At 71.1% G+C, this 166,030-nt stretch carries 154 protein-coding genes and 3 pseudogenes (1 of these 157 only partly in view); 87 read left to right on the top strand and 70 right to left on the bottom strand.

Going from position 1 to position 166,030, the window contains the following annotated elements; all coding sequences use genetic code 11:
• The first annotated feature begins 99 nt into the window (after positions 1-99).
• On the top strand, positions 100-768 hold the full coding sequence (locus tag ACFYOY_RS23180) for an ABC transporter (RefSeq protein WP_388589210.1): 669 nt from the start codon (positions 100-102) through the stop codon (positions 766-768).
• A gap of 10 nt (positions 769-778) precedes the next feature.
• A complete protein-coding gene (locus tag ACFYOY_RS23175; protein WP_351878964.1) occupies positions 779-985 on the top strand; it encodes a hypothetical protein in 207 nt (68 codons plus the stop codon).
• A 367-nt stretch (positions 986-1,352) separates the two neighbouring features.
• Here the strand turns inward: ACFYOY_RS23175 and ACFYOY_RS23170 are convergent, their stop codons facing one another.
• Positions 1,353-2,756, bottom strand: coding sequence for a PhoX family protein (locus ACFYOY_RS23170; RefSeq protein ID WP_351878961.1), 1,404 nt, complete (start codon positions 2,754-2,756; stop codon positions 1,353-1,355).
• Between the two features lie 171 nt (positions 2,757-2,927).
• Entirely contained in the window at positions 2,928-4,037 is a 1,110-nt protein-coding gene (zapE, locus tag ACFYOY_RS23165; protein WP_388589207.1) for a cell division protein ZapE, read from the bottom strand.
• Positions 4,038-4,104: 67 nt separating this feature from the next.
• Here zapE and ACFYOY_RS23160 point away from each other — a divergent pair, with 67 nt between their 5' ends.
• From ACFYOY_RS23160 to msrB, 4 genes are all read left to right on the top strand, one after another.
• Positions 4,105-4,959, top strand: coding sequence for a pyrimidine reductase family protein (locus tag ACFYOY_RS23160; RefSeq protein WP_388589204.1), 855 nt, complete (start codon positions 4,105-4,107; stop codon positions 4,957-4,959).
• A gap of 75 nt (positions 4,960-5,034) precedes the next feature.
• Positions 5,035-5,511 (top strand): indole-3-glycerol phosphate synthase, encoded by a 477-nt coding sequence (locus ACFYOY_RS23155; RefSeq protein WP_351878957.1) that lies wholly within the window; start codon positions 5,035-5,037, stop codon positions 5,509-5,511.
• A gap of 98 nt (positions 5,512-5,609) precedes the next feature.
• Positions 5,610-7,031, top strand: a complete 1,422-nt coding sequence (murC, locus tag ACFYOY_RS23150; RefSeq protein WP_388589201.1) for a UDP-N-acetylmuramate--L-alanine ligase — start codon at positions 5,610-5,612, stop codon at positions 7,029-7,031.
• Positions 7,032-7,045: 14 nt separating this feature from the next.
• Positions 7,046-7,453 (top strand): peptide-methionine (R)-S-oxide reductase MsrB, encoded by a 408-nt coding sequence (gene msrB / locus ACFYOY_RS23145; RefSeq protein ID WP_078644451.1) that lies wholly within the window; start codon positions 7,046-7,048, stop codon positions 7,451-7,453.
• A 3-nt stretch (positions 7,454-7,456) separates the two neighbouring features.
• Here the strand turns inward: msrB and treZ are convergent, their stop codons facing one another.
• The 9 genes from treZ to ACFYOY_RS23100 all read right to left on the bottom strand — a co-directional run bounded on the left by treZ (position 7,457) and on the right by ACFYOY_RS23100 (position 17,987).
• The gene (treZ, locus tag ACFYOY_RS23140) at positions 7,457-9,217 is read right to left on the bottom strand and encodes a malto-oligosyltrehalose trehalohydrolase (RefSeq protein ID WP_351878951.1); all 1,761 of its coding nucleotides are present in this window, start codon (positions 9,215-9,217) and stop codon (positions 7,457-7,459) included.
• A gap of 79 nt (positions 9,218-9,296) precedes the next feature.
• Positions 9,297-10,205 (bottom strand): GNAT family N-acetyltransferase, encoded by a 909-nt coding sequence (locus ACFYOY_RS23135; RefSeq protein ID WP_388589197.1) that lies wholly within the window; start codon positions 10,203-10,205, stop codon positions 9,297-9,299.
• A 312-nt stretch (positions 10,206-10,517) separates the two neighbouring features.
• Positions 10,518-11,627 (bottom strand): lytic polysaccharide monooxygenase, encoded by a 1,110-nt coding sequence (locus tag ACFYOY_RS23130; protein WP_351878945.1) that lies wholly within the window; start codon positions 11,625-11,627, stop codon positions 10,518-10,520.
• Between the two features lie 227 nt (positions 11,628-11,854).
• Positions 11,855-13,009 (bottom strand): transposase, encoded by a 1,155-nt coding sequence (locus ACFYOY_RS23125; protein ID WP_351878942.1) that lies wholly within the window; start codon positions 13,007-13,009, stop codon positions 11,855-11,857.
• A gap of 302 nt (positions 13,010-13,311) precedes the next feature.
• The gene (gene treY / locus ACFYOY_RS23120; RefSeq protein WP_351878940.1) at positions 13,312-15,852 is read right to left on the bottom strand and encodes a malto-oligosyltrehalose synthase; all 2,541 of its coding nucleotides are present in this window, start codon (positions 15,850-15,852) and stop codon (positions 13,312-13,314) included.
• 236 nt (positions 15,853-16,088) lie between these two features.
• Positions 16,089-16,577: a hypothetical protein gene (locus ACFYOY_RS23115; RefSeq protein ID WP_351878937.1), complete on the bottom strand. Its 489-nt coding sequence runs from the start codon at positions 16,575-16,577 to the stop codon at positions 16,089-16,091.
• Positions 16,578-16,667: 90 nt separating this feature from the next.
• Positions 16,668-16,790: a hypothetical protein gene (locus tag ACFYOY_RS23110; protein ID WP_351878934.1), complete on the bottom strand. Its 123-nt coding sequence runs from the start codon at positions 16,788-16,790 to the stop codon at positions 16,668-16,670.
• Between the two features lie 397 nt (positions 16,791-17,187).
• A complete protein-coding gene (locus ACFYOY_RS23105) occupies positions 17,188-17,379 on the bottom strand; it encodes a hypothetical protein (protein WP_351878929.1) in 192 nt (63 codons plus the stop codon).
• Positions 17,376-17,987, bottom strand: coding sequence for a hypothetical protein (locus ACFYOY_RS23100; RefSeq protein ID WP_351878926.1), 612 nt, complete (start codon positions 17,985-17,987; stop codon positions 17,376-17,378). The genes ACFYOY_RS23105 and ACFYOY_RS23100 overlap by 4 nt, the downstream gene beginning before the upstream one ends.
• A 228-nt stretch (positions 17,988-18,215) precedes the next feature.
• Here ACFYOY_RS23100 and ACFYOY_RS23095 point away from each other — a divergent pair, with 228 nt between their 5' ends.
• The 7 genes and pseudogenes from ACFYOY_RS23095 (at position 18,216) to ACFYOY_RS23065 (ending at position 23,344) form a co-directional block, all read left to right on the top strand.
• Complete coding sequence (locus ACFYOY_RS23095) at positions 18,216-18,479, top strand: hypothetical protein (RefSeq protein WP_351878923.1); 264 nt, start codon at positions 18,216-18,218, stop codon at positions 18,477-18,479.
• A complete protein-coding gene (locus ACFYOY_RS23090) occupies positions 18,451-18,978 on the top strand; it encodes a DUF6879 family protein (RefSeq protein WP_351878920.1) in 528 nt (175 codons plus the stop codon). Before ACFYOY_RS23095 ends, ACFYOY_RS23090 begins: the two co-directional genes overlap by 29 nt.
• 25 nt (positions 18,979-19,003) lie before the next feature.
• Positions 19,004-19,858: a helix-turn-helix transcriptional regulator gene (locus ACFYOY_RS23085; RefSeq protein ID WP_351878917.1), complete on the top strand. Its 855-nt coding sequence runs from the start codon at positions 19,004-19,006 to the stop codon at positions 19,856-19,858.
• 785 nt (positions 19,859-20,643) lie between these two features.
• Complete coding sequence (locus tag ACFYOY_RS23080) at positions 20,644-21,270, top strand: abortive infection family protein (RefSeq protein WP_351878914.1); 627 nt, start codon at positions 20,644-20,646, stop codon at positions 21,268-21,270.
• Positions 21,271-21,326: 56 nt separating this feature from the next.
• Positions 21,327-21,701: a trypco2 family protein gene (locus ACFYOY_RS23075; RefSeq protein WP_388589190.1), complete on the top strand. Its 375-nt coding sequence runs from the start codon at positions 21,327-21,329 to the stop codon at positions 21,699-21,701.
• A gap of 332 nt (positions 21,702-22,033) precedes the next feature.
• Positions 22,034-22,882, top strand: a pseudogene (locus ACFYOY_RS23070) (ComEC/Rec2 family competence protein); the annotation flags it as partial.
• 105 nt (positions 22,883-22,987) lie between these two features.
• Positions 22,988-23,344, top strand: a complete 357-nt coding sequence (locus ACFYOY_RS23065) for a hypothetical protein (RefSeq protein ID WP_351878908.1) — start codon at positions 22,988-22,990, stop codon at positions 23,342-23,344.
• A gap of 100 nt (positions 23,345-23,444) precedes the next feature.
• Here the strand turns inward: ACFYOY_RS23065 and ACFYOY_RS23060 are convergent, their stop codons facing one another.
• The 3 genes from ACFYOY_RS23060 to glgX all read right to left on the bottom strand — a co-directional run bounded on the left by ACFYOY_RS23060 (position 23,445) and on the right by glgX (position 26,409).
• Positions 23,445-23,651 carry a hypothetical protein gene (locus ACFYOY_RS23060; protein WP_351878905.1) on the bottom strand — a complete coding sequence of 69 codons (207 nt, stop codon included), beginning with the start codon at positions 23,649-23,651 and terminating at the stop codon, positions 23,445-23,447.
• A 96-nt stretch (positions 23,652-23,747) separates the two neighbouring features.
• Complete coding sequence (locus tag ACFYOY_RS23055; protein WP_351878902.1) at positions 23,748-24,071, bottom strand: hypothetical protein; 324 nt, start codon at positions 24,069-24,071, stop codon at positions 23,748-23,750.
• A 193-nt stretch (positions 24,072-24,264) separates the two neighbouring features.
• The gene (glgX, locus tag ACFYOY_RS23050; RefSeq protein WP_388589186.1) at positions 24,265-26,409 is read right to left on the bottom strand and encodes a glycogen debranching protein GlgX; all 2,145 of its coding nucleotides are present in this window, start codon (positions 26,407-26,409) and stop codon (positions 24,265-24,267) included.
• 241 nt (positions 26,410-26,650) lie between these two features.
• On the opposite strand from glgX, the gene ACFYOY_RS23045 reads away from it, so the two are divergent.
• From ACFYOY_RS23045 to ACFYOY_RS23035, 3 genes are all read left to right on the top strand, one after another.
• Positions 26,651-27,445: a Tat pathway signal sequence domain protein gene (locus tag ACFYOY_RS23045; RefSeq protein ID WP_388589183.1), complete on the top strand. Its 795-nt coding sequence runs from the start codon at positions 26,651-26,653 to the stop codon at positions 27,443-27,445.
• 65 nt (positions 27,446-27,510) lie between these two features.
• Positions 27,511-28,842 (top strand): copper amine oxidase, encoded by a 1,332-nt coding sequence (locus ACFYOY_RS23040; protein ID WP_351878892.1) that lies wholly within the window; start codon positions 27,511-27,513, stop codon positions 28,840-28,842.
• A gap of 89 nt (positions 28,843-28,931) precedes the next feature.
• Entirely contained in the window at positions 28,932-30,179 is a 1,248-nt protein-coding gene (locus ACFYOY_RS23035) for an SAV2148 family HEPN domain-containing protein (protein ID WP_351878889.1), read from the top strand.
• Between the two features lie 39 nt (positions 30,180-30,218).
• Here ACFYOY_RS23035 and ACFYOY_RS23030 read toward each other — a convergent pair whose 3' ends face one another.
• Together ACFYOY_RS23030 and ACFYOY_RS23025 are read right to left on the bottom strand one after the other, a co-directional pair.
• The gene (locus tag ACFYOY_RS23030; protein WP_351878886.1) at positions 30,219-31,046 is read right to left on the bottom strand and encodes an ATP-binding cassette domain-containing protein; all 828 of its coding nucleotides are present in this window, start codon (positions 31,044-31,046) and stop codon (positions 30,219-30,221) included.
• Positions 31,043-31,750, bottom strand: a complete 708-nt coding sequence (locus ACFYOY_RS23025; protein ID WP_351878883.1) for an FCD domain-containing protein — start codon at positions 31,748-31,750, stop codon at positions 31,043-31,045. Before ACFYOY_RS23025 ends, ACFYOY_RS23030 begins: the two co-directional genes overlap by 4 nt.
• 366 nt (positions 31,751-32,116) lie before the next feature.
• On the opposite strand from ACFYOY_RS23025, the pseudogene ACFYOY_RS23020 reads away from it, so the two are divergent.
• A pseudogene (locus tag ACFYOY_RS23020) lies at positions 32,117-32,422 on the top strand (exonuclease domain-containing protein); the annotation flags it as partial.
• Positions 32,423-32,541: 119 nt separating this feature from the next.
• Positions 32,542-33,282 carry an exonuclease domain-containing protein gene (locus tag ACFYOY_RS23015; RefSeq protein WP_388589179.1) on the top strand — a complete coding sequence of 247 codons (741 nt, stop codon included), beginning with the start codon at positions 32,542-32,544 and terminating at the stop codon, positions 33,280-33,282.
• On the opposite strand, the gene ACFYOY_RS23010 is transcribed toward ACFYOY_RS23015, so the two are convergent.
• From ACFYOY_RS23010 to ACFYOY_RS22985, 6 genes are all read right to left on the bottom strand, one after another.
• On the bottom strand, positions 33,279-34,592 hold the full coding sequence (locus tag ACFYOY_RS23010) for an MFS transporter (RefSeq protein ID WP_388589177.1): 1,314 nt from the start codon (positions 34,590-34,592) through the stop codon (positions 33,279-33,281). The genes ACFYOY_RS23015 and ACFYOY_RS23010 overlap by 4 nt on opposite strands.
• The gene (locus ACFYOY_RS23005; RefSeq protein WP_388589175.1) at positions 34,589-35,245 is read right to left on the bottom strand and encodes a helix-turn-helix domain-containing protein; all 657 of its coding nucleotides are present in this window, start codon (positions 35,243-35,245) and stop codon (positions 34,589-34,591) included. The genes ACFYOY_RS23010 and ACFYOY_RS23005 overlap by 4 nt, the downstream gene beginning before the upstream one ends.
• A gap of 63 nt (positions 35,246-35,308) precedes the next feature.
• Positions 35,309-35,716, bottom strand: a complete 408-nt coding sequence (locus ACFYOY_RS23000; protein ID WP_351878871.1) for a hypothetical protein — start codon at positions 35,714-35,716, stop codon at positions 35,309-35,311.
• Complete coding sequence (locus ACFYOY_RS22995) at positions 35,703-37,637, bottom strand: hypothetical protein (RefSeq protein WP_388589171.1); 1,935 nt, start codon at positions 37,635-37,637, stop codon at positions 35,703-35,705. The genes ACFYOY_RS23000 and ACFYOY_RS22995 overlap by 14 nt, the downstream gene beginning before the upstream one ends.
• 98 nt (positions 37,638-37,735) lie before the next feature.
• Positions 37,736-39,508, bottom strand: coding sequence for a hypothetical protein (locus ACFYOY_RS22990; protein ID WP_351878866.1), 1,773 nt, complete (start codon positions 39,506-39,508; stop codon positions 37,736-37,738).
• A gap of 35 nt (positions 39,509-39,543) precedes the next feature.
• Positions 39,544-40,998 carry a tyrosine-type recombinase/integrase gene (locus ACFYOY_RS22985; protein ID WP_388589168.1) on the bottom strand — a complete coding sequence of 485 codons (1,455 nt, stop codon included), beginning with the start codon at positions 40,996-40,998 and terminating at the stop codon, positions 39,544-39,546.
• A 65-nt stretch (positions 40,999-41,063) separates the two neighbouring features.
• On the opposite strand from ACFYOY_RS22985, the pseudogene ACFYOY_RS22980 reads away from it, so the two are divergent.
• Both ACFYOY_RS22980 and ACFYOY_RS22975 read left to right on the top strand, forming a co-directional pair.
• A pseudogene (locus ACFYOY_RS22980) lies at positions 41,064-41,486 on the top strand (3'-5' exonuclease); the annotation flags it as partial.
• A 124-nt stretch (positions 41,487-41,610) separates the two neighbouring features.
• Positions 41,611-42,213, top strand: coding sequence for a TIGR03086 family metal-binding protein (locus ACFYOY_RS22975; protein WP_351878860.1), 603 nt, complete (start codon positions 41,611-41,613; stop codon positions 42,211-42,213).
• 364 nt (positions 42,214-42,577) lie between these two features.
• Here ACFYOY_RS22975 and ACFYOY_RS22970 read toward each other — a convergent pair whose 3' ends face one another.
• Entirely contained in the window at positions 42,578-43,477 is a 900-nt protein-coding gene (locus ACFYOY_RS22970) for an aminoglycoside phosphotransferase family protein (protein ID WP_351879552.1), read from the bottom strand.
• Positions 43,478-43,673: 196 nt separating this feature from the next.
• Here ACFYOY_RS22970 and ACFYOY_RS22965 point away from each other — a divergent pair, with 196 nt between their 5' ends.
• The 4 genes from ACFYOY_RS22965 (at position 43,674) to ACFYOY_RS22950 (ending at position 48,127) form a co-directional block, all read left to right on the top strand.
• Complete coding sequence (locus tag ACFYOY_RS22965; protein WP_351878857.1) at positions 43,674-44,618, top strand: sugar ABC transporter permease; 945 nt, start codon at positions 43,674-43,676, stop codon at positions 44,616-44,618.
• Entirely contained in the window at positions 44,615-45,529 is a 915-nt protein-coding gene (locus tag ACFYOY_RS22960) for a carbohydrate ABC transporter permease (protein ID WP_351878854.1), read from the top strand. The genes ACFYOY_RS22965 and ACFYOY_RS22960 overlap by 4 nt, the downstream gene beginning before the upstream one ends.
• Positions 45,529-46,833, top strand: a complete 1,305-nt coding sequence (locus ACFYOY_RS22955) for an extracellular solute-binding protein (RefSeq protein WP_351878851.1) — start codon at positions 45,529-45,531, stop codon at positions 46,831-46,833. Before ACFYOY_RS22960 ends, ACFYOY_RS22955 begins: the two co-directional genes overlap by 1 nt.
• Before the next feature lie 280 nt (positions 46,834-47,113).
• Positions 47,114-48,127: a CDP-alcohol phosphatidyltransferase family protein gene (locus ACFYOY_RS22950; RefSeq protein ID WP_351878848.1), complete on the top strand. Its 1,014-nt coding sequence runs from the start codon at positions 47,114-47,116 to the stop codon at positions 48,125-48,127.
• Here the strand turns inward: ACFYOY_RS22950 and erm are convergent.
• The 3 genes from erm to ACFYOY_RS22935 all read right to left on the bottom strand — a co-directional run bounded on the left by erm (position 48,031) and on the right by ACFYOY_RS22935 (position 51,757).
• Positions 48,031-48,897 (bottom strand): ErmE/ErmH/ErmO/ErmR family 23S rRNA (adenine(2058)-N(6))-methyltransferase, encoded by an 867-nt coding sequence (gene erm / locus ACFYOY_RS22945; RefSeq protein WP_388589236.1) that lies wholly within the window; start codon positions 48,895-48,897, stop codon positions 48,031-48,033. The genes ACFYOY_RS22950 and erm overlap by 97 nt on opposite strands.
• Before the next feature lie 222 nt (positions 48,898-49,119).
• Positions 49,120-49,281, bottom strand: a complete 162-nt coding sequence (locus ACFYOY_RS22940) for a hypothetical protein (RefSeq protein ID WP_351878842.1) — start codon at positions 49,279-49,281, stop codon at positions 49,120-49,122.
• Positions 49,282-49,477: 196 nt separating this feature from the next.
• Positions 49,478-51,757: an MMPL family transporter gene (locus ACFYOY_RS22935; protein ID WP_388589163.1), complete on the bottom strand. Its 2,280-nt coding sequence runs from the start codon at positions 51,755-51,757 to the stop codon at positions 49,478-49,480.
• A 396-nt stretch (positions 51,758-52,153) separates the two neighbouring features.
• Between ACFYOY_RS22935 and ACFYOY_RS22930 the strand changes: the two genes are divergently transcribed.
• Positions 52,154-53,374 carry a S8 family peptidase gene (locus tag ACFYOY_RS22930; protein WP_388589160.1) on the top strand — a complete coding sequence of 407 codons (1,221 nt, stop codon included), beginning with the start codon at positions 52,154-52,156 and terminating at the stop codon, positions 53,372-53,374.
• A gap of 152 nt (positions 53,375-53,526) precedes the next feature.
• On the opposite strand, the gene ACFYOY_RS22925 is transcribed toward ACFYOY_RS22930, so the two are convergent.
• The gene (locus ACFYOY_RS22925) at positions 53,527-54,114 is read right to left on the bottom strand and encodes a Uma2 family endonuclease (RefSeq protein ID WP_388589234.1); all 588 of its coding nucleotides are present in this window, start codon (positions 54,112-54,114) and stop codon (positions 53,527-53,529) included.
• Between the two features lie 162 nt (positions 54,115-54,276).
• Positions 54,277-55,830: a phosphodiester glycosidase family protein gene (locus tag ACFYOY_RS22920; RefSeq protein ID WP_388589158.1), complete on the bottom strand. Its 1,554-nt coding sequence runs from the start codon at positions 55,828-55,830 to the stop codon at positions 54,277-54,279.
• A 169-nt stretch (positions 55,831-55,999) separates the two neighbouring features.
• On the opposite strand from ACFYOY_RS22920, the gene ACFYOY_RS22915 reads away from it, so the two are divergent.
• Positions 56,000-56,947, top strand: a complete 948-nt coding sequence (locus ACFYOY_RS22915) for an STM4015 family protein (protein ID WP_388589231.1) — start codon at positions 56,000-56,002, stop codon at positions 56,945-56,947.
• 38 nt (positions 56,948-56,985) lie between these two features.
• The gene (locus ACFYOY_RS22910) at positions 56,986-58,098 is read left to right on the top strand and encodes a hypothetical protein (protein WP_388589155.1); all 1,113 of its coding nucleotides are present in this window, start codon (positions 56,986-56,988) and stop codon (positions 58,096-58,098) included.
• Positions 58,099-58,116: 18 nt separating this feature from the next.
• Here ACFYOY_RS22910 and ACFYOY_RS22905 read toward each other — a convergent pair whose 3' ends face one another.
• Together ACFYOY_RS22905 and ACFYOY_RS22900 are read right to left on the bottom strand one after the other, a co-directional pair.
• The gene (locus ACFYOY_RS22905) at positions 58,117-58,320 is read right to left on the bottom strand and encodes a DUF397 domain-containing protein (RefSeq protein WP_388589152.1); all 204 of its coding nucleotides are present in this window, start codon (positions 58,318-58,320) and stop codon (positions 58,117-58,119) included.
• An 11-nt stretch (positions 58,321-58,331) separates the two neighbouring features.
• Positions 58,332-59,180 carry a helix-turn-helix domain-containing protein gene (locus ACFYOY_RS22900; protein ID WP_388589228.1) on the bottom strand — a complete coding sequence of 283 codons (849 nt, stop codon included), beginning with the start codon at positions 59,178-59,180 and terminating at the stop codon, positions 58,332-58,334.
• A gap of 193 nt (positions 59,181-59,373) precedes the next feature.
• Here ACFYOY_RS22900 and ACFYOY_RS22895 point away from each other — a divergent pair, with 193 nt between their 5' ends.
• The 3 genes from ACFYOY_RS22895 (at position 59,374) to ACFYOY_RS22885 (ending at position 61,954) form a co-directional block, all read left to right on the top strand.
• Entirely contained in the window at positions 59,374-59,700 is a 327-nt protein-coding gene (locus ACFYOY_RS22895; RefSeq protein ID WP_388589150.1) for a hypothetical protein, read from the top strand.
• A gap of 107 nt (positions 59,701-59,807) precedes the next feature.
• The gene (locus tag ACFYOY_RS22890) at positions 59,808-61,163 is read left to right on the top strand and encodes an AAA family ATPase (RefSeq protein ID WP_388589147.1); all 1,356 of its coding nucleotides are present in this window, start codon (positions 59,808-59,810) and stop codon (positions 61,161-61,163) included.
• A 35-nt stretch (positions 61,164-61,198) separates the two neighbouring features.
• Positions 61,199-61,954, top strand: coding sequence for an HNH endonuclease (locus ACFYOY_RS22885; RefSeq protein ID WP_388589144.1), 756 nt, complete (start codon positions 61,199-61,201; stop codon positions 61,952-61,954).
• Here ACFYOY_RS22885 and ACFYOY_RS22880 read toward each other — a convergent pair.
• From ACFYOY_RS22880 to ACFYOY_RS22825, 12 genes are all read right to left on the bottom strand, one after another.
• Complete coding sequence (locus ACFYOY_RS22880; protein WP_388589141.1) at positions 61,951-62,703, bottom strand: sirohydrochlorin chelatase; 753 nt, start codon at positions 62,701-62,703, stop codon at positions 61,951-61,953. The two genes, ACFYOY_RS22885 and ACFYOY_RS22880, sit on opposite strands and share 4 nt — an antisense overlap.
• A 56-nt stretch (positions 62,704-62,759) precedes the next feature.
• Positions 62,760-63,740, bottom strand: coding sequence for an ABC transporter permease (locus ACFYOY_RS22875; protein WP_351878805.1), 981 nt, complete (start codon positions 63,738-63,740; stop codon positions 62,760-62,762).
• On the bottom strand, positions 63,727-64,551 hold the full coding sequence (locus ACFYOY_RS22870; RefSeq protein WP_351878802.1) for an ABC transporter ATP-binding protein: 825 nt from the start codon (positions 64,549-64,551) through the stop codon (positions 63,727-63,729). Before ACFYOY_RS22870 ends, ACFYOY_RS22875 begins: the two co-directional genes overlap by 14 nt.
• Positions 64,552-64,621: 70 nt before the next feature.
• Positions 64,622-65,683, bottom strand: a complete 1,062-nt coding sequence (locus ACFYOY_RS22865; RefSeq protein ID WP_351879543.1) for an aliphatic sulfonate ABC transporter substrate-binding protein — start codon at positions 65,681-65,683, stop codon at positions 64,622-64,624.
• 297 nt (positions 65,684-65,980) lie between these two features.
• Positions 65,981-67,348: a sulfate adenylyltransferase subunit 1 gene (locus ACFYOY_RS22860; RefSeq protein WP_388589137.1), complete on the bottom strand. Its 1,368-nt coding sequence runs from the start codon at positions 67,346-67,348 to the stop codon at positions 65,981-65,983.
• Positions 67,349-67,350: 2 nt separating this feature from the next.
• Complete coding sequence (gene cysD, locus ACFYOY_RS22855) at positions 67,351-68,289, bottom strand: sulfate adenylyltransferase subunit CysD (protein ID WP_078644506.1); 939 nt, start codon at positions 68,287-68,289, stop codon at positions 67,351-67,353.
• 130 nt (positions 68,290-68,419) lie between these two features.
• Positions 68,420-69,010: an adenylyl-sulfate kinase gene (gene cysC, locus ACFYOY_RS22850; protein WP_351878796.1), complete on the bottom strand. Its 591-nt coding sequence runs from the start codon at positions 69,008-69,010 to the stop codon at positions 68,420-68,422.
• Entirely contained in the window at positions 68,992-69,690 is a 699-nt protein-coding gene (locus tag ACFYOY_RS22845; RefSeq protein WP_351878793.1) for a phosphoadenylyl-sulfate reductase, read from the bottom strand. Before ACFYOY_RS22845 ends, cysC begins: the two co-directional genes overlap by 19 nt.
• Entirely contained in the window at positions 69,687-69,872 is a 186-nt protein-coding gene (locus ACFYOY_RS22840; protein WP_014055605.1) for a hypothetical protein, read from the bottom strand. The genes ACFYOY_RS22845 and ACFYOY_RS22840 overlap by 4 nt, the downstream gene beginning before the upstream one ends.
• Positions 69,869-71,563, bottom strand: a complete 1,695-nt coding sequence (locus ACFYOY_RS22835; protein WP_351878790.1) for a nitrite/sulfite reductase — start codon at positions 71,561-71,563, stop codon at positions 69,869-69,871. The genes ACFYOY_RS22840 and ACFYOY_RS22835 overlap by 4 nt, the downstream gene beginning before the upstream one ends.
• 228 nt (positions 71,564-71,791) lie before the next feature.
• Entirely contained in the window at positions 71,792-71,875 is an 84-nt protein-coding gene (locus ACFYOY_RS22830; RefSeq protein ID WP_309471194.1) for a putative leader peptide, read from the bottom strand.
• A gap of 92 nt (positions 71,876-71,967) precedes the next feature.
• Positions 71,968-72,501, bottom strand: a complete 534-nt coding sequence (locus ACFYOY_RS22825) for a GNAT family N-acetyltransferase (RefSeq protein WP_351878788.1) — start codon at positions 72,499-72,501, stop codon at positions 71,968-71,970.
• 73 nt (positions 72,502-72,574) lie between these two features.
• On the opposite strand from ACFYOY_RS22825, the gene ACFYOY_RS22820 reads away from it, so the two are divergent.
• The 4 genes from ACFYOY_RS22820 (at position 72,575) to rsgA (ending at position 77,394) form a co-directional block, all read left to right on the top strand.
• Positions 72,575-73,768 (top strand): helix-turn-helix domain-containing protein, encoded by a 1,194-nt coding sequence (locus ACFYOY_RS22820; protein ID WP_351878786.1) that lies wholly within the window; start codon positions 72,575-72,577, stop codon positions 73,766-73,768.
• Positions 73,769-73,961: 193 nt separating this feature from the next.
• Positions 73,962-74,516, top strand: coding sequence for a hypothetical protein (locus ACFYOY_RS22815; RefSeq protein WP_351878783.1), 555 nt, complete (start codon positions 73,962-73,964; stop codon positions 74,514-74,516).
• Between the two features lie 205 nt (positions 74,517-74,721).
• Positions 74,722-76,059 (top strand): YihY/virulence factor BrkB family protein, encoded by a 1,338-nt coding sequence (locus tag ACFYOY_RS22810; RefSeq protein ID WP_351878780.1) that lies wholly within the window; start codon positions 74,722-74,724, stop codon positions 76,057-76,059.
• A gap of 225 nt (positions 76,060-76,284) precedes the next feature.
• Complete coding sequence (rsgA, locus tag ACFYOY_RS22805) at positions 76,285-77,394, top strand: ribosome small subunit-dependent GTPase A (RefSeq protein ID WP_351878777.1); 1,110 nt, start codon at positions 76,285-76,287, stop codon at positions 77,392-77,394.
• Between the two features lie 12 nt (positions 77,395-77,406).
• On the opposite strand, the gene ACFYOY_RS22800 is transcribed toward rsgA, so the two are convergent.
• Positions 77,407-77,805: a PPOX class F420-dependent oxidoreductase gene (locus ACFYOY_RS22800; protein ID WP_351878774.1), complete on the bottom strand. Its 399-nt coding sequence runs from the start codon at positions 77,803-77,805 to the stop codon at positions 77,407-77,409.
• A 173-nt stretch (positions 77,806-77,978) separates the two neighbouring features.
• Between ACFYOY_RS22800 and ACFYOY_RS22795 the strand changes: the two genes are divergently transcribed.
• From ACFYOY_RS22795 to ACFYOY_RS22785, 3 genes are all read left to right on the top strand, one after another.
• Positions 77,979-79,430 carry an NAD(P)/FAD-dependent oxidoreductase gene (locus tag ACFYOY_RS22795; protein WP_351878772.1) on the top strand — a complete coding sequence of 484 codons (1,452 nt, stop codon included), beginning with the start codon at positions 77,979-77,981 and terminating at the stop codon, positions 79,428-79,430.
• A 1,305-nt stretch (positions 79,431-80,735) separates the two neighbouring features.
• Positions 80,736-81,641, top strand: coding sequence for a protein phosphatase 2C domain-containing protein (locus ACFYOY_RS22790; RefSeq protein ID WP_388589129.1), 906 nt, complete (start codon positions 80,736-80,738; stop codon positions 81,639-81,641).
• Between the two features lie 89 nt (positions 81,642-81,730).
• A complete protein-coding gene (locus ACFYOY_RS22785) occupies positions 81,731-83,473 on the top strand; it encodes a pyruvate dehydrogenase (RefSeq protein WP_351878766.1) in 1,743 nt (580 codons plus the stop codon).
• 72 nt (positions 83,474-83,545) lie between these two features.
• Here ACFYOY_RS22785 and ACFYOY_RS22780 read toward each other — a convergent pair whose 3' ends face one another.
• Positions 83,546-84,112 carry a hypothetical protein gene (locus ACFYOY_RS22780; protein ID WP_388589126.1) on the bottom strand — a complete coding sequence of 189 codons (567 nt, stop codon included), beginning with the start codon at positions 84,110-84,112 and terminating at the stop codon, positions 83,546-83,548.
• A gap of 282 nt (positions 84,113-84,394) precedes the next feature.
• Between ACFYOY_RS22780 and ACFYOY_RS22775 the strand changes: the two genes are divergently transcribed.
• The 3 genes from ACFYOY_RS22775 to ACFYOY_RS22765 all read left to right on the top strand — a co-directional run bounded on the left by ACFYOY_RS22775 (position 84,395) and on the right by ACFYOY_RS22765 (position 87,343).
• Positions 84,395-84,844, top strand: coding sequence for a hypothetical protein (locus ACFYOY_RS22775; protein ID WP_388589123.1), 450 nt, complete (start codon positions 84,395-84,397; stop codon positions 84,842-84,844).
• Between the two features lie 714 nt (positions 84,845-85,558).
• Positions 85,559-85,939, top strand: coding sequence for a glycine-rich domain-containing protein (locus tag ACFYOY_RS22770; protein WP_388589120.1), 381 nt, complete (start codon positions 85,559-85,561; stop codon positions 85,937-85,939).
• A gap of 519 nt (positions 85,940-86,458) precedes the next feature.
• Entirely contained in the window at positions 86,459-87,343 is an 885-nt protein-coding gene (locus tag ACFYOY_RS22765) for a glycosyltransferase family 2 protein (protein ID WP_388589117.1), read from the top strand.
• Between the two features lie 21 nt (positions 87,344-87,364).
• On the opposite strand, the gene ACFYOY_RS22760 is transcribed toward ACFYOY_RS22765, so the two are convergent.
• Positions 87,365-90,526, bottom strand: a complete 3,162-nt coding sequence (locus ACFYOY_RS22760) for an alpha-mannosidase (protein ID WP_388589115.1) — start codon at positions 90,524-90,526, stop codon at positions 87,365-87,367.
• Between the two features lie 250 nt (positions 90,527-90,776).
• Here ACFYOY_RS22760 and ACFYOY_RS22755 point away from each other — a divergent pair, with 250 nt between their 5' ends.
• Positions 90,777-91,193: an ATP-binding protein gene (locus ACFYOY_RS22755; protein ID WP_137967856.1), complete on the top strand. Its 417-nt coding sequence runs from the start codon at positions 90,777-90,779 to the stop codon at positions 91,191-91,193.
• A gap of 143 nt (positions 91,194-91,336) precedes the next feature.
• On the opposite strand, the gene ACFYOY_RS22750 is transcribed toward ACFYOY_RS22755, so the two are convergent.
• Positions 91,337-92,497: a DUF2637 domain-containing protein gene (locus ACFYOY_RS22750; RefSeq protein ID WP_351878748.1), complete on the bottom strand. Its 1,161-nt coding sequence runs from the start codon at positions 92,495-92,497 to the stop codon at positions 91,337-91,339.
• A gap of 372 nt (positions 92,498-92,869) precedes the next feature.
• Between ACFYOY_RS22750 and ACFYOY_RS22745 the strand changes: the two genes are divergently transcribed.
• Positions 92,870-93,532, top strand: a complete 663-nt coding sequence (locus tag ACFYOY_RS22745) for a GntR family transcriptional regulator (RefSeq protein ID WP_351879541.1) — start codon at positions 92,870-92,872, stop codon at positions 93,530-93,532.
• A gap of 115 nt (positions 93,533-93,647) precedes the next feature.
• Here the strand turns inward: ACFYOY_RS22745 and ACFYOY_RS22740 are convergent, their stop codons facing one another.
• Entirely contained in the window at positions 93,648-94,529 is an 882-nt protein-coding gene (locus ACFYOY_RS22740; RefSeq protein WP_351878745.1) for a hypothetical protein, read from the bottom strand.
• 120 nt (positions 94,530-94,649) lie between these two features.
• Positions 94,650-96,440, bottom strand: a complete 1,791-nt coding sequence (locus tag ACFYOY_RS22735; RefSeq protein WP_351878742.1) for a PucR family transcriptional regulator ligand-binding domain-containing protein — start codon at positions 96,438-96,440, stop codon at positions 94,650-94,652.
• A gap of 234 nt (positions 96,441-96,674) precedes the next feature.
• On the opposite strand from ACFYOY_RS22735, the gene ACFYOY_RS22730 reads away from it, so the two are divergent.
• The 5 genes from ACFYOY_RS22730 to ACFYOY_RS22710 all read left to right on the top strand — a co-directional run bounded on the left by ACFYOY_RS22730 (position 96,675) and on the right by ACFYOY_RS22710 (position 103,785).
• Positions 96,675-97,565 (top strand): xanthine dehydrogenase family protein subunit M, encoded by an 891-nt coding sequence (locus ACFYOY_RS22730; protein ID WP_351878739.1) that lies wholly within the window; start codon positions 96,675-96,677, stop codon positions 97,563-97,565.
• Entirely contained in the window at positions 97,556-98,329 is a 774-nt protein-coding gene (locus ACFYOY_RS22725) for a (2Fe-2S)-binding protein (RefSeq protein ID WP_351878736.1), read from the top strand. Before ACFYOY_RS22730 ends, ACFYOY_RS22725 begins: the two co-directional genes overlap by 10 nt.
• Before the next feature lie 2 nt (positions 98,330-98,331).
• Complete coding sequence (gene pucD, locus ACFYOY_RS22720) at positions 98,332-100,728, top strand: xanthine dehydrogenase subunit D (RefSeq protein WP_388589111.1); 2,397 nt, start codon at positions 98,332-98,334, stop codon at positions 100,726-100,728.
• An 81-nt stretch (positions 100,729-100,809) separates the two neighbouring features.
• Positions 100,810-101,961, top strand: coding sequence for an XdhC/CoxI family protein (locus tag ACFYOY_RS22715; RefSeq protein WP_351878730.1), 1,152 nt, complete (start codon positions 100,810-100,812; stop codon positions 101,959-101,961).
• A gap of 174 nt (positions 101,962-102,135) precedes the next feature.
• Positions 102,136-103,785 carry a glycoside hydrolase family 6 protein gene (locus tag ACFYOY_RS22710; protein WP_388589108.1) on the top strand — a complete coding sequence of 550 codons (1,650 nt, stop codon included), beginning with the start codon at positions 102,136-102,138 and terminating at the stop codon, positions 103,783-103,785.
• A gap of 10 nt (positions 103,786-103,795) precedes the next feature.
• Here ACFYOY_RS22710 and ACFYOY_RS22705 read toward each other — a convergent pair whose 3' ends face one another.
• The 3 genes from ACFYOY_RS22705 to ACFYOY_RS22695 form a co-directional block, all read right to left on the bottom strand.
• Positions 103,796-104,689, bottom strand: a complete 894-nt coding sequence (locus ACFYOY_RS22705) for a phosphatidylinositol-specific phospholipase C (protein WP_351878727.1) — start codon at positions 104,687-104,689, stop codon at positions 103,796-103,798.
• A 148-nt stretch (positions 104,690-104,837) separates the two neighbouring features.
• Entirely contained in the window at positions 104,838-106,028 is a 1,191-nt protein-coding gene (locus ACFYOY_RS22700; RefSeq protein ID WP_351878724.1) for a magnesium and cobalt transport protein CorA, read from the bottom strand.
• Between the two features lie 531 nt (positions 106,029-106,559).
• Positions 106,560-107,489, bottom strand: a complete 930-nt coding sequence (locus ACFYOY_RS22695; protein WP_351878721.1) for a LuxR C-terminal-related transcriptional regulator — start codon at positions 107,487-107,489, stop codon at positions 106,560-106,562.
• A 94-nt stretch (positions 107,490-107,583) separates the two neighbouring features.
• Here ACFYOY_RS22695 and ACFYOY_RS22690 point away from each other — a divergent pair, with 94 nt between their 5' ends.
• Both ACFYOY_RS22690 and ACFYOY_RS22685 read left to right on the top strand, forming a co-directional pair.
• Positions 107,584-109,281: an AMP-binding protein gene (locus ACFYOY_RS22690; protein ID WP_351879539.1), complete on the top strand. Its 1,698-nt coding sequence runs from the start codon at positions 107,584-107,586 to the stop codon at positions 109,279-109,281.
• Between the two features lie 73 nt (positions 109,282-109,354).
• Positions 109,355-111,079 carry an AMP-binding protein gene (locus ACFYOY_RS22685; protein WP_388589104.1) on the top strand — a complete coding sequence of 575 codons (1,725 nt, stop codon included), beginning with the start codon at positions 109,355-109,357 and terminating at the stop codon, positions 111,077-111,079.
• A gap of 69 nt (positions 111,080-111,148) precedes the next feature.
• Here ACFYOY_RS22685 and ACFYOY_RS22680 read toward each other — a convergent pair whose 3' ends face one another.
• Together ACFYOY_RS22680 and ACFYOY_RS22675 are read right to left on the bottom strand one after the other, a co-directional pair.
• A complete protein-coding gene (locus tag ACFYOY_RS22680; RefSeq protein ID WP_351878715.1) occupies positions 111,149-111,910 on the bottom strand; it encodes a neutral zinc metallopeptidase in 762 nt (253 codons plus the stop codon).
• A gap of 112 nt (positions 111,911-112,022) precedes the next feature.
• A complete protein-coding gene (locus ACFYOY_RS22675; RefSeq protein WP_388589101.1) occupies positions 112,023-112,727 on the bottom strand; it encodes a hypothetical protein in 705 nt (234 codons plus the stop codon).
• 136 nt (positions 112,728-112,863) lie between these two features.
• Between ACFYOY_RS22675 and ACFYOY_RS22670 the strand changes: the two genes are divergently transcribed.
• From ACFYOY_RS22670 to ACFYOY_RS22640, 7 genes are all read left to right on the top strand, one after another.
• The gene (locus ACFYOY_RS22670; RefSeq protein ID WP_137967869.1) at positions 112,864-113,115 is read left to right on the top strand and encodes a hypothetical protein; all 252 of its coding nucleotides are present in this window, start codon (positions 112,864-112,866) and stop codon (positions 113,113-113,115) included.
• Positions 113,112-113,483, top strand: coding sequence for a helix-turn-helix domain-containing protein (locus tag ACFYOY_RS22665; protein ID WP_093465458.1), 372 nt, complete (start codon positions 113,112-113,114; stop codon positions 113,481-113,483). The genes ACFYOY_RS22670 and ACFYOY_RS22665 overlap by 4 nt, the downstream gene beginning before the upstream one ends.
• A 73-nt stretch (positions 113,484-113,556) precedes the next feature.
• Positions 113,557-114,087: a 2-oxo-4-hydroxy-4-carboxy-5-ureidoimidazoline decarboxylase gene (uraD, locus tag ACFYOY_RS22660; RefSeq protein WP_351878708.1), complete on the top strand. Its 531-nt coding sequence runs from the start codon at positions 113,557-113,559 to the stop codon at positions 114,085-114,087.
• Positions 114,087-114,425 (top strand): hydroxyisourate hydrolase, encoded by a 339-nt coding sequence (gene uraH / locus ACFYOY_RS22655; protein ID WP_351878705.1) that lies wholly within the window; start codon positions 114,087-114,089, stop codon positions 114,423-114,425. Before uraD ends, uraH begins: the two co-directional genes overlap by 1 nt.
• A gap of 4 nt (positions 114,426-114,429) precedes the next feature.
• A complete protein-coding gene (pucL, locus tag ACFYOY_RS22650) occupies positions 114,430-115,311 on the top strand; it encodes a factor-independent urate hydroxylase (RefSeq protein WP_351878702.1) in 882 nt (293 codons plus the stop codon).
• A 40-nt stretch (positions 115,312-115,351) separates the two neighbouring features.
• Positions 115,352-116,722 carry an 8-oxoguanine deaminase gene (locus ACFYOY_RS22645; protein ID WP_388589096.1) on the top strand — a complete coding sequence of 457 codons (1,371 nt, stop codon included), beginning with the start codon at positions 115,352-115,354 and terminating at the stop codon, positions 116,720-116,722.
• Positions 116,723-116,891: 169 nt separating this feature from the next.
• On the top strand, positions 116,892-118,742 hold the full coding sequence (locus ACFYOY_RS22640; protein WP_388589093.1) for an alpha-L-fucosidase: 1,851 nt from the start codon (positions 116,892-116,894) through the stop codon (positions 118,740-118,742).
• Positions 118,743-118,805: 63 nt separating this feature from the next.
• On the opposite strand, the gene aceB is transcribed toward ACFYOY_RS22640, so the two are convergent.
• Both aceB and ACFYOY_RS22630 read right to left on the bottom strand, forming a co-directional pair.
• Complete coding sequence (aceB, locus tag ACFYOY_RS22635) at positions 118,806-120,425, bottom strand: malate synthase A (RefSeq protein ID WP_351878693.1); 1,620 nt, start codon at positions 120,423-120,425, stop codon at positions 118,806-118,808.
• Between the two features lie 126 nt (positions 120,426-120,551).
• A complete protein-coding gene (locus ACFYOY_RS22630) occupies positions 120,552-121,160 on the bottom strand; it encodes an NTP transferase domain-containing protein (protein ID WP_388589090.1) in 609 nt (202 codons plus the stop codon).
• A gap of 274 nt (positions 121,161-121,434) precedes the next feature.
• Between ACFYOY_RS22630 and ACFYOY_RS22625 the strand changes: the two genes are divergently transcribed.
• A complete protein-coding gene (locus tag ACFYOY_RS22625) occupies positions 121,435-121,752 on the top strand; it encodes a DUF5955 family protein (protein WP_351878687.1) in 318 nt (105 codons plus the stop codon).
• Positions 121,753-121,797: 45 nt separating this feature from the next.
• Here ACFYOY_RS22625 and ACFYOY_RS22620 read toward each other — a convergent pair whose 3' ends face one another.
• Entirely contained in the window at positions 121,798-122,589 is a 792-nt protein-coding gene (locus ACFYOY_RS22620) for an IclR family transcriptional regulator (RefSeq protein ID WP_351878684.1), read from the bottom strand.
• Between the two features lie 294 nt (positions 122,590-122,883).
• Between ACFYOY_RS22620 and allB the strand changes: the two genes are divergently transcribed.
• Both allB and alc read left to right on the top strand, forming a co-directional pair.
• Positions 122,884-124,245 (top strand): allantoinase AllB, encoded by a 1,362-nt coding sequence (gene allB / locus ACFYOY_RS22615; protein ID WP_388589087.1) that lies wholly within the window; start codon positions 122,884-122,886, stop codon positions 124,243-124,245.
• Entirely contained in the window at positions 124,242-125,387 is a 1,146-nt protein-coding gene (gene alc, locus ACFYOY_RS22610) for an allantoicase (RefSeq protein WP_351878678.1), read from the top strand. The genes allB and alc overlap by 4 nt, the downstream gene beginning before the upstream one ends.
• On the opposite strand, the gene ACFYOY_RS22605 is transcribed toward alc, so the two are convergent.
• From ACFYOY_RS22605 to ACFYOY_RS22595, 3 genes are all read right to left on the bottom strand, one after another.
• Complete coding sequence (locus ACFYOY_RS22605; protein WP_388589084.1) at positions 125,384-126,172, bottom strand: MerR family transcriptional regulator; 789 nt, start codon at positions 126,170-126,172, stop codon at positions 125,384-125,386. The genes alc and ACFYOY_RS22605 overlap by 4 nt on opposite strands.
• Positions 126,173-126,385: 213 nt before the next feature.
• Complete coding sequence (locus tag ACFYOY_RS22600; protein WP_351878672.1) at positions 126,386-126,589, bottom strand: hypothetical protein; 204 nt, start codon at positions 126,587-126,589, stop codon at positions 126,386-126,388.
• A gap of 170 nt (positions 126,590-126,759) precedes the next feature.
• Positions 126,760-127,617, bottom strand: coding sequence for a hypothetical protein (locus tag ACFYOY_RS22595; protein ID WP_388589081.1), 858 nt, complete (start codon positions 127,615-127,617; stop codon positions 126,760-126,762).
• Positions 127,618-127,835: 218 nt separating this feature from the next.
• Here ACFYOY_RS22595 and ACFYOY_RS22590 point away from each other — a divergent pair, with 218 nt between their 5' ends.
• Positions 127,836-128,666 carry an AIM24 family protein gene (locus ACFYOY_RS22590; RefSeq protein WP_345619842.1) on the top strand — a complete coding sequence of 277 codons (831 nt, stop codon included), beginning with the start codon at positions 127,836-127,838 and terminating at the stop codon, positions 128,664-128,666.
• Positions 128,667-128,702: 36 nt separating this feature from the next.
• On the opposite strand, the gene ACFYOY_RS22585 is transcribed toward ACFYOY_RS22590, so the two are convergent.
• Together ACFYOY_RS22585 and ACFYOY_RS22580 are read right to left on the bottom strand one after the other, a co-directional pair.
• Positions 128,703-128,885 carry a DUF6126 family protein gene (locus ACFYOY_RS22585; RefSeq protein ID WP_351878666.1) on the bottom strand — a complete coding sequence of 61 codons (183 nt, stop codon included), beginning with the start codon at positions 128,883-128,885 and terminating at the stop codon, positions 128,703-128,705.
• A gap of 17 nt (positions 128,886-128,902) precedes the next feature.
• On the bottom strand, positions 128,903-129,580 hold the full coding sequence (locus ACFYOY_RS22580; protein WP_351878663.1) for an XRE family transcriptional regulator: 678 nt from the start codon (positions 129,578-129,580) through the stop codon (positions 128,903-128,905).
• A 191-nt stretch (positions 129,581-129,771) separates the two neighbouring features.
• Between ACFYOY_RS22580 and ACFYOY_RS22575 the strand changes: the two genes are divergently transcribed.
• From ACFYOY_RS22575 to ACFYOY_RS22550, 6 genes are all read left to right on the top strand, one after another.
• The gene (locus ACFYOY_RS22575; RefSeq protein WP_351878660.1) at positions 129,772-130,200 is read left to right on the top strand and encodes a ribonuclease; all 429 of its coding nucleotides are present in this window, start codon (positions 129,772-129,774) and stop codon (positions 130,198-130,200) included.
• 208 nt (positions 130,201-130,408) lie between these two features.
• A complete protein-coding gene (locus ACFYOY_RS22570) occupies positions 130,409-131,377 on the top strand; it encodes a sugar kinase (protein ID WP_078644588.1) in 969 nt (322 codons plus the stop codon).
• 201 nt (positions 131,378-131,578) lie between these two features.
• Positions 131,579-132,232 (top strand): bifunctional 4-hydroxy-2-oxoglutarate aldolase/2-dehydro-3-deoxy-phosphogluconate aldolase, encoded by a 654-nt coding sequence (locus ACFYOY_RS22565; RefSeq protein ID WP_093465487.1) that lies wholly within the window; start codon positions 131,579-131,581, stop codon positions 132,230-132,232.
• A 222-nt stretch (positions 132,233-132,454) separates the two neighbouring features.
• On the top strand, positions 132,455-133,303 hold the full coding sequence (locus ACFYOY_RS22560) for a transporter substrate-binding domain-containing protein (RefSeq protein WP_351878656.1): 849 nt from the start codon (positions 132,455-132,457) through the stop codon (positions 133,301-133,303).
• Between the two features lie 133 nt (positions 133,304-133,436).
• A complete protein-coding gene (locus tag ACFYOY_RS22555) occupies positions 133,437-134,126 on the top strand; it encodes a TetR/AcrR family transcriptional regulator (protein ID WP_388589075.1) in 690 nt (229 codons plus the stop codon).
• A 130-nt stretch (positions 134,127-134,256) separates the two neighbouring features.
• Positions 134,257-134,886 carry an HAAS signaling domain-containing protein gene (locus ACFYOY_RS22550; protein WP_351878650.1) on the top strand — a complete coding sequence of 210 codons (630 nt, stop codon included), beginning with the start codon at positions 134,257-134,259 and terminating at the stop codon, positions 134,884-134,886.
• A 404-nt stretch (positions 134,887-135,290) separates the two neighbouring features.
• Here the strand turns inward: ACFYOY_RS22550 and ACFYOY_RS22545 are convergent, their stop codons facing one another.
• A complete protein-coding gene (locus tag ACFYOY_RS22545) occupies positions 135,291-135,737 on the bottom strand; it encodes a DUF1772 domain-containing protein (RefSeq protein ID WP_351878647.1) in 447 nt (148 codons plus the stop codon).
• Positions 135,738-135,828: 91 nt separating this feature from the next.
• Here ACFYOY_RS22545 and ACFYOY_RS22540 point away from each other — a divergent pair, with 91 nt between their 5' ends.
• The 10 genes from ACFYOY_RS22540 (at position 135,829) to ACFYOY_RS22495 (ending at position 145,533) form a co-directional block, all read left to right on the top strand.
• Positions 135,829-136,407: a TetR/AcrR family transcriptional regulator gene (locus ACFYOY_RS22540; RefSeq protein WP_351878644.1), complete on the top strand. Its 579-nt coding sequence runs from the start codon at positions 135,829-135,831 to the stop codon at positions 136,405-136,407.
• A gap of 243 nt (positions 136,408-136,650) precedes the next feature.
• Complete coding sequence (locus ACFYOY_RS22535) at positions 136,651-137,418, top strand: GntR family transcriptional regulator (RefSeq protein ID WP_093465492.1); 768 nt, start codon at positions 136,651-136,653, stop codon at positions 137,416-137,418.
• 295 nt (positions 137,419-137,713) lie between these two features.
• Positions 137,714-138,703 (top strand): sugar ABC transporter substrate-binding protein, encoded by a 990-nt coding sequence (locus ACFYOY_RS22530; protein WP_351878641.1) that lies wholly within the window; start codon positions 137,714-137,716, stop codon positions 138,701-138,703.
• Positions 138,700-139,749: an ABC transporter permease gene (locus ACFYOY_RS22525; protein WP_059141813.1), complete on the top strand. Its 1,050-nt coding sequence runs from the start codon at positions 138,700-138,702 to the stop codon at positions 139,747-139,749. The genes ACFYOY_RS22530 and ACFYOY_RS22525 overlap by 4 nt, the downstream gene beginning before the upstream one ends.
• Entirely contained in the window at positions 139,746-140,585 is an 840-nt protein-coding gene (locus ACFYOY_RS22520) for an ATP-binding cassette domain-containing protein (RefSeq protein ID WP_351878638.1), read from the top strand. The genes ACFYOY_RS22525 and ACFYOY_RS22520 overlap by 4 nt, the downstream gene beginning before the upstream one ends.
• Positions 140,586-140,811: 226 nt before the next feature.
• Positions 140,812-141,966 carry an ROK family glucokinase gene (locus ACFYOY_RS22515; RefSeq protein WP_078644599.1) on the top strand — a complete coding sequence of 385 codons (1,155 nt, stop codon included), beginning with the start codon at positions 140,812-140,814 and terminating at the stop codon, positions 141,964-141,966.
• Complete coding sequence (locus tag ACFYOY_RS22510) at positions 141,963-142,607, top strand: hypothetical protein (RefSeq protein WP_351878634.1); 645 nt, start codon at positions 141,963-141,965, stop codon at positions 142,605-142,607. Before ACFYOY_RS22515 ends, ACFYOY_RS22510 begins: the two co-directional genes overlap by 4 nt.
• A gap of 65 nt (positions 142,608-142,672) precedes the next feature.
• Entirely contained in the window at positions 142,673-143,959 is a 1,287-nt protein-coding gene (pcaC, locus tag ACFYOY_RS22505) for a 4-carboxymuconolactone decarboxylase (RefSeq protein ID WP_351878631.1), read from the top strand.
• A 36-nt stretch (positions 143,960-143,995) separates the two neighbouring features.
• Positions 143,996-144,643 carry an MBL fold metallo-hydrolase gene (locus ACFYOY_RS22500; RefSeq protein ID WP_351878628.1) on the top strand — a complete coding sequence of 216 codons (648 nt, stop codon included), beginning with the start codon at positions 143,996-143,998 and terminating at the stop codon, positions 144,641-144,643.
• A gap of 110 nt (positions 144,644-144,753) precedes the next feature.
• On the top strand, positions 144,754-145,533 hold the full coding sequence (locus ACFYOY_RS22495) for an exodeoxyribonuclease III (protein WP_351878625.1): 780 nt from the start codon (positions 144,754-144,756) through the stop codon (positions 145,531-145,533).
• Positions 145,534-145,592: 59 nt separating this feature from the next.
• Here ACFYOY_RS22495 and ACFYOY_RS22490 read toward each other — a convergent pair whose 3' ends face one another.
• Positions 145,593-147,410 carry an SGNH/GDSL hydrolase family protein gene (locus tag ACFYOY_RS22490; protein WP_388589066.1) on the bottom strand — a complete coding sequence of 606 codons (1,818 nt, stop codon included), beginning with the start codon at positions 147,408-147,410 and terminating at the stop codon, positions 145,593-145,595.
• Positions 147,411-147,731: 321 nt separating this feature from the next.
• Between ACFYOY_RS22490 and ACFYOY_RS22485 the strand changes: the two genes are divergently transcribed.
• The 5 genes from ACFYOY_RS22485 to ACFYOY_RS22465 all read left to right on the top strand — a co-directional run bounded on the left by ACFYOY_RS22485 (position 147,732) and on the right by ACFYOY_RS22465 (position 151,701).
• Positions 147,732-148,172, top strand: a complete 441-nt coding sequence (locus tag ACFYOY_RS22485; RefSeq protein ID WP_093465503.1) for a DUF6278 family protein — start codon at positions 147,732-147,734, stop codon at positions 148,170-148,172.
• Positions 148,173-148,502: 330 nt separating this feature from the next.
• The gene (locus tag ACFYOY_RS22480; protein ID WP_351878620.1) at positions 148,503-149,249 is read left to right on the top strand and encodes an amino acid ABC transporter ATP-binding protein; all 747 of its coding nucleotides are present in this window, start codon (positions 148,503-148,505) and stop codon (positions 149,247-149,249) included.
• 16 nt (positions 149,250-149,265) lie between these two features.
• Positions 149,266-150,180, top strand: coding sequence for a glutamate ABC transporter substrate-binding protein (locus ACFYOY_RS22475; RefSeq protein WP_351879537.1), 915 nt, complete (start codon positions 149,266-149,268; stop codon positions 150,178-150,180).
• Positions 150,181-150,190: 10 nt separating this feature from the next.
• Positions 150,191-150,835 (top strand): amino acid ABC transporter permease, encoded by a 645-nt coding sequence (locus tag ACFYOY_RS22470; RefSeq protein ID WP_351878617.1) that lies wholly within the window; start codon positions 150,191-150,193, stop codon positions 150,833-150,835.
• Positions 150,832-151,701, top strand: a complete 870-nt coding sequence (locus tag ACFYOY_RS22465) for an amino acid ABC transporter permease (RefSeq protein ID WP_351878614.1) — start codon at positions 150,832-150,834, stop codon at positions 151,699-151,701. The genes ACFYOY_RS22470 and ACFYOY_RS22465 overlap by 4 nt, the downstream gene beginning before the upstream one ends.
• Positions 151,702-151,748: 47 nt before the next feature.
• Here ACFYOY_RS22465 and ACFYOY_RS22460 read toward each other — a convergent pair whose 3' ends face one another.
• From ACFYOY_RS22460 to ACFYOY_RS22450, 3 genes are all read right to left on the bottom strand, one after another.
• A complete protein-coding gene (locus tag ACFYOY_RS22460; protein ID WP_388589061.1) occupies positions 151,749-153,371 on the bottom strand; it encodes an alpha/beta fold hydrolase in 1,623 nt (540 codons plus the stop codon).
• Between the two features lie 277 nt (positions 153,372-153,648).
• Complete coding sequence (locus tag ACFYOY_RS22455; protein WP_388589058.1) at positions 153,649-153,945, bottom strand: DUF6204 family protein; 297 nt, start codon at positions 153,943-153,945, stop codon at positions 153,649-153,651.
• Positions 153,942-154,595: a TetR family transcriptional regulator gene (locus tag ACFYOY_RS22450; RefSeq protein WP_351878605.1), complete on the bottom strand. Its 654-nt coding sequence runs from the start codon at positions 154,593-154,595 to the stop codon at positions 153,942-153,944. Before ACFYOY_RS22450 ends, ACFYOY_RS22455 begins: the two co-directional genes overlap by 4 nt.
• Positions 154,596-154,686: 91 nt before the next feature.
• On the opposite strand from ACFYOY_RS22450, the gene ACFYOY_RS22445 reads away from it, so the two are divergent.
• Both ACFYOY_RS22445 and ACFYOY_RS22440 read left to right on the top strand, forming a co-directional pair.
• Entirely contained in the window at positions 154,687-155,466 is a 780-nt protein-coding gene (locus ACFYOY_RS22445; protein WP_059141884.1) for an ABC transporter ATP-binding protein, read from the top strand.
• A 69-nt stretch (positions 155,467-155,535) separates the two neighbouring features.
• On the top strand, positions 155,536-156,288 hold the full coding sequence (locus ACFYOY_RS22440) for an ABC transporter permease (protein ID WP_388589055.1): 753 nt from the start codon (positions 155,536-155,538) through the stop codon (positions 156,286-156,288).
• A gap of 20 nt (positions 156,289-156,308) precedes the next feature.
• Here ACFYOY_RS22440 and ACFYOY_RS22435 read toward each other — a convergent pair whose 3' ends face one another.
• Positions 156,309-157,064: a hypothetical protein gene (locus ACFYOY_RS22435; protein ID WP_351878598.1), complete on the bottom strand. Its 756-nt coding sequence runs from the start codon at positions 157,062-157,064 to the stop codon at positions 156,309-156,311.
• 279 nt (positions 157,065-157,343) lie between these two features.
• Between ACFYOY_RS22435 and ggt the strand changes: the two genes are divergently transcribed.
• A complete protein-coding gene (gene ggt, locus ACFYOY_RS22430; protein WP_388589222.1) occupies positions 157,344-159,125 on the top strand; it encodes a gamma-glutamyltransferase in 1,782 nt (593 codons plus the stop codon).
• An 84-nt stretch (positions 159,126-159,209) separates the two neighbouring features.
• Here the strand turns inward: ggt and ACFYOY_RS22425 are convergent, their stop codons facing one another.
• From ACFYOY_RS22425 to ACFYOY_RS22415, 3 genes are all read right to left on the bottom strand, one after another.
• Complete coding sequence (locus tag ACFYOY_RS22425; RefSeq protein WP_351878595.1) at positions 159,210-159,767, bottom strand: isochorismatase family protein; 558 nt, start codon at positions 159,765-159,767, stop codon at positions 159,210-159,212.
• A gap of 75 nt (positions 159,768-159,842) precedes the next feature.
• Positions 159,843-161,312, bottom strand: a complete 1,470-nt coding sequence (locus tag ACFYOY_RS22420; protein WP_388589051.1) for an MFS transporter — start codon at positions 161,310-161,312, stop codon at positions 159,843-159,845.
• Positions 161,309-161,824: a MarR family transcriptional regulator gene (locus ACFYOY_RS22415; protein ID WP_351878589.1), complete on the bottom strand. Its 516-nt coding sequence runs from the start codon at positions 161,822-161,824 to the stop codon at positions 161,309-161,311. The genes ACFYOY_RS22420 and ACFYOY_RS22415 overlap by 4 nt, the downstream gene beginning before the upstream one ends.
• A 163-nt stretch (positions 161,825-161,987) precedes the next feature.
• Between ACFYOY_RS22415 and ACFYOY_RS22410 the strand changes: the two genes are divergently transcribed.
• The 3 genes from ACFYOY_RS22410 to ACFYOY_RS22400 form a co-directional block, all read left to right on the top strand.
• The gene (locus tag ACFYOY_RS22410) at positions 161,988-163,691 is read left to right on the top strand and encodes a hypothetical protein (protein ID WP_388589048.1); all 1,704 of its coding nucleotides are present in this window, start codon (positions 161,988-161,990) and stop codon (positions 163,689-163,691) included.
• Positions 163,692-164,426: 735 nt separating this feature from the next.
• On the top strand, positions 164,427-165,269 hold the full coding sequence (locus tag ACFYOY_RS22405) for a nitrilase-related carbon-nitrogen hydrolase (RefSeq protein ID WP_351878583.1): 843 nt from the start codon (positions 164,427-164,429) through the stop codon (positions 165,267-165,269).
• Positions 165,270-165,286: 17 nt separating this feature from the next.
• On the top strand, positions 165,287-166,030 hold the 5' portion of the coding sequence (locus ACFYOY_RS22400) for an aspartate aminotransferase family protein (protein WP_388589220.1). 621 nt of this gene lie beyond the right edge of the window; the window shows 744 of its 1,365 coding nt (coding positions 1-744); it begins with the start codon at positions 165,287-165,289; its stop codon lies off the right edge, out of view.

The following is a 166,030-nucleotide window of genomic DNA, read 5'->3' as shown; positions in this document are numbered from 1 at the left end:
CCGGAGAGCCGGGCGGCCACTCCTTCGAAGCCACTGAAGACAAGAAAGCATCAGCCACACCCGGCCCTCCCGGGCCGCCTAACAACTTACGGAGAAGGCATGACCGCGCTGCTGCGCTATCAGGCGGCCCTGCTGGCCCGCTCGCACCGCTGGCTGCCGCCGCTGCTGCTCTACGGCGTGTTCCTGGGGATCGGGGTGCAGTCCGGGCAGCCGATCCTCGACTCGCTCGGCTACGCCGCCGCCGCGCTGCTGCCCATCGCCGCCTGGCTGGTGCGGGTGTGCGTCACCCAGGAGCCCGCCGCGGCGCGCGACTGCGCCTCGGCGGCGGTCGGACCGGCCCGGGTGCAGCTCGCCGCTGTGCTGACCGCGCTGGGCGCGGCGCTGCTGCTCGGCACCCCCGGGACGCTGCTCGTCGCGGCGGTCAGCGATCCGCACAGCGCGGACCACCAGCGCGAGGTCCCGGTGCCGGAGGCGACCGTCGCCGGGCTGCTCGCCGCGGTCGCGTGCGCCCTGCTCGGCACGGCCGTCGGCGCGCTGTGCAACCGGCCGCTGCTGCGCCGCCCCGGCTGGGCGATCCCGGTCACCATGCTCGCCGCGCTGCTGGTGTCGGTGGCCGGTGCCTCGCCCGCGAACGCCGCCGTGTCGGGGCTGGTCGACGGCTCGCGCAGCGGCACCGTGACGATGCCCCTGCTGCCCCTGGCCCTGGCCGGCGCGGCCGCCGCCGGGGCGACCGCGCTGGCCTGCGCGCTCAGCTCCCGCCGGTCGTAGGGTTCGGGTCATGGACGAGCGAGGAGCCATGGACGACCGCCGGGCCGTGAACGATCGACCGGTCAATGACGACCGTAAGGACCTTCCCGAGGGCCCGCCGTACGCGGATTGCGTGCTGTGCGGCGAGCCCACCGAGCACCCCGCCGCGCGCCCCGGAGCGACGCTGTGCCCCGTCTGCGAGTGGCAGGAGGGCCAGCGCACCGCCTGCTCCGGCTAGGAGGCGTCCGGCGCATCTTGCCGCCGGCGGCCGGCTGCTCCCCGCCCCTTCCCCAACCGGGGCTCTGGCCCGGACCTCGGGGTCCAGGGGCGGAGCCCCTGGCAATGGGCACGGGCGGGCCGCTTCTCTCCTCGTCCCTGCCCACGGCATCGATGTGCGGCTCCGCCGCATGGCTGGGTTCCGCCCCGGACCCCGGACCCCGGCCCCTGGACCTCTCGGGGTCCAGGGGCGGAGCCCTTGGTATCGGCAAGGGGCGGGGAGGGGAAAGCATCGATGTGCGGCTCCGCCGCGTGGTCCGCCGGACACCCCGTAGGCCCTGCCCGACGAAGCCGCCGGACAGGGCCCAGCCCAGCGCCGCGGAACGGCGCTAGTGGCGCCAGGGCCCGGTCACGGCGAACGTCGTGCCCGGGGTGTAGCAGTTCACGTACATCGTGCGGCGGTCCGGCGCGAAGGTGACGCCCGCGAACTCACCCCACTCGGGCTCCTCCGGTGTGCCGATGTTCTGTGCACCCCGGGCCATCGGATAGACCTCGCCGCGCCGGGTCAGCCCGAAGACGTGCTGGGCGCCGTTGCCGTCCTCGCAGACCATCAGGCCGCCGCTGGGCGCGAGCGTGATGTTGTCGGGGGACTCCCCGGGCAGTTGGACATCCGTCTCGGGGCCGAAGACGATCACTAGCGTGAGGCGCCGCCGGTCGGGGTCGTAGCGCCAGATCTGGCCGAAGTGATCGGCCGCCGAGCCGTCCGCGCTCTTGGCGAAGCTGGAGACGAAGTAGACGGACGAGCCGCCCCAGTAGCACCCCTCCAGCTTCTGGGCGTGGGTGATGCCGCCGGGGCCGAAGTCCTGGAAGCGGATGGGGGTTTGGCGGGCGAGCGGGTCGGGGACGTCCACCCACTCGACGCGGTCGAAGGTGGTGCCGGGCTCCTGGATGGTGGACAGATCGGGCACCCCCGGCACCCGCAGCGCCTGCAGCTCCCCGCCCGCCCGTAGCGAGCCGATGCCGCCGAGCGGCTTCTTCGGCCGGAAGCGGTAGAAGAGCCCGAACGGCTTCTCGAAGGCGTCCTCGGTCTCGTAGACGACGCCGCTGCGTGGATCGACGGCGATGGCCTCGTGCTGGAAGCGGCCCATGGCGGTGAGCGGTACGGCGCCGGTGCGGCGCGGATCGTAGGGGTCGACCTCGAAGATGAAGCCGTGGTCCTTGGTGTAGCCGTTGGTACCGGCCTGGTCCTCGGTCTCCTCGCAGGTCAGCCAGGTGTGCCAGGGGGTGGGACCGCCCGCGCAGTTGACCGCGGTGCCCGCGATGGCCACCCGCTCGGACAGCACGCGGTTGCCGGAGTCGAGCTCGAGGGCGGTGCAGCCGCCCAGGCCCATCGGGTCGTAGGTGAGGCCGTTCACCGCGGGGACGCGGATCGCGGCGTCGTTACGGTTCTCATGGTTGCGGACCAGATGCGTACGGCCGTGGCGGCCGCCGCTGCGGCCCGGGAAGGCGGCCATGCCGTCGCAGTGGCTGGGGACCTTGCCCTCGCCGGAGCGGAGCTCGTCGCCCTCGCGCGAGAGCACCCGGTAGCGGAATCCCTCGGGCAGGTCGAGCAGTCCGTCGGGGTCGGGGACCAGGGGGCCGTAACCGCCCCGGCCGAGTGGCGGGGAATCCGGTTCGGCGGCCGCGGCCGTTCCGGCGAAGAGCTCGGAGACGCTGCCGGTGAAGGCGATCGAGGCGATGGAGGCCCCCAGCGCGCCGGTGCGGCCGAGAAGCTGACGTCGTGTCGCTGACATGCGGTAACTCCCTGCTGGCGGACAGAGAATATGACCGCACGTGTGTATCACGGGTGCGGGTGCGCGGGAACCATCCGATCAGCGGTGCGCGGGTCGATCAGCGATGCACGCGTCGGTCAGCGGTGCGTCCCGGGTCGGGCCATGTACCGCGACCATCCGCGCTCAACGTCTCTACGACGCGGCGTCGGCCAGCCCCTTCGCGTCCCGGGCCAGGGCCGTGAGCCGGGATATCGCCCGGAAGTACTTCTTCCGGTAGCCCCCGTTCAGCATCTCCTCGCTGAAGAGCTGGTCGAACGGCACTCCGGAGGCCAGCACCGGCACCTCGCGGTCGTAGAGCCGGTCGGCCAGCACCACCAGCCGCAGCGCGGTCGACTGGTCGGGTATCGGGCCGACCCCGGTCAGGCAGACGGCCTGGACGCCGTCGCACATCGCGCCGTAGCGGCTCGGATGCACCCGGGACAGATGGTCCAGCAGGGTGGGGAAGTCGTCCAGGGAGGCACCGGGGACGTGGTGTGCCGCCCGGGTGACCGTCTCGTCGGAGTGCGGGGCCGGGGCCGCGGGCAGACCGCGGTGGCGGTAGTCCTCGCCGTCGATGCGCAGCGTACGGAAGTGGGCGGACAGCCCCTGGATCTCGCGCAGGAAGTCGGCCGCGGCGAACCGGCCCTCGCCCAGCTTGCCGGGCAGCGTGTTGGACGTCGAGGCGAGCGCCACGCCCGCCTCGACCAGCTTGCCCAGCAGCGTGGAGACCAGGACGGTGTCGCCCGGGTCGTCCAGCTCGAACTCGTCGATGCACAGCAGCCGGTGGCCGCTCAGGGTCTTCACGGTCTGCTGGAAGCCGAGCGCGCCGACCAGGTTGGTCAGCTCCACGAAGGTGCCGAACGCCTTCAGCTCGGGGGCGGCCGGGGTGGCGTGCCACAGGGAGGCCAGCAGATGGGTCTTGCCGACGCCGTAGCCCCCGTCGAGGTACATCCCGCGCGGGCCGCCGCTCGCGGCGGGCTTGGCCTCCCGGCGGAACCAGTGCCTGCGGCGGCCGCCCTTCGCGCCCGCCCCGCCGTCGAGCCGTCCGGCGAAGCCGCGCAGCGCCTCGACCGCCTCGGCCTGGCTGGGCTGGCCGGGGTCGGTGATGTAGTTGTCGAAGCTCACGGTGGCGAAGCGGGGAGGCGGCACCATCTCGGCGACCAGGCGCTCCGCGGGAACCTGCGGCGCACGGGCGGTGAGAGCGACGGGGGCTTCGGCGGCTATGCGGCCTGCCGAGCCGGATGCGGTGGTTGGTGCAGACACGGATATCCAGGGTAGTCGCTCTTCACCCGAGCACTGTCCGAGAGGGAGGCATGTCACACTGCGGCCTATGCGACGCCTGTTCCCCGTGCCTGTCCGAACGTCTGCCGACAGCTCCGCCGAAGCGTCAGCCGGAGAGCGTGAAACCGGAGCGCGTGTACTCGAAGACCGTGCAGCCGAAGACCGTGAATGGGGCCTCGACGAACTGGCCGACGCCTATGCGTATCCGGAGCCGCCGCACGGCCCCTCGGGCGCCTTCCTGCGGGCCAACATGGTGTCCTCACTGGACGGGGCGGCCCATCACGACGGCCGGTCCAAGCCCCTGTCCTCCGACGCCGATATGCGGATCTTCGGGGTGCTGCGCGGGCTCGCCGACGCCGTGGTGGTGGGCGCGGAGACCGTGCGCCTCGAGGGATACCGCCCGGCGCGTGCCCGGGAGGCGTTCGCCGAGCGACGAGCGGCGCTCGGCCAGGCGCCCGCGCCCGCGATCGCCGTGGTGAGTGCGAGCCTGGACTTGGACTTCTCGACGCCGCTGTTCACCGAGCCGCTGGTCCCGACGATCGTGATCACGGGCGCGGCGGCCGCGGCGGAGCGGATCGAGCGGGCCCGTGCCGCGGGGGCCGAGGTGGTCTTCGCCGGGGCGGGGCCGTCCGGACGGGTCGACGCGGCGGCGGTCGTGACCGCGCTCGCCGAGTTCGGCCACACCCGGCTGCTCACCGAGGGCGGCCCCACGCTGCTGGCGCAGTTCGCGGCTGCCGGGGTGCTGGACGAGCTGTGTCTGGCGGTGGCTCCCCTGGTCACCGCGGGCGACGCGAAGCGGATCATGGACGGAGCCGAGCTGGGGGAACCGGAACAGTTCACTCTCGATTCCGTCCTGGAGGAAGCCGGGTTTCTTTTCACCCGCTACCGTCGGATTTACCAATAACTTATAAAAACGTCCGTAAACCCGCGAAAAGGATCGCGAAGGAGAAGGGCATCCGCCGTGTTCACGAGCGTATTGATGATTGAGAAGCCCCTGACCCCCGCCGACGTGGAATTCGTCACCACCTTGCACGGCGATGACCCGGTCTCCTTCGTCGTCCTGATGCAGCCCCGGGGCAGCAAGGACCGGCTGCTGCGCGCGATCGACGACATCGCCCTCGGTGAGCTGGAGCAGGCCACCCAGGAGGGGGAGGAGCCGGAGGGCAAGGAGGCGCTGGAGCCCGCCGAGCAGGCGCTGACCCACTCGGTGGCGGCGCTCGAAGCGGCCGGGAGCCGGGCCCGGGGCCATGTCGTCCAGCGCCGTCCGCTGGAGGTGCTGCGCGGTGTCGTGGAGGAGACCCAGGCCGATGAGGTGATCGTGCTGACCGCCCCGCACTTCGTGGAGGAGTTCTTCCACCGGGACTGGGCCTCGCGGGCGCGCCACAAGGTGGGGGTCCCGGTGCTGAAGCTCTTCTCGCACGCGGTGGACGAGGACCAGACCACGGCCGGCGGCTGAGCCGCGGCGCGGGTCCCCGCGGCCATCGGCGGGGCGGGCCGCCGGGGGTGCGAGAATCGGGCCGACAGCACTCACCGAGAACCAGGGGAGACCCGTACATGGCACCGGCCGGCACCGCCTCCGACGCGCTGGATCGACCGCACTTCATCGGCATCGGCGGCGCCGGGATGTCGGGCGTGGCGAAGGTCCTCGCCATGCGCGGCGCACGGGTCTCGGGCAGCGACACCAAGGACTCGCCGATCGTCGGGGCGCTGCGCGAGCTCGGCGCGACGGTGCACATCGGCCACGCCGCCGGGAACATCGCCGCCGACGCCACCAGCGTCGTCGTCTCCAGCGCCATCCGCGCCGACAACCTCGAAATGGTCACGGCGCACGAGCGCGGCATCCCGGTGGTGCACCGCTCCGACGCGCTCGCCGCGCTGATGGACGGCTCCCGGCCGATCGCGGTCGCGGGCACCCACGGCAAGACGACCACGACCTCGATGCTGGCCGTCTCACTGCGCACCCTGGGCCTGGACCCGTCGTACGTCATCGGCGGCGATCTGGACGCCCCCGGCTCCAGCGCCCGCCACGGCGACGGCGAGATCTTCGTCGCCGAGGCCGACGAGAGCGACCGCAGCTTCCACAAGTACGCGCCCGAGGTGGCGATCATCCTCAATGTGGAGCTCGACCACCACGCCAACTACGCCTCGATGGACGAGATCTACGCGTCGTTCGAGACCTTCGTCGGCCGGATCCGGCCCGGCGGCGCGCTGGTGATCTCCGCCGACCAGTCCGGCGCCCGTGAGCTGACCGCCCGGGTCAGCGGGGGCGAGGCACCGCGCGTGCTCACCTACGGCGAGGACGAGAGCGCGGACGTACGGGTCCTGGCCATCGAGCCGCACGGGCTGACCAGCGAGGTCACCGTCCGGCTGGCGGAGTCGCTGGGCGGTGCGGAGATCACCTTCACCGTCTCCGTCCCCGGCCGCCACTACGCGCTCAACGCCGTCGCCGCCCTCACCGCGGGCGCCGCCCTCGGCGTCCCGGCCCACGAGCTGGCCCCCGCGCTCGCCTCGTACACGGGCGTCAAGCGGCGGCTGCAGCTCAAGGGCACCGCGGCCGGGGTGCAGGTGATCGACTCCTACGCCCATCACCCCACCGAGATCGCCGCGGACCTCGAGGCGATCCGCGGCGGCGCCGGGGAGGGCCGGGTGCTGGTGGTCTTCCAGCCGCATCTCTTCAGCCGCACCCAGGAGCTGGGCACCGAGATGGGCGAGGCGCTCGCGCTCGCCGACGCCTCCGTGGTCCTGGACATCTACCCCGCCCGTGAGGACCCGGTCCCCGGCATCACCAGTGCCCTGGTCATCGACGCCGCGGCCCGCCACGGGGCGGATGTGACGGCCGAACACGACCGGAACGCGGTCCCCGAGCTGATCGCCGGAATGGCCAAGCCCGGTGACCTTGTTCTCACCATGGGCGCGGGCGATGTGACCGATCTCGGTCCGGAGATTCTCGCCCGTCTGCAGAGCCCGGAGAACTGAGGAGGTCCGTCCCCATGGCGTACGAGATCGACAAGCCGGAGGAGCAGTGGCGCGCCGAGCTGACCCCGCAGGAGTACCACGTACTGCGGGAAGCCGGCACCGAGCGTGCCTTCACCGGTGAGTACACCGATTCCAAGACGGTCGGCGTCTACTCCTGCCGGGCGTGCGGGGCGGAGCTCTTCCGCTCGGAGACGAAGTTCGAGAGCCACTGTGGCTGGCCGTCGTTCTACGACCCGGCGGACAGCTCGGCCGTCGAGCTGCTGGAGGACCGCTCGCACGGTATGGCCCGCACCGAGGTGCGGTGCACCCGCTGCGGCTCGCACCTCGGCCATGTCTTCGCGGGCGAGGGCTACCCCACCCCGACCGACCAGCGCTACTGCATCAACTCCATCTCGCTGCGGCTGACCCCCGAGGAGGGCTGAGCCTCAGGGCCTCGGCCCCAGCCGCAGCACGGCGGCGGTCTCGGGCGGCAGCCTCAGCATGCCGTCCGGGCCCGGGAGCTCGATCCGCCGCCAGGCGGCGACCACCTCGGTGACCTCGCCGGTCCGGGGCCCCAGCCAGGTCTCGACCGGCCGGTCACCCGGGTTGAGAAGGACCCGCAGCGGGCCGCGCTGAAAGCTGAAGCAGCCGTCCGAACCGGTGGACAGACCCGTATACGCCCAGGTGGGGTCGGTCAGGGCCGGTTCGGCGCGGCGCAGCGCGATCAGCCGGCGGTACCAGTCGAGCAGCGCCCGGTGCGGCTCCCGCTCCGGCTCCCGCCAGTCGAGGCAGGACCGCAGCCGGGTGGCCGGATCCTGGGGGTCGGGGATGTCCCCCTCCGCCCAGCCGTGGGCGGCGAACTCACCGAGGCGGCCGGACCGTACCGCCTCGGCCAGCTCCGGATCCTGGTGGTCGGTGAAGTACTGCCAGGGCGTACGGGCGCCCCACTCCTCGCCCATGAAGAGCATGGGGGTGAAGGGCGCGCACAGCACCACGGCCGCCGCGCAGGCCAGCAGCCCGGGGGAGAGCCGGGCGGCGAGCCGGTCGCCGACCGCCCGGTTGCCCACCTGGTCATGCGTCTGGGCGTAGCCGAGCAGCCGGTGCGCGGGGGTGGTGTGGGGGGTCAGCGGCGTGCCGTGGCGGCGGCCCCGGAACGTCGAATGGGTGCCGTCGTGGAAGAAGCCGCCCATCAGCGTCTTGACCAGGGCCCCGGGCCCCTCGGCCGCGAAGTCGGCGTAGTAGCCCTGGCGCTCACCGGTGAGAAAGGTGTGCAGGGCGTGATGGAAGTCGTCGTTCCACTGCGCGTGCAGCCCGTGGCCGCCCGCCTCGCGCGGGGTGGTGGTGCGCGGATCGTTGAGATCCGACTCGCCGATCAGGAACAGCGGGCGGCCGGTGCGGGCGGCCAGCGCGTCCACGGCCGCCGACAGCTCGGCCAGGAAGTGCCGGGCCCGGTTGTCGCGCAGCGCGTGCACCGCGTCCAGCCGCAGCCCGTCCAGGCGGAAGTCGCGCAGCCAGGCGAGCGCGCTGCCGGTGAAGTACGCGCGCACCTCGTCGGAGCCGGGCGCGTCGAGGTTGACCGCCGCCCCCCAGGGGGTGTGGTGGGTTTCGGTGAAGTACGGGCCGAAGGCCGGGAGGTGGTTGCCGGAGGGGCCCAGATGGTTGTGGACCACATCGAGGACCACCCCGAGGCCGTGCCCGTGCGCGGCGTCCACGAACCGCGCCAGCCCCTCCGGCCCGCCGTACGGCTCGTGCACCGCCCAGGGCGCCACGCCGTCGTACCCCCAGCCATGGGTCCCGGGGAACGGGCAGACGGGCATCAGCTCCACATGAGTGACGCCCAACTCGGCCAGGTGCGGCAGCCGTTCGGCCGCCGCCTCGAAGGTGCCCTCGTGGGTGAAGGTGCCGATGTGCAGCTCGTAGAGGACCGCGCCCGGCAGGGGCCGCCCGAACCACTCCCGCTCCCAGCGGAAACGGGAGTGGTCGACCACCGCGCTCAGCCCCTCGGGGCCGTCCGGCTGGCGGCGGGAGCGCGGATCGGGGAGCGGCGGGCCGTCGTCCAGCGCGAAGCCGTACCGCGTCCCGTGCCCGGCCTCGGCCTCGGCCCGCCACCACCCCTCGCGGCCCGGGTCGGGCTCCATGGGGCGGTCACGCCCGTCCACATGGAGCCCGACCCGCCCGGCGTGCGGCGCCCACACCTCGAACAGCACTGGCGTCTCCTCACCTCGACCGACGGTCCCCGACCATGCTGCGGGACGCGGCGCCGGCGGCGCAGCAGGGCGACACCGGTCAGATGAGGTCGATGCGCTCCTGTGTGACGGGATACCCCGCCCTGGCGAAGTGCGCGGCCATGGGGAGGTTGGGCTGGTCCGTCGCCGCCGCGATCTTCGTGGCGCCCTGCTCCACCAGATCGTGGGTGCACTCCACGAGCAGGTCGTACGCGTAGCCGTGGCCGCGCTGCTCGGCGACGACCCCTATGTAGCCCACGCAGGGCCCGCCGGGATTGCGCGCGGGCACCTGGATGCCGACCAACTCGCCTTCGGGCGTCCAGGCCAGCCGCCACCATTCGCGCGGCGACGGAAACCAGGAGAGGATGTCCACGAGCTCCCGGACCGCGGCATCGACACCTTCTTGGGCGATGGCGCGCCGGTCGTGCGCGTCGAGCGTGTCCGGCATGATGCGGCGCAGCGCGTCCTCGATCGCCGCGTCATCGGGCTCCGGCCGGAACTCCAGCCGTCCCGGGCGCTCGGGCAGTCCGCACTCCGGCGTCCACTCATAGCGGTAGCGCTCGACCAGGGGGACGAGCCCGCTCGCCACGGCGGCGTCGATGCGGGCCTGGGCGGCGGCCCGCACCTCGGGCTGATCGCGCCAGCCGGGCGGGGCCAGCAGGCTGTACTCGGTGCGCAGCGGTGCGGTGCGCAGCAGTTCGGCGGCGGCGTCGGCCTCGCCGTCGGCGAAGTCGAACCAGTCCAGGGCGATGGGCGCGGTGTCCTCGGGCCCGGCCCACCACGCGGCGCGGGCCACGACCCGCTCCTCGCGCAGCGCCACCCAGGTCCAGTCGGGGCGGTATTCGCCGCCCTGGCCGACGGTGGCGTAGGTGTGGCCGAGGCAGGCCCGGCCGACGAGCGCGGGGACCCGCAGGGTGTGGAACAGATGGGCGTCGTCCTCGGTGAGGGGACGGATGACCAGATCGGTCATGGGGTTCCTTCCAGGAGAGTGATGCGCTCCCGGTCGGATGCCTGATCGATGGGGATCAGACGCGAATACGCCCGGCGGACAGGGGGCGGGAGCGCGGATAGGTCGTGATGTCCATTGCTCTCGCCTCCTTCCTCGTTTCAGGGCGTGCCCGCACTCTATGGGCACCGATGTCGCTGTGTCCACGCCATTTTCCCGGGGGGCCGGTCTGCCGCCCGCGAGGGGGAAGGGGCGGCAGACCGGCATGGGATGAGGTGCACCTGACAGATCAATGAGCGGGTCGGAGCACCTGCGTGGACTGGTGTGAGAGGCAGACTAGTGCACCATGCAGATCGGCGCGGCCGCCGTGTCCGGGGAGCCGCCGCCGGCCGTATAGCCGAAGGTCGTCGACGCCCCGGCGGCCAGTGAACCGTTCCAGTCGGCGTTGGTGACCGATGCCGAGGATCCGGTGGCGGACAGCTTGCCGTTCCAGACGCTGTCGATCCGCTGCCCGGACGACACCGTCCAGTCGACCATCCACGAGGAGATGGGCGTGGCACCGGAGTTGGTGACCGTCACCTCGGCCTGATAGCCGCCGTTCCAGGTGCTGGTCACCTTCTGGGCGGCGGAGCAGGAGGCCGTCGGCGGGTTGCCCGGCGGGTCCGTGGGGTCGCTGCCTCCGCCACTGCTGCCGGGGACCGTCACCTCGCCGTTGCCGCCGTCGAAGACCACGTCGGAGCAGCTGTAGAAGGTCTCCTGGCTGTCCGAGCGCGTCCACACGGTGTAGATGACGTGGCGCCCGCTCTTGCCGGAGGGCAGATTGGCCGTCCAGGTGTACTTGCCGTCGACCGTGCCGACCTGACCGGACAGCGGCGGGTCCGTCACCGTGTTGAACGGCTGGTCCTCCAGGTCGTTCCAGGTGAGCGGCTTGGTCGGGTCGATCGGGGCCTTGGTGACATAGCTGCGGAACGACCCCGGGTGCGCGGCCCAGGCGTTGTACGAGAACTGCATCGACTTGCCGGCCGTCAGATGGGTCACCGGCCAGTCCTTGCTGCCCACGTCGAAGCCGGAGAAGTCGTAGACGGTGGCCGCGCCGCTGCACAGCTTGCCGTCCGGGATGAACCCCTTGGTACGGCCCGCGCCGTCCGAGCGGAGCACCGCGAACCAGTTGTAGAAGGGCGTCGCACCGCTCTTGTCGTACGCGGCCTTGCACGCCGGATTGGTCGGCTTGACCTCACCGGTCGAGGACAGGCTGTACTTCCAGCAGAGGTAGGTGCGGCTGCCCGGCGCCATCGGCGCGCCGTGTGCGGAAGCGCCGCCCGAGGAGAAGAAGACGAGGCCCAGGGCGGGCAGGACCGAGAGCAGGACCAGAAGTACGGACCTGCGTGCGCCGGAGGGGCCCGGCGGGCGTGCGGAAGTGGCGAGAGCCAGTAATCGTCGAGGCATTGTGCGTGTTTCCCTTCGACGTGAACGGGTCAGGAACCGTCGGTGTGGGAGCGCTCCCAATTGCTTGGTGAACGTAGCGCGCCCCCGGGCAGCTGTAAATGCTTCAGGACGTCACCTTCTCGGCCGTGAACGGCCGAGCTTGTGCACTCGGTCGTTCACACCTCGTCGCGCTCCCGACTGCCCCCTACGACAGGACGGTCACGGGTCGCATCCACCCGTCCCCCCGGTCAGGGGGAGGATGCGGGTGCGGTGACGAACACCCACGCCGAGCGTGCGCGGTCGCGCACGTTCACCCCGGCGACGACGTCGGCCGGGCCAGCGAGCCCGCACCGACGACAGCAGAAGTGGTCCCGGTCGGGCCGGTTGGCTCGACCGGTGTGCCCGCAGCGCGGACAGCGCTGCGAGGTGTAGGCCGCATCCACCTCGAGGAACGGCACCCCGGCCTTCCTCGCTTTGTAAGCGAGGTGCTGTCCGAGTTGGTGGAAGTGCCAGGAGGAGAGGGTGCCCCGCTGGTCACGGCGTAGCCGTACCCGATCCCGGATCCCGCCGAGATCCTCGACGGCGATTCCTCGACCGGTGCGTTGCGCGACGGACACGATCTCCTTGCTGATCTGGTGGTTCACGTGGGTGGCATGGCGCTTCTCTTTCTGCGCCCGGCGGACCAGACGGCGGGTCGCCGAACGGGTGTTCTTCTTCTGGAGGTCGGCGCGTTTGCGGGCCTGCCAGCGCCGGTAGCGGCCCAGACGGCGGCCTTGGTGGCTGGTGCCGTCGGACGTGGTGGCGAGGTTCACGATGCCCCGGTCCACCCCGATCCAGTCGACCGGCTCGTACACCTCGGGATCCGGAATGTCACAGGTAGCGATCAGATACCACGTGCCGCCGCGCTGGACGAGATCGCTCTCGCCCTTGCGGTAGGTCACGAGCGTCTTGAGCTGGTCGGGGGAGCAGGCGAAGCGGACACCCTTCATCCGCCCGTCCACCGTCCAGATGGAGACGGTGCGCGCGTCGTACTGCCAGGACAGGCAGCGGTCGTCGAACGGCTGGGCCGCCCCGGGCCGGAAGACGACCGGGGTGCCGACCGCCGTGCGGTACCGCTTCGATGTGGACGGGCCCAGATTCCCGGCCCGCAGATTGGCCTTCAGCGTCGCATAGGCGTCCACGACCTTCTTCACCACCCGCACCGTCGGCTGAGCCGCCAGTCCGAAGTCCGCTTTCAGGTCCGCGTACACCTTCTTCTGCAGACCGTTGCGGTCCTTCAGGCCCTGGGCAAAGGCGACAGCGGAGGCGTGAGTGGCGGCCCGGTTGCACGCCCGCAGGGTCGCCTCCAACGCCGACGCCTGTCCGGGTGTCGGCAGCAGTTTCACCTGAACCACCAGCTTCATGACATCGGACCGTAGTGCGACCACCGCACACACGAGCACCCTTCACCCGGCGATCACCACAACCAGTTACTCATAGGGCGGTTGTTCGCATTCCCCGGCTTCGCCGGGCAGCCGTGTGGGCGCTCCGCGCCCCACAGAGCCGATGTGGCGACGCTCCGCGTCGCGACCACGAGAGCGATTTCTCCCCGGCGTGAACGCGGGGGAGACAACGCCAGATCCAGGTGGCCGCAGGCTTTCTGGCCGTCAGGCAAGGCTGGACGGGCCGCGCCGGTGGGCCCGGTTGGGCCGTTCCGGTGGGCCCGTCAGTTCCGGATCAGCAGCGCCACCGGAAGCCGGGACAACAGCTCATCCAGCGCCGCCGGGCCCTCGGCGGTCCGCCCGGTCAGCAGGTCCCGCCACCGGCCCGGTGGCAGCGGCAGCCGGGTGGCGCTCCAGCCGCCCGCCTCCGCCAGCCGCCGCGACAGCCGGGTGACCACGGTGACGGCGCCGTCGTCCGTGCCGTCTGTGCCGTCTGTGCCGTCTGTGCTGTCCGTGCCGTCCGTCCGTAAGAAGGCCACGCAGTGCTCGGCGGACGGACCGGAGGCGAGCAGGGGCGTATACGTACTCCCGGGGCCGAACCACCCCGGATGCTCTCGTCGCAGGTTCAGTGCCGCCCGGGTGAGCAGCAGCTTTTCGGCCGACGGGCCGTCCGCCGGTTCGCCGCCCAGCTCGGGCGGGCGGCGGTTGTCCGGGTCGACGAGGGCCGTATAGACGCGCTCGGTGCCCATATAGAGGTCGGGGACGCCCGGCATGGTGAGGTGGAGCAGGGCGGCGCCGAGCGCGTTGGCCCGCGCCGGACCGTCGAGTTCGGCGTCGATCGCGGCCCACACCGACGGGTCGGCCGCGCAGGGCCCGGCTTCCAGGAAGGCGGTCACCTCCGCCTCGTACGCCGCGTTCTGCTCCGTCCACGTCGTCCGCAGCCCCGCCTCGCGCACCGCCTTGAGCACGGCCGGGACCAGCCGTTCGGCGTCCCCGTGGCCTCCGGGGCCCAGCGCGAGCGCGGTCTGCCAGGCCGTCCAGGCCAGATGGGGATCGGGGGCGGGGGCGGTGGCTGAGCGGGTCAGCTCCTCCACCGTCCGCCCCCACCAGCCCGGGCCTTCGGTGAGCGCCGCGAGCCGGGCCCGGGCGTCCGCGCTGCGCTTGGTGTCATGCGTGGAGAGCACCGTGCCCGTGGCGGGCCAGTCCCTCAGGCGCCGGGCCGAGAAGGCGTGGAACTCCTCGGGGGCCACGGCCGGCCGCCCCGGATCGCCGCCCACCTCGGCGGCCGACAGCAGCGGGGCGTAACGGTAGAAGGCGGTGTCCTCGACCGACTTGGCGCGCAGCGCGGCCGCAGTCTGAGCGAAGCGGGCGCAGAAGTCGCGGTGGTCCGGGCCGTCCCCGAGCCCGCCCAGCGCCGCGTCCCGCACCACCCGCACCACCTGGGCCTCCTGCGCCACCGTGAACGCCTCCCGGGCGTCCGCCGCCGCCGAGCGCAGCATCACCGCGTCGGCGTCCGTCGCGGGCGGGCCGCCCACGGAGGCGTACGGACGGTAAACCGGCAGCCGCACCAGCAGCTCCCGGATCGCCGTGCGCAGCGCCCAGGGCGCGTGGTCGCGCAGCCGGGGATCGGCCGCGCAGATGCGCGATGCGCTGCGCGTCAGCCGCTCCACCTCGGCGGCCAGCTCATGCGTGACCACCTCATGGGCGGCGCGGCGGACCGTGGCGGCCCAGTCGCCGCCCAGGTCGGCCGGGGGAGCGGCGAAGGCGCGGTAGAGGGCGGTCAGCTTCTCCAGTCCGTCCGGGTCCACGAAGAGCCCGTCGATGTGGTGCAACGCGTCATAGCCGGTGGTCCCGGCGACCGGCCAGGCGGCGGGCAGGCGCTCGTCCCGGGCGAGGATCTTCTCCACGACGGTCCAGCGGGCGCCACCGCCTTCCGGCGCGGTCGACTGGCCGCCCCCGACGTCCGGCGCGGCCCGCCGCCCGCCCCCGCCGTCCTCGCCTTCCCCGCCCGGACCGCGCACCCCGTCTCCCGCCGCCGCCCGCACCGCACGGTCCAGCCGCCGCAGATACCCCTCCGGGCCGGCGAGCCCGTCCGGATGGTCGATCCGCAGCCCGTCCACGACCCCGTCCCGCACCAGCTCCAGCAGCGCGGCATGGGTCGCGGCGAACACCTCGGGGTCCTCCACCCGCACCGCGATCAGCTCGGAAATGGTGAAGAACCGCCGGTAGTTGAGCTCGGTGCGGGCCAGCCGCCACCAGCCGAGCCGGTACCACTGTGCGTCCAGCAGCTCGGCGAGCGGCAGCCCCTCGGTGCCGGGCCGCAGCGGGAAGGCGTGGTCGTAGTAGCGCAGCGCCCCGTCCTCGACCCGCAGCCGGTCCCACTCCTCGCCGAGCGGACCGCCGAGCACAGGCAGCAGCACCTTGCCGCCCTGGGCCTGCCAGTCGATGTCGAACCACCGCGCGTACGCCGACTCCGGCCCGTCCCGCAGCACCTCCCACAGCGGGGCGTTGAGCCGTTCGGGGGCGGGGGCGGCCATATGGTTCGGGACGATGTCGACGATCAGCCCGAGGCCGTGCGCCCGCGCCGTACGGGCGAGGGCACGCAGCCCCTCCTCGCCGCCCAGCTCGGCCCGGACGGTGGAGTGGTCCACCACGTCATAGCCGTGGGTGGAGCCGGGCACCGCCTCCAGTACGGGCGACAGATGCAGATGGGAGACGCCGAGCGAGGCCAGATACGGCACCGCTCGCTCCGCCGCCGCGAAGGGGAAGGCGGGCTGGAGCTGGAGGCGATAGGTGGCGGTGGGTGTGCCGGGGTCAGCCGTCATAGGAACGTACGTACCCACCCGGCGCGCCCCACCACAAAAAGGACATCTACTTGAGGGTTTCGATGACCCTTCGGGGTGAGTACCGGCACCGGGACCCGGATCCGATCAGGCATCCCGAGAACGAGATCCCGGACGAGGGCATCAACAGGAACCTGCTCGTCCGAGAGCTTGCTCAACCAGGGGAACGAGTTGCGCTACACGGGCTTTCCTCTTGCACCTGGCGGGGTAGGAACGCGTCAGCGCATCGGGCACGGGATCGTCGGGCGGATGCGGTTGGGGCTGCATGCGACCACCTGGACCGAGGCGAAACCCGTACCTCGCAGGTACCATCCGCCGATTACATCCACGCCCCAGCGGAGTCGGTCATCCGCGGCTGCGAACCACTCTCCCTGCCGAAACGAGTCCCTGTCGTGGTCAGTTAGGAATGACGGGCTTAACTCGCTGACCTGGTCTCTGTACCAGGCGGAGGCTTTGTCGGGTGCCTCGAAGGTGGCCTTGATCATTCTGGCCGGGCGGAGCAGCCAGTGCGGTACCTCCAGCGGGGGCACGTCGCTCGCCATGAAGGCGAGGCTGGCCGCCGCGATCTGTTTCCACTCCTGGGCCGGGATGTCATGTACGACGAGGTGCGGCGGCCGTCGGGCGGACTCGTCGTCGTAGGTGCGGCGCTCTCCGGTCCAGCGGTAGCAGTGCCAGTGGGCTGGCATGGGCGGGGGCGGAGCGGTCATCGGAGGTACCTCCTGGTGGTGGGAGTGGCCCGCCCCCTGGTCGGGCGGGAACCGGGCCAGGGGGCGGGCTGCTATGGCGCTTGACGCGGGTTACCTCGCGTACTGGCGGCCGTCGTCCGAGTCGCCCCCACCGCTCGGTGACGGGGCGTCCGTGTCGGGCATGGTGTCGCCGTCTTCCGGGTCCTGACGGGCGACGACATGCTGTAATCGCATAGGGCCTCCTGAGTTCACGCGCAGGGGTGTCCCCGCGCGATGGCGCGGTGCTCGTCCCGGCCACTGGCCTGCAAGCGGGAAGCCGGGGTGAGCCTTGTTGGACGGGACTCCGGCCCGGCGGTGCAGCCGGGACCGGAGTCCCCTCATCCCCTGCCTTGTCGGTGGCCGTGCCCGGCTGATTCGACCGACAGGGGGCTTGGAGGGCGGGCCGCTGACGCCGTCGTCCGGTACGGGGGCCCGGAACACCAGCAGCCCACCCGGCTTATGGGGGGGCTCGCGAAGCAGAGCCAGACCGCGAGCACCAGCAGCGCGGGAAGCACGCAGAGCAGCAGGACGCGCCGGGTGGCGCGGAAGGCGAGCAGCCCGGTCTGCACGGCGGTGGAGTGTCGGCGGTGCCTCATGTGGCCCCCTCTGAGTGGGCCTTCCGTGTGGCCTCCTCGTAGGCGTGCAGCAGTTGCTCGCCGGTCTCACAGCTCCCGCCGGGTGTCCGGCAGGCGAGGCAGCCCGCGGCGTGCTCGATGGCCGTACGCCACGCCTCGTCGGCGAACGGGTCCTCGATGTCCTCGGCGGTCTGCTCGGTGGCCGTCATCGGGTCCTGCCCCGTTCGAGGGCGCGGCGCCTGGCGGCGGCCTCGGTGACCGCGTCACGCTCGTAGGTCCCGGCGTGCGGCGGGCAGGCGTAGACGGTGCGGCCCGCGCCGCTGGCGCTGTGCTGGACGTCCACGATGACCGGCTCGTCGGTGGGGAGATCGCAGTAGTAGCAGAGCTGGCGGCCGTCCGGTTCCGGGCCGAGGACGTCGCGGAGGGCCCGGCTCAGGGCGCGGAGCAGGTGATCGGTGTCGGTCAGGTACCGGTCCGGACCGAGCGGGATCCGCCAGTATGTCCGGTGCTCGGGCCCCCAGGAGGCGGGCGGTACGCCGAGGAGGGTGCCCTCGTCGGCGAGTTCGGTGAGGATGCGGACCTGGCGCATGCGCCAACTGCGGGCGGTGGAAGTGTCGACGGCGATCAGCCAGTACGTCTTGCCGTAGGTGTCGTCCTGGATGACGGCGCCGGACCGGTCGCCGAGCAGTTCCAGGGCGCGGTCGGCAACAGGGGTGGGCGTGGAGATGGCGTCCCACCATTTGCCCACCGGTAACGCCTCGATGTCCTCGGTGTTCGGCGGTGTCCACGGGAGGGCTTGGGTGGGAGAAGTGGCCATGTTGGCGCTCCTTGAGGCGTTGACTGCGCCCCGGGAGGTTCCACCGCCTCGCCGGGGTCTCGTCGTAACCCACGACGCTAGGAACGCGCGTATGGCCCCTCTAGTGATGTGCAGATTTGTGCACCGGGCCTACTCGGACGGGTGGGATGCAGCGCCCCCTCTTGACGGCCTACTCACGACGGCTGACGGTGTTGCACACAACTGCACAACTCATTGACGGAGGCGGTCATGTCGTCGCTACTGTTCATCGGCATTGACCCCAACACCGGGGACAAACAGAGTCCCACGGTGTGGGTCGACCAGGAGAAACAGGAACTTGTCTTCCAGGGTTGGAAGCCGGGCCCCGAGCTTGAAGCACAATGCGCCGCGTTCGAGTTGCCGGGCCATGCGAAGGGCATCCCGGACAACGAGGCCGTGGTCCGTATCCCCGCCAGGATGGTGCACATGATCAGGGAGGCGTGTGATGCCGTCGAGCGCACCGACATTCGATGAGCTGATCGCCAATTGCACGCGCTCTGCCGTGCACCTGGAGATGCGGGACGCCTACGCCGTCGACTACGAAGAGGGCCCGTTCGCCGCATGGAGGAACGGGTTCCGCCACGACCCGGCGGACCGCGAGTCCTGGTGGCGTCCGTGGCTCGACTTGATCCAGGAGACTGTAGGCCGCAGCGTCGTGGTGCGCCGGGCCCGTATCGTGTCCGAGCCGGTCAGCGAGTACACCCGTTTCCTGTACGACGGCACGTTCACGAACGTCGCGGCTGGCGAACAGGTGCGGTGGCTGCCCCGACGCCGGGCCTCCGACATCGCCTTGCCGGGCAACGACTTCTGGCTGTTCGACGACCGGTGGGTCCACTGGAACCACTTCGCCGGTGACGGATCGTGGACCGGCGAGGAGATCACCGACGACCCGGCCGCAGCCAAGCTGTGCGCCGAAGCATTCGAAACGGTGTGGACACGCGCCACCCCGCACGAGCAGTACAACATCCACTGACAGCGCGCACCGGACAGGCCAGCTCATGCCCATCTCCCCGTCCTCTTCGGCCCAAGCTGCGCGCGAAGTCGTCGCGCGGCGGCTTCGCGACCTCCGCAAGAGCGCCGGGCTGACGGTCGTCGAGCTGGCCAACCGGTGCGCCTGGCACCACTCCAAAACCTCCCGCATCGAGAACGCCCAGACCGGCCCGTCAGCGAAGGACATCCGCGCGTGGACTAGTGCCTGCGCGGCGACCGATCAGGCGGAAGACCTCATCGTCCAATCCCTGCACGCCGAGTCGATGTACACGGAATGGCGGCACCAGGTCCGTCGAGGGATGAAGCAGCTACAGGACAGCGCGGTGCAGCTCTTCCACAACACCGAGCTGTTCCGCATCTACTCCTCGACGATGGTCCCGGGGCTGTTGCAGACCGAGGGGTACGCGGCAGCACTGCTGAGCAACATCGCAGACTTTCGCGGCATCCCGTTCAATGATGGCGCCGAGGCCGCAGCCGCCCGCGTTGAGCGATCCCGCATCATCCATGAGCGAGGCCACCGGTTCGTGATGCTCATCGAGGAGGCAGTCCTATACGCCCAGCTAGGGGACGGGGACGCGATGGCGGCACAGCTTGGCCATCTGCTCAGCGCTGGCGCCCTGCCCCAGGTGTCGCTGGGCATCATCCCCAAGGCCACACGTGAGCGGCGGCAGTGGCCGGTCGAGACGTTCCACGTGTATGACGACACCCTCGTATCGGTGGAGTTCGTCTCGGCGGAGGTCAACATCACCCAGCCCTCCGAGATCGCCTTGTACCTGAAGGTGTTCGAGCGGCTGCGCAACATGGCCGTGTACGGGGCCGAGGCGCGGGCGCTGGTCCTGAAGGCCATCGAGGCCCTGCACTGAATCCGGGAACGACAAAAGCCCCCTCGCCCGGCCCGAAGGCCGACACTGTTGGCACCGGGCACATCACCTCCCTTATCTCTCCCACCGACGGCTTCTCCACGGACCTGGACGGCTTCTCGCTGGGCCACCTGGCGGTCTTCGACGCGGCCCCGACCACGATCTTCACCGGGGCGGATTCCTGAGACAGGTAATGCCGATCCTTGTCAGGCCCCCAGTAGCTGTCCCAGTGTGCGCCGACGCCCATCATGACGTCGTCCGGGTCCTCCGCGTTGAGCATGATCGAACTCGCCCGGTGGTACTCGGCCATGGCGCGAACGGCGACGGCTTTGACCTGCTCTTCGAGTTCGCGCAGCTTGGACTGTTCGTGCCAGAGGGTCGGCAAGATGTGCTCGACCGCATACTTCATTTCATTGAGGTAGTCGCGCATCGGCATACGGGAGGAAGCGGTCATGCGCGCACCCTAGCCGTGTCCCCATCGCCAGTGGTCCGCCAGGACTTTTTGTCGGAAAAGGCCGTGACCGTGTCAGGGTCTGCTCGTATCTTCAGACCATGACCGTCACCGCACGGCGGGAGCTGGTGAGCCCCGCGACCCGCAACGCCTTCCGCTCTCTGGCCACGGACCTGACGGTTCGGATCGTGGCCGAGCTGTGGGAGGACCACGGGTTCGCGCCCATCCCGCCAGATGAGCTGAAGTACCAGGACCCGGGTCAGCGGCGGACCGAGTTCATGCTCTACGCGGAGGGTGTGGACTGGTCCGATCCGAATCAGGTCCGGCGGGCCCTCCTGTGGTCTTTGAGGACTTCATCCGTGCGTACCGGGACCCGAACGACCAGGGCACCCCGAAGTGGCTGGACGACATCCGAGTCCGTCTGGAGCGCGACGGGTTCGCGCTCGACAAGGAGGGGCGCATCTCGTGGTCCAACCCGCCCGTGCTGGTCCGTGACCTCAGCACCCTGAGCGACGCCTCCGGCATCACGATCGAGCTGGAGCGCATCCGGCGGGACCTGACCACCGACCCCCACGGCACCATCGGGGCGGCCAAGCAGCTCATCGAGGCCACGGCGAAGACGGCACTCCGGGAGCTGAGCATCGAGGTCGACAAGAACGCTGCGCTCCCGTCGCTGATCAGCACGGTACACAAGGAGTTGAAGCTTGATGCGGCCTCCGCCCCGGAAGGGCCGGACGGCAGTAAGGCCATCAAAAAGATTCTGTCCGGGGCCGTGAACATCGCCGTGGGCGTGGCGGAGCTGCGCAACCAGGGCTTCGGTAGCGGCCATGGCCAGGCAAGCGCTCCGTCGGGGCTCGGTGTCCGTCACGCCCGCCTCACGGTCAACGCTGCCGTGACCTGGTGCGAGCTGATCCTCGACACGCTGGCTGATCCCCAGGCGCCCTGGCGGAAGGCATCGACCTGACCCCTCTTGCGGCCTCCCCAGCGTGATCAACAACGCAACTTCCGAATGGAGCCTCCATGGCGCAGGTCAACGTCTCAGACGCACTTCGACTTCTCTACGAGGAGCTACACGAGGCGATGACGACCATCCCGGTCAGAGACGGCCTGAACTTCCGCTACGACAGTGTGGAGGTCGAACTGGCCATGGAGATGGAGGAGTCCACGGAGGGCGGAGCTGGCGCGAAGTTCTGGGTTGTGGAGGCTAACGGCAAGAAGAACGCGGGGCACTGTGCCGCTCATACGATGCGGATCAACCTCACCCCGGTCGTCGAGCCGGACAGTGACCTGCGCCTGTCGTCTCAATGCGCAGCAGCTTCGTGCCGGAGCCTCGCCTTTCCCGGCTCCTCTTTCTGCCGTCACCATCGGATTCAAGAGGAACAGCCGGACAGATGACGACTGCTTCCGGGCGATCGAATAGTCCACCCACTCCTTGCGGAGCTGGGCCGAGCTGACCTCGGAGAGGTTGGCCTTGACGCTGTACTGGGCGAGTTCTCTACGGGTGTCGGCCATCCGGATGTTGAGCTTGTCTCCCGGGCGGAACGGTCGCCGTCCAGGAGTTCGTCCTCCAGCTCCCCCTTCCGCTTCTCCCAGCGGGCGAGCTTGGTCTCCAGAGCCGGCCGGGGGTCGTTGACGTCCTTCTCGGCCGCCGCCTCAACCTCCTCCAGCCCCTTGAACAGCAGCTTCTCCACGAGGGGCAGCAGGTCGTTGATCTGGATCGTCCGGCCGCCGCAGCCGCCGTCGCACCGCCGCTCGCCCAGTGGATCGCCTGGTCGGCGGGCTGGCCCGCCGAGTGGATCGCCCAGGTGGCCCGCACCGGCGCGGCACTGCCCGGGGCCGAGGCGGACTGGCCGGACGGCTGGACCGGCGCGCTCCTGCTGGCCGCCGTCTCCCTGGCCGTGGTCCTCGCGGGCCGCCGACTGCTGCGCCACCGCCTGCTGTGTGCCGTATGCGCGCTGCTGGTGCTGCTGGCCGTGGTACGCCCGGCACCCCTGGCCCGGGTCATCACCGGCTGGCCACCGCCCGGTTGGCGGATGGTGGCGTGCGATGTGGGCCAGGGCGACGCCCTGGTCCTGGCCGCGGGCCCCGGCACGGCCGTCGTCGTGGACACCGGCCCCGAGCCACGAGCCGTCGACCGCTGCCTGCGCTCCCTGGGCATCGTCCGGATCCCGCTCCTGATCCTGACCCACTTCCACGCCGACCATGTGGCCGGGCTGACCGGTGCGTTACGCGGCCGCGCGGTCGGCGCGATCGAGACGACCGCCCTGGAAGAACCACCCGGCCAGGCTAAGTCCGTACGCCGCACGGCCCGGTCGGCGCATATCCCGGTCATCCCGGCGCAGCCAGGGGAGCGACGACGCTTCGGCCCGCTGGCCTGGCAGGTCCTCTGGCCCGCCCGGTCACCCGCCCCGACCGCGACCGAGGGCCCGAACGACGCAAGCGTCACCCTCCTCGTCCGCACGGCGGGCCTGACCCTGCTCCTCCTGGGCGACCTCGAACCCCCCGCCCAGCAGGCCCTGCTGACGAGACACCCGGCCCTTCCCGAGATCGACGTCCTCAAGGTCGCCCACCACGGGTTCACTCAAAACGTATCTACTTGAGAGTTTTCGGCCCGTTCCGCGGTGGGTGATCCCCTATCGGACCGATACTGGCGCTCTTGCATGTTCTCAAGGGGAGGGGCCATGGCGCAGAAACCTGTACCGAAGCATCTGAAGATCACCATCGACTTCGACCTCACCACCGAAGGGTCGACGGTCCGCTACAAGCGGGCGCATGAAGCGTACGAGGTCGCCGTCGAGGCGGCGATCCGTGGGGCGCGAGAGGTGTTGCCGCCCGACAGCGTCCGGGAGATCACCAGTGAGATCGACTGGTCGTACCGCTGGCAGCGGAATGGCGTCGTCCGTTACACCCGCCCGGACGCCGACGGCGAAGAGGAGCACTTGACCGAGGACGACTTCTACTTTGACGTCGAGAGGGGCGAGTGGAGGCGGCAGTGGCTGGATGAGCGCGGCGATATTGACGGCGATTTCGGCGATTGAGGTAGCGCGGCGACACGGCTGCGAGGCGGTGGGCCGCGCGTTCTCCGCATGAAGGCCCCGGTCGTCTGAGGCGGCCCGGGGCCGCTTCATTTGGCAGGTGCTACGGCGGGTCGGCTTCCTCCAAGGCATCCCGCACGACGCCGACGGCCTCGGCCGTGACCGCCCAGGAGGAGATGAGCTGGTCCAGTGTCCAGAGGAAAGCGGTGTGCGTCCCGGCCGTGTGGGCCGCCTCGATGATCTCGCCGAGGAACTCGTACGCCCGCTCGTCCGAGAGCTTGCTCAACCAGGGGAACGCGCTGCTCTCCATGGGCTCTCCTCATCGCCTGGCGGCCCTGTAATCCGATAGGAAGGCCCCGCCCGCACCGCCACGGGGGCGACATACGGGCTGGGCTTGATGCGGTCGTCAGCGCATCGGGCACGGGATCGTCGGGCGGATGCGGTTGGGGCTGCATGCGACCACCTGGACCGAGGCGAAGCCCGTACCTCGCAGATACCACCCGCCGACCACATCGCCGCCCCATCTGAGCCGGTCATCCGCTGCCGCGGACCACGCTGCCTGACGTTCGAGTTCCCTGTCGAACTCCGACATGAACGAAGGGGCTAACTCTTCCACCTGGCCCATGTACCAGCCGAGTGCTTCAGCCGGCGCCTCGAACGTCGCTTTGATCATTCTGGCCGGGCGGAGCAGCCAGTGCGGTACCTCCAGCGGCGGCACCTCGCTCGCCATGAAGGCGGGGCTGGCCGCCGCGATCTGTTTCCACTCCTGGGGTGAGGCGTCCTGTAAGCGCCCCCTTCCGGCCGGAGCTGAAAAGGGGGCGCAGAACTCTTGCGATCAGCTTCTGGGGGCCTGGAGCTGCGACCATGAGGCGGGGCCCGGAGGCCGCTACGCGGCCGAGCCCGGACCTGAGCAGACTCCCGGCCTAAGCGGGCCGCTGCAGCACCATCAGGCTGCGGTCTACCAGGGTCAGCACATCGCCCGCCGCCACCTTCGCCCCGCTGCCCGGCTCCACGCCCTCCGGCACCGCCGTGTCCACGATGACCTGCCACTGCTTGCCGTGGTCGATGGGCACGACGAAGTCCAGCGGCTCATGGTGCGCGTTGAACAGCAGCAGAAACGAGTCATCGGTGATCCGCTCACCGCGCACCCCCGGTTCGGAGATCGCGCTGCCGTTGAGGAAGACCGCGAGGGACTTGGCGTGTGCCGCCTGCCAGTCGCGCGGGATCATCTCCTCGCCCTCATGGGTGAACCAGGCGATGTCCGACAGCTCGTCATGGGTGCCCTCCACCGGCCGTCCGTGGAAGAAGCGGCGGCGCCGGAAGACCGGATGGTCGCGGCGCAGCCACACCAGCGAGCGGGTGAAGCGCAGCAGCTCCAGCGCCGAGCGGTCCTCCCACTCGCCGTCCTTCCCCTTGACGTGATCCGGCCACCGCACCCAGGACACCTCGTTGTCCTGGCAGTACGCGTTGTTGTTGCCGCCCTGGGTGCGCCCGAACTCATCGCCGTGGCTGAGCATCGGCACGCCCTGGGAGAGCATCAGGGTCGCGACGAAGTTGCGCATCTGGCGCTCGCGCAGCGTCCGCACCGCCGGATCGTCGGTCTCGCCCTCGACCCCGCAGTTCCAGGACCGGTTGTAGCTCTCGCCGTCCTGGTTGGACTCGCCGTTGGCCTCGTTGTGCTTCTCGTCGTAGCTCACCAGATCGCGCAGGGTGAAGCCGTCATGGCAGGTGACGAAGTTGACCGAGGCCAGCGGGCGCCGCCCGTCGCCCTGGTAGAGGTCGGAGGAGCCGGTCAGCCGGGAGGCGAATTCGGCCAGCGTCCTCGGCTCACCGCGCCACAGATCCCGCACGGTGTCCCGGAACTTGCCGTTCCATTCGGTCCACAGGGGCGGGAAGTTGCCGACCTGATAGCCGCCCTCGCCGACGTCCCAGGGCTCGGCGATCAGCTTCACCTGGCTCACCACCGGATCCTGCTGGACCAGGTCGAAGAACGACGACAGCCGGTCCACCTCGTGGAACTGCCGGGCCAGCGTCGCCGCCAGATCGAAGCGGAAGCCGTCCACATGCATCTCGGTCACCCAGTAGCGCAGCGAGTCCATGATCAGCTGCAGTACGTGCGGGGAGCGCATCAGCAGGGAGTTCCCGGTGCCGGTGGTGTCCATGTAGTACCGGCGGTCCTCGGTCAGCCGGTAGTACGAGGCGTTGTCCAGGCCCCGGAAGGAGAGCGTGGGGCCCAGGTGGTTGCCCTCGGCCGTGTGGTTGTAGACCACGTCCAGGATGACCTCGATGCCCGCCTGGTGCAGCGCCCGGACGGCCGATTTGAACTCCAGCACCTGCTGGCCCCGGTCGCCCCAGGAGGCGTAGGCGTTGTGCGGGGCGAAGAAGCCGATGGTGTTGTAGCCCCAGTAGTTGGCAAGACCCGCGTCGGCCAGCCGGTGGTCGTGGACGAACTGGTGTACGGGCATCAGTTCCAGCGTGGTGACGCCCAGCTCCGTCAGATGTTCGATGATCGCCGGATGGGCGAGCGCCGCGTAGGTCCCGCGCAGCTCCTCCGGCAGCCGGGGATGGCGCATGGTCAGCCCCTTGACATGCGCCTCGTAGATGACCGTGCGGTGGTAGTCGATGCGCGGCGGGCGGTCGTCCCCCCAGTCGAAGTACGGATTGACCACGACCGACGCCATGGTGTGCGGGGCGGAATCGAGGTCATTGCGCTTGTCGGGCCGCCCGAAGTGGTAGCCGTAGACTTCCTCGCCCCAGCCGATCCGCCCGCTGATCGCCTTGGCGTACGGATCCAGCAGCAGCTTGGCGGAATTGCAGCGGTGGCCGGATTCCGGCTCGTACGGGCCGTGGGCCCGGAAGCCGTAGCGCTGCCCCGGCATGATCCCCGGCAGATAGGCGTGCCGGACGAACGCGTCGGACTCCCGCAGCTCGACCGCCGTCTCCGAGCCGTCGTCGTGCAGGAGGCACAGCTCGATGCGGACAGCGGCCTCGGAGAACACCGCGAAGTTGGTTCCGGCGCCGTCGTACGTGGCGCCAAGGGGGTAAGCCTGCCCCGGCCAGACCTGCATACGTCGACTCTTCCACTTCTTCTCCGGGGGCCGCGAACACCCCAGGCACCGGACGGAACCTGACCGACCCTGCATCCTTTCCCAACTGGCCGGACCCATCCGCCCTTTCAACAGAACTTCCTCAAAAGGGAGGCAACCTACGGCCATATCGGTTCGTCCTACCGGGTGACCTCCGCGTACGCGTATCCCGGTATGCGGTCCGATGTGATGACAGGGGGGATTGGGGGAGGATGTGCGCAAGATGATGCACCGCCACCTGGGCAAGGTGGTGGCCGGCGCGGCTGTGGCCGCCACCGCCACGGCGGTCATGATCGGGGTGACGCTCCCGGGGAGCGCCTCCGGCAAAGAGGGCTCGGGTGGGGGACCCCAGGGCTCGGCGGCGGAGCAGGGCCAGGCGGCCCGGCAGCTGCCCGGTGTGGTGGAGGACGCGCCCGAGCAGGGCCGTACCGGCACCGGCCGCGACCCGCTGACCGACGATGAGATGAAGCGCGCCCAGACCCTCACGGGCGGCGGCGGCTTCCGGCTGAGCAGCGAGGACGTCAAGGGCGCCAAGGGCCCCGAGCGGCTCTCCACCGACCTCGCGGAGCTCGGCCCCGACGAGGTGGGGGCCGCCGACGCGCCGCGCCGCGCCGAGGTGACGTACTACGACTACAAGGACGACACCTACGTCACCAAGACGGTCGACCTCGGCAGCGGCAAGGTGACCGGCACCGACACCCAGCACGGGGTCCAGCCGCCGCCCAACCGCGACGAGGTGATGGAGGCCGCGCGACTGCTGATGGCCGACAAGCTGGGCGAGGGGCTGAAGAAGGACTTCAAGGACGCCACCGGCAAGGCGCTGACCCGCCCGGACCAGCTGACCGTCACCGGCTTCGTCTACCGCGCGGGCGAGGGCAACCCCGGTCCGGCCTCGGTCGAGGACTGCGGCGCGCACCGCTGCGTACGGCTGTTCACCCGAGTGGTGAACGGCCCCTGGATCGACACCCGGCAGATGGTGATCGACCTGAGCGCCCGCAAGGTCGCCAAGCTGAGCTGAGCTGGGTGCCAGGCACCGGCGCAGCGCACACCCCTACGCCTCACCTTCATCACAGGAGTCTCCCCATGCCTGAAAGCAGGCTCCGCCGCGCCCGTGCCCGGGTCGCGGCGGCCATCGGCGCCTCGGCGCTGCTCGGCACCGTGGCGGTCGCCGCCGGGCCGGTCGGCACCGCCCAGGCGGCCCCGCAGAGCCCGGCCGCGGCGGATTGCAGCACCCCGTACAGAATCGAGCAGAAGCTGGACGGCGGCACCACCTGGCGGATGTGCTGGCACTACGAGAGCAAGGCCGGGCTGGTGCTCGACGACGTCTCGTACCAGCCCAAGGGCGAAAGCGCCCCGATCAAGGTGCTGACCTCGGCCAAGCTGGGCCAGATCCATGTGCCGTACGACGACGGCAGCAATGAGTACGACGACCTCACCGGGCAGGACTTCGCCCAGGGGCTGCAGCAGCTCGACCCGGCCGAATGCCCCGGCGGCACCATCAAGACCGTGCGGGTGCCCGACGCCTGGGACCCCGAGCATCCGAATGTGAAGGGCCTGTGCGCCACCACCCGGGCCCGCGGCCATGCCTACCGCATGGGTACGGGCGGCTTCGGAGGCGGCGAGGAGAACAAGGTGTACCAGCTGCAGGGCAAGGACCTGCTGCTCTACACCGTCAACCAGGTCGGCTGGTACGAGTACATCACCGAGTGGCGGTTCGCCGGTGACGGCACCATGACCATGCAGGTCGGCGCCACCGGCACGCTCTCCCCGATGGACTACGACGCGGGCGACGGCCGCGGCTGGCCCATCGGCAAGGGCGCCAAGGACTACGCCACCAGCCATGCCCACAACGTCTTCTGGCGGCTGAACTTCGGGCTCGACGGCTCGCCCAAGAGCAAGGTCGAGCAGTACGACTCCAAGACCACCGCGACCTCGGGGCAGATCCCGAAGACCAAGACCACCCGGACCAAGGTCACCAAGGAACTGGCGGGCGACGCGGCGCCGGCGCGGTGGTGGCGCGTGGTCAGCGCGGCGGGCAAGAACAAGGACGGCCATCCGCGCAGCTACGAGATCGTCCCCGGCCACACCACCAAGTACCAGGGCCGTAGTTTCACTAAACGCGACGTCTACTTCACCGAGTACAACAAGTGTGAGCAGTTCGCCAGCAACAATCTGCGCAACTGCGGCGCCGGGGCGGGCAAGAGCGTCGACAAGTGGGTCAATGGCCAGACCCTCAAACACCCGATCGTATGGGTCAACATCGGGTTCCATCACATCGCCCGGGATGAGGACCAGGAGCCCATGCCGCTGCACTGGCAGGGCTTCCAGCTCTCCCCGCGCGACGTCACCGCTATGAATCCCCTCACGCCTCCTGCACTGTCCGGACACAACGGCCATACAGAAGAAGAACGTTGACTTGATAGGCAGGACCTGAGTGTCGCACCGCCCCCGCCAGCGCAGTAGTCTGCGGTGATCGTTGGACGGGGGCGGAAGGCGGTGCACAGGTGAGCTCGGGCGGGCTGGAGCTGCCCCCCGGTGACGGAGGTCCCGGGGGTGACGGCTCCACCGACGCACCTCCCGGCGCAGTGTCCCTGGTGCGGCCGATGGAGATCGGAGCGGAACTGGACTGGGGTGCCGACGCCTGGAGCGAGGTGCGCACACGCGCACGCCGGGCCGGGCGGGCCTATATCTGGCTCAACCTCGTGGAACAGCGGCTGCGCGCGGTCGTCAACGCCGTACTGCGGCCCATCTACGAACCGGTCCACGGCGAGGACTGGGTCATCGCCGCCGCCGGCCCCGCCGGGCAGGAGTGGGTGCAGCGGGCGGTCGCGGTCCGGGAGGTGAGCCGGCGCAAGGGCTATCTGCTCGACCCCGCCGACGACAATGTCGTCAGCTTCCTGACCCTGCCGCAGCTGCGGGAGCTCCTCGTCCAGCACTGGCCGTGCTTCGAGCCGTACCTCGACGACCGCCGCGAGGTGGAGCTGGCCCTGGACGAGCTGGAGGTCGCCCGCAATGTGGTCTCCCGCAACCGCGCCCTGTCCGTGACGGTCCTCGCCCAGGCCGAGCGCGCCTCCGCCCGGCTGCTGGAGATCCTCGGCAGCGGCACCGGCTCCCCCTCCGCCGACCGGCTGCCCATCGACGCCGTCGAGGACCTCGTGGGCGACCGCTACGCCGATGTCGTGGGCGTCCATCCCGACCGGGTGCGGCTGCAGCGCCAGCTCCCCGCCGAGGACCTCTTCGGCAACGCCCGCCGACTCGACGCCGTCGGCATCGGGCTCAACCTCCTGGTCCAGAACTACTCGGGCCGCCGGCTGGTCCGGCTGGCCGAATCCGGCTGCCGGGCCCGGCTGCTCTTCCTCAACCCGGCGAGCAGCGCGGTACGGCGGCGGGAGCGCGAACTGGGCCTGAAGAAGGGCGAGATGAGCCGCTCGGTGGAGATGAACATCCTCCATATGCGGCGGGTGCGCGCCCGGCTGCGGGACCCGGACGCGTTCGAGATCCATGTCTTCGACGAGACCCCCCGCTTCACCGCCTACCTGGTCAACGGCGACGGCGCGGACGGCCTCGCGGTCGTCCAGCCGTATCTGCGCAAGGCCCGGGGCATGGAGGCCCCGGTCCTGGTGCTGCGCGGCGGCGGGCGGGGCAGCGACGTCGTCCGCGAGGGCGCGGGCCAAGAGGGCGAGGGCGGGCTCTTCGGCACCTACCGCGAGGAGTTCGAAAGCGTCTGGGCGGACTCCCGGCCGGTGTCCTGACCGGACGGCCCGTTGCCCTGAAGAACCGGCTGCCCGTTGTTACTGAACCGGCTGCCCCGCGCCCTGGTACGGCGGCCGCAGCGCCCGGGCGGCCCAGCGGCCGTCGGTGCGGCTGATGTGCACCGGGTGGTCGAAGCACTTGCTGATGGCGTCGGTGGTCAGGACCGCGTCGACCTCCCCCGAGCTCAGGCACTCGCCCTCCCGCAGCAGCATCGCGTGGGTGGTGCTGGCGGGCAGCTCCTCCAGGTGGTGGGTCACCAGGACGGTGGCCAGTTCGGGGTGTTCCCGGCGCAGGGTGTCCAGGCTCTCCAGCAGCTGCTCCCGGGCGGCCAGGTCCAGGCCGGTGGCCGGTTCGTCGAGCAGCAGCAGCCGGGGGAGGGGCATCAGCGCCCGGGCGATCAGCACCCGGCCGCGCTGGCCCTGCGACAGGGTCGGCCAGCGCGCGTCCAGCTTCCCGCCCATGCCGAGGGTGGTGAGCAGCCGGTCGGCGCGGTCGCGCTGCTCGGGGGTGGAGTGGCGGCGGGGGACCGGCTCCACGGTGTTGGTCAGCCCGGTGAGCACCACGTCCCGCACCCGCAGCGGGGAGCGCAGCGGATGCCGGGGGTCGACATGGCCCACGAACGACCGCAGCTCCCGCAGATCCACCCGCCCCAGCGTGCGGCCGAGGACCTCCACCGTGCCGTGCGTCGGGTGCACCAGTGCGCCCGCGAGGCTGAGCAGGGTGGACTTGCCCGCGCCGTTGGAGCCGAGCAGCGCCCAGTGCTCCCCCTGGTGGACGGTGAGCGAGATCGAGCGCAGCAGCGGGGTGCCGTCGCGCACCACATCCACATCGCGCAGCCTGAGTACGGGGACGGCCGGGGCGGTCACGGGGCCGCCACCTCCTTTTCGCTGTCGAAGAGTTCCATGACGGCCTCGAGATGGGAGACCGTGGCCGCGATCGCGGTGTCGGCGTCCCCGCGCGCCAGCCCGTCCAGCAGCTCGGCGTGGGCGCATGACACATCGGGCAGTGCCGTCTCGTAGCTGACCATCTCCACCAGGGCCGCGCGCAGCACCGGCAGGACGGAGGTGAACAGGCCGAGCAGCACGGCGTTCCCGGACAGCTCCACCACGGCCCGGTGGAAGGCCAGATCAGCGTCCACGAAGGCGGCCGGTTCGCCTCCGGTCCGCTCCTCGCGCAGTGCGAGATGGTCCCGCAGCCGCCCGATGTCCTCGGGGCGCAGGCGCCCGGCGGCCAGCCGGGCGGCCTCTACTTCGAGAGCACGGCGCACCTCGTACACCTCCCGCAGCCGGGCCCGGCGCAGCAGCCGCCGCAGATCGCCCTCCTCGGCGGGGGCCGGGGGCTTCGCGGCGTAGGTGCCCGAGCCATGGCGCACCTCCACCAGCCCGTCATGGACCAGCAGCCGCACGGCCTCCCGCACCGAGGAGCGGCCCACGCCCAGTTCGGCGGCGAGCGCCACCTCATTCGGCAGCCGCTCACCGGGCCGCCACCGGCCCTCCGCGAGCATCGCGCGCAAGGCGCTCTCGACCCGCGGCACCACGGGCCCGTGCCGCAACCGTGCCGTCTCCGCCACCGCGCCGCGCCTTCCTGAACGATCTTCCGAGGACGGCGGGACTCTAACACGGAGTCCTCGGACGTCTGAGGACTTGCCGTGGCTCGCAGAGCTGTGGCTCACCGGGTTCCTTCAGGATTCCCGGCCTTCTGGTGATGCGGATTCGCGAGGGCCGGATCGTGCACGTTCGCGACTATAGGGACGGGCTCGGTGTGGCCCACGGCATGGGGCGCCTGAGCGCCGTCGTCGCCGGCCTCGGTGACCGTTCCTGAGCCTCTGACGTCCCCCTCGTCCGTCCGGCGTGGACCTGGCCTCACCCGTCGTTGTCAGTGGTGCGTGGGAAGGTGGTGCACACCTGGGGGAAGTACGACAAAGGGAGGGGCGGTCATGGGCTGGCATCGGGGGCTGCTGATCGGATTCGATCTGGAGACGACGGGCACCGATCCGCGGACGTCACGGATCGTGACGGCGGCCGTGGTCGAGGTGAGGGACGGGGAGCCGATAGGGCGGCGCGAGTGGCTGGCCGATCCCCAAGTGCCCATTCCCGACGGCGCCGTGGCGGTGCACGGGATCACCAATGAGCGGGCGGCGGCGGAGGGCCGGTCCGCGCGTGAGGTGGTCGAGGAGGTCGCCGAGGTGCTGGTGGCCCACTGGCGCGCCGGCGCCCCGGTGGTGGCGTACAACGCGGCGTTTTATCCACGCACTCCACACGCGTCTCAAGTGTCTCGTCTCGCAGGGCGTGCCAGGGATCTGCTGCGCCTTGAACCGGTCGACCGCGCGCTGGCGCCCAGCTGCCCCCTCGGAGTGCTGTGATGAGCTGGACCAGCGATTCGATGGTGGCCTTCGATCTGGAGACCACGGGCACCGACATTGAGACCGACCGCATCGTCACCGGAGCACTCGTCAGGCTGGATCCGGACGGGAACCCAGCGGAGGAGCGGACGTGGCTGGTCGACCCGGGAATTCTGATTCCTGCGCAAGCCATAGCGATTCACGGCATCACGACTGAGCATGCCCGCACGCATGGAGCCCCGACTGCTTCCGTAATCACAGAGATCACGCAGGCCATTACGGAAGTTCTCAGCTCTGGGACGGCGTTGGTGGTCATGAACGCGCGGTACGACCTCTCCCTTCTGGACCGTGAATGCCGACGGCACAACGTCACTCCGCTCACAGAGCGGTTGGAAGCGATGCCTTCTCCGGTCATCGATCCCTTGGTGCTGGACAAGCACGCAGACCAGTATCGGAAGGGGCGGCGCAATCTTCAGGCACTCTGTGCCCACTACGGGGTGCCGCTGGATGATGCGCATAACGCGGCAGCGGACGCAGCGGCTGCCGCTCGGACGGCACGCAGACTGGGTGAGAAGTACTCGTCCATAGGATCGCTGCCTCTCGCGGATCTGCATGATCTTCAAGCCCGTGCGGCGGCCGAGCAGGCTGCCTCTCTCCAGAGGTATCTGCGTCGTACATCGGATGCGACCGCCTACGTCGAGTCGGCATGGCCGGTGATCCCGTTCAGTCGCGAGGAACTTGGTCCTCTGACGCGAGGCTAACCGGACGAGGGCGAGGATGCGGACGCTGATGCCGACGGTGCGCCGGGTGCTGGTTCCGGCGGAGTGTCGGGCAACTCGCGGATACGGGGGACCGGCGAAGGCAGCACCCAGACCAGGCACATCACGGCCCCGGCCGTTGCGATCCACAGTGTCGGGCGTAGCCCGACAGCCGTGCCGAGTGCTCCTCCCGCGAGCGCGCCCAGCGGGCGCACGCCGTGGGTGAGGGTGCGGTAGGCCCCGTTGACGCGGGCGCGCAGGGCGTGGGGGGTGAGCGCCGTTTGAAGTGAGCCCAGCGAGATGTCGACGATCATCGCGCCCACGCACGAACCAAATTCGGCGAGGAAGAGGAGGCTGAGGACGAGCGCGTCCGGCCCGTCCGCGAGGGGTACGAGCAGCAGCGGGACTGGGAAGGCCACGAAGCCGATGACGACGGCGGGTCCGATGCCGACGCGGCGCACGAGACGGCCAGTGAGGGCGGCACCGACCAGCCCGCCGATCGCGCCGACTCCGAGGACCGACCCCAGCACGCCTGCGCTGAGGCCGAGTTCGGTGGTGGCGTAGAGCACGAAGAGCGTGTGAAAAATGAAATTGAAGAACTGAACCGTGGCGGATCCGGCGAACGTGGCCCGCATGACGCGCGAGCGGAAAATCCACCGCAGGCCCGCGGTGAAGTGCCCTTTCGCGGGTGGCACGGCCGACGGTTCGACGGGGGTTATACGGGCCAGACAGTAGGCGGAGGCCAGATAGGTCGCCGCGTCAGCGAGGAGCGCGAGCGGCGCGGTGAGCAACTGGACGAGGAGACCGCCGGCGCTGGGGCCCGCGACGAAGGACATGGCCCGGCTTCCGTTGACGAGGGAGTTGCCCTCGATATAGCGCTCGGCGGGGATGAGCGAGACGAACAGGATGGTGTTGCAGACATCGAAGAGGACGGTCAGCGCGCCGATCCCCAAGGCGACCGCGTAGAGCTGCGTGAAGGTGAGTGCGTCCAGGGCGTACGCGATGGGAACCGACGCGATGAGCATGGCCCGCGCCAGGTCCGTGGCGATCATGACGCGGCGGCGGTGCGCTCTGCTGTCGGCCCAGGCGCCCGCGGGAAGCGAGAGCAGCAGGGCGGGCATGAGCTGGGCCGTGGCGAGCCAGCCCATCTGGGCGGCGTCGGCGTGGAGGGCGAGGACGGCGACGAGAGGGAGGGCGATCTGGGATATCTGGTCGCCGACCAGGGAGATGCTCTGGCCGGTCCAGTAACGGCGGAAGGAGCGCTTGCGCAGGAGGTCGGGGACCTTCGCGGATAAGCGGCCCGAGGCCGTCATCGCGGGCCGCCCGTGCTGTCCGGAGCGATGGAAGTCTCCTCGTTGCCTGCGGGCCGTTGCGGCAAGGGAAAGGCGGCCCGGACGATCTGGACGAGCCGTACGCCCTGGGGGCGGGCGGCCGGGTCGCCCTGCCGGTCCTCGTAGGGGCGCAGTAGACGGTCGAGTCTTTCGCCGAGGTCGGCGAGCTCCTCTGCCGTCAGGTAGAGCACTTGGTCGCCGATGTGCTCGGCTTCCTGCCACTCGCGCGGTAGATCGTGGCGCTCTTCGATGGCGCGGGTGATCAGCTCGAAGTAGCGTTCGGCGACCGCAGTTTCCAGTGCCCTGCTGGCCTCTGCGACGGCAGGGTCCTCGGAGTAGTTGGGCCACTGAGTGAAGCGTGCAGTGGCCCGCCAGGGTTTCTCGCGGCCTTGGCCTCCCGGCGCGACCTCGACCAGCCCGTACTTTGCGAGCATCCGCAGGTGGTACGAGCAACTGGCGACGGATTCGCCAGTGAGCTCGGCCGCGCGGGTCGCGGTGAAGGGGCCTTCGGTACGGAGCAGGCCGACGAGGCGCATGCGGGTGGGATGGGCGTAGGCGCGCAGAGCGTGAGGGTCGGTGAGCTGGGTCGTGCGAGCAGGGGCTCCCGGTGGCTCGTTCTTCTGACTGTTCGACATGTTGTAAAGGTATCTTTAGAAAGATTCCTTTACAACATGTGCTGTGGATGGTTCTGGGCCAGCTCAACGTCGGTCGATGCGGGTAACCCGGTCATGATGGCTTGAGGCTTGAGAGAGGCGCTGGTTCTCGAGCGTGAGGAACTGAACCTGCTGTGCGAGGACGTTGATGGAGGACCGGAGCTCCCGCACCTCGCGCGTGTGCTCCTGGCGAAGCCCACGCTCGGCTGCTTTCAGAGACTGGACCTCCTGCCGGAGGGACGCTAAGGGTGTGGCTGCGTCTTCTCGTTCGGCTACGAGGTTTCGGAACTTCGCCAGAACATGGGGGTAGCGGTAGGCGCTGGCTCTGCTGACGTCGGCTTCAACGGCGAGTGAGGCGACGGTGAGGGAACCGTCACTACGGGTGGGCTCTCCGCGGAGCAGACGCTCGGACGCCGCCTCGAGGGCTGCTTCGATGGGTTCAGCTGTGGGCACGGTCGACTCCCTCGATCACTCTGATGATGTCGCTCGTGTGCCCTCGCAGAGCCGTGCGCTGGAGATCGGAGAGCCCGACGAAGGTCAACGCACGCTCGGTGTCGCTGCGTGCCGCTTCCCACGCTGGGCGATGACGGGTCGTGATGGTCGAGTTCGCACAGCGCTCGGGACGGCAATTGTTGAGCAAGGGCCGGTCCTCAGTGCCTGCGGTTCGGCACAGGGCGGTTTCAGGTTGGTAGTAGCAGTCGTTCAGAGTCCCGACGTGCAGAGTGTGCGCCGAGGCCTTGAGCATGGCGTGGAGGCGCCGCTCATCGACCACTCTGCCGGGAAAGTCCTGCAATTCCTCCTGTACGCGGGCAAACTCGTTGTCGGTCCGTGCACCCCCTGGAGCGGTCGAGCGCACCCCGGCCTTGAAGTCGTCGTAGCGTTCCACGATGTCGGCCAAGCGGGCCAGGGCCTCTTCGGCGGCGACTTCCGCGCGGAAACCGGAGGGCGAAGTCCCTGCGTAGCCCTCGAACATGGCTACGGAGAGGTGCTTGTACTGGACCATCCCCGCGACGGTTCCGTACGGACGGTGAGCGATGTGCCATGCCACGGTTCTGCGGAACTGGCGCGTTGTGAGATTCCACGGCTCTCCGTCGACATCGGGTACTGGAAAGCCGATGTCCGCGCAGTGTGCCCGGAACGCGTTGAGGTTCTCATTCATCCGGTTGGCGGAGATCGTCGAGTACGGGCGACCAGCGACCGGTCGGCAGAACAGCAGGTCACGGTGGGGCAGGCATTCCAGGACTTCGATGGCCTGCGCGACGGGCTCGATGACCACCCAGCTCTCCGGCGCCCCTCGCCCGCCCTTGACGAGTTGCGATCGCACTTTGTGCCTGACGACGACGCCGTCCGTACTCCGTTCGGTGAAGTGACAGCCGTCTCGGAGTTCCTTGACCTCGGAGTCGCGCATTCCGGACAGATAGGCGATGAGGATGTAGCAGGCGGCTCGCAGGAGCCGTTCCTCATGGGGGACTGCGGGAGGACTGAACCTGTCCCGCCAGGGGCGCCCGGTCTGCGGATGCGGAGTGATGGGTGTGTCCATGCCGCCAGGCTCAGGTCCGAGCCGCTCCAGTGCCCTGACGATGTGGTCATCGTAGGAGCCGCCTGCTATATCCCGCCCCGCCCTCGACTTGCGCATGATGTACGTGTAGGCGGGTGAACCGGCCAGGTGCGGTTGGAGACCGGTGCCGTCCAGAACCGGGACCCCGCGCCCGCCTGCCGCAAGACTGTCGAGATAGCGGTCCAGCCGTGCGAGAGACAGTCCGTGGATCTCGCTGACAGAGGCCTGCAGTTCCGTCAATTCGGCGCGTGCACTGATGATGTCCGGTGCTGCGGTATGTACGTAGAACAGGGCGGCCTGTACCAGCGGGGCGATGACCCTGGGTGGGATCCGGGGAGTCTGGTTTTCGTGTCTACTCACCGCCGGGCCGCCGATGATGCGGGAGAGGGGGCGGCCGTTCCACGGATTGATCTCCAACGCGTCCGATGGCATGCCCTCTGCCGCGAGGTGGAGGCGTGGGATGACCTGGAGGCGATGGCGCAGACTGCTCGGCATCAGTTCTTCGCCGTGGCAGTGAAGCAGATAGGAATCGAGAACCGGCTGTGTCATGGTGTCCAGGCGAATCCCAGCGTGTTCGGTGTCGAGAAACCGGAAGAAACACCGCAGATTCCACCACTCCGCCGCCACTGTCGAGATGGAAGGAAGCGCACCACGAACCGGGTGTGTGTTGAGTCTCCAGAAGAGAAACTCGCGCGCGGCCTCGCGCCGGGTGGCATCACTGAGTGACTCGAAGTCGATGAAGAACTCGCTGGCGTAGCGGTTCCCCGCGTGCCCGGCGACCGCGAGATCCCAGAAACGGTCCCCGAATTGCGGCATGAGGGATGGATCGGCGGCGAGAGGTCGTCCGGACAGAACCGGTGTCGTGTCGGCAGGGCGGTTGGCACCATGGCCAAGTGGTAGTGGCTGGGCGGGCATCAGTGGCCTCCCAGTAGGTTGTGGGGCAGGAACAGCAGAGGCTCGGAAGACTCGGCGATTGCCTTGGCGCTGAGCACGTCGCCCTTGCTGAACCGCGGGACGATCAGTTGCAGAATCTGATGGTGAACCTTGCCAAAGCGCGCTGCCCACTCCGCTGCGGGCGTCTTGGCCCGTTCAGCCTCAATGTGGTTGAGGAAGGCCAGGATGGCTGGGAGTTTCCTTCGGGTGATCACGGCGTTGCTGCACCCCAGACAAGAGAAGAAGGAGACGGGACATGCCTTGCCCTTGATGCCGAAAGGCGAGTCGAAGAAGCTGCGACAGGACGACAACCACAGGTCGGATTCGCCGGACAGAAGTGGCGGCAGCTCCTCGGCGGAAACGCCGAGTGACTCCCATGCGTCCGCAGGATGTTGTGTGAGCCTCTCTTCCTCCTCTGGCGTCAGCACCACGGGAGTCTGGGCGTCAGCGAGTGCGTCCTGCAGGCCGTCTGCCACGGCCTGTTCGTGCAGATTGCGCAACGAGGGGATGTCTGCGTAGTGCGCTGCGGCGATGTCCGGTGAATGCCCCTGCACGAACGCCGACATCCTCCCGCCGGTTACCTTGTAGACAGCTGCCTTGTACGTCTTGCGAAGCCGGGAAAGGCGCAAGTCGACGGGTTTTCCCCCGTCAGTGAGCCGGTGTGTCGACACGAAGCTCCGCGCCACGCTCGACGCAGATCCAGCGCTGAAGCCGGCGGACAGAATCCCGTCCTTCGTCCGGAACTGCCACAGCGCCGATGAGCCCGTGGCCTCTCTGACAGGGGCAGTGATCCGCAGGGCCAAGCGCAGCAGCCCGCCGGGCGAGTTGGACGAGCCGTCCCGCACCCGCATCGTGTTCCACTCCTTGCCGTGCCGACGCCGCTTGAGGTATTCGACCTGTACATAGCCCCGGTTGGGATTCTTCAGGCAGTCGGAGGTCAACTCTCTGGCCGCTTCCACCTCCATGCCGCTTTCGAGGCAGAACAGAAGAAGCAGGGCGAACAGGTCGCGGCTGGTCGGATACACCAACGGTGCGAGACGGCCGGGAGTATGCGCATCAGCCAGCGCCGTGCCGACCAGTTGGGCAAGCTGCTGCCGTGTGAATGTTCCTTGGCTCCGGTGGATCTCCCACAGCACATTGGCGTCGGAGTTCCAACCCGCCATCCGTGGATCCTGCCCCTGTGCCAGGAGTGTCGGCCCGTCAAGCGTCAGGCGCCGAACTGCATCGTCGACATCGGAACGTGCAGCAGTGCGCAACTGCTCGACGATGTGCGGTGAATAGGCGTCACGAGGTGTGTACGAGCCCACCGGACCGGCAGAGGTATGGGAGAGCCGCCGGAGCATGGCTGCAGACAAGCCGGATTCCTTGTCGCTGAGGCGGCGCAAGATCCAAACGATGTCGGCGATACGTGAGTAAGGCGTCCTGGAAGACTCCGGATGCCTCTCTCGAAGGTGGCTCTCGAACCCGTCGAGGTGACGCGGGAGGAGGTCATTCACTCGCAGTTCCACGCCTTCCGTGGAGTCCAGCCAGCGTGCCCATTCCAGGCAAGAGCGTGCGCGATTCCGGAGAGTATGTGGGGATCCAGTCCCCTGGCCTACGGTGCATGACACCGCCAGCTCGGCACCCAGTGCGCGCAGCAACCGCTGCTGCGGCTCGTGGGTCCAGTCCACGACAGCCATCCGGTCGTCCGAGAACGTGACCTCGATCTTCAGGAGTCCGAGCGTGGTTGGAGTCTGGTCAACGGTCTGGAGCACGGGTGCGTTCAACCGAGCCCGACGTCGTCCCCGGGTTACCACGCGCTCGCTCCCTGTGTCTGCGACACCTGAGTCGCCGTGTCCGCGACCTCGGACGTCCAGGCGTCCACCGCACCATCGATCAATGCCTGAGCCTGGTCGGTGCAGTCGAGGTAGATGTACGTCGTGGTGATCGAGGAGTGCCCCAGCAGGCGGCGCAAGTGATCGAGCGGGTCGCCAATGATCCGGCGGTAGACGCCGTCGGCCACCTCATGCCTCTCAACCGAGCCGATCTGTTCATGGATCAGCGCAGACAGTAGATGCACGGCGAAGGTGTGCCTGAGTACATGGGGTGTGGCGGCGACGTCGATCTCGTACGTACGGCATCTCTCCGAGGCCCGCACGAAGACGGACTCCCAGGCCGACAGGGACACAGGCCGAGCTTCCTGGCCCAGCCATACGCACGCCGGCCCGACGGGATGGCCCTGCTCGTCAACGAGGTAGAGCCGGGAGCGGACCGCTGGCGGCACACGTGACCAGGGAACTTTTCGGAGCCGGCCGTCCTTCGAGGGCATCCGCACACCCCGCCGGTCGGCTTGACTTCCGAGCACCGCACCGGCCGGCAGCGGGCAGCCTCGGGCGCGCCAGCGGTCGAGCATCAGGGAACGCTCGATCTCTACGTAGTCGGCCACCGCACGGAGGACACGGTTCGGCAGCAGGACTCTGCGTCCCTTGTCCCGTTTGGCGGTCGGCGGCGCCAGGTCGAACGGCACACTCTTCATACCCCTCTGGCTGTCCAGAGTGGGGAGTTCCGGCCAGCAGAGCGACGCGGCCTCCTCGATACGCAAGCCTGTGGTGACCAGCAGCTCCGCCATGACGACGTTCCGCTCCGAGTTACGGCCGTGGAAGGATAAATCGGCGGCTTTGGTCGGCAGTTGTCCGCGCAATCCGACATCGCGGAAGGCCGCGTAACGGGCGACAGACAGGAACTTCACGTTTCCGCGCTTGGCGGCCTTCTCTGCTGCACGGTTGTTGCGGACTCGCACCTGCTGTCCGGAGCCGGTGCGCCGTGAGCTCTCGTAGTACTTGAACGGCGTCCGCTCGATCAGGGCCTCGTCCACGGCCCATGTGTAGAACTTGTCCAAGGCGGCGACGCCCCGGTTCCAGGTCGAGGCTGAGACAACCTGTGTCGGGTCGGGAGAGACCCGCCGGGCCTGGTGGAAGGCCGTCACGTCGTCACGGTCGGCTTGCCAGACGGTCTTGCCGCGATGCTCGTGGAGGAACCGCCCCCACGTCAGCAGATCGAGAGCGTACGCCCGCCAGGAGTTCGCTGACCTCACCCCGAGGGTGGGCAAGGACCACAGGAAGCGGTTCAGGTGTACGTCGTAGCTGCCATCCTCGCTGAGGATGAACGGCGCACCGGCATGCAACCCGTGCCGTTCGAGCGCCCTCTGTGCATCGGTGACCCCGGCCGCTTCCAACGCTCCCGGGTCGGTGAAGAAGATCTCCATCTGATCGCACCCCCTGGCCGATCAACGACGACGGAGATCGTGAGACACGGTCGTGCGTGGATAAGGCGTTCGATCTCAGCCTGCTCGCCGCCGAGTTGGAGCGGCACGGGCTGCGCCCGCTGAGCGAGCGGTTGGAGGGCGCGGAGACCGGCCCCGTGGTGGATCCGTACACGATAGACCGCGCCGTCGACCGCTATCGCAAGGGCAAGCGCACGCTGGAGGCGGTCTGCGGGGAGTACGGGGTGGTGCACGACCGCGCCCATGACGCTGGTGCGGACGCGCTGGCGGCGGTGCGGGTCGCGTGCGCGCTCGCCGAGCGCCACCGCGAGGTCGCCGGGCTCGAGCTGTGGGACCTCCACCGCAAGCAGGTGGGGTGGTACGCGGGCTGGGCGGCCGACTTCCAGTCGTGGCTGCGTCGCAAGGGCACCCCGGACGCGGTCGTGGACGGCGGCTGGCCCCTGCGGGAGGCGGGTGCGGTGGTGGGGTAGCGGGGGTGGTGGGGTGGCGGCCCGCCCGGGGGAGAGCGGAGCGCGCCGCACCGATGAGTTTCCGGCGGCCGGCCGGTCCGTATGGATGAGGGGCACCACGGACTCGAACGAGGAGAGAACGACCGTGACCGACGACCAGACCACCATGATCGACTTCGGGCCCACCGCCCACCGGGTGACGGCGCTGCTCAGCGGCGTCTCGGACGAGCAGCTCAGCGCGCCCACACCGTGTGGCACCTACTCCGTGGGAGATCTGCTCGACCACTTCATGGGGCTCGCCATCGGCATGCGCCACGCCGCCGAGAAGACCACGGCCACGGCGGGCCCGGATGCCCCCGCCCCCGGGCAGGGGGCGGCGGACCGTCTTGACCCCGAGTGGCGGCAGGAGCTGCCGCGCCGGCTCGACGCGCTGACCGCGGCCTGGCGCGAGCCGTCCGCCTGGCAGGGCACCACGGAGGCCGGGGGTGTCACCATGCCCGCCCAGATGATGGGCGTCGTGGCGCTGGACGAGCTGCTGATCCACGGCTGGGACCTCGCCCGCGCCACCGGCCAGCCCTACGACTGCGACCCCCGCAGCGCCGAGGCCATCATCGGGTGGCTGTCGGCGTTTCCGGACGAGCAGCGCCCGGACGGCGCGTTCGGCCCCATGGTCTCCGTCCCGGACGACGCCCCGCTGCTGGACCGCGCGATCGCCTTGAGCGGCCGCGACCCGGGGTGGAGGGCCTGAGGGAACGCCGCACGGCGAGTCCGTCGGGCCGCCCGTCCGTGTGGGGACGGCCGGGGCTCGGTTGGCGGCACCCGGGGCCAACCCGTTCGTCCCGGCCGGGGGTGCCGGTGGGTCGTGCCGCCTGCGGCGGGCTGCTCCCCTCCCCGCCCCATCCCGAAACTGGGGCTGCGCCCAGACCCCGCACCGGGGCTGCGCCCCAGACCCCGGGGTCCAGGGGCGGAGCCCCTGGTAACGGGAAGGGGCGGGGAGGGGAGCAGCCCGCCGGACACCCCAAGGCGCGGGCCGCGCGGCGGGTCAGTTGGCGTGGTGCGTGGTGTGTGTGCGTGGTGCGGCGCAAGGTGGCCCCTGAACCGGAGCCGTTCGTTCAGAACGTGTGCCAGCGCACCGTCGGGTCGTCCTCCCGCAGGGAGGCGATGCGGCGGGTGAACTCGGCGCGCGCCGCCGGGTTGCCCGGGGCGTGCTGGGCGACCCAGGCGCAGCTGGCGGTCTCCCGGGCGCCGCGCAGCACCGCGCAGCCGGGCCACTCCCGGACGTCCCAGCCGTACTCCGCCGCGAACGCGTCGTACGCCTCCGCGCCGAGCCCATAGCGGTCCCGGGACAGCGCCATCACCACCAGGTCGTGCTCGCGCAGATCGTGCGAGAAGGTCTCCAGGTCCATCAGTACCGGGCCGTCCGGTCCGATGTGCACATTGCGCGGCAGCGCGTCGCCGTGGATCGGGCCGGGGGTGAGCCGTGGGGTCAGCTCCTCGACGCCGGTCGCGAAGTCGTCCCGGCGGGCGCGCAGATACGCCGCGTCCGCCGGATCGATCGCGTCCCCGGCCAGTCGCAGCCAGCGCTCGATCCCGCCCAGCAGATCGCGGCGCGGCAGCGGGAGCGGTGCCGGATCGGCGGGCGGGTCGGGCAGCGCGTGCACCATCCGCAGCAGCTCCGCGAGATCGCGCGGCCCGGCGGGGCGTACGGGGTCGGGAAGCCGCTGCCAGTACGTGACGAGGTGGTTGGCGAACGGAAGCGGCTGCTCGGAGCCGAAGCGCCGGTCGGGACGTACCGCGGGGACTCCCTCCCGGGCGAGCCAGTCGGCGATCCGCAGCTCCCGGGCGGCCCGGTCCCACACCTCCAGATCGCGGCTGATCCGGACCACCAGGGAGAGGCTGTCGACGGCGAAGACGGCGTTCTCCCCGAGGGCCAGCAGCCGGGCCTCCGCCGTACCGGCCCGGTAGGGCGGCAGCGCGGCCGAGAGCACCGCCCGCGCCCGTTCCTCCGTCAAGGCGACATCCGCCACCGCCACACCCCTCACTCCTCGTCGTCCCGCCCGTCCACGTCGCGGTCCTCCTCCAGCCCCCGCCCAAGTCTCGCATCGGCTACCGCAGGTGAACCGCTTGACTGCACCGCCCGCCCTCCGCACGATGACGTGGGCTCTCCCACCGGACCGCCCTCCCACCGCGTCCGAAGGAGGCCCTGCCGTGATACCCGTGACCGCCGCCTCGGCGCGCTCGGACCAGGGCTCCGCCCCACCCCCGTCCACCGCCCCCGGCAAGGGCCAGGGGCGCGCGGGGAACGGCCACAGGGCGTGGTTCCTGGTGCTGCCCGCCCTGATCCCGATCCTCCTGCTCAGCGTCGGCCCGCTGCTCTACGGCATCGCGCTCGCCTTCACCGACTCGCAGGCGGGCCGCACCGACCCCACCCAGTGGATCGGGCTGCTCAACTTCCAGGACCTGCTGCGCGACACCCTCTTCTGGGAGTCCTTCCGGATCGGCCTGGTGTGGGCGGTCGCCGTCTCCGTGCCGCAGTTCCTGCTCGCGCTCGGGCTCGCGCTGCTGCTCAATCAGAACCTGCGGTTCCGCTGGCTGTCGCGGGCGCTCGCGATCGTTCCCTGGGCGATGCCGGAGGTCGTGGTCGGCATCATGTGGCGGCTGGTCTACCACCCCGACGCGGGGCTGCTCAACGAGACGCTCGGCACCCACCGCGACTGGCTCGGCAGTCTGTCCACCGCCCTGCCCGCCGTCGTCGTGGTCGGCATCTGGGCACGCCTTCCGCAGGTCACGGTCACCCTGCTGGCCGGTCTCTCCAATGTGCCGCGCGAACTGCACGAGGCCGCGGCCATGGACGGCGCCGGCGCCTGGCGCCGCTTCCGCACCGTCACCTGGCCCGCCATCAGGCCCATCGCCCTCGCCATCAGTGCGCTCAGCTTCATCTGGAACGTCAACTCCTTCGCGCTGGTCTACGTCCTGACGGGCGGTGGACCCGGCGGCCGCACCCGGCTGCCGATGCTCTTCGCCTATGAAGAGGCGTTCCGCTACGGCCAGTTCGGCTATGCGGCGGCGATGGGCTGTGTGCTGGTGGCGGTGGTCTCCATCCTGCTGGCCGTCCATCTCGTCGCCCGGCTGAAGGGAGACGACGACGCATGAGCACCCGCCCCAGCGCCAGGAGTCCTCGCCTCACCACCAGGAGTCCCCGCCCCACCGCCGTGCGTCGCGGCCCCACCGCCCGGCGCCGCGCGGCCCGCACCGGCCAGTACCTCGCCCTCCTCGGCTATCTGGTCTTCCTCGCCTTCCCGCTGCTGTGGCTGGTCTCCACCGCGTTCAAACCGCCGCGTGAGCTGGCGAGCCTCCACCCCGGCTGGATCCCCGACCATCCCACCCTCGACAACTTCCGTCAGGCGTTCGACGAGCAGCCGCTGCTGCGGTCCGCCGGGAACAGCCTGATCGCCTCCCTCGCCGCCGCGGCCATCACCGTCGTCATCGCCACCCCGATGGCCTATGTGATGGCCCGGCACCACCGCTCCCCGCTGTCCCGTGCGGCCACCGGCTGGATCGTGGTCAGCCAGGCGTTCCCCTTCGTCCTGGTGATCATCCCGCTGTTCCTGGTGCTCAAGGAGGTCCGCCTGATCGACTCCCTCTCCGGGCTGATCATGGTGTACGTGGTGTGGTCCCTGCCGTTCGCCCTGTGGATGCTGGCCGGGTACGCCCGGGCCGTACCGCGCGAGCTGGAGGAGGCCGCGGCCGTGGACGGCGCGAGCAGACTGCGGACGCTGATCTCGGTGACCATGCCGCTGCTGGCCCCCGGCATCGTGGCCACCGCCCTCTTCGCCTTCATCACCGCCTGGAACGAGTTCTTCTTCGCGCTCGTCCTGCTCAAGTCCCCGCAGAAACAGACGATGCCGGTCATCCTCACGCACTTCATCGGCACCGAGGGCGTCGCCGACCTCGGCCCGCTCGCCGCCGCCTCACTGCTGGCGACGCTGCCCTCGCTCGTGCTGTTCGCGGTCATCCAGCGCCGGATCACCAGCGGCACCCTGGCCGGGGCGGTGAAGCACTGATGCGCCGCCGAACGCTGCTGGCCGGGTCCGCCGCCGGAACGCTGTCCGCCGCCGGGACCCTGCTCTCCGCCTGCGCGCCCGGACGGCGGCGGGCGTCCGACGGCCGGATCACCCTCCGCTTCCAGTCCCTGGCCTGGCAGCAGGAATCCATCGAGGCGAACAAGCAACTGGTGGCGGAATGGAACGCGGCCCATCCCGACATCCGGGTCGACTACGTCCAGGGCAGCTGGGACAGCGTCCACGACCAACTGCTCACCTCCTTCGAGGGCGGTGAGGCGCCCGACATCATCCATGACGCCACCGACGACCTCGCCGACTTCGCCTACGGCGGCTATCTCGCCGATCTCACCGACCTGCTGCCCCAGCGGCTCAAGGACGAGATCCCGCCCCGGACCTGGCAGACCGCCACCTTCGGCGGTGCCGTCCACGGTGTGCCGTTCCTCCAGGAGCCGCGCGTGCTCATCGCCAACCGCGCCCTGCTGGAGCGGTCCCGGGTGCGGATCCCCACCCCCGAACGGCCCTGGAGCTGGGCCGAGTTCGAGGACGCCGCCAAGGAGTTGACCCGCGACGGGACCCACGGCGTGGCCTGGCCGCTCAAGGAGCCCGTCTCCGCGACCCTCAACCTCTCCCTGTCCACCGGCGGCAAGGTCTTCCACCGGGGCGCGGACGGCAAGGTCACCGTCCGGTTCGACGCCGCCGACCAGCGGGTGCCCCGCGTCATCCACGACCAGCTGGGCGGCGACCGCAGCGCCGCACGGACCACCCTCGGCATGGGCGGCTCGGACACCCTCCCCGGCTTCTTCGGCGGGAAGTACGCGATGGTGCCCCTCGGCTTCTCCTACCGCCAGCAGATCGTGCAGCAGGCGCCCAAGGGGTTCGCCTGGACCGTACTGCCGTCCCCGGCCGGGCCCGGCGGCGACCAGCGGCAGGGGGTCAGCCCCCAGACGCTGTCCATCGCCGCCGACAGCCCGTACCAGAAGGAGGCGGCCCGCTTCATCGACTTCTTCCTGCGCCCACCGCATATGGTGCGGCTCGCCCGCGGCGACTGGATGCTCCCCACGGGCCTGACCGCGCTGCGAGACCCCGCCCTGCACACCCGCCGGCACGGCTGGGCCACCGGCGCCGCCCTGGCCGGACGGCTGCGCCCGGCGCCCGCCCAGTCCGTGCGCGGCTATCCGGAGTGGAAGGACAAGGTGGCCACCCCGGCGCTGCAGGAGTTCTACAGCGGGGCGATCGGGATGGGGGAGCTACGGGAGCGGCTGGTCGAGGACGGCAATCTGGTGCTCGCCCGCTACCAGCGGTAGGACGTGCCACCAGCGGTAGGACGCGCCCAGCGGTAGGAGCCGCCACCAGCGGCAGGGCCTGCTCCCAGCGGTAGGAATCCCTCCCGGAGTTGGGAATCGCCACCCGCCGGTCGGTTGCCGTGTCGGCCTCGCCGTCCGGCGCACCTGGCCGTGCCATGGACCCGGTCCCCCTAGCAGACCGTTACCCCTCGGCAAAGGTTGTCCTTGCCTCATCTTGTCTCTTCTCTTAACGGCTTCTTAGCTTCAGATGAACTCCTTTCGAACGCCAGGAAGATTTCCCATGCCCCGAGACATACCGCCGCTCGCCGAGGTCCGCCGGATCACCGAGAAGAAGCGAGACGCGTGGTGGACCGTCATGCTCGTGGACCCGGTGGCCACACCGCTGGTCCGCTGGACCGCCAGGCACACCCGGGCCACCCCCAACCAGCTCACCTGGGGTGCGTTCCTGGTGGGCCTCGGCTCCGCCGCGTGCTTCGCTCAGGGCGACTGGAGATGGCTGCTGCTCGGGGCTGTGCTCTACCACGTGAGCTTCATCTTCGACTGCATGGACGGCAAGCTGGCCCGGCTGACCGGCACCGGCTCGGTCTTCGGGGCCTGGCTGGACTTCGTCTTCGACCGGATCCGGGTGCTGGTCTGCTCGGTCGCCCTGATGGGCGGCCAGTACGCGCGCACCGACGACGTCCTGTATCTGTGGCTCGCGCTGGCCGTCGCGTCCCTGGACTCGCTGCGCTACATCGACTCGCTGGAGATCTTCAAGATCCGGCATGGGATGCGCAAGCAGATCAAGGCCCGGATGCGGGCGGCCCGCAAGGCCGAGAACCAGGCCGAGCTGGCCTTCATGGAGGACCTGCTGCGGGAGAACCCCGAAGCCGATCTGGAGACGGACCGTGACACGGTGGCTCCGTTGGAGCCGGTGGCGCCCCTGGAGACCACGGCGGCTGACATGGCGCCCCTGGAGGCCACGGCGGCCCAGCGCAGCCGCCCCGCCGTCGTCGATCTGCACCAGGAGTTCCGGCGCCGCTTCCCGTGGTGGGTCCGGTGCCGGAACTTCCTGCTGCGCCACCGCATCCGCGCTCATCTCATCAGCGGCATCGAGTTCCAGATGGGTGTGTTCATCATCGGCCCGGCCGTCGACGCGGTGGTCGCGACGACCGTCGTATCGGGTGCGCTGCTGCTCGTCTTCGAGCTGGCCATCATCTACAAGTTGCTGCTGTCCACCCGGGACTTCACCCGCACCATCGACTCCTTCGAAACGGCGGATCCCCTTCGCGCCACCACCCCGCTCAACTCCTGAGCGAGGAACAGCCACTGCTCCGGCGACACATACGCCACCACCACGTCCCGCCCCAGCCCGGCCGCTCGGAACGCCCGGTCGAGTGCGCGGGCGGGACAGCTGCGGCGCAGTGACGCGTGGAGCGAGCCGCCGAGGCCGGTGAAGCCCAGCTCGACCAGGTCCGCGTAGGCGGACCGGGCCGCCGGGTCGGTGAGCAGCGGGCGCGGCCGCCGGGTCAGCCGCACGATCCCGCCGTCGACCGCGGGCACCGGCCGGAAGGCGGCACGCGCCACCCGCCCGCACAGCCGCCACTCGACCTCCGGCCAGGACCGTACGGTCAGCAGGGACCATCGGCCGTAGTCCCCGGTGCGCTTACGGGCGTACTCCGCCTGCGTGAGCAGGGTCGCGGAGGTCAGATGGGGCACCGCCCGCAGCGCCCAGGCCACGATCTCGGCGGTACGGGCGTAGGGCACGTTGCCGACCAGCGCGAACGGCTCGCGTGGCGGTTCCGCGTCCAGGAAGTCCTGGTGCACGACCCGGACCCGCGGATACCGGGCGAGCCGCTCCCGCAGCCCCGGGATCAGATGCCGGTCGATCTCATAGCTGATCAGGTCACGGCAGCGCGGCGCCAGCGCCTCGGTGAGCACCCCCTTGCCCGCGCCGACCTCCACCAGGAGATCGCCGGGCCCGGGGCGGGCGGCGTGTACGACGCGGGCGACGGCGCCCGGGTCGACGAGGAAGTTCTGCCCGTACGCGCGCCTCGCGCGGTCGCGTTCGGTGCGGTGTGGGATGTGGGGTTGATGTCGATTGCGGGCCACGGCCACGGTCCTTTCGGAGCCGGGCGGGCGGCAGCAGCGCGGAAACGGGCCCTGCCGCCCGTCCCGGAACGAGTGATTCCTGGACTGGCGGGGGCCCTGGCCGAGGGCGCGTGTTGGTAAGGGATCAGCTCACAGCGAGGAATCGGCTCACCGCGAGTGCGATCGGAAACCGGGCGAGTCAGCGGCTCGGGCCGCTCACAGACTCATGGAGACACCGGGCGCGTCCGGGCCGGCCAGGGCACCGGGGCCGCGCCGCGGGCGGCGGGTAAGCGAAGGCGAGACGCGCGCACACGCCACCCCGGCACAGCCGCGGGTGTTGACGCGGGTGAACACGCCGATGCCGGGACTGCCGCCCATCGGTGTGCTCCTTCCGTGCGCGCGTACGCGAAACGACGCGTATGCGGTTCTCCGCCGTATCCCCGCACCGTAGGGACCGGCGTGACCCCCCGCAACGCCTTTTCCACCCCCCCACCCGCACGCCGGATACGCCGAACCGGCCACATGGTCCGAAGACCATGTGACCGGTTGGCGGGTGTGCGGGTGCCCGGAGCGGTCAGACCCTGGCGTGCCGGGGCCGGTCGTCCGCGTCCGGCCCTGCGGGGGCAGCCACCAGGGTGGTGGGCCGCTGGGCCGGGGCGGGCTCGTCATGGGCGAGGTCCGGGAGCCACCGCAGCCACTTCGGCAGGTACCAGTTGCGCTCGCCGAGCAGCAGCATCGCGGCCGGGAGGAGCACCCCCCGGATGACGGTGGCGTCGATGAGGACCGCGGCCGCGAGGCCCACGCCCATCTGCTTCATGGACTGCATCGACAGCGTTCCGAAGATGGAGAAGACCGCGACCATGATGACGGCGGCGCTGGTGACCACGCCCGCCGTGGTGACCACGCCGTGCACCACCGCGTCCTTGGTGTTGCGCCCGGCCAGGCGCGCCTCGCGGATCCGGGAGACCACGAAGACGTGGTAGTCCATGCTCAGCCCGAACAGGATCACGAAGAGGAACAACGGCAGCCACGAGACGATCGCGCCCACGCCCTCCGCGCCGACCAGACCCGCGCCCCAGCCGTGCTGGAAGACCGCGGTGAGGATGCCGTACGCGGCGCCCACCGACAGCAGGTTGAGCACGATGGAGGTCACGGCGATGGTGAGCGACCGGAAGGACATCAGCATCAGCAGGAAGGCGAAGACCACCACGAAGGCGAAGACCGGGGGGACGGCCGAGCCGAGCTTGTCGTTGAAGTCCTTGGAGGAGGCGGTCGAACCGCCGATGGGGGCGTCCACCCCGTCCACCGTGCCGAGCGTCGCCGGGCGCACCTCGTCCCGCAGCACGTTCAGGCTCCGCTCGGCCTTGTCCTCGTCCGAGCCACCGATCAGCGGGACCTCCACCACGGCCACGTTCTGCTTCCGGTGGACGGTCACCTCGACCGGGCCCCTGGAGGCGCCCTTCGCCACGGCCTCGGTACGGAACCGGGCGAGGGCGTCGCGCACCGGCGCCGCGTCGATGTCGTCCGCCTTCACCACGGCCTTCGCCGGGTCGGACCCGCCCGGGAACGCCTCGTCGATGTGGTTGTACGCGGTCACGACCGGCAGCCGGTCGCCGAACTCCTGGTCCATGGTGAGGTTCGCGGTGTTCATCCCCACGGCGGGGACGGCCAGCGCGATCAGTGCGCCACTGGCGAGGGCCAGCGACAGCTTGGGGCGGCGCAGCACCGGGCCGAGGACGGTGCGCCAGACCCGGCTCTCGCTGCCGCCGCGCCGCCTGGCGCGGGCCAGGAACGGCAACCGGCCCTTCTCCACCCGCTCACCGAGCAGCGAGAGCAGCGCGGGCAGCACCGTCACCGAGCCGACCATCGCCACCGCCACCACCATCAAGGTGGCCAGCCCCATCGCCTTGAACTCCGCGATCCCGGTGAAGAGCATGCCCGCCATCGCGACGATCACCGTGACACCCGAGACCAGGACGGCGCGGCCGGAGGTGGCCGCCGCGATCCGCAACGCGGTCTGCGCATCCCGTCCGGCGGCGCGCTCCTCACGCTCCCGGCGCAGGTAGAACAGGCAGTAGTCGACGCCGACGGCCAACCCCACCAGCAGCATCACGGAGTTGGCGGTGTCGCTCATATGCACCCAGTGGCTCACCACCGCCACCAGACCGGTGGTGGCCAGGAACGCCGTCATCGCGAGCACGACCGGCAGCAGCGCGGCCACCAGCGCACCGAAGACGATCAGCAGAATGCCCAGGGCCACCGGCAGCGCGGAGAACTCGGCCTGGGTGAAGTCGTCGCCGAACGCGTCGTCGAACGCCTTCTGGCCGCTGGCGTCGCCGAACTCCTCGATCCGCAGGTCCTGGTGGCGGTCCTGGGCCTTGCCCACCGCGTCCAGGACCGGCTGGATGTGCTCGGACGCCTTCTCCGGATCGCCGCGCATCTCGAACTGCACGAGGGCGGAGCGCCGGTCGGCGGAGATGGTCTTCGTCTCGTACGGGGACCGGAGGGCGGTCACCCGGCCGGTGTCGCGTACGCCGGCGATCACCGCGTCGACCGCCTTGTGGAAGGCCGGGTCGTTCGCGGTGAGCCCGCCGCCCTTCGCCTGGATCAGCACGGTTTCCCCGGCTGCGGCGTCAATGCCCGCCTCGTCGAGAATCGTCGAGACGCGCCCGGACTCGCCGGGAACCTGCTCGCTGTCCGTCACATCCACCCGGCCCGTCATCGAGCCGACGGCCAGGGCGAGGATGACCAGCAGCACCCAGCCCCCGACCGCCGCCCACCGGTGACGGGCGCTCCAACTGCCCGCGCGAGCGGCTATCCCGCGCGGCCTCTCCAAGCGGCCTGTGTCCGCCACGACATCCCCTTATGCCCTGGTGGCGGAACGTCCCCGCCACTCATGGATGACGCTAGGGCGCGGCGGCGGGCCGCCCCATCCTGCTGACCGGTGAACCCTCCGGTGGTTCCCTCCATCCGAGGAAGGGGGGACAGCCCTACCCTCCCTGATGCGAGCCCCTTACACGCAAAGGGCGTTGACCTCGAGGTCGGGGAGCGGTCGAAGCGCGGAACGTTGCCTATGTCACACATCGTCGGGGATATCGGCGGGGATCTTGAATTGACCCGTACTCATCAGTCAGGGTCGTGTGAGAACCGGCGTGGCCCCAACCCACTCCGGTCCTGCCGCACTTGAGGGATCGGACGCGATCCGGGGTGCGGATTACCCCCCACAACCGCACGAGGAGGAACCCTCGTCATGGCAGTTCACAAGCAGCGCAACGCGCGTCGACTCGGCCTCGCCGTAGCCGCCGCCACCGCCGTCACCGCCGGTGTCTTCGTGGCCGTTCCGGCCGGGGCCACCACCGCGAAGCCCGCCGAGGGCACCGTCTACGGCACCCAGTCGAAGAGCGCCGTCGACGGCAGCTACATCGTCATGCTCAAGGGCGGCAAGACCGTCAAGGCCGCCGCCGAGGGCAAGGACCTCGCCCAGGAGTACGGCGGCAAGCTCAGCCGCTCCTACGACTCCGCCATCAACGGCTTCTCTGCCAGCGGGCTGAGCGACACCGAGGCCAAGCGGCTGGCCGCCGACCCGTCGGTCGCCAAGGTGGTCCAGAACCACCGCTACACGGTCAAGGGCACCCAGGAGAACCCGCCGTCGTGGGGCCTGGACCGGATCGACCAGGAAGACACCGAGGGCGACAAGGCGTACAACTACCCGGACAGCGCGGGTGAGGGCGTCACCGCCTACGTCATCGACACCGGTGTCCGCACCAGCCACAAGGACTTCGAGGGCCGGGCCACGTCCGGCTTCGACGCGGTCGACAACGACGACAGCGCCGACGACGGCAACGGCCACGGCACCCACGTGGCCGGCACCATCGCCGGAGCCGAGCACGGCGTCGCCAAGAAGGCCAAGGTCGTCGCGGTGCGCGTGCTGGACGACCAGGGCTCGGGCACCACCGAGCAGGTCGTCGCGGGCATCGACTGGGTCACCGAGAACCACGAGGGCCCGTCCGTCGCCAACATGAGCCTGGGCGGCACCCCCGACGAGGCCCTCGACGCCGCCGTGCAGAAGGCCATCGACTCCGGTGTCACCTTCGCCGTCGCGGCGGGCAACGAGTCCTCCGACGCCAGCCAGAGCTCTCCCGCCCGGGTGAAGGACGCGATCACGGTCGCCTCCAGCACCGACCAGGACGAGCAGTCCGACTTCTCCAACTACGGTGACGTGGTCGACATCTACGCCCCCGGCTCGGACATCACCTCCGACTGGAACACCGACGACGGCGCGACCAACACCATCTCCGGTACGTCGATGGCCACCCCGCACGTCGTGGGCGCCGCCGCCGTCTACCTCAGCGGCCACCAGGACGCCAAGCCGGCCGACGTGGCGAAGGCGCTGACGGACGGCGCGACCGCCGACAAGATCTCCAACCCGGGCGACGGCACGCCGAACAAGCTGCTGAAGGTCGTCGAGTAAGCCCGAGCAAGCCTCACCGAGGCTCACGCAGGTGAAGTGATCACCCCAGGGGCGCAACCGGCCGGCCGGTTGCGCCCCTGGGCGTGCTGAACGCGGTTCGTGTTCTGCCTTGTATCGAGGTGACGAGGTGGCCGAGGTGCCGAGACCCGGCGTCAGCCTTCCAACTCGCGGCGCACGGCGTCGAGATCCAGGTCGACGGCGAATTCTCCGGCCACGTCGACCGAAGCCTTGTCCGTAACCGTGGCCACCTCGCGGTAAGTGTCCCCGTCCAGGGCGTGCACCACCACGCACAGATCCGGTTCCATCTCGACCCGCCAATAGGCGGGCACCTTCGCCTGAGCGTAAAGGGCGGGCTTGAGGATGCGGTCAGCCGCTCGGTTGAAGGGCGAGACGATCTCCCCCAGAAGTACGGCCGCGTCGAGAGGCGCGGCCAGTGTGCCGCGTGGGACGGCGGCGCGGTCGACGACGGCGATATCGGGGATGAAGAGTCTGGATTCTCCCGTTACGCTGACCGCCTCGCCGGAGCGGAACCGTGCACCGGACCGAGCCAGGGCGACCTTGATCTGGCTGTGCAATGCGGATGACACGGTCTGGTGGTCCCAGTCGGGAGCAGGGGACATCATGAGGACACCGTCCACGAGTTCGAAGCGGGCTCGTGCCGGATGCTCCGGGAGTGCAAGAACGTCCTCGACCGTCCAGGGGCCTTCGTGATCGTCGACTCGCGTCTCAGCGACGCTCATGATCGCCACCACCGCCTCCTCGTGTGTTCCTTGGCTCCAGCATGGCACGCAGCTCTGACGACCGCCGACACTTCCAGCCCGAGCCGTGGCACTCGGGCTGGAAGGTGTGAATATCACCCACAGGAGTGATCTGAACACGCGGCGATGACCGCCGGTTAGCGCTTAGGGCAGGACCTGGACCGTGTCCCCCACCGCGCGTTCGCCCGTCGTGTCGGAGGTGATGTTGGCGAGCTTGCCGTTGACCGCCATGGCGGTGGAGCCGCCGCCGTCCAGGTTGAGGGCCTGGACGGCGCCCTGGGAGCGCATGAAGCGGGCGGCCTCCTCCAGGGTGAAGCCCTCGCTCACACCTGGCTGCCGGCCGTCCACCGTGGCCAGGATCAGCCGACCCTTCCTGTCGAGCCCGGCCATCGTGCGGGGCTGCCGCACGTTCGACCAGGCGTAGCCGAAGGAGAGGTTCTTCGGGTCGAGGGTGCCCTCGGTGGCGGCGTCGACGGCGATACGGCCGTCCTTCACCAGGGTGGGGGCGGCGCTGACGATGCTGTCGTCGGAGTCGAGCCGGACCCGGCGGCCGGAGGTGTCCCGGACGACCTCCTCCAGCGCGATCCGCTCACCCCGCCGGGCGTGGGCCGTCAGCCAGTCGGACGCGGCGCCGATGCCCTGGAGCACCGAGCCCCCGGCCGGGACCGTGCCGCCGCGCGGGCCGGTGGAGACCACCCGGCCGTCGGCGTCGAGTACGACCTGGGTGCCGGGCCCGGTGGGCAGCTCGGCGCGGAACCTGGGGGTGAACTTCACCAGGTCGTCGGCCTCGGAGCAGGTCAGATCCTGCCGGGGCAGCTCGGTCGGAGTGGCCCCGGGGCGGCCGCAGTTGCGCACCTTGCCGGGCACCCGGTTGATGCCCTGCACCGCATACCTGGACGACCCCGCCCGCGCGGTGACCGTGCTGGTCAGGTCGGCGATACGGGCGTGCCGGCCGCCGTCCGCGAGGATCAGCGCGGCCCGCGAACCGGCGGCCATCGACTCCAACTCGCCGTCGTACGCGGAGATTCCGGCCATCGTGCCCTGGACGCCGTCGGCGTCGGCGGTGACGAAGAAGCCACCGTTGACGGCGATCAGGGAGTGGCGCTTCGCGGCGACCGAAGAGGTCGTCTCGCGGTCCGCCACGCTGCGGTCATGGGTGGCCGCCACGGTGCCGGTGAACCGGGCCGGGTCGATCACCGCCACATGGACGCTCTCGCGGTCGGCGGGCCGCTGCGCGTCGTAGCCGGTCCACTCCGGCACCGCCGTGAACCCGGCCGCGGCGACCTTCTCGCGCATGCCCTGCGCCTCACCGGAGGCGGCGTACGAGCCCACCCGCACCCGCCACCCCATGGTGCCGTGCGGCGTATCGGCGTAGGCGGGCCACACCACCCGTTCGACCCGTGGCTCGAACCCCGCCTCGCGCAGCCGCCCCGCCGTGGCGTCCGCCCAGGACCGCTCGCCCAGTGGCGCCGAGCCGGGCCCCTGCACGGTGACCGTCCAGACCGGCTTCGCGTCCGCGTCCCGGAGCACCCCGGCGCGCACTCGCACCCCCGGGGCCACCGTCTCCGTCGTCCAGGATCCGGCATCCGGCGTCGCCTGCGCCGGGGGTTGGATGGCCGCGACGACGACGGCGGCCCCCAGGGCGGCCCCCATCCGGACGCCGAGGCGACGGCGGGCGGTGCTCTCTTCGTTGCGCATGAGTGGAAGTCCAGCGCCGCCCGTGGGCCGCGCCGACACATGGGAAGGGCGGCCCGCGGAACGTACGGTGAACGGCGGGGGGAACGGCCGGTGGCCATGTCCGGGGCTGCTGATAGAACAAGCGCACAACCGTCGGACACGGAGCCTCGGGAGCCCCCTCTTGTCGTATGTGCAACACGCCCGGCATTTCCACGGGTTACCGGTGCTGACCGTCCCGCCGTACGCCCCCGCCACGCTTCTGCCCGATGCCGCCTCCGTCGCCTGGCGGCTGGAGACCGGGCCGTACTCGACCGACGAGAACCCCGAGGACTACTGGGACCGCTTCACCAGCACGGTGGAGCTGGAGAAGGTGCGGGCGCTGGTCCTCGGCCATGGCATGGACTATCTGTCGCACCAGGCGTTCATCGGTCTGAGCCCCCGGCTGACCGGTCTCGAGGCGCTCTTCCTCAGCGATGTCGAGGGCGACGAGCAGATGATCTCCAGCATCGACCAGTGCGATCTCGCACCGCTCCTGGAGGCGTTCCCCGATCTGCGGGAGCTCGTCGTCCGCGGAGGGGAGGGGCTGGACTTCCCCGTGACGGGGCACGCCGGGCTGCGGGCGCTGCGGGTCGAGTCCGGTGGGCTGCCTCCCGAAGCGGCGGCGAACATCGCCGCCGCCGACCTGCCCTCGCTGGAGCGGCTGGAGCTGTGGCTGGGAGACGACGACTACGGGGGCGGCACCACCGTCGAGCAGCTCGCCCCGCTCCTCGCGGGCGAGCGCAAGCCCGCCCTGCGCCACCTGGGATTGCAGAACAGCCCCATCCAGGACGAGTTGGCCGCCGCGCTGGCTTCCGCACCGGTCGTGCCGCGGCTCACCTCGCTGAGCCTGTCCATGGGCACGCTCTCCGACGCGGGCGCGGAGGCGCTGCTGCACGGGCAGCCGCTCACCCACCTCGATGAACTCGACCTTTCGCACCACTTCCTCAGCGACGCCATGATGCTGCGGATATGGACCGCGCTGGAGCCCGCGGGGGTTCGGGTGAACCTGTGCGGGAGGCAGGAGGAGGACGACGAGGGCTGGGGGGACGAGGACGACGAGTACGAGGGAAGCGGCCGGTACATCGCAGTGGCCGAATGACCCTCCAGCCCGATCCCGCCGCTTCCGAAAGGTCCACCATGCCGAACAGCACCGAACCGCTCACCCGCATCCGCATCGGACGTGACGTCTCCTGGATCGAGCCCGCCCGGCGGGTGCCCTACGGACACGTGCTGTACGCCGCGGCCACGTCGGGATCCGCTCCCGCCGCCGTCGTGGCGAGCCTGGCCGAGCTGGGCTTCGCCGACATCGAGCTTCCCGCGACCCCGCTGCCCCCCACGGTGGACCCGGACGACGCGCTGCTGCTCAAGGCGGATACGTACAACCTCTCGTGGCTGGAGGTCGGCACCCCCGTACCGCTGCGGCATCTGCTCGCCGCCGCGGGTTGGCAGGGCCACAGCCCCGCCGAGGCCGCACGGCGGCTGACCGCCTTCGGCTGGACGGTCCCGGCGGCCCAGCCGCTGCCCGAAACCCCGGACGCCCGGGACATCGTGCTGATCCGCACCGATCCCCGGGGCAATGGGGAGTGGCTGGAGTGGGGCGGTGAGGCGTCGAGCGGGCATGTGCGCAAGGTGGCCGGGACACTCCGGTGCAACCCGCACATCGTCGCCACGCGCCTGATCGCGCTCGGCATCCGGCTGCCGTACACCCCGGAGCCCGAGGACGAGCGCATCCTCCAGGACCCCCGTGAGCCGCTGCTCGCCCTCGCCCAGGACACCGGCCGCCGCCCGGCGGACATCGCGTCCCGCCTGGTGGAGCTGGGCCACTCCCGCCCGAGCGCCGTGCCGGACACCTGGGAGCCGGACGACCTGCGCATCCTCAGCGAGGAACTCGACGGCCGAGCCCCTTGGTTGGAGCGGAACAACGTCGTAGGGGTGCGGCTGCGGCACATCCTGCGCGCGGCGCTCGCCACGGGACGCAGCCCTGCGGACATCGCCAAGCGGCTGGACGCGTTGGGGCATTGGCTGCACGAGAACGCCAAGCTGCCCGCCGTCGCCGACGTGGCGGACATCCGGCTCTTGGAGACGGTCGACCGCTCGTTCCTGGACGGCGTCCACCTCGAACATGTGCTCCGCAGCGCGAGCCTGACCGGCCGAAGCCCGGCGGACGTCGCCTCGCGGCTGACCGCCCTGGGCTACCGGCTGCCCGACGAGGTGGACTACCCGGAGGTGTGCGGCGTGGTGCGCCGGTGATGTGTTGACGCCTCGTGGCTACCGCCCGAGGTGGTCGAGCGCCCCCGCCTTGACGGCGCGTATGAAGGTTCTGAGTCGGCCCGGTGTGGTGGTGAGGGTTTCGGCGGGGGTGTCGCTTTCCCGAATCCGTATCCCGCCGTCGACGGGGAGGAGTTCGACGCAATGGTTGTCCTCCCCGTTTCCGGAGAACGAAGACTTGCGCCACTTGGCCGGGCTCGACATGGTTGCCTCTCTCATATTTCTTGCGCGATGCGGTGGATGAAATCTCGAGACGCCCCTACCGCGAGGGAAGAAGCCTCGGCCTTGTCCAGTAGCGCGCGGTATCTCGTGAGCTCCGACTCCGCGTCCATCCAGAACGAGCCGTGCATGGCATCGATCTGCGCGGTATCGAGCTTGGGAACGGGCCCGCCGACGTAGAGCATGGAGTTTCCGGCTCCGCCGAAGCCGTCCACATCAAAAGGGATCACCCTGACGGTGACGTTCGGGCGCTCCGACTGTTCCAGGACGAAGGCGAGCTGCTCGCGTGCGACCTTCCGGTCGGCTACGCGTGTGCGCAGGACGCTTTCGTGAATCAACGCCGAGAACGCGATCGCCGGGTCCTGGGACAACACCTCCCGCCGCCGTACGCGAAAGGAGACCAGCGTGTCGAGATGCTGTGGCGGCAGCGGAGGAACGGCGTAGGCCATGAGCGCCCGGATGTACGCCTCGGTCTGTAGGAGTCCCGGAACGTAGGAGGCTTGAAGCATGCGCATGTGGGTTGCGTGGTGTTCCAACTCGGCAAGGTCCAGTGCGCCATGCGCGAGGAGGCCCCGGTACTCCTCCCACCATCCCTTGCCGCGCTCACCGGCCATGGCAACCAGTGCGTCGATCAGCGCGGTGTCGAAGCACGCGTACTGAGAGGCCATATAGCGCAGTCGCGCCTCGCTGATACCGGCCTTGCCCGCTTCGACCTGACTCATCTGGATGGGGTTCGTACCGATCAGCTCGGCCGCCCGGCGGGCGGTCACACCAGCCGCATCGCGCATCTTGCGCAGCTCAGTACCCAGTCGGCGCTGTCGTGCTGTGGGCTGACTTCTCGGCATGCTCTCTTCTCCTCCAGGCTGTTCGGCAGTCTGCCGTGCGCGACGACGCAGGTCCAACGCCTCGTAGCTGCGAGCATAAGGTTGTGTCAGCATAACCTTATGCTCTACCGTGAGTGACGCGCCCATCACGTAGTGGTGGCCGGTCGGCCGGAAGCGTATCTGCCCTTTCATGCCTGCTCCCTCGGAGGCCCACATGCAGACACCGGACTCCCCAGAACTCTTCGCCAAGGAACTCTGCGACCTCGTCCTCGCGGTCGCGCCCAGAATCTTCGCCGTCGTCCAGGAGTGCGAGGTGCGGCCTGGCCTGAAAGACGGGTGTGTCGCGGCGTGGGGAATCGCCTTCGGCGAGGGTCCCGTTCACGTGATCACGGCCGACGGCACCGGCCAGATGGTCCTCAACTCGCCGGAAGGTGCTCTTCGATGGTTCATGCGCGGCGCTGGTGAGGACGGCGTGACGGCAAGGCTGGTGTGGCTCAGCCGCCCCGGGAGCGCCGAGCTCGACCACGCCGAGGCCGCTTGAACACGCGAGAGGGCGGGGCGCGCTGCCCCGCTCATGGGCTATGTCGGGGTGCCTGGATCGGTAGTCTGCGCAGAGGCACCCGCTCCGGTCCGTAGGAGGGCAAAGATATGTACGTAACGGACTTGGAGCTGTCCGGCGTCCGAGGGTTCCACGGTCACCGGGCGGCCCGGTTGCGATTCCCGCGACGTGAGGACGGCAGTTACGCGGGCTGGACCGTGCTGGCCGGGCGGAACGGCTCGGGCAAGTCGACGGTGCTGCAAGCCCTCGCGTTGGTAGTGCAAGGTCCGGCTGTCACCCATGCGCTGCTCAAGAAGGCAGACGAGTGGGTGACTCAGGAAGCGCGCAAGGCGGTCGTCGAGGCGACGGTGGTCGGTCCCGAACACGTGGATGCCCGTTGGGCCAACTCCGACAGCTCCGTCGACGGTTGGTTTCCAGAGACAGGAAGTGTCCGGCTGGTCTGGGACCGGATGAAGAACCGTGGTAAGAATCATGTCAGCCTGCGGCATCCGGTGATGAAGAAAGCGGCCGATCTTCAACGCAGGGCTGAGTCGGGCCCTTGGCAGCAGGATCCGCAGGGGTGGCTGTGCCTCGGTTATGGCCCTTATCGCCGTCTCGGCGGCGGAAACTCTGCGCGGAATGTGGGTACCGAGCGTGCTGAGCGGCTGGCAACACTCTTCGATGAGAGCGTCTGCCTGACGGAAGGCGTCACTTGGCTCATCGAACAACATCTGCGTAGTCTCGAAGGGCGTACCGGCGCACGAGAGCTCGTAGAGGCTGTAAAACTCCTGCTCGGCGATGGGCTGCTCCCCGATTACCACGAGGTGACCGACGTCGACTCCGATGGTCTCTGGGTGACGACCCCGCGTGGAGTGCTCGCCTTGCGTGGGCTGAGCGATGGTTACCGCTCGGTCACGGCTCTGGTCGTGGATATCGTCCGGCACTTGTATGGTGCGTATGGCGAGTTGCGAGTCGAGAACCGTGACGGACATCCTGTCATCCCGATGCCCGGTGTCGTGCTCATAGACGAAGTCGATTCTCATCTACACGTCAGCTGGCAGAAGCTGATCGGCCCGTGGATGAAGCAGCACTTCCCGGAAATCCAGTTCATCGTCACCACCCACAGCCCGTACATCTGTCAGTCCGCCGACCCTGGCGGATTGATCAGGCTGGCCGCGCCCACGGAAGAACGTCCACCCGAGGTGGTTGACGAAGAGCTGTACCAGCGGGTTGTGTACGGCAGCGGGGACGACGCGGTCCTGTCCGACCTCTTCGGGGTCGACTCGCCATACTCTCATCGTGCGGACGAGCTTCGGCGACGGCTGGCGGCCATGGAGTTCAGGGTGCTGGACGGCCAGGCGAGCGAGGCGGAGCTGGTCGAATACCGTCGGCTAAGCGTGCAGCTAAACAGTTCTCTGTCTGCGCGGGTAAGCGAAGTGGCGGCCCATCTGGGGCGTGAGGAATGATTCGGTTAGAACGGCCACCGCTCGACGGTCACACGGTGAAACTGCTTGCACGAGCGCACGACCGCCTACCTGACGCTGGCCTCACAGAAGCTGTCGCCCGAAAGGCTTGGAAGGCGGCCGGCGGCACCCGCGAGCGCGTAGCCATGGCCCTCCGCGCGATGGCCAGCGGGATCGAGCGTTGTATGTACTGTTCGGAGAGTCTTGGCACAGCCGTCGACCACTTCGAGCCTCTGCACCACGCCCCTCGCCGGGTGTTCGACTGGTACAACCACCTCCTCGGGTGCTCCTTTTGCAACTCGCACGCTAAGGGTGGCACCTTCCCGAGAGACGAGGGCGGGGAGCCACTGCTCATCGACCCTACGGCGGACGAACCGGTACATCATCTCCGGCTGTCCCTCACCAGCGGTGAGTACCACTGTCTGACCCCGCGTGGCTGCGCGACCATCGATGTCTTTCAGCTCAACCGGGGTCCATTACGGAAAGGCAGACTGGATGCGGTAGGCCAGTGCCTCGACACCCTGGCGAGCTGCGCCACTCTTCTGGCAGTGGACGACAAGGTTGGTGTGCAGAAGCGGATGCTGAGACTGCGACGTCAGCCCCTCGCGGACGTTCTGCAAGAGCTGCGGCGCATCGCGGACCGGCCCTCGGCGGCCTTGGTGGTCGGAGACGAGGCCGCCCTTGCCGCCCTGCGCGTGTTGTACGGACAGCCCGTGGCCGAGCCCGTGTTCATCCCGCGGCAGACCGCGCGGCACGAGCCGGACTGCAGGTCCTGGAAGACCGCCGCGTCCTAGGCGCTGAGCAGCACTTCGCCCGCCCCGCGCGCCTCGTCGTAGCGGCGCAGCAGGAGGCGGGCCAGTTCCGGCGCCGGGCCCAGGACGGGGGCCAGGAGGTCGGCGCCTGTCGCCTCGGCGCCGTGGGCGATGCGGTCGGGGAGGCGGCCGGGGGCGATGACGTAGGGGGCCACGGCCACCCGGGCGACGCCGTCCGCGCGCAGGGCGCGGACGGCGTCCTCGGTGCGGGGAAGAGAGGCGGAGGCGAACGCGGGTCGCACGGCGCACCATCCGGTGTGCCGCCACTCCCGCGCGATTTCAGCGATCACCGCGATCGCCTCCGGGTCGGTGGAGCCCGCCGAGGCCAGGACGACCCCGGTCGAGGGGCGGTCGGCGGGGCGCAGCCCCGCCTCGTACAGGCGGCGTTCCAGGGCGTCCATGAGCAGCGGGGACGGACCCAGGACCTCGGCCTGGCGGACGGACAGGCGGGGGTGGCGGGTCGTGGCCTCGCGCAGCACCGCCGGAATGTCGGACTTCGCGTGGAAGGCGCGGGTCAGCAGCAGCGGGAGGGCGATCACCTCGGTGGCGTCCTCCGCGGCGAGGCGGGCCAGCACCTGCGGTACGCGTGGGGCGTTGAACTCCAGGAACGCCGACTCCACCCGCAGCCCCGGCCGCAGCGACCGCACCCGCGCGCGCAGCGCGTCGACGGTCGCCGCATGGCGGGGGTCGCGGCTGCCGTGGGCGATGATCAGCAGGGTCGGGGCAGACATGGTGGCTTTCCGTGCCTTCTTTCCGTGGCTTTCCGTGGCTCCGTGGAATTTCCGTTTCAGCGGGTGCTCGCCAGCAGGCCGCGGCTGCGCAGTACCCGACGCTCGATCGGGGCGAAGATCAGCAGCTCGATGGCGATGCCGACGACGAGGATCATGAGGATGCCGAGGAGCACCCCCGCCATATCGGAGTTGTTGCGCTGGTTCTCCAGGTACTGGCCGAGCCCCAGGCCCAGGTCCGGGGACTTGGCGATGATCTCGGCGGCCATCAGCGAGCGCCAGGAGAAGGCCCAGCCCTGCTTGAGCCCGGCGACGTAACCCGGCAGCGCGGCGGGCAGCAGGATGTGCCAGGCGCTGACCAGACCGCGGGCGCCGAGGGTGCGTCCGGCCCGCAGGAAGAGCGGCGGCACCTGGTCGATGCCGGCCACCAGCCCGTTGGCGATGGAGGGGACCGCGCCCAGCAGGATGACGGTGTACATCATCTGGTCGTTCAGGCCCAGCCAGATCACCGCGGGCGGCACCCAGGCGACCGAGGGAAGCGACTGCAGCCCGGACAGGATCGGGCCGAGACCGGCGCGGATGAACTTCACCCGGGCGACGATCAGCCCCAGCGGGGTCCCGATCGCCAGCGCGATGACGAAGCCGAACAGACCGCGCGAGACGCTGGTCCAGACGATGTCGAACAGCTCGCCCTGCAGCCACAGCTGGTGCAGCGCGTCCCAGACAAGGCCCGGGTCGGGCAGCTTGTAGTCGTCGGTGACCTTCGCGAGGACGAGCACCTTCCACAGGCCCAGGACGACGGCCACGGCCACGATGGGCGGCAGCACCTTCTGGACCAGCACCTCGACCGGTGAGACCCGCTTGATGTGCACCGTGTCCAGGGCGTCCAGACCGGCCTCCAGACCCGCCAGGTCCTGGGAGCTCCCCGCACGCGCCTTCGCCGTGGACTTCTCCACGGACTTCTCTATGGACTGCTCGCCGCCGTTCCCGCCGTCGGCTTCGTCGACCGCGGTGCCGGGGGTGGTCTTACTGCTGGCCATGGCGGCGGATCTCCCCACGCAGTTCTTCGGTGATCTCAACGGACAGGTCGGCGACGGCCGCGTCCTCGATGCGACGCGGCTGCGGAATGTCCACCGTCCAATCGCGGACGACCCGCCCCGGCCGGGAGGACAGCAGCACCACGCGCTCGGCCAGCCGGACGGCCTCGCGGACGTTGTGGGTCACGAACAGCACCGAGACGCCGGTCTCGCTCCAGATCCGGGTCAGCTCCTCGTGCAGCACATCACGGGTGATGGCGTCGAGCGCGGCGAACGGCTCGTCCATCAGCAGCACGCTCGAGTCCTGCGCCAGCGCCCGGGCCAGCGCCACGCGCTGCCGCATACCGCCGGAGAGCTCGTGCACCCGCTTGCCGTAGGCGCCGCCGAGCCGCACCAGCTCCAGCAGCCGCTCGGCCCGCGGCCTGCGCTCCGCGCGCGGCACACCGCGCAGCCGCAGCGCCAGCTCGATGTTCTTCCCCGCGGTCAGCCACGGGAACAGGGCGTGCTCCTGGAACATCAGGGCCGGCCGGCCGCCGGGGACCTCGATGGCCCCCGAGGACGGCTTGTCCAGGTCGGCGATCAGATTGAGCAGGGTCGACTTACCGCAGCCGGAGGCCCCCAGGATGCAGACGAACTCCCCGGGCCGCACCTGGAGGTTGATGTCCTCGAGCACGGGCTGGGCCGCCCCGGGACGGCCGAAGGACTTGTGGACATGGGCGATCGATACGGATCCGGCGGTGCCGGCGGGACCGGCGGGGACCGCCGCCGCGGCGCCCGCCCGGTCGTCCTTCTCGGTGGTCAGTGCCGGGGACATCCGGTCACCTCCTGATGGATGCGTACATGCGGGTACATGCGTACGGTGCGTACGGGGACGGACAGGGCGGCTACTTGGCGCCCAGACCCGCGTCGGAGACGGTCGGCTTGCCCTCGGCCTTGAGGACCTTGTTCAGCGGGGCCAGGTCGTAGATGCCCTTGAGGTCGGGCTTCTCCAGGAGCCCCGCCTGGACCGCGTGGTCCGCCTCGGTGTTCAGCGTCGAGGCCAGGGGGTCGTCGGTGGCCTGGATGGACTTCCACGCCGGGTCGATCACCTCGGCGGGCAGCGGCTTGCCGGTCTCCTCCTTGAGCGCCGCGTTGGCCGCGTCCCTCGCCTGCTCGGGGTTGGCCTTGATGAAGGCGTTGGTCTTCACCGAGCCGCGCAGCACGGCCTCGACGACCTTCGGATGCTCCTTGAGGAACGACTGCTTCACGATCAGGTTGGTGATCACGAACTTCTTGTCCGGCCACAGCGAGGATTCGTCCAGCAGCACCTTGGCACCGTCGGCGACCAGCTTGGACGCGGTCGGCTCGGGCACCCACGCGCCGTCGATGGCACCGGACTTGTACGCGTCGGGCGTCACCTTGTTGTCGCTGCGGACCACCGACACATCGCCCTTGCCGCTCTGGGCGTCGACCTTCCAGCCCTTGCTCGCGATCCAGTTGAGGAACGCCACGTCCTGGGTGTTGCCCAGCTGCGGGGTGGCGATCTTCTTGCCCTTGACGTCGTTCAGCGTCTTGATCTTCTTCGGGTTGACCACGAGCTTGACACCGCCCGAGACCGAACCCGAGATGATCTTGAGGCTGGAGCCGTGGGACTTCACATAGCCGTTGATGGCCGGCGACGGGCCGATCCAGCCCATGTCGATGGAGCCCGCGTTGAGTGCCTCGATCTCCGACGGCCCGGCGTTGAAGACGTACGGCGCGACCTTCGTGCCCTTGAGTTCCTGCTGGATCGGGCCGCCCTTGCGCAGCCCCACCAGGGCGGTGGCGTGGGTGAGGTTGGCGAAGTAGCCGACCTTCACCTTGTCCAGGCCGTCGACCTTCTCACCGCCTGCCGCGGGGATCGCTGAGGATCCCGTGTCGTCGGACTTCTTCTCCGATCCGTAGCCGCAGGCGCCCAGCGCGCCCATCAGCAGGGGGAGGACGGCCGCCGCCGCCAGGAGCCGGGTGCGGCGGGGGTGGCTGGCTGATCGCGGGGGGACGAGGCGGGCGGCAGACGACGACACGGAGGTGTTCCTCTCGACGAGCCGGGGCGGCGTCAGAGGACGCCCGGCAGATCAGACGGTTTTCGGCGGCGGTGGTGGACAGGAGCGGACAGCGGCGTCAGCGCGCACATCGTCCGACCCCGCCCTGGCCGCTGCCGAGCGTCCCGCTGCCCACGCGGCCGCCCTCCTTGGCGAACGTCGAGAACACCTCACCGGTCATGGTCAGAAGTCCCATCCCTCGTCGTCCCGCGCCGCCTCGGCACCCTCGGCCGACGCCGCGAACGAGTCGCCCGCCATCCCGGCGGTGAGCGTGGTGCCGTCGGCCGGGTCGATCAGCAGGAAGGAACCGGTCCGCCGCGAGTCCTCGTACGCGTCCAGCGCCAGCGGCTCGGACGTACGGAGCACGACCCGGCCGATGTCATTGGCGGCCAGCTCACCCGGCGCCGGGTGGTGCGACAGATCGGCCAGCGTCAGCCGCGACGGAATGTCCTTGATGATCGCCTTCATCGTGCGGGTGGTGTGCTTGAGCAGCACCCGGTCGCCCACCCGCAGCGGACGGTCGTGCAGATGGCAGACGGTGGCCTCGACGTCCTGGGTGGTCTCCGGGGCGTAGTCGCTCGGCGCGATCAGATCCCCGCGCGAGATGTCCAGGTCGTCGGCGAGCGTGACGGTCACCGACTGCGGCGCCCACGCCACGTCCACCATCGCGCCCAGCGCGTCGATCCCGGTGATGGTGCTCGTCAGGCCGGACGGCAGCACGGTGACGGCGTCGCCGACGCGCAGCACACCGGAGGCGATCTGGCCCGCGTAGCCGCGGTAGTCGGGGTGCTCGGTGGTCTGCGGACGGATCACGTACTGCACCGGGAAACGCGCCGGGTCCTGGGACGGGTCGGTGCCCACCGGCACGGTCTCCAGGTGCTCCAGCACGGTCGGGCCGCCGTACCAGTCCATGTTCGCCGACGGGGTCACCACATTGTCCCCGGCGAGCGCCGAGATCGGGATGGCGGTGATCTCCGGGACGCCCAGCGAGGCCGCGTAGGTCGTGAACTCCTCGGCGATGGCCGCGAAGACCGGCTCCGCGTAGTCCACCAGGTCCATCTTGTTGACGGCGAGGACCACATGCGGGACCCGCAGCAGGGCGGCGACCGCGGCATGCCGCCGGGTCTGCTCCACCACGCCGTTGCGCGCGTCCACCAGGACGACCGCGAGCTCGGCGGTGGAGGCGCCGGTGACCATGTTGCGGGTGTACTGCACATGGCCGGGGGTGTCGGCGAGGATGAACCGCCGCTTGGGAGTGGCGAAGTAGCGGTAGGCGACATCGATGGTGATGCCCTGCTCCCGCTCCGCGCGCAGCCCGTCCGTCAGCAGCGCCAGGTCCGGCGCCGCCTGGCCACGGCTGCGCGATGCGTGCGCCACGGCCTCCAGCTGGTCGGCCAGTACCGACTTGGAGTCGTGCAGCAGCCGCCCGACCAGGGTGGACTTGCCGTCGTCCACCGAGCCCGCGGTGGCGAACCGCAGTTGCGAGGTGGCCGCGGACCGCTCCACGGCGGCCGCGGCGGCCTGCTCCTCGGACGTCAGATTGCTCGTCATCGTTAGAAGTACCCCTCGCGCTTGCGGTCCTCCATCGCGGCCTCCGACAGCTTGTCGTCGGCGCGGGTCGCACCCCGCTCGGTCAGCCGGGAGGCGGCTATCTCATCGATGACCTGCTCGATGGTCACCGCGTCCGACTCGACGGCACCGGTGCAGGACATGTCGCCCACGGTGCGGTAGCGCACCATGCGCCGCTCCACGGTCTCGTCGTCCTTCGGACCGCCCCACTCACCGGGCGCCAGCCACATGCCACTGCGCCGGAAGACCTCGCGCTCATGTGCGTAGTAGATCTGCGGCAGGTCGATCTTCTCCCGGGCGATGTACTGCCACACGTCCAGCTCGGTCCAGTTGGAGAGCGGGAAGACCCGGACATGCTCACCGGGGGAGTGGCGGCCGTTGTAGAGCTGCCACAGCTCCGGGCGCTGCCGCCGCGGGTCCCAGCCGCCGAACTCGTCCCGGAGGGAGAACACCCGCTCCTTGGCGCGGGCCTTCTCCTCGTCCCGGCGGCCACCGCCGAAGACCGCGTCGAAGCGGTTCTTCTCGATGGCGTCCAGCAGCGGCACCGTCTGCAGCGGATTGCGGGTGCCGTCCGGGCGCTCGCGCAGCCGGCCGTCGTCGATGAACTCCTGGACCGAGGCCACATGCAGCCGCAGCCCATGCCGGGCGACCGTGTTGTCCCGGTAGTCGATGACCTCGGGGAAGTTGTGCCCGGTGTCCACGTGGAGCAGCGAGAACGGCACCGCCGCCGGGGCGAACGCCTTGAGCGCGAGATGCAGCATGACGATGGAGTCCTTGCCGCCGGAGAAGAGGATCACCGGCCGCTCGAACTCACCTGCCACCTCACGGAAGATGTGCACCGCCTCGGACTCCAACGCGTCCAAGTGCGCGAGCGCGTACAGGCCCGCGCCCTCTTCCGCGTTGATCGCCGTCACGGTCGTCATGCCGCGCCCCTTTCGTTCGCTCGGCTGCGGTAGTAGCTTCCCGTCATATCGGCGGATTCCTCGCCGTGGGCACGGCCCCCGGGTGCGGGGAGCGCCGTGGCCCGCGATGCGATGGCCGCGCGTGCGTGGCTCACAGCAGTCCCCGTTCACTCAACAGCAACCGCACCTCGGCCGCCGACTCCTGCACGCTGTTCCTGTGGGTTTCGATGCGCAGATCCGGGTCGGCAGGGGCCTCGTAGGGGTCGTCCACGCCGGTCAGCCCCGAGATCTCGCCCGCGGCCTGCTTCGCGTACAGCCCCTTGACGTCCCGCTCCGAGCACACCTCGACCGACGTGGCGACATGCACCTCCAGATACGGGGTGCCCTCGCGCTGGTGGCGCTTGCGCACCGCCTCGCGGCTGTCCGCGTATGGCGCGATGACCGGCACCAGCACCGTGACGCCGTGGGAGGCGAGCATCTCGGCGACGAAGCCGATGCGCTGGACGTTGGTGTGCCGGTCCTCGCGGGAGAAACCGAGCCCCGAGGAGAGGAACTCGCGGATCTCGTCACCGTCGAGCACCTCCACCCGGCGGCCCTCACCGCGCAGCCGCTCGGCCAGCGCATAGGCGATCGTGGTCTTTCCCGCGCTCGGCAGACCGGTCAGCCACACCGTGGCACCGGTGGTCGTGGGGGCGCTCATCTCGTTCTCCTGGTCGACAGCCATCAGCCGTGCAGCCCGCATTCGGTTTTATTGCTCCCCGCCCAGCGGCCGGACCGAATGTCCTCGCCCTCCAGAACCCGGCGGGTGCAGGGCGCGCAGCCTACCGAGGGATAGCCGTCCATCAGCAGGGGGTTGGTCAGCACACCGTGCTCGGCGATATAGGCGTCGACATCCGCTTGGGTCCAGCGGGCGATCGGGGAGATCTTCACCTTACGGCGACGCGCGTCCCAGCCAACGACCGGGGTATTGGCGCGGGTTGGCGATTCGTCCCGACGCAATCCCGTGGCCCAGGCGTCATACTCCCGCAATCCCTCCTCAAGGGGCTGGACCTTGCGCAGGGCGCAGCACAGGTCGGGGTCGCGGTCATGCAGCCGGGGGCCGTACTCGGCGTCCTGCTCGGCGACCGTCTGACGAGGCGTCAGGGTGATGACGTTGACATCCATCACCGCGGCCACCGCGTCACGGGTGCCGATGGTCTCGGGGAAGTGGTAGCCGGTGTCGAGGAAGACCACATCGACACCGGGGAAGGCGCGGGAGGCGAGATGCGCCACCACCGCGTCCTCCATCGAGGAGGTGACGCAGAAACGCGATCCGAAGGTGTCCGCCGCCCAGCGCAGGATCTCCAGCGCGGGGGCGTCCTCGAGGTCGTGGCCCGCCTTCTCGGCGAGCCCCTCGAGGTCGGTGTGCGCAAGCCGGGTCATATCGCCGTGTCCCCTTCATCGATCGGGTCGCGCCGCAGGCCCTTGGCCAACAGCCCGAGGAACGACAGGCGGAACGCTCGATTGCAGGACGCGCATTCCCACGCGCCATGCCCCTCCTCCGACGGACGCAGATCCTCGTCTCCGCAGTAAGGGCAGTAGAACGGCGCGGCACGCTCGCTCATTTGAGGGCCTCCTCACTGGCCCGTGCCGCCCAGGTGGCGAAGCGCTCGCCGTCCTCGCGCTCCTCCTGGAAGCGGTTCAGCAGCCGCTCCACATAGTCGGGGAGCTCGGCGGCGGTGACCTTCAGCCCGCGCACCTTGCGGCCGAAGCCCGGCTCCAGGCCCAGGGCGCCGCCCAGGTGCACCTGGTAGCCCTCGACCTGCTCGCCGTTGCCGTCCATGACCAGCTGGCCCTTGAGACCGATGTCCGCGACCTGGATACGGGCACAGGCGTTGGGGCAGCCGTTGAGGTTGATGGTGATCGGCTCGTCGAACTCGGGCAGCCGGCGCTCCAGCTCATCGATGAGCGAGGAGCCGCGCCCCTTGGTCTCGACGATCGCCAGCTTGCAGAACTCGATCCCGGTGCAGGCCATCGTGCCGCGCCGGAACGGGGACGGCTTGACCTGGAGGTCCAGCGCCTCCAGCCCCGCGACCAGCGACTCCACCTGGTCCTCGGCCACATCGAGCACGATCATCTTCTGCTCGACGGTGGTGGTCAGCCGCCCGGAGCCATGCGCCTCGGCCAGGTCGGCGATCTTGGTGAGGGTCGCCCCGTCCACCCGGCCGACGCGCGGCGCGAAGCCCACGTAGTAGCGGCCGTCCCGCTGGCGGTGGACGCCGATGTGGTCGCGCCACCGCTGGACGGGCTCCTCGGGCGCCGGGCCGTCGGACAGCGGGCGCCCCAGGTACTCGTCCTCCAGCACCTGGCGGAACTTCTCGGGGCCCCAGTCGGCGACCAGGAACTTCAGCCGGGCGCGGGTGCGCAGCCGGCGGTAGCCGTAGTCACGGAAGATCGAGACGACCCCGGCCCAGACCTCCGGGACGTCCTCCAGCGGCACCCAGGCGCCGAGCCGGACGCCGATCTTGGGGTTGGTGGACAGACCGCCGCCGACCCACAGGTCGAAACCGGGGCCGTGCTCGGGATGGCGCACCCCGACGAACGCGACGTCGTTGATCTCGTGCACCACATCGAGCACCGGGGATCCGGAGACCGCGGTCTTGAACTTGCGCGGCAGGTTGGAGAACTCCTTGCTGCCGATGTAGCGGCGGTGGATCTCGTCGATGGCGGAGGTGCCGTCGATGATCTCGTCCTCGGCGATCCCGGCGACCGGTGAGCCGACGATCACGCGCGGGGTGTCGCCGCACGCCTCGGTGGTGGACAGCCCGACGGCCTCCAGGCGCTTCCAGATCTCGGGCACGTCCTCGATCCGGATCCAGTGGTACTGGACGTTCTGCCGGTCGGTGATGTCGGCGGTGCCGCGCGCGAACTCCTCCGAGATCTCGCCGACGACCCGGAGCTGCTCGGTGGTCAGCCGGCCGCCGTCGATCCGGACGCGCATCATGAAGTGCTCGTCGTCCAGCTCCTCCGGCTCCAGGATCGCGGTCTTGCCGCCGTCGATCCCGGGCTTGCGCTGGGTGTACAGACCCCACCAGCGCATCCGGCCGCGCAGATCGGCGCCGTCGATGGAGTCGAATCCGCGATGGGCGTAGATCGTCTCAATGCGTGTCCGCACATTGAGACCGTCGTCGTCCTTCTTGGTCTGCTCATTGCCGTTGAGGGGGGTGAAGTGCCCCGCGGCCCACTGGCCTTCGCCGCGGTGGCGTCCGGCCTTGCGGCGGGGCGTTGCGCTTGCGCGTTCCGGGGTGGCAGCCATGGCGGTGTGTGTCCTTCTGAGCGACTCTGGTGCGGCGGGTGGTACGTCGGCGCGCGCACCGTCTGACCTGCGCGTGCGCAGGCGGGCAGGGAGTACGGCGGTGGCCGGTGCGAGATGCGGCGGGGAGATGTCGAGGCGTGCGCGCTCGCCCACGTCGTCGGGGGCGGCGAGGGGTGCGGGGGATGCGGTGGTGCTGCCCGGGGCTTCGGAGCCCTGTCGAGGTGCGGGTCAGCCCGCCGGACAGATGGCGCTGGACATGCGGCCGAGGTCGACGTGGCGTCGACTCACCAAGGCAATTCCAGCTCGAGACATGACGGAAGCGTCGCATGGTGGTCTCTGGCGAGTCCACCTTTATCCATTATGCGGACGAATCTGTCTCGTATCGCAAGACGTTGTGGTGTTGGTCACTCCTCGTCCGCGGTCTTGACGTCGAAGACACGAAAGCCCCGGCGACGGTAGTTGTCCAGCGCGTACGGTCCGTCCTTGCTGCAGGTGTGCAGCCACACCCGCTTGGTCGGCACGCGGTCCGGCCAGCGCTCGGCCATGTCCCAGGCGCGGGAGGTCCCCCGGGTCAACAGGTGCCCGCCGATACGGCGGCCCCGGAAGGCGGGCAGCAGACCGAAGTACACGATCTCCACCACGCCCTCGTCCTGGCCCTCCAGCTCGATGTACCCGGCCGGGGTCCCGCGCTCGTACGCCACCCACGTCTCCACACCGGGCCGGTGGAGATGCTCCTCCCACGCCTCGCGCGACCACAGCAGCCGGTCGGTCCACGACACGTCCGAGCCCACCGAGGTGAAGAGGAAGTGGCTGAACTCGGGGCTCGGCACCTCGGCCCGGGCGATCCGCACCCCCGCCGTGGCGGGCGGCTCCTCCGCCGGGCTGAGATCCGAGGGAGCGGTCTGCTCCAGGTGCCAGGTGGTCACGGCGATGCTCATGGTGGACAGATAACCATGGACGCCGTTGACTCGCCTTGACGGGTATCGCTCAAGCGGGGGAGGGCGGGACGGGGTGTCCGGAACCGGGGATGTGGAGGAGTTCGCCGAGCTGTTGCGCGAGCTCAAGGGCAGGACGAACCGCAGCTACGCGGCGCTGGCGACCCGCAGCGGGGTGAGCGGCTCGGCGCTGCACCGCTACTGCTCGGGGACGAGCGTGCCCGGCGACTACGAGGTGATCGCGCGCTTCGGCAAGGTGTGCGGGGCCGGCAGCGAGGAGTTGCTGGAGCTGCACCGGCGCTGGGTCCTGGCCGACGCCGAGCGCAAACGGGACGTCTCCCGCGCCCCGGCCGCCGTATCCGCATCCGCTGCTCGCACGGGGCCCGCTGCGTCTGCCGTCCCGGCCGTCTCAAGGGGCGGGACGGGGGCGGGCTCGGGTGCCGAGACAGGGGCGGATACGGAGTCGGAGGCGGAGCTGGAGCCGGGGGCGGGCGTATTGGCGCAGCCGGAGCCCGGGTCGGAAGCAGAGCCGGAGCCCCTGGCCCCGGACCCGGCCCCGGAACCCGGGGCTGCCCCGCCGCCGTGGCGCCGTCGGCCACTGATCGCCGTGCTCGCCCTGGCCGTGGTCTCCGCCGGAGTGGCGGTCGCGCTGTTAGCAGGGAAGGCGCTGACGTCCTCGGGCGGCTCGGACGGGGCCTCCGACGGTCGGCTGCTGCTGTCCTCCCGCTGTCCGGTCGTGGTGAGCATGGGGCAGTCGGACGCGTGTGTGCATGAGCTCCAGTCGCTGCTCGCCCGCGCGGGCGGCGACCTCGACATCGACGGGGCCTTCGGACCGGCCACCCAGATGCGTGTCGTGGTGTTCCAGCTCCGCAGCGGGCTGACGGCGAACGGATCGGTGGACGAGCGGACGAAGCGGGCGCTCTACGAGAACCACGGGAAGCCGCTCGACACCTGGACGCCGGAGCGGGTCACCCGGCGTATCCGCGAGGTTTTCACCGAGGACCCCGAGCGCGCGGTCGGCATCGCGGACTGCGCCTCGTACCTCGATCCCCTCTACACCCTGCCCAACTCCAACGCCACCCGGAACTGGGGCGTCTTCCAGCTCTACGACGGCACGCTGCGCAAGCTGGGCGGCACCCGGGAGCAGGCGCTGGACCCGGACTGGAACATCCGGGCGGCTCACCGGCTGTGGGCGCTCACCCATGACTTCAGCGCCTGGAAGGCCTGCGACCGCGCCTACCGCGCCGGATCGAAGGGCGAGGGGAGCTGATCGCCGCCCGACGCGCCGCCCGGCATCCCATCGGCCATCCCAGCGCCCGCCGTCTCCGCAGGTCGAGGACGGTTTCCGATCCCGCTGTCCCGATTTCCCCGGTCGGTCGCCCGCCCGACCCGGAGGGCTGGGATCGTGCTGCCGCCGTCCCAGACGGCCCACGGATCCGCAGATGAAGGAGACGAAGACGACCATGGCTGTGACCAGCACCCGGATCAGACTCGGCGCCCTGCTCGGCGGCGCGGTCCTCGCCACCACCGGCGTTCTCACCGCCCAGAGCGCGGTGGCCGCCCCCAGCGCCCCCGCGGCCGCCGACGCCTCCTCCGCCGTCGCGGTGGCCAAGCTCAGCCACTCCGACGCGGCGAACCGGCTGCGCGGTGCCGGGATCTCCTGGACCTCCAGCGGGGGCTGCTCGGACCGCAACAACCCCACCTGCACCTCGTTCGAGCAGATCAACCTGACCACTGTGCAGGGTGCCATCACCCTGAAGGGGGCCAGCGGCTGCGCGCTGACCATCACCGGCGGTACGGAGACCGGGCACGCCTCCGGTACGTACAGCCACTGGAACGGCTACAAGCTGGACTTCAGCCCCACCAGCTGCCTCAGCAACTACATCACCGGCACCTTCACCAACATCGGCCCGCGCCCCGGTGACGGCGCCCAGCAGTACAAGTCCGGCTCGGGCAACGTCTACGCGCGCGAGAGCAACCACTGGGATGTGACCTACTACAACTGCGGAGGCTGCTGACCCGCGGCCCCACGCTCCCACCGGCCGTCCGGACGGCTGCAACGCGGCGCAACCTTTGCGCATGGCTGTACCGGCACGGACAGTGGGCCCGGCGGGCGGAGGGTGGTGCCGAGTCGGCGCGGCATCCCCTCCGCCGACGCCTTTGCCGAAGATTCGGCCTGGTCACCGGATGAGCGGCGGTGAACAGGCCCGATACGGTGAGAAGGTGCAGCCAGCAGAAGAAACACCGAAGCCGTCCGGCCGGCTCCGCAAGGCCCGCGCCCTGTATCGCAATGTGTCCAAGCGCAGGATGGCCTGGCTGCTGCTGAAGGACACCGTCGATTCCTGCATGGAGTACCGGGTCACCGGGCTCGCCGCCGAAGCGGCCTTCTTCACCCTGCTGTCGCTGCCGCCGCTGCTGCTCGGCCTGATCGGGCTGCTCGGCTATTTCGACGCGTGGACCAGCACCGACACGGTGGCCACCATCCGGCAGAACATCCTCGACGCCTCCGCGACCGTGCTGTCCGACCGGGGCGTCAAGGAGATCGCCCGGCCGCTGCTGGACGATGTCATCAAAGGCGGCCGCCCCGACGTGATCTCCCTCGGCTTCGCCATCGCCCTGTGGTCCGGCTCCCGCGCGGTGAACGTGTTCGTGGACACCATCACCATCATGTACGGGCTGGAAGGGCGGCGCGGGATCGTCAGGACCCGGCTGCTGTCGTTCCTGCTCTATCTGGTGGCGCTCCTGGTCGGGGCGGTGGCGCTGCCGCTGATGGTGATCGGGCCGGAGGCGGTGGTGGACCTGCTGCCGTCCAGCGGGGAGCCCGTACGGGTGCTGTACTGGCCCGTGGTGATGATGCTGTCCATCGCCTTCCTCACCACGCTCTACCACGTGTCCGTGCCGGTGCGCTCGCCGTGGCGGGAGGACATCCCCGGGGCGCTGGTGGCCCTCGCGATGTGGGTGCTGGGCAGCTTTCTGCTGCGGATCTACCTGGTCCATACGGTCGAGGGCCCGACGATCTACGGCTCGCTGGCAGCACCCGTCGCGGTGCTGCTGTGGATCGGGGTGTCCGCCTTCGCGGTGCTTGTCGGGGCGGCGGTCAACGCCGCGATCGACCGGGTCTGGCCCTCGGTGGCCACGGCCGCCGGGCGTGCGGAGCGCGCCGCCCGCGCCCGGGAGGAGGCGGCCCGGCTGCGGGCCAAGGACCAGCGCACGGCGGACGACGGCGCGGCGGAGATCACCCCGCCGTCGGAGTTCCCCGAACGCTGGGCCCAGTTCTTGCCGCACGCGGACATACGCTCCCGGCTGCACACCAAGCGCGAGGCGGGGGAGAAGGCCGCGGGGAAGTCCTCGGAGAAGCCCTCGGCGACGTCGGCCGGGAAGCCCGCCGGTCAGCCCTCGGAGCCTCGGCCGCCCCGGCAGGGGCCGAGGCGTCCGGACGTACGGTCCGCGGCGGACGGCGCGGGCGGCGCCACGGACAGCACCGCACCCAAGGGCACCGCCGCCAAGGACACGGCGGCCATGGACGGCACCGCGGCGGACGACGACCACCCGGTGCGCTGACGCGCCCACCCGCCGGTAAATGGATGGCGCCCTCGCGCGGGGATGGGCTACGGTTCACCCGTTCCGTGTTGGCCCGTGTTGCTATGAGTTGAGGAAAGCAGGAGGTGAGGACATTGATGACGGTCACGGTGGCGAGCGCTGCTCGCGTTCAGGAGTTCCTCGTTTCCACCCCTGCGGCCTCCGGCTGACACCTCTTCGGAGGCCGCTCTCCGAAGGGTTTCCTCCGTGTTCAACACTTCCTATGACTCCGCGTCTTCGTACGCCCTCACCCCCTATGGCTGGGACGAGGACTGGGCGGACGTGTTCGCCCCGTACGCCGCGCAGGACCTGATGCCCGGGCGGGTGCTCCGGGTGGACCGTGGCCAATGCGATCTCGTCACGCCCCTGGGCACCGTACGGGCGGACACCGAGCTGGTGACGCCGCGCGATCCGATGCGGATCGTGTGCACCGGCGACTGGGCCGCCGTGGACGCCGAGGGCGATCCGCGCTACGTCCGTACACTGCTGCCGCGCCGTACCGCCCTCGTACGGTCCACCTCGTCGAAGCGCTCGGACGGCCAGGTGCTGGCGGCCAACGCCGATTACGCCCTCATCGCCATCTCCCTCGCCGCCGAGCTCGACCTGGGCCGGGTGGAGCGATTCACCGCGCTGGCCTGGGAGAGCGGCGCCCAGCCGCTGCTCGTCCTCACCAAGGCCGATCTGGTGCCCGATCCGGACACCCTGGGCCATCTGGTGTCCGACACCGAGACGGCGGCGCCCGGTGTGCGGGTGCTGCCGGTCAGCTCCGCGACGGGGGAGGGGCTGGAGGAGCTCGGCGCCCTGCTCGCCCCCGGCACCTCGGTGCTGCTCGGCCAGTCCGGCGCGGGCAAGTCCACGCTGGCGAACGCGCTGGTGGGCGCGGCCGTCCAGGACGTCCGCGCGATCCGCGACAGCGACGGCAAAGGGCGGCACACCACGACCACCCGCGATCTGCTGCCCCTGCCCTCGGGCGGGGTGCTGATCGACACCCCGGGGCTGCGCGGGGTGGGGATGTGGGACGCCGGGGGCGGTGTCGCACAGGCGTTCGCCGAGATCGAGGAGCTCGCCGAGCGGTGCCGCTTCCCCGACTGCGCACACCAGGTCGAGCCGGGGTGCGCGGTGCTCGCCGCGATCGACGACGGCTCGCTGCCGGAGCGGCGGCTGGAGAGCTACCGCAAACTGCTGCGGGAGAACGAGCGGCTCGCGGCCCGTACGGACGCGCGGCTGCGAGCCGAGATGCGGCGCGACTGGAAGCAGCGGCAGGCGCTCGGCCGCCACATGATGGAGCGCAAGCGCGGACCGATGCGCAAGCCGTAGCGGTCCGTGGGGTCAGCTCACGGCCCGGCTCGTGGCCCCGGGCACGTCCTCCAGGCCCCAGCTGTACACCCAGCGCGGATGGATCCGGATGACCTCGTCGCTCAAATGGGCGCCGAGGTCATGCGGCCCGATGCGCCGCTCCGCCTCCCCGCGGATCTCCACCCCGCACACCATCCACGGCCGCTCGCTCACCAGGCTGTCGACGACCAGCGCCACCTTCGGATGCGTCCCGGTGTTGCGCCACTTCTTCGTCCTGCCCATGGCGAAGCCGCCGATGTCGACCGTGCCGTCCTCGTTGAGGAAGAACGCCACCGGGTTCGCCTGCGGCTGGCCGTCCGTGTCCACGGTGGCCAGCCGGCCGATCCGCTGCGATCTGAGGTAGCCGGCCTCGGGTTCCGTGAAAACAGTCATGCGATCACTGTCGCGCGCACTGTCGCACGGCCGCGACCGGTGCCCATGAGCCGCGGGCGGCACCACCTGCGCCAGGAGCGCTCTACCGAAACACCGATTCGGGTGGCTGTGCGCGGTAACTCGACGCCACGATGACCCCGAGACGGTGATACGGAACGAGAGAGCGAGTTGCGATGAACCAGGCCAGTGACGAGTACGACGTCATCGTGCTGGGCGCGGGCCCGGTCGGTGAGAATGTGGCCGACCGGACCCGCGCGGCCGGGCTCTCCACGGCGATCGTGGAGCGTGAGCTGGTCGGCGGTGAGTGTTCGTACTGGGCCTGCGTCCCCAGTAAGGCGCTGCTGCGCCCAGTGCTCGCGCGGGCCGAGGCACGCCAGGTGCCGGGGTTGCGACAGGCGGTCGGCGGAGCGCTGTCGGCGGCCGATGTCTTCGCCTACCGCGACAAGCAGGTCGGCAACTGGAAGGACGACGGTGCGCTCCCCTGGCTGGAGTCGGCCGGAATCGACTTGGTGCGCGGCCACGGGCGGCTGGTCGGGCCGCAGCGGGTCGCGGTGACGCCGCCGGACGGATCCGGCGGCGACGAGCGGATCCTCACCGCCCGGCACGCCGTGGCCGTCTGCACCGGAACCCGGGCCTCGCTGCCCGACCTGCCCGGGATCGCCGACGTCCACCCCTGGACCAGCCGGGAGGCCACCAGCTCCTCCTCGGTGCCGGAGCGGCTGATCATCGTGGGCGGCGGTGTGGTGGCCTGCGAGATGGCCACGGCCTGGAACGGCCTCGGCTCGCGCGTCACCGTGCTGGTGCGCGGCTCCGGGCTACTGGAGCGGATCGAGCCGTTCGCGGGCGAGCTGGTGGCCGAGACGCTCAGGGAGGCCGGCGCCGAGGTCCGCACCGGTACGTCGGTGAAGGGCCTCGCCCGGCCGGGCGGGGCGGACGGACCGGTCACGGTGACCCTGGAGAGCGGGGAACGGCTGGAGGCGGACGAGGTGCTGTTCGCCACCGGGCGTGCTCCGCACACCGATGACCTGGGCCTGGAGACGGTGGGCCTTGAACCGGGCGGCTGGCTGACGGTCGACGAGACCTGCCGGGTGCGGGACGTACCGGGCGGCTGGCTGTACGGGGTGGGCGACGTCAACCACCAGGCGCTCCTCACCCACCAGGGCAAATACCAGGCGCGGATCGCGGGCGCGGCGATCGGGGCACGCGCGCGGGGCGTCGCGCGGCTGGACACGGACCGCTGGGGCGAATACGCGATCACCGCGGACGAGGCGGCCGTACCGCAGGTCGTCTTCACCGACCCGGAGGTCGCCGCGGTCGGGCTGACCGCGGTGCAGGCCGAGGCCGAGGGCCGCAGCATCCGCGTCGTCGACGTCGACATGGGCCAGGTCGAGGGCGCGGTGCTGTACGCGGACGGCTACCGCGGCCAGGCCCGTATGGTCGTCGACCTGGACCGGGGTCATCCGATCGGCGTCACCTTCGTGGGACCCGGGGTCAGCGAACTGCTCCACTCGGCGACGATCGCCATTGCGGGCGAGGTCCCCATCGAGCGGCTGTGGCATGCGGTGCCGTCGTTCCCCACGATCAGCGAGGTCTGGCTGCGGCTCCTGGAGGCGTACCGGGGCTGAGGGCGGGGGGGGGGGGGGGGGGGGGGGGGGGGGGGGCCCCCCCCCCCCCCCCCCCCACGCCCCTTCCTGGTCTGATGTTGGGCTCCGCCCGGCCGTCTCTAGGGCGCGTCCCGGGGGCTTGAGGGGGTCTTGGGCGGGCCTCGTGCCGGTCATCGCGTGGTGTTCCCGTGGAGCCTCCCTGTGGACAATGTGGGGATGAGCCAGCAGGGCGACCGACACCGTCATGAGGACGACTGGTGGGGCGAGTTGTACGACCCACGGCGTGCCGACGCGGGGCCCGCCGCGGCCTCGGACTCCGTGGACGACCGGTTCGATTCGGCCTCCCGCACGCTCGCCGGCGACGGGGACGCCGGTACCCAGAGACCGGCCGCGGGCGCCCCCTGGGGCCCGCGGACGGGGGAACCGGGCGACGCCGCCCCGGGCCCTGACGCCGACATGGGAGGTGGCCCGCAGGGGTGGCGATCTCCCGCCGACGAGGGGCCCGGTGCCGCATCGCCTTTCCGAGGAGGGGCGGGGCCTGGCGCCGCGCGAGGGGGCGATGCGGAGTCCGGTGCCCCGCCCACTCAGGGCGACGCGGGTTCCGGCGCCGCGACGCAGGGTGGCAACGCGGGTTCCGGTGCCGCGCCGGGACGCACGGGCTCGGGTGCCGTTTGGGGCGGCGGGGGCTCGGGTGCGGCATGGGGCGGCATGGGCTCGGGGGCCGCGCGGGGCGACGAGGGATCTGGCGCCGTACCGCCTTCCCAGGGCCGCACAGGGTCCGGCGCGACGCAGGGTGGCAACGCGGGTTCCGGTGCCGCGCCGGGACGCACGGGCTCGGGTGCCGCTTGGGGCGGCACGGGCTCGGGGTCCGCGCGGGGCGACGAGGGATCTGGCGCCGCATTGCCCTCCCAGGGCCGTGCGGGAGCCGGTGCCTCACAGGGTGACGCGGGTTCAGGGAGCGCACCGGGACGCACCGATTCAGGGAACGGGCCCGGACGCGCGGGCCCGGGCAACGCATCCGGACGCTCCGGCCCGGGAGGCGCAGCCGACCGCACCGGTTCAGGGGAGGCGCCCGGACGCTCCGGTCGGGGGAGTGCGCCCGGCCGTGCGGGGGCTTCCGTCCCGCCGCCGCCATCGCCGCCTCCACGTGACGCCCGGCCGCCCGCTCCGCCCCGGCCCACCACCAACCTCCACCCCGACCCCTCCCGGCCCTGGCGGGCCGCGGCGGCGTCGTACGTCGGCGACGAGCCGCCCACGTACGAGGCCGAGCCGACCACGCTTCCTGTCGTCGACCCTGAGGAGCTCCGAGACCTGGCCCCCGACACCGTGCTGGAGGGCGCCCGCTACGGCACGCTGACGCTCCGGGCGGCCTCGCTGCGCGGCGACTCGGCCCGTTACCGAGGCGAGCTGCGACGGGACGCGCTGCTCGCGGTGCGGTTCGGGATCGGGGACAGCGCCCTCGTCCTGGTGGCCGTGGCGAGCGGGCAGCCCGCGGCCCCGGGGGCGCACCGGGTGGCACGCGAGCTGTGCGAGTGGATCGCCGCGGCGGTCGGCCGCAATCAGGCCCGGCTGACGGAGGACATCCACACCGCCAACCGCGGCGCGCTCAGCTCCGGGCTGCATCGGCTCACCGACCGTGCCTACGGGCGGCTGCGCGCCGGCGCGACCGTACGTGGCCTGGCTCCCGCCGACCACACCGCGTCGGTGCGCTGTCTGCTGCTCCCGGCGCATCCGGCCTGCCGCACCCGGGTGTTCTTCGGCGTCGGCGACGGCGGGCTGTTCCGGCTGCGGGACGGCGTCTGGCAGGACCTGGAACCGGCCGGGGGCGAACGGGACACCGTGGGCGGCCCCGTCCTCGGCTACGGCAGCGGCCGCCCACCCGCCCAGCAACCATCTCAACCATCTCAACCACCTCAACCGCCCCAACCGCCTTATGCGCAGGCCGACCCCTCATCCGCCGGGCCCACCGCGCCCGACCCCAACCCCGAGCCCACCCCCGCCCATGGCCCCTTCCGTTTCCGCGCCTCCGTCGCCCGACCGGGCGACACCCTTCTGCTGTGCAGCGCGGGCCTCGCCGAACCCCTGCGCGGCGAGGCCGCCCTCGCCGACCGCTTGGCCGAACGCTGGGACACCGCGGAGGCGCCGGGCCTCGCCGCGTTCCTCGCCGACGCCCAGACCGGGGTGAAGGGTTACGCCGACGACCGTACGGCGGCCGCCGTCTGGGAGGCGTAAGCGCGCCGTCCATGGGTTGATGGACGAAAGGTGACCGGACGAGCGTCACCGATCCCGCCGACCCGGGACGAGAGGGATGAGGGCGCGCGATGGCCAAGCAGACCGTGGCGGAGCAATACGTGGACATCCTGGTGCGCGCCGGTGTGCGGCGGATGTACGGGGTGGTCGGAGACAGCCTCAACCCCGTGGTGGACGCGATCCGCCGCAACGCCGCGATCGAGTGGATCCAGGTGCGGCACGAGGAGACCGCCGCCTTCGCCGCCGGTGCCGAGGCGCAGCTCACCGGGTCCCTCGCCGCCTGCGCCGGCTCCTGCGGCCCCGGGCATGTCCATCTGCTCAACGGGCTCTACGACGCCCACCGCTCCATGGCTCCGGTCATCGCCCTCGCCTCGCACATCCCCAGCAGCGAGATCGGCACCAGCTACTTCCAGGAGACCCATCCCGAGCGGCTCTTCCAGGAGTGCAGCGACTACTGCGAGATGATCTCCAACCCCCATCAGATGCCGCGCGTGCTGCAGACCGCCGTCCAGCACGCGATCGGCCGCAGCGGGGTCAGCGTGGTCGCCCTCCCCGGCGACATCGCCGCCCGCCCGGCGCCCGAGCGCGCCGAGGAGCACGCCCTGGTGACCTCCCGGCCCACGGTGCGCCCGGGCGACGCGGAGATCGACCGGCTCGCCCGTATGGTCAACGAGGCGGAGCGGGTGACGCTCTTCTGCGGCCGGGGCTGCGCCGGGGCACACGATGAGGTGATGGCCTTCGCCGAGCTGGTGAAGGCGCCGGTGGGGCACGCCCTGCGCGGCAAGGAGTGGATCCAGTACGACAACCCGTACGACGTCGGCATGAGCGGTCTGCTCGGCTACGGCGCGGCGTACGAAGCCACCCACGAATGCGATCTGCTGATCCTGCTGGGCACCGACTTCCCGTACGGCGCCTTCCTGCCCGACGATGTGCGGACCGTGCAGGTGGACGTCCGCGCGGAACATCTGGGCCGCCGCTCCAAGCTGGACCTGGCCGTCTGGGGCGACGTCCGGGAGACGCTGAGCTGTCTGACGCCGAAGGTGCGCCCGAAGACCGACCGCCGTTTCCTCGACCGCATGCTGAAGAAGCACGCCGACGCGCTGGAGGGCGTGGTCAAGGCGTACACCCGCAGGGTCGACAAGCACATCCCGATCCACCCGGAGTACGTGGCCTCGGTGCTGGACGAGGAGGCCGCCGACGACGCGATCTTCACCGTGGACACGGGGATGTGCAATGTGTGGGCCGCGCGCTATCTGTCCCCCAACGGCCGCCGCCGGGTGATCGGCTCCTTCACCCATGGCTCGATGGCCAACGCGCTGCCGCAGGCGATCGGCGCCCAGTTCCTGGACCGCCGCCGCCAGGTGGTCTCGATGTCCGGGGACGGCGGATTCACCATGCTGATGGGCGACTTCCTCACCCTCGTCCAGTACGACCTTCCGGTGAAGGTGATCCTCTTCAACAACTCCGCTCTGGGCATGGTCGAGTTGGAGATGCTGGTCTCGGGCCTGCCCGCGCACGGCACCGGCTACCGCAACCCCGACTTCGCCCAGATCGCCCGCGCCGCCGGGGCGTACGGCGAGCGGGTGGAGAAGCCCAAGCACCTGCGGTCCGCGCTGCGCGCCGCACTGCGCCACAAGGGGCCCGCGCTCCTGGACATCGTCACGGACCCCAACGCGCTGTCCATCCCGCCCAAGATCAAGGCGGAGATGGTGACCGGCTTCGCGCTCTCGGCCAGCAAGATGGTGCTGGAGGGGGGCGTCGGCAGGATGGTCCAGATGGCCCGCTCGAACCTCCGCAACGTGCCGCGCCCCTGAGCAGACCGCTCGCCAGACGAAATGACCAATAACGCAGCAGCCCCCGCCGGGGGCTGTTAACGTTCCGGGTGGCTACTCCCAGACGGGCCGTCCGCTCTCCCAGAGTGCGGACACGTGGCCGGCGAATCGGTCGTAAAGCCCATCGTCGCCCATCCGATGCAGGTGGAACATCGGTGACTCATGGCCGAGCAGACTCGACAGGTGCGGAGTCACCAGCATGTCGGAATCGAAGCTGAACACCGACAAGGCGATGTGACCATCACTGAACCGGGCGTCGACGCCGTCAATGTGCTTCAGCTTCGACAGCGCATCAAGGGTGATCCGGATGCGCGTGCTGACGGTGAGTGGGACGCCCTCGACCTCCTCTCGACGCCGCGTCACCTCTGATTCCGGGTCGCCGACGAGGAAGCGCACAGTACAACCAGCCGCCGCTTTGGCTGCTAACCGGTCGACGAGACGTGATTGCTCCTGCCAGACGAAGTAGTTGGTGTATCCGGCGAAGGTGATGCAGTGAGTCGCGGCGTCGATCAACTGCCCCCACACGGTCGTGGGGCAGGCGTTGCGGTATGGATAGGCTTGGATGATTTCGCGGCTTGCCCCCGTCTTGACAACCGTTCTGGCTGCCCTTGGCCACAGCATGCCCTCATCTGCTCCTAACGCCTTAGCGACGGCGATCCTCGTGTCGGGATGCGGGGCCCGACTGGGATCCTTCAACCATCGCTCCGCTGTCTTGGTCGACACTCCCACCATACGAGCGAGGCGGCTCGTGCTTACCTCCGCCTGCGCCATAGCATTTCGAAGGGCTTCGTTCAAGGTTCCTCCCCCGGACGTTTGGGACACTTGGGACCATAGCGTGAAGCTGTCCTGGCTGTCCCGTCCTGAGAGGTTCAAACGTTCCGTCAAGACGGCGACAGTATGTGCATGGACAGCGACGCAACGAAGCCGACCCTCGCATTCATCTACGACCGTGAGGTCACAGCAGAGGATTCAGCGGGTGATCGGATCCTCATCTGTCGTCAGTTCGCCCGCGAACTGGGGTGGGCAGTCTCAGGGCAGTGGGTAGACCGCGGGCCCAACGCAGTAGCCCTGCGACGGACGTTCTGGACGGGCATGGTCGCCGCGATGGAGCACGAGGGCCGGGAACGGCGCATCATCTGTCTCGTCGCCGACTGGCACCGGATCGCGTTCGACGAGGCAGCGCGTAACACACTGCGGCAGACGGTCAGCGACGTTGGAGGTGTGTGCGTCGCCGTCAGTGATGAGCAACTCCCGGGGACTTCGCGAGACGTGGCTATGCGTCGGCTTCGCGCTGCCGGGAAGCAGATCGGCCCGGGTGCGACGCTGGTCCGGCATGACGGGGCGACGGCGTGAGCTGGCTCCCTGGCCGGGGCGTCGACTGCCTGTCCCGACGGGAAGCGGTCAAGCGCGTCGCCACCATGGCACCCTGTGCGGCTGCCGTGTTGTTCGAGGACCGGGGACGCGCGGCCATCAGGGCATCGTCGTGAGGCATCGTGATGGTATTCGGCGGACTCGTCGACGAGCCTCGAAAACGTGCATGCCGTGATCGATTGCTTCCCATCGCACTCTCCGACCTGACCACGGTGGCTGAGGCTCGGCAGCGTCCGCTGCGACGGCACAGCCGACCATCCGGCAGCGAAGAGCAGCCGCCTTCACATCCCGCCTGATGACTTCCTCGTCTTCCCCTGCTCCAGCGGCAGGGTCGAGGAGCGGTGAGGGCCTCCGAAGTCATCGGAGTGCATCCCGGAGGCTCCCGCGTAAAGCCCCTGCCTGGTGGGTGCTGGAACGCCTGGCAGGTAGGAGGCGGTCCGGAAGTGACCTTGGTCGGCTCCTTTCGGGCCGTGGCCCCTGCTCCGAGCCCCGGTGACGTGCGACGGGATGAGGGGCAGGGGCCACACAACCTCGCCCTGGTCGGATGGTTGGTGGCCGGTGACCGGGGCGAGGGCAGCGCACCACCCACAGAGAAGAGACATGCGCATGAGCAACGTTACTGCGTTACTGGAACGACCCAAGCGGGCCGGAGTGATTCGGACTGTCTTGGACAACAACCCTGGCATGGAGCCGAATATGGCCGAGCGGATCGTCGACGAGGCCGTCAAGTTCACCGCGACCTGCGCCGCCTTCCCGGACGCCCGGCTTCGCCCGTCCCGGGTGGTCGACGAGGGCTGGCACGCCCTCATCCTTCACACCCGCGTCTACAGCGAGCTGTGCGAGGGGTTGGGCCATTTCGTGCATCACATGCCGGAGCCGCCGAACCCGTTCCGCCACGACGCGGGTGAGCTGACGCGCACCCAGGAGGTGATCGCCCAGGCGGGGTTCACCCTGGATGACGCGCTGTGGTCGGCGCCGACCGATCAGAGCATCCGGGTCGCGGCCGGATGTGAGCACAGTGAGCCTGGTGGCGAGGGAACATGCACTGGTGACTGCAGCAACACCGGCCCAAACTGAGGTGATGCGCTGACAACCCGACGCGCGGCACGTACTCTCGGCTACAGGAGGTGGTCGCCATGTCGCAATGGGTGAATCCTCGTGCGGTCGACGTAGTCCGGTTCGCGAGCCGGTTCCAGGCGCCGTCAGCACTCCCGGACGATGCCTGTGGCTGCTGGGCCGGGCGCAGACGCCGGTGGGGATCGCCTCATCGATCTCGGCGCCGCTTCTCGGCGACTGTGCTTGTCGGTGAGGACGGCGCGATGTATGCCGTCCCGTGTAGCAGGTGCAGTGGAACGGGCGTCGTCTCGTAGATGAGCCAGCACCCGTCAACGGCCCCGTCCGTACGCTTCCCTGCGTCGCCGGGCGGGGCTTCCTCGTGGCATCGAAATACGCACGTTCGTCCGGTACGACAACCCGTACGACGTCGGGATGAGCGGTCTGCTCGGCTATGGCGCGGCGTACGAGGCGAGTAACCAGTGACGACCCGCTGACGACCACCCCAACGCGGGGTGACTCGCAGGCAGTGAGGACCCTTCTGTGACCGCCGGCGCCCCGCGCCCCAAGGTCGGCGCGGTGGTGCTGACCATGAACGACCGGCCCGAGGAGTTCCCTCGGGCCATGGCCTCCCTCCTGGCTCAGCAGGGTGTCGACCTCGACGTGGTGGTCGTCGGCAACGGCTGCCGCCCTGTCCAGGTCCCGGCGGGGGTGCGCACCATCGAACTGCCCAGGAACGTCGGCATTCCCGAGGGGCGCAACGTCGGCGCTGCCGCCGTCACCGGCGACTGCGACTACCTGTTCTTCTTCGACAACGACGCCGTCCTCCCAGCCGCCGACGCCCTGGCCCGGCTCGCCGCCGAACTCGACGACGACGCCCGGCTCGCTTTCGTACAACCACGTATCACCGACCCTGACAGCGGCGTCACCCAGCGCCGCTGGGTGCCCCGTCTGCGGACCTCCGACCCTGCTCGCCCCGGCACCGTGACCGTCATGGCCGAAGGCGTCGTTCTGATCCGCCGCTCGGCCTTTCAAGCCGTCGGGGGATGGCCCGGCCACTTCTTCCTCTTCCACGAGGGCATCGACCTGGCCTGGCGACTGTGGGACCGGGGTTACACCGGCCGGTACCTGCCCGCCGTCTCCGTCCACCACCCGGCGACCAACCCTGCCCGCCATGTCACCTTCTACCGGCTCAACGCCCGCAACCGTGTCTGGCTCGCCCGGCGCAACCTCCCCCGGGTTCTCATCCCCTGCAACCTCGCCACCTGGCTCGCCCTGACTTTGTGGCGGTTCCGCGACCGAGCGGCCCTCCGCGCTTCTCTGAGCGGGCTGCGCGAAGGGCTGCGCGGGGGGCACGGCACCCGGGCGCCGATGAGCTGGCGGACGGTCGTCCGGCTGACTCGCTGGGGACGACCGCCCGTCGTATAGCCGTTAGACCCTATGCGCCGGTCAGCCGCGCACCGGCCGCAGCCGCAGCGTGAGGATCTGGTGCGGGCGCAGGGCCAGGGTCAGCCCGCCCGGACCCGTGGCCGCCTCGTGCAGCGGACGCTCCAGCAGGTCCGTCACATCCGCCCCGAGCACCGGGAAGCCGGTGACCAGCGTGCCCGCCGCCCGGCCGCCGTGGGACTCGTACAGCCGCACCACCACATCGCCGCTGCGGTCCTCGGCGAGCTTGACCGACTCGACCGTGATCGCGGGGTTGTCCACCGACACCAGCGGCGCCCGCTCGGCCGGTCCGGCGGGCAGGGTGCGCAGCGGCAGGTTGAGGGCGAGCCCCTCGGCGACCGCCTCGGCGACGCCCGCGCCCGGCAGCAGGGCGTAGCGGAAGCGGTGGACGCCCAGGTCGGTCTCCGGGTCGGGGCTGTGCGGGGCGCGCAGCAGGGTGAGCCGCACGGTGGTGCCCAGCACCTCGCCCTCGTCCGTGTCGTGCGCCGTACGGGTCACATCGTGCCCGTACGTCGAGTCGTTGAGCACCGCCGCCCCGTAGCCGGGTTCGGCGACCCGCAGCCAGCGGTGCGCGCAGATCTCGAACCGGGCCGCGTCCCAGCTGGTGTTGGTGTGAGTGGCACGGTCCACATGGCCGAACTGGATCTCCGCGGTGGACACCTGGGCGTGGATGTCCAGCGGGAACGCCGCCTTGAGGACCTTCTCCGACTCCTGCCAGTCCACCTCCGTGGCGATGTCGAGGCGCCGGTCGCCCGCGGCCAGCGTCAGCTCCTGGGTGATGCGCGAGGCGCCGAAGGACCGTATGACCCGGACCGTGGCGCGCAGCGGACCGGACTCGATCAGCTCGACGGACTCGGCGTCGGTCAGATCGGTGTGGCTGCGGCGGTAGTGCCGGTCGATGTCCCAGGCGTCCCAGTGGTTGGGGTGGTCGGGGTGGAGCTGGAGGAGGTTGCCGCGGGCGCCCGGGGCCAGCACCTCACGGCTCGCGTCCAGGTCCAGCACCGAGGTGAGCAGCCCCTCGGCGTCGATGGTCACCCGCAGCCGGTCGTTGTCGAGGACGATGGACTGACCGTCGCTCAGGGCGGTCACCGGCGGTGCCCCATGGGGTGCGCCGGTGGTGGTGGCCGCCGTCTGCGGGGCGGCGCCGAGCGGTGCCGCGCCCAGTCCGGCGACCCGTACCGCGACCGCCGTACGGCCGTCGCCCAGCGGCTGGACCGGGGCCCCGGACGGCAGGGCGGCCGCCGTCTCCGCGTCCAGGACGGCGATCTCCTCGCGCTCGTACGGCGAGGCGTTGAGCACGGCGGGCCCGTCGCCGCCCAGCGCCGCCACCGCCTCCGCGACGATCCCCGCCAGCTCGGCACGCGCCTGCTCATAGCTGTCCCGCGCCTCGCGGTGCACCCAGGCGATCGACGAGCCGGGCAGGATGTCGTGGAACTGGTGCAGCAGCACCGTCTTCCAGATCCGGTCCAGGTCGTCGTACGGATAGGCGTAGCCGGGCGCGTGCAGCGCGGCGGCCGTGGCCCACAGCTCGGCCTCCCGCAGCAGATGCTCACTGCGCCGGTTGCCCTGCTTGGTCTTGGCCTGGGTGGTGTACGTGGCCCGGTGCAGCTCCAGATACAGCTCGCCCGACCACACCGGCGCCTTGGACCCGTACTCCCGCTCGGCTTCGGTGAAGAACGCCGAAGGTGGCTGGATCTCGACGGTCGGCGAGCCCTCCAGGGAGGCGAGCCGCCGCGCCTTCTCCATCATCTCGCGGGTCGGGCCGCCCCCGCCGTCGCCGTAGCCGAAGGGCACCAGCGAGCGGGTCGCCAGCCCCTTGTCGGCGAAGTTCCGCTCGGCGTGCGCGAGTTCGGAGGCGCTGAATTGGGCGTTGTAGGTGTCCACCGGCGGGAAGTGGGTGAAGACCCGGGTGCCGTCGATGCCCTCCCACCAGAAGGTGTGGTGCGGCATCTTGTTGACCTGGTTCCACGACAGCTTCTGGGTGAGGAACCACTTCACCCCCGCCAGCTTGGCGAGCTGCGGGAAGGCGGCCGTGTAGCCGAAGGAGTCCGGCAGCCAGATCTCCTCGGTGTCCACCCCCAGCTCCTCCAGGAAGAACCGCTTGCCGTGCACGATCTGCCGGGCCAGCGCCTCGCCACCGGGCATATTGGCGTCCGACTCGACCCACATCGAGCCCACCGGCGCCCAGGTGCCGTCCGCCACCGCCTTTTTGATCCGCTCCCAGATATGCGGCTGGTGCTCCTTGACCCAGGCGTACTGCTGCGCCTGTGAACAGGCGAAGACCAGCTCCGGATACTCGCCCGCGAGCGCGGTGACATTGGCGAAGGTGCGGGAGGCCTTGCGCACCGTCTCGCGCAGCGGCCACAGCCACGCCGAGTCGATATGGGCGTGCCCGGCCGCCGAGACCCGGTGCGCGCTGGAGTGCGCGGGACGGCTGAGCGCGTCGGTCAGCTCGGCGCGGGCGGCGGCCGCGGTGCCGGGGACATCGTGCAGATCGAGCGCGTCCAGCGCGTTCTCCAGGGCGCGCAGGATCTCATGGCGGCGCGGCCGGTCCTCCGGCAGCTCGCGCATCAGCTCCGACAGCACCTCGATGTCCAGGACCAGATGCCAGACGGTCTCGTCGAGGACGGCCAGCTCCGCCGAGGCGAAGCGGTACAGCGGCTCGTCCCCCGAGGTCAGCACATCGCCGAGCCGGGTCGGGATGAAGCCGTCGCGCAGCACGGACGGGTTGGCCGCCGCCTCCAGCAGCAGCCGTACGGGCTCGCCGCCGGCCGCGGGGGCCGCGACCGGGATATGGCGGTTGCGCGGATGGATGCCCTTGATCGGCACGCCCTCCGCGTCGTACACCAGCCCCTCGGCCTGGAACCCCGGGGCGTCGTCGGTGAAGCCCGGGTCGATCACGGCCTCCACCCGCCGGCCCGCCCACTCCTGGGGCACGCTGCCCTCCAGCCGGAACCACCAGGTCGACCACGGACTGCCCCAGTCCGTGCCGGTGGCGAACGGCTCGTAGGTGCCGGCCAGCGCCTCCGCGACCGGCACCGGCTCACCGGGGGTGCGCCATGCGGAGAGGGTCAGCGGCACCCGGGCCGTGTACTGGGCGGGCCTGATGAACTGGCGCAGCGCGCGGTCCAGGCGGCCCTCCACCAATGGTCGGTCGTCGTGCATCACGGCTCCTCGGCTCGAGCTCGGTGGATCACTCAGCGGATCACTCCCAGCATTTCCCTCGGTGTGTGGATGGCAACACCCGGGCATGCATTTCCGTGAGCGTGTTCGACGACATTCGACGCTGGCCGCCGCCTCGGGGCGGCCGGGGCGGGGGAGGATGAAGCGTCAGCCTGTACGGCCGGGCCGGATGCCCGGGCACGGTCGGCCGGATGCGAGGCCGAAGGCCGCGGGGGCTGCGGAGGCTGTTCCGGTGGAGCGTGGCCCGGTCCTGACCAAACGATTGGCGCACGACGATCTCGCGGTGGTGGCGCAGGTCCGCGCGGAGCTGCGCGAGATGCTGCGGCACTGGGGCGGGCCCGGCCGCGCCGATCTCGCCGAGCTGCTCACCAGCGAGCTGGTGACCAACGCGCTGGTGCACACCGGCCGTGGCGCACAGATCACGGCCTCGCTGGGGGACGGACCGGGCGCGCGCGTCACCGGACGATTACGGGTGGAGGTGCGGGATTTCGTGTCCCGGCACCCGACGCTGCGCGACCGGCCCGCGGAGGACAGCACATCCGGGCGCGGACTGCTGCTGGTGCATACGCTCGCGGACGCCTGGGGCGTGCGGGCGCACGGGGTGGGCAAGGTCTTGTGGTTCGAACTCGAAGCCGAAGGCGTTCCGTAGCCGCGCTCCACGGCGCGAGGCGCGTTGGGCGTGTGCGATGCGTTGGGCGTGCGACGCGTCGCACATGTGTCGCGCGGTGGGCGTGTGGTTACGGAGCCGCCGAGCGGCGGGCGGGGACACGCGTCCCCGCCCCGGCCGCCCGCTCAGCCGAAGGCGCGCTCGATCTGCGCCAGCTTCTCCTCGAGGGAGTCCAGCCGCGGGATCGTGAGCGTGTCGTCCTCGGCCGTGAGGTCGATGGTGTGGGGACGGTCGGCCTCGGAGTCCTTGTCCTTCTCACCGAAGCCGAAGCTGAAATCCCGGTCGCGGTCCCTGTTCCGGTCGCGGTCCAGGTCGCCGAGCCCGGCCTCGGCGCCACCCGCGGACCGCAGGGCGGGCCGGGCGGAGGCGGCGGACAGCTGACCCTGGTCCGGGGCCCCGGCGGTCTCCAGCACCTTCTCGCCTATGGCAGGCTCCGAACTGAGCTGCGCGGGCTGCGCGGTGGCGGCGGTGACCTCCACCTGACGGCCGCCACGACGGCCCCACATCCGGTGCTGCCGGTTGATCGCCCGGATCCGGGCCCGGTCCAGCTTCTCCTGGTCGCGCCGGCGGGTGCGGTTGTTCTCCTTCTCGCGCCGGTCCTCGCGGACCTCCTCGACCGCCTCGTCCAGCGTCCGTACGCCCTCGAGCAGCATCAGCGACCACGCGGCGAAGGTCTCGCGCGGAGCGCGCAGCCAGCGCACGACACGGATCTGCGGCAGCGGCCGGGGCACCAGGCCCTGCTCGCGCAGCGCCGCCCGGCGGGTCTGCTTCAGGGCCCGGTCGAAGAGGACCGCAGCCGAGAGCGACATGCCCGCGAAGAACTGCGGGGCGCCCGCGTGGCCCATGCCGCGCGGCGCGTGCACCCAGTTGAACCAGGCCGCCGCACCCGCGAACAGCCACACCAGCATGCGCGAGCCGAGCGCCGCGTCACCGTGGCTGGCCTCCCGTACCGCCAGCACCGAGCAGAACATCGCCGCGCCGTCGAGACCGAACGGCACCAGGTACTCCCAGCCGTTGGTCAGCGCCAGGTTCTCCCGCCCGAAACCCACCAGGCCCTGGAAGGAGAGCGCTGCGGCCACCCCGGCGCAGCAGAACAGCAGGACATAGGCGGCCATCCCGTAGATGGCCTCCTTACGGCGCCGACGCTCTTCGCTGCGCTCCCAGGAGTCGGTGATGACGCTCTCTTCCTTCTTCCGTCGGCCGCGCGCGAGGACAACCGCCGCCCCCACGACGCCGGCGAGCGCCACGACGACTGGCAGAACCAGCGATATGTCGGTCAGTCTCATCCGGTGCCCCTTGATTGGCTTCCATGAAGTTCTGGCCGCAGTGCGGCCTACCGCGCGCGACATCCTGGCGGAATCCTGCCGGGCCTCGAGCGGTTTTGGGACAAGAGGCCGCCAAGTAGGCGGGGGGACACGCGAATAGGTGCGATGCGATCCGAACACTCGCGCTGTGCAAGCGGCTTGATTCTATTCACGGAACCCGATCGCGGGTAATCCGACCGATCGGGTTGCCGACGGCGTACTGTCCGTGTACGAGGCGTAACGTTACTGCCGCCTTAAATGATGTTTACGGGCTTTGCCCGGGCGCGGCCTCCGCATATCGTTCGATGGGATGTCAGGAGGACCGGAGTGGAGCAGTCCGAAGCACAGGTGGCGATGGAGCCGCCGCCCTCCTGTGGCGCGCCCGCGGCACGGAGGTCTCTGCGCCGCCACTCGGTGCGCGGCCAGATCCTGGACGCCCTGCGGGAGGCGCTGGCCGGCGGTGAGCTGATCCCGGGCGAGGTGTACTCCGCCCCGGTCCTCGCCGAGCGCTTCGGTGTCTCTCCCACCCCTGTACGGGAGGCCATGCAGCAGCTCGCGGGCGAGGGCGCCGTCGAGGTGGTGCCCAACCGGGGCTTCCGGGTCTCCCGCCGCAGCGAGCGCGATCTGGCCGAGCTCGCCGAGGTGCGGGCGCTGCTGGAGGTCCCGGTGATGCTCAGCCTGGCGGAGGCGATCGCGCCCGAGCGCTGGGCCGGGCTGCGGCCCTTCGCGGAGGCGACGGCGGCGGCCGCCATGACGGGCGACCGCGCCGCCTACCTGGAGTCGGACCGCACCTTCCACCAGACCGTGCTCGGACTGGCCGGAAACCAGCAGCTCGTGATCGTCGCCGACGACCTGCACCGCCGCGCGCAGTGGCCCCTGGCCTGCGGCCGGGCGACCCGCACCGCCGACCTCGTCGCCGACGCGGAGGAGCACATGGCCCTCCTCGACGCCCTGGCCGCCCGCGACCTCGACACGGTCGAGTCCCTCACCCGCGCCCACTTCGTCCCGACGGTCTGAGGGCTGTGGGGGCGTAGGCCCCCACACCCCGGCCCGCCCTCGGGCCCTGTGCACACCACTGCCTTCGCCGGGCCGCCCGCCCCAGGGCGTATGCCCCGGGGCGAGCCGGTGCGGGTCAGTCGGTGGTGTCCGCGGGGGTCAGCTGTTCCGCGAGCCATACGGGGACGCCGCCCAGGAGACGGACCAGGCGGCCCGCTTCGGTGCGCAGACGGGTGGCCTCGTCGGGGTCGGGTTCGACATCGGCCAGGGCGGCCAGGGCCGGGGCGATGCCGACCAGATAGCCCAGCTCCTCACGGATCCGCAGCGACTCCGCGAAGCCGTGGCGCGCTTCGGCCAGATCGCCGTCCGCCTCCGCCATGGCGGCCAGATGGCGCCAGGTGAACGAGCGCAGCAGGGTGTCGCCGTGGGCCGCCGCGCCCGCGTGGGCACGCTGGAAGGCGGCCAGGGCGCCGGTCGGATTGTGGGCGAGGTGCTGGGAGATCAGCCCGCGCCGGAAGTCCAGCAGTGGCCGGATCGGGGAGCCCGGTGAGAGCAGCGCGGCGGCGCGGCCGAGCGCGGTCCGCGCCTCGTCGGCCCGGTCCCGCACCCCGACCAGCGTGGACGCGTACGCCAGATAGCCGCGTTCGCACGCGGTCGCGCCCCGCTCGGTGTCGGTGAGCGCGAGCGCCTCCGCCGCCCGCAGGGCGTCATCGGCCGCGTCCCAGCCCGCGGAGGTGTACATGCACCGTTCGATCAGGACGGCGCTGCGCTTGAGCGCGGCGGCGGCGTCGTCCACCGCATACGGGGTGAGCAGTTCGGCGGCGTCCTTCCAGCAGCCGCGCGAACGCAGCCGCCAAACCGCCGTGTCGAGTGGGTCGTCCACAAGCGGGTCGAGCCCGCGCCCCGCCTGTACCTCGGAATGAGGATCGGACGATCCAGGTGGTGACATGGCGGTGTCCGCCACATTGCCCTCCCCAAGCGCGCCATCGAGCCGGAAGCCGTGGGCGAATCTCAGCATGAATGCGCGCGCCCGGCCAAGAGGTTGGTGTGAATCAATTCACAAACCCCTGGCAAGAGTGATGGCGCGTTGTCACGCGCCCGGGCGTGTCCCCGGGCCACGGCCGCGCCCCGCCGGACGTCAGCTCATGCGCAGCGCGAGGAAGAAGTCCAGCTTGTCCTCCAGGCGCGACAGCTCCCGCCCGGTCAGCTGCTCGATCCGGCCGATCCGGTAGCGCAGCGTGTTGACGTGCAGATGCAGCCGGGAGGCGCAGCGGGTCCAGGAGCCGTCGCAGTCCAGGAACGCCTCCAGGGTCGGGATCAGCTCGGCCCGGTGGCGCCGGTCGTACTCGCGCAGCGGGTCCAGCAGCCGGGCGGTGAAGGCGCGCCGCACATCGTCCGGGACGAAGGGGAGCAGCAGTACGTGCGAGGCCAGTTCCTGATGGCCGGCCGCGCAGACCCGCCCGGGGCGTGCGGCGGCGACGCGCCGGGCGTGCCGGGCCTCCTCCAGGGCGCCGCGCAGCCCGTCGGCGGAGTGGACGGCGGCGCTGACGCCGAGGGTCAGCCGGCCGTCGCCGTCCAGACCGCGGGAGAGCGGCTCCCGGACGGCGGCGAGCAGCGCGTCGGCCTGCAGCCCCTCCGTGGCGTGGTCCATGCCACTCCCCGACGGGCCGTCGGTGAGCGCCGGGAGGGGGACGAGCGCCACCGCCTCGTCGCCGGTGTGGGCCACGGCGATCCGGTCCGAGAGCTCCGGCCCGGGCGCGGCCGGATCGACCAGGATCTCCTCCAGCAGCGACTGGGCCGCCCGGGCGCCGCGGACGGCCCCGCCGCCACGCGTGGAGCCCTCTCGCGCGGCACTGTCCCGCATCGAGCCTTCCCGTACGGCGCCGTCGCGTGCCCCGCCGTCCGCGCCGTGCTCCGCCGCCGCGCTGACACCCCACTCCACCCGGGCCACCACCACCTGCCAGTGCGGCGCCGTGCCGAGCCCCGGCAGCAGCACCGGGGCGGCCACCCGCAGCCGGGCCGCGATCTCGGCGGGCGGCGCGCCCGTCTGGACCAGCTCCAGCACCTCCTGCGCGAGCCTGCGCCGCACGGTGCGCGACGCGTTCCGCCGGTCGCGCTCGACCGCGATCAGCTGGGTGACCCCGTAGAGCAGATCCAGCCGTTCCTCCGGCCATTCGTCGGCGTCCGCGCCGACCACCAGCAGCCAGTCGGACAGCACGGTCTCGCGCACCTCGTCGCCCGTCTCCCCGCTGCGAATGGGGAAGAGGGAGTACGTCATGCCGTCCGCGGCGGTCATCCGGTGCGGGCCGCGCCGCCCGTCCCGCCGGGCGGCCAGATGCTCGCCCGCCAGCTGGGCGCGGACCGCCGCGGGCGGCTCCGCGGCCGCTCCGGCGGCGGTGGGCCCGGCGATCCGGCGGCCGGTGGGGGAGAGCACCCACGCGGTCAGGTCCAGGTCCGAGCGGAGCAGGTCCAGGGCCACCTCGGGGCCACCGCCCGCGGGCCCGGACGTCATCAGCCGGCGGTGCCGGTCGACGACCGCCGCCAGATCCCCGGCCCGCTCACCGGAGACCTGGCGCACCACATGCTCGGTGATCGTGGCGAACGCGACGTCCTCGACCACGGAGAACAGCGGCAGCCGATGCCGTCCGCAGGCCAGCACCAGATCCTCGGGCACGGCGCCCAGCTCCGCCTCGCCCGCTGCCAGCCCCGCCACCCCGGCCGTCGCGAGAATGCGGACGAACCGCTCGGAGTCCTCCGGCTCACGCCGCCAGGCGAGCCCGGTCAGCACGAGTTCACCGCCCGAGAGATAGCGGCTGGGGTCGCGCAGATCGGTGGTCATCACGCCGCGCACGGTACGGTCCAGCTCGCCCTCGCCGCCGAGCAGGCGCAGGCCCAGGGTGTCGTTCTCCAGCAGTGCGCGCAGCCGCATGCGATGCCAGCCGATCTTGTTCCGTGTTGCCGGTCGAATACCGCGAGGTTTCCGGCCCCCGCCGTTCGTTCGAATCTACAAGACCCGCCCCCTGGCCAGCCAATTGCTTCATGCCTTCGGTGACTGCACCATGTGGCCCACACCTCGGTCTACTGGCGTTGAGCCGCGTGCAGAGTTCTGGGAGGGGGCTCCCGCCTGCCGACGCCGACGCCGACGATCCGAGAAGAGAGACCCATGGACTTCCTGCGCCCCGCCGGCTGGGAGGAGGCGCTCGCCGCGAAGGCCGAGCACCCCACCGCCGTGCCCATCGCGGGCGGCACCGATGTGATGGTCGAGATCAACTTCGATCACCGGCGGCCCGAGTATCTGCTCGATCTGACCCGCGTCGCCGAACTGGCCGAGTGGGAGGCCACCGACCGTACGGTCCGGCTGGGCGCGGGCGTTCCGTACACGCGCATCATCGAGGAGCTGCGGACCGAGCTGCCGGGGCTGGCGCTCGCCGCGCACACCGTCGGCTCACCGCAGATCCGCAACCGCGGCACCGTCGGCGGCAACCTCGGCGCCGCCTCGCCCGCCGGGGACGCGCATCCCGCGCTGCTGGCGGCCGGGGCCGAGGTGGAGGCGGCGTCGGTGCGCGGCACCCGGCGCATCCCCGTCGAGGAGTTCTTCACCGGGGTCAAGCGCCATGCCCTGGAGCCCGATGAGCTGATCCGGGCGGTGCACATCCAGAGGGCGGACGGTCCGCAGCAGTTCTCCAAGGTCGGCACCCGGAACGCCATGGTGATCGCGGTCTGCGCCTTCGCCGTCGCGCTCCATCCGCGCACCCGCACCGTGCGCACCGGCATCGGATCGGCCGCGCCCACGCCCGTACGGGCCCGTGAGGCCGAGGAGTTCCTGGAGGCGGCGCTCGAGGAGGGCGGCTTCTGGGACAGCGGCGCGCCTCTCGACCCGTCGACCGCCCGACGGTTCGCCGAGCTGTGCGCCGGGGCGTGCCGCCCGATCGACGACGTACGCGGCAGTGCCGCCTACCGCCGCCACGCGGTGGGGGTCATGGCGCGCCGCACGCTCGGCTGGACCTGGGAGGCGTATCGCGAGGGAGACGGGAGGACCGCACAGTGCGTGTGAACATCACGGTCAACGGGCGGCCGTACGAGGCCGATGACGTCTGGGAGGGCGAGTCCCTGCTGTACGTGCTGCGTGAGCGGATGGGGCTTCCCGGTTCGAAGAACGCCTGTGAGCAGGGCGAATGCGGTTCCTGCACGGTCCGCCTCGACGGGGTGCCGGTATGCGCCTGTCTGGTGGCGGCGGGGCAGGCCGAGGGCCGCGAGGTGGTCACCGTCGAGGGACTCGCGGACCTCGCCCGGCAGCGGTCCGCGCATGCCGCCGAGGTGGCTGGAGCCGTCTGCCCCGGTGAGCCCGAGGAGGGTCACCCCGCCGGGCCTGGGGCCGCCCACTCCGTGGGGCCCGATGCGGACTCTTCCGTGGGGCCTGGTGTGGCCCGCCACGTGGGGCCCGAAGCCCGCCCCGCAGAGCGCCCGGGGAAGCCCGAGGTCGGCCACCCCGTAGGGCCCGAGGTCGGCCACCCCGTAGGGCCCGAGGCCGTCCGTCCCCGGCCGCCCGAGCCAACCCGCCCCGAGCCATCCCGCCCCGGGCAGGTCGCCCCGCTGGCCCCGGTCCAGCAGGCGTTCATCGACGCCGGAGCCGTCCAGTGCGGCTTCTGCACCCCCGGACTGCTCGTGGCCGCCGATGAGCTGCTGGAGCGCACCCCCGACCCCTCCGACGCCGATATCCGCGAGGCGCTCTCCGGTAACCTCTGCCGCTGCACCGGCTACGAGAAGATCCTCGACGCGGTCCGGCTCGCGGCCGCCCGCACCGGGAAGGCGGTCTGACCATGGCAGCCGACCGCACCGCCAGTGCCCCCACCGCCCTCACCCAGGCCACCGGCGCCACCAGGGGGACGATCGGCGAGTCCACCCTGCGCCCCGACGGCACCCTCAAGGTGACCGGCGAGTTCGCGTACTCCTCGGATCTGTGGCACGAGGACATGCTGTGGGGCTTCACCCTCCGCAGCCCGTACGCCCACGCCGTGATCAGGTCCATCGACACCGCCGAGGCGCTCGCCCTGCCCGGGGTGTACGCCGTCATGACCCATGACGACCTGCCCGCCGAGACCCACTACGGCCTGGAGATCCACGACCAGCCCGTGCTCGCGAAGGACCGGGTCCGCTATCACGGCGAGCCCGTCGCGATCGTCGCCGCCGACCATCCCGAGACCGCCCGCCGCGCCGCCGCCCGGATCGCGGTGGAGTACGAGGAGCTGCCGCTGGTCGTCGACGAGGCCACCGCCACCGCGCCGGGCGCGCCGCTGCTCCACCCCGGCCGCCGGGACCACCACGCCGCCCATGCCCCGCACCCGAACATCGTGCACCGCCAGCCCGTCCTGCGCGGCGATGTCGCCGCCGCCCGGGCCCGCGCGGATGTGGTGGTCCGCCGGGACTACGAGGTGGGCATGCAGGACCAGGCGTTCCTCGGCCCGGAGTCGGGTCTCGCGGTGCCCGCCGAGGACGGCGGGGTGGACCTCTACATCGCCACCCAGTGGCTGCATGTCGACCGCGATCAGCTCGCCCCGGTCCTCGGGCTGCCCGCCGACAAGGTGCGGCTGACGCTGTCGGGGGTGGGCGGGGCGTTCGGCGCGCGCGAAGACCTGTCCATGCAGGCGCACGCCTGTCTGCTGGCGCTGCGCACCGGAAAGGCCGTCAAGATCGTCTACAACCGGTACGAATCCTTCTTCGGCCATGTCCACCGCCACCCCGCCAAGCTCACCTATGAACACGGCGCGAGCCGTGACGGCACGCTGCTCTACGTCCAGTGCCGCATCGTCCTGGACGGCGGGGCGTATGCCTCCTCCTCCCCGGCGGTCGTCGGCAACGCCGCCTCCCTGTCGATCGGCCCCTACGTCGTCGAGAACGTCGACGTCGAGGCCATCGCGCTGTACTCCAACAACCCGCCCTGCGGTGCGATGCGCGGCTTCGGCGCCGTCCAGGCGTGCTTCGCCTACGAGGCGCAGATGGACGCGGTGGCGGCCGAACTCGGCCTGGACCCAGTGGAGTTCCGGCAGCGCAACGCCATGTCCCAGGGCGCCACCATGCCCACAGGACAGCTCGTCGACTCCCCGGCCCCGGTCGCCGAGCTGCTGCGCCGGGTCAAGGCGCTGCCGATGCCGCCCGAGCGCGCCTGGGAGGCGGCGGGCGGCCCCGTGGACGTACGGGCCCTGCCGGGCGGACTGTCCAACACCACCCACGGCGAGGCCGTGGTGCGCGGTGTGGGCTATGCGGTCGGCATCAAGAACGTCGGCTTCTCCGAGGGCTTCGACGACTACTCCACCGCCCGGATCCGGCTGGAAGTGATCGGTGGCGAGCCGGTCGCCCTGGTGCACACCGCGATGGCCGAGGTCGGCCAGGGCGGGGTCACCGTGCACGCCCAGATCGCCCGCACCGAGCTGGGCGTCGACCGGGTCACTCTCCACCCGGCCGACACCCGGGTCGGCTCGGCGGGCTCCACCTCCGCCTCCCGCCAGACGTATATGACGGGCGGCGCCGTCAAGCACACCTGCGAGGCGGTCCGGGAGGAGGTGCTGCGGCGCGGCCGCGAGCGGTTCGGCGCCTCCCACCCCGCCTGGGCGGAGCCCGCCCGGCTGCGGCTGGAGGACGGCAAGGTGGTCACCGACGGCGGCGAGGTGATCGGCGACCTCGCCGGGATCCTCGGCGACGAGGCGATCGACCTGGAGCGGGAGTTCCGGCACCGGCCGACCGAGCCGTTCGACCTGCGCACCGGCCAGGGCTTCGGCCATGTGCAGTACTCCTTCTGCGCCCATCGCGCGGTCGTCGAGGTCGACACCGAGCTGGGGCTGGTCAAGGTGGTCGAGCTGGCGGCCGCGCAGGACGTGGGCAAGGCGATCAACCCGCTGTCGGTGGTCGGGCAGATCCAGGGCGGTTCGACGCAGGGGCTAGGGCTCGCGGTGATGGAGGAGATCGTCGTCTCGGCGGACGGGGCGCGGGTGCGCAATCCGTCCTTCACGGACTATCTGATCCCCACCATCCTGGACACCCCCGCCATGCCGGTGGACGTGCTGGAGCTGGCCGACGACAACGCCCCGTACGGGCTGCGCGGCGTCGGCGAGGCGCCCACGCTCTCCTCGACCCCGGCCGTCGTCGCCGCCATCCGCGCGGCGACGGGCCTGCCCCTGAAGCGCGTACCCGTGCGCCCGGAGCACCTGACGGGGACCTGAGGGCAGATATCGGGAGCCGAGTGTGTTGTTCCGGATACCGATGCGCCGCGTATCGATGCGCCGCCCAAGGAGCTGATCACCATGCTGGACATCGCCGCCGAGCTGCACCGCTGGAGCGAGGAGGGCCGGGACTTCGCCGTCGCCACCGTGGTCTCCGTGGGCGGCAGCGCGCCCCGGCAGCCCGGGGCCGCGCTCGCCGTGGACGCCGAGGGCACGGCGGTCGGCAGCGTGTCCGGCGGCTGTGTCGAGGGCGCGGTGTACGAGCTGTGCCAGGAGGCGCTGCGCACCGGCGAGACCGTACGGGAGACCTTCGGCTACTCCGACGAGGACGCCTTCGCGGTCGGCCTGACCTGCGGCGGAGTCATCGATGTCCTGGTCACCCCGGCCCCGGCGGCCGACCGCCGGGTGCGCCCGGTGCTGGCCGCCGCCGCGTCCGCCGCCGCCGAGGGCCGGACGACGGCGCTGGCCCGGATCGTGGACGGCCCGCCCGAGCTGCTGGGCCGCGCCCTGCTCGTCCGCCCGGACGGCGGCTGGGACGGCACCCTGGGCGGCCACCCCGAGCTGGACCGTACGGCGGCCGCGGAGGCCCGCGCCCTGCTGGACGCCGGGCGCACCGCGACCGTGGTCATCGGCGCCGAGGGAAGCCGCTGCGGGCGGCCCGTCACCCTGCTCGCCGAGGCCAGCGTGCCGCCGCCGCGCATGATCGTCTTCGGGGCGGTGGACTTCGCGAGCGCGCTCGTGCGGATAGGGAAGTTCCTGAACTACCACGTCACGGTCTGCGACGCCCGTCCGGTCTTCGCGACCGCGCTGCGCTTCCCGGACGCCGACGAGGTGGTCGTCGACTGGCCGCACCGCTATCTGGAGAAGACCGAGGTGGACGCCCGGACGGTGCTGTGCGTGCTCACCCACGACGCGAAGTTCGATGTGCCGCTGCTGGAGCGGGCGCTGCGGCTGCCCGTGGCGTACGTCGGCGCGATGGGCTCCGCCCGCACCCACCGGGACCGGCTGCGGCGGCTGCGCGAGGCCGGTGTGGGCGAGCCGGAGCTGGCCCTGCTGCGCTCCCCGATCGGCCTCGACCTCGGCGCCCGTACGCCCGAGGAGACCGCACTGTCCATCGCCGGCGAGATCGTCGCCAACCGTCGGGGCGGCAGCGGAACGCCGCTGACGGGTGCCCGGACCGCGATCCACCACGACACCCGGGCGACCTCGGACCGGATCGGCTCGGTCGCCTGACGACACCTGAGTCACCTGACATCGGATCAGATCACAGAAGGATCGTCTGACATAAGGCCACTCCTGAGCGGGAAAAACCCTCCGCCACCTGGCGGAGGCTTCTCTTGCCGGGCGCAGGTTTCTGAGTGAGAGTCAGAAATCGACCTTGGTCCTGCCGCCCCCTGGAGTGCGCACGTGCGTAAGAGACGCAAGATTCTCACCGTGTCGACGGCCGTCGTGGCCGCGGCCACCCTGCCCCTGCTGATCAGCCCCGTGGTGAGCGCGGCCGCGCGGGAGGACGACGACGATTCCTCCCGCGCGGCCCGCCTCTACGCCCCGCCCCCCGACCGGGACTCCTACCGCCAGGTGGCCCGGCTCGCCTGGCGGGGCGACTTCCGCGACTCCGCCGGGCTCCTCGCCATGGTGCGGACGCCGCAGGCGGTCTGGTACGGGGACGAGACCCCGGAGCGGGTCGAGCGGCTGGTCCGCAGGACGACGCGCAGCGCCGACTTGCAGGGGAGGCTGCCGGTCCTCGCGCTCTACAACATCCCGGGCCGTGACTGCGGCAGCTACTCGAGCGGGGGAGCGGACGGCCTCGCCGCGTACGAGGCGTGGATCGACGCCGTCGTCGAGGGCATCGGCGACCGTAAGGTGCTGATCGTCCTCGAACCCGATTCGCTGTCGCTGCTGCCCTCCGACTGCGCCGACGAATCGAACGCCGATCAGACCGCCGTCGAGGAACAGCCCGTCGAGGAACAGCCCGCCGTCGAGGAGCAACTCGCCGCCGAGCAGCAGCCCGCCGCCGAGGAACCGCCCACCGGTCTGCCCCCGCTGCCCGACCCCGGCGCGTCAACGGCCCCGCCCGCCGCATCGGCCCCCCAGGACACCGGCCAGGACGCCGCGCAGTCCCCGGGCGCGCAGTCCCCGAACACGCAGTCCCCCGACCCGCGACTCCCCGCCTCCGAGAGCCCGGCCCCCAAGCCCGCCGAAGCCCAGGAGCCCGCCGGCCTCCAGCCCTCCGCATCCCAGAGCCCCGCCCCCGAGCCCTCCGCCGAGCAGCCCGGCACCCTCCCCGAGCTGCCCCCGCTCCCCACGCCCGACCCCGTGACCCCCGATGCCGAGGACGTGGGGGACCTGGGCACCCCGGTGGTCGAGGACCCGGAGACCGCCGCCCGCTACTCCGAGATCAACTACGCGGTCGACGCCCTTACCGCGCTCGGCAACACGTCGGTGTACCTGGACGCGGGCCACGCCGGCTGGCACTCCGTCAGGAGCATCGTGCCGCGTCTCATCAAGGCCGGGGTCGACCGCGCCACCGGCTTCGCCCTCAACGTCTCCCACTACCAGACCGACCCGGACAGCGCCTGGTACGGCCGGCTGATCTCCTCCTGCCTCGCCTACGCCGACGAGGGCGGGGACCCCGAGGACTGCGCGGACCAGAGCTGGTCACGGCGGCAGGCCCGCCGCTGGCTGCAGGCCCATGTACCGGACGACCCGGCCCGTATGAAGCACTTCGTCACCGACACCAGCCGCAACGGCCAGGGCCCCTGGGCCCCCAGGGCCGGGGCGCACGCCGACACGCAGTCGTGGTGCAACCCCCCGGAGCGGGGCCTGGGCAGGCGCCCCACCACCCGCACGGGCGATGCGCTGCTGGATGCCGCGCTGTGGGTGAAGACGCCGGGCGAGTCGGACGGGCGGTGCCTGCGCGGCACCGACGGGCCCTTGGACCCGGTGCGCGGGACCGTCAACCCCGACGCGGGGGAGTGGTTCCCCGAGCAGGCGCTGGAACTGGTCCGCTACGCGGAACCGTCGGTCAAGGTCTTCCGCCGGTTCCCCGGCCGCTGACGCTCCGCGGTCAGCCCGCCGGATTGTGCCGGACGAGGGCGTCGACCAGGCCGGACGCGGTGTTCGGGAAGTCCATCGGAACGATCCCGAGCCCGGTCCAGCCCTGTGCCTCGGCGCCCTCCAGGAACGACTTCACCTGCGGGTTGAGCCGGTCCGCGTTGGAGCGGGGCGGCAGCAGGGCGGCGGTGGAGACATAGTTGATGAAGAGCTTGCCGGGCTGGGCCGCCGCCTTGCGGAACTGCGCCTCGATCTTCGGGTACTTGCCGAACGGCTCCGCCATGTAGTCGTCCTGGATGTCGAAGAGCCCCCCGTCGCCGTACCGCACCCCCGGCATGTTGTCCGAGTCGGCGAGCAGCACCACCCTGCCCCGGGCCTGGCCCAGGGTGGGGAGGGTGTTGTCCAGGCGGAACAGCGAGCGCCAGCCCTTGTCGTCCAGGTAGGTGTCGAAGATCCGGCGGAACTCGGCGGCGCTCTCCTCCGAGTACTCCTGCTTGACCCGCATCAGCACGGTCTCCGACGGATGCGCGGAGAGGAAGGAGCGGCAGGCGCCGAGCACATCGTCGAAGTTGAGGTTCTGGTAGAAGGCGCCGTGGTGGATGGGGAAGGCGTTCTCAAAAGCGCGGCAGCGGACGTCCAGGAAGCGGATGCCGCTGCTGAGCTGGTCGGCGATGGTGGTGTTCTGGCACTCGGTCCACGGGCCGCCGAAGCGGGCGCCGGAGTTGTGGGTGCCGGGCAGGGTCAGCCGCTGGACCGGGGTGGCGTCGGCGATGGCCGACAGCCAGTCCTCGGCGGCGAGCAGCCGGGGCGGCGCGGCGGCCGTGGCCGTCGCAGTACCGCCGATGGCGGTGACCAGCCCCGCGGTGGACAGTGCGGCCGCGCCCCTGAGGAACCCTCGCCGGTCCATACGCGTACTCCCGTCGCTCGCCTGCCCGTGCCGTGCCGGACGGCATCGAAGCACAAACGAGGGGGAGAGGCTACGGAAAGCGGCTGAATCAGCGATTCATCGAGGAATTCCCTTGAATCGCTGATCCAGCCGGAGAGTTGTGGCGCCGTCAGAGCCAGCCGCGGCGCTTGAAGATGACATACAGGCTGACGCAGACCACCGCCATCAGCACGATCGCGAACGGATATCCCCACACCCAGTCCAGCTCGGGCATATGGGTGAAGTTCATCCCGTAAATGGTGCCGACCAGCGTGGGCGCGAACAGAATCGCCGCCCATGCGGAGATCTTCTTGACCTCCTCGTTCTGCTCGAAACCCGCCTCGGCCAGCGCCCGCATCTCGGCGTTCTGCTGCTGGGTCACCAGGGTGGCGTTGACCGCGAGGATGTCGGTGAGGGCCGAGCGGAAGCCGTCCACGCGCTCGCTGGTGTGGGTGACGTGGTCGGCGACGTCCCGCAGATAGCGCTGCAGCTCCTCATCGGTGCCGTATTTGTCGAAACCCGCCATCAGCCCGTGCAACATCCCGACCAGCGGGCGGGTGGCGCGCTGGAACTCGACCATTTCGCGGGAGAGTTCATAGATGCGCCGCGACACCTCGGGGTCGCCGCGGAACACCTCGGTCTCGATCTCGTCGATGTCGTTCTGCACCCCCGCCACCACCGGGGCATAACCGTCCACGGCCGCGTCGAGGATCGCGTACAGCACGGCCTCGGGGCCCAGCGCCAGCAGCTCGGGGGTGGACTCCATCCGGGCGCGCACCGCGGACAGGTCCGGGGCGGCGCCGTGCCGGACGGTGATGACGAAGTCGGGGCCCACGAAGACATGCAGCTCGCCGAAGTCGACCTCCTCGGGCGCGTCGAGATAGCGGGCGGCGCGCAGCACCACGAAGAGCGTCTCGCCGTAGCGCTCCAGCTTGGGTCGCTGATGGGCCTCCAACGCGTCCTCGATGGCCAGCTTGTGCAGATCGAACTCCTCGGCCAGCGAGAGCAGCTCCGCCTCGCTCGGCCGGTACAGCCCGATCCACGCCATCGCGCCCATCTCCTCGCGCAGCCGCCGGTAGGTGGCGGCCAGGGTGTCGGGGGTGCCGACCCGGCGGCCGTCGCGGTACACGGCGGCGTCCACCACGCTGCGCTCGTCCGGCTCACGCGGGGTTCCATCGGCGGCGGCGGTCCGCTGCTCGTCGCGCGGCGGACCGGGAGGTGCCGGGGTGGGGCGCGGGGCGGCATCGGCCCGGTTCGCCCCGCCGGGGCGCAGCCAGGGGTACCGCCTCGTGGGGCGGGGGGTGCGGCGGCGCTCGGACATAGGGGGTCCTTTACGGATAGCGGGCTCGGGCTCGGACGGGCGCCACCTCCGGGGCCGAGCCGGACGTCGCGCTCAGCGCGTCCGGGCCGCAGCGGCGCCTCGCGGCATACGACTGGGAGGCTCACTGTCCATGGACCTCACCTCCTGTCGCGAGCACTGACCTCAGTGCAGGATATCGCCCCATATGACCGTGGTGCGTCCCGGGGGAGCGGTGGGCGGCGCGATAGTTGCTTCGCGGTGCTCTCCCTGCACGCCCCGGCCGACCCCTACCCCGGCTGCCCCGGCCTCCTCGAGACCGCCGCGGCCGACGCCACGGTCCATCCGGACGTGGTCGCGGTCCCGGCCGGGCCGGGCTCCGGCGGCGGCGCGCCGGGCTGCGCCCGGTCGGCGGCGGCCGGGGCAGCGCGAAGGGAGAGCGTTTTTTGCGGGGGTACCCGCCCGGGCCGCCCCGGGACCCATCGGCGCGCGGTCGGCGGGAGCCCCGGCCCCGGGCCACGGAAGCCGCCACCGGCGCCCGCACCCCGCCGTCCGCTATGGCAAGAGCCCCGCACGGCGAGCCTCGACCACCGCGTGGAGGCGGGTATGGGCCCCCAACTTCCGCATCGACGACCGCAGATAGCTCTTGACCGTCTCCGGCCGCAACCCCAGCCGCTCCGCCGCCGTCGAATTCGTCGCCCCCGAGGCCACACACGCCAGCACGTCCACCTCGCGCGGCGACAGCTCCACCCCGCTCCCCCCGTTCCGGTGCCCCCGCTGCCTGCCGCGCCCCGACGAAGCCCTGGCCAGCCGGGAGCAGACGGTGAGTATTTCCTCGCGCAACTGGGGGTCGGGGACCCGGTGCGCCAGGGCCCGCAGATCGCCATGGGCCTCGCGCACCTCCTCCCACACCGCCGGATCGGTCTCCTCCGCCGACGGCTCCCACTGCGGTCCCGGCGGCTGCCCCCGACGCTGCCGCGCCTCCGTCAGCAGCCGCTGCGCCTCCTCGCGCACCGCCAGCTCCTGCGCCAGTTCGCTCTCCAGCGCGCGTTCCAGTTCGCGCGCCGACTCCACGGCCGCGGTCAGCGCCCGGTCGCCGAGCAGCAGCGGCTGGCGCAGCGCGCCGTACAGCACCCCGCGCACCCGCCCGCGCACCACCACCGGCACCGCGAGCATCGAGCGCAGCCCTTCCGCGCCCACCGCCGCGTCGTACTCATGGCTGATCGCCCGTGAGGCGGGGTAGTCCGCCACCGAGATCGGCCGGGACATGGTGAGGACCTTGCCGCCGAGGCCGTTGCCGGGTGTGATGGCCAGACCCCGCAGGGAGTTGGTCGTGGTGCCGGTGAGTTCCGAGATCCGGAACTGCCGTGACCCCGAGAACAGCCCGCCGAACGCGACGGGCAGCCCACCACGCCGGCGCATCCGCTGCAGCGTGCTCCGTATGTCGACGGCCCCGTCCGATCCCGTCACGGCCACCTCCCGCATCCAGCGCCACCCCCGTCCGGGGGTAGTGAGACTCAGATCACCCGTCGCACGATGCTAGCGAGCGGTACGCCATTCAGGAGGACAAGTGACAGCAATGAATCCGGCTCACGACTTCCGCGAGGCACGGGACTTCCTGCTCGACCACCGGGAGGACTACGCGGCGGCGTACGAAGGATTCGGCTGGCCACGCCCGGAGCGGTTCAACTGGGCCCTGGACTGGTTCGACGGGATCGCCGGGCGCAGCGGGGACCGTACCGCCCTGCACATCGTCGAGGAGGACGGCAGCGAGATCCGGCTGTCCTTCGAGGAGCTGCGCCGCCGCTCCAACCGGGCCGCGAACTGGCTGCGCGACCGCGGCGTCCGGGCCGGTGACCGCATCGTGGTCATGCTCGGCAACCAGGTCGAGCTGTGGGAGACCGCGCTGGCCGCGATGAAGCTGCGCGCCGTCGTCATCCCCGCCACCCCGCTGCTCGGCCCGCTCGACCTCGCCGACCGCATCGAGCGCGGCCGGGCGGCGCATGCGGTCGTGCGGGGCGCGGACACCGGGAAGTTCGCGGAGGTGCCGGGCGACTACACCCGGATCGCGGTCGGCGGCGCTCCCGAGGGCTGGCTCGCCTACGAGGACGCCGGGACCGCCCGGATCACGGCCGACGCCGCGGGGGACGACGAGCCCTTCGTCCCCGACGGGCCGACCCTCGCCACCGACCCCCTGATGCTGTACTTCACCTCCGGCACCACCGCCCGCCCCAAGCTGGTCGAGCACACCCACATCTCGTATCCCATCGGGCATCTGGCGACGATGTACTGGATCGGGGTCAGGCCGGGCGATGTCCACCTCAACATCTCCTCCCCCGGATGGGCCAAGCACGCCTGGTCCAATCTCTTCGCCCCCTGGAACGCCGAGGCCACCGTCTTCGTCCACAACTACACGCGCTTCGACGCCACCCGCCTGATGGCCGAGATGGACCGCTGCGCCATCACCACCTTCTGCGCCCCGCCCACCGTCTGGCGGATGCTCATCCAGGCCGATCTCACCCAGCTGCGCACCCCGCCCCGGGAGGCCCTCGCCGCGGGCGAGCCGCTCAACCCCGAGGTCATCGAGCATGTGCGGCGCGCCTGGGGGGTGACCATCCGGGACGGCTTCGGCCAGACCGAGACCGCCGTTCAGGTGGCCAACACCCCTGGACAGCCGCTCAAGCCCGGCTCGATGGGACGGCCGACCCCCGGCTTCCGGGTCGTCCTGCTGGATCCGGTCACCGGCCGGCCCGGTGAGGAGGGCGAGATCTGCCTCGACCTCACCGGCCCCGAGGGCCGTCCCGTCGGCCTGATGACCGGCTACGAGGGCGACGGGGAGCGCACCGCCGAGGCCACCGCGGGCGGTTACTACCGCACCGGAGACATCGGATCGCGCGACGCGGACGGCTACATCACCTACATCGGCCGCGCCGACGACGTCTTCAAGGCATCCGACTACAAGATCTCGCCGTTCGAGCTGGAGAGCGCCCTGCTGGAGCACGAGGCGGTCGCCGAGGCCGCCGTCGTCCCGGCCCCCGACCCGGTGCGGCTCGCCGTGCCGAAGGCGTACATCGTGCTGGCGGAGGGCTGGGAGCCCGGCCCGGACACCGCGAAGGCGCTGTTCGCGCACTCCCGGGCGGTGCTCGCGCCGTACAAGCGGATCCGCCGATTGGAGTTCGCCGACCTCCCCAAGACGGTTTCCGGAAAGATTCGCCGGATCGAGCTGCGTGAACGCACGGCACAGGGTGGCGGTATCGAGTTTTATGAGGAGATCTGATGACTGACGCTCATATGATGACCCACCCGCACGAACGTGAAGGCGTACGTGAACGTGAACCCAAGGAGCTCCCATGACCGACCTCACGTCTGACCCACCAAGCCCAGCGGGGCTCTCCTACGCCAGCGGAGCCGGGGACCTCCCGCTGCTCGGCGACACCATCGGCGCCAATCTGGCCCGGGCCGTCGAGCTGTACGGCGACCGCGAGGCGCTCGTCGACGTCCCCTCCGGCCGCCGCTGGACCTACGCCGAGTTCGGCAGGTCGGTCGAGGAGGTCGCGCTCGGGCTGATGGCCAAGGGGGTCGCCAAGGGCGACCGGGTCGGCATCTGGGCCATCAACTGCCCCGAATGGGTGCTGTTGCAGTACGCCACCGCCCGCATCGGCGCCATCATGGTCAATATCAACCCCGCGTACCGCGTCCACGAGTTGCGGTACGTACTCCAGCAGGCCGGAATCTCGGTCCTGGTCTCCTCCATCGAGCACAAGACCAGCGACTACCGGCGGATGGTCGAGCAGGTGCGATCGGCCTGTTCCCCGCTGCGCGATGTCATCTACATCGGCGACCGGACCTGGGACGGGCTGGTGCGCGCCGGGGCCGATGTGCCCGCCGAGCGGCTGGCCGAGCGCGAGGCCCGGATCAGCTGCGACGACGCGGTCAACATCCAGTACACCTCCGGCACCACCGGCTTCCCCAAGGGTGCCACCCTCTCCCACCACAACATCCTCAACAACGGCTTCTTCGTGGGGGAGACGGTCCGCTACACCGCCGAGGACCGGATCTGCGTGCCGGTGCCCTTCTACCACTGCTTCGGCATGGTGATGGGCAACCTCGCGGCCACCAGCCACGGCGCCTGCGTGGTCATCCCCGCCGCCACCTTCGACCCCGTCGCCACCCTGGCCGCCGTCGAACGCGAGCGCTGCACCTCGCTGTACGGCGTCCCCACCATGTTCATCGCCGAGCTGGCCCTGCCGGACTTCGCCACCTTCAATCTCAGTTCGCTGCGCACCGGGATCATGGCCGGATCGCCCTGCCCGGTGGAGGTGATGCGGCGGGTGGTCGCCGAGATGCACATGGCGGAGGTGTCCATCTGCTACGGCATGACCGAGACCTCACCGGTCTCCGCCCAGACCCGGCCCGATGACGACCTCGTCCGCCGTACCTCGACGGTCGGCCGGGTGCTGCCGCATGTCGAGGTCAAGATCGTCGACCCGGTGACCGGGGCGACCGTGCCCCGCGGCACCCGCGGCGAGCTGTGCACCCGCGGCTACTCGGTGATGCTCGGCTACTGGCAGGAGCCCGAGCGGACCGCCGAGGCGATCGACTCGGCGCGCTGGATGCACACCGGCGACCTCGCGGTGATGGACGGCGAGGGATACGTCCAGATCGTCGGCCGGATCAAGGACATGATCGTCCGCGGTGGGGAGAACGTCTATCCGCGGGAGATCGAGGAGTTTCTGCACACCCATCCCAAGGTCGCGGATGTGCAGGTCGTCGGCGTACCGGACGAGAAGTACGGCGAGGAGGTCCTGGCCTGCGTCATCCTGCGCGAGGGCGCCAAGACCCTCACCCGCGATGAGCTCGCCCGCTTCTGCCGGGGCCGCCTCGCCCACTACAAGGTCCCCCGCTATCTGCGTCTCATGGACGCCTTCCCGATGACGGTCAGCGGCAAGGTCCGCAAGGTCGAGCTGCGTGAGGCGGCCGCCCGGGAGCTGCTGCCCGAGACCCGGTCTGAGGCCGGTCCGGCCAGATCCGAAGTGCTGGTCGAGCGGGCCGAGCCGCAGACCGCGCCCAGCTGATGCGTTGCGGGCCCCTCTACTCCAGCAGGGGCCCACACCCTCGCCACCGCAGGGGCCACGCCCCGCCCGTCACTGGACGACGTTCGGCAGGCACGACTTCACCCCGGATCGCGCGCCGCGGCTGAAGTAGGAGACCCGCTGGGAGGCGTCGCCGTGGTCGGAGATGTCGGTCCACGGGGTCCTGTCGGCGAGTGCGGTCAGGGCGTCCGCCAGCTCCTCGGTATCCCCCTCCTCGAAGGTCAGCGTCCCGTCCTGGGCGGCGCCGAAGAGGACCGCCCCGGCCAGGCAGTCGGCCTGCAGCTCACGGGCGAGGTCGACCAGGCCCGCGTCCAGACGGTTCTGGACGGCGTGGCCCCACTCATGGGCGATCACCAGATAGACCCAGGCGTCGCCCCGCGCATGACCCCAGCGCATCAGGTCCATGTCCCACGCTATGTAGTCGCCGTCGGGGCAGTAGACGGCGTTGTCATCGGGGAGTGGCTCACTTCCGCACACCGGCGTACCGGGGGTGTCCCCGTCGTAGGCCCCCAGGACCCTGGGCGGGTTGTAACCGCCGGTGAACAGCTCGGGCCAGTGAGTCTGCCAGTAGGTGGTGGTGACGGAGACCGCCGCGTCGATGTCCTCCTCCACACCCTTTCCGCCGTCGGTGCCATCAGTGCTGGTGAGCGGGGTGGGCGTGCCCGGTGTGGCGCCGGACGGGGGCGCCGGTGCGGCCGAGGAACTCTCCACCGTGGGCGGCGGCACATCGCCGCCCCCGCAGCCGGTCACCAGAAGCAGGGTCAGGGCGGCGGCGAGCGGAGCCCATGACCTCGGGTACCACGGAACAGCCATCGTTTCGGCCTCCGGCCGGTCGGGCGGGGATGGGACGGTGGACGGTGGACGGTGGAGGGCGGTGCCTCAACGGAAGCGTTCCTCCGGTCATGAGCGCAAGAGCCGATCGGGGTCAGCCCTCCGGCGGACCCATCCGGATCAGCACGTCCGCCGGGTCGTTGACGGGCTGTGGGGTGCCGGTGAGGTCCATGATGAACAGCGGCAGATGGAGCGCGTCGGCGCGCGCCCGCGCCTCCCGCGCATAGCCCGCGAGCGAGAAGAAGACGCTCATCGCCGACTTCTGGAGCCCGTTCAGCCACAGGCATTCGATGTCCCGCAGCCCGGTGGGGCGGGTGGTCGGATCGACCTGGGCGACGACGCCCGTCCCGTAGAGGTCCACCCCGGACGCGGCCCGGTCCTCCGAGGGCCGCAGGCTGTGGAAGCCGAGCCACTTCAGATACAGCGAGGCGGCGGTGACCGCGTCCCGCGCCGTACGGATCGTCACCGGCCGGAAGGCCGGGCGCCGCACGACCGGGCCGCCATGCCCGGCCACCGCGCCCGGGCCGGCCGGGGGCGGCGCGGCGGCGACGGGGACGCGGACCACCGCGCCGCAGTCGCAGCCCAGTTCCGGCTGCGGCCAGTGGCCCCGATGGCCGCAGGACGGGCAGTTCACCGCCACCCAGAGGTTCTCCCAGGTGCGGTGGCCCACCTCCTCCAGGGCGCCGTCGCGAAGGACGGGCAGGGTGACCGGCGCGCCGCAGGAACAGGGGAAGGTGGGCGGCGTGAACGACTGCTCGCGACGGCACGCGGGACAACGCACCGGCACGTTGTCTGTCATCGGGGCGCTCCGTGGACGGGGGCGGATGTGGTATGCGTCCATGCTCCCCGAAGCGGGCGGCCGCGGCGAGGGACTTGGGCGTTCTGTCCCTCGCAGTGGGGGCGCCGTGTTACGGCTGACGCAGTAGGTTTGCGGCGTGAGATTGAGGGTTGAGTTCACCACCGAACCGTTCGACCTCGACGAGGTGCCGCCGCACGCCGTCGCGGCCCGCGAGACCGTCCAGGCCGCCCCGCTGGACGCCGTCGACGTCGGCCCCTTCGGCAACACCGCCGAAGGCGGGGCGGAAGCGGTGCTGGCGGCCGTCGACCGGCTGCTGCGCACCTCCCTCGAAGCCGGTGCCACCCGGATTTCGCTCCAGGTCAACGTGATCGGGGAGGGCGAGGCGTGAGCGTACCGGCCGACCATCCCTTCGCCGCCGCGGTGCGGCCGCTCGTGGACGCCATGGGCGGCGAGATGATCGCCCCGGACCGGGCCCGGGGCGACGATGTGGTGCTCTCCTGGGAGGGCCGCCCGGTGGTCGCCGTAAGGCTGCCGCACATCTCCGACTCGCTGGACCACATCCTCGCCGACCTGCAGCGCCGCCACGGCGTGCCGCTCTCGGCCCTCGACCGCAAGACCAAGCAGTCCGTCGTCCGCCACCTCGAACAGCGCGGCGCCTTCTCCGTGCGCCACGGCGTCGAGACGGTCGCCGGAGCCCTCGGCGTGAGCCGCTTCACCGTCTACAACTACCTCAACCGTGAGAAGAGCGGGGACTGACCGCGGCCCGTCGTTCCGCGCATTTTTCAACAAAGTGTTGACGCCCGGCGAGGGCGCCTCCTAGCTTGCGAGAGTGACTTCCAGTGCTCCGCCGGGGCTGGCCCGGTTCAACGCGGTCGGCGACCGCGACGCCGCCGGGCTGCTGCGCGAGGTGTGCGCCAGCCGGGCCTGGGGCGCGGCGGTCGCGGGCGGGCGGCCGTACGCCACGGTCCGGGAGCTGCTCGACGCCGCCGACGCGGCCATGGCCGGGCTGACCGCTGCCGACCTCGCCGAGGCGATGGCCGCGCATCCGCCCATCGGGCGGCCGGCCCCGGGCGATGCCGCCTCGGCCCGCGAGCAGAGCGGGGTACGGGACGCGGAGCGCGCCGAGCTGCTGGAGCTGAACCTCGCGTACCAGGAGCGCCACGGCCATGTCTTCCTCATCTGCGCCACGGGCCGCACCGGCGAGGAGATGCTGGCGGCGCTGCGCGAGCGGATCCACCATGACGCCGACACCGAGCGCGAGATCGTCCGCACCGAACTGGGAAAGATCAACCGCATCCGGCTGACCCGGCTGGCGGAAACCCTTCGGGCCCCGCGGGCCCCGGCGGAAGGAGAGCGGTGATGCCGAGCGGCGCCACCTCCGTGTCCACCCACATCCTGGACACCAGCATCGGCCGCCCCGCCGTGGGCGTGGTCGTCGAGCTGTCCGTCCGCTCCGGGCCCGGTGCGCAGTGGACGGCGCACGCCGACTCCCTGACCGACGCCGACGGGCGCTGCAAGGATCTGCCCGCGCTCCCCGAGGGCACCACCCACGCACGGCTGCGCTTCGAGACCGGGCCGTATCTGACCCATGCCTTCTTCCCGGAGGTCGCGGTCGCCTTCGCCGTCGAGCCGGGCGAGCACTACCACGTACCGCTGCTGCTCACCCCGTTCGGCTACTCCGTCTACCGAGGGAGCTAGCACCATGCCCACGCTCGGCCCGAACAGTTACGGCAAAGCCGAAACCCGCGTCGTGCGGGTGGTGCGCGACGGCGCCGTGCACCACCTCAAGGACCTCAATGTCTCGGTGGCACTGTCCGGAGAGATGGACGCGGTCCACCTCTCCGGCAGCAACGCCAACGTCCTGACGACCGACGCCACCAAGAACACCGTGTACGCCTTCGCCAAGGAGCACGGCATCGGTACGGCCGAGGAGTTCGGCATCCGGCTGGCCCGCCACTTCGTCACCAGCCAGGAGCCCATCCACCGCGCCCGCATCCGTATCGAGGAGTACGCCTGGGAGCGGATCGAGACGGCCGGGGGCGCCCAGCACTCCTTCGTCCGCCGCGGCCAGGAGGTCCGTACCGCCCAGATCACCTACGACGGCGAGCGCTGGGAGGTGGTCTCCGGCCTCACCGGCCTCACCGTCCTGAACACCACGGACTCCGAGTTCTGGGGCTATGTCAAGGACCGGTACACCACGCTGCAGGAGACGCGCGACCGCGTCCTGGCCACCGATGTGCACGCCCGCTGGCGCTACGGCTGGAGCGATGACACCCGGCCGATGCCCGACTGGGACCACGGCCATGACGAGGCACGCGGCCATCTGCTGGGCGCGTTCGCCGAGACCTACTCGCTCTCGCTCCAGCAGACGCTCTACGAGATGGGCGCGCGGGTGATCGAGCGCCGCCCCGAGGTCGAGGAGATACGTCTCTCGCTGCCCAACAAGCACCACTTCCTGGTCGATCTGGAACCCTTCGGCCTCACCAACGACAACGAGGTCTACTTCGCCGCCGACCGGCCGTACGGGCTCATCGAGGCCACCGTGCTGCGGGACGGCGCCGAGCCCCGGATCCCCACCGACTGACCGGATCCCCTTGACTCATCTGACGGAAGGGCCACGCTCCGTGCACCGCATCGTCATCGAGAACTGCGCCGTCGCCACCGTGGACGCGCAGGACACCGAGTACGCGTCCGGCCATGTCGTCGTCGCCGGCAACCGCATCGAGTCGGTGGGCGAGGGGCGCGCGCCGCAGGGGCTGGAGGGCGTCGTCCGCCGGATCGACGGCACGGGGCATCTGGTGACCCCGGGCCTGGTCAACACCCATCACCACTTCTACCAGTGGCTCACCCGCGGCCTGGCCCAGGACAGCAACCTCTTCGACTGGCTGGTCGCGCTCTACCCCGTCTGGGCGCGGATCGACGAGCCGATGGTCCACGCGGCGGCCCGCGGCTCGCTCGCGATGATGGTGCGCGGCGGGGTCACCACCGCCATGGACCACCACTACGTCTTTCCGCGCGGCAGCGGCGATCTGCTGGGCGCCGAGATCCGTGCGGCGCGCGAGCTGGGGGTGCGGTTCACCGCCGCCCGCGGTTCCATGGACCTCGGCACCTCCGACGGCGGGCTGCCGCCGGACTTCGCCGTGGAGTCCACCGAGGACGCGCTGGCCGCCACCGAGAAGGCCATCGACACCCACCACGACCCGGGGTTCGACGCGATGCTGCGGATCGCGGTCGCGCCCTGCTCGCCGTTCTCCGTCTCCACCGAACTGCTCCGCGAGTCCGCGGTGCTGGCCCGCCGCAAGGGCGTACGGTTGCACACCCACGGTTCGGAGACGGTGGAGGAGGAGAAGTTCTGCCAGGAGCGGTTCGGGATGGGGCCGACCGACTACTTCGAGTCCACCGGCTGGCTGGGCGAGGACGTGTGGATGGCCCACTGCGTCCACATGAGCGACACCGACATCCAGGCGTTCGCCCGGACCGGCACCGGTGTGGCCCACTGCCCCTCGTCCAACGCCCGGCTCGCCGCCGGGATCGCCCGGGTCCCCGATCTGCTCGCCGCGGACGTACCGGTCGGCCTCGGCGTGGACGGCACCGCCTCCAACGAATCCGGTGAGCTGCACACCGAACTGCGCAACGCGCTGCTGGTCAACCGGCTCGGCGCCCACCGCGAGAAGGCGCTGAACGTCCGTCAGGCGCTGCGCCTTGGCACCTACGGCGGTGCGCGGGTGCTCGGCCGCCAGGACGAGATCGGCTCGCTGGAGCCGGGCAAACTGGCCGACCTGGTGCTGTGGAAGCTGGACGGCCTCGGCCATTCGTCGATCGCCGACCCGGTCGCGGCCCTCGTCCTGGGCGCCCCGGCCCCGGTGACCCTGTCGCTGGTGAACGGCGCTCCGGTGGTGGAGTCGGGCCGGCTGCTCACCGTGGACGAGGACGAGATCGCGCGGGAGGCGCGCACCGAGGCGCGACGCCTGGCCCGTATCGCGGCGGACGACTGAACGCCGCGTCGATACATCGGATGGGTCGCCGTGACGATCCGCTTCTCGCGGCCACCGGCGGCCCATCGGTGCGTTCGCGCCCCGTTGACATCCCATCTTTACGGTTCTAGGTTCCCGTACGCGGCTGGCCAGCCCTCCTGTTCGACCACCCATGAGCACAGGAGCCGCCATGCGCACGTCCAGACGACGGGCCGTCATCCCTCTCCGAGCGCTCAGCCTTCTGCTCGGCATGGTGCTGGCGACGATCCTCAGCGGCCCTTCCGCCGCCACCGCGGCGCCTACGGCGCCGACGACCGCGCGGGAGCCCGGGCCCGGTACCGACTACGCGACCGACGATCCGTTCACCTCCGCCCGCACCGACTGGTGGCGGCAGGACCGCTTCGGGATGTTCATCCACTTCGGTGCCTACTCCCAGCTGGAGGGCGAATACCAGCGGGCGGACGGGACCGTCTGCCGCGACGCGGAGTGGATCAAGCGAAGCTGCCAGATCCCGATGAGCGAGTACGAGGACGCAGCCCAGGGCTTCAACCCCGCGTCCTTCGACGCCAAGGCCGTCGTCAAGGCGGCCAAGGACGCCGGGCAGCGCTATATCGTCATCACCTCCAAGCACCACGACGGCTATGCGATGTGGCCGACCAAGCAGAACACCTGGAATCTGCGCGACCACTCCTCCTTCGACCAACGGCGCGACATTCTCGCCGAGTTGAAGTCCGCCGCGGACGCCGCCGGGATCAAACTGGGCTTCTACTACTCGATCTGGGACTGGCACGACCCCGACTTCGCCGACCCCGCCACCTTCCCCCGCTATGAGAAGCGGATGTACGCCCAGCTCAAGGAGCTGATCGACGGCTACCATCCGGCGCTGCTCTGGTTCGACGGGGAATGGGACGCGGACAACCCCACCAACACCTGGTCCGCGCGGGACGGCGAGCGGCTGCAGACATATCTGCACGGGCTCGACCCCGATCTGATCACCAACAACCGGGTCGGCAAGCGGCGCGTGGTCGACGGCGACTACGGAACGCCCGAGCAGGAAATCCCGGACGCGCCCGTGGCCGGGCAGCTGTGGGAGAGCTGCATGACCCTCAACGGCCACTGGGGCTTCGCCAAATACGACCAGGACTGGAAGTCGCCCGCCACCCTCACCCGCAATCTCCTCGATATCGCGAGCCGCGGCGGCAATTACCTCCTCAATGTCGGCCCCGACAAACTGGGCCGCGTTCCCCGGCCCTCCGTCGACCGGCTGCGCGAGATCGGCTCCTGGCTGCGCACCTCCGGCCAGGGCCGCGCGGTGTACGGGGCCGGGGCCACCGGGCTGGTCGACGAGCCGTCCTGGGGCGCGGTCAGCCGGTCGGGCGACCGGCTGTACGCGTCCGTCACCTCCTGGCCCGCCGCGGGGCAGCCCCTCCACCTCACCGCCAGGGCGCCGTTCACGGTGACCGGCGCCCGGGTGCTGGGCAGCGGACAGCGGGTCGAGGTGGCGAAGGCGGGCGACGGCTTCGACCTCACCCCCTCCGGCGGACCGGCCGACCCCACCGCCTCGGTGATCGAACTGACGGTGAAACCGGCCCCGGCCGCACCCCAGGGCCGGGGCCAGGGGCTGCGCGAGGAGGTCTTCGCCAATGAGACCTTCACCGGGCCGCCGGCCGTCACCCGCACCGACCCGGCCGTCAACCACACCTGGAGGTTCGCCGGCTCCCCGGCCGCCGACGTCCCCGCCGACCACTTCGGCGTCCGCTGGACCGGCTTCCTCCAGCCCCGCCACAGCGAGACCTACACGCTCACGACCGTCTCCGACGACACCGCGCGGGTGTGGATCGACGGCCGTCTGGTCATCGACAACAGCACCCCGCACGAACCACAGGTCGACAAGGCGACCGTCGCGCTGCGCGCCGGAACCCAGCACGCCATCAAGATCGAGTACACCGAGCAGACCGGTGAGGCGCATATGAAGCTGCTGTGGTCCAGCCCCAGCGTGCCCCAGCAGATCGTGCCGCGCTCCCAGCTCTACACGCCGTAGGGGCAACCGGGGCCCCGGACCGTATCCGTACGGTCCGGGGCCCTTCCGGCCGAACGGGTCGGCTCAGCCCAGCAGTTCGTACGCGGGCAGCGTCAGGAACTCCGTGTAGTCCGCGTCCAGCGCCACCCTCAGCAGCAGATCGTGCGCCTGGCTCCACTTGCCCGCGGCGAAGGCGTCCTCGCCGACCTCCTCGCGGATCGCCGCCAGTTCCTCGGCGGCGACCTTACGGACAAGATCGGCGGTGGCCTTCTCGCCGTTCTCGAAGACGACCCCCGCGTTGACCCACTGCCAGATCTGGGAGCGGGAGATCTCGGCGGTGGCCGCGTCCTCCATCAGGTTGAAGATCGCGACGGCGCCGAGGCCGCGCAGCCACGCCTCGATATAGCGGGTGCCGACCTGCACGGCGTTGCGCAGGCCCTGATGCGTGGGCTTGGCGTCGAGCGACGCGACGTCGATCAGCTCGGCCGCGGTGACCCGGACGTCCTCGCGCAGCCGGTCCTTCTGGTGCGGCCGGTCGCCGAGGACCGCGTCGAAGGAGGCCCGGGCGACCGGGACCAGATCCGGATGGGCGACCCAGGAGCCGTCGAAGCCGTCGTTCGCCTCACGGTCCTTGTCGGCCTTGACCTTGTCGAACGCGACGGCGTTGACCTCGGGGTCGCGGCGCGAGGGGATGAAGGCCGCCATGCCGCCGATCGCGTGCGCGCCGCGCTTGTGGCAGGTGCGGACGAGCAGTTCGGTGTAGGCGCGCATGAACGGGGCGGTCATCGTGACCGCGTTGCGGTCCGGGAGGACGAACCCGGGGCCGCCGTCGCGGAAGTTCTTGACGATGGAGAAGAGATAGTCCCAGCGGCCCGCGTTGAGCCCGGAGGCGTGGTCGCGGAGTTCGTAGAGGATCTCGTCCATCTCGTACGCCGCCGTGATCGTCTCGATCAGAACGGTGGCGCGGATCGTCCCTTGCGGAAGCGAGAGATGGTCCTGTGCGAAGACGAAGACGTCGTTCCAGAGGCGGGCCTCGAGATGCGACTCGGTCTTGGGGAGGTAGAAGTACGGCCCCTTGCCCCGGGCGAGCAGACGGCGGGCGTTGTGGAAGAAGTACAGCCCGAAGTCGACGAGGGCGCCGGGGACGGGGCGGCCGTCGGCGGCCCGCAGATGGCGCTCGTCGAGATGCCAGCCGCGCGGCCGGGTGACGACGGTGGCCAGCACATCGTCGGGCCGCAGTGCGTAGCTCTTGCCCTCGGGGGAGGTGAAGTCGATCCGGCGCTCATAGGCGTCGATCAGATTCAGCTGGCCGCCGATCACATTCGCCCAGGTGGGGGCGGAGGCGTCCTCGAAGTCGGCGAGCCAGACCTTGGCCTCCGAGTTGAGGGCGTTGATGGTCATCTTGCGGTCGGTGGGGCCGGTGATCTCCACCCGGCGGTCCTCGAGGGCGGGCGGGGCGGGGGCGACGCGCCAGTCGGGGTCGTCGCGGATGTGGGCGGTCTCCGGGAGGAAGTCCAGGGTGCTGGTGCGGGCGATCTCGGCACGGCGCTCCGCGCGGCGCGCGAGCAGCTCGTCCCGGCGCGGGGTGAAGCGGTGGTGGAGCTCGGCCAGGAAGGCCAGCGCCGCGTCGGTCAGCACCTCCCCCTGACGCTCCAGCGGTTCGGCGTCGACGATGGCCAGCGGGGACGGCGCTGGTGCGGACATGGGCTGTCACTCCTTAGACGAGTCTCAGCTGGACGCTCGCAGTGATTTTGTCTTGTGGATAGTAAGTTTCTCATGGTGGAAGTTCAATCTTCTGTTGATCGCCGCGCCCGTTGCCCCCTCGACGTCTCATTCCAGCAGCGTCAAGTCCTCGGGGGTGTCGATGTCGTCCGTACGGGCGATATCCGAGCAGTCGACGAGCCTGATCGCGGACTGATGCGCCCGCAGATAGGCGCGTGCCCCCCGGTCGCCCTCCGCACTCGCCGTGATATCCGCCCACCGGTCCGCGCCGAACAGCACCGGATGCCCCCGCTCCCCGCCGTACGCGGCGGCCGCCAGGGTCGACGGCGAGTGATACGCGGCCACCACCCGCGCCACGGCCTCGGCGCCGATCCCCGGCTGGTCCACCAGCGAGATCAGCGCCGCCCGCGCCCCCGTACCGGCCAGTGAGCCGAGCCCGGCGCGCAGCGAGGAGCCCATGCCCTGCTCCCAGTCGGGGTTGTCGACCAGGACGTACCCGGGCAGCCGGGCCCGTGCCCGTACGGTCTCGGCCGCGGCGCCCAGCACGATGTGCACGGGCGCGCAGCCGCCCTCGCGCAGCGCCCGCGCGGCGTGTTCCACCAGCGGCCGCCCCCGATGCGTCAAAAGGGCCTTGGGGCGCCCGCCCAGCCGCCGGCCGCCCCCGGCCGCCAGTACGATCCCGGCGACCTGCGCGGAGTCATCCGTTGTGCGTTCCATGGGCCCTGCTTACCGCACCCGGGGGCCGTGCGGGGGCTTCATCCCAGCCGGTCTGATTTTCGCTCTCCGTATAGCGCGTCGTGCACTGAGTGGCGTTAACTGATCCGCGGCCCCTTGTGTCCGAATCCACGTGGGGTGGAGGGTTGGGGCGGCCGTGCGGGAAGGGGGCAGGCTCGTGCGAGAGGGCGCGAGGGGGAGAAGGGCAGTGTTGGCCAACGATGGCGCGAGGCTCTGGGGCGAACCCGGTGCCTTGTCAGTGGAGGGCGCCGCAGTCGTGGAAGCCAGGCGAGTGGCGGGCACCGATGACGATCCGAGAGCGGCCGAGCTGCGCCGTGCCGTGGCCCGGCTCAGACGTGATCTGGCCGCCCACCCGGCGGAATTACCGGACCGGGCGATCGCGGACGACGAGCTGGCCGCGCTCGATGCCATGGCCCGCACCGGCGCTCCGGAGCTGCACCGCCTGCGCCGCTCGCTGCTGCTCATCGCGGGCGCACTGGGCTCGGTCAGCGCCCTGGGCTCCGCCCTGACGGGCGTGCGCGCGGCGATCGACCAGTTCGACAACGTGCCGCAGACGGGCAGAGGGAGGGACTGAGCCGGGCAGCCCAGTGCCGCGCCCGCCGCCGGTGGCTCCCCGCCGTCAGGCGGAACCCGTGCTGTCCAGCGCCCCCGACAGCTCCGCCGCGACCTCCTTGAGGATCGGCACGATCTCCTGTGTGGCCTCATCCGTCACCCGGCCCGCCGGGCCCGAGATGGAGATGGCCGCCGGTGCGGGGGAGTCGGGCACCGGGACCGCGAGGCAGCGCACGCCCATCTCCTGCTCGTTGTCGTCCACCGCATAGCCCTGCTCGTGGACCTGCCGCAGCGCGTCGAGGAACTCGTCCGGCGAAGTGATCGTCTTGTCGGTCACCGCGGGCATGCCGGTACGGGCCAGCAGGGCGCGCACCTCCTCGGGGGGCGTGCTCGCCAGCAGTGCCTTGCCGACGCCCGTGGTGTGAGGCAGTACCCGCCGCCCGACCTCGGTGAACATCCGCATCGAGTGGCGCGAGGGCACCTGCGCGACGTACACCACCTCATCGCCGTCCAGCAGCGCCATGTTCGCGGTCTCGCCGGTCTCCTCCACCAGCCGCGCCAGATACGGCCGCGCCCAGGTGCCCAGCAGCCGGGACGAGCTCTCGCCGAGCCGGATCAGCCGGGGCCCGAGGGCATAGCGGCGATTGGGCTGCTGACGGACATAGCCGCAGGCCACCAGCGTGCGCATCAGCCGGTGAATGGTCGGCAACGGCAGCCCGCTGCTGGTGGAGAGCTCGCTCAGCCCGACCTCGCCCCCGGCGTCGGCCATCCGCTCCAGCAGATCGAAGGCGCGCTCCAGGGACTGGACGCCACCGGATCCGGCGGTGGTGGCGGCGGTCTTGGACTCGGCGGACGGCACGTCGGTGTTCCTTTCACAGCGGTCGGCACCGGCCCGCACACGGTGACAATCCGCTGCCGACCGGCCACGGGCAGCCTACCGGTCCCCGGCGACGCCCACAGCGGGCTTGCGCTTACTGTCCGCGCCGGTCACAGCGGGTGTGCCGGACCGGCCAGGCGGCTGTGCCGGACCGGCCAGGTGGGTGTGGAGCACCGGCCGGGAGGTCTTGACCGGGCCGTCCACCGAGTGAATCATTCAACAAAAAGTTGATTCCGTTGAGCGGAATCGGCGACGGCGGAAGCGAGGAGGGTGTCGGTGCCCGACGTGGAGCTGGTGCTGCGCTCGGCCAGGGTGGTCACGCCAAACGGCCTGCGCGCGGCCGCCGTATCCGTCGCCGACGGCCGCATCGTGGCCGTCGGGCCGTACGACACCCCGGACCCGGACGGCGCGAGGGTCGAGGACCTCGGCGACGACGTCCTGCTCCCCGGCCTCGTCGACACCCACGTCCATGTCAACGACCCCGGCCGCACCGCCTGGGAGGGGTTCGGCTCCGCCACCCGTGCCGCCGCGGCCGGCGGCGTCACCACTCTCGTCGACATGCCGCTCAACAGCATCCCGCCGACCACCACCGTGGAGGCCCTGGAGGTCAAGCGGGCCGTCGCCCGGCGGTCGGCCCATGTCGACATCGGGTTCTGGGGCGGCGCCGTCCCCGGGAACGCCCCGGACCTGGAGCCGCTGCACAACGCGGGCGTCCTCGGCTTCAAGGCCTTTCTGCTCCCCTCCGGCGTGGACGAGTTCCCCCAGCTCACCCCCGACCAGCTCGAGATCGCCCTCCGGGAGATCGCGGGCTTCGGCGGACTGCTCATCGTCCATGCCGAGGACCCCCACCTCATCGACGGCGCTCCGCCGCCCACCGGCCCCCGCTACGCCGACTTCCTCGCCTCACGCCCCCGCGCCGCCGAGAACGAGGCCATCGCGGGCCTCATCGCCCTCGCCCGCGCATTCGACGCCCGCGTCCACGTCCTGCATCTGTCGTCCGCCGACGCGCTGCCGCTGATCGCGGACGCACGGCGCGAGGGCGTGCGGATCACGGTGGAGACCTGCCCGCACTTCCTGACCCTCACCGCCGAGGAAGTCCCCGACGGCGCCACGGAGTTCAAATGCTGTCCACCCATAAGGGAGGCCGCCAACCAGGACGCGCTGTGGGCGGGCCTGGCGGCCGGACAGATCGACTGCGTCGTCTCCGACCACTCGCCCTGTACCGCCGACCTCAAGGTGGACGATTTCGGGCGGGCCTGGGGCGGCATCTCCTCGCTCCAGCTCGGCCTCCCCGCCGTCTGGACGGCGGCCCGGCGGCGCGGCCACACCCTCCACGACGTGGCCCGCTGGATGTCCACCGGCCCCGCCGCGCTCGTCGGTCTCGACCGTAAGGGCGCCATCGAGGCAGGCCGCGACGCCGACTTCGCGGTCCTCGCCCCCGACGAGACCTTCACTGTCGACCCCGCCGCCCTCCACCACCGCAACCAGGTCACCGCCTACGCGGGCAGGACGCTGTACGGCGTCGTACGGTCCGCCTGGCTGCGCGGCCGGAAGATCGCCGACCATGGCGCGATCGCCGACGGTGGCGCGGCGAGCGAACCCACCGGCCGACTCCTGGAAAGGCAGCCCCGCACATGACCGCGCCGATCCCCCGCTTCACCGGCGACGCCGCCCCGTACGGCGGTGGCGATCCGTACGCCGACTACCGGACCGCCGACCTCCCCTTCACCCACCTCGTGGACCTGGCCGACCGGCGGCTCGGCGCAAGCGTGGTCGCCGCCAACGACGAGTTCTTCGCCGAGCGCGAGAATCTGCTGAAGCCCGAGGCCCCGCAGTTCGACCCCGGGGCCTTCGGCCACAAGGGCAAGGTCATGGACGGCTGGGAGACCCGGCGGCGGCGCGGGGCCTGCGCCGACACCCCGCATCCGGCCGAGGGCGACCACGACTGGGCCCTGATCCGCCTCGGCGCGCCCGGGGTCGTCCACGGCATCGTCGTCGACACCGCCCACTTCCGCGGCAACTATCCGCGGGCGGTGAGCGTCGAGGCGACGGCGGTGGACGGCACCCCGTCCCCCGAGGAGCTCCTCGCCGACGACGTCGTATGGACGGAACTCGTCCCCCGTACGCGGATCGGCGGCCACGCGGCCAACGGCTTCCCGGTCTCCGCAGGCCGCCGCTTCACCCACCTCCGCCTCAAACAGCACCCCGACGGCGGCATCGCCCGCCTCCGCGTCCATGGCGAGGTCGCCCCCGACCCGGCGTGGCTCACCGTCCTCGGCACCTTCGACGTGGTGGCGCTGGAGCACGGCGGCGCGGCCGAGGACGCCTCCGACCGCTTCTACTCCCCGCCCGCCAACTCCATCCAGCCGGGCCGCTCCCACAAGATGGACGAGGGCTGGGAGACCCGCCGCCGCCGCGACACGGGCCACGACTGGGTCCGCTACCGCCTCACCGCCCAGGCGTCGCTCCGCGCCGTGGAGATCGACACCGGCTGCTACAAGGGCAACGCGCCGGGCTGGGCGGCGCTGTACGGCCTCGACGCGACGTCCGGCGCGGACCCGGCCGACCACACCTCCCCGGCCTGGACCGAGCTCCTGTCCCGCACCCGCCTCCAGCCCGATACGGTCCACCGCTTCGTCCTCGACGCCGCCCCGCCGGTGACCCACGTCCGCATCGACATCTACCCGGACGGCGGCGTCGCCCGGCTGCGGCTGCACGGGACCCTGACCGAGCACGGCGCGCAACGGCTCGCCGCACGCCATGCGGAGCTGAGCGGCTAGCTCCCCGCCCGACGGGCCTCCCGCACCCGCTCCACATAACCGACCAACTCAACCATCCGCTCGCCGGGCCAGGGCAGTCGGCCGCTGAGCTCGTCGCGGTGGTCCTGCCACATGCGCCGGGCCGCCGCCTTGGTCTCCGCCCGGGCCCGCTCACCGCCGCCGTGGAAGGGCTCACCCACCGAGTCCCAGCGCCGCACAAGTTCCCGTACGTCCGCGTCATCCACCGGAGTCCCGGCCTCCATATGTCCCAGCAACGCCTCCACGAGCCTGGCCCACTCGGTCTTGGCCGCCTCGACCGCCTCGGGCCCCAGCTCGCTCCTACGCCGGGCGAGCTCATCGCGTTGTTCCTGGGTGAAATAGCCGTCCAGCATCGACATCATCTCCAAGGCCGTCATGAACTGGTCCTGATCGGGCATCGACGCCCCGTCGAGCTGCCGCAGCATCCCGCGGATCTGCTCGCTGAGCTGCTGGATCCGCTCGGCCTGCGCGGTGAGCCGGTCCAACTGCCCGGCGAGCGACGCACGCAGCGCCTGCGGACCGTCCGCGGAGGCCGCGAGCGCGTCGCCGATCTCCTCGAGGGACAGCCCCAACCCGCGCAACGCCCGCACCCGGTACAGCCGGCGCAGATCCTCCGCCGTATACCGACGGTGCCCGGCCCCGGTCCGCCCACTGGCCCGCACCAACCCCACCTCGTCGTAATGCCGTAGCGCCCGCACGGTCACTCCACTCGCCCGCGCCAGCTCACCGATGCTCCACCGACCTCCGGTGGCGTCCTTTCCGATCACGCCGCCCACGCTAGAACCGGCCGTAACGAGAGGTTCAAGCCCTCAGGCTCGCTGCCTACGGGTACCGGAGGCGGAGGCGGGGACCGAGCGAGCCCGCGCGTATCCGTGACGACTTGCCCCGTCCCCACCGTGATGGTGAGGCGGGGACCGGTTGAGTGGCCGGTCAGTGACGAGCCCCACCCCGCTCTGCTCGGGGTGGGGCTCGGTTTCTGGTCAGTCGGCGTCGGGCTCTCGCACCAGCAGTTCATCACCGGCCGGAAAGCGGGCGGCTCCGTTCCCCTCCCAGGTGACCACGACGGCCAACCCGCCCATCGGCCCCCGGTCGGCCCTGGCTGTCTTGACCGTGCGCCACTCGCCCTCGTGGCCGATCACGTCCCCTCGGCTGACCAGGGCAGCTCGCTTGGTGAGGTGGCTCAACCGTTCTCGTCGGCGGGCTGGATGCGGTGCAAAGGAGCCTTACCCGACCAGCCAAGAGCTGATGCGTGTGCTGACCTCGCTGCACCGCCGCAGCAACCCGCGCCTTACGAAGCTGGCCAAGCGCGCTGGCGTGCCCTTCTGACCGTCAGCGCCGATACGGTCGACGGCGCTCAGCCCACTGGATTCGGGACCCCGATCGGGTTGGGGAAGCGCAGGGCGGCGGCGCAGGCGGTGGCCAGTGGGGTGAGCAGCCGCACCAGGGTCGCCACCTCCTCTGGGCCCAGCGGCCGCCAAGGACGTTCGGCCGCCCGGTCCGTCGCGGTCTCGGCAGCCTGGAGCAGCTCGCGTCCGGCCTGCGTCGCGGTGCCGTCCGGGGCGAGCAGGCCGCGGTCGGTCAGGCGCCGGGCGGCGGCGTCCCACTCCTGGTCGGTCCAGCCGCGGTGGGGCTGGAGTTCGGTGCGGGGGAGGTCGACGGCGGAACGGAGGACGAGGGCTTCGCAGCCGTCGAGACCGGCGGCGACCAGGGCCGCGACATGGCCGTCGCCGCGGTGCTCGCGCAGGAGGGTCGTCGCATGCCACAGCCGCTCGACCGGCTTGTCGGGGAAGTCCAGCGCGCCGTTCGCGGCGGCCAGCACCCGGCCGGACCCCTCCAGGCCCGCCGCGCGGGGGACCAGGGCCTCGGCGGCGCGCTCCACTTCGCGCTCGTGCCCGGCGAGCAGCCGGGCGAGGGCGGCCGCGGCGCCCGTGCGGCGCAGCTCCAGGGCACGCCCGGGCGTGGTCAGGGACCAGACGTCGGGCAGGGCGCGGGCGACCATGGCGGGCGCGAAGGTGAAGAAGGCCGCCACGACGGGCTCCGGCCCGACCGGCCCGAGGGGCGCGGCGCGGCCCGCGAAGTAGCCGCGCCAGAAGCCGCGCAGCCCCACGTCCTCGTACGCCGCCTCGGCCTCCGGTGCGAAGTACGCGACCGCGTGGATCGGCTCGAAGAGGGCCCACATCGTGCGGGCCGTCGTCGCAGCGCTGGTGTTCATTGCCATGCTCCCTTCAGCATCGCCCCCGGGGCCGGACCACGACCGGCATTGTGCCAAGCTCCCGGAACCCGGACATCCGGGTCGGACGTTGACCCGGATGTCCGATTACGACATCACCTGACACCATCTGGCATCACCGGACGCGACGGACGGGACGGACGCGAGCGAGGCGACCGACACGACCGACGCGCCTGATACGACCTTCGAGGAGATCGGCTGTGACCCTGCGGCAAGAGATCGTCGGCAACGCCATGCAGATGGCGGTCTGCACCCTGCAGCCGGGGCAGACCGTCTACTGCGAGGCCGGGAAGTTCCTGTTCAAGACGGCGAACGTGACGATGGAGACCCGGCTGTCCGGGCCCGGCGGGGGCGGCGGCCAGGCCGCCGGGGGCAGTGGCGGGAGCGCCGGGGGCGGCGGGATGGGCGGGATGCTGCGCCAGGCCATGGGCACCGCCATGCAGGTGGGGCAGCGGGCGCTGGCCGGGGAGTCGCTGGCGTTCCAGTACTTCACCGCCACCGGTGGCGAGGGCACCGTCGGCTTCGCGGGGGTGCTGCCCGGTGAGATGCGGGCGCTGGAGCTGGACGGGGCGCGGGCGTGGTTCGCGGAGAAGGACGCCTTCGTGGCCGCCGAGTCCACCGTCGAGTTCGGGATCGCCTTCCAGGGCGGGAAGACCGGGCGCAGCGGCGGCGAGGGATTCATCCTGGAGAAGTTCACCGGGCACGGCACCGTGATCATCTGTGGTGCGGGCAATTTCATCGACCTGAATCCGGCCGATTTCGGCGGCCGGATCGAGGTCGACACGGGCTGCATCGTGGCCTTCGAGGAGGGCATCCGGTACGGCGTCGAGCGCATCGGCGGGCTCAACCGCCAGGGGCTGATGAACGCGGTCTTCGGCGGCGAGGGGCTGTCGCTGGCCACGCTGGAGGGCAATGGGCGGGTGATCCTGCAGTCGCTCACCATCGAGGGCCTGGCGAACGCTCTGAAGAAGGCGCAGGGCGGCGACAAGCAGGGGCCGACGGGCGGAATGTTCTCCACCCACGCGGGGTGACGAACCCCTGGCCCCCTGGGCCCCGGCCCCCGCCTTTTACCCGCCCGCGACGTAGAAGAGGAAGAAGAGGAAAGCGGCGATGAAGTGGACGCCCACGAGGTAGATGAAGACCCGGACCGTCAAGCTCATCGGCGCCCGGTCCTCCTCGTTCGGGCCGGTCCGGGCACGCACCGTCGGGTCCGTCCGGGTGTCGCTCGGGCTCATCTGGTGCGCGGTCATGTCGTTCCCGTCCTCCTTCATGGCGTACCGGGCCTTCCTCGGCGAGGGGCGTCGCCGAGGCACAGCTCGGCCGCGCCGCTCTGCAGCAGCGTGTGGACGAAGAGCAGATCCACGCCGCCGGGCGAGGCGGCGGCGATGCGGTGCGGGGTGAGCGAGTCGAAATGGGCCGCGTCGCCCGGGGAGAGGGCGTGCACGGTCTCGCCGAGGGTCAGCCGCAGCCGGCCCCCCAGGACGTAGAGCCACTCCTCGCCGGGGTGGACCCGCACCAGGCCCTCCTGGGCGCCGGAGCGCTCCGGCACATGCAGCCGCAGCGCCTGCATGGCGCGGCTGGAGCCGCCGGCCTGCCAGTAGGTCCAGCCGCCCGCTTCCTGCGCCTCCATGCGGTCGGCCCGCACGACCGGGTCCCGTTCCGCGGTCCCCTCGCCCAACAGGTCGGATACCGTGGTTCCGTAGGTACGGGCCAGGGTCAGCAGCATCGGGAGCGAGGGCTGACGGCGGCCCGTCTCCAGCCGCGACAGGTGCGCGGGGGAGAGCCCGACGCGATGGGCAGCGGCCTCGAGCGTCAGACCACTGCGCCGCCGCAGGTCACGCAGGCGGGGAGCGACGGTGGGCAGCTCGGCGGACGGTCCGCCGGGGTGACCGTCGGCCGGTCCGTCCGTGGGCCCCTCGTCGGGCCCGTGGGGGAGCGGGTGCATGTCTCCGGTATAGCCACACTTGACCTCTCGGGCAAAAGTTTTGCCTAAGAGGCAAGGAGCGCGGGCGAGGCGGGCGGGAGGTTACACTTTCGTTACCTCCTCTGGCGCTTCGCGCAGTTCTTGTGAACTCCCGGCGAACGGCCGTCACTTGGCATTGACACGACAGCGTCTACGCGCGTCATGCTATGTCTATGACAATCCCCCCACGGATCGCTCGCATCGGTGCCCTCGGCGCCCTCGTCTCGACGCTGATCATCGGCGGTACGGCCACCGCGGCCACCGCTGTCGCCCCGGCGGCATCGCAGACCGTTGTGTCGTCGCAGGTCATCGCGGCCGTCGGCGACATCTGCTACTCGGATCTGCCGTCCCAGGCCCATGACACCCTGGATCTGATCGAGCAGGGTGGCCCCTACCCGTTCCCGCAGGACGGCACCGTCTTCCAGAACCGTGAAGGCGTCCTTCCGTCCCAGTCCTCCGGTTACTACCACGAGTACACCGTGATCACCCCGGGCTCCGACGACCGTGGCGCCCGGCGCATCGTCACCGGTAAGCAGACGGACGAGGACTACTACACCTCGGACCACTACGCCTCGTTCGACCTGGTCGACCACGGCTGCTGACGCAGCCCCACCGAAGACCGCCACCCCCCGCACCGCGGCCGCTGCCCCTCATCAGGGCAGCGGCCGCAGCGCTGTCTCCGCCCGCTCCCGGACCCCGCCCTCCGCCCCGCCGCCGCCCCGAGAACGGTCACCGCCCCGGGAACCCCGCGCGGGTCATTGTCGTTGCTTCCCGATACCGTCTCGGTTAGCAGCGGACGTGCGGGGAGGCATGGTGGCGAACGGTCCGGAAGTGGTCACGTGCGGGGAGGCGATGCTCCTGCTGCTCGCCGAGCCCGGGGTTCCGCTGGACCGGGCCGTGCATTTCCGCCGGTCGGTGGCGGGGGCCGAGTCCAATGTGGCCGTGGGCCTCGCCCGGCTCGGCCACGGGGTGCGCTGGCTCGGCCGGGTCGGCGCCGACCCCGCGGGGGAGGCGGTGCTGCGCGAGCTGCGCGCCGACTGTGTGGACGTCGCCCACGCGATCGTGGACGACCACGCCCCCACCGGGCTGCTGATGCGGGACAGCCATGCGCACCGCGCCATCGATGTGCAGTACTACCGCATGGGATCGGCCGCCTCCCGGCTGACGCCCGAGCAGATACGCCCCGAGGCCCTCGAAGGCACCCGGCTGCTGCATCTGTCCGGGATCACGCCGATGCTCTCGCCGACCGCGGCGGCCGCGAGCCGGCGCCTGGTGGAGCTGGCCCGTGCGGCCGGGGCCAAGGTGTCCTTCGATCCGAACGTACGGCACAAGCTGGGCGGCGCGGCGCAGTGGGCCCAGACGGCGGGCCCGTTGCTGCGCGACGCCGACATCGTCCTCGCGGGCGAGGACGAGTTGGAGCTGCTGACCGCCCAACCCGCCGACGAGGCCGCGCGGGAGCTGCTGCGGGGCGGGGCCGACGAGGTCGTGATCAAGCGCGCCGACCACTCCTCGACCGTCCTGACCGCGGACGGCGGCTGGGACCAGGCGCCCCACGCGGTGCCGGTCGTCGACCCGATCGGGGCCGGTGACGGCTTCGCGGCCGGCTATCTGTCGGCCCGCCTGCGCGGGCTGCACGAGCACCAGGCGCTCGCCGAGGCGGTGTGCGTGGCCGCCCTGGTCGTCCAGGCCGCCACCGATACGGACGGGCTGCCCACCGCCGCCGCGCGGGACCGGGCGCTCGCCGAGCTGTCCAAGGGCGGGGACGCGGTGTACCGCTGAGCCGACACGGACAACACGGACAACGGAGAGAGCAGAGACCGCGCGGACAGCGCCGGTAACACCGACAAGCCAGAATATCGATCCACCAAGCGCATCACAGCACCGCATATTGTTCACCGCACACCGAAATCGCCGCATATCCCGGAGGCAATCCGGGGCGGCATCGCCAGTAGCACTTGGGAGAGGAAGGCGGCGACCGCCGTGTACCGCTGGGAGATCACCCGGGCCGCGCTCGCGCAGCGCGTTCTCGCCATCGTCCGTAGCGACAGCTACGACCACGCCCATGCCACGGCGGACAACCTGCTCTCCGCCGGTATCACCAGCCTGGAGATCTCGCTGACCACGCCCTTCGCCCTGGAGGCGGTCACCACACTGATCCGGGAGGTCGGTGATGACGCGGTGATCGGCGCGGGCACGGTGCTCGACGCCGCCTCGGCCCGGATGGCGGTGGACGCGGGGGCCCGCTTCCTCGTCTCGCCGAGCCTGGACCCCGAGGTCATCCGCACCGGCCACCGCTACGGTCTGCCGGTCTTCCCCGGCGTGGCCACGCCCACCGAGGCGGTGCACGCGATGGAGCTGGGCGCGGACGCCCTGAAGCTCTTCCCCGCCTCCGCCTACGGGCCCCGATGGGTCAGTGACGTACGGGCCGCGCTGCCGCAAGCCGCCGTGGTCCCCACCGGCGGGGTGACGCTGGCCGAGGCCCCGGACTGGATCGCGGCCGGGGCGGTCGCCTGCGGGATGGGCTCGGCGCTGTCCGAGGGCGACCGGGACACCGTGGGCAAGCGCGCCGCCGAGCTGCTGGCCCGCCTCGCGGATGTGGCACCACCGCTGGACTCGGCGCCAGAGCTGTACTGACGGGGGCGGGCCGTACGGACGGGGCGCGGGCTGTACGGACGGCGGGCCCAGGCTGCGCTGAGGGCTGTGCGCGGGCCGTACGAATGGCGGTGCGTGGGGGCCGTCCGTCCGCGCATCCCAGCGGGCGGTCAACGGCTTCCCGTGGGCCGGGAGTTCTGCCACCCTGAGCGCGCTGTGATCATGCGGCTCGTACCGGCCGCCCGCTCGCGCCCAGGAGGTGCCGTGAGACGTACCGTCACGCTGTCCGCCCTCGCCGCCGTGCTCGCCGCCACCGCCGCCGGTTCGGCGCTGGCCGTCGGCTCCACGTCCAAGCCCGACTCGCCGCGGGCGTCCGCCGCCGACCGCGCCCGGCCGCAGCGCGGCACCCTGCTCGACCGGGTGCCCGAGCGCGGGGTGCTGCGGGTGTGCACCACGGGCGACTACCGGCCTTTCAGCCATCGCGACCCCAAGTCCGGCGCCTACACCGGCATCGACATCAAGATGGCCGGGGACCTCGCCAAGAGCCTGGACGCCAAACCGGCGTTCGTGCCCACCACCTGGGCCACCCTTGTGGACGACCTCGCCGCCGGACGCTGCGACGTGGGCATGGGCGGGGTGTCGGTGACCCTGGCCCGCGCCCGTAAGGCGTCCTTCAGCGAGCCGTATCTCACCGACGGCAAGACGCCGATCGTGCGCTGCGAGGACAAGGACAGGTACCGCACGCTGGAGGACATCGACCGGCCGGGCGTGCGGGTGGTGGTCAACCCGGGCGGCACCAATGAGGAGTTCGCCCGGGCCCATGTCAAACGGGCCACTCTCACCGTCCATGCGGACAACACCACGATCTTCGACGAGATCATCGCGGGCCGCGCCGATGTGATGATGACGGACGCCAGCGAGACCCGCTATCAGTCCGCGATCCACCCGGAGCTGTGCGCGGTCCACCCCGACGAGCCGTTCTCCTTCTCCGAGAAGGCGTACGCCCTGCCGCGCGGCGACGCGCAGTTCAAGGAGTACGTCGACCAGTGGGTCCATCTGGCCACGCACGACGGTACGTACAAGAAGTACGAGGATGAATGGTTGAAGCGGTGAAGCGGTGCAGGCGATGAAGGCGTGAGGGGCGGTGAAGCGGCGGCGGACGGCCGGCGGCTGAAAATCTGGGCATCGCCGTAGGACTCTCGCGTCCGCCGCCCTCCCGCGGTGCCCGGAGCGGGAAGATGGCCCCATGAGTCCCGCCCAGCCCGTGCGCCGCCGCTCGGACGCCGTCGCCAACCGCGCCGCCCTCCTCGAGGCGGCTGAGCGGGCCCTGCTCCGCGATGGGCCCGCCGTGCCGTTGGACGTGGTGGCGCGCGAGGCCGGGGTCGGCATCGCCACGCTGTACCGGAACTTCGCCGACCGCGACGAGTTATGCGCGGCCGTCGTCCACCGCGCCCACCAGCTCGTGGCCGACCTCGCCCAGGAGGCCGAGGCCAGCGCGGCGTCACCGCTGGACGCGCTGGCCGGTTTCCTGGACCGGCTGCTCGCCGAACGCCGCCATCTCGCCCTGCCGTTGCTCAGCGCCCCCGGCCCGCGTCCGTGGAACGGAGCCGACCCCCTCGGCCCGCATCCGCAGGACGGGGCCGACCCTCTCGGCCCGCGGATCTCCCGGTCGCTGGCCGCGGTCCTGAAGCGGGGCATCGACGACGGCTCGATCCGGCCCGATGCAACCGCCGCCGACATCGTCGTCACCGTGGCGACGCTCGCCCGTGCCCAACTCCCGCCCGATGCCTGGGACCGCGCCGCCCGCCGCATCGCCGCGCTCGTCCTGGACGGTCTGCGCGTCCGCTCCGACACCGCCCCGCTCCCCGCCGGGCTCACCGGTGCCGAGCTGGACCGGGCCATGACGCACAGCGGGGGCGGTAGGGCCGCGTATTAGCCTGTCGCCCGCAGCGGGATGCGCATTTGCGCGAATTCGGGCGCGGCCCTCGTGCGGGTGCTACACGCTGACGGATGCCGGTTGTAATGCCCCGGACCGGTGAACGTTTCCTCGCATCCGGAGAGACGATATGAGCAGCCCCCTCAGCCACCCCCTCGTGCGGACCTTTCTGGCCTCGGTCGAGCGGCGGACCGCGGCGCTTTCCGCCGCGTGGCGGGAGGAACTGCTCGAGGATCTGCGCGAGGAGATCGCGGCGGCGCTGGCGGACGACCCCACCGAGGGTCCCGCCGCGGACGGCGGCCCGGCGATCAGCGATGAGCGCGTTCGACGGGCCCTCGACTGGATCGGAACCCCGGAGGAGATCGCGGCGGACGCGCTGGCCGAGGAGTCCGGCAGCATTCCGCCCGAGCCCGAGAACCCCGGCGGCACCTGGCTGACGCTCGGCCTCGCCATACTGCCCGTGCCGCTGTGTCTGATCCCGGGCGTGGGCATACCGCTGGGGCTGGTCGCCGCCTTCGGAGCGCTCGTCCGGCTGTGGCGGTCCGCGCCGTGGGCGCGGCGCGAGAAGCGGCAGGCCACGCTGTTCGTCCTGTCGCCGCTGGTGACGGTGCCGGTGCTGGCGGCCGCCCTCTCCTTGGCGTTCGACGGGATCAGCGCCCCCGCGTTCGTGGCCTCCCTCCTGATAGCGCTCGCCCTGCCGGTGGTCGGTGCGATACGGCTGGCCCGGTCCGCCGCCAGGCTGCGCGAGCAGGCCCCTTAGGGCGCGTATCGGGTCGTGATCAATGAGCGGGTTCTCCCCTCGGGCTGATCTTCGATCCGGTAGATCGTCTTGCCTGACACATGCGCAACTGACCGATGTGGAGTGGGAGTTCATCGAGCCGTACCTGCCGATCGGCGAGTACGGTCCGTACCTGGTGCGGGACAAGGCGCACGCGTCCCGCGGCAACCGCGCCCACCTGCGCGGGCGCGGCATCAAGGCCGTCATCCGGGAGAACCGGGACGCAGAGCCGAGAGCCGCGCAGGTCATCCAGAGGCGTGGCGTGTCGGGATCGCAGTCGTGGGCTCTCAGCGGCAGTCGCATTCCCGGATGTCGGGATTTCGGTGGCCGGCTGCCGCCCGGGGAGTGGGGATTGTGCGTCACCAGCGCGGTGCCGGCCCGCGGGCTCAGGCGAGGGCGGCGACCAGCAGGGCGAAGGCGGCGATGATGACGGCGACGCGGACGTAGTGGAACCGGTCCCAGCGGTTCATCTGCTGCTTCCAGTCGGCGGGCAGGCCGTCGGCGGTCCACGTCTTGCCGCGGTTGTTGATCGGGACGAGCAGCAGGACCGACATGATCACGCTGAGGACAAGCAGCGCGGCGGCGGTGACGACGAGGCCGGCGCCTTGGTGGCGCCATCCGGCGATGGCCCAGACCGCGACGAGGATGAGAGAGCCGATGTACCAGACCGGCATCACGGCCCCGAGCAGCCGGGCCCCGTGGGAGCGGCCGTGCACGCCGTTGTCGCCGGGGAGGCCGTCGAGGATCGGGTTGACGAAGAAGGCGACGGAGAACTCCACCCCCACCATCACGCCGACGACCACGGTGGTGACGACCTCAAGTGCATCGAGCATGATGACCCCTCGTGAGATCTAGCATTGATAGCTGATCCGGCAACGCTAGCGCTGCTGCTGCTCGAATGTCTAGCGATGATAGGATCGAATCATGTCGGTACAGGAACGCAAGGAGCGCGAACGGGCGAGCCGCGAACGCCTCATCTTGGCGACGGCCCGGGAACTCGCCGAGCAGCAGGGCTGGGACGCGGTCACCACCCGCCGGCTGGCCGAGCGCATCGAGTACAGCCAGCCCGTCCTCTACAGCCACTTCCGCGGCAAGCGCGAGATCATCGGCGCCGTCGCCCTCGAAGGCGCCGCCGAGATGGCCGCGTTGCTGCGGGCCGCGGCCCGTGCCGCGAACGGCCCGGGCGCCCGGGCCGCCGCCCTCGCTCGTGCCTACCTCGACTTCGCCGAACGCAACCCGGCGGTCTACGACGCGATGTTCCAGCTCGACGGCGGCCTGTTGTTCGCGAACGAGGGCACCCCGGAACCTCTGAAGGACGCCTTCGCCGCCCTGCTGGAGAACCTCGGAGAGGTCGCCGGGGACGGCGTTCACCCGGCGCTGTTCACCGAGGTGTTCTGGGCGGCCCTGCACGGCCTGGCGACCCTGACCCGGGCGGGACGGCTGCCACCGGAGGACGCCGAGCGGAGGACGAAGCTGGTGGTGGACCGCCTCGCGATGGTCTGACGCACCGTCCCGGCGGGCACGCGGCCGGGGTCCTCGGGCCCCGCTGCCTGCCTGCGGTATCGCTTCCGGTCACTCGGGGGGCAGGCCGCCGGAGGGGTCGGCCGTGGTCGCGCCGTCCGTTCGCGACCGTGCGGGTTGACAGCGTTGTCGGCCCCGGCGGGTCGCCTGTGCGTAGTTTGTCCGGACAACAGAACTTCACGACTTCCCGTCATGTGCTCATCCGGATACCCTCGCCCCGTGGCTATGGAGGAAGAAGACTCTTCGGGCGGGGCGGAGGCGCTCCAGCTCAGCGTCGATCGCAGCAGTCCGGTCCCACTGTATTTCCAGCTGTCCCAGCAGCTCGAGGCGGCGATCGAGCAGGGGCGGCTGGCGCCCGGAAGCCTGCTGGGCAATGAGATCGAGCTGGCCGGGCGGCTCGGGCTGTCCCGCCCCACCGTCCGGCAGGCCATTTCGTCGCTGGTCGACAAGGGGCTGCTGGTGCGCCGCCGGGGCGTGGGCACGCAGGTGGTGCACAGCCAGGTCAAGCGTCCGCTGGAGCTGAGCAGCCTCTACGACGACCTGGAGGCGGCCGGTCAGCGCCCCGCCACCCAGGTGCTGCGGAACACGACCGAGCTCGCGACCGCCGAGGTCGCCGCCGCGCTCGGCATCTCCGAGGGCGCCGAGGTGGTGCTGATCGAGCGGCTGCGGCTGGCGCACGGCGAGCCCATGGCCCATCTGCGCAACCACCTCCCCGTGGGCCTGCTCAAGCTGGACAGCGCCGAACTGGAGGACACCGGGCTCTACCGGCTGATGCGCGCGGCCGGGATCACCCTGCACAGCGCCCGCCAGGCGGTCGGCGCCCGCGCGGCCACCGCCGAGGAGGGGGAGCAGCTCGGGGAGCCGGAGGGTGCGCCGCTGCTGACCATGGAGCGTACGACCTACGACGACACCGGCCGGGCCGTGGAGTTCGGCTCGCACACCTACCGGGCCTCGCGCTACGCCTTCGAATTCCAGCTGCTCGTACGCCCCTGAGCCCTTCGCTCCCGCCGTACCCGGCCGTCGCCCCGGCCGTACCCCGCCGCTGTTCTTGACGTGTCCCGCGTCGCCCGCTACAAGTCCTCCAGCCAGGCGGGCACCGGGCCCGCCACGGTTTTCACCGTACGCGGCGCCGCCGAGCACCCCGGAAGCCCCGGCCAGGGCCGGTAACGGATACTTGGCGGCGGCCGGGACCGATCACGCGGTACCCGGCCGCGAAGGTGACAGCGGGACGAACACACAGTGAGAAGGGCGGGTCTTCGTGGCGAAGGTGCGGAGAGGGGCGCGTGCGATGACCGCCGCCGTGCTGGCGGCGGTGCTGGGTACGGCGTTGGCGGGCTGCAGCAGTACGGGTGGTAAGCGCGCCGAGGAGCGGGCCGCGCGGGAGGCGGCCGCCGGGGGACGGGCGGCGGTCAACACCCCGAAGTGGACCTTCGCGATGGTCACCCACTCCGGCGACGGCGACACCTTCTGGGACATCGTCCAGAGCGGCGCCAAGCAGGCCGCGGTCAAGGACAACATCCGGTTCCTCTACGCCCACAACGAGGAGGGCAAGGAGCAGTCCCAACTGGTCCAGTCCTACATCGACCAGAAGGTCGACGGCCTGATCGTCACCCTCGCCAAGCCCGACGCCATGAAGGCCGTGGTGAAGAAGGCGCAAAAGGCCGGGATACCGGTGATCACCGTCAACTCCGGCTCCGAGGTGTCCAAGGCGTTCGGCGCGCTCACCCACGTCGGCCAGGACGAGACCATCGCGGGCGAGGCCGTCGGCGACGAGCTCAACAAGCGGGGCCGCAAGAAGGCCCTGTGCGTGCTCCACGAGCAGGGCAACGTCGGCCATGAGCAGCGCTGCGACGGCGCGGCCAAGACCTTCGACGGCAAGATGGAGAAGATCTACGTCGAGGGCACCAACATGCCCGATGTGCAGTCCTCGATCGAGGCCAAGCTTCAGTCGGACAAGGGCATCGACACCGTGCTCACCCTCGGCGCGCCCTTCGCGGACACCGCCGCCAAGGCCGCCGACCAGGCGGGCAGCAAGGCCGAGATCGACACCTTCGACCTCAACGCCAAGGTCGCCGCGGCGCTCCAGGACGGCACACTCGGCTTCGCCGTGGACCAGCAGCCGTATCTGCAGGGCTATGAGGCCGTGGATCTGCTGTGGCTCAACCGCTACAACGCCGATGTGCTCGGCGGTGGCAGGCCGGTGCTGACCGGACCGCAGATCATCACCAAGGACGACGCCGCCGAGCTCGCGTCGTACACGAAGCGGGGCACCCGATGAGCGCAGAGGCACCGCCCGTCGAAGAACTCGCGAGCCGGCAGCCGGTGCGCGGCTCGCTGCCGCGCCGGCTCGCGGGGCGGCCGGAGCTGGGCGCGGTCGTCGGCGCCGTCGCCGTCTTCGTCTTCTTCTCGATCGTCGCCGACGCCTTCCTCCAGTGGTCCAGCTTCAGCACCGTGCTGTACGCGTCCTCGACCATCGGGATCATGGCGGTGCCGGTCGCGCTGCTGATGATCGGCGGGGAGTTCGATCTGTCGACCGGCGTCCTGGTGACCAGCTCGGCGCTGATCTCGTCGATGTTCTCGTACCAGATGACGGCGAACGTATGGGTCGGCGCCGGGGTGTCCCTGCTGGCCACCCTCGCGATCGGCTTCTTCAACGGCTATCTGCTGGTGCGCACCAATCTGCCGAGTTTCATCATCACGCTCGGCACCTTCCTGATCCTCCAGGGCTGCAACCTCGGCTTCACCAAGCTGATCAGCGACACCGTCTCCACCAAGAGCATCGCCGACATGGAGGGCTTCCCCTCCGCTCATAAGGTCTTCGCCTCGCATCTGACCATCGGGGACGTCGAGGTGCAGATCACCGTCCTGTGGTGGTTCGCCCTGATCGCGCTCGCCACCTGGATCCTGCTGCGCACCCGCGCCGGGAACTGGATCTTCGCGGTGGGCGGCGCCAAGGAGGCGGCCCGCGCGGTCGGCGTACCGGTGGAGCGCACCAAGATCGGCCTCTATCTGGGCGTCGCGCTGGCCGCCTGGATCTCCGGCCAGCATCTGCTGTTCAACTACGACGTCGTCCAGTCCGGCGAGGGGGTGGGCAATGAGCTGCTCTACATCATCGCCGCCGTCATCGGCGGCTGCCTGCTGACCGGCGGCTACGGCTCGGCGGTCGGCGCGGCCGTCGGCGCGTTCATCTTCGGCATGACCAACAAGGGCATCGTCTACGCGCAGTGGGGCGCCGACTGGTTCAAGTTCTTCCTCGGGGCGATGCTGCTGCTCGCCACGCTGCTCAACTGGTGGGTCCGCAAGCGGGCAGAGGAGAGTAAATGAGTACGTCCCAGACATCTCAGGCGTCCCGGACGGCTCTGGTCGCGCTGAGCGGCATCAGCAAGTACTACGGCAACGTCCAGGCCCTGGACGGCGTCTCCCTGGAGGTGCACGCCGGGGAGATCACCTGCGTCCTCGGCGACAACGGCGCGGGCAAGTCCACCCTCATCAAGATCGTCGCGGGGCTGCACCAGCACGACGGCGGCACCTTCACGATCGAGGGGGAGGAGGCCCGGCTCGGCTCCCCGCGCGAGGCCCTCGACCGCGGGATCGCCACGGTTTACCAGGACCTCGCCGTGGTCCCGATGATGCCGGTGTGGCGGAACTTCTTCCTCGGCTCCGAGATCCACAAGGGCCGCGGGCCGCTCCGGCGCCTGGACGTGGAGGCGATGCGCGCCACGACCCACCGTGAACTGCTGCGCATGGGCATCGATCTGCGCGACGTCGACCAGCCCATCGGCACCCTCTCCGGCGGTCAGCGCCAGTGCGTCGCCATCGCCCGCGCCGTCCACTTCGGAGCGAAGGTGCTGATCCTGGACGAGCCGACGGCGGCGCTGGGCGTCAAGCAGTCCGGGGTCGTGCTCAAGTACGTCGCGGCCGCCCGGGACGCGGGCCTCGGCGTGGTCCTCATCACCCACAACCCGCACCACGCCTATCTCGTCGGCGACCGCTTCGTGCTGCTCAAGCGCGGCGCCATGGCGGGCAGCCACGCCAAGGACGAGATCGCGCTGGAGGAGCTCACCCGGCAGATGGCGGGCGGCAGCGAGCTGGAACAGCTCAGCCATGAACTGGCCCGCACCCCCGCCCCCGATCTCTCGGAAGGGGTTGCCAAGGGCTGAGCGGCCGGGCCGACGGCCGTGTTCCGGCACCTCTGCGGGCCGCGCGCCGTAGGCTCGTCATGCGGCGTGAGGCGCGGGTGAGGCACAATCGCACGGCGGGCCCCACCCGCCACGACCGACGCACCCGAGGCCGCGCGGCCTCCCGATACCCCCGCAGGGACGACGAACTCGTGCGAGCACGTACCCGCAGCGACCGTACCCCCCACACCGGCGAGGGGGCCGGCCGATGAGCATCTACCGCGAACGAGTGCACCGGGGCTCGGCCCGGGCCACCGTATTGCGGACCGTTGGCACCCGTGAGCGCCGCTCGCATCTCAGCGCGCCCCGGGTGCCCACGGTCGGCATCGACATCGGCGGCACCAAGGTGATGGCAGGGGTGGTCGACGCCGACGGCACCATCCTCGAGAAGCTGCGCACCGAGACCCCGGACAAGTCCAAGAGCCCCAAGGTCGTCGAGGACACCATCACCGAACTGGTGCTGGACCTCTCCGACCGGCACGATGTGCACGCCGTGGGCATCGGCGCCGCGGGCTGGGTGGACGCCGACCGCAATCGGGTGCTCTTCGCCCCGCATCTGTCCTGGCGCAACGAACCGCTGCGCGACCGGCTCGCGGAGCGGCTCGACGTCCCGGTCATGGTCGACAACGACGCCAACGCCGCCGCGTGGGCGGAGTGGCGGTTCGGCGCCGGACGCGGCGAGGACCATCTCGTCATGATCACCCTCGGCACCGGAATCGGCGGCGCGATCCTGGAGGACGGCCAGGTCAAGCGCGGCAAGTACGGGGTCGCGGGGGAGTTCGGCCATATGCAGGTCGTCCCGGCCGGCCACCGCTGCCCCTGCGGCAACCGCGGCTGCTGGGAGCAGTACAGCTCCGGCAACGCCCTCGTCCGCGAGGCCCGTGAGCTGGCCGCCGCCGAATCGCCGGTCGCGTACGGGATCACCGACCGGGTCGGTGGCAACATCCAGGAGATCACCGGACCGCTGATCACCGAACTGGCCCGGCAGGGCGACGCCATGTGCATCGAACTGCTCCAGGACATCGGCCAGTGGCTCGGCGTCGGCATCGCCAACCTCGCCGCCGCCCTCGACCCCTCCTGCTTCGTCATCGGCGGAGGCGTCAGCGCCGCCGACGATCTGCTGATCGGCCCCGCCCGGGACGCCTTCCGGCGCACCCTCACCGGCCGCGGGTACCGACCGGAGGCCCGGATCGTCAAGGCCCAGCTGGGCCCCGAGGCCGGGATGGTCGGCGCCGCCGACCTCGCCCGGCTGGTGGCCCGTCGCTTCCGCCGCGCCAACCGCCGCCGCGTCGAGCGGTACGAGCGCGCCGGGTCCTCCTCCCCGCTGAGGCTGGCGCCGCGCGGTCAGGCAGGCCGCGAGTGACCGCCGCCGAGCAGCGCCCCGGCGCCCCGATGCCCCCCGCCGCCGACGGCAGGCACCCCGATGGGCCCGCGCCCGGCGGGTCCATGTCCAGTGGCTCCACGCCTGGCGGGCCCACGTCCGGTGGCGGTCGCCCGTCCCGCCGCTGGCTCAAGGTCGTGATCGTCTTCCTGTTGATCGTGATCCCGGCGGGTTATCTGGTGATCTCCGCCATCCAGAGCCGCAACGGCGGTGAGGAGAAGGCGGAGGCGGCGTCGGCCAAGGGCCTCAGCGCCGGCTATCCGACCCGGGTGCAGCGGCGCATATACGACGTGCCGGTGCCGCCCTACTCCAAGAAGGTCGCGTTCTACGAGACCAACTCCTGGAAGGTCAGCTCGCTGTACGTGCAGTTCGTCACGGACCGCGACGGACTCGACTCCTTCCTGCACCGGATCGGCACCGGCCGCTCCGCCCTGGACAAGGGCAAGGTGACCATCACCGGCGACCAGGCGAAGAAGGTCGGCTGGCAGGTCGGGGAGGCTGGTCACGACTGGGCCGGAATGGAGCTCAAGCAGAAGGATCCGCAACCCAAGTTGAGGATCACGGTCAAGTTCGACAACCCGGCGCATCCCAAGGTTTACGTGGTCTCCACGGTCACCCCGTAGGTCCTTCACATCCTGGGTGCATCACGCCCGAAAACCCCGCCGCCTCTGTCGGATACCGTTTTCGGGTGAGCGAGACGAAGACACTTCAGTACCGGACCGACGGCCCTGAGGACGGGCCCGTGCTCGTGCTCGGACCGTCGCTGGGCACCACCTGGCATATGTGGGACCGCCAGATACCCGAGCTGTCCCGCCACTGGCGCGTCCTCCGCTTCGACCTCCCCGGCCACGGCGGCGCGCCCGCCCATCCGGCCGCCTCCGTGGCCGAGCTCGCCGCCCGGCTGCTGGCCACCCTCGACCAGCTCGAGGTCGAGCGCTTCGGCTACGCGGGCTGCTCGATCGGCGGGGCCATCGGCGCCGAACTCGCGCTCCGACATCCCCAGAGAGTGGGCTCACTCGCCCTCGTCTCCGCCTCCCCGCGCTTCGGCACCGCCGATTCCTTCCGGCAGCGCGGCGTCGTGGTCCGCACCAACGGCCTCGACCCGATCGCCCGCGCCACCCCCGAGCGCTGGTTCACCCCTGCCTTCGCCGCCTCGCAGCCCGCCATCGTCGACTGGGCCGTCCAGATGGTCCGCACCACCGACCCCGGCTGCTACATCGCCGCCTGCGAGGCCCTCGCCGCCTTCGACATCCGCGCCGAGCTGAGCCGGATCGGCATCCCTACCCTCGTGGTGGCCGGCGCCGACGACCAGGTCACCCCGGCCGCCGACGCCCGCGTCCTGGTCGCCGGCATCGCCGATGCCCGGCTCGCGCTCGTCCCCGGCGCCTCCCATCTCACCCCCGTCGAACAGCCGATGGCCGTCACCGATCTGCTGGTGCGCCACTTCTCCAGCTCCTGGCAGTCCCCGGACCACCCGACCGGGATGACCGCGATCCCCGCGCCCTCGCTCAAGCCCGTGCTCTCGCCCGCGCCGCCCGGCGCCGAGGTCGTCGAGTACGGCCACAACGTGCCCGAGCCGCTGCTGGACCCCCGCTCCGACGCGTACGACCAGGGCATCAAGGTGCGCCGTGAGGTGCTCGGCGACGCCCATGTGGACCGCGCGCAGTCCCTGACCGACGAGTTCACCGGCGACTTCCAGGACTTCATCACCCGCTACGCCTGGGGCGAGGTGTGGACCCGGCCCGGAATCGACCGGCGCACCCGCAGCGTGGTCACCCTCACCGCCCTCGCCGCCCGCGGCCACCTCGACGAACTCGCCTTCCACACCCGCGCCGCGCTGCGCAACGGGCTGACCCCCACCGAGATCAAGGAGGTGCTGCTGCACACCGGCGTCTACTGCGGGGTGCCGACCGCGAACTCCGCCTTCGCCGTGGCCCAGCGGATCATCCGCGAGGAGACAAGCCCGGAGGGCTAGCACGGTCACCGGGCCCGCGGGAGCACAATGATCTCCATGAAGCTCACCAAGAAGGGCCATGCCTGCGTCCGGATCGAGAAGGACGGGCAGGCGCTCGTCATCGACCCCGGGACCTTCAGCGAAGAGGACGCCGCGGTCGGCGCGGACGCGGTCCTGGTCACCCACGAGCACTTCGACCACTTCAACGAGGAGCGGCTGCGCACCGCACTCGACGCCAACCCCGCCGCCCACATCTGGACGCTCTCCAGCGTCTCCGGCCAGATCTCGGCGGCGTTCCCCGGGCGGGTGCACACCGTCGGGGAGGGCGACACCTTCACCGCCGCCGGATTCGACATCGAGGTGCACGGTCAGCTGCACGCCGTCATCCACCCCGACATCCCGCAGATCACCAATGTGGGCTATCTGGTGGACGGCACGCTCTTCCACCCCGGCGACGCGCTCACCGTGCCCACCGGGCGGCAGGTGGACACGCTGATGCTGCCGGTGCACGCCCCCTGGAACAAGTTCGCCGAGGTCCTCGACTACGTCCGCGCGGTCGACCCGCGCCGGGCCGTCGACATCCACGACGCCCTGCTGTCCGACCTCGCGCACATGGTCTACGGCCGCATGCTCGGCCCCGACGGACCGGGCACGGGCGGTGCCGAGCACCTGCGGCTGGCACCGGGCGAGTCCCTCACCCTCTGAGGGCCGGGACCCGGCGAGGCGCGGCGCCCTGTGAGGGCCGGCACCCGGTGAAGAGCGGCGCCCTGTGAGGGCCGGGCCGGCTGTCATAGCCGGGATGTAGGTTGTCCCCTATGCGCATCGCGACCTGGAACGTCAATTCGATCACCGCCCGCCTGCCCCGGCTGCTCGCCTGGCTGGAGAGCAGCGGCACGGACGTCCTGTGCGTCCAGGAGACCAAGTGCGCCGAGTCCGCCTTTCCGTACGAGCCGCTGCGCGAGCTCGGCTACGAGGCCGCGGTCAACGCCACCGGGCGGTGGAACGGAGTGGCGCTGGTCTCCAAGGCCGGTCTCACGGACGTCACCGTGGGCCTCCCCGGCGGCCCGGACTACGACGGCGGCCAGGAGCCGCGGGCGATAGGGGCCACCTGCGGCCCGGTCCGCCTCTGGTCCGTCTATGTGCCCAACGGGCGGGAGATCGGCCACCCCCACTACGACTACAAGCTGCGCTGGCTGGAGGCGCTGCGCACGACCGTCGCCGGGGACGCGGCCGGTGAGCGCCCCTTCGCGGTCCTCGGCGACTTCAATGTGGCGCCGACCGACGAGGACGTCTGGGACCGGTCCGCCTTCGACGGGCTGACCCATGTGACCGACCTGGAGCGCGAGGCCCTGGCGGCGCTGCGCGAGGCGGGGCTGTCGGACGTGGTGCCGCGGCCGCTGAAGTACGACCGCCCGTTCACCTACTGGGACTACCGGGAGCTGGGCTTCCCCAAGAACCGCGGTATGCGGATCGACCTGGTCTACGGCAACGAGGTGTTCGCCAAGGCGGTCGGCGACGCGTATGTGGACCGCGAGGAGCGCAAGGGCAAGGGAGCCTCCGACCACGCCCCGGTCGTCGTCGACCTGGAGGTGTGACCCCGGGGCGTGCTGTACGGGGAGCTCCCTTGCGCGCGGGAGCCCCCCGAGGCGCCCCCTTACCCCACCAGCTTCCGCAGGTCGATCGACTCCGCCAGCGCCCGCAACCCCGCGTCCCCCGGGTGCAGATGGTCCCCGCTGTCGTAGGCGGGCAGGATCCGCGCCGGATGCTCGGGGTCCCGCACCACCGCGTCGAAGTCCAGCACGGCGTCGAACGCCCCGGCGCTGTCCCGGAGGAAGGCGTTGACGGCCGAGCGCCGCGCGTCCGCGTCCGCCGTGCACAGCGACTCGCCCTCGCACGGGGCGATGGTCGCCCCGACCACCCGCAGCCCGCGCTCATGCATGCGCGCCGCGAGCGACCGCAGCCCCGCGATCAGCTCCTCGGCCGAGCTGCCCCAGCGTAGATCGTTGATGCCCTGGAAGACGACGACCGTACGGGCCCCGGTCTGGGCGAGCACATCCCGCTCCAGCCGGTGCTGTGCGCTGACCCCGCCGGTGTCCGTGGAGACGCCCTCGCCCGGATAGCGGTCGGCGACCACGCGGTTGGCGGAGATACCCGCGTTGAGCACGCCGTACGCCGGGATCTCGGACTGGCCGCGCAGCCGGCGTGAGAGCACATCGGGCCAGCGGCGGTTGGCGTCATTGGTGGACTTGGTGCCGTCGGTGATCGAGTCGCCGAGCGCCACCACCGAACCCGGCCCGCCCCGCACATCGATCCCGGTCAGAAACGGCCAGGTGGTGAGGGTGCCGGTATAGGACTCGGCGCCCGGCTCAGCGGTCCGGTCACCGCTGCCCGCCGCGCTCAGATACGACCGCTGGGTGGCCTGACTGTGTACCGGCACCGCCGCGACCGGACCCGGCAGATGGATGCTCACCAGCAGATTGGCGTCCGCCGGAACCGGGAAGTCCACCGGATCGCTGAACACCTGCGCGCCCGCGGGGACCGAGGTCCCCGGCCGCCCGCCGAAGGTCAGCGGCACCGGTGCGCCCTGCGCCGCCGCGCCGCCCGCCTGGAGCGCGACCGTCGCATGGCCGATCTCCACGGGCGATGCGGCGAAGGTGTTCTCCAGCCGGACCCGGGCCCTCGGCCCGCCCGCGCTGGTGTGCACCACCAGCCGCAGCGTCTGATCGGTCCACGGCCCGACCTTGGTGTACCCGGCGGTGCTCGCCGCCCAGCTTCCGGTCCAGCCGTCCGCGGGCTGTCGCAGCGCCGCGGCGAAGACATGGAGATCGGCCGCCGGGCCCGGATCCCTCGGCAGCACCACCGACGCCACATCCCGGCCGCGCTCCAGCGGCACCGTCACCGCGTACAGCCGGGCGGTCTCCTGCCGCTGCCCGGCCGCGGTGTTGAGATGGGGGAGCCCGACGGCCTTGGTGGCGGCGGGGCCCGCCCGCCAGTCCGGTGCGCTCAGCGTGTACGGACGGCTCGACCCGTCCCGGTAGCGCACCGTGCCGACACCGCTCGCCCCGGCGCCGGGCCCCTCCGGTGAACTGCTCGCCACCAGGAAGGTCAGCGCCTCGCCCCGCCCGCGCAGCCGAACCGCCTGTCCATCGGCGATCACGTTGTCGGGCCGTGCCCCCGCGCTCCTCGGCCAGGTCAGCCGCGCCGCGTCCAGGGCGATGTCACGCCCCGGGGTCCAGCCGGCGGCCCGCAGATCCTGTGCGGAGAGCGAGGCGCCCGCGCCGTCGAAGTCGGCGTCACCCGGCCGGGCGTCATCGCTGACCGCCCGGTTGTCGAAAAGCCGCTCCAGAGGGAGCGGCTTATGGGTCGGCCGGGTCGGCACACTGGCCGATGCGGCGGAGGGAGGCGCGAGGAGTGCGAGAGTGACACCTCCCGCGACGATCCCGGCAGCTGTCCAGGGTCTCGCGACGCGCATAAGTGTCCCCTCTCGCAACCAACCTGACCGCCTCTACGGTTTGGATTGCCTCCGGGGCGCCTATGCCGCTGTCGACGGTCGACCGTGCTCGGCCCTTCGTTCCTCAGGGCCTGCGCGCGCTCTCCCTTTCGACAGCGCCGCGCCCCTTCGGCGATTCGACAGGCGCGGGGAGAACGTAGAGAGGCCGGTGGGTGTCGTCAAGACAAGCGACGGGTCACGTCTCGCGTCGCGCCACGTTCGCGCCGCCCTCCAAGCATCGGGTCACAGCTCACACCGCGCGCCCTGTGGTGCGCCGGTGGCGCGGATGCCACGCTGAGTCGTATGAACATCTCCTTCTTGGGCAACTGGCGCAAGCGACGCGGCCCCGCCTCGGGCACGGCCCTGATGGGCGCCCAGGAGGAGGATCCCCAGGGCGTCGCCCAACTGCTCTCCGAATGCGAACTGCTGCGCGCGCGGGCCGCGGCCGCGGGCATCGGACTTGATGACTCGACTGCCTCGCTGGAGGCGCTGGACCAGATGGCGCCGCGCTGGCGCGACGACCCGGACGAGCTCCCCTGGCTCGGTAACGACGCCGGTCTCTACCTCGGCACGGTCATCGTCCGCACCGTCCCCGGGGCCGTCTGGCAGGTGTGGCCCAATGGCCGGCCCGTCGTCCTGCTGGCCTCGGGCCGGGAGGTCGACGTCGTGGAGGCCGGTCAGCAGTGGGCCGCCGACGGCGCCCCCGAACTCTCCCGGCGCTACGCCGAGGTCGCCGAGGCGTAGGGGGGCCGGCGGATCGTGACGCCCGCGGCGGGCTGTTCCCCTCCCCGCCCCTTCCCTCAACTGGGGCTCCGCCCCAGACTCCGGGGTCTGGGGCGGAGCCCCTGCCACGCGGCGGAGCCGCAGATCGATGCGGTCCAGCCCCTCCGGGTTTAATCCAGCCCCTCCGGCGTTTGAGGAGCGGGGTCCGGGGCGGAGCCCCGGCGGGGCTGACGCCCCATAGGCCCTGTCGGGCGGTATCCACCCATCAGCGCGTGTCCGTACCCCAAGCTCCCCGGTTGTCTGGATAGCTTGCGCTGACCGGGACGCAGCGGAAGGTGGGTGGGGCCGGGTATGGCCGTCGGTGAGCCGTTGATCGAGCTGCACGGCGTCAACAAGCACTTCGGCGCGCTGCACGTTCTGCAGGACATCGAGCTCACCGTCGGGCGCGGCGAAGTGGTCGTGATCATCGGCCCCTCCGGCGGCGGCAAGTCCACCCTGATCCGGACCATCAACCGGCTGGAGACCGTCCAGTCCGGCTCCATCGTCGTCGACGGCCGGCCGCTGCCCGAGGAGGGCAAGGAGCTGGCGCGGCTGCGGGCCGAGGTCGGCATGGTCTTCCAGTCGTTCAACCTCTTCGCCCACCGGACCGTGGTGGCCAATGTGATGCTCGGTCAGACCAAGGTCCGCCGCCGCGGGAAGCAGGACGCCGAGCGGCGGGCCCTGGACCTGCTGGACCGCGTGGGACTCGCCGACCAGGCCGGGAAGTTCCCCGCCCAGCTCTCCGGCGGCCAGCAGCAGCGGGTGGCCATCGCCCGCGCGCTGGCGATGGATCCGCAGGTGATGCTCTTCGACGAGCCGACCTCCGCCCTCGACCCGGAGATGATCAACGAGGTGCTGGAGGTGATGCGTCAGCTCGCCCAGGAAGGGATGACGATGGTCGTCGTGACCCATGAGATGGGCTTCGCCCGCTCTGCCGCGAACCGGGTGGTCTTCATGGCCGACGGCCGGATCGTCGAGGACCGTCCGCCGGAGGAGTTCTTCAGGGCTCCGGAGAGCGAGCGGGCCAAGGACTTCCTGTCCAAGATCCTCAAGCACTGAGCCGGTGATGACGGACATGAGGCGGCTGTGCCGCGCGACCGCCGCCCTCGTAACGGCCCTGGCCCTGCTGCTCATGGCCGGCTGCGGCAAGGAGGGCAGCCCGCCCGCCAAGGGCCCCCGGGCCGAGAAGCTGCCCACCTACAAGGTGGCGACCGGCTTCCGGCTGCCCTCCTCGCCCACCTGGCGCAGGGCCGAGCGCCGCGGCCATCTCACCGTCGGGGTCAAGGAGGACCAGCCCTATCTGGGCGAGCGGGACCCGGCCACCGGTCGCTACTCGGGTTTCGACATCGAGATCGCCCGCATGATGTCCGCCTCCCTCGGCTTCGCCCCGAAGACCATCCGGTTCCAGACCATCGCCTCCGCCAACCGCGAGACCGCCCTGCAGAGCGGCCAGATCGACTTCTACGTCGGCACCTACACCATCAATCCGCTGCGCAAACGGCTGGTCGGCTTCGCCGGGCCGTACTTCATGGCCGGACAGTCGCTGCTGGTGCGCACCGACGAGGACGACATCCACGGCCCCGCCGACCTCGCGGGCAGGACGGTCTGCTCGGTGGCCGGCTCGACCCCGCTGCAGCGCATCCAGACCGACTACCCCAAGGCCCGCGCGGTCGCGTACGACACGTACTCGGTGTGCGTGGACAACCTGCTCAGCTTCCAGGTGGACGCGGTGACCACCGACAACACCATCCTGCTCGGCTACGCGGCCAAGGCCCCCGAGGAGCTGAAGGTGGTGGGCCGGCCCTTCTCCAAGGAGCCGTACGGCATCGGAGTGCCCAAGCGGGACAACGCGCTGCGCTTCGCGCTGGACGACGCGATCCAGGTCCATGAGCGCAACGGCAACTGGAGGAAGGCGTACGAGGCGACCCTCGGCCTCTCCGGTGTGCCCGCCCCCAAGCCGCCCCCCATCGACCGCTACCGCACCGGCTGAAGGCCCTCCCATGGACGTGCTCACCCAGAACTTCTCGCTGTACGGCAAGGGCTTCCTCGGCACCGTGGAGTTGACCGTCTACGCCTCGCTGCTCGCCCTCGCGCTCGGCATCCTGATGGCCGCCTTCCGGGTGGCGCCGGTCGCCTCGCTGCGTGCCTTCGGCACCGCCTGGGTGGCGGTGCTCCGCAACACCCCGCTGACGCTGCTGTTCTTCGCGGTGATGCTGGGGCTGCCGCGCTTCGGGCTGGTGCTGCCCTTCACCGTCTTCGCGGTGATGGCGCTCGGCTGCTACACCTCGGCGTTCATCTGCGAGGCGGTGCGCGCGGGCATCAACACGGTGCCGGTGGGGCAGGGCGAGGCGGCCCGCAGCCTGGGCATGACGTTCGACCAGACGCTGAGCACGGTGGTGCTGCCGCAGGCGTTCCGCTCGGTCATCCCGCCGATCGGATCGACCCTGATCGCGCTCGCCAAGAACTCGGCCATCGCCGGGTCGTTCAGCGTCACCGAACTGCTCGGCACCTACAAGCCCCTCAATGAGCGGGGTTACAGCGTCATCTGGTCCTTCGTCTGGATCGCCGCCGGGTATCTGATCATCACCCTCGCCATCAGCGCGATCTTCTCCCTGCTGGAGCGGCACTGGGGAGTGCAGCGATGACCGCCCGCTCGACCACCGCCCTCTACGACGTCCCCGGGCCGTACACCCGGCGCCGGCACCGGATCTACGCGCTGGCCGCGACGGCCGTGCTGCTGGTCCTGCTCGGCTGGGTCATCTACCTCCTCATCCACACCGGCCAGTTCACCTACCGAAAGTGGATGCCGTTTGAGTACAAGGGCATCCAGGAGCTGCTGCTGAACGGGCTCGCGGGCACGCTCAAGGCGTTCGGGATCGCCGCGGTCCTCTCGCTCGCGCTGGGCGGAGTGCTCGCCGCGGGACGGCTCTCCGAGCACCGCCCGGTGCGCTGGGTGGCCACGCTGCTGGTGGAGTTCTTCCGGGCGATGCCCGTCCTGGTGATGATCTTCTTCGTCTTCGTGGCGCTGAAGGTCCAGCCGCTGCCGGCCCTCGTCACCGGGCTGACGCTGTACAACGGCTCGGTGCTGGCCGAGGTGTTCCGGGCCGGGGTGAACTCGGTGGACCGCGGTCAGCGCGAGGCGGCGTACTCGCTCGGCCTGCGGAAGACCCAGGTCATGACGTCCGTGCTGGTGCCGCAGGGGGTGCGGGCGATGCTGCCGGCCATTATCAGCCAGCTGGTGGTGGCCCTGAAGGACACCTCGCTCGGCTTCCTCATCACCTATGAGGAGTTTCTGCACGCCGGAAAGCTGATCGCGTCCAATCTCGACTACGACCTGCCGTTCATCCCGGTGGTCATGGTGATCTCACCCATCTACATCGGGATGTGCATGCTGCTGTCGTGGTTCGCCAACTGGGTGGCCAAGCGGGAGCGGCGCAGTGTGAAGACCCGCCAGGTCGAGGTCGCCGCCGCCGAACCGGCCGCCCCGATGCCGGGGGACACCCGCGGCTGAGCCGGGGCGGCCGGAGGGCTTGAGTCGCTTCAGTCGCTTGCGTCGCTTCAGCCGCGGACCGGGATCGTGAGGTAGGACGGGTCGGCGGCCGGGGACGAGAACGTGAGATGGGCGCCGTCGGGGTTGTGCTCGATGTAGAGCGGGTCGACGGTGTCGACGACCAGCGCCAGGCGGTGGCCCGCCGGGACGTCGTACGCCGTGGAGAACAGCTCCAGGCCCACTCCGAAGGGCGTGCCCGGGGTGCGGTCGTGGAAGGTGACCGGGGCGTTGGTGATGAGCCTGCCGACGCCCAGCGGGCCCACGTCGTAGAGATACGCGACCGCCGTACCGTCCGAGCGGTCGCTGGTCACGGTGGTGTGGAGCTTCACGGTGCCGCGGACGCGCTGCTCGCGCGCGGAGGTTCCGGTCTGCCAGACGGCCGCGCGGGACCGCGGCAGCAGCGGGATCGAGGCCAGCGGCGGGACCTTCAGGAACTGGTCGAGGGCGCCGCTCAGCAGCACCGTTCCGGCGTTGGCACCGGAGTCGTGGTTGGCAGTGATCTTCTCGGTGCCGGCGAGCGGGACGCGACGCTGCTCGGAGGGGACGGCCGACCAGCTGGGGTAGCCCTCGTAGTCGTCGCCGCCCGCCGTACGGGACATCAGCTGCACCGGCGCTTGCGTGTCGATGCCGTTGCGCTCGCCCTTGAGGTAGCGGTCCAGCCATTGCCGGGCATGGCTCCAGGTGGTGTTGGGCAGTCCGAGCAGCCCGGTGAGCTCGGCGGTGGCGTGGTCCCCGGGCCGCAGCTCCAGCCGCTTGGGGCCGGTCAGCTTCTCGAAGAAGTCGGCATAGCTGTTGGGCGGGAAGATCGAGTCGCCCCAGGAGTTGCCCAGCATGATGGCCGCGCCATTGGCGTTGATCCGGTCGAGCTGGGCGGCGGGGGACCGCTTCTTGCCCCAGGCGATCAGATCCGGTTCCTTGGCGAGGTCGGAGGAGAAGAAGTCGTCCAGGATCTGGCGGAGTTCATCGCTGGGCCGGCCGGTCAGCTCCCCGGCCCCGGCGAGCAGTCCGGCGGCCTGGGCGTGCTGGGTGCGGCCGCTGTAGATCGAGCCGACCAGGTCCGCCCAGCCGCTCATGGCCACCACGGCCTTGATCCGCTGATCGGCACCGGCCGCGAGCAGGCTGATCCCGGCGCCGTAGGAGAGCCCGGCCATGCCGATGTGGTCGGGGTCGGCGGGGGTGTGGGCGAGTGCCCAGTCGATGACCTTGGACGCGTCGGCGATATCGGGTGGCCCGGCCGTCTCGATCCTCCCGCCGGACTGCCAGAAGCCGCGGGTGTTGTAGGTGAGCACCACATAGCCGGCTTCGGCGAGCTTCTTGGCCTGGGCGAGATATTCGACCTGGGGCAGGGACCAGCTCGTGGGCAGGACGACGAGCGGCAGGCGGCGGGAGGCGTCGGCGTCCGCGGGGGCCACGACGTTTGCGGCCAGTTTCACGCCGCCGTCGCCGGGGATGTCGACGAACCGTAGGGAGACGCCCGAGGAGGCGGAGGCGGTGGAGGAGGCCGTGGCGGCGGTCGGGGCCGGTGCCGCGGCCTGGACGGAGGGGGCGAGGCCGAAGGCCGTGCCGGCCAGGACGGTCACCGAGACGGCGGCGGCCATCGTGGGACGCAGGGCTTTGCGGGCAGGGGTCACTGTGGCTCCTGGTGGGGGATGCCGTGGGGGCAGGGGAGCACCGGTGCTGGTGACCTGACGGTAACTCGGGGGTTTACCGGCGGTAATAGCGCGGTAAGTTACGCCTGGGTAACGATAGAGGCCGTGGTCGGCTGCCGGGGCCGGTCCGGCCCGGGGCGCTATCCGGGGGTCGGATCCGCAAGGGTCCGGCCCCGCCCGTACGGGGTCCCGCCCGCCGCTGAGTTGTGCCCCGTGCGGAGTCCCGCCCCGTGCCGAGTCCCGCTCGGCCTGCGGCCGTTCAGCGCCGCTTGCCCTTGCGGCGGATCTTGACGTCCCGCATGTCCGTCACCCCGACCCGCAGGATCCGATGGGGGTAACCGTGCGCGGTCAGCGCCGCGATGGCCCGCTCGGTCGCCTCGTGTTCGCCGTCGTCCGGCTCCGCCGGTACCTGGCAGCGGAAGGTGAACGCCGAAAGGCTCTGGTCGCAGGTGAAGGTGCCCGCCTCGGTGAAGCCCACCTGGAAGGAGTCGACCGCGGTGCGCAGCGCCTCGCGGTCGTCCTCGCCCAGCTCCTCGAAGGCCCCGCGGATGGTCACTCGGAACACGGTCGCCCCTCCCGTACGGCGTAGCCGAGCATCGGCGCGCCGAGCATCTCCTCGATGGCGTCGAGGAGTTCGGTCACGGCCTTGGCGATGGCGTCGGGGCGCTCGCCCGCCGTGACGCGCCGGCCGATCTCGCCGAAGATGAGTGAGTGATAGCCGCTGATCTGGGCGGCCACCACGCGCGGCAGCGGATCCTCCGGCGCCGTGCCGGTCTCCTCGGCGAGTACGGCGGCCAGCTCGTCGTTCATCCGGTGGCCGAGCTCCTCCAGCCGGGCGACCAGGGTGGGAGCGGCCCGCATCATCGCGAAGAACGGGCCGAAGCCCTCGGTCAGCCCCAGCGAGCGATCCCGGCGCGCCACCTCCTCGCGCAGCCGGTCCAGCACCGCCTGCGCGGCGGACCGGCCGGGCGGGCGCTCGCGCACGATGTCGGCGATCCGCCGCGGGGACGCCTGGTCGGGCGGCAGGACCAGATCCTCCTTGGCCGGGAAGTAGTTGTAGACGGTGTTCACGGACACCTCCGCGGCCGCGGCGACCTCGGCGACCGTGACCCGGTCGAAGCCCCGCTCCAGGAACAGGCCGGTGGCCACGTCCGCGATCCGTCGGCGCGTACGGCGCTTGTGCCGTTCCCGCAGTCCTTCGCTCATGGCCGTCAGTGTATCCCGTTGCAAACTTGCGCTCACTTCCAAATTTTAAGTCCATTGCAAGTTTGGGGCGCGTTGTGCTCTGATCGAGGGCATGTCCTCATCCGTCATCCGCGTTCGCGGCCTCACCCGGACCTTCTCGCTGGGCAGCGGCCCCGTGTACGCCGTCCGCGGTATCGACCTGACCGTCGGCCGCGGCGAGATCCTCGGCTTCCTGGGCCCCAACGGAGCCGGTAAGACCACGACCCTGCGCATGCTCACCACCCTGTTGCCGCCCAGCGGAGGCGAGGCCGAGATCGCCGGGCGTGATCTGCTCCGCGATCCGGCGGGCGTGCGGCGGCGGATCGGCTATGTGGCCCAGTCGGGCGGCCTGGACCCCGCGTGTTCCGTACGCGAGGAGCTGGTCACCCAGGGCCGGCTGCATCTGATGTCCCGGGGCGCAGCGGCCGGGCGCGCCGATGAACTCGCCGGTGAGCTCGGCCTGTCGGGGCTCATGGACCGTCCGACCGCCGCCCTGTCCGGGGGTCAGCGCCGCCGGGTGGAGATCGCGCTGGGCTTGGTCAACCGGCCCGAGGTGCTCTTCCTCGACGAGCCCACCACCGGCCTCGACCCCGGCAGCCGGGCCGAGCTGTGGGACCTGGTGCGGCGCGTCCGCGCCGAGCACGGCACCACGGTCTTCCTCACCACCCACTACCTGGACGAGGCCGACGCGCTCGCCGACCGGATCGTGGTCGTGGACGCCGGGCGGATCGTCGCCGAGGGCACCTCCGCCGAGCTCAAGAGCCGCTATGCGGGCGATCCGGCCGCCAGCCTCCAGGACGCCTTCCTCGCCATCACCGGCCGTTCCACGGCCGATGAGCCTCTTGCCATCTGAGCCGTCCGAGCTCAGCTATCCGAGCGGTCTGAGCACCCGACGCCGCACCCGACCACCCAAGGCCCTGTTATGACTCTTCTCGCCCATACCGGCATCGTCTTCGGCCGCTGTCTGCGCTCGACGCTTCGCTCGAAGACCCATCTCTTCTTCGGGATGCTGCAGCCGCTGCTCCTGCTCGCCCTCTTCGGCCCGCTGCTGACCGGACTCGACATGGGCGTCAGCGGATCGTCCTGGCAGACGCTGGTCCCCGGTGTGCTCGTCCAGCTCGCGCTGCTCGGCGGGTCGTACGTCGGACTCGGACTGCTGATGGACCGCAACCTCGGCGTTCTGGACCGGATGCGGGTCACCCCGGTCAGCCCGCTGGCGCTGCTGCTCGGCCGCACCCTGCGCGATGTCGTCCAGCTGGTGGCCCAGTCGGTGCTGCTGGTGCTGCTCGGCCTGGCCTTCGGGCTGCGCGCCCCGCTCCCCGGCGTGCTGATCGGACTGCTGTTCGTGGCCGTGCTCGCGGCGGCCCTGTCCACGCTCTCCTACGGGCTGGCCATGAACGTCCGCACGCCCCCGGAGTTCGCCGCCATCGCCAACACGGCGGCCATGCCGCTGATGCTGCTCTCCGGCCTGCTGCTGCCGATGACCCTGGCCCCCGGATGGCTGGAGGGCGCCTCGCGCGCCGTGCCGTTCCGCTACACGGTCGACGCGGTGCGCCAGGTGTTCCTTGGGCACTACGTCAACACCACGGTCGCCGTCGGGGCGGCCGTCACGCTGGCCCTGGCGGCGCTGTGTCTGATGGGCGGGGCGCGCCTGTTCGGCCGGGTCCGCGGCTGAGCCGGTGGCGCTGGGCTGACTCAGTCGTCCTTCGCGGCCGCCTTCGCGGCGGCGCGGGGGCCCGCGGGGGCGGTTGCCGGCTTGGTCACATCCGCGACCAGCTCCACCAGATCCGGTCCGTACGCCTGGGAGTTGACCACTTTCAGCAGCAGACAGAAGGAGCCCTGGGCGCCGTACTTCCGGGACAGCCGGGCGCGGTTGCGGACGAGATGGCGGACGGCGGCGCGATGGGTGACCGGCCGCTGACCTGCCGCCAGGAAGACCGGCCGGCTGTCGTCGCCCGCCGTCAGCCGGGCCAGCAGCACATACTCGACCGTGCCCGGCTCCGGGCGGTAGTGCGTACCGGCGATGGTGAACATCCCCCGGTCCGTGCCGGAATCGTCCCCCGGGTGCACGGTGACGCCCGGCAGTAGATTGGTCATATGGGCGGCGAGCCTGCGGTGCGCGGTCGGATCGCCGACGCAGAACTCGGTGCGCGCGCCGAAGCCCTGCAGCCCCGTGTCATGCGGGGCGACCTCGGTATGCGCCCCGCAGTTCTCCACGATCGACGCGAGACCGAGCAGCGCGAGCGCGTCATGGCGGGGGATGCTCCAGTGGGCCGAGGTGCTGTCCCGGTGGGTGACCAGCACACACTCCGAGCCGTCCAGCAGACCGAAGAAGCGCTGCTCGCGGGCGCGCTTGCGGCGCCCGAACGCCGAGTGCACGGCCCAGCCGGCAGCCAGGCCCACGATCAGGGCCGCCGCGGAGGCGATCAGGTCCTGCAGGGTGTCTGTCATGGCCGCGCATCGTAGCGGCCGATCGGGTACGCGTTCGAGCGTACGGGTGAACGAGTGCGGGAACGGACACATGTACGGATGGCGGGACGGACCGGCGATCTACTACCCCTGTCGTGGGCATGAGGCTCGCGGGTAGGCTCCGCTCCCTGTCGTTTCGCTTGGAGGTCACGGATGGGGCACGCCGCACGACCAGCCGCATCGTCAACCACGTCCACCACCCGCGCGTCTGCCGCGGCGGCCGTCCGGCGCCGGCTGCCCGCGCTGGCGGCCGCGGCCGGAATGGTCGCGGTGCTGGGCGTCGTCCCGGCCAATGCCGCCGGGCAGGAGCAGGACGACACCGCGAAGCCGACTCCCGCCAAGACGCCCGTGGCCGTCGGCTACGGTGGCGCGGTCTCCAGCGTGGACGCCGACGCCTCGGCGGCCGGGATCGACGTGCTGCGGCACGGGGGCAACGCGGTGGACGCGGCGGTCGCGACCGCCGCCGCGCTCGGGGTCACCGAGCCGTACTCGGCGGGTGTCGGCGGCGGTGGTTACTTCGTCTACTACAACGCCAAGCGGCACAAGGTCGCCACGCTCGACGGCCGCGAGACCGCGCCCCGCAGCGCGGACCAGAAGCTCTTCCTCGGCAAGGACGGCAAACCGCTGCCGTTCGCCGACGCCGTCACCAGCGGGCTGAGCGTCGGCACCCCCGGCACCCCCGCCACCTGGAACGACGCCCTGAAGGACTGGGGCACCCGCTCGCTGGGGCAGGTGCTCAGGCCCGCCGAGCGGCTGGCCCGCGACGGGTTCACCGTGGACAGCACCTTCCGTCAGCAGACCGCCGACAACCAGGCCCGCTTCAAGGACTTCCCGGCCACCGCCAAGCTCTTCCTGCCCGGCGGCGAGCTCCCGAAGGTCGGCTCGACCTTCCGCAACCCCGACCTCGCCCGTACGTACGCGCTGCTGGCCAAGAAGGGCGTCGGCGCCGTCTACAAGGGCGAGCTGGGCCGCGACATCGTCGACACCGTGCGCAAGCCGCCCGTCGACCCGAAGGCGCAGCGCGTCGTGCGCGCGGGCGACCTGACGGCCGAGGATCTGCGGGCCTACGGAACGAAGCGGCAGGCCCCGACCCGGACCGCCTACCGCGGTCTGGACGTGTACGGCATGGCGCCCTCGTCCTCCGGCGGGACCAGCGTCGCCGAGGCGCTCAACATCCTGGAGCGGACCGACCTCTCCAAGCTCAGCGACCTCGACTATCTGCACCGCTATATCGAGGCCAGCCGGATCGCCTTCGCCGACCGGGGCCGCTGGGTCGGCGACCCCGCCGCCGAGGACGTCCCCACCAAGGGGCTCACCTCGCAGCGGTTCGCCGACTCCCGGGCCTGCCTGATCAAGGACGACGCGGTGCTCAAGAGCCCCGTTCCGCCCGGTGACCCGAACAGCCCGTCCGCGCCCGGCTCCTGCGACACCCGCGGCCATGCTGCCCCGACCACGTACGAGGGCGAGAACACCACGCATCTCACGGTCGCCGACAAGTGGGGCAATGTCGTGGCCTACACCCTCACCATCGAGCAGACCGGCGGCAGCGGGATCACCGTCCCCGGCCGTGGCTTCCTGCTCAACAACGAGCTGACCGACTTCTCCTTCGCGCCCGCCGACCCCGCCGTCCACGACCCGAACCTGCCGGGCCCGGGGAAGCGGCCGCGCTCGTCCATGTCGCCGACGATCGTGCTGGACGGCCACAAGCCGGTGCTGGCGCTGGGCTCCCCGGGCGGGGCGACCATCATCACCACCGTGCTGCAGACCCTGCTGAACCACTTCGACCGGGGCATGCCGCTGGTCGACGCGATCGCCGCACCGCGCGCCAGCCAGCGCAACGCCGCCCAGACGGAGCTGGAACCGGGGCTGTGGAACGGCCCGGAGCGCGCCAAGCTGGAGGCGCTCGGCCACTCCTTCAAGCAGAACCCCGAGATCGGGGCGGCGACCGGTGTGCAGCGGCTGTCCGGCGGACGGTGGCTGGCGGCGGCCGAGACGGAACGGCGGGGCGGCGGCTCGGCGATGGTGGTCAGCCCGAAGCGCTGATCTGACGCGGTGGGTCGGCGGGCTCTGGTGCGATCCACGAGGCCGCCGACCCAAGCTCCGCGGCTTCTCAGAGCAGGTTGATTCTCAGCCCAGCAGGCCGATGATCGCGTCGGTGGAGTCGGTCTCCCCGAGCCGGGGGAAGATCTTCTCGACGCTGTTGCGGTGCGCCTCGGCGTCCATGTCGGTCATGGCGTCGGTCGCCAGGGTCACGTGGTACCCGTGCGCGTACGCGCCACGGGCCGTGGACTCCACACCGATGCTGGTGGCGATGCCGCCGAGCACCACCTGGGTCACCCCGCGGCGGCGCAGCTGGAGGTCGAGGTCGGTGCCGTGGAAGGCGCCCCAGGTGTGCTTGGTGACCACGACGTCGCCGTCCTCGCGGCCGAGTTCCGGCACGAGGTCGGCGAAGTCGGCCGGGAACTGCCCGCCTCCGCCGCCCCCCTGCGCCTCGGTGCGGCCCGGCGCCCCGGCCACGACCCGGACGAGGACGACCGGCAGCCCGCGCTTGCGGAACGCGGCCGCCAGCCGGGCGCCGCGCTCGATGACCTCGGCGGTGGGGTGGACGGTGGGGAGTCCCGTGATGCCCTTCTGGAGGTCGACGAGGACCAGGGCGGTGTTCGGGTCGAGCGTGGTGGCGGGCATGGTGCCTCCTGGGGTGGGTCTGGGTCTGGGTCTGTGGGTCTGTGGGTCTGTGGGTCGTCTGGGGGAGGGGGATGGTCAGGTGCGGGTACGGGCGCGGGCGCGCAGGGTCCGGTCGGTGGCGGTCAGCAGCAGCACCGCGAGGCTGAGCGCACCCGCCACCATGGCGATGCCGTGCAGCCCGGCGGCGGTCGCCCGCTGCCCGTAGAAGAGCCCGATCAGCCCGGCGGCGGTGATCGCGCCGAGGTACTGCGAGGTGCGCTGCAGCCCGGCCGCCGCGCCGACGCTCTCGCGCGGGGCCTGGGTGTAGACGGCGGCCTGGTTGCCGGTCGAGGACAGCCCCTGCGGCAGCCCGAAGAGGACCGCGGCCAGCAGCAGCGCGAGAAGCGGGGTGGATTCGTCGGCGAGCAGCAGCACCCCGCTCCCCGCGGCGAGCAGGACGGCCGCGAGGACGAGCGGTGCGTAGATGCCCTTCGTACGGGCGCCGAGCAGTGAGCACACGGCGGCCGCGCCCGACATGGGCAGCATGATCAGACCGGCCCGGGAGGCGGAGTAGCCGTGCCCCTCCTCCAGCCACTGCGCGAATCCGTACATGACCATGTAGATGACCAGGTACGCCGTGCCATGGCGGAGGTAGGTGAGGGCGAGGGAGCGGTTGCGGCCGATCATCCGCAGATCGATGAAGGGGCGGGGCCGGCGCAGCTGCCACCAGGTCAGGACCGCCGCGAGGACCAGGACGACGGGCAGCAGCGCCCAGTTCGGCCGTTCCAGGTCCATCAGGAAGATCATGAGGGTGGTGAGGGTGCCCGTGAACAGCGCGATCCCGAGTGGATCGATGGCCGCGCCCGCCGTCCGCGCCCCGGCGTCCTCGCCGTCCGTTGCCATACGGGTCCTGGGGAGCCAGAGCAGCGCGAGGGCGATGCCGATGAGGGCCAGCGGCACATTGACCGCGAAGATCGCCCGCCATCCGGCCGTCGCGGTGAGCACCCCGCCCAGCACCGGCCCCACCGCCGCGCTGCCGAGCGCTGCGAGCGAGAGCCGGCCGAGCACGGGGCGCGGTGTCTCCCGCCCGGTGGCGACGGACTGGGCGCGCAGCAGTGCCATCGCCGCGGGGTACGCCGCGGAGGTACCGATGCCGAGCAGCACCCGCGAGGCGATCAGCCAGCCGAACGCGGGCGCGAGTGCGCCCACGAGCCCGGCGGCGCACACCACGAGCAGTCCGCAGAGGAAGATCCGGCGCGGCCCGAGCAGATCGGCGAGCCGCCCCATCGCGGGCTGCGCCACGGCGCTGGCGAGGTAGAGGGAGGCGACCAGCCAGGCGGTCCGGGCGGCGCCGACGCCGAAGTCATGGCCGATGGCCACCAACCCGGTGGCGATCATCGTGGAGTTGACGGGGTTGAGGACCGAGCCGATGAGCAGCGGGGCCATCAGCCGGGGGCCGAAGGGGTCGGCGGTGTCGCCGGGGCCGGCTGGTTCGCCCGGGACGGGGCTCGCGCCCGCCGTCCCGGTCCCCGGGGGTATGGCGGGCTTTCCCGCGGTGTCGGTCATTCCTGGACCAGCCGCTTGAGCAGATCGGTGGCCTCGGCCAGGGTGCGGCGCTCATCGGCGTCCAGGCGGGTGTCGATCGCGTCGAGCAGCCAGCTCTGCTTGGCCTGCCGTACGGATGTGATCGCCTCCCGCCCCCGCTCGGTGATCGAGAAGACCACCTGCCGTCCGTCGGTGGGATGCGGAGCCCGCTCCACCAGCGTCTGCTCCTCCAGCGCGGCCAGGATCATGCGCATCGACTGCGGCCGGACCAGCTCGGCGCGGGCCAGCGCGGCGGTGGTGGTCGGCCCCTCGGTGTAGAGCCGGCTGATGACCGCGCGCTGGGAGGGGGTGAGCGCCCCCTGCGAGGAGGCCGCCCGCATACGGCGCATGAGCTGGCTGACGACCGCGGCGAGGTCGACGGCGATCCGCTCCTCGGCCCGCGGGCCGGCCTCCGGGCGGGGGCCGGTCTCCGGGCGGGGCCCGGTCTCCGGGCGGAGGGCGGGCTCGGTGGGCGGGTGATCAAGCGTGGCCATGCCCTCACCCTAGAAGTTCGACAGATAAACTTGCAAGTTTGCCTGTCGTGTGCGGAGCAGGAAAAGCGCTCGTAGCGCAGCCGTAACCGATTCCGTAACACGCAGGGTGTCGAATGCGTGGCCTTGGGCCGTGCATCGTCCGAGGGGGAGGGGAGGGGAGGCCATGGCGAGCGGGCAACTCCCGGCCGAGGTCGAGGAGTTCGCGAGGTATCTGCGGGCGCTGACGAGGCGGCTGGACGCGGGGACGGGCTGGTACGGCGTCTTCGCCCTGCGCGACCCCGAGGGACTGCGGGCCTGCCTCGACGGCCTGGAGGTGCCGCCGTGGGACGTCGTCCAGTCCCTGCTGCAGGACCTCTCCACCCAGCGCGGCGTCGGTACCGCCCAGGAGGCGGCGGCCCGCGCTTCGACGCTCTACCGTGCCTCGGTCGCGGCCCACGACGCCGGGCCCGGCAGCCGCGAGGCGCTCCGGGACCGCCTGGACGGCATGCTCCGCGAGCAGCGGAACGCCGCCCGTCGTGAACGCGACCTCCAGGCGGCCGTGTCCGCCGCCGAGGGCGCGGCCGACCGCGAACGCCTCGGCGCGGAGCTGGCCTGGGCCCACGACGACTGGCGTCGCGCGACGGCCCGCACCGAAGAACTCCACGCCCGCCTCATCGCCCTCCCCACCGTGCCCCGCCCCTCCGGACCACCGGCCCCGGAGCCCGGGCCCCCTGCCGCCGCCGTGGCCCCGACGGCGGGCCCCAAGCCAACCGCGCCCACCCCGACGGCGGGGCCCACGCCGCCGGGCACCTTCGCGGGTGCTCTGGGCTCGGGTGCGGACGCGCCTATCGAGCCCGTCGCGCAGGGCTTGGGGCCCGCGCGGCCCGGGCCGCGCGGGGCGCGGTTTGCCGGGGTTGAGGAGGTGGGCGCGGTGCCCGGGCCGTCGGTCTCGGAGGCTGGGGTCGGGGCTGCCCCGGAGGCCGCGGTGGGGGCCACGCCGCCGGGCACCTCCGTGGGTGCCCCCGCGTTCGGTGTGGGTTCGGCCGCGGATGCGGCTTTCGACGCCCCCGCGCAGGACCGTGAACCCATGCCGCCCGCGCCCGCCTCTGCTTCCCCGCGGCCGCGCGGGGCGCGGTTTGCCGGGGCCGGAGGCGGGGGTACGGCGGTGCCGGTGCCGTTCTCACCTGCCCTGCCCTTGGCGGAGAGCGAAATGGAGGTCCCCGCGACTCCGCGCGGTGCTCGGTTCGCCGGGGCGTACGACGGCGAGGGCGGCGGCAAGCGCCGTAAGCGGGACAAGGCGGCGGACGACGGGCGGCGGCTCGCCCGGGAGGCGGCGGACCGCGCCGCTGCGCGACGCGCCGCTCAGGAGGCCGTCGCGCGGCTCGGTCGACTGCGGGCGGCGGGCCGCTCCGGCGAGGCCCATGTCGTGCTCTGCGAGGCCGCCGCCTGGCCCGCCCCACGGCTGCCCGTCCTCGCGGAGGAGCTGGAGCGCGCCGGACTTGGGGCCGATGTGTCCACGCTGCTGTGGGAGATGGCGTGTCTGCCGCCCACACGGCTCGCCGCAGCCGCCGAAGCGCTGGTCGCGGCGGACCGTGAGGTCGACGGCGAGCGGCTTTTACGGCAGAGCGTCTCGCGCTCTGCCCCCGAGGTCGCCCACACTGCCCAGGCGCTCCTCGCGGCGGGCGCCCCTCGCAGGGCCGCGTTTCTGCTGGAGGCGCTCGTACGGGCCCGTACGCCGGAGGAGGCGGCCCGGGCGGCGGCGGAGGACCCCGCCACGTTGGTGCCCCTGCTGCTCGACGCCGCCGCCGGTGTGTCCTCCAGCAGTCACCACGATCTCGCCCATGCGCTGCGCGTGGCGGGGCTGCCGGGTGCACCCGGTCCCGCCTGAGACGGAGACTGCGCCTGAGTCTGAGTCTGCGCCTCGGGTGGCGCTCGTTGGGGCTAGACGGGTGGCTCGGGCTAGACGGGTGGCTCGGGCTGGTCGGCTTGGTTGGGTGCGGCGCCGTTTCGCGCCTTCGGCGCAATTGAGCAGCGGCGGCGGTGGTGGGGGCCCGGCGCCGCTGCCGGGTGCCGGGTCGGTGGGTGTGGGCGCCGGTGGCGGCTCCGCTGGTCGGGGGCTGGGGTCGGCGCCGGACAGCGGGGAGGGGGTGGGGTACCCCTCGTGAAATCGTTTGACAAAGTAGTTGCTTCAGATCAAGCGTTTTCTCGGGGGTAACCCCGAGGGGCCGTCAGCCCGGATGGGCCTCAGCTCCGGCCACGGGAGCCGCCCCTGGGTCTGCCTCACCGGCCCGCGGCCGATTCCCCGGAAGCGCCACCGCCCCGGCGGTCCGGCACTGGCCCCGGCTTCCGGGCGTGGGTGCCGTCACCGGCGCTCGCGTCAACCGGCCCGGGGTCCGGCGGCGTGGCCCGCGCCCCCACTTCCGCCGCCGCTGGTCAATGGCGCCGAAGGCGCGAGACGAAACCCGCCCCCACCCAGCCGCCCCCGGCCGCCGCAACCCGACAAAACAGGAAACGTGATCGTCTTCGTTGAGTAACGGCGGCGGTATTGCCAGAGTGGTCAGTGCGCTCTTACGTTCTTCACAGCCGGATTCTACGTGCGTAGACACAGGTTGAGGAGCTGATCATGGCCAACCTCGTACGTGCCGCTCTCGTCCAGGCCACCTGGACCGGCGATACCGAATCGATGATCGCGAAGCATGAGGAGTACGCCCGGCAGGCGGCCGCACAGGGCGCCAAGGTGATCGGCTTCCAGGAGGTGTTCAACGCGCCCTACTTCTGCCAAGTGCAGGAGGCGGAGCACTACCGGTGGGCGGAGCCGGTGCCGGACGGGCCGACCGTGCAGCGGATGCGGGAGCTGGCGCGGGAGACCGGCATGGTGATCGTGGTGCCGGTCTTCGAGCTCGAGCAGTCGGGCTTCTACTACAACACCGCGGCCGTGATCGACGCGGACGGCAGCTATCTGGGCAAGTACCGCAAGCACCACATCCCGCAGGTCAAGGGGTTCTGGGAGAAGTACTACTTCAAGCCGGGGAACGTGGGCTGGCCGGTGTTCGACACCGCCGTGGGCAAGGTCGGGGTGTACATCTGCTACGACCGCCACTTCCCCGAGGGCTGGCGCGCGCTGGGCCTGGCCGGGGCGCAGCTCGTCTACAACCCCTCGGCCACCTCCCGCGGGCTGTCGGCCTACCTCTGGCAGCTGGAACAGCCCGCCGCGGCCGTCGCCAATGAGTACTTCATCGCCGCGATCAACCGCGTCGGCACCGAGGAGTACGGCGACAACGACTTCTACGGCACCAGCTACTTCGTCGATCCGCGCGGCCAGTTCGTCGGCGACGTGGCCAGTGACAAGGAGGAGGAGCTGATCGTCCGCGACCTCGACTTCGGTCTGATCGACGAGGTGCGGCAGCAGTGGGCGTTCTACCGCGACCGGCGCCCCGACGCCTACGAGGGGCTGGTGAAGCCATGAGCAGCAGCAGCGATGCCATGAGCAGCAGCGATGCCACGAGCGGCAGTGGTGCCGGGAGCGATGCCGACCGCGGTCCCCACGCGGCCCTCCACGCACGGCACCAGGCCGTGCTCCCCGACTGGCTCGCCGTCTACTACCAGCGCCCCATCGAGATCACCCACGGCGAGGGCCGCCATGTCTGGGACGCCGAGGGCAACCGCTACCTCGACTTCTTCGGCGGCATCCTCACTACCATGACCGCGCACGCCCTCCCCGAGGTCACCAAGGCCATCAGCGAGCAGGCGGGCCGGATCCTGCACACCTCCACGCTCTACCTCGACCGGCCCATGGTCGACCTGGCCGAGCGGGTCGCGACCCTGTCCGGCATCCCGGACGCGCGGGTCTTCTTCACCACCTCCGGCACCGAGGCCAATGACACGGCCCTGCTGCTCGCCACCACCTACCGCCGCTCCAACCAGATCCTGGCGATGCGCAACAGCTACCACGGCCGCTCCTTCTCGGCCGTCGGCATCACCGGCAACCGCGGCTGGTCGCCGACCAGCCTGTCCCCGCTGCAGACGCTGTATGTGCATGGCGGGGTGCGCACCCGGGGGCCGTTCGCCGGGCTGTCCGACGGGGAGTACATCAAGGCGTGCGTCGCCGACCTCGAGGACGTCCTCGGCCAGGCTCACGGCAATGTCGCCGCGCTGATCGCCGAGCCGATCCAGGGCGTCGGCGGCTTCACCTCCCCGCCCGACGGGCTGTTCGCCGCCTTCCGCGAG

Origin of the sequence: Streptomyces sp. NPDC007875 (assembly GCF_042868035.1) — a bacterium.
Classification (GTDB): domain Bacteria; phylum Actinomycetota; class Actinomycetes; order Streptomycetales; family Streptomycetaceae; genus Streptomyces; species Streptomyces antimycoticus.
This window is presented reverse-complemented; position numbering and strand designations above follow the sequence as displayed.

Coding starts and splice junctions, on each gene's coding strand:
- ACFYOY_RS23180 (WP_388589210.1), top strand. CDS start 100: ATGACCGCGCTGCTGCGCTATCAGGCGGCCCTGCTGGCCCGCTCGCAC.
- ACFYOY_RS23175 (WP_351878964.1), top strand. CDS start 779: ATGGACGAGCGAGGAGCCATGGACGACCGCCGGGCCGTGAACGATCGA.
- ACFYOY_RS23170 (WP_351878961.1), bottom strand. CDS start 2,756: ATGTCAGCGACACGACGTCAGCTTCTCGGCCGCACCGGCGCGCTGGGG.
- ACFYOY_RS23160 (WP_388589204.1), top strand. CDS start 4,105: ATGCGACGCCTGTTCCCCGTGCCTGTCCGAACGTCTGCCGACAGCTCC.
- ACFYOY_RS23155 (WP_351878957.1), top strand. CDS start 5,035: ATGATTGAGAAGCCCCTGACCCCCGCCGACGTGGAATTCGTCACCACC.
- murC (WP_388589201.1), top strand. CDS start 5,610: ATGGCACCGGCCGGCACCGCCTCCGACGCGCTGGATCGACCGCACTTC.
- msrB (WP_078644451.1), top strand. CDS start 7,046: ATGGCGTACGAGATCGACAAGCCGGAGGAGCAGTGGCGCGCCGAGCTG.
- ACFYOY_RS23135 (WP_388589197.1), bottom strand. CDS start 10,205: ATGACCGATCTGGTCATCCGTCCCCTCACCGAGGACGACGCCCATCTG.
- ACFYOY_RS23130 (WP_351878945.1), bottom strand. CDS start 11,627: ATGCCTCGACGATTACTGGCTCTCGCCACTTCCGCACGCCCGCCGGGC.
- ACFYOY_RS23125 (WP_351878942.1), bottom strand. CDS start 13,009: ATGAAGCTGGTGGTTCAGGTGAAACTGCTGCCGACACCCGGACAGGCG.
- treY (WP_351878940.1), bottom strand. CDS start 15,852: ATGACGGCTGACCCCGGCACACCCACCGCCACCTATCGCCTCCAGCTC.
- ACFYOY_RS23115 (WP_351878937.1), bottom strand. CDS start 16,577: ATGACCGCTCCGCCCCCGCCCATGCCAGCCCACTGGCACTGCTACCGC.
- ACFYOY_RS23110 (WP_351878934.1), bottom strand. CDS start 16,790: ATGCGATTACAGCATGTCGTCGCCCGTCAGGACCCGGAAGACGGCGAC.
- ACFYOY_RS23105 (WP_351878929.1), bottom strand. CDS start 17,379: ATGACGGCCACCGAGCAGACCGCCGAGGACATCGAGGACCCGTTCGCC.
- ACFYOY_RS23100 (WP_351878926.1), bottom strand. CDS start 17,987: ATGGCCACTTCTCCCACCCAAGCCCTCCCGTGGACACCGCCGAACACC.
- ACFYOY_RS23095 (WP_351878923.1), top strand. CDS start 18,216: ATGTCGTCGCTACTGTTCATCGGCATTGACCCCAACACCGGGGACAAA.
- ACFYOY_RS23090 (WP_351878920.1), top strand. CDS start 18,451: ATGCCGTCGAGCGCACCGACATTCGATGAGCTGATCGCCAATTGCACG.
- ACFYOY_RS23085 (WP_351878917.1), top strand. CDS start 19,004: ATGCCCATCTCCCCGTCCTCTTCGGCCCAAGCTGCGCGCGAAGTCGTC.
- ACFYOY_RS23075 (WP_388589190.1), top strand. CDS start 21,327: ATGGCGCAGGTCAACGTCTCAGACGCACTTCGACTTCTCTACGAGGAG.
- ACFYOY_RS23065 (WP_351878908.1), top strand. CDS start 22,988: ATGGCGCAGAAACCTGTACCGAAGCATCTGAAGATCACCATCGACTTC.
- ACFYOY_RS23060 (WP_351878905.1), bottom strand. CDS start 23,651: ATGGAGAGCAGCGCGTTCCCCTGGTTGAGCAAGCTCTCGGACGAGCGG.
- ACFYOY_RS23055 (WP_351878902.1), bottom strand. CDS start 24,071: ATGGCGAGCGAGGTGCCGCCGCTGGAGGTACCGCACTGGCTGCTCCGC.
- glgX (WP_388589186.1), bottom strand. CDS start 26,409: ATGCAGGTCTGGCCGGGGCAGGCTTACCCCCTTGGCGCCACGTACGAC.
- ACFYOY_RS23045 (WP_388589183.1), top strand. CDS start 26,651: ATGATGCACCGCCACCTGGGCAAGGTGGTGGCCGGCGCGGCTGTGGCC.
- ACFYOY_RS23040 (WP_351878892.1), top strand. CDS start 27,511: ATGCCTGAAAGCAGGCTCCGCCGCGCCCGTGCCCGGGTCGCGGCGGCC.
- ACFYOY_RS23015 (WP_388589179.1), top strand. CDS start 32,542: ATGAGCTGGACCAGCGATTCGATGGTGGCCTTCGATCTGGAGACCACG.
- ACFYOY_RS23010 (WP_388589177.1), bottom strand. CDS start 34,592: ATGACGGCCTCGGGCCGCTTATCCGCGAAGGTCCCCGACCTCCTGCGC.
- ACFYOY_RS23005 (WP_388589175.1), bottom strand. CDS start 35,245: ATGTCGAACAGTCAGAAGAACGAGCCACCGGGAGCCCCTGCTCGCACG.
- ACFYOY_RS22995 (WP_388589171.1), bottom strand. CDS start 37,637: ATGCCGCAATTCGGGGACCGTTTCTGGGATCTCGCGGTCGCCGGGCAC.
- ACFYOY_RS22985 (WP_388589168.1), bottom strand. CDS start 40,998: ATGGAGATCTTCTTCACCGACCCGGGAGCGTTGGAAGCGGCCGGGGTC.
- ACFYOY_RS22960 (WP_351878854.1), top strand. CDS start 44,615: ATGAGCACCCGCCCCAGCGCCAGGAGTCCTCGCCTCACCACCAGGAGT.
- ACFYOY_RS22955 (WP_351878851.1), top strand. CDS start 45,529: ATGCGCCGCCGAACGCTGCTGGCCGGGTCCGCCGCCGGAACGCTGTCC.
- ACFYOY_RS22950 (WP_351878848.1), top strand. CDS start 47,114: ATGCCCCGAGACATACCGCCGCTCGCCGAGGTCCGCCGGATCACCGAG.
- ACFYOY_RS22940 (WP_351878842.1), bottom strand. CDS start 49,281: ATGGGCGGCAGTCCCGGCATCGGCGTGTTCACCCGCGTCAACACCCGC.
- ACFYOY_RS22930 (WP_388589160.1), top strand. CDS start 52,154: ATGGCAGTTCACAAGCAGCGCAACGCGCGTCGACTCGGCCTCGCCGTA.
- ACFYOY_RS22925 (WP_388589234.1), bottom strand. CDS start 54,114: ATGAGCGTCGCTGAGACGCGAGTCGACGATCACGAAGGCCCCTGGACG.
- ACFYOY_RS22920 (WP_388589158.1), bottom strand. CDS start 55,830: ATGCGCAACGAAGAGAGCACCGCCCGCCGTCGCCTCGGCGTCCGGATG.
- ACFYOY_RS22910 (WP_388589155.1), top strand. CDS start 56,986: ATGCCGAACAGCACCGAACCGCTCACCCGCATCCGCATCGGACGTGAC.
- ACFYOY_RS22905 (WP_388589152.1), bottom strand. CDS start 58,320: ATGTCGAGCCCGGCCAAGTGGCGCAAGTCTTCGTTCTCCGGAAACGGG.
- ACFYOY_RS22900 (WP_388589228.1), bottom strand. CDS start 59,180: ATGCCGAGAAGTCAGCCCACAGCACGACAGCGCCGACTGGGTACTGAG.
- ACFYOY_RS22895 (WP_388589150.1), top strand. CDS start 59,374: ATGCAGACACCGGACTCCCCAGAACTCTTCGCCAAGGAACTCTGCGAC.
- ACFYOY_RS22890 (WP_388589147.1), top strand. CDS start 59,808: ATGTACGTAACGGACTTGGAGCTGTCCGGCGTCCGAGGGTTCCACGGT.
- ACFYOY_RS22880 (WP_388589141.1), bottom strand. CDS start 62,703: ATGTCTGCCCCGACCCTGCTGATCATCGCCCACGGCAGCCGCGACCCC.
- ACFYOY_RS22875 (WP_351878805.1), bottom strand. CDS start 63,740: ATGGCCAGCAGTAAGACCACCCCCGGCACCGCGGTCGACGAAGCCGAC.
- ACFYOY_RS22870 (WP_351878802.1), bottom strand. CDS start 64,551: ATGTCCCCGGCACTGACCACCGAGAAGGACGACCGGGCGGGCGCCGCG.
- ACFYOY_RS22865 (WP_351879543.1), bottom strand. CDS start 65,683: ATGGGCGCGCTGGGCGCCTGCGGCTACGGATCGGAGAAGAAGTCCGAC.
- ACFYOY_RS22860 (WP_388589137.1), bottom strand. CDS start 67,348: ATGACGAGCAATCTGACGTCCGAGGAGCAGGCCGCCGCGGCCGCCGTG.
- cysD (WP_078644506.1), bottom strand. CDS start 68,289: ATGACGACCGTGACGGCGATCAACGCGGAAGAGGGCGCGGGCCTGTAC.
- cysC (WP_351878796.1), bottom strand. CDS start 69,010: ATGCGGGCTGCACGGCTGATGGCTGTCGACCAGGAGAACGAGATGAGC.
- ACFYOY_RS22845 (WP_351878793.1), bottom strand. CDS start 69,690: ATGACCCGGCTTGCGCACACCGACCTCGAGGGGCTCGCCGAGAAGGCG.
- ACFYOY_RS22840 (WP_014055605.1), bottom strand. CDS start 69,872: ATGAGCGAGCGTGCCGCGCCGTTCTACTGCCCTTACTGCGGAGACGAG.
- ACFYOY_RS22835 (WP_351878790.1), bottom strand. CDS start 71,563: ATGGCTGCCACCCCGGAACGCGCAAGCGCAACGCCCCGCCGCAAGGCC.
- ACFYOY_RS22830 (WP_309471194.1), bottom strand. CDS start 71,875: ATGTCTCGAGCTGGAATTGCCTTGGTGAGTCGACGCCACGTCGACCTC.
- ACFYOY_RS22825 (WP_351878788.1), bottom strand. CDS start 72,501: ATGAGCATCGCCGTGACCACCTGGCACCTGGAGCAGACCGCTCCCTCG.
- ACFYOY_RS22815 (WP_351878783.1), top strand. CDS start 73,962: ATGGCTGTGACCAGCACCCGGATCAGACTCGGCGCCCTGCTCGGCGGC.
- ACFYOY_RS22800 (WP_351878774.1), bottom strand. CDS start 77,805: ATGACTGTTTTCACGGAACCCGAGGCCGGCTACCTCAGATCGCAGCGG.
- ACFYOY_RS22795 (WP_351878772.1), top strand. CDS start 77,979: ATGAACCAGGCCAGTGACGAGTACGACGTCATCGTGCTGGGCGCGGGC.
- ACFYOY_RS22785 (WP_351878766.1), top strand. CDS start 81,731: ATGGCCAAGCAGACCGTGGCGGAGCAATACGTGGACATCCTGGTGCGC.
- ACFYOY_RS22780 (WP_388589126.1), bottom strand. CDS start 84,112: ATGCTGTGGCCAAGGGCAGCCAGAACGGTTGTCAAGACGGGGGCAAGC.
- ACFYOY_RS22775 (WP_388589123.1), top strand. CDS start 84,395: ATGGACAGCGACGCAACGAAGCCGACCCTCGCATTCATCTACGACCGT.
- ACFYOY_RS22770 (WP_388589120.1), top strand. CDS start 85,559: ATGGCCGAGCGGATCGTCGACGAGGCCGTCAAGTTCACCGCGACCTGC.
- ACFYOY_RS22760 (WP_388589115.1), bottom strand. CDS start 90,526: ATGCACGACGACCGACCATTGGTGGAGGGCCGCCTGGACCGCGCGCTG.
- ACFYOY_RS22750 (WP_351878748.1), bottom strand. CDS start 92,497: ATGAGACTGACCGACATATCGCTGGTTCTGCCAGTCGTCGTGGCGCTC.
- ACFYOY_RS22745 (WP_351879541.1), top strand. CDS start 92,870: ATGGAGCCGCCGCCCTCCTGTGGCGCGCCCGCGGCACGGAGGTCTCTG.
- ACFYOY_RS22740 (WP_351878745.1), bottom strand. CDS start 94,529: ATGCTGAGATTCGCCCACGGCTTCCGGCTCGATGGCGCGCTTGGGGAG.
- ACFYOY_RS22735 (WP_351878742.1), bottom strand. CDS start 96,440: ATGCGGCTGCGCGCACTGCTGGAGAACGACACCCTGGGCCTGCGCCTG.
- ACFYOY_RS22730 (WP_351878739.1), top strand. CDS start 96,675: ATGGACTTCCTGCGCCCCGCCGGCTGGGAGGAGGCGCTCGCCGCGAAG.
- pucD (WP_388589111.1), top strand. CDS start 98,332: ATGGCAGCCGACCGCACCGCCAGTGCCCCCACCGCCCTCACCCAGGCC.
- ACFYOY_RS22715 (WP_351878730.1), top strand. CDS start 100,810: ATGCTGGACATCGCCGCCGAGCTGCACCGCTGGAGCGAGGAGGGCCGG.
- ACFYOY_RS22705 (WP_351878727.1), bottom strand. CDS start 104,689: ATGGACCGGCGAGGGTTCCTCAGGGGCGCGGCCGCACTGTCCACCGCG.
- ACFYOY_RS22700 (WP_351878724.1), bottom strand. CDS start 106,028: ATGTCCGAGCGCCGCCGCACCCCCCGCCCCACGAGGCGGTACCCCTGG.
- ACFYOY_RS22695 (WP_351878721.1), bottom strand. CDS start 107,489: ATGCGGGAGGTGGCCGTGACGGGATCGGACGGGGCCGTCGACATACGG.
- ACFYOY_RS22690 (WP_351879539.1), top strand. CDS start 107,584: ATGAATCCGGCTCACGACTTCCGCGAGGCACGGGACTTCCTGCTCGAC.
- ACFYOY_RS22685 (WP_388589104.1), top strand. CDS start 109,355: ATGACCGACCTCACGTCTGACCCACCAAGCCCAGCGGGGCTCTCCTAC.
- ACFYOY_RS22680 (WP_351878715.1), bottom strand. CDS start 111,910: ATGGCTGTTCCGTGGTACCCGAGGTCATGGGCTCCGCTCGCCGCCGCC.
- ACFYOY_RS22675 (WP_388589101.1), bottom strand. CDS start 112,727: ATGACAGACAACGTGCCGGTGCGTTGTCCCGCGTGCCGTCGCGAGCAG.
- uraH (WP_351878705.1), top strand. CDS start 114,087: ATGCCGAGCGGCGCCACCTCCGTGTCCACCCACATCCTGGACACCAGC.
- pucL (WP_351878702.1), top strand. CDS start 114,430: ATGCCCACGCTCGGCCCGAACAGTTACGGCAAAGCCGAAACCCGCGTC.
- ACFYOY_RS22640 (WP_388589093.1), top strand. CDS start 116,892: ATGCGCACGTCCAGACGACGGGCCGTCATCCCTCTCCGAGCGCTCAGC.
- aceB (WP_351878693.1), bottom strand. CDS start 120,425: ATGTCCGCACCAGCGCCGTCCCCGCTGGCCATCGTCGACGCCGAACCG.
- ACFYOY_RS22630 (WP_388589090.1), bottom strand. CDS start 121,160: ATGGAACGCACAACGGATGACTCCGCGCAGGTCGCCGGGATCGTACTG.
- alc (WP_351878678.1), top strand. CDS start 124,242: ATGACCGCGCCGATCCCCCGCTTCACCGGCGACGCCGCCCCGTACGGC.
- ACFYOY_RS22595 (WP_388589081.1), bottom strand. CDS start 127,617: ATGAACACCAGCGCTGCGACGACGGCCCGCACGATGTGGGCCCTCTTC.
- ACFYOY_RS22585 (WP_351878666.1), bottom strand. CDS start 128,885: ATGACCGCGCACCAGATGAGCCCGAGCGACACCCGGACGGACCCGACG.
- ACFYOY_RS22580 (WP_351878663.1), bottom strand. CDS start 129,580: ATGCACCCGCTCCCCCACGGGCCCGACGAGGGGCCCACGGACGGACCG.
- ACFYOY_RS22575 (WP_351878660.1), top strand. CDS start 129,772: ATGACAATCCCCCCACGGATCGCTCGCATCGGTGCCCTCGGCGCCCTC.
- ACFYOY_RS22570 (WP_078644588.1), top strand. CDS start 130,409: ATGGTGGCGAACGGTCCGGAAGTGGTCACGTGCGGGGAGGCGATGCTC.
- ACFYOY_RS22555 (WP_388589075.1), top strand. CDS start 133,437: ATGAGTCCCGCCCAGCCCGTGCGCCGCCGCTCGGACGCCGTCGCCAAC.
- ACFYOY_RS22550 (WP_351878650.1), top strand. CDS start 134,257: ATGAGCAGCCCCCTCAGCCACCCCCTCGTGCGGACCTTTCTGGCCTCG.
- ACFYOY_RS22545 (WP_351878647.1), bottom strand. CDS start 135,737: ATGCTCGATGCACTTGAGGTCGTCACCACCGTGGTCGTCGGCGTGATG.
- ACFYOY_RS22540 (WP_351878644.1), top strand. CDS start 135,829: ATGTCGGTACAGGAACGCAAGGAGCGCGAACGGGCGAGCCGCGAACGC.
- ACFYOY_RS22535 (WP_093465492.1), top strand. CDS start 136,651: ATGGAGGAAGAAGACTCTTCGGGCGGGGCGGAGGCGCTCCAGCTCAGC.
- ACFYOY_RS22530 (WP_351878641.1), top strand. CDS start 137,714: ATGACCGCCGCCGTGCTGGCGGCGGTGCTGGGTACGGCGTTGGCGGGC.
- ACFYOY_RS22525 (WP_059141813.1), top strand. CDS start 138,700: ATGAGCGCAGAGGCACCGCCCGTCGAAGAACTCGCGAGCCGGCAGCCG.
- ACFYOY_RS22520 (WP_351878638.1), top strand. CDS start 139,746: ATGAGTACGTCCCAGACATCTCAGGCGTCCCGGACGGCTCTGGTCGCG.
- ACFYOY_RS22515 (WP_078644599.1), top strand. CDS start 140,812: ATGAGCATCTACCGCGAACGAGTGCACCGGGGCTCGGCCCGGGCCACC.
- ACFYOY_RS22500 (WP_351878628.1), top strand. CDS start 143,996: ATGAAGCTCACCAAGAAGGGCCATGCCTGCGTCCGGATCGAGAAGGAC.
- ACFYOY_RS22495 (WP_351878625.1), top strand. CDS start 144,754: ATGCGCATCGCGACCTGGAACGTCAATTCGATCACCGCCCGCCTGCCC.
- ACFYOY_RS22490 (WP_388589066.1), bottom strand. CDS start 147,410: ATGCGCGTCGCGAGACCCTGGACAGCTGCCGGGATCGTCGCGGGAGGT.
- ACFYOY_RS22485 (WP_093465503.1), top strand. CDS start 147,732: ATGAACATCTCCTTCTTGGGCAACTGGCGCAAGCGACGCGGCCCCGCC.
- ACFYOY_RS22480 (WP_351878620.1), top strand. CDS start 148,503: ATGGCCGTCGGTGAGCCGTTGATCGAGCTGCACGGCGTCAACAAGCAC.
- ACFYOY_RS22475 (WP_351879537.1), top strand. CDS start 149,266: ATGAGGCGGCTGTGCCGCGCGACCGCCGCCCTCGTAACGGCCCTGGCC.
- ACFYOY_RS22470 (WP_351878617.1), top strand. CDS start 150,191: ATGGACGTGCTCACCCAGAACTTCTCGCTGTACGGCAAGGGCTTCCTC.
- ACFYOY_RS22465 (WP_351878614.1), top strand. CDS start 150,832: ATGACCGCCCGCTCGACCACCGCCCTCTACGACGTCCCCGGGCCGTAC.
- ACFYOY_RS22450 (WP_351878605.1), bottom strand. CDS start 154,595: ATGAGCGAAGGACTGCGGGAACGGCACAAGCGCCGTACGCGCCGACGG.
- ACFYOY_RS22445 (WP_059141884.1), top strand. CDS start 154,687: ATGTCCTCATCCGTCATCCGCGTTCGCGGCCTCACCCGGACCTTCTCG.
- ACFYOY_RS22440 (WP_388589055.1), top strand. CDS start 155,536: ATGACTCTTCTCGCCCATACCGGCATCGTCTTCGGCCGCTGTCTGCGC.
- ACFYOY_RS22435 (WP_351878598.1), bottom strand. CDS start 157,064: ATGACAGACACCCTGCAGGACCTGATCGCCTCCGCGGCGGCCCTGATC.
- ggt (WP_388589222.1), top strand. CDS start 157,344: ATGGTCGCGGTGCTGGGCGTCGTCCCGGCCAATGCCGCCGGGCAGGAG.
- ACFYOY_RS22425 (WP_351878595.1), bottom strand. CDS start 159,767: ATGCCCGCCACCACGCTCGACCCGAACACCGCCCTGGTCCTCGTCGAC.
- ACFYOY_RS22420 (WP_388589051.1), bottom strand. CDS start 161,312: ATGACCGACACCGCGGGAAAGCCCGCCATACCCCCGGGGACCGGGACG.
- ACFYOY_RS22415 (WP_351878589.1), bottom strand. CDS start 161,824: ATGGCCACGCTTGATCACCCGCCCACCGAGCCCGCCCTCCGCCCGGAG.
- ACFYOY_RS22410 (WP_388589048.1), top strand. CDS start 161,988: ATGGCGAGCGGGCAACTCCCGGCCGAGGTCGAGGAGTTCGCGAGGTAT.
- ACFYOY_RS22405 (WP_351878583.1), top strand. CDS start 164,427: ATGGCCAACCTCGTACGTGCCGCTCTCGTCCAGGCCACCTGGACCGGC.